General features: G+C 64.9%; 179 protein-coding genes, 1 other RNA gene, 3 pseudogenes and 1 CRISPR repeat array (2 of these 184 only partly in view). Of the genes and pseudogenes, 115 read left to right on the top strand and 68 right to left on the bottom strand.

Going from position 1 to position 230,686, the window contains the following annotated elements; translation table 11 throughout:
• On the top strand, positions 1-1,795 hold the 3' portion of the coding sequence (locus IPJ87_09905; protein MBK7942167.1) for a tetratricopeptide repeat protein. The gene continues 29 nt to the left of window position 1, outside the view; 1,795 of the gene's 1,824 nt are visible here — the last part of the coding sequence; its start codon lies beyond the left edge, outside the window; it ends in the stop codon at positions 1,793-1,795.
• 60 nt (positions 1,796-1,855) lie between these two features.
• On the opposite strand, the gene IPJ87_09910 is transcribed toward IPJ87_09905, so the two are convergent.
• The 3 genes from IPJ87_09910 to IPJ87_09920 form a co-directional block, all read right to left on the bottom strand.
• A complete protein-coding gene (locus tag IPJ87_09910) occupies positions 1,856-2,320 on the bottom strand; it encodes a hypothetical protein (protein MBK7942168.1) in 465 nt (154 codons plus the stop codon).
• A 93-nt stretch (positions 2,321-2,413) separates the two neighbouring features.
• The gene (locus tag IPJ87_09915) at positions 2,414-4,687 is read right to left on the bottom strand and encodes an aconitate hydratase (protein ID MBK7942169.1); all 2,274 of its coding nucleotides are present in this window, start codon (positions 4,685-4,687) and stop codon (positions 2,414-2,416) included.
• A gap of 86 nt (positions 4,688-4,773) precedes the next feature.
• Positions 4,774-5,877, bottom strand: a complete 1,104-nt coding sequence (locus tag IPJ87_09920) for a dipeptide epimerase (protein ID MBK7942170.1) — start codon at positions 5,875-5,877, stop codon at positions 4,774-4,776.
• A 44-nt stretch (positions 5,878-5,921) separates the two neighbouring features.
• Here IPJ87_09920 and IPJ87_09925 point away from each other — a divergent pair, with 44 nt between their 5' ends.
• Entirely contained in the window at positions 5,922-6,941 is a 1,020-nt protein-coding gene (locus IPJ87_09925; protein MBK7942171.1) for a multidrug transporter, read from the top strand.
• Positions 6,942-7,039: 98 nt separating this feature from the next.
• Here the strand turns inward: IPJ87_09925 and IPJ87_09930 are convergent, their stop codons facing one another.
• Genes IPJ87_09930 through IPJ87_09940 form a run of 3 tightly spaced genes read right to left on the bottom strand, consistent with a single transcriptional unit; the run spans position 7,040 to position 8,201 of the window.
• Positions 7,040-7,486 (bottom strand): 50S ribosomal protein L9, encoded by a 447-nt coding sequence (locus IPJ87_09930; protein MBK7942172.1) that lies wholly within the window; start codon positions 7,484-7,486, stop codon positions 7,040-7,042.
• Between the two features lie 22 nt (positions 7,487-7,508).
• Positions 7,509-7,787 (bottom strand): 30S ribosomal protein S18, encoded by a 279-nt coding sequence (locus tag IPJ87_09935; GenBank protein MBK7942173.1) that lies wholly within the window; start codon positions 7,785-7,787, stop codon positions 7,509-7,511.
• Positions 7,788-7,790: 3 nt separating this feature from the next.
• Entirely contained in the window at positions 7,791-8,201 is a 411-nt protein-coding gene (locus IPJ87_09940) for a 30S ribosomal protein S6 (GenBank protein ID MBK7942174.1), read from the bottom strand.
• A gap of 145 nt (positions 8,202-8,346) precedes the next feature.
• Here IPJ87_09940 and dnaX point away from each other — a divergent pair, with 145 nt between their 5' ends.
• The 12 genes from dnaX to IPJ87_10000 all read left to right on the top strand — a co-directional run bounded on the left by dnaX (position 8,347) and on the right by IPJ87_10000 (position 22,689).
• The gene (dnaX, locus tag IPJ87_09945; protein MBK7942175.1) at positions 8,347-10,107 is read left to right on the top strand and encodes a DNA polymerase III subunit gamma/tau; all 1,761 of its coding nucleotides are present in this window, start codon (positions 8,347-8,349) and stop codon (positions 10,105-10,107) included.
• Between the two features lie 106 nt (positions 10,108-10,213).
• Positions 10,214-10,471 carry a DUF2191 domain-containing protein gene (locus IPJ87_09950; GenBank protein ID MBK7942176.1) on the top strand — a complete coding sequence of 86 codons (258 nt, stop codon included), beginning with the start codon at positions 10,214-10,216 and terminating at the stop codon, positions 10,469-10,471.
• Complete coding sequence (locus IPJ87_09955; protein ID MBK7942177.1) at positions 10,468-10,920, top strand: PIN domain-containing protein; 453 nt, start codon at positions 10,468-10,470, stop codon at positions 10,918-10,920. The genes IPJ87_09950 and IPJ87_09955 overlap by 4 nt, the downstream gene beginning before the upstream one ends.
• On the top strand, positions 10,917-11,642 hold the full coding sequence (locus IPJ87_09960) for a hypothetical protein (GenBank protein MBK7942178.1): 726 nt from the start codon (positions 10,917-10,919) through the stop codon (positions 11,640-11,642). The genes IPJ87_09955 and IPJ87_09960 overlap by 4 nt, the downstream gene beginning before the upstream one ends.
• 86 nt (positions 11,643-11,728) lie before the next feature.
• Positions 11,729-12,955, top strand: coding sequence for an isocitrate dehydrogenase (NADP(+)) (locus tag IPJ87_09965; GenBank protein ID MBK7942179.1), 1,227 nt, complete (start codon positions 11,729-11,731; stop codon positions 12,953-12,955).
• A 95-nt stretch (positions 12,956-13,050) separates the two neighbouring features.
• Positions 13,051-16,008 carry a gliding motility-associated C-terminal domain-containing protein gene (locus IPJ87_09970; protein MBK7942180.1) on the top strand — a complete coding sequence of 986 codons (2,958 nt, stop codon included), beginning with the start codon at positions 13,051-13,053 and terminating at the stop codon, positions 16,006-16,008.
• Positions 16,009-16,033: 25 nt separating this feature from the next.
• Complete coding sequence (locus IPJ87_09975) at positions 16,034-17,383, top strand: MATE family efflux transporter (protein MBK7942181.1); 1,350 nt, start codon at positions 16,034-16,036, stop codon at positions 17,381-17,383.
• A complete protein-coding gene (locus tag IPJ87_09980; GenBank protein ID MBK7942182.1) occupies positions 17,380-17,961 on the top strand; it encodes a hypothetical protein in 582 nt (193 codons plus the stop codon). Before IPJ87_09975 ends, IPJ87_09980 begins: the two co-directional genes overlap by 4 nt.
• 39 nt (positions 17,962-18,000) lie before the next feature.
• Positions 18,001-19,686 carry a hypothetical protein gene (locus IPJ87_09985; GenBank protein MBK7942183.1) on the top strand — a complete coding sequence of 562 codons (1,686 nt, stop codon included), beginning with the start codon at positions 18,001-18,003 and terminating at the stop codon, positions 19,684-19,686.
• Positions 19,671-20,978: an AMP-binding protein gene (locus IPJ87_09990; protein ID MBK7942184.1), complete on the top strand. Its 1,308-nt coding sequence runs from the start codon at positions 19,671-19,673 to the stop codon at positions 20,976-20,978. Before IPJ87_09985 ends, IPJ87_09990 begins: the two co-directional genes overlap by 16 nt.
• Positions 20,975-21,580: a hypothetical protein gene (locus IPJ87_09995; GenBank protein MBK7942185.1), complete on the top strand. Its 606-nt coding sequence runs from the start codon at positions 20,975-20,977 to the stop codon at positions 21,578-21,580. The genes IPJ87_09990 and IPJ87_09995 overlap by 4 nt, the downstream gene beginning before the upstream one ends.
• 65 nt (positions 21,581-21,645) lie before the next feature.
• Positions 21,646-22,689, top strand: coding sequence for a methyltransferase domain-containing protein (locus tag IPJ87_10000; GenBank protein ID MBK7942186.1), 1,044 nt, complete (start codon positions 21,646-21,648; stop codon positions 22,687-22,689).
• Between the two features lie 227 nt (positions 22,690-22,916).
• Here IPJ87_10000 and IPJ87_10005 read toward each other — a convergent pair whose 3' ends face one another.
• Together IPJ87_10005 and IPJ87_10010 are read right to left on the bottom strand one after the other, a co-directional pair.
• Positions 22,917-24,467 carry an NAD(P)/FAD-dependent oxidoreductase gene (locus tag IPJ87_10005; protein ID MBK7942187.1) on the bottom strand — a complete coding sequence of 517 codons (1,551 nt, stop codon included), beginning with the start codon at positions 24,465-24,467 and terminating at the stop codon, positions 22,917-22,919.
• A complete protein-coding gene (locus IPJ87_10010) occupies positions 24,464-28,237 on the bottom strand; it encodes a 1-acyl-sn-glycerol-3-phosphate acyltransferase (GenBank protein ID MBK7942188.1) in 3,774 nt (1,257 codons plus the stop codon). Before IPJ87_10010 ends, IPJ87_10005 begins: the two co-directional genes overlap by 4 nt.
• Positions 28,238-28,356: 119 nt before the next feature.
• Here IPJ87_10010 and IPJ87_10015 point away from each other — a divergent pair, with 119 nt between their 5' ends.
• From IPJ87_10015 to IPJ87_10125, 23 genes are all read left to right on the top strand, one after another.
• The gene (locus IPJ87_10015; GenBank protein ID MBK7942189.1) at positions 28,357-29,907 is read left to right on the top strand and encodes an aromatic amino acid lyase; all 1,551 of its coding nucleotides are present in this window, start codon (positions 28,357-28,359) and stop codon (positions 29,905-29,907) included.
• Positions 29,904-30,650: a 3-oxoacyl-ACP reductase FabG gene (fabG, locus tag IPJ87_10020; protein MBK7942190.1), complete on the top strand. Its 747-nt coding sequence runs from the start codon at positions 29,904-29,906 to the stop codon at positions 30,648-30,650. Before IPJ87_10015 ends, fabG begins: the two co-directional genes overlap by 4 nt.
• A gap of 7 nt (positions 30,651-30,657) precedes the next feature.
• A complete protein-coding gene (locus IPJ87_10025; protein MBK7942191.1) occupies positions 30,658-31,881 on the top strand; it encodes a beta-ketoacyl-[acyl-carrier-protein] synthase family protein in 1,224 nt (407 codons plus the stop codon).
• Position 31,882: 1 nt separating this feature from the next.
• The gene (locus IPJ87_10030; GenBank protein MBK7942192.1) at positions 31,883-32,143 is read left to right on the top strand and encodes an acyl carrier protein; all 261 of its coding nucleotides are present in this window, start codon (positions 31,883-31,885) and stop codon (positions 32,141-32,143) included.
• Complete coding sequence (locus IPJ87_10035) at positions 32,118-33,089, top strand: hypothetical protein (protein MBK7942193.1); 972 nt, start codon at positions 32,118-32,120, stop codon at positions 33,087-33,089. The genes IPJ87_10030 and IPJ87_10035 overlap by 26 nt, the downstream gene beginning before the upstream one ends.
• A 40-nt stretch (positions 33,090-33,129) precedes the next feature.
• Complete coding sequence (locus IPJ87_10040) at positions 33,130-33,459, top strand: 3-hydroxyacyl-ACP dehydratase (GenBank protein ID MBK7942194.1); 330 nt, start codon at positions 33,130-33,132, stop codon at positions 33,457-33,459.
• Positions 33,449-33,871, top strand: coding sequence for an acyl-CoA thioesterase (locus IPJ87_10045; GenBank protein MBK7942195.1), 423 nt, complete (start codon positions 33,449-33,451; stop codon positions 33,869-33,871). The genes IPJ87_10040 and IPJ87_10045 overlap by 11 nt, the downstream gene beginning before the upstream one ends.
• Positions 33,844-34,980, top strand: coding sequence for a beta-ketoacyl synthase (locus IPJ87_10050; GenBank protein MBK7942196.1), 1,137 nt, complete (start codon positions 33,844-33,846; stop codon positions 34,978-34,980). The genes IPJ87_10045 and IPJ87_10050 overlap by 28 nt, the downstream gene beginning before the upstream one ends.
• Positions 34,977-35,579, top strand: coding sequence for a hypothetical protein (locus IPJ87_10055; protein MBK7942197.1), 603 nt, complete (start codon positions 34,977-34,979; stop codon positions 35,577-35,579). Before IPJ87_10050 ends, IPJ87_10055 begins: the two co-directional genes overlap by 4 nt.
• 2 nt (positions 35,580-35,581) lie before the next feature.
• The gene (locus IPJ87_10060) at positions 35,582-35,842 is read left to right on the top strand and encodes an acyl carrier protein (GenBank protein ID MBK7942198.1); all 261 of its coding nucleotides are present in this window, start codon (positions 35,582-35,584) and stop codon (positions 35,840-35,842) included.
• Positions 35,839-37,026, top strand: a complete 1,188-nt coding sequence (locus IPJ87_10065; GenBank protein MBK7942199.1) for a beta-ketoacyl-[acyl-carrier-protein] synthase family protein — start codon at positions 35,839-35,841, stop codon at positions 37,024-37,026. Before IPJ87_10060 ends, IPJ87_10065 begins: the two co-directional genes overlap by 4 nt.
• Positions 37,023-37,841, top strand: coding sequence for a beta-ketoacyl synthase chain length factor (locus IPJ87_10070; GenBank protein MBK7942200.1), 819 nt, complete (start codon positions 37,023-37,025; stop codon positions 37,839-37,841). The genes IPJ87_10065 and IPJ87_10070 overlap by 4 nt, the downstream gene beginning before the upstream one ends.
• Positions 37,838-38,596 (top strand): polysaccharide deacetylase family protein, encoded by a 759-nt coding sequence (locus tag IPJ87_10075; GenBank protein MBK7942201.1) that lies wholly within the window; start codon positions 37,838-37,840, stop codon positions 38,594-38,596. Before IPJ87_10070 ends, IPJ87_10075 begins: the two co-directional genes overlap by 4 nt.
• A 4-nt stretch (positions 38,597-38,600) precedes the next feature.
• Positions 38,601-39,221, top strand: a complete 621-nt coding sequence (locus IPJ87_10080; GenBank protein ID MBK7942202.1) for an outer membrane lipoprotein carrier protein LolA — start codon at positions 38,601-38,603, stop codon at positions 39,219-39,221.
• 4 nt (positions 39,222-39,225) lie between these two features.
• The gene (locus IPJ87_10085) at positions 39,226-39,612 is read left to right on the top strand and encodes a hypothetical protein (protein MBK7942203.1); all 387 of its coding nucleotides are present in this window, start codon (positions 39,226-39,228) and stop codon (positions 39,610-39,612) included.
• Positions 39,609-40,748 carry a DUF2062 domain-containing protein gene (locus tag IPJ87_10090; protein ID MBK7942204.1) on the top strand — a complete coding sequence of 380 codons (1,140 nt, stop codon included), beginning with the start codon at positions 39,609-39,611 and terminating at the stop codon, positions 40,746-40,748. Before IPJ87_10085 ends, IPJ87_10090 begins: the two co-directional genes overlap by 4 nt.
• 321 nt (positions 40,749-41,069) lie before the next feature.
• Entirely contained in the window at positions 41,070-45,056 is a 3,987-nt protein-coding gene (locus IPJ87_10095; GenBank protein ID MBK7942205.1) for a right-handed parallel beta-helix repeat-containing protein, read from the top strand.
• Positions 45,056-46,564, top strand: coding sequence for a hypothetical protein (locus IPJ87_10100; protein MBK7942206.1), 1,509 nt, complete (start codon positions 45,056-45,058; stop codon positions 46,562-46,564). Before IPJ87_10095 ends, IPJ87_10100 begins: the two co-directional genes overlap by 1 nt.
• Before the next feature lie 18 nt (positions 46,565-46,582).
• On the top strand, positions 46,583-46,870 hold the full coding sequence (locus IPJ87_10105) for a T9SS type A sorting domain-containing protein (GenBank protein ID MBK7942207.1): 288 nt from the start codon (positions 46,583-46,585) through the stop codon (positions 46,868-46,870).
• Entirely contained in the window at positions 46,867-48,399 is a 1,533-nt protein-coding gene (locus tag IPJ87_10110) for a hypothetical protein (GenBank protein MBK7942208.1), read from the top strand. The genes IPJ87_10105 and IPJ87_10110 overlap by 4 nt, the downstream gene beginning before the upstream one ends.
• Entirely contained in the window at positions 48,396-48,707 is a 312-nt protein-coding gene (locus tag IPJ87_10115) for a T9SS type A sorting domain-containing protein (GenBank protein ID MBK7942209.1), read from the top strand. Before IPJ87_10110 ends, IPJ87_10115 begins: the two co-directional genes overlap by 4 nt.
• Entirely contained in the window at positions 48,707-49,933 is a 1,227-nt protein-coding gene (locus IPJ87_10120; protein ID MBK7942210.1) for a hypothetical protein, read from the top strand. The genes IPJ87_10115 and IPJ87_10120 overlap by 1 nt, the downstream gene beginning before the upstream one ends.
• Positions 49,920-50,216: a hypothetical protein gene (locus IPJ87_10125; GenBank protein MBK7942211.1), complete on the top strand. Its 297-nt coding sequence runs from the start codon at positions 49,920-49,922 to the stop codon at positions 50,214-50,216. Before IPJ87_10120 ends, IPJ87_10125 begins: the two co-directional genes overlap by 14 nt.
• On the opposite strand, the gene IPJ87_10130 is transcribed toward IPJ87_10125, so the two are convergent.
• Entirely contained in the window at positions 50,127-50,564 is a 438-nt protein-coding gene (locus tag IPJ87_10130; protein ID MBK7942212.1) for a GIY-YIG nuclease family protein, read from the bottom strand. The genes IPJ87_10125 and IPJ87_10130 overlap by 90 nt on opposite strands.
• 132 nt (positions 50,565-50,696) lie before the next feature.
• Positions 50,697-51,094, bottom strand: a transfer-messenger RNA (tmRNA) gene (ssrA, locus tag IPJ87_10135).
• Positions 51,095-51,234: 140 nt separating this feature from the next.
• Between ssrA and IPJ87_10140 the strand changes: the two genes are divergently transcribed.
• The gene (locus IPJ87_10140) at positions 51,235-52,467 is read left to right on the top strand and encodes an alanine dehydrogenase (GenBank protein ID MBK7942213.1); all 1,233 of its coding nucleotides are present in this window, start codon (positions 51,235-51,237) and stop codon (positions 52,465-52,467) included.
• A 3-nt stretch (positions 52,468-52,470) separates the two neighbouring features.
• Here IPJ87_10140 and IPJ87_10145 read toward each other — a convergent pair whose 3' ends face one another.
• Positions 52,471-53,022, bottom strand: a complete 552-nt coding sequence (locus IPJ87_10145) for a hypothetical protein (protein MBK7942214.1) — start codon at positions 53,020-53,022, stop codon at positions 52,471-52,473.
• Positions 53,023-53,277: 255 nt separating this feature from the next.
• On the opposite strand from IPJ87_10145, the gene IPJ87_10150 reads away from it, so the two are divergent.
• Genes IPJ87_10150 through IPJ87_10165 form a run of 4 tightly spaced genes read left to right on the top strand, consistent with a single transcriptional unit; the run spans position 53,278 to position 62,846 of the window.
• Positions 53,278-56,130 carry a PKD domain-containing protein gene (locus IPJ87_10150; GenBank protein ID MBK7942215.1) on the top strand — a complete coding sequence of 951 codons (2,853 nt, stop codon included), beginning with the start codon at positions 53,278-53,280 and terminating at the stop codon, positions 56,128-56,130.
• A gap of 12 nt (positions 56,131-56,142) precedes the next feature.
• A complete protein-coding gene (locus IPJ87_10155) occupies positions 56,143-61,218 on the top strand; it encodes a gliding motility-associated C-terminal domain-containing protein (GenBank protein ID MBK7942216.1) in 5,076 nt (1,691 codons plus the stop codon).
• A gap of 3 nt (positions 61,219-61,221) precedes the next feature.
• A complete protein-coding gene (locus IPJ87_10160) occupies positions 61,222-61,929 on the top strand; it encodes a DUF2807 domain-containing protein (GenBank protein ID MBK7942217.1) in 708 nt (235 codons plus the stop codon).
• Complete coding sequence (locus IPJ87_10165) at positions 61,926-62,846, top strand: glycoside hydrolase family 16 protein (GenBank protein ID MBK7942218.1); 921 nt, start codon at positions 61,926-61,928, stop codon at positions 62,844-62,846. The genes IPJ87_10160 and IPJ87_10165 overlap by 4 nt, the downstream gene beginning before the upstream one ends.
• On the opposite strand, the gene IPJ87_10170 is transcribed toward IPJ87_10165, so the two are convergent.
• Complete coding sequence (locus tag IPJ87_10170) at positions 62,833-63,738, bottom strand: hypothetical protein (protein ID MBK7942219.1); 906 nt, start codon at positions 63,736-63,738, stop codon at positions 62,833-62,835. The two genes, IPJ87_10165 and IPJ87_10170, sit on opposite strands and share 14 nt — an antisense overlap.
• A 97-nt stretch (positions 63,739-63,835) precedes the next feature.
• On the opposite strand from IPJ87_10170, the gene IPJ87_10175 reads away from it, so the two are divergent.
• The 12 genes and pseudogenes from IPJ87_10175 (at position 63,836) to IPJ87_10230 (ending at position 77,415) form a co-directional block, all read left to right on the top strand.
• The gene (locus IPJ87_10175; protein ID MBK7942220.1) at positions 63,836-64,267 is read left to right on the top strand and encodes a winged helix DNA-binding protein; all 432 of its coding nucleotides are present in this window, start codon (positions 63,836-63,838) and stop codon (positions 64,265-64,267) included.
• Between the two features lie 115 nt (positions 64,268-64,382).
• Positions 64,383-66,755 (top strand): 3-hydroxyacyl-CoA dehydrogenase/enoyl-CoA hydratase family protein, encoded by a 2,373-nt coding sequence (locus IPJ87_10180; GenBank protein ID MBK7942221.1) that lies wholly within the window; start codon positions 64,383-64,385, stop codon positions 66,753-66,755.
• A 174-nt stretch (positions 66,756-66,929) separates the two neighbouring features.
• Entirely contained in the window at positions 66,930-67,922 is a 993-nt protein-coding gene (locus IPJ87_10185) for a hypothetical protein (protein ID MBK7942222.1), read from the top strand.
• 18 nt (positions 67,923-67,940) lie between these two features.
• Complete coding sequence (locus tag IPJ87_10190) at positions 67,941-68,777, top strand: hypothetical protein (protein MBK7942223.1); 837 nt, start codon at positions 67,941-67,943, stop codon at positions 68,775-68,777.
• Between the two features lie 202 nt (positions 68,778-68,979).
• Positions 68,980-69,648, top strand: coding sequence for a DUF4062 domain-containing protein (locus IPJ87_10195; protein MBK7942224.1), 669 nt, complete (start codon positions 68,980-68,982; stop codon positions 69,646-69,648).
• Entirely contained in the window at positions 69,645-71,012 is a 1,368-nt protein-coding gene (locus IPJ87_10200) for a putative DNA binding domain-containing protein (protein ID MBK7942225.1), read from the top strand. The genes IPJ87_10195 and IPJ87_10200 overlap by 4 nt, the downstream gene beginning before the upstream one ends.
• Positions 71,013-71,576: 564 nt before the next feature.
• On the top strand, positions 71,577-72,311 hold the full coding sequence (locus tag IPJ87_10205; GenBank protein MBK7942226.1) for an HNH endonuclease: 735 nt from the start codon (positions 71,577-71,579) through the stop codon (positions 72,309-72,311).
• Positions 72,312-72,783: 472 nt separating this feature from the next.
• Positions 72,784-73,958 (top strand): annotated as a pseudogene (locus IPJ87_10210) (acetyl-CoA C-acyltransferase).
• 175 nt (positions 73,959-74,133) lie between these two features.
• Positions 74,134-74,694, top strand: coding sequence for a hypothetical protein (locus tag IPJ87_10215; GenBank protein MBK7942227.1), 561 nt, complete (start codon positions 74,134-74,136; stop codon positions 74,692-74,694).
• 8 nt (positions 74,695-74,702) lie between these two features.
• Positions 74,703-75,458 carry a hypothetical protein gene (locus IPJ87_10220; GenBank protein MBK7942228.1) on the top strand — a complete coding sequence of 252 codons (756 nt, stop codon included), beginning with the start codon at positions 74,703-74,705 and terminating at the stop codon, positions 75,456-75,458.
• Positions 75,459-75,595: 137 nt separating this feature from the next.
• The gene (locus IPJ87_10225; GenBank protein MBK7942229.1) at positions 75,596-76,474 is read left to right on the top strand and encodes a hypothetical protein; all 879 of its coding nucleotides are present in this window, start codon (positions 75,596-75,598) and stop codon (positions 76,472-76,474) included.
• Positions 76,475-76,548: 74 nt separating this feature from the next.
• Positions 76,549-77,415, top strand: coding sequence for a hypothetical protein (locus IPJ87_10230; GenBank protein ID MBK7942230.1), 867 nt, complete (start codon positions 76,549-76,551; stop codon positions 77,413-77,415).
• A 19-nt stretch (positions 77,416-77,434) separates the two neighbouring features.
• On the opposite strand, the gene IPJ87_10235 is transcribed toward IPJ87_10230, so the two are convergent.
• Entirely contained in the window at positions 77,435-77,983 is a 549-nt protein-coding gene (locus IPJ87_10235) for a 2'-5' RNA ligase family protein (GenBank protein MBK7942231.1), read from the bottom strand.
• Positions 77,984-78,098: 115 nt separating this feature from the next.
• Between IPJ87_10235 and IPJ87_10240 the strand changes: the two genes are divergently transcribed.
• The 4 genes from IPJ87_10240 (at position 78,099) to IPJ87_10255 (ending at position 84,090) form a co-directional block, all read left to right on the top strand.
• Positions 78,099-79,286 carry a hypothetical protein gene (locus tag IPJ87_10240; protein ID MBK7942232.1) on the top strand — a complete coding sequence of 396 codons (1,188 nt, stop codon included), beginning with the start codon at positions 78,099-78,101 and terminating at the stop codon, positions 79,284-79,286.
• A 345-nt stretch (positions 79,287-79,631) separates the two neighbouring features.
• Positions 79,632-81,422, top strand: coding sequence for an acyl-CoA dehydrogenase family protein (locus IPJ87_10245; protein MBK7942233.1), 1,791 nt, complete (start codon positions 79,632-79,634; stop codon positions 81,420-81,422).
• Between the two features lie 37 nt (positions 81,423-81,459).
• The gene (locus tag IPJ87_10250; GenBank protein ID MBK7942234.1) at positions 81,460-82,653 is read left to right on the top strand and encodes a hypothetical protein; all 1,194 of its coding nucleotides are present in this window, start codon (positions 81,460-81,462) and stop codon (positions 82,651-82,653) included.
• A 297-nt stretch (positions 82,654-82,950) separates the two neighbouring features.
• The gene (locus IPJ87_10255; protein MBK7942235.1) at positions 82,951-84,090 is read left to right on the top strand and encodes an ATP-binding protein; all 1,140 of its coding nucleotides are present in this window, start codon (positions 82,951-82,953) and stop codon (positions 84,088-84,090) included.
• A 20-nt stretch (positions 84,091-84,110) separates the two neighbouring features.
• Here IPJ87_10255 and IPJ87_10260 read toward each other — a convergent pair whose 3' ends face one another.
• Together IPJ87_10260 and IPJ87_10265 are read right to left on the bottom strand one after the other, a co-directional pair.
• Positions 84,111-85,439: a TolC family protein gene (locus tag IPJ87_10260; protein MBK7942236.1), complete on the bottom strand. Its 1,329-nt coding sequence runs from the start codon at positions 85,437-85,439 to the stop codon at positions 84,111-84,113.
• On the bottom strand, positions 85,411-88,560 hold the full coding sequence (locus tag IPJ87_10265; protein ID MBK7942237.1) for an efflux RND transporter permease subunit: 3,150 nt from the start codon (positions 88,558-88,560) through the stop codon (positions 85,411-85,413). Before IPJ87_10265 ends, IPJ87_10260 begins: the two co-directional genes overlap by 29 nt.
• Before the next feature lie 13 nt (positions 88,561-88,573).
• On the opposite strand from IPJ87_10265, the gene IPJ87_10270 reads away from it, so the two are divergent.
• Entirely contained in the window at positions 88,574-88,714 is a 141-nt protein-coding gene (locus tag IPJ87_10270) for a hypothetical protein (GenBank protein MBK7942238.1), read from the top strand.
• A gap of 21 nt (positions 88,715-88,735) precedes the next feature.
• On the opposite strand, the gene IPJ87_10275 is transcribed toward IPJ87_10270, so the two are convergent.
• The 4 genes from IPJ87_10275 to IPJ87_10290 are packed head-to-tail and all read right to left on the bottom strand — an operon-like array spanning position 88,736 to position 92,058.
• A complete protein-coding gene (locus tag IPJ87_10275) occupies positions 88,736-89,122 on the bottom strand; it encodes a GxxExxY protein (protein ID MBK7942239.1) in 387 nt (128 codons plus the stop codon).
• Positions 89,123-89,166: 44 nt separating this feature from the next.
• A complete protein-coding gene (locus IPJ87_10280; GenBank protein MBK7942240.1) occupies positions 89,167-90,291 on the bottom strand; it encodes an HlyD family efflux transporter periplasmic adaptor subunit in 1,125 nt (374 codons plus the stop codon).
• On the bottom strand, positions 90,288-90,899 hold the full coding sequence (locus IPJ87_10285) for a TetR/AcrR family transcriptional regulator (GenBank protein ID MBK7942241.1): 612 nt from the start codon (positions 90,897-90,899) through the stop codon (positions 90,288-90,290). Before IPJ87_10285 ends, IPJ87_10280 begins: the two co-directional genes overlap by 4 nt.
• A gap of 46 nt (positions 90,900-90,945) precedes the next feature.
• On the bottom strand, positions 90,946-92,058 hold the full coding sequence (locus tag IPJ87_10290; protein ID MBK7942242.1) for an MBL fold metallo-hydrolase: 1,113 nt from the start codon (positions 92,056-92,058) through the stop codon (positions 90,946-90,948).
• Positions 92,059-92,096: 38 nt separating this feature from the next.
• Here IPJ87_10290 and IPJ87_10295 point away from each other — a divergent pair, with 38 nt between their 5' ends.
• Genes IPJ87_10295 through IPJ87_10315 form a run of 5 tightly spaced genes read left to right on the top strand, consistent with a single transcriptional unit; the run spans position 92,097 to position 97,181 of the window.
• Positions 92,097-93,290 carry a hypothetical protein gene (locus IPJ87_10295; protein MBK7942243.1) on the top strand — a complete coding sequence of 398 codons (1,194 nt, stop codon included), beginning with the start codon at positions 92,097-92,099 and terminating at the stop codon, positions 93,288-93,290.
• A 3-nt stretch (positions 93,291-93,293) separates the two neighbouring features.
• On the top strand, positions 93,294-93,935 hold the full coding sequence (locus IPJ87_10300; GenBank protein ID MBK7942244.1) for an O-methyltransferase: 642 nt from the start codon (positions 93,294-93,296) through the stop codon (positions 93,933-93,935).
• A 47-nt stretch (positions 93,936-93,982) separates the two neighbouring features.
• A complete protein-coding gene (locus IPJ87_10305; GenBank protein MBK7942245.1) occupies positions 93,983-94,369 on the top strand; it encodes a hypothetical protein in 387 nt (128 codons plus the stop codon).
• 23 nt (positions 94,370-94,392) lie between these two features.
• Positions 94,393-95,427, top strand: coding sequence for an aminotransferase class I/II-fold pyridoxal phosphate-dependent enzyme (locus tag IPJ87_10310; protein MBK7942246.1), 1,035 nt, complete (start codon positions 94,393-94,395; stop codon positions 95,425-95,427).
• A gap of 38 nt (positions 95,428-95,465) precedes the next feature.
• Positions 95,466-97,181 carry a sensor histidine kinase gene (locus IPJ87_10315; protein ID MBK7942247.1) on the top strand — a complete coding sequence of 572 codons (1,716 nt, stop codon included), beginning with the start codon at positions 95,466-95,468 and terminating at the stop codon, positions 97,179-97,181.
• A gap of 15 nt (positions 97,182-97,196) precedes the next feature.
• Here the strand turns inward: IPJ87_10315 and IPJ87_10320 are convergent, their stop codons facing one another.
• The 7 genes from IPJ87_10320 to obgE all read right to left on the bottom strand — a co-directional run bounded on the left by IPJ87_10320 (position 97,197) and on the right by obgE (position 104,875).
• Positions 97,197-98,570: an OmpA family protein gene (locus tag IPJ87_10320; protein ID MBK7942248.1), complete on the bottom strand. Its 1,374-nt coding sequence runs from the start codon at positions 98,568-98,570 to the stop codon at positions 97,197-97,199.
• Between the two features lie 51 nt (positions 98,571-98,621).
• Positions 98,622-100,604, bottom strand: coding sequence for an IgGFc-binding protein (locus IPJ87_10325; protein MBK7942249.1), 1,983 nt, complete (start codon positions 100,602-100,604; stop codon positions 98,622-98,624).
• Positions 100,605-100,762: 158 nt separating this feature from the next.
• Positions 100,763-101,167 (bottom strand): hypothetical protein, encoded by a 405-nt coding sequence (locus IPJ87_10330; GenBank protein MBK7942250.1) that lies wholly within the window; start codon positions 101,165-101,167, stop codon positions 100,763-100,765.
• A 78-nt stretch (positions 101,168-101,245) separates the two neighbouring features.
• Positions 101,246-102,898 carry an alkaline phosphatase family protein gene (locus IPJ87_10335; protein MBK7942251.1) on the bottom strand — a complete coding sequence of 551 codons (1,653 nt, stop codon included), beginning with the start codon at positions 102,896-102,898 and terminating at the stop codon, positions 101,246-101,248.
• Positions 102,895-103,263, bottom strand: a complete 369-nt coding sequence (locus tag IPJ87_10340) for a CrcB family protein (GenBank protein ID MBK7942252.1) — start codon at positions 103,261-103,263, stop codon at positions 102,895-102,897. Before IPJ87_10340 ends, IPJ87_10335 begins: the two co-directional genes overlap by 4 nt.
• Positions 103,260-103,850: a phosphatase PAP2 family protein gene (locus IPJ87_10345; protein ID MBK7942253.1), complete on the bottom strand. Its 591-nt coding sequence runs from the start codon at positions 103,848-103,850 to the stop codon at positions 103,260-103,262. Before IPJ87_10345 ends, IPJ87_10340 begins: the two co-directional genes overlap by 4 nt.
• A 2-nt stretch (positions 103,851-103,852) precedes the next feature.
• Complete coding sequence (gene obgE / locus IPJ87_10350; protein ID MBK7942254.1) at positions 103,853-104,875, bottom strand: GTPase ObgE; 1,023 nt, start codon at positions 104,873-104,875, stop codon at positions 103,853-103,855.
• A 519-nt stretch (positions 104,876-105,394) separates the two neighbouring features.
• Here obgE and IPJ87_10355 point away from each other — a divergent pair.
• The 4 genes from IPJ87_10355 (at position 105,395) to IPJ87_10370 (ending at position 116,363) form a co-directional block, all read left to right on the top strand.
• The gene (locus IPJ87_10355; GenBank protein MBK7942255.1) at positions 105,395-109,780 is read left to right on the top strand and encodes a hypothetical protein; all 4,386 of its coding nucleotides are present in this window, start codon (positions 105,395-105,397) and stop codon (positions 109,778-109,780) included.
• Positions 109,777-110,703: a type II CRISPR-associated endonuclease Cas1 gene (gene cas1 / locus IPJ87_10360; protein MBK7942256.1), complete on the top strand. Its 927-nt coding sequence runs from the start codon at positions 109,777-109,779 to the stop codon at positions 110,701-110,703. Before IPJ87_10355 ends, cas1 begins: the two co-directional genes overlap by 4 nt.
• Positions 110,690-111,031, top strand: coding sequence for a CRISPR-associated endonuclease Cas2 (gene cas2 / locus IPJ87_10365; protein ID MBK7942257.1), 342 nt, complete (start codon positions 110,690-110,692; stop codon positions 111,029-111,031). The genes cas1 and cas2 overlap by 14 nt, the downstream gene beginning before the upstream one ends.
• A gap of 1,787 nt (positions 111,032-112,818) precedes the next feature.
• Positions 112,819-115,098: direct repeats of the CRISPR family, unit length 47 nt; unit sequence GCTGTGTAGGTCTTCGGTCAAAGAGCGATCTGAAAGCTACTCACAGC.
• A 287-nt stretch (positions 115,099-115,385) separates the two neighbouring features.
• The gene (locus IPJ87_10370; protein MBK7942258.1) at positions 115,386-116,363 is read left to right on the top strand and encodes a hypothetical protein; all 978 of its coding nucleotides are present in this window, start codon (positions 115,386-115,388) and stop codon (positions 116,361-116,363) included.
• On the opposite strand, the pseudogene IPJ87_10375 reads toward IPJ87_10370, so the two are convergent.
• Positions 116,336-117,362: pseudogene (locus tag IPJ87_10375) on the bottom strand (IS630 family transposase). The gene IPJ87_10370 and the pseudogene IPJ87_10375 overlap by 28 nt on opposite strands.
• A 158-nt stretch (positions 117,363-117,520) precedes the next feature.
• Here IPJ87_10375 and IPJ87_10380 point away from each other — a divergent pair.
• Positions 117,521-118,822 carry a T9SS type A sorting domain-containing protein gene (locus tag IPJ87_10380; GenBank protein MBK7942259.1) on the top strand — a complete coding sequence of 434 codons (1,302 nt, stop codon included), beginning with the start codon at positions 117,521-117,523 and terminating at the stop codon, positions 118,820-118,822.
• A 111-nt stretch (positions 118,823-118,933) separates the two neighbouring features.
• Here the strand turns inward: IPJ87_10380 and IPJ87_10385 are convergent, their stop codons facing one another.
• Entirely contained in the window at positions 118,934-119,506 is a 573-nt protein-coding gene (locus IPJ87_10385; GenBank protein MBK7942260.1) for an adenylate kinase, read from the bottom strand.
• Entirely contained in the window at positions 119,503-120,066 is a 564-nt protein-coding gene (locus tag IPJ87_10390) for a hypoxanthine phosphoribosyltransferase (protein MBK7942261.1), read from the bottom strand. The genes IPJ87_10385 and IPJ87_10390 overlap by 4 nt, the downstream gene beginning before the upstream one ends.
• A gap of 92 nt (positions 120,067-120,158) precedes the next feature.
• Here IPJ87_10390 and IPJ87_10395 point away from each other — a divergent pair, with 92 nt between their 5' ends.
• From IPJ87_10395 to IPJ87_10405, 3 genes are read left to right on the top strand one after another with little or no spacing between them, the layout of a single operon-like run.
• Entirely contained in the window at positions 120,159-120,971 is an 813-nt protein-coding gene (locus tag IPJ87_10395) for a hypothetical protein (GenBank protein MBK7942262.1), read from the top strand.
• The gene (locus IPJ87_10400) at positions 120,968-123,151 is read left to right on the top strand and encodes a hypothetical protein (GenBank protein ID MBK7942263.1); all 2,184 of its coding nucleotides are present in this window, start codon (positions 120,968-120,970) and stop codon (positions 123,149-123,151) included. The genes IPJ87_10395 and IPJ87_10400 overlap by 4 nt, the downstream gene beginning before the upstream one ends.
• A 5-nt stretch (positions 123,152-123,156) precedes the next feature.
• A complete protein-coding gene (locus tag IPJ87_10405; protein ID MBK7942264.1) occupies positions 123,157-123,549 on the top strand; it encodes a hypothetical protein in 393 nt (130 codons plus the stop codon).
• Between the two features lie 57 nt (positions 123,550-123,606).
• Here IPJ87_10405 and IPJ87_10410 read toward each other — a convergent pair whose 3' ends face one another.
• A complete protein-coding gene (locus tag IPJ87_10410) occupies positions 123,607-124,032 on the bottom strand; it encodes a hypothetical protein (protein MBK7942265.1) in 426 nt (141 codons plus the stop codon).
• 141 nt (positions 124,033-124,173) lie between these two features.
• Here IPJ87_10410 and IPJ87_10415 point away from each other — a divergent pair, with 141 nt between their 5' ends.
• Complete coding sequence (locus tag IPJ87_10415) at positions 124,174-124,617, top strand: Rieske (2Fe-2S) protein (GenBank protein MBK7942266.1); 444 nt, start codon at positions 124,174-124,176, stop codon at positions 124,615-124,617.
• A gap of 10 nt (positions 124,618-124,627) precedes the next feature.
• On the opposite strand, the gene IPJ87_10420 is transcribed toward IPJ87_10415, so the two are convergent.
• On the bottom strand, positions 124,628-125,122 hold the full coding sequence (locus IPJ87_10420) for an energy transducer TonB (GenBank protein ID MBK7942267.1): 495 nt from the start codon (positions 125,120-125,122) through the stop codon (positions 124,628-124,630).
• 99 nt (positions 125,123-125,221) lie between these two features.
• On the opposite strand from IPJ87_10420, the gene IPJ87_10425 reads away from it, so the two are divergent.
• Together IPJ87_10425 and IPJ87_10430 are read left to right on the top strand one after the other, a co-directional pair.
• Positions 125,222-126,226 (top strand): tryptophan 2,3-dioxygenase, encoded by a 1,005-nt coding sequence (locus IPJ87_10425; protein MBK7942268.1) that lies wholly within the window; start codon positions 125,222-125,224, stop codon positions 126,224-126,226.
• Between the two features lie 226 nt (positions 126,227-126,452).
• Positions 126,453-127,046, top strand: coding sequence for a hypothetical protein (locus IPJ87_10430; GenBank protein MBK7942269.1), 594 nt, complete (start codon positions 126,453-126,455; stop codon positions 127,044-127,046).
• A gap of 1 nt (position 127,047) precedes the next feature.
• Here IPJ87_10430 and IPJ87_10435 read toward each other — a convergent pair whose 3' ends face one another.
• A complete protein-coding gene (locus tag IPJ87_10435; GenBank protein ID MBK7942270.1) occupies positions 127,048-128,478 on the bottom strand; it encodes an MBL fold metallo-hydrolase in 1,431 nt (476 codons plus the stop codon).
• Between the two features lie 41 nt (positions 128,479-128,519).
• Positions 128,520-129,620: a lipase family protein gene (locus IPJ87_10440; GenBank protein MBK7942271.1), complete on the bottom strand. Its 1,101-nt coding sequence runs from the start codon at positions 129,618-129,620 to the stop codon at positions 128,520-128,522.
• A 107-nt stretch (positions 129,621-129,727) separates the two neighbouring features.
• On the opposite strand from IPJ87_10440, the gene IPJ87_10445 reads away from it, so the two are divergent.
• The 3 genes from IPJ87_10445 to murQ all read left to right on the top strand — a co-directional run bounded on the left by IPJ87_10445 (position 129,728) and on the right by murQ (position 135,905).
• Positions 129,728-132,676 carry a TonB-dependent receptor gene (locus IPJ87_10445; GenBank protein MBK7942272.1) on the top strand — a complete coding sequence of 983 codons (2,949 nt, stop codon included), beginning with the start codon at positions 129,728-129,730 and terminating at the stop codon, positions 132,674-132,676.
• 541 nt (positions 132,677-133,217) lie between these two features.
• Complete coding sequence (locus IPJ87_10450) at positions 133,218-134,990, top strand: carboxylesterase family protein (GenBank protein ID MBK7942273.1); 1,773 nt, start codon at positions 133,218-133,220, stop codon at positions 134,988-134,990.
• 108 nt (positions 134,991-135,098) lie between these two features.
• Positions 135,099-135,905 carry an N-acetylmuramic acid 6-phosphate etherase gene (murQ, locus tag IPJ87_10455; protein ID MBK7942274.1) on the top strand — a complete coding sequence of 269 codons (807 nt, stop codon included), beginning with the start codon at positions 135,099-135,101 and terminating at the stop codon, positions 135,903-135,905.
• A gap of 2 nt (positions 135,906-135,907) precedes the next feature.
• On the opposite strand, the gene IPJ87_10460 is transcribed toward murQ, so the two are convergent.
• Entirely contained in the window at positions 135,908-137,209 is a 1,302-nt protein-coding gene (locus IPJ87_10460) for an MFS transporter (protein MBK7942275.1), read from the bottom strand.
• Positions 137,210-137,374: 165 nt separating this feature from the next.
• Positions 137,375-139,027 (bottom strand): hypothetical protein, encoded by a 1,653-nt coding sequence (locus IPJ87_10465; protein ID MBK7942276.1) that lies wholly within the window; start codon positions 139,025-139,027, stop codon positions 137,375-137,377.
• Between the two features lie 85 nt (positions 139,028-139,112).
• Between IPJ87_10465 and IPJ87_10470 the strand changes: the two genes are divergently transcribed.
• Positions 139,113-140,501: an FAD-binding protein gene (locus IPJ87_10470; GenBank protein ID MBK7942277.1), complete on the top strand. Its 1,389-nt coding sequence runs from the start codon at positions 139,113-139,115 to the stop codon at positions 140,499-140,501.
• On the opposite strand, the gene IPJ87_10475 is transcribed toward IPJ87_10470, so the two are convergent.
• The 9 genes from IPJ87_10475 to IPJ87_10515 form a co-directional block, all read right to left on the bottom strand.
• Entirely contained in the window at positions 140,498-141,190 is a 693-nt protein-coding gene (locus IPJ87_10475; protein MBK7942278.1) for a hypothetical protein, read from the bottom strand. The genes IPJ87_10470 and IPJ87_10475 overlap by 4 nt on opposite strands.
• Positions 141,191-141,375: 185 nt before the next feature.
• Positions 141,376-142,293: a MerR family transcriptional regulator gene (locus tag IPJ87_10480; protein MBK7942279.1), complete on the bottom strand. Its 918-nt coding sequence runs from the start codon at positions 142,291-142,293 to the stop codon at positions 141,376-141,378.
• A 134-nt stretch (positions 142,294-142,427) separates the two neighbouring features.
• The gene (locus tag IPJ87_10485) at positions 142,428-145,532 is read right to left on the bottom strand and encodes a DUF4397 domain-containing protein (protein ID MBK7942280.1); all 3,105 of its coding nucleotides are present in this window, start codon (positions 145,530-145,532) and stop codon (positions 142,428-142,430) included.
• 141 nt (positions 145,533-145,673) lie between these two features.
• The gene (locus tag IPJ87_10490) at positions 145,674-148,433 is read right to left on the bottom strand and encodes a CotH kinase family protein (protein MBK7942281.1); all 2,760 of its coding nucleotides are present in this window, start codon (positions 148,431-148,433) and stop codon (positions 145,674-145,676) included.
• A 212-nt stretch (positions 148,434-148,645) separates the two neighbouring features.
• Positions 148,646-150,589, bottom strand: a complete 1,944-nt coding sequence (locus IPJ87_10495) for a S9 family peptidase (protein ID MBK7942282.1) — start codon at positions 150,587-150,589, stop codon at positions 148,646-148,648.
• A 113-nt stretch (positions 150,590-150,702) separates the two neighbouring features.
• Complete coding sequence (locus IPJ87_10500; protein MBK7942283.1) at positions 150,703-152,112, bottom strand: glycosyltransferase family 39 protein; 1,410 nt, start codon at positions 152,110-152,112, stop codon at positions 150,703-150,705.
• Positions 152,109-152,543, bottom strand: a complete 435-nt coding sequence (locus IPJ87_10505; GenBank protein ID MBK7942284.1) for a GNAT family N-acetyltransferase — start codon at positions 152,541-152,543, stop codon at positions 152,109-152,111. Before IPJ87_10505 ends, IPJ87_10500 begins: the two co-directional genes overlap by 4 nt.
• A 23-nt stretch (positions 152,544-152,566) precedes the next feature.
• Positions 152,567-153,211 (bottom strand): hypothetical protein, encoded by a 645-nt coding sequence (locus tag IPJ87_10510; protein ID MBK7942285.1) that lies wholly within the window; start codon positions 153,209-153,211, stop codon positions 152,567-152,569.
• Positions 153,212-153,224: 13 nt separating this feature from the next.
• Entirely contained in the window at positions 153,225-154,355 is a 1,131-nt protein-coding gene (locus tag IPJ87_10515; GenBank protein ID MBK7942286.1) for a M42 family metallopeptidase, read from the bottom strand.
• A 113-nt stretch (positions 154,356-154,468) separates the two neighbouring features.
• Between IPJ87_10515 and IPJ87_10520 the strand changes: the two genes are divergently transcribed.
• Positions 154,469-156,487 (top strand): OmpA family protein, encoded by a 2,019-nt coding sequence (locus tag IPJ87_10520; GenBank protein MBK7942287.1) that lies wholly within the window; start codon positions 154,469-154,471, stop codon positions 156,485-156,487.
• Here IPJ87_10520 and IPJ87_10525 read toward each other — a convergent pair.
• Entirely contained in the window at positions 156,481-159,543 is a 3,063-nt protein-coding gene (locus IPJ87_10525; GenBank protein MBK7942288.1) for a PKD domain-containing protein, read from the bottom strand. The two genes, IPJ87_10520 and IPJ87_10525, sit on opposite strands and share 7 nt — an antisense overlap.
• A 17-nt stretch (positions 159,544-159,560) precedes the next feature.
• Here IPJ87_10525 and mnmD point away from each other — a divergent pair, with 17 nt between their 5' ends.
• From mnmD to IPJ87_10540, 3 genes are read left to right on the top strand one after another with little or no spacing between them, the layout of a single operon-like run.
• Complete coding sequence (mnmD, locus tag IPJ87_10530; GenBank protein MBK7942289.1) at positions 159,561-160,250, top strand: tRNA (5-methylaminomethyl-2-thiouridine)(34)-methyltransferase MnmD; 690 nt, start codon at positions 159,561-159,563, stop codon at positions 160,248-160,250.
• Positions 160,251-160,253: 3 nt separating this feature from the next.
• Complete coding sequence (locus tag IPJ87_10535) at positions 160,254-160,721, top strand: NUDIX domain-containing protein (GenBank protein MBK7942290.1); 468 nt, start codon at positions 160,254-160,256, stop codon at positions 160,719-160,721.
• Positions 160,722-160,756: 35 nt separating this feature from the next.
• Entirely contained in the window at positions 160,757-161,902 is a 1,146-nt protein-coding gene (locus tag IPJ87_10540) for a hypothetical protein (protein MBK7942291.1), read from the top strand.
• 1 nt (position 161,903) lies between these two features.
• Here the strand turns inward: IPJ87_10540 and IPJ87_10545 are convergent, their stop codons facing one another.
• Positions 161,904-162,479, bottom strand: coding sequence for a hypothetical protein (locus tag IPJ87_10545; protein MBK7942292.1), 576 nt, complete (start codon positions 162,477-162,479; stop codon positions 161,904-161,906).
• A gap of 101 nt (positions 162,480-162,580) precedes the next feature.
• Here IPJ87_10545 and IPJ87_10550 point away from each other — a divergent pair, with 101 nt between their 5' ends.
• The 6 genes from IPJ87_10550 (at position 162,581) to IPJ87_10575 (ending at position 172,735) form a co-directional block, all read left to right on the top strand.
• Entirely contained in the window at positions 162,581-164,800 is a 2,220-nt protein-coding gene (locus IPJ87_10550; protein ID MBK7942293.1) for a S9 family peptidase, read from the top strand.
• Positions 164,801-164,982: 182 nt separating this feature from the next.
• Positions 164,983-165,354: a hypothetical protein gene (locus IPJ87_10555; protein MBK7942294.1), complete on the top strand. Its 372-nt coding sequence runs from the start codon at positions 164,983-164,985 to the stop codon at positions 165,352-165,354.
• A gap of 390 nt (positions 165,355-165,744) precedes the next feature.
• Complete coding sequence (locus IPJ87_10560) at positions 165,745-166,437, top strand: hypothetical protein (GenBank protein ID MBK7942295.1); 693 nt, start codon at positions 165,745-165,747, stop codon at positions 166,435-166,437.
• A 689-nt stretch (positions 166,438-167,126) separates the two neighbouring features.
• Positions 167,127-170,936, top strand: coding sequence for an Eco57I restriction-modification methylase domain-containing protein (locus tag IPJ87_10565; protein ID MBK7942296.1), 3,810 nt, complete (start codon positions 167,127-167,129; stop codon positions 170,934-170,936).
• 6 nt (positions 170,937-170,942) lie between these two features.
• The gene (locus tag IPJ87_10570; GenBank protein MBK7942297.1) at positions 170,943-171,557 is read left to right on the top strand and encodes a hypothetical protein; all 615 of its coding nucleotides are present in this window, start codon (positions 170,943-170,945) and stop codon (positions 171,555-171,557) included.
• Between the two features lie 95 nt (positions 171,558-171,652).
• Entirely contained in the window at positions 171,653-172,735 is a 1,083-nt protein-coding gene (locus IPJ87_10575) for a hypothetical protein (GenBank protein MBK7942298.1), read from the top strand.
• Positions 172,736-172,781: 46 nt separating this feature from the next.
• Here the strand turns inward: IPJ87_10575 and IPJ87_10580 are convergent, their stop codons facing one another.
• Positions 172,782-173,183: a helix-turn-helix transcriptional regulator gene (locus IPJ87_10580; protein MBK7942299.1), complete on the bottom strand. Its 402-nt coding sequence runs from the start codon at positions 173,181-173,183 to the stop codon at positions 172,782-172,784.
• Here IPJ87_10580 and IPJ87_10585 point away from each other — a divergent pair.
• The 4 genes from IPJ87_10585 to IPJ87_10600 all read left to right on the top strand — a co-directional run bounded on the left by IPJ87_10585 (position 173,182) and on the right by IPJ87_10600 (position 184,568).
• Positions 173,182-178,665, top strand: a complete 5,484-nt coding sequence (locus IPJ87_10585) for a right-handed parallel beta-helix repeat-containing protein (protein ID MBK7942300.1) — start codon at positions 173,182-173,184, stop codon at positions 178,663-178,665. The genes IPJ87_10580 and IPJ87_10585 overlap by 2 nt on opposite strands.
• 23 nt (positions 178,666-178,688) lie before the next feature.
• A complete protein-coding gene (locus IPJ87_10590) occupies positions 178,689-180,203 on the top strand; it encodes a hypothetical protein (GenBank protein MBK7942301.1) in 1,515 nt (504 codons plus the stop codon).
• Positions 180,204-180,911: 708 nt separating this feature from the next.
• Positions 180,912-182,423 carry a hypothetical protein gene (locus tag IPJ87_10595; GenBank protein ID MBK7942302.1) on the top strand — a complete coding sequence of 504 codons (1,512 nt, stop codon included), beginning with the start codon at positions 180,912-180,914 and terminating at the stop codon, positions 182,421-182,423.
• A gap of 1,119 nt (positions 182,424-183,542) precedes the next feature.
• Positions 183,543-184,568 carry a hypothetical protein gene (locus tag IPJ87_10600; protein MBK7942303.1) on the top strand — a complete coding sequence of 342 codons (1,026 nt, stop codon included), beginning with the start codon at positions 183,543-183,545 and terminating at the stop codon, positions 184,566-184,568.
• A gap of 256 nt (positions 184,569-184,824) precedes the next feature.
• Here the strand turns inward: IPJ87_10600 and IPJ87_10605 are convergent, their stop codons facing one another.
• Entirely contained in the window at positions 184,825-185,505 is a 681-nt protein-coding gene (locus IPJ87_10605; GenBank protein MBK7942304.1) for a hypothetical protein, read from the bottom strand.
• A 271-nt stretch (positions 185,506-185,776) separates the two neighbouring features.
• Positions 185,777-186,457 (bottom strand): hypothetical protein, encoded by a 681-nt coding sequence (locus tag IPJ87_10610; protein MBK7942305.1) that lies wholly within the window; start codon positions 186,455-186,457, stop codon positions 185,777-185,779.
• 203 nt (positions 186,458-186,660) lie between these two features.
• Here IPJ87_10610 and IPJ87_10615 point away from each other — a divergent pair, with 203 nt between their 5' ends.
• The 10 genes from IPJ87_10615 to IPJ87_10660 all read left to right on the top strand — a co-directional run bounded on the left by IPJ87_10615 (position 186,661) and on the right by IPJ87_10660 (position 199,317).
• Positions 186,661-188,232, top strand: a complete 1,572-nt coding sequence (locus IPJ87_10615; protein MBK7942306.1) for a peptide MFS transporter — start codon at positions 186,661-186,663, stop codon at positions 188,230-188,232.
• A gap of 13 nt (positions 188,233-188,245) precedes the next feature.
• A complete protein-coding gene (locus IPJ87_10620) occupies positions 188,246-188,503 on the top strand; it encodes a DUF1720 domain-containing protein (protein MBK7942307.1) in 258 nt (85 codons plus the stop codon).
• A 25-nt stretch (positions 188,504-188,528) separates the two neighbouring features.
• Positions 188,529-190,157 (top strand): peptide MFS transporter, encoded by a 1,629-nt coding sequence (locus IPJ87_10625; GenBank protein ID MBK7942308.1) that lies wholly within the window; start codon positions 188,529-188,531, stop codon positions 190,155-190,157.
• Positions 190,158-190,164: 7 nt separating this feature from the next.
• Positions 190,165-191,649 (top strand): peptide MFS transporter, encoded by a 1,485-nt coding sequence (locus IPJ87_10630; protein ID MBK7942309.1) that lies wholly within the window; start codon positions 190,165-190,167, stop codon positions 191,647-191,649.
• 53 nt (positions 191,650-191,702) lie between these two features.
• Positions 191,703-192,278 carry a thioredoxin family protein gene (locus IPJ87_10635; protein MBK7942310.1) on the top strand — a complete coding sequence of 192 codons (576 nt, stop codon included), beginning with the start codon at positions 191,703-191,705 and terminating at the stop codon, positions 192,276-192,278.
• Between the two features lie 322 nt (positions 192,279-192,600).
• Positions 192,601-193,842, top strand: a complete 1,242-nt coding sequence (locus tag IPJ87_10640; protein MBK7942311.1) for a SprB repeat-containing protein — start codon at positions 192,601-192,603, stop codon at positions 193,840-193,842.
• Positions 193,843-193,852: 10 nt separating this feature from the next.
• Entirely contained in the window at positions 193,853-196,117 is a 2,265-nt protein-coding gene (locus tag IPJ87_10645; protein ID MBK7942312.1) for a hypothetical protein, read from the top strand.
• Positions 196,114-196,968, top strand: coding sequence for a T9SS type A sorting domain-containing protein (locus tag IPJ87_10650; protein ID MBK7942313.1), 855 nt, complete (start codon positions 196,114-196,116; stop codon positions 196,966-196,968). The genes IPJ87_10645 and IPJ87_10650 overlap by 4 nt, the downstream gene beginning before the upstream one ends.
• 59 nt (positions 196,969-197,027) lie before the next feature.
• Complete coding sequence (locus IPJ87_10655; protein ID MBK7942314.1) at positions 197,028-197,885, top strand: T9SS type A sorting domain-containing protein; 858 nt, start codon at positions 197,028-197,030, stop codon at positions 197,883-197,885.
• 772 nt (positions 197,886-198,657) lie between these two features.
• Positions 198,658-199,317 carry a hypothetical protein gene (locus tag IPJ87_10660; protein ID MBK7942315.1) on the top strand — a complete coding sequence of 220 codons (660 nt, stop codon included), beginning with the start codon at positions 198,658-198,660 and terminating at the stop codon, positions 199,315-199,317.
• 278 nt (positions 199,318-199,595) lie between these two features.
• On the opposite strand, the gene IPJ87_10665 is transcribed toward IPJ87_10660, so the two are convergent.
• Positions 199,596-200,981 carry an MATE family efflux transporter gene (locus IPJ87_10665; GenBank protein ID MBK7942316.1) on the bottom strand — a complete coding sequence of 462 codons (1,386 nt, stop codon included), beginning with the start codon at positions 200,979-200,981 and terminating at the stop codon, positions 199,596-199,598.
• 842 nt (positions 200,982-201,823) lie between these two features.
• Between IPJ87_10665 and IPJ87_10670 the strand changes: the two genes are divergently transcribed.
• On the top strand, positions 201,824-203,011 hold the full coding sequence (locus IPJ87_10670) for an OmpA family protein (GenBank protein MBK7942317.1): 1,188 nt from the start codon (positions 201,824-201,826) through the stop codon (positions 203,009-203,011).
• A 68-nt stretch (positions 203,012-203,079) separates the two neighbouring features.
• Complete coding sequence (locus tag IPJ87_10675; GenBank protein ID MBK7942318.1) at positions 203,080-204,540, top strand: hypothetical protein; 1,461 nt, start codon at positions 203,080-203,082, stop codon at positions 204,538-204,540.
• 61 nt (positions 204,541-204,601) lie between these two features.
• Here the strand turns inward: IPJ87_10675 and IPJ87_10680 are convergent, their stop codons facing one another.
• Entirely contained in the window at positions 204,602-204,850 is a 249-nt protein-coding gene (locus IPJ87_10680; GenBank protein ID MBK7942319.1) for a DNA-binding protein, read from the bottom strand.
• A 107-nt stretch (positions 204,851-204,957) separates the two neighbouring features.
• On the opposite strand from IPJ87_10680, the gene IPJ87_10685 reads away from it, so the two are divergent.
• Both IPJ87_10685 and IPJ87_10690 read left to right on the top strand, forming a co-directional pair.
• On the top strand, positions 204,958-205,188 hold the full coding sequence (locus tag IPJ87_10685; GenBank protein ID MBK7942320.1) for a hypothetical protein: 231 nt from the start codon (positions 204,958-204,960) through the stop codon (positions 205,186-205,188).
• Positions 205,185-206,501 (top strand): hypothetical protein, encoded by a 1,317-nt coding sequence (locus IPJ87_10690; GenBank protein MBK7942321.1) that lies wholly within the window; start codon positions 205,185-205,187, stop codon positions 206,499-206,501. The genes IPJ87_10685 and IPJ87_10690 overlap by 4 nt, the downstream gene beginning before the upstream one ends.
• A 28-nt stretch (positions 206,502-206,529) precedes the next feature.
• Here the strand turns inward: IPJ87_10690 and IPJ87_10695 are convergent, their stop codons facing one another.
• On the bottom strand, positions 206,530-208,104 hold the full coding sequence (locus IPJ87_10695; GenBank protein MBK7942322.1) for a hypothetical protein: 1,575 nt from the start codon (positions 208,102-208,104) through the stop codon (positions 206,530-206,532).
• 192 nt (positions 208,105-208,296) lie between these two features.
• Here IPJ87_10695 and IPJ87_10700 point away from each other — a divergent pair, with 192 nt between their 5' ends.
• A complete protein-coding gene (locus tag IPJ87_10700) occupies positions 208,297-210,471 on the top strand; it encodes a hypothetical protein (GenBank protein MBK7942323.1) in 2,175 nt (724 codons plus the stop codon).
• A gap of 16 nt (positions 210,472-210,487) precedes the next feature.
• A complete protein-coding gene (locus IPJ87_10705; GenBank protein MBK7942324.1) occupies positions 210,488-211,846 on the top strand; it encodes a hypothetical protein in 1,359 nt (452 codons plus the stop codon).
• A gap of 44 nt (positions 211,847-211,890) precedes the next feature.
• Here IPJ87_10705 and IPJ87_10710 read toward each other — a convergent pair whose 3' ends face one another.
• The 8 genes from IPJ87_10710 to aroB all read right to left on the bottom strand — a co-directional run bounded on the left by IPJ87_10710 (position 211,891) and on the right by aroB (position 219,790).
• Positions 211,891-212,097 (bottom strand): formate--tetrahydrofolate ligase, encoded by a 207-nt coding sequence (locus IPJ87_10710; GenBank protein MBK7942325.1) that lies wholly within the window; start codon positions 212,095-212,097, stop codon positions 211,891-211,893.
• Between the two features lie 78 nt (positions 212,098-212,175).
• On the bottom strand, positions 212,176-212,259 hold the full coding sequence (locus tag IPJ87_10715) for a formate--tetrahydrofolate ligase (protein ID MBK7942326.1): 84 nt from the start codon (positions 212,257-212,259) through the stop codon (positions 212,176-212,178).
• A gap of 77 nt (positions 212,260-212,336) precedes the next feature.
• Positions 212,337-212,465 (bottom strand): formate--tetrahydrofolate ligase, encoded by a 129-nt coding sequence (locus IPJ87_10720; protein ID MBK7942327.1) that lies wholly within the window; start codon positions 212,463-212,465, stop codon positions 212,337-212,339.
• Positions 212,466-212,498: 33 nt separating this feature from the next.
• Entirely contained in the window at positions 212,499-214,175 is a 1,677-nt protein-coding gene (locus tag IPJ87_10725; GenBank protein MBK7942328.1) for a formate--tetrahydrofolate ligase, read from the bottom strand.
• Positions 214,176-214,235: 60 nt separating this feature from the next.
• Complete coding sequence (locus IPJ87_10730; protein MBK7942329.1) at positions 214,236-214,634, bottom strand: GxxExxY protein; 399 nt, start codon at positions 214,632-214,634, stop codon at positions 214,236-214,238.
• Positions 214,635-214,715: 81 nt separating this feature from the next.
• Positions 214,716-217,478 carry a hypothetical protein gene (locus tag IPJ87_10735; protein ID MBK7942330.1) on the bottom strand — a complete coding sequence of 921 codons (2,763 nt, stop codon included), beginning with the start codon at positions 217,476-217,478 and terminating at the stop codon, positions 214,716-214,718.
• A 28-nt stretch (positions 217,479-217,506) separates the two neighbouring features.
• Positions 217,507-218,727, bottom strand: coding sequence for a hypothetical protein (locus IPJ87_10740; protein ID MBK7942331.1), 1,221 nt, complete (start codon positions 218,725-218,727; stop codon positions 217,507-217,509).
• Entirely contained in the window at positions 218,699-219,790 is a 1,092-nt protein-coding gene (gene aroB / locus IPJ87_10745) for a 3-dehydroquinate synthase (GenBank protein MBK7942332.1), read from the bottom strand. The genes IPJ87_10740 and aroB overlap by 29 nt, the downstream gene beginning before the upstream one ends.
• A 94-nt stretch (positions 219,791-219,884) precedes the next feature.
• On the opposite strand from aroB, the gene IPJ87_10750 reads away from it, so the two are divergent.
• Entirely contained in the window at positions 219,885-221,105 is a 1,221-nt protein-coding gene (locus IPJ87_10750; GenBank protein MBK7942333.1) for a proline dehydrogenase family protein, read from the top strand.
• A 253-nt stretch (positions 221,106-221,358) separates the two neighbouring features.
• Here IPJ87_10750 and IPJ87_10755 read toward each other — a convergent pair whose 3' ends face one another.
• Complete coding sequence (locus IPJ87_10755) at positions 221,359-222,120, bottom strand: hypothetical protein (protein ID MBK7942334.1); 762 nt, start codon at positions 222,118-222,120, stop codon at positions 221,359-221,361.
• Between the two features lie 86 nt (positions 222,121-222,206).
• Between IPJ87_10755 and IPJ87_10760 the strand changes: the two genes are divergently transcribed.
• The gene (locus IPJ87_10760) at positions 222,207-222,404 is read left to right on the top strand and encodes a hypothetical protein (protein ID MBK7942335.1); all 198 of its coding nucleotides are present in this window, start codon (positions 222,207-222,209) and stop codon (positions 222,402-222,404) included.
• A 1-nt stretch (position 222,405) separates the two neighbouring features.
• Here IPJ87_10760 and IPJ87_10765 read toward each other — a convergent pair whose 3' ends face one another.
• The 4 genes and pseudogenes from IPJ87_10765 to IPJ87_10780 form a co-directional block, all read right to left on the bottom strand.
• Positions 222,406-222,783 carry a hypothetical protein gene (locus IPJ87_10765; protein ID MBK7942336.1) on the bottom strand — a complete coding sequence of 126 codons (378 nt, stop codon included), beginning with the start codon at positions 222,781-222,783 and terminating at the stop codon, positions 222,406-222,408.
• Entirely contained in the window at positions 222,783-224,003 is a 1,221-nt protein-coding gene (locus tag IPJ87_10770) for an alanine dehydrogenase (protein ID MBK7942337.1), read from the bottom strand. Before IPJ87_10770 ends, IPJ87_10765 begins: the two co-directional genes overlap by 1 nt.
• A complete protein-coding gene (gene tsaE / locus IPJ87_10775) occupies positions 224,000-224,422 on the bottom strand; it encodes a tRNA (adenosine(37)-N6)-threonylcarbamoyltransferase complex ATPase subunit type 1 TsaE (protein MBK7942338.1) in 423 nt (140 codons plus the stop codon). The genes IPJ87_10770 and tsaE overlap by 4 nt, the downstream gene beginning before the upstream one ends.
• A 3-nt stretch (positions 224,423-224,425) precedes the next feature.
• Positions 224,426-225,983 (bottom strand): annotated as a pseudogene (locus IPJ87_10780) (PglZ domain-containing protein).
• A gap of 76 nt (positions 225,984-226,059) precedes the next feature.
• Here IPJ87_10780 and IPJ87_10785 point away from each other — a divergent pair.
• Positions 226,060-227,280: an HD domain-containing protein gene (locus tag IPJ87_10785; protein MBK7942339.1), complete on the top strand. Its 1,221-nt coding sequence runs from the start codon at positions 226,060-226,062 to the stop codon at positions 227,278-227,280.
• A 17-nt stretch (positions 227,281-227,297) separates the two neighbouring features.
• On the opposite strand, the gene IPJ87_10790 is transcribed toward IPJ87_10785, so the two are convergent.
• Entirely contained in the window at positions 227,298-227,867 is a 570-nt protein-coding gene (locus IPJ87_10790; GenBank protein MBK7942340.1) for a zeta toxin family protein, read from the bottom strand.
• 118 nt (positions 227,868-227,985) lie between these two features.
• On the opposite strand from IPJ87_10790, the gene IPJ87_10795 reads away from it, so the two are divergent.
• Together IPJ87_10795 and IPJ87_10800 are read left to right on the top strand one after the other, a co-directional pair.
• Complete coding sequence (locus IPJ87_10795) at positions 227,986-228,267, top strand: transposase (protein MBK7942341.1); 282 nt, start codon at positions 227,986-227,988, stop codon at positions 228,265-228,267.
• The gene (locus IPJ87_10800) at positions 228,267-229,136 is read left to right on the top strand and encodes an IS3 family transposase (protein MBK7942342.1); all 870 of its coding nucleotides are present in this window, start codon (positions 228,267-228,269) and stop codon (positions 229,134-229,136) included. Before IPJ87_10795 ends, IPJ87_10800 begins: the two co-directional genes overlap by 1 nt.
• A gap of 66 nt (positions 229,137-229,202) precedes the next feature.
• Here the strand turns inward: IPJ87_10800 and IPJ87_10805 are convergent, their stop codons facing one another.
• Positions 229,203-229,451, bottom strand: a complete 249-nt coding sequence (locus IPJ87_10805) for a hypothetical protein (protein ID MBK7942343.1) — start codon at positions 229,449-229,451, stop codon at positions 229,203-229,205.
• A gap of 7 nt (positions 229,452-229,458) precedes the next feature.
• Complete coding sequence (locus IPJ87_10810; GenBank protein ID MBK7942344.1) at positions 229,459-229,671, bottom strand: hypothetical protein; 213 nt, start codon at positions 229,669-229,671, stop codon at positions 229,459-229,461.
• Between the two features lie 257 nt (positions 229,672-229,928).
• Between IPJ87_10810 and IPJ87_10815 the strand changes: the two genes are divergently transcribed.
• Positions 229,929-230,686 carry the 5' portion of a Fic family protein gene (locus IPJ87_10815; protein MBK7942345.1) on the top strand. 40 nt of this gene lie beyond the right edge of the window, so the window shows 758 of its 798 coding nt (coding positions 1-758); the start codon lies at positions 229,929-229,931; the stop codon falls past the right edge of the window.

Consider the following 230,686-nt stretch of genomic DNA (forward strand, 5'->3'; position numbering starts at 1 on the left):
CCTCTTCTGCATCTCGTCAACACAGGCGCAGATCGATTTCGACTCACTGTGGGGCGTGTGGCAGGACAGCACGCAGGCGCCTGTGGACCGCCTTCGGGCGATGAGCTACATCAGCATCGACGGCTTCCTCTACAGCGACCCCGACAGTGCGGCCGTGCTGGCGGGGCTGCAGTACGACCTGGCGGTGCGGCACGGCAACGCGCGCTACCAGGGCATCGCCACCACCACACTGGGCGAGTACCACATGATGAAGGGCGATTACGCCCGGGCGCTGGATCGGTTCACCCAGGCGCAGCAAGCCTTCGCTAAGGCCGGCGAACCTTCCGCACAGGCAAAGAGCATCAGTAATATGGGGGTCCTGTTGCAGGAACTGGGGGACACGGACAAAGCACTCGACCTGTACCGACAGAGCCTTGAACTGGCCCGCTCGATCCCCGACACGGGGAGCATCGCCGCCGCAATGATCAACATCGGCACGCTGGAGCTGGCGCGCGGCGACACCGGCACCGCGGTGGCCCACTACGAGCAATGCCTGTCACTCTCGGCCGGTTACCCGAACACCCGCGACCAGGCCATCGCCGCCTCGGACCTGGGGATCATCCGCAGCACCCAAGGCGATCGCTCTGAAGCGCTGCGGCTTCATCACCGATGCCTGGACCTGGCGCGGGCGGGAGGGCACCAGGACCTGGAGGCCATGGCCTTGAGCAACATCGGCAGCCACCACCTGCGCACGGGCGACCTTCCGCTGGCCGAGCGCTACGGGCGCGACGCCCTGGCGCTGGCCCGCTCCGCCGGCTTCACCAAGCAGGAGTCCGATGTGCGCGGCCTGCTCCACAGCGTGTACAAGAAGCTGGGGCGGTCCACCGAGGCCTTGGAGATGCTGGAACGCCAGCTGGCCCTGCAGGACAGCTTGCGCAGCGAGGAAGGTCGCAAGGAGCTGCTGCGGTTCGGGTATGAGAAGCGTTCCCTGGCCGACAGCCTGTCCTTCGCAGCCGAGCTGGCACAGGCGGAGGACCGGCGCACGATCGCCGAACTGCGCGCCGAGCGCAACCGCAACCGGGCGTGGGTGACCGCGGGCGCGGGGGTGCTGCTGCTGGGCGGACTGGCCGCGTGGAGCTGGACCGACCGCCGGCGCCGGCGCGAGCGCTTCGAGAAGGAGGCCGCCCACCTGGAGACGCAGGCCCTGCGCAGCCAGATGAACCCGCACTTCATCTTCAATGCCCTCAACAGCATCGCGGCCTTCGTGCAGGGCAACGACCCGGACAAGGCCACGGGATTCCTCAGCCGGTTCGCGCGCGTGATGCGGGCCGTGCTGGAGAACAGCCGCAAGAGCGAGGTGCCCCTGGAGGACGACCTGGAGGCGCTCAAGGGCTACATGGAGCTGGAGCGCATGCGCATGGAGGGCCGTTTCGACCTGCGGATCGAGGTGGACCCTGCGCTGGACCCTGCCGAGGTGCTGGTGCCCCCGCTGGTGGTGCAGCCCTTCGTGGAGAACGCCATCTGGCACGGCATGGCGGGCAAGGAGGCCGGTGGCCTCATCACGCTGAAGGTGGAACGCCGTGGCGATCGCCTGGTGTACACCGTGGAAGATAACGGCCTGGGCCGGCAAGCCCGTCGCGAAAGCCAGGCCGTCGCACCGCCTGCGAAGAAGACCTCGCTCGGCACGGCCATTACCCGTGCCCGGTTGGACCTGGTGGCCAAGCAGCACGGCGGACAGGCCGGATTCCGCACCATCGACCTGCCCCAGGGCACCCGCGTGGAAGTGGAGCTGCCCCTCTTGCACGCCCATGACTGAAGCCCTGGAAAGCGAAAGGCCCACCGTGCGGTGGGCCCTTCGCCAAGAGGTCGGTCCCGCTTACTGCTTGGTGCCCGTGTAGGTGCAGGTCGTACCGGAGATGTTCAGGTTCAAGGTGAGGATGTTGCCCACCAGTTGACCGGATCCCTGGATGGTGTTGCCACCACTGATCGTCTGGTTGGAAATGGTCAAGGACGAACCACTGACCGTGCAGATCCAGTTATCGAAGCCATCGGTCATCACCACCTTGGTGATCCCGGCCGAGCTGTTCGAAACGGTCATGTTGATGGTGACCGGCGATCCCCCGGAACAGCTGAAGGTACCGCTGTAGTTACCAACGAACTTGGCGCGGGTCTGTGTTCCGCACTCGCTGCCCTCATAGCCGGTGTCGCACACGCAGTTGCCGTCCACGCAGCTGCCGCTGCCGCAGTTCTTGTCCTTGCACTCGTCCTTCTTGCAGCCCGTGGCGGTGAAGGCCACGATGGCCAGGCCGAGCATCATGTTCGAGATCGATCGGAGGTTCATGGGTCTTGGGTTTGTTGGTGCACGGTCTGTTGGTCCGGCAGCGGCACGAATGTACATGGATGATCGCGAACGACCATCCCTGATCCTCGTGGCTCAGTCCTTTTGCTGCGCGCGGATGATGTTCAGCGCGCTGCCCGCCTTGAACCACTCGATCTGCTGCGCATTGTAGGTGTGGTTCACCTGGATGCTGTCCTTCGACCCGTCCTTGTGCTTGAACACGAGGGTGAGCGGCTTGCCGGGCGCAAAGGACGTGAGGTCGGTGAAGTCGATGCGGTCGTCCTCCTGGATCTTGTCGTAGTCGGACTCGTTGCTGAAGGTGAGGGCGAGCATGCCCTGTTTCTTCAGGTTGGTCTCGTGGATGCGCGCGAAGCCCTTCACCAGCACGGCGGCCACACCGAGGTGACGCGGCTGCATGGCGGCGTGCTCGCGGCTGCTGCCCTCCCCGTAGTTCTGATCGCCCACGATGATGCTGGACACGCTGGCGGCCTTGTAGGCGCGCTGGGTGGCGGGCACCGCACCGTACTCACCGGTGAGCTGGTTCTTCACCTTGTCGGCCTCGCCGTTGAAGGCGTTGATGGCCCCGATGAGCGTGTTGTTGCTGATGTTGTCCAGGTGACCGCGGTAGCGCAGCCAGCTGCCGGCCATGCTGATGTGGTCGGTGGTGCACTTGCCCTTGGCCTTGATCAGCAGCACCGCGTCGCTGATGTTCGTGCCGTTCCACGCGGGGAAGGGCTCCAGCAGCTGTAGGCGCTGGCTGTCGGGCTTCACCACCACCTCCACTTTGGAGCCGTCGGCGGCGGGGGCCTGGTAGCCGTTGTCCTCCACGGCGAAGCCCTTGGGCGGAAGCTCCCAGCCGGTGGGCTCGGCCAGCTTCACCTGCTCGCCCTTGTCGTTGACAAGTGTGTCGTGGACGGGATCGAAGGTGAGCTTGCCGCTGATGGCGATGGCCGCCACCATCTCCGGCGAGGCCACGAAGGCGTGCGTATTGGGGTTGCCGTCAGCGCGCTTGGCGAAGTTGCGGTTGAAGGAGTGGACGATGGAGTTCTTCTCCTGCTTGTCCGCCCCTTCCCGCGCCCACTGCCCGATGCAGGGACCGCAGGCGTTGGTGAAGATGGTGGCGCCGCTCTTCTCGAAGGTCTCGATGAAGCCATCGCGCTCGATGGTGTAGCGCACCTGCTCGCTTCCGGGATTGATGCCCAAGTGCGACTTCGGCTTCAGACCCTTGCTCACGGCGTCGGCCACGATGCTGGCGGCGCGGCTGATGTCCTCGTAGCTGCTGTTGGTGCAGGAACCGATCAGCGCCCATTCGATGTCGGTGGGCCAATCGTTCTTGGCGGCCTTCTCCTTCATCTCGCTCACCGGCGTGGCCAGGTCGGGGGTGAAGGGGCCGTTGAGGTGCGGGCTCAGGGTGCTGAGGTCGATCTCGATCACCTGGTCGAAGTACTTCGCCGGATCGGCGTACACCTCGGGGTCGCCGGTGAGGTCGGCGGCGATGGTGTCGGCCATGGCGGCCACTTCCGCACGGCCGGTGGCCTTCAGATAGCGGCGCATGCTGTCGTCGTAGCCGAAGGTGCTGGTGGTGGCGCCGATCTCAGCGCCCATGTTGGCGATGGTGCCTTTGCCGGTGCAGCTCATGCTCTCGGCTCCGGGTCCGAAGTATTCTACGATAGCACCCGTCCCGCCTTTCACCGTAAGGATGCCAGCCACCTTCAGGATCACGTCCTTCGGTGCGGTCCAGCCGTTGAGCTTTCCGGTGAGCTTCACGCCGATGAGCTTGGGGAACTTGAGCTCCCAGGGCAGGCCGCTCATCACGTCGCAGGCGTCCGCACCGCCCACGCCGATGGCCACCATGCCCAGGCCACCGGCGTTCACCGTGTGGCTGTCGGTGCCGATCATCATGCCGCCGGGGAAGGCGTAGTTCTCCAGCATCACCTGGTGGATGATGCCCGCGCCCGGCTTCCAGAAACCGATGTCGTATTTGTTGCTGATGCTCTCCAGGAAGTTGAAGACCTCGTTGCTCTTGTTCAGCGCCTCCTGCAGGTCCTGCTTCGCGCCCACGCGGGCCTGGATCAGGTGGTCGCAGTGCACGGTGCTGGGCACGGCCACCTTCTTCCTTCCGGTGGTGCTGAACTGCAGCAGGGCCATCTGCGCGGTGGCGTCCTGCATGGTCACCCGGTCGGGGGCGAAATCCACGTAGTCCTTGCCGCGGCCGAAGGCGGTCTTTGGCTCGCCGTCCCAGAGGTGGGCGTAGAGGATCTTCTCGCTGAGGGTCAAGGGGCGACCCACCACCTTGCGGGCGGCGGCCACACGTGCGGGGAAGCGGCTGTACACCGCCTTGATCATGTCGAGGTCGAAGATCGTGCTCATGCGCGGTCGGGTGCGTTTTTGCGGCCGCAAAGGTACGCGGACAGTGATCCGTGGACCGGCCGGCGGCGGGAGTTCCGAACAAGGGATCAACCCACCACCACCGCCCGGGTCTCATCGAGGTGGACGGGGTCGATGGTGGCCCCGAGCCCGGGTCCTTCCGGCAGGCGGATGCGCCCCCCCGGACCGTACGCGATCCCCCCCACCACGGGGTCGCCGGTGAACATCAGTGGGGTGTCCATGTCGCAGTAGCGCACGCAGGGGTCGCTCAGCGCCAGGGCGGCCGCGGCGCTCCACGCCAGCCGGCTCTCGAGGAAGCCGCCCACCTGCACGGTCAGGCCCGCCTCGGCGGCCAGGGTGATGATCTTGCGGGCCTTGAACAGGCCGCCGCTCTTGCCCAGCTTGATGTTGAAGCGCTGGCAGGCGCCCAGGGCGATGAGCCGCTCGGCGTCGTGGTGGTCGCAGCAGCTCTCGTCGGCCATGATGGGGATGGGCGAAGCCTCCTTCACCCGGCGCAGGTCCATGAACTGCCAGCGTGGGATGGGTTCCTCGCAATGTTCAATGCCCGCGTCGGACAGGGCGTTCAGCACCCGGATGGCCGTGTCGGGGTCCCAGCCCTGGTTGGCATCGATGCGCAGAGGGATCGAAGGGATCCTTGATCGGATGGCCCGGATCCGCCTGATGTCCAGATCACCTGCGCCGCCCAGCTTCACCTTGATCACCGGGAAGCCTTCGGCGGCGACGGCCTCCGCATCGGTGGCCATCCGCTCGGGCTCACCCAGGCTCACGGTGTAGTCGGTGATGGGATCGAAGCGATCCTGCCCACCGAGGTGGATCCACAGCGGACGATCAGCGGCTTGTGCGGCCAGGTCGTGCAAGGCGATGTCGAAGGCGCTCTTGATGCTGCTGTTGCCGAAGATCAGGCGGTCCATCACCGCATGTGCTCCTTCAAGGTCGTCGGCGGAGTGGCCCACCAGGGCACGGGCCAGATGGCGGCCCACGGCCAGGCCCGTCTCCTGGGTCTCGCCGTTGATGGTCCAGAACGGGCTGCACTCCCCCCACCCCACCCGGCCGTCGGCGGTGTGGACCTGCACCACCACGTTGGTCACCTCGTGGAGGGCGCCCAGGGAGGTGACGAAGGGCGCCTTCAGGGGGATGGTGAGGGGGTGGAGGACAACGCGGTGGATGCGCATGGTCCAGCGAAGGTGGCAAGGGATCCCCACGTATGTTCGCGCTCATGCATGCCGGACGTCGGTTCACCCTGCGGGAGGTCCTGTACTGGACGCGCCGCGACATCGTGTGGTTCCTCCTGCTGGCCATCGTGCCCACGGTGCTGTACGAAGTGGTCGGCTGGAAGTGGCTGACCCTGCCGTGGGTGCCCATCGCGCTCATCGGCACGGCCGTGGCCTTCCTCACCGGCTTCCGCAACAACGCGTGCTACGACCGCTTGTGGGAGGCCCGCCAGATCTACGGCGCCATCGTGAACAGCAGCCGGAGCTGGGGCATCATGGTGCGGGACTTCATCACCGCCCGGCACGCCTCCGCACCGCTGGCCGACGGTGAACTGCAGCGGATCCATACGCGGCTCATCCACCGCCACATCGCCTGGATGCATGCGCTGCGCTTCCAGTTGCGCCAGCCGCGGGTGTGGGAGCACCTCATCAAGGTGTACAACAGGGAGTACCGCAGGTGGTACACGATCGACGAGGTGGACTCCAAGCTGGAGGATGCGCTGCGGGGGCTGATCGCGCAGGAGGAGCAGGTGCGCGTGCTCGCCTTGAGCAACCGGGCCACCCAGCTGATCGCCGAGAGCTCGCGCGACCTGCGCGAGCTGCTGGACCGGGGGCTGATCGAGGACTTCCGCCACATGGAGCTGGAGCGGATGCTGGTGGACCTGTACACCCAGCAGGGCAAGTGCGAGCGGATCAAGAACTTCCCCTATCCCAAACAGTACGGCACCTTGAACCTGATGTTCACACGGCTGTTCATCAACCTGGTGCCCTTCGGGATGTTGAACGAGTTCGCCAAGATGGGCGATGGGTTCGTCTGGCTCACCATCCCCTTCAGCGCCTTGGTGGCCTGGGTGTTCAACATGATGGAACGGATCGGCGAGGCCAGCGAGAACCCTTTCGAGGGCGGGGCGAACGATGTGCCCATCACGGCCATCACACGGGCGATCGAGATCGACCTGCGGGAGATGCTCGGCGAGAAGGACATCCCCAAGCCGCTGCAGCCGGTGAACAACATCCTGATGTGAGGCGCTGATACGCCGGACGCACCGACACAGGCCGCCACTTCACGGCTTGAATGGAAAAAGGGGCCTGGTGGCCCCTTTTTCCTGTTGTTCGTTCGAGCTCACTCGCCCACCACCTCGAACGGGATGCTGCGCACCACGTCGCGATGGAAGCTGACCTCGGCCTCGTAGGTGCCGATGGACTTGATCGTGTCGCCCTTGATCTTGATGTTCTTGCGGTCCACCTCGAAGCCGAGGGCCTTGATGGCATCGGCCAGCATGATGGTGTTGACGCTGCCGAAGATCTTGCCCTTCTCGCCCACCTTGGCCGCGACCTTCAGGGTCTTGTTGGCCAGGCCTTCGGCGATCTTCTCGGCCGCCGAGCGGACCTGGGCCTCCTTGTGGGCGCGCTGCTTGAGCGTTTCGTTGAGCTGCTTGCGGGCGCTGTCGGTGGCGACCGTCGCCAGGCCGCGGGGGATCAGGAAGTTGCGGGCGTAGCCGTCGCGCACCTTCACCACATCGTTGGCGTAGCCCAAGTTGTCCACGTCCGTTTTCAGAATGACCTCCATGGTGATGACTGTTGGGGGTGGATCACTTGAGCATGTCGCCCACGTAGGGCATGAGGGCCAGGTGGCGGGCCCGCTTGACGGCCTGGCCGACCTTGCGCTGGTACTTGAGGCTGGTGCCGGTGAGGCGGCGGGGCAGGATCTTGCCCTGCTCGTTCACGAAGCGCAGCAGGAAATCGGCGTCCTTGTAGTCGATGTACGTGATGCCGAGCTTCTTGAAGCGGCAGTACTTCTCCTTCTTGGTCTCGATCGCGATCGGGGTGAGGTAGCGGATCTCCCCCCCGGGAGCATTGTTCTGGGCCATGGCTTAGCTGTTCGGTTGGTCTGCGTTCTCCTCCTTGCGGCTGCGGCGAGCGGGGCGATCGGCGGGGGCTTCCCCGCTGGTGGCGCTCTGCTTGTTGCGGCGGCGGTCGGCGAAAGCCTGGTGGTGCTTGTCCATCTTCACGGTCATGAAGCGCAGCACCCGCTCATCGCGGCGGTACTCGGTCTCGAGCTTGTCCACGAACGGGGCATCGCTCTCGAACTCGAACAGGTGGTAGAAGCCCGTGGACTTCTTCTGGATGGGATACGCGAGCTTGCGCATCCCCCAGCTCTCTTCGTGGTGGACCTTGCCACGGCCTTTCTTGATCAGGTCTTTGAATTTCTTGACCGCCTCCTTTGTCTGGTCCTCAGACAAAACGGGAGTTAGGATGAAGACGGTCTCGTACCGGTTGGTCATGGTACCAGGTGTGAAATGGGGTGCGAAGGTAGGCATTTCCGCCTGTCCGCCAAGCCCCTGCCCCACCCCACCCTCAAGGCCTTGTCCACGGCTGTTGAGATCTCCGCCCGAAGGCCGCGCGGCGCCCGGTTATCTTAGCCGCCCGATGTCCGAACGCTTCGTCGTCAGCGCCCGCAAGTACCGCCCGGCCACCTTCGATACGGTGGTGGGCCAGGAGGCCGTGACCGGCACCCTGATGAACGCCATCCGGTCCGGGCACCTGGCGCAGGCCTTCCTGTTCTGCGGTCCCCGGGGGGTGGGCAAGACCACCTGCGCCCGGATCCTGGCGCGCACCATCAACTGCGAGCACCTCAACGCCGACCTCACCACCTGCGGCACCTGCGCCCCCTGCCGCACCTTCGAGGAGGGGCACAGCCTCAACATCTACGAGCTCGACGCGGCCAGCAACAACAGCGTCGACGACATCCGCAACCTCATCCTGCAGGTGCAGATCGCCCCGCAGGTCGGCAGCCGCAAGGTGTACATCATCGACGAGGTGCACATGCTGAGCTCGGCGGCCTTCAACGCCTTCCTGAAGACCCTGGAGGAGCCGCCCAGCTACGCCATCTTCATCCTGGCCACCACCGAGAAGCACAAGATCCTGCCCACCATCCTGAGCCGCTGCCAGGTGTTCGACTTCCGGCGGATCACGGTGACGGACATCGTGCGCCACCTGGCCGGCATCGCCGAGCGGGAGGGCATCGAGGCCGAGCCGCAGGCCCTGCACGTGATCGCCCAGAAGGCCGATGGCGGCCTCCGCGACGCGCTCAGCATCTTCGACCAGCTGGTGAGCTTCGCCGGGCGGAGCCTCACCTACCAGGACGTGGTGAAGAACCTGAACGTGCTGGACCACGAGCACTACTTCCGGGTGACGGACGCACTGGTGGCCGGCGACGTGCCCGGGGTGCTGCTGGAGTTCGACACCATCCTGCGCAACGGCTTCGACGGCCACCTCTTCGTGGCCGGGCTGGGCCGCCACCTGCGCGACCTGCTGGTGTGCCAGGACCCGCGGTCGGCCGGTCTGCTGGAGGTGAGCGAGGAGCTGGCCGCCCGCTACGTGGAGCAGGCCGCCCGGGTGGACCGGCGCCTGCTGCTGGCCGGGCTGGAGCGTGTGGGCCAATGCGACCTGAACTACAAGGCCAGCAAGGACCCTCGCCTGCTGGTGGAGCTGCTGCTGATCCAGCTGTGCCGAAGCGCGGCGAACGGGGAAGCCCCAGCGACCGTGCCGGCAGGCGCGGAAAAAAAAAAGCCTGAGCCCGGTGGCCTGAGCGCCGCCCCGGCCATCGCCGCGGAACCCGGCCCGGCCTCCGTGACGGACGGACCGGCGGCCCCGGCCCAGCCCACGGCCGCTGCGGCCCCGGTCCCGAGCGCCCCGCCGCCCCCGGCCCGCCGCCTGGCGCGCGGGGTGTCGCTGCGCGAGATGGCCACGCCGGCAGGCCAGCGCCCCGGTTCGGCACCCGGCGCCGAAGCGCCCACCGGTCCGGTGAGCAAGGGCCCGCCCAAGCAGGTGGCCCAGGGGCTGCTGCAAAAGGCCTGGCAGGATTTCGCCATGGCCCGCAAACGCGAAGGGCGCAACAGCCTGCACGCCACCCTGATGGCCCGAGAGCCTGTGTCCGCCGGCCCCGACCTGGTCACCTTCGTCATCCTCAACGAGGTGCAGGACCGCTACTTCCGCGAGGTGGGCCAGGAGCTGATGGCCTTCCTGCGCACCGAGTTGGACGCGCCCGGCCTGGAACTGAAGGTGGTGAAGGAGGAGGTGACCGACCTGCGGCCGCGCTACACGCCGATGGACCGCTTCCGCATCCTGGCCGAGAAGAACCCGGCCCTGCTGAAGCTGAAGGACGAGCTGGACCTGGACCTGGGCTGAGTTCCCACCGCCACGGCGCCATGAACGCAACGGAAGCGCCAAGAAGCTGAACGAACCGGCGAACGGACGGGGGTCGTCGGTCATATATTGGTACCCATATTCGGCGATACAGGCACCCATGAAGACCACCATCGAACTGCCGGAGGCGTTGTTCGAGAAGGCCAAGCGCCAGGCACGCGCACGGAAGACCACGTTGAAGGCGCTGATCGAGCAAGGGCTGCGCATGGTGCTGGCCGAGAAGCACGGCGGCCCCGCCTTCACGCTGAGGGATGCCAGCGTAGGCGGCACCGGTCTCAACCCTGACTTCAAGGATGCGTCCTGGGAGATGGTCCGTGATACGATCTACAGAGGCGAAGGGGCATGATCGCCGTGGACACCAATCTTCTGGTTTTCGCCCACCGGCGCGATTCGGCCTTCCATGGATCCGCCAGGGTCCTGGTCGGCCAACTCGCGGAGGACAGGGCCGCCTGGGCCATTCCCTGGCCCTGCCTGCATGAGTTCCACGCCATCGTGACGCATCCGCGCATCTACGCACCGCCCAGCACGCCGGAACAGTCCATCGCACAGATCGAGGCCTGGCTCGCCTCTCCGACACTGCACCTGCTCTCGGAGAACGAGATGCACTGGCCTGAGCTGCGAGGGCTGTTGGGCAAGGCGAAGGTGCAAGGCCCGTTGGTGCATGACGCCCGCATCGCCGCGCTCTGCCTGAGCCATGGCGTCCGTGAGCTCTGGTCGACCGACCGCGACTTCAGCCGGTTCCCGCGCCTGCGCGTGCGCAATCCGCTGGTCGCATCCTGGATCATCGGGTCATGAGAAACCCCGCGCTCATCCTCCTCCTGCTCGCTGCTTCCTCGATGCACGCCCAGGGCTGGGACACCACAGAGGTCAAGAACGGCCGGTACAGCGTGTTCCAAAGGGATGAGCTGGGCCGTCCGAAGAACCCCGTGGCCGTGTACGACACCACCGGCCGGCTGCTGAGCCGTGTGTGTTGGCGCGAAGGCAAGCTGCATGGCCCCGCGATCCAGTATGACAGCCTGGGGCGAAAGACCTGGCTGGAGACCTACAGGAAGGGCACGAAGCACGGGACGGAGATCTTCTTCCATCCCAATGGCCAAGTGGCCTGGAATATCCAGTGGCGTAAAGGTGTCAGAACCGGCGCCAGCGCGACGTTCCATCCGAACGGTCGCAAGGAGTGGTCCAAGGCCTACCGCGGCAACAGGCTTCATGGAGAACGGGTGCTACGCGACTCGACCGGCGCGCTGTTCAATGGCGAGTACCTGACGATATTCCCGTGGGGCATGGGTCAATACAAGACCATCTGCACCAATGGCCGCCCGCATGGCGAACTGACGGTGCTGCGAGGAGATGGGACCGTGGCCTACACCGGACGCTACAACAAGGGCTACCCCGATGGGGAGTTCATTTACTACGACAAGGCCGGCAAGGTCTATCGGACGGAGTTCTACGCGAAGGGCAGATGCGTTCGCAGCAGCGACGATATGCCGAAGGCCGGCGCCGATGAGGAAGACCCCTGACCGCATCCCCTCGTTGGGTAGTTTCGCGGCCGCGAACCCACAACCTGCCTTTCCCACAACCTCCAACCGCCAACCGTCCAAGCAGCATGTCCAAGATCAAGGTCGCGAACCCCGTAGTCGAGCTCGATGGCGATGAGATGACCCGCATCATCTGGAAGTGGATCAAGGACCAGCTGATCCTCCCCTATGTGGACGTGCCCATCGAGTACTATGATCTCGGCATCGAGCACCGCGACAAGACCGACGACAAGGTGACGGTGGAGAGCGCGAAGGCCATCCTGAAGCACAATGTGGGCATCAAGTGCGCCACCATCACGCCCGATGAGGCCCGCGTGCAAGAGTTCGGGCTGAAGCAGATGTGGAAGAGCCCCAACGGCACCATCCGCAACATCCTCAACGGAACGGTGTTCCGCGAACCGATCGTGATCAGCAACATCCCGCGCCTGGTGCCGGGGTGGACGCAGCCCATCGTGATCGGCCGCCACGCCTTCGGCGACCAGTACCGCGCCACCGATGCGGTGATCACCGGCAAGGGCACCCTCACCATGACGTTCACCCCGGAGGACGGCGGAAGCCCCACCACCTGGCAGGTGTACCAGTTCGACGGCAACGGCGTGGCGCTGAGCATGTACAACACCGACGAGAGCATCGAGGGCTTCGCCATGAGCTGCTTCAATCTGGCACTGGCGAAGAAGTGGCCGCTCTACCTCAGCACCAAGAACACCATCCTGAAGAAGTATGACGGGCGCTTCAAGGACATCTTCGAAGAGGTCTACCAGAAGCACTTCAAGGCCGATTTCGCCAAGGCCGGCATCGTGTACGAGCACCGCCTGATCGACGACATGGTGGCCAGCGCCATGAAGTGGAGCGGCGGCTTCGTGTGGGCCTGCAAGAACTACGACGGCGACGTGCAGAGCGACACCGTGGCCCAGGGCTTCGGCTCGCTGGGATTGATGACCAGCGTGCTCATCACCCCCGATGGAAAGACCATGGAGGCCGAGGCCGCCCACGGCACGGTGACCCGCCACTACCGCATGCACCAGCAGGGTAAGCCGACGAGCACCAACCCCATCGCCAGCATCTTCGCCTGGACGCGGGGCCTCGCCTTCCGGGGCAAGCTCGACGGCAACCAGGCGCTCATCGACTTCTGCACGAAGCTGGAGAACGTGTGCATCCGCACCGTGGAGAGCGGGAAGATGACCAAGGACCTCGCGGTGTGCATCCACGGGGAGAAGGTGGGCGCCGAGCACTACCTGACCACGGAAGCCTTCATGGCCGCCCTGCGCGAGGAGTTGGAGCGCGGCATGGCCTGAGGTCGCTGACCTTCCGCAGGGCAACCCGCGACCGGGCCTGAACGTCCATGGAACGTCGGGTGGGTTCACTACCTTCACCGCTCACGTTCAGGGACATGCGTCAGGGACTCACGCTTCTCACCGCCATCGTACTTCTTGTGTGTCCCGTGGAGCTGAGCGCCACGCACATCAGCGGGGTGGACATCAGCACGATCTGTGTCGGCCCCAACCAGTTCCAGATCACGCTGAACCTCTTCCGGGATTGCAGCGGGATCAGCATGCAGACCAGCGAGGAGGTCCAGTTGACGAGCAGCTGCGGCCAGTCCTTCACGGTGACCCTTCAACAGGGGCCCAACAGCGGGCAGGAGATCAGCCAGCTGTGCCCGCCGATCCTGCCGCAGAGTGACTGCGGCAACGGCGGCTATCCCGGCATGGAGGCGTACAACTACGTGACCACCGTGACGCTGAACCCGCCCTGCAACTCCTGGACGATCAGCTGGAGCGACTGCTGCCGGAACACCTCGGTGAACGTGCCCAACAGCATCAACGACGACATGTACGTGGAGTCGGTGCTGAACACGGCCACGGCCCCCTGCAACGACAGTCCGGTCTTCACGGCGCAGCCCATCCCCTTCGTCTGCCTCTTTCAGCCGGTGAACTACAACTTCGGCGTGTACGACCCGAACGGTGATTCGCTGGTGTACACCTTCATCGACGGACGGATCGACGCGTTCACCACGCTCGGATATGGCACCGGGTACACCGGTGGCAGCCCGATCCCGGGCATCACGCTGGACCCGAACTCGGGCGCGGTGAGCTTCGTGCCGACGCAGACGGGCAACTTCATCGTGGTGGTGGAGGTGACGGAGTACGATGCCAACGGGAACGTGCTGGGCACGGTGATGCGCGACATGCAGTTCACCGTGATCAACTGCACGAACATCATCCCGGACGGGCCCCAGGCGATGGGCAACCTCACCGGCGATGCCACGCAGACCGGGCCCTTCAGCCTGGAGCTGTGCCCGGGGGACCAGTTCTGTCTGGACCTGGTGTTCAGCGACGGCAACCCCACCGATTCCCTCACCCTCACCTCCAACGTGGACCTGGTCTTCCCCGGGGCCACCTTCGTGCAAACGGGCGTGAACCCCGCCACGGCGAGCATCTGTGGAACGGCGCAACCGAACACGAGCTCCACGGCCTTCACGGTGACCGCTGAGGACAACGCCTGCCCGGTGACAGGCCTGGTGAGCGCCACCATCGCCATCCAGATCCTGCCGAGCACGGTGATCAACATCCAGGACACGGTGCTGTGCTACGCGGACAACCTGGCGCTGCTGGCCACCGGAGGGAACATCTTCACCTGGACCGTGCTGAGCGGTCCGCCGCTGCAGGTACCGCTGAACTTCAGCTGCAACCCGTGCGCGAACCCCGTGGCCATGCCCACCGCCACCACGGTGTACGAGGTCACCAGCGATCTGCAGGGCCAGGGCTGCGTGAACAAGGACACGGTGACCGTGGTGGTGGTGCCGCCCTTCGGCTTCGACGCCATCACCGTCACGGACCCCAGCTGCTTCGGCTTCGCGGACGGCAGCGTGCAGGTGGTGCCCTGGGGAACGCCCGGACCGCCGTGGACCTACGAGCTCTACTCCGGAGGTGTCCTGCAGCAGACCGTGACCGCGAACGGCGCCGGCACGCTCACGGGCATCGCCGACGGCACATGGACCGTGGAGCTGGTGGAGCCGAACGGATGCCGGCACGACACCGTGCTGGTGCTGAACGAACCACCGCTGCTGGTGGCCTCGACCAGCGACACCACCATCTGCCTCACCACCGAGGCCGTGCTGAGCGCACAGGCGGTGGGCGGCACCGCGCCGTACAGCTTCACCTGGGACCAGGGCTTGCTGGGCAGCGGGCCGCACACGGTGGACCCGATGGTGGGTACGGTGTACACCGTGTTCGCGACGGACGACCAGGGCTGCACCTCGGCTGCTGTGACGGCGACGGTGGACCTGTATCCCGCCTTGAGCGTGATGGCTTCAGCGCCGGACTCCATCTGCATCGATGCGGCCTCGAACCTGAGCGCGGTGGCCGCAGGCGGCATCGGGGCCCCATACACCTACACCTGGTACGAGCTGGGCAACGGAACGATCGGCACCGGTGACGTGCTCGCCTACACGCCCAGCGGCCAGGTGAACACCTTCCACGTGGTGGTGACGGACGGCTGCGGCACACCTGCCGCGACGGACACGGTGTCCGTGGCGTGGTACCCGCCGCCCGTGCCGCTGCTGGCCCCCGACCGGTACGAGGACTGCCACCCGGCCACCTTCACCTTCACCAACCTCACCGCCGCCAGCGATGTGGGCGCGCTGTGCGAGTGGGACTTCGGCGACGGCAACACGGCCCAGGGCTGCGCCACGGTGACGAACACCTTCGTGAACGTGGGCTGCTACGACGTCACCCTCACCGTGTACAGCCCTGAAGGGTGCCCGGGCACGGCCACCTTCCCGCAGGTGGTGTGCGCCCGCCCCTACCCCGTGGCCGACTTCGACTTCCTTCCGCAGAGCGCGAACGTGCTCGATCCGGAGGTGGCCTTCTTCGACCGGTCGCAGTTCCAGGTGAGCTGGGCGTGGTCGTTCGGTGCGGGCTGTGTGCCCGATTCGGCCTTCGAGCCCGACCCCATCGTGCTCTTTCCCGAGGACGACGAGGGCGACTACCCGGTGTGGCTGCACGTGACCAACCAGTACGGCTGCCCGGACAGCGTGATGAAGGTGGTGCACATCGACGGCATCTTCTTCCTGTATGTGCCCAACGCCTTCACGCCGGACGGCGACGGGGTGAACGACCTCTTCGGTCCCTCGGGCCAGGGGCTGGCCGATGCCGACTATGAGTTCACCGTCTTCGACCGGTGGGGCAGCCCGGTGTTCCGGACCAATGACTGGCGCGAACAGTGGTCGGGCAGCGGGCTCGGAGGCGGCCCGGCGGTGCAGGGCGTGTACGCGTGGCGGCTGAAGGCCAAGGACCGCTACCGCGGCCATCGCAAGGAGGCCATGGGCCACGTGACGCTGGTGCGCTAGTCGATGCACCTTTGCGGCCGCTCCCGTGGCCGCTCCCCATCCCATCACCCGTCGTGACATCGACCGCCTGGCGGTGCCCGCGATCATCAGCGGCATCGCCGAGCCGCTGATCGCGCTGGTGGACACGGCCTTCGTGGGCAGCCTGGGCACCGCCGACCTGGGCGCGGTGGGCATCGCCAGCAGCTTCTTCCTCCTGGTGGTGTGGGTGCTGGCGCAAACGCGCAGCGCGGTGCTGAGCGTGGTGGCGCGCCACTACGGCGAGGAACGGCTGGACGCGGTCCGGGGCCTGGTGCCCATCGCCATCTGGATGAACGTGGGCCTCGGGATCTTCTTCCACCTGGTGACCGGCCCCTTCGCCGAGGACATTTTCCGCCTGTACAACGCGGAGGGCGCGGTGCTGAACAAGGCGGTGGACTACTTCCACATCCGCTCGATCGGCTTCCCGTTGTCGCTGGCCACCTTCGCCATCACCGGCGCCTTCCGGGGCATCCAGAACCTGAGCTGGAGCATGTGGATCAGCCTGCTGGGCGCGGCGGTGAACCTGCTGTTGAACCCGCTGCTCATCTTCGGCTGGGGCCCCGTGCCCGGCCTGGGCATCGAAGGGTCGGCCTGGGCCAGCGTCATCGCGCAGGCCGTGATGTGCTGCACGGCCCTGGTGATGCTGCGCACCCGGACCTCCTTCCCGGTCTGGCCCCGGCGATGGCATCACCCCGAGCTGAAGGGGCTTTGGCTGCTGAGCGGCAACCTCTTCGCCCGCACCATGGCCCTCAATGCCTGCTACTACCTGGGCAATCGCTACGCGACCGGCTATGGCGAGGCCCACATCGGCGCGCACAGCATCGCCATGCAGATCTGGCTCTTCAGCGCCTTCTTCATCGACGGCTACGCGGCGGCGGGCAGTGTCCTGGCCGGAAGGCTCAACGGCGAACGCAACTGGCGTGACCTGCACCGCATGAGCTGGCAGGTGGTCCGCATCAGTGTGCTCATCGGGGCCGCGCTGGCCGCCGTGTATGCCGTGGGCCACCCCTGGATCGGTCCGCTGTTCACCAACGACCCCGCCGTGCAGGACCTCTTCCACGGCGTGTTCTGGATGGTGATCCTCACCCAGCCGATCAACGCGGTGGCCTTTGCGTTCGACGGCATCTTCAAGGGTGTGGGCGACGGGGCGGCCCTGCGCAACGCCCTCCTGTTCAGCACGCTCCTGGTCTTCGTGCCCGTGGCGTGGGCGGGGCATGAGGCCGGTTGGGAGCTCTACGGCGTGTGGAGCGCCTTTCTGGCTTGGATGATCGCGCGTGGTGTCTGGCTCGCGGTGGTCTTCCAACGCCGCCATGGACCGCACGCCGGCGCTGCGACCGCGCGTACTTTTGGCGCATGATGCCGTGGCGCACCGGCCTGCTGATCCTGAGCCTCGGTCTTTGGTCGGGGAGCTTCGCCCAGGACTACGTGGACACCACCGCGGCCCGGCGCAAGCCAGCGCAGGACCAGCCCCGCACGCTGAAGGAACGCATCTGGTTCGGCGGTGGGCTGGGCCTGGCCTTCGGCTCGGTGACCAACATCGCCGTGGAGCCGATGGTGGGCTACAAGATCACCCGCAACGGCAAGCTCTCCGCCGGCCTCGGCATCAGCTACCAGTACTATCGGGACAACCGGTTCGCACCGGCCTTCGAAACGAGCGTCTACGGCGGTCGCCTCTTCACGCGCTACCGCATCATCGACCAGCTGTTCGCCCACGTGGAATACAGCCAGATGAACTTCGAGCTCTATGACCGTTACCAGGACCGCTTCTTCCGGCGCTGGGTCCCCTTCCTGCTGATCGGCGGCGGATACTCGGCGCACCTGGGCGGCGGCACCTACCTGACGGCCACGGTGCTCTTCGACGTGATTCAGGACCCGCTCAGCCCGTACGCGGGCGGCGAACCGTGGATCGGGGCCGGGGTGGGCTTCGGCTTCTGAGCGGCCCGCCCCTTCCACCGCGGTTAGTTTTGCGTCCCCATGCCGCGCCTCTTCCGCGTTCTGCTCACCCTGCCGCTTCTGCTGGTGGAGTTGCTGCTGGGCGTGGCCGTGGCCCTGCTGCCGCTGCTGTTGCTGGACATGCGGCTCACGCCACCGCTGGCGCCTGGTGAGGTGGCCGGGCTGCCCGAACGCATTCCGCTCGGCGATGGAGGCTGGCGCACGGCGAACGGCTGGCTGGCCCCCACGCCGGACGGGCTGTGGGAGGCCTACGTGCAGGGCGGTGACCTGGAGCGCGGGCTGGCCATCGGATCCCTGGCCCGCGAGCTGATCCACAAGCAGGAGGAGCTCTTCGTCCAGCGCATCAAGGTGTTGGTGCCCGATGAGGACAAGCTGGGCTGGCTGCGCCACTTCATCGGCTTCTTCAACCGGGACATCGAGGAGCATGTACCGCTGGAGTACCGTCGCGAGATCTACGGGGAAAGCCGCGCCTTCGACCCCGCCTTCGACATGATCGGCACCGGCTACGAGCGGGCGCTGAACTACCATGCGGCCCACGACATCGGTCACGCGTTGCAGGACCTGGCCTTCGTGGGCTGCACCAGCTTCGCCGCGTGGGGCGAACGCACGGCGGACGGCCAGCTGCTCATCGGCCGCAACTTCGACTTCCATCTGGGTGAGGAGTTCGCCTGCGACAAGCTGGTGCTGGCCATGCGTCCGGACAGCGGTCACCCCTTCGTCATCGTCACCTGGGCCGGCATGCTGGGCGCGGTGAGCGGCATGAACCTCGAGGGCCTCACCGTCACCATCAACGCCTCGCGTTCGGCCCTGCCCACCGGCGCACGCACACCCATCAGCCTGCTGGCACGCGAGATCCTGCAGCACGCAGCCACGGTGGAGGAAGCTATGACCATCGCCGCCCGCCGCGAGGTCTTCGTCAGCGAGAGCATCCTGGTGGGCTCGGCGCGGGACGGGCGGGCGGTGGTGATCGAGAAGGCGCCGGACGGCATGGGGGTGCACGATCCCGGCAACGGGCTGGTGGTGTGCGCCAATCACTACCAGAGCGAGACCTTCTTCGGCTCACCGGTGAACCAGGCCAACCTGCGCGAGAGCGACAGCATGGCCCGCTTCCGGCGGATGCGCGCCCTTACGGTCACCGGGCCGCCGCTCACCCCGGACGATGCGGCGCGCATCCTGCGCGAACGGCGAGGTCCAGAGGGCCAGGAGGTGGGCCTCGGCAACCCCATGGCCATCGACCAGCTGATCGCCCACCACAGCGTGATCATGCAGCCCGGCGACCGACGCCTCTGGCTGGGCACCGGCCCGTACACGCTGGGCGCCTTCCGCTGTTACGACCTGCGGACCATCTTTGCCCACGACACCCCCGCGGACGTGCCCCTTCATCGCCCCGAGACCCTGCCCGCCGACACGCTGCTCGGTTCACCCGCCATGGGCGACCTGGTGTGGCACCGGGCCATGCGGGCGGCGCTGCTGGAGCGGCGCATGACCGGACGCCCCTACAGGCTGAGCCCCGAGGACGAGGCGGCCTACGTGCGCACCGACCCCGATAACGCCATCACCTACAGCGACCTGGGCCTTTGGTACCAGGCGCTCGGTGACCCGGAGCGGGCCGCGGGCCATTTCCGCGAGGCCCTGGCACGGCCGGTGGCCAGCGTGGCCGAACGACGCGAACTTGAGAAGGCCCTGGCCGCATGCGACCCGAACTGATGCTGCCGCAGGGCCTCGATGCCGAGGCCGTCATCGCGCTACAGGGCCGGCTGCTGGGCGAGCATGTGCACCGCCTGGCCGAGCGGTCCCCGCACTACCAGCGGCTCTTCCACGATCTGCGTCTGCACCCCGGCGACATCCGCGGCGTGGGGGACCTGCACCGGCTGCCCTTCACCCGCAACACGGACCTGGAGGGGGCCGGTGAAGCGTTCCTGTGCGTGGAGCGACGCACGGTGATCGATCATGTGACCACCTCGGGCACCACCGGCAAGCCCGTGGCCCTGCTGCTGGACGAGCCCGACCTGGAGCGCCTCACGGCCAACGAGCACAACTCGCTGGTGATGGCCGGAGTGACGTCCGACGACGTGGTGCAGCTGATGACCACCCTGGACCGCCGCTTCATGGCGGGGCTGGCCTACTTCCTGGGTGCCCGTGCGCTCGGGGCGGGCGTGGTGCGTGTGGGCCCTGGGGCGGCGGCCTTGCAGTGGGACAGCATCCACCGCTTCGGCACCACCACGCTGGTGGCCGTGCCGAGCTTTCTGGTGAAGCTCATCGATCATGCACGAGCGCACGGCATCGACCCGGCCCGTAGCACGGTGCGCAGGGCGCTCTGCATCGGCGAGCCCATCCACGACCCGGAAGGTGGATGGAACAACCTGGGCCGGCGCATCAAGGAAGGCTGGGACATCGAGCTTCTGGGCACCTACGCCAGCACCGAGATGGCCACAGCCTGCACGGAAACGCGCGAGGGCAGCGGCCATGCCGTGCAGCCCCAGCTGATGCTGGTGGAGGTGCTCGATGAGCACGACCGGCCCGTGGCGCATGGCCAGGCCGGCGAGGTGGTCGTCACCCCCTTCCACGTGAGCGCCATGCCGCTGCTGCGTTACCGCACAGGTGATATCTGTGTGCGGTACGACGGGGCCATGGACGGCGGAGGTGGAGGACTGCACCTGGGCCCGGTGCTGGGCCGGCGCCAGCAGCGCCTGAAGGTGCGCGGCACCACGCTCTTCCCCGCGCAGGTGCTCGACGCCATCAACGCCATGCCGGTGATCCCTACCTTCGTCGTCGTCTGCACCACGGACGAACTGGGGGGGGACGACCTGGAGGTCCTGGTCGATCTGGAGGGTGATGCGTTGGTCTTCCTGCGCGAGCACCTGCGCGCCACGCTGCGGGTGGCGCCCCGGATGACCACCCTGCCCGGCGCGGCCATCGAGACCCTGAAGTGGCCGCGGGACAGCCGCAAGCCCCACCTGTTCATCGACCGACGCGACAAGCACCGCCACCAGCCATGAGAACACTCGGGTCCGCCCTGCTCCTCTTCACCCTGCTGCCTGCGGCTCACGCCCAGCAGAGCACCCTCGCCGACCTGCTGGCAGACAAGGTCGGTTTGACCTGGATCGGCGTGGATTACTCGGCCGCCAGGTTCACGCCGCGCTACGAGTTTGGACCGCTGGACCAGGCCGGTCCCACGTTCTTCAACCGCTGGAACATGCTCTTCGAGAGCGAATCGGCCAAGTACACGCCGTGCCCACATTTCAAAGTGAAGAACTGCGAGATGTTCACCAGTTATGTCGAGGATGTGAACATGGCCGTGACGGTGTCCGAAGTGTGGAACAAACCCGAGCTCCAGCCCGAGGGCGTGCAGGAGCTGGTGTCGCGGTACAAGACCGACGACCGGCCCGGCATCGGCATGGTGTACATCGCCATCATGTACGATGGCAAGGCCCTCAAGGGCGACTACTACGTCACCTTCTTCGACATGGCCACCCGACAGGTGCTTCACATCGAACGCGTGAGCGCCACCCCCGGTGGGGCCGGGCTTCGGAACTTCTGGGCCTCCACCGTGATCAAGGTGAACGAACAGCTCAAGGGCATCCGCAAGAAACTTCAGTGAACGTTGAACGGAACATGACGAAGATGGCACGAACGGCACGGCCGGATAGGGTGGCGCGCAAGGAACTGAGCGCCGTGGAGGCGAAGGCCGCCGCACAGCGCATCGCCTTCGGCCCGATGGTGTTCCAGGCCTGCTGGATCATGCAGCGCAAGGGGCTGTTCGATGCCCTGGCCCGTTCCGGCACCAACGGTCTCACCCGGGAGGAGATGGCCCGGGCCTCAGGGTTATCACCCTATGCGGTGATGGTGCTGACGGACATGGCGCTCACCGCCGAGGTGCTGGCGATGAAGGACGACCGGATGGTGCTGGCCAAGACCGGCGTGATGCTGGCCTTCGACGACATGACGCGGGTGAACATGGACTTCACCGGCGACGTGTGCTTCGCCGGTCTGGCGCACCTGGAGGAGGCGCTCGTGGAGGGCCGTCCCGCCGGGCTGAAGGTCTTCGGCGATTGGCCCACGGTGTACCAAGGGCTGGCCCATCTGCCGCAGCACGTGCGCAGCAGCTGGTTCCACTTCGACCATTTCTACAGCGACCATTCGTTCCCGCCGGCCCTGGAGATCGTGTTCCGCGACCAGCCGAAGGTGATGATGGACGTGGGGGGCAACACGGGCAAGTGGGCCTTGAGCTGCCTGCGCCACGATCCGAACGTGCGGATGATGGTGGTGGACCTGCCGGGCCAGCTGCGCGAGGTGGAACGCAACGTGAAGGCGGCCGGCTTCGGCGACCGCCTCACCACGGTGGCTGCCGACATGCTGGACCCCACGAGCACGCTTCCGGAAGGGGCGGACGCCATCTGGATGAGCCAGTTCCTGGACTGCTTCGGCGAGGACGAGATCGTGGCCATCCTGCGCAAGGCCCGCGCGGTGATGCGGCCCGGCATGCCGTTGTACATCATGGAGACCTTCATCGACCGGCAGCGGTTCGAGGCGGCGGCGTTCTCGCTGGCGGCCACCTCGCTCTACTTCACCGCCACCGCGAACGGGAACAGCCGCATGTACCGCGCCGAGCATTTCGCGCCGCTGGTCGCCGCCGCTGGTCTTCGCATCGCGAAGGAATTCGATGACGTGGGCCAGGGGCACAGCATCTGGCGCTGCGAGCTGCCCTGAGGCGTTGGAGCGATGGCTCGTCGCCGTGAACGGACCTCCCACTTCCGGCCATCGGCTTCCCGCCTCACGCCGCCGGCCGCATCGTCGCGGCCTGAGCAAAGGCATGGCCCCTCCACCTGAACCCCTCAGCGTCCTCTGCGCCTCTGCATGAAGGGCGCTCCTATCCCGCCGGCTGCCCCAGCTCCTGCTGCCGCTCCTCGTGAAGTGCTGCTTGGGCTGCGGAAAGCTCACCCCTTCACCACCACCTCCCCCCCGCCGGTCTCGCGCTGGATCTTCTCCACCAGGTAGCGCTTGCCCACCAGTTCCGCGCTGGTGACCACGCTGCTGACGGTGACGCCCAGGATGCCGTGCAGGTTGATGTTCTGCCCGGTGAGGAAGAGGTTGGGCACCTTGGTCCGGGGCGAGAGGTAGGTGCGCATCGGCGCGCTCGCCTCCTTCTGGATCCCATAGGTGGTCCCTTCCGGGCAGCCGATGTAGTCGCGGAAGGTGAGCGGGGTGGTGGTCCAGCGGCCGGTGATGATGTCACGCAAGGCGGGGTACCGCCGATGCACGTGCTCCAGCACCTCCTCCGCGGCGCGGCGCTTGAACGCCTCGTAGTCGGCATCGCGTGCGCCGGGTTCGGCCACGGTGCTGCGAGTGCCTGCCCAGCGAGCCACCGCCGCATAGGGCATGAAGGTCATGATCGAGACGGCGTCCACCGTGCCCCCACCGCCGTGCATGAGCGGCGTGAACAGCATGAACTGCCCGCGCTGGCCGCCGGATGCGGGATCCATCGGGGCCCACACGTCGTGGTCGGCGAAGTGGTAGTGGTTGTGGTCGTGGTACGGGAACGCACCGGGCCGCAGCGCCAGATGCACGCAAAAGGTGCCGATGGTGTTGTCCATCACCTTGACGCGGTTGCGGTAGGCGGGGCGCACGCCGTCGCCGTGGATCATGTCCAGCACCGCGGCCGGATGCACGTCGGCCACCACATGTCGGGCGGTGAACCGATCGCCATCCGCGGTATGCACGGCGCTGACGCCCATCGCGTCGGTGTCCAGCCGGGTGACGCGCTTGCGGGGCAGGATCACCGCACCGTGGGCACGGGCCTCGCGGGCGAGCAGCTTGGCGAGCTGCGATCCGCCGTCCACGCATCGCCAGGCGCTCTCGATGTAGGTGTTCAGCACCAGCGCGTGCATGTAGAAGGGCGTGCGGTCGCCACGGCCGGCGTGCAGTACGTTGGGCGCACCGAGCACGGCACGCAGCGCGGGATCGCGGGTCAACGAGGCGATGTGGTCGCGGGCGTTCACCTGGAGGGCCGGATCCTCCCATTCGTTGTGCTCGGCATAGCGCAGGTAGTAGAGGGGGAAGCGATCGCAGGTGGCGCGCACATCATCACTGAAGCGTTGGATGGCGGCTCGTTCACGCGGGAAGAGCTGCGTCAGCCGATCCACGAAATGCGCATGGCCCTGTGCGAGGGGGTGTTCCTGTGGATCGTCGCCGAACGTGATGCGGTCGAAGCCGTCCACGTCCATGCGGTGCAGCTTCAGGCCGTCGCGGATGCCGAGGTAGCGGAAGTAGCGGTCGAGGTTCTGGCCGGGCAGCAGACCGCCGAGGTAGTGCACCCCGGTGTCGAAGAGCCGCTTCTCCCGGCTGAACACCTGCAGGCTGCCGCCGAGCTGGCTGTTCTGTTCCAGCACGCACACGCTCAGGCCTTCGCGCGCCAGGATCACGGCACATTCAAGCCCGCCGAGCCCGGCGCCGATCACCAGCACATCGAAGGAGCGATCGCTGCTCATGCCGGCTTGTACAGGGCCGCCAGGGCGTTGGAGGTGATGCGGCCTTCGTCGACCCACTGCAGGCGCAGGCCGTGGGTGGCCGCCATGCGCTCCAGGTCCTTCCGGTCCATGAACGTGAGCGGTGCGGCCGTCTTGTTGAAGCCCAGAGCGGTGGAGAACCGCTCCGTCCAGCGGGTTCGCGCATGGCGTTGAGCATCGCCCGTGAAGCCATCGCGCACCACGATGACGCCGCCCGGTCGCAGGGCTTCCGCACAGGACCGCAGCAGATCCTCCTGCCGCGCCATCGGCAGGTAGTGCAGCACGTCCTTCAGGAGGTAGGCATCCGCCGGCGGTGGCCGCCAGGTGAGCAGGTCGACCTGCTGGAACCGCAGGTTGTCACCGCGCAGCAGGCCCTGCGTGGCCACGGCCACTTTCTCCGCGTCATGGTCCACCCCGAGCAGCCGGCGTTCCGGGGCGCTCCAGTGGAGCAGGAAAGTGAGCGGACCATAGCCGCAACCCAGGTCCACGATGTCGCCGGTGCGCGGCAGCAGCGCATGGATGCGTTCGTCCAGCCGGGCGTCGATGCGGGACTTGATGCGGATATACCACTCGAGCACGGGGCCTTTGTAGGTGAAGGAGCGCACGAGCTGGGCCCGGAAGAAGGTCGGGGTCTCGCGCGCCGCGCGCAGCGCGCCATGCTCCTGCCGGAACCAGGCGGTGATGGCCTTGGTGCGTTCGCGCAGCGGCTGCGGGAAGCGCGGGTCGTCCGGCATGATCGGCGGCAGCGTGCGCATGGTGATGGTGGAATCCTTCAGCATGGCGTCGCTTTTGGCCATGGCGTAGCCCACGCCATGCAGCAGCACCGGCACCAACGGAAGCCTGAGCTCCTGCGCCATGTGGAAGGCCCCCTTGTGGAATCGGCCGATGCGCCCGTCGAGGCTGCGCGTGCCCTCGGGGAACACCACCAGGCTCCAGCCGCGCTGCACGGCCTCGCGCACCCGCTCGGTGTTGGTGGTGATGTCGTCCTCGCTGCGCACGAAGCCCGTGAAACGCACGAAGGCCCCGAAGAACGGGGAGTTCCACACCCAGCGGTTGGTCATCATGATGGTGCGGGGGTGCACCATGAGCATCACCAGGATGTCCACGAAGGAGGCGTGGTTGGCGATCAGGATGGCGGGGCCGTTGCGCAGGGCGGGGCGGAAGTCCTGCACATCCTTGCGCACGTTGGCCATGACGTACACGAGCGACCGGGTGAAGATCATGAGCGAGCGGCCGAACACGCGGCGTTTGGTCTCCCGCGGGATGGGCGACACCGCCACCAGGGGCAGTACCGCGAGCTGCACCAGGCAGCCGGTCAGGAAGTAGGCGAAGGCGAAGAGGGAGATCAGCAGGGAGCGCAGGGTGAAGGGCAGCAGTCCCTTGGCCGCGCGGCCGGTGATCAGCCAGCGATACAGCACGGGCTGCACGGTGAGGGAGATCACCAGGATGCAGAGCATGCCCACCACGCTGAGCAGCGCGATGCTGCGCAGGGCGGGATGCTCGGCCAGGAGCAGGACGCCGGTGCCGATCACCGTGCTGGCCACGGAGAGCACCACCCCCGCGCGGATGGCGGGCAGGTCGTCGCTGCCATCGCGATAGCGGTTGAGGATGCCGCTGCTGGTGAACAGGCAGTAGTCGTCGCCGAGGCCGAAGATGAAGGTGCACACCAGCACGTTCACCATGTTGAACGGGATGTCGAACAGCCCGCAGAGGCCCAGGATCCAGATCCAGCTCAGCAACATCGGCAGGAAGGTGATCACGGCCAGTTCGATGCGCCCGTAATTGATCAGCAGCACGCCGAACACCAGCAGCGCGGTGATCCAGAGGACGCGCTGCAGTTCATCGCCCACCAGTGCCTTGAGCCGGTCGCCGAGCAGGCCGCGGTGGAGCACCTCGCTCGGCGTACCGGTGAGCAGGGCCTGCACCCGGGCCTCATCACCGGGCCGCACACGCGCCAGGGCCAGGCAGCGCACGCGACCGGTCGGAAGGTGCGTCACCGTGCCTTCCTCGAGCAGGGCCTTGGTGGCGCTGTCCACCGGAACGGGGGCCGCCCCGGCCAGGGCGCGCATCAGCGGGGCGAATGCATCGGCGGCGAAGCCCGCCCGGTCCGCCGCGTGCTCCATGCGTCGGCGGAATGCGGCGGTATCGTGCCGCTGCAGGACGTTCACCCACGCCGACCGGGCCAGCCGGCGCGCGTTGTCGGCCGGAAGAAGGTCCGTCGGCGACACCAGGGTGACGAAGGGCGCCGGTGACGCCATCCGGAGGCGGTGGACGGCCTCGCCCGTGGCCCGGCGGGCTCCCTCCTCCTCGTCCGCCTCGGTGACGATGAACACGGTCCGCAGGTCCCCCGGTGCACCGAACAGCCGCTCCCGCAGCTCGCGCATGGGGGCGGGCATGTAGCTCAGCCGCTCCGGGTCATCCTCGAAGCGCACGCGGTCCGTGAAGGGCCAGAGCGCCAAGGTGATCAGCAGCACCGCCAGCGGGCTCCAGGCCACTGCACGGCGACGCCACGCGGGGATCGGCCGCGGGACGGGCTCAGGTGCCGGGCGGGCAGGCCAGCGCACCGGCACATGGGGCAGCACCACCAGGGTGAACAGCGCGGCCGAGCCGAGCATCAGGGCGGCCATCAGGCCCAGGTCGCGCAGCAGGGGCGCCCCCAGGGTGCGCAGGGCCATGAAGGCGAGGATGGTGGTGGCGCACCCCAGCAGCAGCGGGGTGGCCACATCCTTCACGGTGCGCTCCACATCGCGGCTGTGGCGCAGGTGGGTGAAGTGATGGAGCGCATAGTCCAGCGCGATGCCCAGGAGGGTGGCGGAGACCCCGAGGGCGATGGAGGACAGCGTCGGGGCCGCCCAGGCGAGGATGCTCAAGGCGTTCAAGAGGCCGAAGGCGGCGGGCAGCAGCACCAGCAGGGGCATGCTCCACTTGCGGTAGTAAGCGAACAGCAGCAGCAGGAAGAGCGCCACGGAGATGCCGGTGGTGAGGCGCGAATCCGCGGCGATGCGCAGGTTATTGGCCCGGGCGATCGCAGCGGGACCGAAGACCTCGGCCTCTACGCCGGAGCCACAGGCCTCGGCCATCCGCAGACGCAGCTCATCCACCAGGCGGTCCAGGGCGGTGTCGGGAAGCTCGGGCCGAGGGCGAAGGAGAACGACCGCAGTGGATCCGCTGCGATCGAGCAGCACGCCCGAGGAGCCGTCCACCCCGCCGAGGTCCGAACGCGCGCGAAGGGCGTGCAGATGGCCGTCCAGCAGGTGGGCCGGGTCCCCCAGGATCAGCGGCTCCTGCACCAGACCTCCGGGCCCCAGAAGGCGTGCGCGCACGCCGCCCATGAGGCTGTCGAGCCCGCGGTCGTCGAGGGCCAGCAGGCGGGCCAATGCACTGGTGTCGGCGAAGGCGGGCAGGTCGCGCAGGGCCGCGTCCACAGCGGCGTCGAACCATTGCGGGTCCGGGGTGTTGTCGACCTGCATGAAGCGACCGGCACCGCCACTGGAGCGAACGGCCTGCACGAAGCGGTCCGAAGCGGCGATGGCACTGTCTGGCGCAACACCTTCCTCAGCGGTGAATCCGACCAGCGATCGGTCCGCGCCGGGCGCCGTGCCCAGCAGGGCCCGGAAGCGCTCCACCTGCGGGTCGCTGGGCAGGGCCTGGAACAGGTCGTTCACCAGCCGCAGGCGCGGGAGGGACAGCGCCACGAACACGGCCCAGGCCGCCAGAAAGGCCACCAACAGCCAGCGGCGATCTCGCAACATCCGGTACAACGCGCTGAACCCTGCTCCCATGCTCGTTCGTCACGCGGTCGCCACGGACCCGGCGAAATTAGACCGGTAGGTTAACTTTGCCCGCCTTTTCCCAACCCTTGCCCTTGACCGTGGACATCCGCCCCCGCACCGTGCGTGACCTGGACCTCGAGGCCTTCGTCGCCATCACGATGGGTGAGGGCACGCTCCGGCCCTCGCCGGATGACCTGGACGCCGCTGACCGTTCCTACGCCTTTCTGCAGGAGTTCGCCCGGGACAAGGTGATCTACGGCATCAACACCGGCTTCGGCCCGCTGGTGCAGTACCACATCCCCGAGGCGGACAGCGAGCGGCTGCAGTACAACCTGCTGCGGAGCCATGCCTCGGGCATGGGCGCCCCCCTGCCCGATGTGGCGGTGCGGGCCTGCATGCTGAGCCGGGCGATCACCTTTCTGCTGGGCTATTCGGGCGTGAGCCGGGCCGTGATCGACCAGCTGCTCACGTATCTGGAACGGGGCATCCACCCCACCATCCCGCAGCACGGCGGTGTGGGGGCCAGCGGCGACCTGGTGCAGCAGGCCCATATCGGCCTGGGCTTGATCGGCGAGGGCACCGGCACCTACAAGGGCCTGCGCCGACCGATGGCCGACATCCTCAAGGAAGCGGGCGTCACACCGCTGAAGCTGAGCATGCGCGACGGCCTGGCCATCGTGAACGGCACGGCCTGCATGAGCGGTCTCGGCGCGATCAACGTGCATCATGCGCGCCGGCTGGTGGACCGCGCCATCGCCATGGGCGCGCTGATCAGCGAGGTGGTGGGCGCCTACGACGACCACTTGAGCGACGTGCTCAACGGCGCCAAGCGGCACACCGGCCAGAACGTCGTGGCCGCCGGGCTGCGTGGCAGGCTGGAAGGCGCCGCGTGGACCAAGAAGCGCGAGGAGCACCTCTACAAGCAGCGCGACCGGTCGAACGGCAGCATGTTCGACCACAAGGTGCAGGAGCATTACAGCATCCGGTGCATCCCGCAGGTGCTCGGGCCCATCCACGACACCGTGGAGCAGAGCGCCCGCGCGGTCCATGACGAGCTCCTGAGCGTGGACGACAACCCGGTGGTGGACCACCGCACCGCCAGCGTATACCACGGGGGCAACTTCCACGGCGACCAGGTGGCGCTGGCCATGGACCAGTTGAAGCTGGCGGTGGCCAAGCTGTGCATGCTCACCGAGCGACAGCTGAACTTCCTGCTGAACGACAAGGTGAACGGCCTGTTCCCGCCGTTCCTGGTGATGGGCCGGCCCGGCATCGACTACGGGCTGCAGGGCATCCAGTTCACCGCCGTGAGCACCACGGCCGAGTGCCAGGCGCTCAGTACGTCGCTGTACGTGCATTCCATCCCCAACAACAACGACAACCAGGACATCGTGAGCATGGGCACCAACGCGGCCTGGATGGCGGCGCGGGTGATCGACAACACGGCGCAGGTGATGGCCATTCAATGCCTGGCCCTGGCCCAGGCGGTGGACATCGCGGGGGTGAAGGACACCCTGGCCCCCGCCAACCGGGCCTTCTATGAGGAGATCCGCGCGGTGGCCGGGCCGGTGATCACCGATGCGCCCAGCACGGCCATCCTGCACGACCTGCGCTCGCGCCTGCTGATCAACGACCTGTTCCCCGGATGAGCACCCCCCCCGAACGCTATGCCCTGGTCACCGGGGCCTCCCGTGGCATCGGCCGCGCGGTGGCCGTCGCGCTGGCCGCCGACCACGGGCTGCACATCCTGGTGAACTATGCCAAAGGGGCCGAGCAGGCGGCGGAGACCGCCCGCATGGTCCGTGCGCACGGGGTGAAGGCCGAGACCCTCGGCTTCGACGTCACCGACCGGGAGGCCGCGCACGCGGCCATCGCCGCTTGGACCGAAGCACATCCCGAGGCCCGCATCGACGTGCTGGTGAACAACGCCGGCATCACCAAGGACAATCTGTTCGTCTTCCTACAGCCCGAGGACTGGCACGCGGTGATCGACACCAGCCTGCACGGCTTCTTCAACGTCACCAGTGCGGTGATGCAGAAGATGGTCCGCCAGCGGTCGGGCCGCATCATCAATGTGGTGAGCGTCTCTGGTGCGAAGGGTGTGGCCGGGCAGACGAACTACAGCGCCGCGAAGGCCGCCATCATCGGCGCCACGCGCAGCCTGGCCCAGGAGGTGGCCAAACGGAAGATCACCGTCAACGCGGTGGCCCCGGGCTTCATCCGCACGGACATGACCAAGGACCTGCCGGTGGACCAGCTCAAGGGCATGATCCCCATGGAGCGCTTCGGCGAACCCGAGGAGGTGGCCCATGCGGTGTCCTTCCTGGCCTCACCGCGCGCCAGCTACATCACCGGCGAGGTGATCCACGTCAACGGCGGCATCCATTCCTGATCGCACTGTGGAACGCGTCGTCATCACCGGCATGGGGATCTGGTCCTGCCTCGGCAAGGACCTGGCGGAGGTGTCCGAGAGCCTGCGCATCGGCCGTTCGGGCATCGTGTTCGACCCGGTGCGCAAGGAGATGGGCTTCCGCAGCGCCCTTACCGGCAAGGTGGACATGCCCGACCTGAAGGCCGAACTGGGCCGCCGCCAGCGTGTGGGCATGGCCGAGGAGTGCTTCTATGCCTATGCGGCCACCGCGCAGGCCTTCCGGCAGGCCGGCATCATCGAGCAGACCTTCCTGGACCACGAGGTGGGCATCCTGTACGGCAACGACAGCAGTGCGATGGCAGTGGTGGAAGGGGTGGATGCCCTGCGGCGCAAGAAGGACACCACTCTCATCGGATCGGGCTCCATCTTCCAGTCGATGAACTCGACGGTGACGATGAACCTGGCCACGATCTTCCGGCTGCGGGGCATCAACTTCACCGTCAGCGGCGCCTGCGCCAGCGGTTCACACGCCATCGGCATGGGCTACCTGCTGATCAAGCAGGGGCTGCAGCGCATCGTGCTCTGCGGCGGTGCGCAGGAGGTGAACCCCATCGCCTTCTGCAGCTTCGATGGCATCTCGGCCTTCAGTGTGCGCGAGCAGGACCCCACGCGCGCCTCGCGCCCCTTCGACAAGGACCGCGACGGGCTCGTGCCCAGCGGGGGCAGCGCCGCCCTGGTGCTGGAGAGCCTGTCATCGGCCCTGGAGCGCGGCGCGCCGATCCTCGCTGAAGTGATGGGCTACGGCTTCTCCTCCAACGGTCTCCACATCAGCGACCCCGACCTCGATGGCCAGGTGCGCGCGCTGAACATGGCCCTGAAGATGGCCGGCATGGGCCCGTCCGATATCGAGTACATCAACGCCCACGCCACGTCCACACCCATCGGCGACCTGGTGGAGGCGCGCGCCATCGACACCGTGTTCGGCGCCCACCGCCCCCTGGTGAGCAGCACCAAGAGCATGACCGGCCACGAGTGCTGGATGGCCGGTGCCAGCGAGGTGGTGTACAGCGTGCTGATGATGCAGGGCGCTTACCTCGCCCCGAACATTAATTTTGAAGAACCCGATGAAGCTTCCGAGCGTTTGAACCTCGTGAGCCGTCCGATGGACAAGAGAGTGGACGTGCTGCTCTCCAACTCCTTCGGCTTCGGGGGGACGAACTCATCATTGATCATCAAACGCTACGCTAGCTGACATGAGCACCGTTGCGCAACGGGAGGAGATCGAAGCCCGCACCAAGGTGTTCCTGGTGGAGGAGTTCGAGGTGCAGGAGGACCTGATCCTGCCTCACGCCGACATGAAAGAGACCCTGGCCCTCGATAGCCTGGACTACGTGGACCTGGTGGTCGTGATCCAGGACAACTTCGGCGTGAAGCTCACCGCGGAGGATTTCCAGCGGATCGGCACCTTCCAGGATTTCTACGAGCACATTGAGCAGCGCATCGCCCGCGCCTGAGGACCGCCCTGCGGCCTGGCAGGGCCGCAGCCGGGGCACTCCGCTCGGCCACCGCATCTTCATCTTCCTCATCCGCCGTGTGGGCCTGTGGGCGGCGTATACGCTGCTGGTCCCCGTAGCCTTTTACTTCGTGATCGCCGCCCGCGCGCCCGGCCGTGCCTGGTCGCGCTACTACGCCCGCGTCCGTCCCACGGACCGCAGCCCCCGCTGGTGGGTCCTGTTCCGCGCCTATCACACCTTCGGAAAGCTGATCATCGACAAGGCGGCCGTCATGGCGGGCCTGAAGGACCGGTTCCGGACCGCGCACCAGGCCGGGGACACCCTTCAGCGCATCCTCGACGACGGTCGCGGGGGGTTGCTCATCAGCGCCCATGTGGGCAACTGGCAGATGGCCAGCTACATGCTGAAACGCTATCAGGGGCAGGTGAGCGTGGTGATGCTCGATGCGGAGGAGCAGGCCATCAAGCAGGCGCACGAGGAGGCCACCCAGGACAAGCGCTACGAGGTGATCGCGTTGAAGGACGACATGTCGCACTTGTTCCGCATCCGCGGGGCCCTGGCCGAAGGGCGGCTGGTGTGCATCCACGGCGACCGGTCCCTGGCCGGCGGCCGCACCGCGCGCATGCCCTTCCTGGGCGCAGAGGCCCCCTTCCCCTTGGGTCCGTTCGCCATCGCCGCCGCCTTCGACGTGCCGGTCTGCTTCGCCTTCGTGGTGCGCACAGGTCCCCGTGAGTACACCTTCACGGCCACCGACCCCCTGCCCCACGACCGCGATGCCAAGGTGCAGCTCGCCCGTTTCGTGGCCGCGCTGGAGGAGGTCGTACGGCGCCATCCCTTCCAATGGTCCAACTTTTATGAATTTTGGAGCGATGCCCCTGCCACTTCCCCGGGGCGAGGCCGTGCTTCGGTTCCTGCCGCACCGCCCGCCGATCGTACTGGTCGATGAGCTTGTCGCCTCCGACGGGGACACGCACACCACACGGCTCGTGGTGAGGGCGGACAACGTCTTCGCCGAGGAGGGCCTCCTGCTCGAGGCGGGCCTCATCGAGCATGTGGCGCAGAGCACCGCGCTGGGCACCGGATACGCCGCGGCCGGCGCAGGCGAGGGCGAACCCCCTGTGGGTTTCATCGGGGCGGTGTCGCGCCTGCGCATCGAACGGCTGCCCCGCATCGGAGACCTGCTGGAGACCACCGTGGCGATGCAGCACCGCTTGGCCAACGTGCAGGTGCTGCTGGGCACCGTGCGTGCGGCCGACGTGGTGATCGCCGAAATGGAGATGAAGGTGTTCCTGATGACCGGAGCCGATGGAGCCTGAACTGACCACCACCTGCGAGGTGCCCATCACCTTCGGCGACCTGGACCCCATGGGCATCGTGTGGCACGGCAACTATGTGAAGTTCATGGAACGTGGCCGCGAGGCCTTCGGCCATGCGCATGGGCTGGACGCCATGAAGATCTTCGACCTCGGCTTCACCACGCCCGTGGTGCGTACGGTGATCGACCACAAGGCCATGCTGGAGTACGGCGACATCGTGGAGATCACCACGGCCTTCGTCCCCCAGGCCGCGGCCAAGGTGGTGCTGCGCTACCGCATCCGGGCCAAGGGCCGCACCGCAGTGGCGGCGGTGGCCGAGACCACACAGGTGTTCCTGGACCGAGAGCGGAAGCTGCAGTTGATCCCCCCCCCCTTCTACCAGGAATGGAAACAGCGCCACGGGCTCCGGTGAACGACCCGATCGTCCTGGGAGCCCCCGGCTGCTTGACACCACTGGGCGCCACTCTGGAGGACAGCTTCGCAGCGATGCATGCGGGCCGGTGCGGCTTGCGGCCTGAACCGTTCCCCGGCAGTGATGCTCCGGTGCATGTGGGCCGGTGCGACGAGACCGCGCTCACCGGCGGGGGCCGCCGCGCCCAGCGCCTGCTGGGCGCGGCCGTGCGACAGACCATGTCCGGCCTGTCGCGCAGCCTGCGCACCCTGCCCCGCACCGCTTGGATCCTGGCCACCACCAAGGGCGACATCCGGGCCCTGGAGGAAGGGCGTCCCGAGGATGCGGAGCTGCCGTTGTTCGCCATGCGCACGGGCGTGGCCCTCGGCCTGCCGGGCACGCCCATCGTGGTGTCCAACGCCTGCGTCTCCGGCACGCTGGCGGTGCATCTGGCCGCTGGCATGATCCGGAACGGCGATGCGGACCATGTGCTGGTGACAGGGCTCGATGAGGCCACGGACTTCGTGCTTTCGGGCTTCCACTGCCTGCACGCCATCGCCAACGGGCCCTGCCGCCCCTTCGACGATGACCGTGACGGCATCTCCCTGGGCGAGGCCGCCGCTTCGGTGGTGCTCACGCGCGACCCGAGCCTCTTCCGCCACGGCCCCCTGGCCACCTACCTCGGAGGCGGAATGGGCAACGATGCCAACCACATCTCCGGCCCCTCCCGCACCGGCGAGGGCCTGGTGCGCGCCGTGCAGGGCGCGCTGGTCGATGCGGGGCTCGCGGTGGATGCGATCACCCATGTGAACGCGCACGGCACGGGCAGCGTGTACAATGACGGCATGGAGCACATCGCCTTCACCCGGCTGGGCCTCGGCCATGCTCCGGTGAACTCCTACAAGGGCTACTTCGGCCACACGCTCGGCGCCGCGGGCCTGGTGGAGGCCTTGGTGGCCGTGCATGCGCTGCGGCAGGGCGTGATGCTGCGCAGCCTCGGCGCCACCCGCTCGGTCACGCTGCCCGGCATCGATGTGCTCCATGAGCATCGCCACACCCAGGGCCGCACGCTGCTGAAGACCTCCTCGGGCTTCGGAGGCTGCAACGCCGCCATCGTGCTCCGCGCATGACGCCCATCGCCCACAGCCGCCTGTCCCCCGGGGTGTTCACCTTGGACGCGACGCTTCTCGCCGCGCCGTCAGGCCCCCCCGTTGAAGCGCTGCGCGCGGCGTACCAGGCCCTGGCGATGGACTACCCCAAGTTCCACAAGATGGACCTGGCCGCGAAACTGGCCGTGCTGGTGGCCGAGCCCGTGCTGCGCGTGGCGCGCGACCGCGGTGCCGACCTGGCCGAAGGCACGGCCGTGCTGGCCCTGAGCCGCAGTGGCAGCGGCAGCAGCGATGTGGAGCACTGGCGGATCCGGCAGGGGTCTGGGCTCGCCAGCCCGGCGGTCTTCGTGTACACCCTGCCCAACATCGGTGTGGGCGAGCTCACCATCCGCCACGGCATGCGCGGCCCTTCGCTCTGCCTGATGACTCCGGGCCCCGACAGCCCCGAAAGCGTGGTGGCGGCACGGCTGCTCCGCGACGACCTGCGGGTGCGGTGGCTGGTCTGCCTGTGGTCCGATATCTTCGCCGATCGTTTCGAGGCCCAGGCCGTGCTTTTCGGTCCGGATGCTGACCTGACGAACCAAGCCGACCTCACGACGTTATTCCCCAGCACTCCCTGACCATGGACGCACAGGCCCTGAAGCAGCAGCTCAAAGCGCAGATCATCGAACAGCTCAACCTGGAGGAGGTGAAGGTGGAGGACATCGGCGATGACCAGGTCCTGTTCGGCGAAGGCCTCGGCCTGGATTCCATCGATGCGTTGGAGCTGATCGTGCTGCTGGAGCGCCACTACGGCATCAAGATCACCGACCCCAAGCAGGGTCAGACGGTGTTCCGCTCGGTGAACACCATGGCGGAGTTCATCCAGAGCCACGGCCAGTGAACCGCCCACCGGTCGCCATCACGGGGATCGGCGCGATCTCTGCGCTGGGGACCGGGACCGCGGCCCAGTTAAGCGGGCTGCGCGCAGGCCGTTCGGGCATCGGCCGGCTCACCCACCTGCAGCTGCCCTTCCCCGAGCTCTGGTTCGGTGAAGTGAAGGCCACCAACAGCGACCTCGCCGCGCTGGCCGGGGTGGATCCCGACCGCTCACGCACCGTGCTGCTCGGCCTCATCGCCGCCCAGGAGGCGCTGCGCGATGCGGGCATCGGTACGGACGAGGTCGTCGACCTGCTCAGCGCGAGCACGGTGGGCGGCATGGACCGCAGCGAGGCCTTCGCGACGGGATGGATGGCCGGCGGCGTGGACGGCATCGACCGTGCCCTCGGCCATGCCGTCGGCGACCACGCGCTCCAGCTCGCCGGCCACCTTGGACTCCGCGGACTGGTGACCACCCTGAGCACCGCCTGCTCCAGCAGCGCCAACGCGCTGATGCTGGGCGCGTGGCTGATCCGTTCGGGCCGGGCCGAGGTGGTGCTCGCCGGCGGCACCGATGCCTTGTGCCGCTTCACCACCGAAGGGTTCCGGGCCCTCAGCGCCATGGACCCCACCCCGTGCCGGCCGTTCAGTGCCGACCGCGGCGGCATGAACCTGGGCGAGGGCGCGGCCTACCTGGTGCTGGAACGCGCCGACCGGGCCGAGGCACGCGGACGCACCCCGTTGGCCTACCTCGCCGGGGCCGCCAACACCAACGATGCGCACCACCAAACGGCCACCTCGCCCGATGGCGAAGGCCCCTTCCAGGCCATGCGCGCCGCCTTGGAGGATGCGGGCCGGGCGCCGGAGGCGGTGGACCTGATCAACGCCCACGGCACGGGCACCGACAACAACGACGGCACCGAACAGGTGGCCATGGAGCGCCTCTTCGCCACCATGCCGCCCTTCGTGAGCACCAAGAGCGCCACGGGGCACACGCTCGCCGCCGCCGGCGCCCTGGAGGCCGTGTTCAGCGTGCTGGCGATCCGCCACGGCGTGGTGCCGGCCAACCTGCGCTTCGCTGCGCCCATCGAGGGTTCGCGCAGTGCGCCCAACACCGCCCCGAACGAGGCCCGGGTATCGACCGTGCTGAGCACCTCCTTCGGCTTCGGCGGCAACGACAGTGCGCTGGTCCTCACCGCCACACCATGATCATCCGCGCCGCCGCCCACTACACGCTGCGCCCAGGCTCGGGCGAGGAGGCCGTGGTGCCCGGCATGGAGCTGCTGCCCAAGCCGATGGCGCGCCGCATGATCGCCCCGGTGCGCCGCGCGATGGCCTGTGCGCTGGCGGCGCTCGCGGAGGCCGGCATCGAGCGGCCGGATGCGATCTGCTACGGCACCGGTCTGGGCTGCCTGGCCGACACCCGGGAGTTCCTGCTGGAGATCGAGCGCAACGCCGGATCGCTGCTGGCGCCCACGAGCTTCATGCGCAGCACGCACAACACCGTGGCCGGGCTGATCGCGCTCGCGCTGAAGGCCCAGGGGCCGAACCTCACCTTCAGCCAGGGCTTCACCAGCTTCCACGCCGCGCTGCTCGCCGCCCTGATGCACCTGGAGCGCCGCCCCGGCGACCGCGTGCTCGTGGGCGCGAGCGATGAGCACCTGCCCCTGCTCGACCACCTCTTCGATGCGCTGCACGGCGCCGGGCATGCACCGAACGGCGCGCGGCCTGCGGAAGGCGCCGCCTTCTTCGTGCTCGGCGGTGCCGACGGTGCGGTCAAGGGCCGTGTGGTGGACGTGCGCATGGGCCCTGCCGAGCGGGTGGCGGTCCGCGACGACATCCCGGTGTGGACCGGCGCCCTGGTGCCCGCCGCGTCGAACGGCACCTCCTACGTGCATCGCACCGGGCTGCACCACAGCGCACCGGCGGTGGCCATGGCGTTGGCGCTCGCCGATGCCGGATCCGCCGTGCAACTGGTGGACCGCGAGGGGGAACAGCACGGGCTGATCCACGTGGCGCGATGAGCCTTCACCACAAGCTGCTGTTCGTCGTGCTGCCGCTGCACGCGCTGTTGCTGGCGCTGGCGTGGACAGGTGCCTGGCCGTGGTGGCCCTTCATCGCGGGGCTCGCCGCCCACCTGCTTCTGCTGGGCTGGGGGGCGATGGACCACGCGCTGGGCCTCTTCCTGCGCGCCCACCGCCACGGCAAGCCCGGCACGCTCGCGCTCACGTACGACGATGGTCCGCACCCGCAGCACACCCCCGCCCTGCTCGACCTGCTGAAGGCCGAGGGCGTGCAGGCCGCCTTCTTCTGCATCGGCCGGGAGGTGGAGCGGCATCCCGCGCTGGTGAAGCGCATGGTGGACGAAGGCCATCTGGTGGGCTGCCACAGCATGGACCATCCCGTGGGCTGGGGCTTCATCAGCACCGCCCTCAGCGTGGAACAGATCTTGCGCGGCGTGGCCGCCATCGAACAGGCCTGCGGCATGCGCACCCCGTGGTTCCGTCCACCCTTCGGGGTCACCTCGCCCAATGTGGCCGCCGCCGTGCGCCGCACCGGGGTGCGGGTGATCGGCTGGGACGTGCGCCCCTTCGACACCACCTTCCGCACCACGGAGAAACGCCTCGCCTGGATCTTCGGCGAGCGGCCCAAGGGCACCGTGGTGGTGCTGCACGACACCGTGGGCCCCGTGGTGGAGACCACCCGCGCCATCATCGAACGCTGCCGCACCGCCGGTGTGCCCCTCCTGCGGGTGGACCGGTCCCTCGGCTTCAACTGACCCCATGCGCGCCGCGATCACCACCCTGCTGCTGGCGCTGTGCACCCTGGTGCACGGCCAGTTCAGCGCCATCGGCCCGGACCATGAAGCCGTGAAGGGGTTGCTGGCCGCCACGCGGGCGATGCGCACCGTGCAGGCCACCTTCGTGCAGGAGAAGCACCTCCGGGCCCTGAAGGCGCCGGTGAGCGAACCCGGCCGCTTCGTGTACGAGCGGCCCGACCGCTTCCGCTGGAGCGTGGACGGGACCGCGCCGCTCACCATCCTCACCGCCGGCCCGCTGGTGCGCGTGAAGGAGAACGGGACGGAGAAGCGCCTCGGCCCCGCCGAGCAGCGCCTGTACGCTTCGATCAACGCCCTGGTGCTGGACCTGGTGAGCGGCCGCCTGCTGGACAGCCCGGAGATGAAGCCGCGCTACGAGCTGGGCGGCGATGTGCTCGTGGCCCACCTCACCCCGGTGGGCGCGATGGCGCGCCGCGTGCAGCGCATGGTCCTCCGCTTCGACCGCCGCACCTACCGCCTGCGTGAGATGGAGACCGTGGAGCTCGACGGCGACCGCACCGTGGTGCGCTACACCGATGTGCAGGTGGACAAGCCCGTGTCTTCCGGGGCCTTCACCGATCTTTGACGCCATGGACGCCGCTTGCCGCAGTCTCTTCCACGTGGAGTCCTTCGCGCCCCTCGCCGAAGACCGAGGCTGGCAGGCCCGCGCGGTGATGGACCCGCAGCACGCGATCCTCCAGGGCCATTTCCCCGGCCGCCCCGTGATGCCCGGCGTGGCCATGGTGCAGCTGGCGGGCGCCCTGCTGAGCCGCGGGCTCGGGCGTCCGGTGCACCTGCGCAGCAGCCGCGTCATCAAGTTCCTGTCGCCGCTGGAGCCCGCCACGGGCACGGTGCTCGACCTCACGCTTCGCATCACCGGTGAGGACGGCGACAGCGTGTCGTGCGACGTCAGCGGCAGCTGCGGCGACCGCGCGGTCTTCAGCATCAAGGGCGGCTTCGCCCCCCTGCCGGCATGAGCAGCACGCGCGCCTGCGTCCTGGTGCCCACCTACAACAACGCCGCCACCGTGGAGGGCGTGCTGCGCGCGATCCAGGCCGCCGGCGAGCGCGACATCGTGGTGGTGAACGACGGCAGCACCGACGGCACGGCGGCGATCCTGGCGCGCATCGACGGCATCACCGTGCTCACGAACGACCGCAACCGCGGCAAGGGCTTCTCGCTCCGGCGGGGCTTCGAGGCGGCGCTGGCGCAGGGCTTCACCTACGCCATCACCATCGACAGCGACGGGCAGCACGCCCCGGGCGAGATCGCCAAGCTGCGCGCGGCCATCGCCGCGAACCCCGGGGCGATGATCATGGGCGCGCGCGACATGAGCGGTGCGGACGTGCCCGGCAAGAGCAGCTTCGGCAACCGCTTCAGCAACTTCTGGTTCCGCATCGAGACGGGCTGGAGGCTGGACGACACGCAGACGGGCTTCCGCGCCTATCCGCTGGGGCCCACCTGTTCGTTCAGGGCCTGGACCGCGCGCTTCGAGTACGAGGTGGAGACCATCGTGCGACTGGCGTGGCGCGATGTGCCCTTCGTGCAGGTGCCGGTGAGCGTGCGCTACGACTTCCCCGAGCGCGTGTCGCACTTCAGGCCGGGCAAGGACTTCCTGCGCATCAGCCTGCTCAACTCGGTGCTGGTGACGCTGGCCTTCCTGTGGCACTGGCCGAAGCAGCTGCTCACGGGCGGCCGGCTGTGGCGGCGGCTGAAGGAGGAAGCGGTGCGGCCGGAGGAGAGCTCATTGCACAAGGCGCTCAGCATCGGCTTCGGGCTCTTCATGGGCATCGTGCCGATCTGGGGCTTTCAGTTGGCGGTGGGCATCCCGCTGGCCTTCCTGCTGAAGCTGAACCGTGTGCTCTTCGTGGCGGCGGCCAACATCAGCATCCCGCCCATGATCCCGCTGATCCTGTACGGCAGCTACCGCATGGGCGCGCCGTTCGTGGGCGACGACCGCGTGCGCATCGAACGCTTCGCCGACCTCACCCTGGAGGCCATCCATTGGAACATGATGCAGTACCTGCTGGGCGCCGTGCTGCTGGCCCTGGCGGCCGGGCTGGCGGGCACGCTGGTGAGCTGGGCGGTGCTGCGGGGGGCGCGGGGGCGGTGAACCGCGGATCAAGCAACCATCGCCATACGCATTCCCCCTCCCCCGCACAAGGGGGAGAACACGTGGGTGGACCTACGTGGAAATACATGGGTGGACCCACGTGAAAAGCCCCTTGTGCGAGGATGATCCTTGGCCCTGCTTTGGACACTCATCGCCCTTCGGCCATGGGACGAGCCGCAGGAAGTCCCACTTCAACCCCCGGATCATGTTCAAATCCCCCCCCCCCCCCCCGCGCGAACGCTCTGGACCTCAGCGCTGCTGACGTGTGCGATAACGGCCGCCCACGGGCAGAACCCGGTATGGATCGCCGGTGATCAAGCCGTGCTGCATGATGGCGGCGGAACCCTGGCCATCTCCGACCTGCCCACCAGCAGCGCACCATACCGCTACACCGGAGCGGTGGCCGCCTACAGCCAGGCCGCGCAGATCGGCCCCAATGGCGGGTTGCTCTTCTTCATCGTGGACGGCAACATCTACGATGGACAGGGCTACCTCATCGCGGACAACGTGCTGGCCAGCCCCTGCCACGAATGCCTGTACGCGGGCAACGGTGAGGTGCTCATTCTGCCGGTGCCCGAGGCGTGCGACCGCTACTTCATCGTCCATGCCGGCAAGCAGCCGCCGCTGAACTCCCCGCAGACCGATGTCAACTTCTCCCTGCTGGACATGTCCCTGCCGAACCGCTACCATGCGGGCCGCAACGGTCGCGTGGTGGGCCTGGACCAGGAGTTGCAGAGCTACGGGCTCGACACGGACTTCCCGGACCTGCCGCAGCAGATCGATGTGACGCAGCCCGGGCTGCTGAACCTCAGCAGCAACTCGCCCGTGGAGTATTACCACGCGGAGATCGACCTGGGTGGGGGCGTGAAGCCCGGCACGGTCAGCATGGACGCCATCCCCTACCAGGACGCCACCGGTGACCTGTTCCTGGCGCTGGCCACGCGGGACGAGCTGGTGCAATGCCGCGTGACGCCCTCCGGCATCGATGTGGTCGCCAGCCACCCCATCGCGGACAGCGACCCCTCCACGCCGCGCGACCACCGCACCTTCATCCAGTTCCAGCAGGTGTCCAGCACCAGCGAGCTGCTGCTGGCCATCACCTGCAAGCATGGCTTGAACGATACCGACCTGCCGGTGCCGCCCTACCTGCCGCTCGCGGTGATGCGGTTCCAAGGGGACGGCACTTACGTCCGCATGGATGGCTACAACCCCGGCACGCAGACCGCCGGCAGCACCAACCACCTGGTGATGGGCTGTGCGGTGGACCCCTCCGGCTCGTACCTGTACTTCACCATGCACGGCGAAGCGCCTGCCCTGGGCTACGTGGACCTGGCCACCGGGGTGGTGGTCGACCTCACCACGCTGAACCTGGGCATCACCGTGCCCATGGACTTCGTGTACAGCCGGATCGAACCGGGCGTGGCGCCCAATGGCACATCGCCTGCGTTGTACTACTGGACCAACGGCCGCTTGGGCTGCCTGGTGGACCCACAGACCCCCGCCGCGGCCACCTGGCTGGACCCCGCGCCCACCACGGACCCGATCGTGAACTGGCCCACGCTGCCCTTGCCCACGGGCACCAATGTGCCCTTCGCCCGCATCGGCAACGTGCAGGTGAACGGCTTCGATCCGGCGGCCACCTTCGGCGCACCGGGCTGTTGCGTGAGCACCGCGCTGCAGCAGGCCTTCCAGGGCCCCTACAGCACGGCGGCCAGCGGCGTCACCTGGACCCCCCAGAACAACCCGTTCGGCAGCGGCGCCGAGGTGGTGTTCGACCAGGACTACGTGATCGGCACCGGGGCGAACATCGTGGTGCACGACATGACCTGGCGGTTCACCCCCAACGCACGGCTCATCGTGCAGCGCGGGGCCCGGATCGAGTTCAACACCTGCGTGCTCACCGCCCTGGCGTGCGAAGGCCAGCGCTGGCCGGGCATCCGCGTGGAGGGCACCACCAACGATCCCCTGCAGAGCGGCAGCGCCCACGGCCGGCTCTACCTGAAGGACAACTCGGTGGTGGAGAACGCGGTGGTGGGGGTATGGTGCGCGCGGGAGATCGGCCTCAACAGCACCGATCCCAACTACTTCGGTGGGTGGGTCAGGGGCTGGCAGTCCACCTTCCGCAACTGCATCACCGGCGTTCGCGCCGAGCGCTATCATCGGGCCGGGGCCAACGGCGAATTGCCCAACCTCTGCCTGTTCGTGTCCTGCACCTTCGAGACCACCGCGGGCTGGCCGGACCTGAACGTGCCTCCTGCGGCCATGGCCCATCTCTACGATGTGAACGGGGTCACCTTCCAGAACTGCGACCTGCGCAACGATGCGTTCGCCGGTTTCGCGACGCCCGACCAGCGCGGCATCGGCATCGTGGCCTACAACGCCAGTTTCAATGCCACCGGTGCCATGAACTACGCCCAGAACGGATTCCGCAACCTCACCGCCGGGGTGCTGGCCTACGTACCTGTTCCACCTGCGCATTACACGGTGGACGGCATGGCCTTCGAGAACAACAAGTTCGGGGTGCTGGACCTGGCCAGCCGCCATGCGGTGGTCACCAACAACCACTTCAGCACCCTGGCCACCGATCCAATGAACGGTCCTTCGAGCATCGGCCTGTTCCTGGTGCAGAGCGAGTTGTACACCGTGGAGCGCAACACCTTCACCCGGCCCGGCAGCGCCCAATGCCCCGGCATCGGCATCTGGTTCAAAGGGCCGGCCTTGGAGGAGAATCAGATCTACGACAACACCTTCGCGGACCTCAACGCGGCCTGCGTGGTGGAGGGCCGCCACGTGGCGTATACCAGCAACCTCAACACCCTGCCGGGCCTGCAACTGCTCTGCGGCGACCACACGAACAACTTCATCGACCAGTTCCTCATCCAAAGCGCGTTCATCCGCGAGAACCAGGGGCTGGGCACCAATGCCACCACCCTGGCGAACAACCGCTTCGACCTGGCTGCCGATTGTGACCTGAACGCATGGCCAGCCCGACATCCCTTCGTGTTCGCCCTCACGGACTATGGCCTGCATGTGGACTACCACTACTACGCGTACTCGGGGAATCCTGAGCTGCGGCCGGAATGCGTCGAGGATGAGTTCGGTGTGGCGTACGACTACACGGGCGGCTGGTTCTACGATCTGCTGGCGCATTTCCATCCCAATCCGTTCGATAAGGATCAGCACTGCGGGGCCGGCGACCTGGATCAGATAATAGGCGACCTGGAGGAATACCGGCAGACCTACATGGCCAAGGTGGTGGAGCTGGGCAGCGCGGTGAACACGTACAACGGGGTGGTGGACGGCGGCGGTCGTCCCGACCTCCTGGACGCCATCGCCGATCCGGTGGCCTGGCCCAGTCACGCCCTGCGCAGCGTGCTGCTGGCGAACGGCCCCTTGAGCAACGAGGTCCTTACAGAGGCCATCCGGCGCGAGGTGGCCATGGACCCCTGGCACCTCACGCAAGTGCTGATCGATAACAGCCCCCTGAAGAAGGACGTGGAGATCGTGCTGGACGAGAGCGAGGCCCTGCCGCCCTTCCACCGGGCCCTGCTGGCGCAGTACGACCAGGGCACCAGCCCGCGCGACCTGCTGGAGATGGAGATCGTGCAGCGCAGCCAGGAGAAGAGCCGACTGCAGCACCGCCTGGTGCTGGCGGTTGCGGCGGACAGCACCCTGGCCGGCAAACCGGACAGCCTGATGAACATCTACCTGGCGGACAGCCTGCACTTGGGATCGCGTACCTTGTACACCATGCACCTGGCCGCAGGCAACTTCGGCGCCGCGCACGCCTTGGCGAGCGGGGCCTTGCAGCATGAGGGGCATGCCGGTCTGGTGGCCTTCGGCGAACTCCTGGAGACCATGGCGGGCGATCCCAACAGCCTGACCGCCCCGCCGATCGCCGCGCTGGAGGCCCTCGCCTTCGGGGAGGAGAACAGCGGCAGCGCACAGGCCTGGGCCACGCTGCTGCGCCTGGGCGCCACCGACAGCCTGCCCCAAGGCTGGTTGCCCGAGCCCTACCGCATGGCCTACTTCCCCGCCGATCGCAAGGGCTGGCGTATTGCCCCGCTGCTGGGGGCCTACCCCAACCCCGCACGGGACCGGGTGATGATCAGCTACCCCGAAGGCGCCGAGCAGGGCACCCTGGAGTTCTTCGATGCCCAGGGGCGGTTGGTGGCAGTGCAGCCCTTGAACGGACGGCGCGTCTTCCACGAGATGGACGTGTACAGCTGGGGTGAGGGCCTGTATCTGGCCCGGCTCCTTTACGAGGGCCGGCCCATGGCCGATGTGAAATTCAGCGTGGTGAGGTGATGCGCATCCTCGCAAGCATCGCGGTCATTGGGGCGGGCGCTCTGGGGGTGCCCGCCCAGACCGGCTTCATCGTCCACTTCGACTCCCTGCAGAACGGGAAGGGCGGTATGGGCCGAAGTGTGTTTGAAGTGCCCGATGGGTACATGCTCTTCACGATCCAAACCTCGCATGATGGTACTGGCAAGACGCACTTGTTTCTCCGCCAGCTGGACCAACAAGGGCAACTGCTCTCGGAGCGGGAGTACCACAGTGGCGACCCGCGCCACAACCTTTTAGGGTACATCGCACCGGTGTATCCGCTCGATACCGGTGGGTTCGGCTGTGCGGTCCTGGAGGGTTCGGACTATTGGGCCGAGTCTTGGCTGTACCGCTTCAACGGAAACGGCGATACCACGCTGCGCAAGTTGATCACCACCTATCCCCCGGCGGATTCGATCACGCACTTCATTCTGCAGTCCAGGCAAACAGCGGATGGAGGTTTCCTACTGGCAGGGTTCTTTGATCGCCCCGACCAGAGCACGCGGGCATTTCTGGTCCGTCTTGACGCTCAGGGCGATACCCTCTGGACCAACGTCTACGGGCCCGTCACCGGCCAAACGACCGCGGCCACCGGAGTGGCGGAGTATGTGGACGGAGGCGCCCTGCTCACCGGCTATCGGCAGATCCCGGGAGGTCCTGATCGAAGCTTCTTGATCCGGACCAATGCACAAGGCGATCAGCTTTGGTTGCGCTACTATGGCGAGCGCTCCTCCCCGAACGGTGCGGTCCGGGTGCTGCCCGATGGCCACATCGTCACCTGGAGCGAGTACCGGGAGCTGGCCTGGCCATACGAGTTTCAACAGATGATGCTCACCAAGTGGGATGCGAGCGGTGGCATCGTCTGGCAGAAACGATCCCACTATCAATACCAGTCCGCCACGTTTGACATGGAGCTCTTGCCCGATGGATCGTTCATCACCTCGGGCACTTGGGGGGGGTGGGCGGCGATGGCCAAGTTCGATGCCCAAGGTGACAGTCTATGGTCACGGGATTATGGCTGGTTCGGGGTGAACGCTACCCATTACCCGTACGACGTGACCCCCACGAGCGATGGAGGCTTCGTGATGACCGGGTACGCCCGGCAGAGCGGACAGGACCCGACTCCCGGCCTTTACACCATCTTCCTCATCAAGACCGACAGCCTGGGCTGCGTGGTGCCGGGCTGCCATCTGGTGGGGGTGCAGGAGTATGAGGTCAGCTTGCAGGAGCACCTCTCCATTTGGCCCAACCCCGCCACGGATCATGTGCGTCTGGAGCTGGAGCTGCCGCCTGGGTATAGGCCCACGGGCGCCGTGCAGGCCGTGTTGCTGGACGCCTCGGGCCGGGAGCTGCTGCGGGAGGCCGTACCGGGGAACGGCACCGTGCTCTCGCACCTTCTCCCCCTCACGCCCTTCGCCCCCGGCCTCTACCACCTGCACCTGGCGGATGAGAAGCGCTGGCTGGCGGGGGGGAATGTGGTGGTGGAGTAGTTGCCTGAGCCCTGCCGCATGGCCTACTTCCACGCCGATCGCAAGGGCTGGCGTATTGCCCCGCTGCTGAGCGCATACCCCAGCCCGGCCAGTGACCGGGTGATGGTGACGCTGCCGCCGGATATCCCTGAAGGTCATCTGGAGATCTACGACGCACAAGGCCGCTTGATGACCGCACACTTGCTGAAGCCGGGCCTGCCGTTCCTTGGGCTAGAGGTGCGCGAATGGGCACCTGGGCTTTACTTGGGAAGCCTGAGCGTGGATGGCATCCGTATGGCCGAGGTGAAGTTCAACATCGCACGATGAAACGCGCCGCGTTCTGCGTAATGGTCGTTCTGGCGGGGAGCTTGGTGCTCTCCGCCCAGAACACCTTCGTTGTGGACTTCGATAGTGTACAAATGGGACACAACGCGCCTGCGTACAGCGTAGTGGAATTAAATGATGGCGGCTTTCTGGTGGGAGGCATTCAGCGATGGCATAATGGTGATACCACCGGACGGACGCACGTTATTCTAAGGCGGACGGATGCCTGGGGCCGCGTGATCGGCGAACGTGCGCTGCATTATAATGTGAACAGGACCTACAACAACGGCCTCTTCGGGGCCATGGTGCGGAGCGACACGGTGTTGGTGAGCGGGATCACCACCTACGGGCCCGCCCCGTACGAATGCACCCTGTACCTCTATTGGTTCAACGAGGATGGCGATACCGTGGCCACCAAACGGTTGCTGTCCTACAGCACAGCCGACTCCAGCTTCATCCAGCATTGGCAGACGGTCCGCACCATGGACGGGGGCTACGCGCTGTGTGGTGTTTTTGGCCCACCCAATGAGAATGGACAAGCCATCATTGTCCGCACGGACGTTCAGGGTGATACCCTTTGGGCTAGGACATATGGCTATCCGAACCAGGAAGAGAACGCCTATAGTATTTGTGAATTGGCGGATGGCGGTTTTGCGATCACGGCGATCGAGTTGGGAACAGGACCACAGAACAAGCATACGCTCATCCGGGTGAACAGCAGCGGAGGTCAGATCTGGCGCCGGCAGTTCGGTCTTTATGGTTGGGATGTTCCTTCCGTGCGCATGGCTGCCGATGGCCAGATCATCACCTACACGGACTACAAGGAGGCTCTGGGGTCCGGAGGCTGGCAGCAGATCGAACTGCGTAAATGGGACCTGAACGGTGATCTGATCTGGAGCAAGAAAAGCCATTGGAGCTTCAACTCCAGCAGCGAACCAGGCGACTTCGAGGTCCTTCCGGATGGCAGCATCATCTGCAGCATCTGGCACAAGGGGGCCTGCCAGCTCGCGAAGTTCACCGCCGATGGCGACAGCATCTGGTCGCGTGGTTACGTGGTGTACACCTGGGTGGGCGGGTCGGAGAACATGCCGTACGATATTGACCCCACCAGCGATGGTGGCTTCGTGGTCTGTGGCGAGACCGAGCAAGGACCCAATGACCCCACCCCCGGCCTGCAGACCATGTTCCTGATCAAGACCGACAGCCTGGGCTGCGTGGTGCCGGGCTGCCATCTGGTGGGGGTCGAGGAGTATGAGGTGAGCTTGCAGGAGCGGCTGCGGCTGTGGCCCAACCCCGCCACGGAGCTTGTTCGGCTGGAGCTGGAGCTGCCGCCTGGGTACAGGCCCCAGGGCACCGTGCAGGCCGTGCTGCTGGACGCCTCGGGCCGGGAGGTGCTGCGGGAGGCCGTACCGCGGAACGGCACAGCGCTCTCGCACCTTCTCCCCCTATCACCCTTGGCCCCCGGCCTCTACCACCTGCACCTGGCGGATGAGAAGCGCTGGCTGGCCGGCGGTAACCTGCTGGTGGAATGAAGTGGCCCGAACCCTACCGCATGGCCTGCTTCCCCGCCGATCGCAAGGGCTGGCGTATTGCCCCGCTGCTGGGAGCCTACCCCAACCCCGCACGGGACCGGGTGATGATCAGCTACCCCGAAGGCGCCGAGCAGGGCACCCTGGAGTTCTTCGATGCCCAGGGGCGGTTGGTGGCGGTGCTCCCCTTGAACGGACGGCGCGCCTTCCACGACGTGGACATGCACAGCTGGGGTGAGGGCTTGTATCTGGCCCGGCTCCGTTACGAGGGCCGGCCCATGGCCGAGGTGAAATTCAACGTGGTGAAGTGATGCGCATCCTCGCAAGCATCGCGGTCATTGGGGCGGGCACTCTGGGGGTGCCCGCCCAGACCGGCTTCATCGTCCACTTCGACTCCCTGCAGAACGGCAAGGGCGGGAGTGGTCGAAGCATCGTGGAGGTGGATGGCGGGTACCTGTTGTTCTCCCATCAGGTTTCTCCGGATGGTTCGGGGAAAACCCACCTTTTCGTGCGCAAGTTGAATGCACAAGGGCTGCTTGTGGCCGAGCAGGAGCACACCAACGGGGACCCTAGGCACTACGCCTTCGGGTACATCGCACCGGTATGCCCGCTCGATACCGGAGGGTTTGCCAGTGCGGTCCTGGAGGGTTCGGACTATTGGGCCGAGACCTGGCTCTACCGCTTCAACGAGAGCGGTGATACCACCGACCGTAAGCTCATCAGCACCTATCCCCCGGCGGATTCGATCACGCACTTCATCCGGCAGACCAGGCAGACGGCGGATGGAGGGTTCTTTCTGGCAGGGTTCTTTGATCGCCCGGACCAGAGCACCCGCGCATTTCTGGTCCGTCTTGACGCTCAGGGCGATACCCTCTGGACCAACGTCTTCGGGCCCGTCACCGGCCAAACGACCGCGGCCACCGGAGTGGCGGAGTATGTGGACGGAGGCGCCCTGCTCACCGGCTATCGGCAGATCCCGGGAGGTCCTGATCGAAGCTTCTTGATCCGGACCAATGCACAAGGCGATCAGCTCTGGTTGCGCTACTACGGAGAGCGGTCCTCTCCGAACGGTGCGGTGCGGGTGCTGCCCGATGGCCACATCGTCACCTGGAGCGAGTACCGGGAGCTGGCCTGGCCCTCGTACTGGCAGCAGATGATGCTCACCAAGTGGGATGCGAACGGGGGCATCGTGTGGCAGAAACGCTCGCACTACAACTACTACTCCTCCACCACGGACTTCGAGGTGTTGCCCGACGGGACCTTCATCGGCACGGGGAGCATGGTGGGGGAGGGTACCATCACGAAATTCTCCCCGACGGGCGACAGTCTGTGGTCGCGCAACTATGATGTGTTCCATTCCGACCACCAGCTCTACGATGTGGAGCCCACCAGTGACGGTGGCTTCGTGCTCTGTGGCCGCGGTGATCAGAACAACCTCGATCCCACTCCGGGGCTGGAGACCATCTACGTGATCAAGACCGACAGCCTGGGCTGCGTGGTGCCGGGCTGCCATCTGGTGGGGGGTGCAGGAGTATGAGGTCAGCTTGCAGGAGCGGCTGCGGCTGTGGCCCAACCCCGCCACGGATCATGTGCGCTTGGAGCTTGAGCTACCGGTGGGGTTCACGCCCACGGGTGCGGTGCAGGCCGTGCTGCTGGACGCCTCGGGCCGGGAGGTGCTGCGGGAGACCGTACGCCTCAATGGCACCGTCCTATCGCACCTCCTCCCCCTTTCACCCTTGGCCCCCGGCGTCTACCACCTGCACTTGGCGGATGAAAAGCGCTGGTTGGCGGGGGGCACCGTGGTGGTTTCCCCACCATAGCCTCGCCGAAGAACCGGATCTTCGTTGGGAGACGGTGGCACGGGCGGAGCCCGCCTCCGCAACGTCCTGCACGAGGCGAGGAACGTTGCTTCGGCGAGGGATCAACGTAGGTGCCGGTTCATGAAGGCACGTCCGGAACCCGTCTTCAGGTATTTCTTCGAACGCGAAGGCTTTCTGCCGATCGGTAAAACCGAACGTCGCGACACACTGGACCGGGAGCTTGTCCCGGGTGAAGCGGACCAAGCCCGCTCGGTGCTGGCGCAGCCTTTCGGAAAGATCCTTGGTACAGCCCACATAGGTATGACCATCCGCACACGTCAGCAGGTAGACCCAATGCGAGAACTCCATGGTCTGATGGTGGACCGTGTCCACCGTAGCCTCGCCGAAGAACCGGGTCTTCGATCGGGCGACAGAGGCACGGGCGGAGCCCGCCGCCGCCACGTCCTGCGCGAGGCACGGAACATGGCTTCGGCGAGGCGAAGGTGGAGCCGGAGGGATTCGAACCCTCGTCCAAACGACCGTGACATGAGCTTTCTCCAGGTTCAGCCACTTCATTGGTTTTCGACCATCACCTGGGGAAGGGCACCCCAGTGGTGGCTTAGGTCCTGTGTCTCACCCGCGCACCGGACCACAGCGCGGGCCAGCCCTTCAGGATGATACCCCTGTACCGGGAAAGCGAAGGACGGACCTCCCCGAGGGGCACTCGTCCACGCTACTGTTGTTCACGTGGATAAAGCCGTTGGCCTGAGGCCATTAGGCTGCGAGCGCGTAGTTGACGTCGCCAGTTATGGCGTTGAGGCACTGGGATAACGAGCCGCACCTCACGCTCGACCTGCTTACGCACATCACCCAGCCGCTGTCAAAACCAGGTCGGCCCCATGGATGGTTCAAGGAACGAAGCGCAAAGCTACGGCACCAGCGTGGCGAAACGCGTGCCGACCGGGGCTTGCGGACGATCCGGCACGGATCGCCACCCGGCCTGACGAAGCGTCTACATTTGCCGCCGTTCCAAGCAGGCATGAAGGGAAGCAACCATAGGATCGGCATCATCCGGGAGTGGAAGGTGCCCGTGGACCGGAGGGTGGCGATGACGCCGAAGGCCGCGCGCCGCGCGCTGGCGATGCATCCCGATCTGGACCTGGTGGTGGAGCCCAGCCCGGTGCGCGCCTTCAGCGACGCCGAGTACGAGGCTGCCGGCGTGCGCCTGGCCGCCGACCTCAGCGACCGCGACCTGCTCATCGGCGTGAAGGAGGTGCCCGTGGAGCATCTCCTGGAAGGCAAGCGCTACCTCATCTTCAGCCACACCATCAAGAAGCAGCCGCACAACCGCAAGCTGATGCAGGCCGTGGTGCGCAAGGGCATCACGCTGATCGACCACGAGCTGCTCACCGACAGCTCAGGCGAACGGGTGCTCGCCTTCGGCCATTGGGCCGGTGTGGTGGGCGCCTACAACGCAATGCGCGGCTGGAACCTGCTGCGCGGCGGTCCGGAGCTGAAGGCCGCCCACCACTGCCACGACCTGGCCGAGCTCAAGCACGAGGTGCTGAAGCTGGTGGACCGCGACGCGCTGCACATCGTGATGACCGGCGCCGGGCGCGTGGGCCAGGGCGCCTTAGAGATGCTGGAGGCCGCCGACCTGCGGCGCACGGCACCCGCCGATCTGATGGCCGGGAGCCACCCAGGCCCCACAGTGACCGTGCTCGGCACCGGCGACCTGTACCACCGCGTGGACGGTGCACCCTTCGACCGTTCCGCCTTCCACCGCGACCCGGGCGGCCACCGCGCCGGGCTGCTGCCCTACCTGCGCCACGCCTCGGTGTACCTCGCGTGCCACTTCTGGGACCCGCGCGGTCCGAAGATCCTCACGCACGACGACCTGCGGACGCCCGGCCTCGCCCTGCGGCTGATCGCCGACGTGAGCTGCGATGTGGACGGCCCGATCGACAGCACCCTGCGGGCCAGCACCGTCGACGAACCGTTCTACGGGTATTCGCCGGTCACCAGCGGCGAGGTGGCCTTCGGCGCCGCGGGCAGCATCGGCGTGATGGCGGTGGACAACCTTCCCTGTGCGCTGCCGCGGGATGCCTCCGAGGCCTTCGCGCAGGACCTGATGGACCGCGTGCTTCCGGCGCTGCTGGGCGAGGGGGACGACGCGATGATCGACCGGGCCACGATCGTGGAGGAAGGCCGATTGACCGCGCGTTTCAACCACCTGGAGGATTACGCGGCCGAGGCCACCAACGCGCACTGACCGTCAGTCCCCGCGCGCTACGGCGAGCTCGAGGCAGAACACGGCGTACCCGCCTCCGTTCGCGGACACGTGCACCCGCATGGGCCGGCGGCTGCGGCGGGCCATGGTGAGCAGGCCGAGCCCGGCCCCTCCCTTGGCGGTGCGCGATTCATTGGCGAGCAGCATCAGGTAGTGCTCCTTCAGCGCCACCTCGTCCATGGCGTTGAGCATCTCGATGCGGTGCTGAAGAAGCGCCGCGGTGGCGAGTTCCACACGGTTCACGAGCACGATGCGGTACGCCTCCTCGGTGCGGCCGACGAGCACGCTGCCTTCGGCGGCCTGGGCCTGCCCGGCATGGTGAAGGATGTTCTCCACGCCCTCCACCAGCACGCTGACCAAGCGCTTGCGCACGGCGACGGGATCGCTGACGCTCAGTGAGCCGGCCTCCACCCGGGCCAGCGCGGATTCGAGGTCCACGCGGGTGAGGATGCCGGAGTGTTCCCACAGCACCGCATCAGCACCGTGGGCCAGCACCTGGCCGCGTACCTGATCAACGCACGTCTGCTGCAACGGCATGGGGCGCCGGTGGATCGGCGAACTCCCCCTGCTTACGGGTGAACGGAGGGAAAGGTTCGACCAGGACCGGCACCGGTTCGACCGCGGGGTGGCCGCGATCGGGAACCCCCTCGGAATGAGCGGCATGAGCGCCGGTCGATCGGAACGAACGGCTACCTTTCACCGCCCCTACGAGCCCGCCGAATGCGACCCTCCTTCCGCCGCTGGACACACCGCGCCGCCACTCTCGTCATCCCTGTTCTGACGAGCCCCTTGATGGCCCAGATCGACATCGACCTCGGCACGGGACTGGCCTTCAACGCCCCCAACCAATACCCCGCGCCCTACGGCAACCAGGCCAACGGGTCGCGCCACCAGCTGCTGGTGCTTGGCGGTGAGCTTGCGGCGGCGGGCATGGGCGAGGGCGACATCGTGTCCCTGGCCTTCCACGTGGCCACCGCCTCCCCCACCGTGCTCCAGGACTTCACCGTGCGCATCGGAGCCACCGCGGCCACGGTGATGACCAACCAATGGCTGGCCGGCACCACCGTGGTGTGGGGGCCCCAGGACCACACGGCACAGCCGGGATGGAACACGCACCCCTTCAGCACACCCTTCGTGTGGGACGGTGTGAGCAACGTGGTGGTGGAGACCTGCTTCTCCAACGGCTTCACCACGGAGAACAGCAGCATGTACCGCACCTCCACGGGGTTCACCAGCGTGACCTACCGGGCCACGCCGAACCCGAACGTGTGCACCTTCAACGGCGGCACCCTGCTCACGAGCGATCAGCGGCCCGACCTCCGCTTCGGCTGGGTGCCGCTGGAGGCACCGCCCGTCGCCGACTTCAGCTTCAGCCCCGCCTTCACCTGCACCGGAGGCGTACAGTTCACGGACGGTTCCGACTTCGCGCCCACCGCATGGGAATGGCACTTCGGCGACGACAGCACCAGCACCGAGCAGGATCCGCTGCACACATATGCCGTGGACGGTGTGTTCGACGTGACGCTGATCGTCACCAACGCCTTCGGCAGCGACACGCTGACCGTGCCCGGCGCGGTGACGGTGAACGCCAGTGGCGCGGTGCCGCAGGCCATCTGTCCCCCGGCGAACGCGCCCACCATCGCCGGCTTCGGCATCACCAGCTTGACCATGAACGACGTGGTGCTGACCTCGGGCGATGCGGTGAGCGACGGGGGCTACCTGGACCGTAGCTGCGTGATCGACACGGTGGCGGCCGGCTCCACCTTCACGCTCACGGTGGTGACGGGCACCATTGCGGGGCACCAGCTGAAGGCCTGGGTGGACTGGGACAACAGCGGAAGCTTCGATGCGGGCGATGTGGTGCTGGCCGTGGCCAGCGGCACCGGAGGCAGCGCCACCCTGCTGGTGCCCTCGACCGCCGCGCAGAACGTGCCCCTTCGGGTGCGCGTCATGACCGACTACGACTTGGCCCCGCTGATCGCCCCGTGCACCCCGCCGCAGTTCGGGCAGGCCGAGGACCTGGGCCTGGTGGTGATCGCGAACACGGCGCCTCCGGTGGCGGCGTTCACGGCATCGCCCGTGTTCACCTGCGACGGGGCGGTGCAGTTCAGCGATGCCACGGCCAACCTGCCCACGGGCTGGACCTGGGATTTCGGCGACGGCAACGGCAGCAACCTGGCCTCGCCTCAGCACATCTATGCGGCCAGCGGCACCTACACCGTGCAGCTCATCGCCATCAACGCCAACGGGCAGGACACGCTGGTGCTGCAGGACCTGGTGACCGTGGACCTGAACGGGCAGTTGGACCCGCCGCAGTGCACGCCTCAGACGCAGGGCTACTGCTGCGGGTTCGGGCTGCTTGGGCTCACGTTCGCCGGCATCACCAGCACAAGCCCTGACGGCGTGGAGGGCTACGTGGACCGCACCTGCGGCAACGTGGCCACGGTGGAGGAAGGCACCGTGGTGCCCATCCAGTTCGACACGGACGACCTGCTGGACCAGGACGTGTACGTGTGGATCGACCTAGATGATGATGGCGCCTTCGCGAACAGCGAGCTCGTGTTCTTCGAACTGAGCGCGACGGACCCCTCGGGCTCGGTGGCTGTTCCACAGGGCATCGTATACAACACGCCGTTGCGCATGCGCGTGGCGGTCGATGTGGTGGGCGAGCTCACCGGTCCGTGCGATGCGCCGAGCTTCGGCCAGGTGGAGGACTTCAGCGTGATCGTGACACCGGTGAGCGTGCCGCCCACCGCGCTGTTCACCGCCAGCCCCACCAGCACCTGCGACGGTGTGGTGCAGTTCACCGACCAGAGCGCCGGGCTGCCCTTCAGCTGGCAGTGGACCTTCGGCGATGGCGGCACCAGCACCGACCAGGACCCGCTGCACACCTACACCGCGCCCGGCATCTACACCGTGAGCCTGACGGTGGAGAACGTGAACGGCACGAACACGCAGACGCTGACGAACTACATCACCTACGTGGAAGGCTTCCTGTGCGACACCACGCAGGTGCCCGACAACGGTCTGCTGACGGTGACCGAGTGCCAGGGCGTGCTGGTGGACGATGGCGGTGTGGCGGACGACTACAGCCCGGGCTTCAGTGCGCCGGTGACGATCGCCCCACCGGGCGCGGAGGTGGTGACGCTCACCTTCACGGAGTTCGCCTTCGAGGAGAACTTCGACTACCTGGCGGTCTACGATGGTCCGGACGTGAACGCGCCCCTGCTCTACGAACTGACCGGCAACGGGCTGGGCGCCCTGCCCAACGGCGGTGTGATCAGCTCCACGGGCCCTACGCTCTGCGTGCGGCAGGAGGCGAGCAACGGTCCCATCACCTGGGCGGGCTTCGTGGCCACCTGGGACTGTTCGTTCACCGGCATCGGCGAAGCGGCGGACCCGATCGGGTCGGTGCATCCGGTGCCCACGGACGGACCGTTCACCCTCGCCCTCGCGCGTCCTGCGGGCGCCGGATGGACCGTCACCATCAACAACGCCTTGGGGGAACTTGTGGCGGAGAGCGCCCTCCCCGTGGGCGCGCGCGTGGCCACCTTTGATGCTGCCCCTTGGACGCCGGGGACCTACAGCCTGACGGTGCAGGGACCCGACGGTCGTTGGACACGGCGGATGATGGTGCACCATTGATCCCTTCCGCGCATGAAGCGAACCTTCCTCCGCGCCCTGGCCGCCCTGGCCGTGGTGCTGATCGCCACGGTCCCTGCGAAGGCCACCCACCTGGTGGGCGGCAACCTGGGCTATGTGTACCAGGGCGAGACATCGCCGGGCAGCGGTCTCTACCGCTACCAGGTGTACCTCGAGTTCTACCTCAACTGCGGACCGAACTCCAACTTCCAGTCGCTGTACGAGGTGCTGGGCGAGGACTATGGCACCCCGCTCTTCGTGGGCGCCTACCTGCAGGACCCGCAGAACCCCAACGCCGACAAGATCAAGCTGCAGGACATCCCGGTGTTCCTGACGGACTCGCTGGTGATCGAGCCGGACCTTCCGGACAACTGCGCCGTGGGCCAGGGCCTCTGCACGGTGAAGGGCACCTTCGTGGGGCAGGTGGACGTGCCGCTCAACTTCGGGGGCCTGCACCTGTATTACCACATGTGCTGCCGCAACCTGGACATCGACAACCTGAACAACCCCAACGGCACGGGCATCGGTTACTACGCGTTCGTGCCGCCGCCCCTGGTGAACAACTCCAGCCCGGTGTTCCTGGGCCAGCCCACGCCCTTCCTGTGCATCGGCGACACCGCCACTTTCCTGAACACGGCCAGCGACCCCGACGGCGATCAGCTCATCTTCTCCTTCGAGATCCCCTACAACTCGCAGAACTTCGGCGGGGGCATCATCCCGCCGCCGGCCACGCTCACCTGGCCGGTGAACGAGGTGAACTACAACCCCGGCTTCAGTCTGGCCCAGCCTTTCGGCGCCGGCGGCTACGCCTTCATTAACGGCGCCACGGGCCTCACCCGCTACATGGCCCCGCTGCAGGGCAACTACGTGGTGGCCGTGGAGGTGAAGGAGTTCCGCAACGGCCAGTTGATCGGTCGCACACGCCGCGACCTTCAGCTGCAATCGATCCCGTGCCCGCCCAACGCCACCCCGGCCGCCAGCACCCCCATCGCCGCCAGCTACACCGTGCAGGCCGGCGACCAGTTGTGCATCGACCTCGCCTTCGACGACGCGGACGGCGACTCGCTCTTCCTGCAGGCCGCGGGCACCATCTTCGACGGCAACCTGGTGAACCCGCCCGCCACCATCGGCAGTCCGGTGGAAGGCGACGGTACCGTGGGCACCCAGTTCTGCTGGACCACGGCATGCGACCAGGGACAGGACCAGCCCTACCTCTTCAGCGTGAGCGTGACGGACAACGGCTGCCCGCCGCTGACCATCGACGTGGTGGTGCAGGTGCAGGTGCTTCCCTTCGTGGCGCAGGGTCCGATCACCGGTCCTGCCCAAGTGTGCACCAACGCGACGGGAGTGACCTACAGCCTGCCACAGGGTACCGGTGCCGGCTATGCGTGGACGGTGACCGGCGGCACCCTGGCCGGCGGCAACGGCACCAACGCCATCACCGTGGACTGGGGCGCCCCGGGCAGCGGACAGGTGAGCGTGGTGGTGACCGACAGCCTGGGCTGTGCCGCCCCGCCGCTGACCGTGGACGTCATCATCGGCGCGCTTCCCACGGCCAGCGCCGGTCCCGATGCGGTGATCTGCGCGGGCGACACGGTGACCATCGGGGGCAGCCCCACAGGCCCGCCGGGCAGCACCTTCGCGTGGAGCCCCATCACCGGGCTCGGAAGCACCAGTGCGGCCAACCCGCAGGCCTTCCCGTCCGGCACCACCACCTACATCGTGCAGGTGAACAACGGTGGCTGCACGAACACCGACACCGTGCGCGTGCTGGTGTCGCAGCCGCAGCTCGATGCCGGGCCTGACGTGGCGCTGTGCACGGGCGACACCGTGCAACTGAACGCCACCGGGACGGGCAGCTTCCTGTGGACGCCGGCCGGCAGCCTGAGCGATGCCACCGCGGAGGACCCGTTGGCCTTCCCCACCAGCACCACCAACTACAGCGTGACCCTCACCGACAGCGTGGGCTGCACGGTGACGGACCAGGTGCTGGTGACCGTCAACGCCCTGCCTTTCGCCGATGCGGGTCCCGATCGCCAGATCTGTCCATTGGAGGGCACCCCCCTCACCGGTTCGCCCACCGGCCCGCCGGGGGCCACCTACCTCTGGAGCCCTTCCACGGGCCTCAACGATCCCACGCTGGGCGCCCCGATCGCTTCGCCGACGGTGAACACGACCTACGCGGTGGTCGTGACCGATGTGAACGGCTGCACCAACACCGACACGGTGAATGTGGAGGTGCTGCCCGCACCACCGGTGAGCGCCGGCCCCGACCTGACGCTCTGTGCAGGCGACACGGGCCAGGTGCTCGCTTCGGGACCAACGGCCGTAAGCTTCCAGTGGACACCGATCAACAGCGGCCTGAGCAACGATGCGATCGCCGACCCGCTGGCCTTCCCCTCCACCACCACGACCTATGTGCTGGTGGTGCAGGACGTGAACAACTGCACGGCCTCCGACACCATGACGGTGTTCGTGAACACGCTGCCCAACGCCAGTGCCGGACCGGATGTGGCCTTGTGCCTGGGCGGAAGTGCGCAGCTCGACGGCAGCGGTGGCACCGGCTACCTCTGGAGCCCGGCCACCGGGTTGGATGATGCGACCGCCGAGGACCCCGTGGCCACAGTAAGCACCAGCACCATCTACAGTGTGCTGGTGACCGACGGCAATGGATGCAGCGCGACGGACAGTGTGACCGTGACGGTGAACCTGCCGGTGAACGCGGGCACCAACGCGGCCACCTCGGTGTGCAGCGACGGAGGGGCGTTGAGCCTGTTCACGCTGCTGGGTGGCAACCCGGACCCCAATGGTACCTGGAGCCCCTCGCCCACCTACACCCCGGGCGGCGGCGGTGGCGTGTTCAGCTATGTGGTGAACGCACAGGCCCCGTGCGTGAACGACACCGCCTTCGTGACCATCACCGAAGTGGTCGCTCCGGACGCTGGAACGGATGCCGTCCTGGATCTCTGCAGCACGGGTGCTCCGGTGGACCTGTTCGGCGCGCTGGGCGGTACACCGGACCCTGGCGGCGTATGGACCGATCCGAACGGCGTTCCCTTCAACGGCATCTTCGACCCGCAGCTCTGGCCCGGCGGATCGGTGTGCCAGTACTTCGTGCCCGCCGTAGCGCCATGCAATGAGGACACCGCCACTGTGGTGGTGACCGTAACCGCAGCCCTTGATCCGGGCGGATCGGGCAGCGCCATCCTCTGCAGCAGCGGCACCACCTTCACCCTCACCGATTCGCTCACCGGCACCCCTGACCCTTCGGGCACGTGGTCCGATCCGAACAACGCACTGCATGTCGACGTGTACGATCCGGCCGTGGATGGACCCGGGGTGTACACCTTCACCATCGCCGCGCAGGGCGGATGCCCGGACACGAGCGCCACGGTGACCGTGACGGAGCTGGCCCCGCCGGTGGACGCGGGCGCTGACCTCGCGCTCTGCATCGGCGATACCGCGCAGCTGAACGCCAGCGGCGGGCCGGACTACAGCTGGTCACCCGGCACCGGGCTCAGCGCCACCGACGTCGCCGACCCGCTGGCCTTCCCCACCGGCACCACGACCTACACGCTCACCGTGACCGACGCACAGGGCTGCGTGGCCAGTGATGCGGTGACGGTGACGGTGAACGCGCTCCCCGTCGTGGACGCTGGTGCGGACGCCGCCATCTGCGCGGGCACCACCACCACCCTCGGCGGTTCGCCCACCGCGCCGCCGGGCAGCACCATCCTGTGGAGCCCGGGTGCCGGCCTCAGCGACCCCAACGTGGGCAACCCCACCGCACAGCCGGGCGCCACCACCACCTACATCGTGGGCGTGCAGGGCCCCAACGGTTGCGTGAACAGCGATACGGTGACGGTGACGGTGAACGCGCTGCCTGCGGTGAGCGCGGGCACGGACACCACCATCTGCACCGGCGCCAGCGTGCAGCTCGATGGCAGCGGCACGGGCAGCTTCCTGTGGACGCCGGCCACCGGCCTGAGCGACGCCACGGCGGAGGATCCCATCGCCACGCCCACCGGCACGATCACCTACACCCTGACGGTGACGGACGCCAACCAGTGCAGCGCGAGCGATGACGTCACCGTGAGCGTTGGGGCGCTGCCCACTGCCGATGCAGGGCCCGATGTGTGGGTATGCCCCGGTTTCGATGTGCAGCTGCAGGGATCGGGCGGCACGGACTATAGCTGGTCGCCCACCGCGGGGTTGAACGACCCCACGAGCGCGAGCCCGCTGGCGGCACCGTCCAGCACCACCATCTACACGCTGACCGTGACCGACGCGGCCGGCTGCAGCGGCACCGACCAGGTGACCGTGACGGTGAACGACGACCCGCCGGTGGACGCCGGACCGGACCAGACGGCCTGCTTCGGCAACGCGGTGGTGATCGGCGGTGCGCCGAGCTCCATCCCGGGCTCCACCTTCCTGTGGCTGCCCGGTGCCGGGCTGGACGACCCCACGGCCGCCAACCCCAATGCCAGCCCGACGGCCACCACCCTCTATACCCTGGTGGTGACCAACGACACGTGCACCGCGCAGGACCAGGTGCTGGTGACCATCGCGGGTGAAGCGCAGGCCGCCTTCACCGTGCGGCTCGAGCCGCGTTGCGACGGGCTGCGCGCCTTCATCACCGACCTGAGCCAGGGCGCGGTGAGCTGGCTATGGACCTTCAGCGATGGCACCATCTCCACCGAACCGCAGCCGTCGCCCGTGCTGCCCTATGGCGGCGATCTCACTGTGACGCTCACCATCACCGATGCGCAGGGCTGCACCGCCTCCATCACCCAGAACTATCCCGCCGGCACGCTGGACGACCACACCGACATCACGGTGCCCAACATCTTCACCCCGAACGGCGACGGCAACAACGACCTGTTCGCGCCGATCACGGACGCCGAACTGGGCGGCTGCCTGCAGATGAGCATCTTCAACCGCTGGGGCCAGAAGATGTGGGAGAGCCTGGGCAACGCCACCCGCTGGGATGGGCGCACCTTCGCCGGTGAGCCCGCCGTGGTCGGCACCTACTTCTATGTGATCGACCTCAACGGCGTGCGCTACGAAGGCAGCCTCCAACTCATGCGTTGAACCATGCGAAAGCCCCTGCTCCCTTTGCTCATCTTCCTGCCCTTGGTGCAGGGCTGCTGGAACATGAACTGTGTGGACGCGCCGGGGCCTGTGGTGACGCGTGATCTCTCCGTGGCCCCCTTCAACGGGGTGATCACGGAAGGCTCCATCGACGTCGAGATCCTGCAAGGGCCGGTGCAGCAGGTGAAGGCCGAAGGCCCTGCCGCTGCGCTCGACCTGCTGGACACCGATGTGAAGTCCGGGGTATGGCACGTCCGCACCACCGAGTGCTTCATGAGCGACGTGGACCTGGTGGTGCGCATCACCATGCCGACGTTGGAACGGGTCGGTGTGGAAGGCTCCGGAGACGTGAATTGCAGTGGCGCCTTTGCGGGCGAGCGCTTCGAGGTGACCGTCCAAGGCAGTGGCGACATCACGGTGCCGGTGAGCGCGCGGACGCTGAAGGTGGACATTCAGGGCAGCGGTGATGTGGTGCTGAGCGGAACGGCCGGCGAGGCTGAACTGATCATCGCCGGTAGCGGCAACGTGGAGGGTCTGGAGTTGAGCACGGGCAGCGCGGATGTGGAGATCATGGGCAGCGGCGATGTGGCCCTCACCGCGGTGGACATGCTGGATGCCCGCATCATGGGCAGTGGCAACGTGCGCTACCGCGGCACGCCGAAGGTCTCGTCCACCATCACCGGATCGGGGGCCGTGACGCCCGCGCCATGAGGAACGCTCTGCCCCTGCTGGCCGCCGTGCTGCTGGTCGGCACCGCCACCGCACAGACGAAACTCGAGAAGCGCGTGGGCCCTGTGCAGGCCGATGACGGTGGACGCTGCGACACCAGCGCCTGGCAGTTGGTGTTCAGCGATGAGTTCAACGGCGACCGGCTGGACCCGGACACCTGGCGCACCTGGTTCCCCTACAGCGATGATGGCAGCGACCGCTGCGACGGCTGCCGCCTGATGGGCACCAGCAACACCATCTTCCGCGACGACCTGGTGACCGTGAGCGGTGGCCAGCTGCACTTGGGCGTGCGGGCGCGCGAGGGCGAGTGGCACGGCCGGCGCAAGGAGCACGAGGGTGGCATGGTGCACTCGGTGGGCGATGTGCGCTTCACCTACGGTCGCTTCGAGGTGCGCTGCCGAATCCCCAAGGGCACCGGCCTTTGGCCTGCGTTCTGGGGCTTTGGGGGCGAGACGGAGATCGACGTCTTCGAGTTCTGCGGCGAGCATCCCGGTCTGTTCAAGGGCGCGCTGCACCGCTGGGGCCGGCCCAAGTTCTCCACCAACGGAAAGAAGCGCCTGCCCGACCTGTCGGCCGACTTCCATGACTACGTGGTGGAGTGGGAGCGCGACGGCATCAGCTGGTTCATCAACGGGGAGTTGGTGCAGTACCGGGGCCGCTTCGTGGATCAGCGCGGGCGGCCCCTGCCCGCGTGCGGCCGAGCGACCGGCGACCACCACACCGCGCCCTACTTCCCACGCGCCGAGGATGGGCTCAACATCATCCTCGACCTGGCGGTGAGCGAGCCCAAGGGCTTCTGCAACGGTCCGAAGCGGGCCGAACCCTGGCCGGAGGACACAAGCTTCGATGTGGAGCACGTGCGCGTGTACCAGCGCCGCAGCGCGGTCACTCCACGATAGGGATCAGCCCGCGGATGCCCATGTCCACCACCAGGTCGCCGGCGAGCGGCTCGTAGTGGCCATCCCCGTTGTCGATCCACTCGAAGCTGTTGTTGGTGCTCAGCGACACCGTGATCACCACGTCCTCGGTCTCCTGACCCGTGATCACCAACGGCTGCGCGAATCCACCCGTCACCAGGCACGAATTGCCCGGGATCGGCGAGGTGGCGAAGAGCGGGTTCACCACCGTGGTGCCCGGGGCCTGTCCGGAGATCACCGGGGTGGGTACGAGCGGGTCGTTCACCTCGAAGGCCCAGAAGCCCTGCGGCCGGTCGTCGTTCACCGTCAGCGTCTGCTGATCCACCGCGAAGGTGCCGATGTAGGTGTTGAATCCGATGAACGACGCCACCGTGCCGGTGAGGTCCATCGCTCCCAGCCCGAACACCGTGTCCGTGTAACGGAAGTCGATCGGGTAGTTCTGGTAACCGAGCGACACCCGGATCCACGGGTAGGCCCCGGGCGTCAGGGTGCTCAAGGGCACATTGAGGAAGACCTCACCCTGCCCGGCCAGCACGCTCTGCGCGAAATCGATCGCCACATCCCCACCTGCGCTGGTCTCCGGGGCGTGATACACCACGCTGCCTTGTCCCGGCAGGGTCCACGCCGTGGGCGCGAACTCCACGTAGTGCGCGCTCATCGCATTGAACCGCGGGTGCTGGGCCGCGTGACCGGCGGGCAGTGTCGGCTCCGGTTGTCCCAGTTCGTCGAGCCGCACCTGCGTGCTGTCGAAGGCGAACTTCAGGATGAGCCGTGGCCCGCTTGGTGTCGGGGTGCTGACCGGGGTGTCCTCCTTCCGGCAACCGGGAATGAGCGCTGCAACGGACAGCAGAACAAGAAAAGCAGTGTGACGCATGGCGCGAAGATCGGATACTGTGGTGAACGCCGATCTCCCACCCCATGTTGTTAGTATGCATGCATACCTTTTCCGATTACCTTGCGTACCAGTCCGCATGAAGCCCGAAGAGACGATCGACTTTCCCATCCGCCGCGTGTGGAGCCGCATCTCCCGCATCTACAACACCGAAGCCGCCAAGTATGGTGGCAGTATGGCCGTGGGGCAGATCCTGCTCAACATTGAACCGGAGGGCACGCCCAGCACCAAGCTCGGCCCGAAGATGGGCATGGAGGCCCGCAGCCTCGTGCGCACCCTGCAGGCCATGGAAGAGGAAGGCCTGATCAAGCGCATCGCCGACAAGGCCGACAAGCGAGTGGTACGCATCCACCTCACCGCCAAAGGGAAGCAGATGCGCGACGTGAGCCGCAGCACGGTGATCAAATTCAACCAGGCGGTGCAATCGCGTTTCACCGCAGCGCAGTTGAGCAACTTCCGGACGGTGATGAACGAGCTGGATAGGATACTCGAACAGGAACAACTCTTCTGAAATGCTTCACCACAGAGGCACAGAGGACACAGAGAAAAACGAGATGGATACCGATGCACATCAATTGCATTCCTCCGTGCCCTCTGTGCCTCTGTGGTGAATTACTGAACGACCAATGACCAAACGAAACATCCGCAAAGTCGCCATTCTCGGTTCCGGCGTCATGGGCAGCCGCATCGCCTGCCACTTCGCGAACACGGGCACCGAAGTGCTGCTGCTCGACATCGCCCCGAAAGAAGGTGGCGACAAGAACAAGATCGTCAACGACGCCCTCGCCGCCGCGATCAAGAGCAGTCCGGCGCCGCTGTACGATGCCCGCTTCGCGAAGCGCATCAGCACCGGCAACTTCGACGACGACCTTGCCAAGATCAAGGACTGCGATTGGATCATCGAGGTGGTGATCGAGCGGCTCGACATCAAGCAGCAACTACTTGAGAAAGTCGAGAAGTACCGCACGCCCGGCACCCTCATCACCACCAACACCAGCGGCATCCCGATCAACGCGATCAGCGCGGGCCGCAGCGACGACTTCCGCAAACACTTCTGCGGCACGCACTTCTTCAACCCGCCGCGCTACCTGCCGCTGCTGGAGCTGATCCCCGGTCCGGATACCGATCCCGCGGTGCTCGACTTCCTGGAGGACTACGGCCAGCGGATCCTCGGCAAGGTCACCGTGCGCTGCCAGGACACGCCCGCCTTCATCGCCAATCGCATCGGCGTGTTCGGCATCATGGGCCTCTTCCACCTGGTGGAGGAGATGGGCCTCACCGTGGAGGAAGTGGACCGCCTGACCGGTCCCGTGCTGGGCCGCCCGAAGAGCGCCACCTTCCGCACGGCCGACGTGGTGGGCCTCGACACGCTCGTGAAAGTTGCCCAAGGCGTGAAGGACAACTGCCCCAACGACGAGCAGAACGCCCTCTTCGCCATCCCCGGCTACCTGCAACAGATGGTGGAGAAGAACATGCTCGGCAGCAAGACCGGCAAGGGCTTCTTCTTCAAGGACCGTTCATCTCCGAAAGGCGACATCCTCGCCCTCGACCTGAAGACGCTCGAGTACCGTCCGCAGGTGACCCGCCGTACGGCGGGCGCCACGCTGGATGCCGCGAAGAAGGAGGACGATCTCCGCAAGCGCACCGCGCTGCTCTACAACGGCACCGACAAGGCCGGCGAGTTCTACCGCAAGAGTTTCCACGGGCTCTTCGCCTACGTGAGCCACCGGATCCCCGAGATCACTGATGCGTTGTACAAGATCGACGACGCCATGCGCGCGGGCTTCGGCTGGGAGCTGGGCCCCTTTGAGGCGTGGGATGCCATTGAAATAGGAAATGTGAAAGCTGAAATGGGAAAGTGCGGCGCGCCAGCGATCGCCACTTGGGTGGATGAGATGTTGGCCGCGGGTCACACCGGCTTCTATAAAACCGAAGGCGGCAAGCGGCTGTACTACGACATCCCCAGCAAGAGCTACAAGTCGGTGCCGCGCGCGGAAGGCACCATCGTGCTCAGCGACCTGCCCGAAAGCAGTATGGTGTGGAAGAACAGCGCCGCCACGGTGCGTCACCTCGGCGACGGCATCCTGAGCGTGAGCTGGACGAGCAAGATGAACACCATCGGCGCGGAGGTGATCCAGGGCCTCAACAAGGCCATCGACCTCGCCGAGCAAGGGGCAAAGGGCCTGGTGGTGTACAACGACGGCGCCAATTTCAGCGCGGGCGCCAACGTGGGCATGATCTTCATGATGGCCGTGGAGCAGGAGTACGACGACCTGGAGATGGCCGTGCGCACCTTCCAGAACACCATGATGCGCATGCGCTACAGCAGCATCCCCGTGGTGGCGGCCCCGCACCAACTGACACTTGGCGGCGGCACGGAGCTCTGCCTGCACGCGGACAAGGTGGTGGCGCACGCCGAGACCTACATGGGCCTTGTGGAATTCGGCGTGGGCGTGATCCCCGGCGGCGGCGGCACCAAGGAGTTCGCCCTGCGCCTCGCCGACGAGCTGAAGGAGGGCGACATCCGCATCAACGCCATGCGCGAGCGCTTCCTCACCATCGGCCAGGCCAAGGTGGCCACCAGCGGGCACGAGGCATTCACGTTAGGCTACTTGCGTCGTGGTCAGGACGAGGTCATTGTCAGCCGCGCCCACCAGCTGGCCTACGCCAAACAATGCGCGCTGGACCTCTGGAACAAGGGCTACACCAAGCCCGCGCCGCGCAAGGACATCAAGGTGCTCGGTCAGGAAGGCCTCGGCATCGTGTACGTGGGCGCCAACAGCATGCTCAGCGGCAATTACATCAGCCAACACGATGCGCTGATCAGCGAGAAGCTGGGCTACGTGATGTGCGGGGGTGACTTGTCGGAAGCCACCGAGGTGAGCGAGCAATACCTGCTGGACCTGGAGCGGAAGGCTTTTGTGGAGTTGTGCATGCAGCGGAAGACGTTGGAGCGGTTGCAGTCGATCATCACCTCGGGCAAAGTGCTTCGGAACTGATGAGAGCGGTGCAGCATAGTGGTTACTGGGGCGTGCCCCCGCCTCAAATGCAGGCGGGGTCCGGCTTTCCGCTGCAAGTCCGCGCCCTGATTACAGGGCTTGCGGGCTTTCCGCTCCAATCCGTCACGCACAACTCAAAGTACATTAGCCTAACTATCACCATTTAGGACAACCATGAGCAATGCTTCCTTCTCACCGTCAACGCACCCTGGCAATTTCCCCGTCCGTGTAATGGCGCATAACGTCATTGCTCACTTTGAGAATGTACGGGACCATACACTAATGTCTCTTACGGCCTCAGTACTTAAAGGAGATGTGAAGCCCGGAATCAAGTGGCACATTGAAAAGGCACCGGTCAAATCGCCTTATGCAGATTGTGGTTCACAGGAGATTCACCTCCAAGAGACATACCTCGGTTTCGTCTGGGCAATGACCTACTCGTTATTGATCATCTATGAAGAAGGTGTTCAAAAGCGTATGATTTCGGGATGCTTCTCAGGCATGATAAAGTATGACACACAGCTGTTGCAGAGAGCTAGGCAATTGTTCGAATGGGCCGTCTCACTTAAAGACTCCTACTCTGATTGGGACCTTTCTCTACCCAATCCCGAAAGGCACAATAATCCTACAGAGAAGTGGTATGCCGAAAAGGTCAATGGCTTGTTTCAAGACATTGTCGTCTATAGTCTTTTTCATGAATACGCTCATCTAACAAACGAACATTGCGCCGCACTGAAAAATCTGTTCGGTAAGCCTTTATCCGAACTCAAGGCGGAAGAAATCGCCCTCTGGAAGAGGATTGAAACAGAAGCTGACATTGTAGCCTTTGAGAGCATCATTGACAAGGCAAGCGACAGCGAACAGTACAAGCTTCACAAAGGCGTTGCTATCGTTCTGGCTCACAGTATGATGCTCTTCATCCTGAGAAACCCGAAATCTGTAACACAGATAGTGCATCCTGATGTAGACAATCGTATTCACTACTCCATCTCACAGCTTAGCCTTCAAGACCCTTCTTCGCAAGACTACATCTGGTACTTGGGAAGCCTATGCTGCAAGTTCTTCTTCGATCTTCACTCAATTCCCACCGACCTATCTACGACGAATACGACTGAGGACCTCTTCTTCAGATACTTGGGCGTCTTTGATTCTATCAAGGCGAACTGACCTAATCGTTGGTATCACATGAGCTTCGAGGAATACGACAGCATCAAACTAACCGCGAGGCGATGCGCGGACAACAGGGTTGTTCATGCCGCCCACACCAACAAGAGCGAAGGGCCATTCTACTGCCCTGACACTTATGAAGAGCTTATCGTCCGGAAGTGCATAGAAGCTCGGGATCACTTCGCATACAAAGCACGACTGAGTCCAACCGCCAGTCGAGAAAGTGACCTTCACCTTGCATGCAAGGACGAAATGGTGGCGGTATTACAAAAGAAATTCCCCTCCGGAAGTTGGTCACTCGAAAGAAAGGATTTGAATGCTGATACCAGCAAAGGCTACACGAAGGTTGAACCGGACATCAGTGGGAGAATTGGCAACAACAAAGCTGTAGTAATCGAAGTTCAGGCAAGCACGCTTCCCATCAACACGATTCTCCACAGGACCGAGCAGTATACCAAGCGCGGCGCATTTATCCTCTGGGTCGTACCTCTCACCGAGGATTTAGGCACCACCACATTTCGACCAAGGCTTTTCGAACGGTTCCTTCATACCATATACTATGGGAGAGTCTACTATTGGCTGCGAGGCTATGGCACGCAATTACAGCCGGTCCACTTTGGCAAAGCAGAGCGCTATATAGAAGTCTCAAATTGGTTCGAACCTGACGGATCTGAACGTGTTGAGGGTGGGTACAACAAGCCTTACAAGAGAGTAAAGACTCCTCTATACGGCGACCTAGTTGATCTCACCGAACAGTTCGAGACACATTCTCGAGACCCCTTCGAATTGGAGAATGATCTCCTCTCAGTTCCTTCTGCCAAGATCTTTCGTGACACTCTAGAGCCGTGGTGGTGAATAATCAACATAATCAATCGCCAAACGCTCACCACGTGAGCGATCGAAGCGGCACCCCGCAGGCCGGCCGAACACCGGCTGCGACCCCGCCGTTCGGCGGGTCGAATGCATGCGCTGCGGGCCTTCCGCTGCAAACGCTCAAACTGAATCGTGAACTTCCATTACGTTGCATGAAGATGAACTTTGGGGTAGTACCAAAGCCATGAGTGCGAAGAAGCGATCCACCAGAGCTGCAACGCCTAAGGCCAAGCCGAAGGTCTTGGTCTCTTCTTCGGTGTATGGGCAAGAGAACTTGCTTGAAGCGATCTACGCGGACCTCGAAGGTTACGGGTATGAGGTGTTGATGTCGCATAGGGGCACCGTTCCAGTGGATCCGCAGGTATCGGCCATGGACAGCTGCCTGAAAGCTGTGGAGGAATGCGATCTGTTCTTGGGCATCATCTTTCCGCGCTATGGTTCGGGAAAAGAGAAGAAGGACGACCTCTCGATCACCCACCGGGAAGCCATTCGTGCCATCGAGCGCGGCATACCGCGATGGTTCCTGGTGCATGAGCATGTAGCACTGGCGCGCCAGCTTCTGGACCAGTATCGTAACACGGATGTCGAAGATCATTTCGCATTGAAAGCAGGAATGACCTATAGATCCACGACCCTGCTTTCTGATCTGAAAGTCATCGACCTCTATGAGTTGGCCATGCGGCACGACATCACTGAAGTGGGTAAACGCAAGGGCAATTGGGTGCAGCCGTACGCTGAACCAGAAGACGCGCGCTTGTTCGTGAACGCTCAGTTCCGCCGATACCGTGAAGTACTGCAGAAGCACTTGCCCAAGCTGTCCAGTGAGGAGGTCATGAAACGACTGAAGAAATGAAGAGCCCGCTTCAAGACCTGATCGCCCGTGGAGAATCCGAAACCACGGTATTTGCGGGCTCCGGACGCAGCTTGGAGCGCATCGCGGCCTCCGCATGTGCGCTGATCAACCAACGCGGTGGGTCCGTGATCTGGGGCGTAGCCCAGGATGGGAAAGTGGAAGGAGTGAAGGAAGCGAAGGAGCGTGCCGAGGAATTGACGAGAACGTTAGCCGGGTCCATACGGCCAAGACCCGTCTTCCTTGTGCGGACCGAAGTGATAGGGGACAAGGAAGTGGTGCTGGTGGAAGTGGCTGAGGGTGCTTCCAAGCCCTATCGATACGGATCAGATGTGTACGTACGGCTCGGCGGCATGGAAATGCGCGCGACCCAGGATGAGACCAGTGCCATGCTACAGCGTTCTGCTACTGCTCTCCTTCGTTGGGAGCAGGAGGCAATGCCGGGTTTCGAGTTGGGTCATTGCGACACCAACGAAATACAGCGTGCCAAAGCTGATATGATGCGCAGTAATCGGTTCGGCTTGTCCGTCCCGGAAGATACCAGTGACCTGCTTGCACGGTTGCAGCTCTCGAAAGGAGCACAATTGACGAACGGCTGTGTCGTGCTTTTCGCGGAGGACCCACTGCGTTGGGCGCCGCACCTTGACATCCGTCTGGTGGAATACACCGGTAGTAACAAGCCCTCCCGCCGGATGGCTTTTTCGGGACCTGCGATCAAATCGCTCAATGAAGCGCTATCTGTACTTAAGCGGCTAGTTCCGGACCGGATCGGGTTCGCTCCGGACCACACCCAGCGCATCGATATTCCCGCATATCCGCCGTTCGCGTTGCGGGAAGCCTTGGTGAACGCCCTGGTGCACCGGGATTACGAACGGTCAACAGGCAGCGTTGCCATTGAGATCCATTCCGATCGCCTGGTTTTCGTGAATCCAGCTGACCTGCCAGAGAACTGGACGGAAGTGGACGCTCAGCAAGGGCATATTTCGCGATTGGTCAATCCTTCGATCGCCAATGTGTTCCTCTTCCGTGGGTACATGGAGCAGATGGGCTCGGGCATCCCAGCGATCATTCGGGCCTGTAAAGAGGCGAAAGCGAAGGCGCCCACTTGGAGAATGAAGGACGGCATTCTCCAGCTGACCATGTACCTGTCCAAGACCTGGGAACAACCGAAGACAAGCCCGCGCGAAAAGGTCATCCTCGATCACATGGTGCTGGGTAGGCACTACTCCATCGGTGAACTGGCACGGGTCGCCGAGGTGACCGAGCGTCAATTGCGTCGCGATCTTCAAGAACTGATGACACAGGGTAGGATCCAACGTGTGGGAAAAGGACCTTCGACCGTTTACCTGCGCAACCAAGAGCGATGAGTGGGGTCGCCTCATATTGCCACCACCTGCTATCCGGACAAGAACCGGACAAGTCGGGACATGGCCTAAATGCGTTACCCCGAGAATACGCACAAGGGCCACAGCTCCACTCACATTTCACTCAATGCCAAGGAATTGAACTCGCTTGCACAGCCCTCCCAGTGAATCCGGACATTATCCGGACCTATTCGGACATCGGTTCGAGCAGTCTGGTTAGGGTGCATTCTTCCGACAACAAACGGCGTTGGACCACCTATCGTCTACCCACTGCCCCTCCAAGGGACAAGAGCTTGGCACAAACCGGCCAATCCGTGCCAAGCACAACGGAATTAGGACCTGACAATCAAGGGAAAAGCTTGGCACGAAAAGCACCAGGTCGAGATGGTGCCAAGCCCGGACAACCAAGCTCCAAAGTGGCTGGCGAGTGGAATCGGACCTACCAACTGCGGCAATCCATTCTCACAGAAACCAAGGGCCAGTATCGAACGGTACAGGACTTAGCCGCAACCCTAAAGGTGGGGGCGAACGGGCTTCGTCGCCTTGTCTACAAAATGGTCCAAGCTGGTGAACTGGCACCCCAATATCCAGACACGCGGCATCCGGGCCAAGCATACATCGCAACAACCCAATGAGAACGATTCTCCAAGCGTTTCAATGACCAAGGCGGAAGCCATACGACGCGTCCTTGAAGACAACCACGGTGTCGCGACATGGGAGATCATCTATAGCCAGATCTCGCGGTACTACCCAGATGCTCAGCGCTCACAAGAGTGGAAGGCGGGCATCAGAGGAGTACTCTATCGTGAGATCCGAAATGGCCGTTCGTTCAAGATGCTTGACACTGGCGTGGTGAGTTTGTTCGACTATGACGAGAGGAACCAAGTCCTTGATGAGGACAAGCCATCCGTCACGACAAAGGACATTCTGCTGAGCATCCGAATTGGTCAGGAACGGTTCCGCAAGAAGCTGCTGCTGTCCCTTTCCTCTTGCCCGATCACCGGAGTTGATGATGCTCGTTTGTTGAACGCCAGTCACATCAAACCATGGGCAGTATGCGACAACGCTGAACGGCTGGATGTTCGCAATGGCTTCATCCTAAGCCCCACAGTTGACCAACTCTTCGACAAAGGACTGATCACGTTCGAAGACAACAAACGAATGCTGATCGCGAAGTCCCTTTCCAAGAAGAACATTGAGCGCCTTGGCCTAGAACATGGTCGTTCGTACCCGCGACTTCCTGTGCAAAGCAGAGAGATGTTCCTTCAGTTCCATCGCGACTACATCTTCGACAAGAAGTGATGAGCATGACCACTCAAATACGCGAAGTGCTTCAACGTAGTGGTTCACTTGCTGATGCAACGCACCCGGACAATTTCGTAGTCGTTGACATCGCCTACTTCCCTGCGGAACTGTCCACAATACCTCAACATAGCCGCAGCCGCTTTATCCCGCGTTGTGCTCTTCACGGTTCTAGTCTCGTTCTCATCATCACCCGCACGCTGAGGAGAGCGAGCTGTGACACGCCAGCGCTTCCGTGGTCTCGTATCAACTGCCATGGCTATCAGATTTGCGGAAAAGATAGACTCACAGCAACAACATCAGTCCAAAGCAGTACCGCATTCCGCGTGAGCGATCGAAGCGGCACCCCGCAGGGCTGTAATCAGCCCGAGGAGTACAGCGCAGAGCGCGACCCGAGGCGCACTTGGCCGAGGGGCACGCCGAACACACATCAAGCAACAGTCAGTCCGGCATAGGACATAAGACAACCAACATGAACGCATACATCATCGCCGGTTTCCGAAGCGCAGTAGGAAAGGCACCCGCGGCAAATTCCGTTTTACCCGTCCTGACGACCTCGCCGCCGGTGTGGTGAAGCACCTGGTGGCCAGCGTGCCCAACCTGGACATCGACCGCATCGACGATGTGATCGTGGGCAACGCCACGCCCGAGGCCGAGCAGGGCCTGAACATCGGCCGCATGATCAGCCTGATGGGCCTGAACACGGACAAGGTGCCGGGCATGACGGTTAACCGCTACTGCAGCAGCGGCAGCGAGACCATCGCCATTGCGGCGGCCAAGATCCACAGCGGGCAGGCCGACGTGATCGTGGCGGGCGGCGTGGAGTGCATGAGCCCGATCCCCTTCGGCGGCTGGCGCATCGTGCCGAACGCCAAGGTGGGCAAGGCGAACCCCACGTACTACTGGGGCATGGGCCTCACCGCCGAGGCCGTGGCGCGCGACTTCAAGGTGAGCCGCGAGGACCAGGACGCCTTCAGCCTGCGCAGCCACGAGAAGGCGCTGGCCGCCATCGCCGCCGGGCGTTTCACCGACGACATCGTGCCCTACACCGTGGAGCGCGTGTACCTGGACGCGAAGGAGAAGCGCCAGGTGGAGAAGTACGTGGTGGACACCGATGAAGGTCCGCGCGCGAGCAACCTGGAGGCGCTGGCGAAGCTGAAGCCCGTGTTCGATGCGAAGGGCAGCGTGACGGCCGGCAACAGCAGCCAGACCAGCGACGGCGCGGCCTTCGTGCTGGTGGTGAGCGAGCGCATGCTGAAGCAATTGAACGTGAAGCCGATCGCGCGCCTCCTCTCCTACCACGTGGCCGGCGTGGCGCCGCGCATCATGGGCATCGGTCCGGTGGCGGCGGTGCCGAAGGCGCTGGAGAAGGCCGGGCTGAAGCTGAGCGACATCGGGCTCTTCGAGCTGAACGAGGCCTTCGCGAGCCAATCGCTGGCGGTGGTGCGCGAGCTGGGCATCGATCCGGAGATCGTGAACGTGAACGGCGGCGCGATCGCGCTGGGGCATCCGCTGGGATGCACGGGGGCGAAGCTGAGCGTGCAGCTGTTCAATGAGATGCGGCGGAGGAAGCAGAAGTACGGGGTGGTGACGATGTGTGTGGGGACGGGGCAGGGGGCGGCGAGTGTGTTTGAGTTGTTGAACTAGGATCAGAAGATCAGATGATCAGACGATCAGATGATGTGAATGCTTGTGAGGGCGTGCCCCCGGCTCAAATGCAGCCGGGGTCCGGCTTTCCGCTGCAAGTCCGCGCCCTGATTACAGGGCTTGCGGGCTTTTCGCTCCAATCCGTCACGCGAATCCAGACTCAGTACCAACCGTTATGAGCAACTCCAAAGACCAGACGAAGCGCGACTACATCGAACGCGAATCGACAAGATGGGCAACCGCGAGGACTTATCGCCTTGACAACCCTTACCTCTCACCTTCCGAAAAGACAGAGGTCGAACTATGGTTTCAACTCCCGGGAAAGGTTCTCTTCATCACGTTCTGCCTTGGAATCATCTATTCGACGCTGTATGAACCAATCTCGTTAAAGCGAATCGCCGCCTTAGCGCTATCAGCAGATCTATTTGTCGGTATTCTCAACTGGTTCGTTCCAGCCGCGCGAGCGAGACTGTTGTTCTACTTATCAGTAGGGCACAACTTCACACTATGGGCCTTCGGCATCGCAACAATCGGCCTCGAACTATACCACGGCATGTACATGCGTGCTGGAATCGTCCTGTTAGGCAAGCTGGGACTGTTCGGCATGCTTTCTCCGAGCATTATCCTGTACACCATTCTCTCAATGAAGTACGGCTTGCACGCGAAGTGGGTCTACTTCAAGAAGTTCTACTCGCGTGAATTCCCATTCGAGAAAGAGATTCCTGAACCAGAGTAGTCATCGCTATGCGCGCGTTCACCGAAACATATAGACCAGTCACCGTTCATGAATGGGCGATCTACGTCGACATCGAGGGTTTCGCAGACTTGTTCGCCGCGCATGGCTGCATGCCGATGGCGCAACTGACCTCAATTATTCATAAGCTGCTCGCTTCAAACGTGGAGGCCGTTCAGAGCATCCAAGCCGTTCAATATGGCGGGGATGGATTTCTGATTCATCAGTTGAGCGGCGTGCTCTCAAAGAAGCTTGACAGACCTATCGCAATCGCGACAGCCTTGATGAAAGCCGCCCTCTGTGGAGGCTTCACCCTTCGCGCGCAAATATCGACTGGCAATTCTCCCGACATTCAAGGTTGCTACGACCAATCTCTTCAGGACCATATCAGAGCCCAGAAGAGTTCAGGGTATCTAACATATGGAGGCGGTATTAGTGGATTCAGCAACATGCTCCTTGTCCCCCTAAGCGGGTCCGCTATCCTCAACGCCTACCGCTTGCACTACCCAAAAGGTCCTCTGCTCGTCCTTGATCCCCTTCTGAAGAGCGAGGTGGAAGAACAAGCGGTCGATGTCATCGACCGAGTAGATGCTCTCGAAGTCAATTGGCTTAAAGTAGAGCATCCATCCGTGGCTCTCTGTCTTCAAGCTTTAGGGCTTGACGAGAGGCGAGATTTCCCGGCCATGCTGAAAGCTTATGTGCAGGGTCATTCCAAGAATCTCCCCACCGATTGGAAGGATAACGCGGGACTTCTGCTCAAGCATTAAACGGAATGGGCCGATGAAATCCACGACCTCCGCATTGCTCAAGCCCGGCAGCCTGTCCGTACGTTGTCCAATGCGCGTTGACGAAGAAGCCGCTACCCATTGAGAATATGAGCGCGCTTTCTCACACCTTTCGCGCTTTGATATGCGGATCATTGCTTGGCTGTCAAACGCCCGCTCCCGATCAGCAGAACGCGCCCCGCGAGATCCACACCCCCTCCTACGACCTCCTGCTCCCGACAGGTCAGAAAGCCCTGCTGATCCTCTTCCCCTGCTTCCCCTGCGATGCGGCGGACACCCGGGCGGAGTCGCGCATCGCGGACACGGCCGCTGCGAACGGCATCGCGGTGCTGATGCTGAACTTCAACCGGCACATCCTGATGAGCGAGGCCGAACAGCAGGAGGTGATCGGCTCGATCGCGGGCGCGGTGAAGGAGCACGGGGTGGATGCCTCGAACACGGTCATCGGCGGCTTCTCCTCTGGCGGTAACGTGAGCGTGCTGCTGGCGAAGGCGCTGCTGCGGTCGGCCGAGCCGCCGGTGCAATTGAAAGGCGTGTTCGCCGTGGACAGTCCGCTGGACCTGGTGCACCTGTACGAATGCTCGAAGCGAGACCTGGCGAAGAGCAGCTTCCCCGAATACAAGGACGAAGCGCGCTACCTGATCGCGTTCCTGGACAGCGCCCTTGGCTCACCCGCGGACAGCCTGGCCAACTACGAGCGCGCCGCTCCCCTGCTCAACTCGTCCGCGAGCGTGGCGCCGCTGAAGGACCTGCCCATCCGCTTCTACACCGAGCCGGACACGGCCTGGTGGCGCACCAACCGCGACGACAGCTACGAGGAGCTGAACGCCTACAGCATGAAGCGCATCCACGATACACTGGTGGCGGCGGGGAATGCGCGGGCGGAGTACATCACCACCGAAGGGCGCGGCGTGCAGCACGGCAACCGGCACCCGCATGCGTGGAGCATCGTGGATGAAAAGGAAATGGTGAAGTGGATCGAAGGGCTGGTGGAGTGAGACGCTGGGCATTCACGTTCCTGTAGTATGTTGTCCAATGCAGGTTGACGAGTAAGCCGTCATCCACAACGAACATGAGCGCCCTGCTTCCCTCCTCCACCCTGTTTGAACAGCACCACATTCGCAGACTCTACGATGAAGCCACGGAGACGTGGTGGTTCTCCGTTGTCGATGTCATCCAGGCCCTGATCCAGCAACCTGACTTCCAAGCGGCGCGCAACTATTGGAAAGTGCTGAAAGGCAGGCTGGCAAAGGAAGGCAGCCAGTCGGTTACAAAATGTAACCGACTGAAATTGCAAGCTGCCGACGGTAAGAGCTACCTGTCGGATGTTGCTACAGCGGACACTCTTCTTCGGCTCATCCAATCGATACCCAGCCCGAAGGCCGAACCCATCAAACTCTGGTTGGCGAAGGTGGGTTATGAGCGCATGCAAGAGATGGCCGACCCGAGCCTCGGTCTGGACCGAGCCCGCGAACTCTGGCGCAAGCACGGCCGCAGCGAGAAGTGGATCCAGCAGCGCATGATGGGTCAGGAGACGCGGAATAAGCTCACCGACTACTGGAAGAACCATGGCGTGAAGGAAGGCGACGAGTTCGCCATCCTTACGAACATCATTCATCAGGAGTGGAGCGACGTGACGGTGAAGGACCACAAGGCGATCAAGGGCCTGAAGACCCAGAACCTCCGCGATCATATGACAGAAGCCGAGCTGATCTTCACGGCACTGGCCGAGATGAGCACGCGGCAGATCGCGGAGACCGAGCAGGCCGTGGGCATGCCGAAGAACAAGGTGGCCGCGAGGAAAGGCGGCGGCATCGCGAAGAAGGCGCGGCTGGAGTTGGAAGAAAAGACCGGAAGGCCAGTGGTGTCGGGGAGCAATTTCCTGCCGCCGAAGCGCCCGCAGGCGATCAAGAACAACAAGCGGCAACGGAGGAAATAAGTTCCACGGTGGCTGCTACTCAGCTTGGGGCCAGCAGAAAGCTCCGCACCTGTATGTAACGCTCACCGGGCAGCAAGACCCGCTTGAGCAACACGACCTCGGTCACGCGCTCCGTGCTGGTGTGCGTGTGCGGCGCGAGCAGATCCCAGGCCGCATCGAACTGGTGGGGTTTCAGTCCGGCCGCGAGGGTCAGGTGCGGGTGATCGGTCTCGCGCACGGCCGTGTGCAACCTGGGGTCCGACTTGAGGGCCTCGAGAATGGGCGTGCGCACGGTGGCGATGCCCTCCTTCTCCACCGGATCGATATAGATGGTGCGCTTGTCCGGGAAGTGCGTAATGACGTGGTAGTGCAAGGTGAAGCCCGGTTGACCGGTCACGCCTCTGGCAATGGCATCCATGATGGCGGGCTCATGCGCCGCGGGCAGGTCCAGGAAGCAGAGGGTGATCTGGGGCGGGTTGTGGCGGCCGCTGAAGGAGCCGATGCGGGCGTGGAGCGCGGTGCGCAGGTGCTCCACCTCGGCGGCCAGGGCCGGGGTGGGCAGAATGGTGAGGAGGAAGCGGTAGAGCATGGAAGACGGGCGGTCCGCGGTCGTATCCGTGAATATCCGCAAATAGCGGGAGTGTATCCGTAGAAACACCTCTTGGCATCGGCGATCGCCAACCATCTCGTTCAGCGCCTTTGCCGTGTACGATCACCACCGATCGACACACATACCCCGGCCCCTGAGCTACCAACCACCCGGTGCGCGCCCCACCCTGCTTACGCTGGGAGCGCTCACCCTGCTCTTCTTCTGCAGCGGCCAACCCACGAGCAAGGCCCCCGTGGTGATCACGAACGATACGGTCCAGATCCCGACGAACTGGCCCCTACCACTCGACCATGAAGGGCAGCTATGCCATTGGGTGCGCAACATGCACCAGGACCAGAGCGGCACGCTGTGGTTCGGCACCAACCACTATGGACTGATGCGCTACGCGAACGATACGCTGGAGTACCTCGCCGATAGTGCCGGCATCACCAGCGGCCGCATCAACGGGATCGTGGAAGGCGCGGACGGCATCCTATGGGTCGCCACGGATGGTGAAGGGTTGTTCAGGTACGATCCTTCAACGCGCTACTCCGCTCGCCATGGCTTCAGTCAACTGACCACGAAGGATGGACTGCCGGACAATGCGATCTGGTGTATGCGCATGGGCCGTGACGGAGTGCTGTGGTTCGGGACGATGAACGGCCTCCACACCTACGATGGTCGCGCCTTCACAACGATCGACCTTCCCGCGTCCACCGCAGTGGACTCCCTGGTCCAACTGGCACCCACCCGCATCACCTGCATTCTGGAAGACAGGCATGGAATGCTCTGGTTCGCGCGCGATGGCGATGGGCTCTTCGTGTTCGACTCGAAGGAGACCGGATCTCCCAGAACGTTCAGGCACTACACCGCAAAGGACGGCCTGCCCAACAACAGCGTAACCGGGATCATGGAGGATTGCCAGGGCCGGATGTGGATCGGCACCAACTTCAGTGGTGTGAGCATCTTCGACCCTTCGGCCCTTGCGGAGAAAGGGACCGAGGCCTTCACCAACTTCACGAAGGACGGTGTGATCGAAGGGATCGAAGCGGGTGCGTTCTACGAGGACCGGTCGGGCCACATCTGGTTCGAGGCGGAGCATCACGGCGTGTACCGCTACGATGGCACTGGCTTCACGAACTACGGTCCTCAGGACGGCATGACCTCTGGCGGGATCATCGCCATGATGGAAGACCGGGAAGGTCGTTTCTGGTTCGGTGGTCTGGGCGGTCTCTTCCGTTTTGATCGGAGAACCTCGCGGTTCACGCCCGTAGGGAAGACCGGACCATGGGGAGTCCATTGATCGCGTGAGCGGGCGCGTCGGCAGCCCGGCGCCGGCCGGGCCTTGCGAACGTGTGCAACGAGGAGGCGACCGGAGGAAGCCACCGGAGTGCCACGGCCGCGGGCCCGGACAAGTCCGGCTACAGCGGAGCACGCGACCCCGGCCGCATTTGGGACGGGGGCACGCCCCGAACAAGACCCAAGTGACAAGGGTCAAGTGTCAAGGCATCAAGGTTCCTGGTCCAATCGCCAACCACCATTCACCTCGCACCCGAACCACCCCGCTTGGAAGTTTGTTATGCGTGCATAACTTTATCCCGAACCGTACGTACGATCACCCGTTGAACAGCCCAGTCGTTCCGATCCCATGAGCACCGCAACGAAAAAGGCCCTTCAGGGCGGCGAATTCCTGATCCGCGCGAGCAACCCGCAGGATATCTTCATTCCTGAGGAGTTCAACGAGGAACAGCGCATGATCGCGCAGACCGCGATCGACTTCCTCGCGGCGGAAGTGTGGCCTCACCTGGACCGCATCGACCACCAGGAGGAAGGGCTGATGCAGAAGATCCTGGAGAAGGCCGGTGAGCTGGGCCTGCTGGGCATCTCGATCCCCGAGGAATACGGTGGTTTCGGCAAGGACTTCGTGACCGGCATGCTGGTGACGGAGAAGACCGGCGCGGGCCACAGCTACAGCGTGGCGATGGCGGCGCACACCGGCATCGGCACCCTGCCTCTGCTCTACTACGGCAACGCCGAGCAGAAGGCGAAGTACGTGCCCAAGCTCGCCACCGGGGAGTGGAAGGCCTGCTACTGTCTTACGGAACCCAGCAGCGGAAGCGATGCGAACAGCGGCAAGACGAAGGCCGTGCTGACACCCGATGGCAAGCACTACGTGATCAACGGGCAGAAAATGTGGATTACCAACGGCGGCTTCGCGGACGTATTCACGGTCTTCGCCAAGATCGGGGACGATGAGAACCTCACGGCCTTCATTGTTGAGAAGGGTTTTGGCGGCATCACGCTGAACCCCGAGGAGAAGAAGATGGGCATCAAGGGTAGCAGCACGCGGCAGGTGTTCTTCAACGACTGCAAGGTGCCGGTGGAGAACATGCTGAGTGAGCGCCAGAACGGTTTCAAGATCGCGGTGAACATCCTGAACATCGGTCGCATCAAGCTCGCGGGCGCCGCCTTGGGCGGGGCGAAGGCGACGGTGGACATCAGCGTGAAGTACGCCAACGAGCGCCTTCAGTTCGGCAAGCCGATCAGCGCGTTCGGTGCGATCCGCCAGAAGCTCGCGGACCAGGCGACCTATTGCTACGTGGTGGAGAGCGCCACCTATCGCTGCAGTCAGGACATGGACAACGCGATCAACGAGTTGAAGGCAGGTGGCTCGGACCACGCGAAGGCGCTGCTGAAAGGCGTGGAGCAATACGCCGCGGAGGCCGCGATCCTGAAAGTGGCCGGCAGCGAATGCCTGGACTACGTGTGCGACGAGGGCGTGCAGATCTACGGCGGCATGGGCTACAGCGCCGAGAGCCCCGTGGAGCGCGCCTACCGCGACAGCCGCATCAACCGCATCTTCGAGGGCACCAACGAGATCAACCGCATGCTCACGGTGGACATGCTGCTGAAGCGCGCGATGAAGGGTCAGCTGGACCTGATGGGTCCGGCGCAGGCCGTGGCCGCGGAGCTGATGGGCATCCCTGAATTCCCGGAACCCGATGATTCACTGCTCGGTGACGAGAAACGCATGGTGGCGAACTTCAAGAAGGCGGTGCTGATGGTGGCCGGCGGTGCTGCACAGAAGCTGGGGCTGGAGCTGGCGAAGCACCAGGAGACCTTGATGCACATCGCCGACATGGTGATCGACACCTACCTGGCCGAGAGCACGCTGCTGCGCACGTTGAAGCTCACCGAGCTGAAGGGCGCCGCGAACGTGCAGGAGCAGATCGCCATGTGCCAACTGTACATCCACGATGCGGCCGACCGCATCCACAAGTGGGCGAAGGAGGCCGTGAACAATTTCGCAGAGGGCGATGAGCGCCAAGCCATGCTGATGGGCGCCAAGCGCTTCGCGAAGAACACGCCGCTGAACACGGCCGATCTGCGCAAGGCGATCGCGAAGAAGATGATCGGGGAGGGGAAATACTGCTACTGAGGACGGAGCGCAGCGGCACGATGCCTAGCTTCGTTCCATGCGACGGCTGTGTACTCAGTTGATCCTGGCCTCCACGGTTGCACATGGCCAGTGGTACCCGCAACAGAATTTTCCGGGCAGCCCGCGTGATGAAGCTGCTGCCTTTGCGGTCGGCACGAACATCTATCTAGGCACTGGCACAGAAGACGGTGTTGTACCAACGAACGATTGGTATCGCTATGATGGTCTAGCAGCGCAGTGGTCGACGATCGCTGCTCTACCGGCATCCGCTCGCTACGATTGTTCAGCCTTCGTCCTTCCCTACCCAGACGATGGATATGGCTATGTATTCGGCGGAATCGACGCCGATGGTCCATTGAACGAGTTATGGCGATACGACCCGGCGAATGATGGTTGGACGCAGATGACCTCACTTCCGGCCGCGCCTCGTCATGCTGCGGTCGCGTTCAACGGAGGGTACATCGCCACCGGTCTGCTGGCCGACGGGACCGCTACTTCGGAACTATGGCGCTACGATGTGACCACGGACAGCTGGGAGCAGCTCACTCCCATACCGGGCACCCCACGGCATGGCGCGTGCGGGATGAATGGCGTCGGCTACATGGTGGTTGGTGGAGCTGATCCGGAGAACAACGCTTTATCCGATTGCTGGTCGTACAATACGCTCACGGACACTTGGTCGGCCTGTGTATCGTTGCCCGAAGGGCGTTATGGAAGTATGTGCGGCTTGGCCGCTTATGATCTTCTGCTTACCGCCGGTGCGACCGATGATACGACCATCGTGGAAACTTCTTTCAGTTACAACCAGAGTTCATGGCTTCCGATGGGTGATTCCTATCCGGGCGGAACGCGCAGAGGCGGCATCATGATCGAGGGTGGCAGCGGTCTGCCCGGACTCTGGCACACCTACACGGGACTGGGTCTTTCTGATGACCTGCAGCGCCACAACGACTGGTACATCATCAGTGGGGCATTCAGCATAGGAGAATATCGGTCAGGCAGGTTGGCCGTCCATCCGAATCCAAGCGCAGGGCGTGTGTGGCTTCAACTACCTGACCAATGGTCCCGCGCCCAGTATGCCGTGCGTGATGCGTTGGGCCGCAGCGTCATGGAGGGCCACATCGATCGCGGCTCGACCCTAGACCTAGGTGACCTGCCAGTGGGACGGTACGGTCTACTGGTCCGGTACAAGGATGAGCAGCTTCGTGCAACGATCTTCAAGATTCCTTGAGTCCTGCCCCCCTTCACCGGCCGCTGCAGGCGGCAGGCCATTCTGATGGGCGCCAAGCGCTTCGCGAAGAACACGAACCTCAACACCGCCAAGCTGCGGAAGGTGATCGCGAAGAAGATGATCGCGGAGGGGAAGTACTGCTACTGAGCGGAGCGGTAACGACGCGACGGCGCAACGGGTGCGCCGTACACAGCGCAACGTCACGGAGAGTGCATCTCCGAAGGTGGAGGACGCTTGACCCGTCAACTAATCTTTATTTAGTTGTATTCTCTTAGTAGGATGATCTAACTTCGCGGCGTGGTCATCGACAACCCCTTCGCGGTCAATGCGTACCTCTCGCCGCAGCTCTTCTGCGACCGCGAGCGGGAGGCGGCCGCCATCACCTCGGCGCTTCGCAACGGCAGGCACGTGATGCTCTACAGCCCCCGGCGCTACGGCAAGACGGGGCTCATCCACCACGTGTTCAACGGCCTGGCCCGGGTGCGCGGGGCGCGGACGGTGTTCGCCGATGTGTACGCCGCCCGCGACGGCCACGAGTTCAACACCATCCTGCTGAACGCCGTGCATCACGCGCTCAACCCCACGCCCAAGCAGTTCCTGAAGAACGCGCTGGGTTGGTTCGCCAGCCTGCGTCCGGTGATCTCCATGGACGAGCTCACCGGCCGCCCGAGCATCACCCTGGAGCCCGGCAGCGGCCGCTCACAGGCCGCCACAACGCGCGAGATCTTCCGCATCCTGAACGAACAGGGCCGCACCATCTTCCTGGCCATCGACGAGTTCCAGCAGGTGACCACCTTCATGGACATCCGGATGGATGCGGTGCTGCGGACCGAGCTCCAGCGCAGTCCCAACGTGCGCTGCATCTTCTCCGGAAGCCAACGGCACCTGCTGCTGGACCTGTTCAACGACGCGAAGAAGCCCTTCTACGGCAGCGCGGACCAGCTGGAACTTCAGCGCATCGACCGTAGCACCTACGCCGCTTTTGCCGTGTCGGTGATGAAGCGCCACAAGCGCACCCTGAAGATGGAGGACGCCCTGTTCTGCTACGACATCTGCCGCGGCCACACCTACTATGTGCAGGTGCTGCTGAACCGTCTCTTCGGTGATCCGCGTCCATTGGAACGAGCCACCATCGCGGACGTGTTGATGTCGATCGTGCGCGAACAGGACGCCATCATGGCCACCCTCCGCAGCGCGCTCACGAAGAACCAGTGGGACCTCTTCGCCGCCATCTCACGCGAGGGTGAAGTGGATACCCCTACCGCAGGCGCCTTTATCAAGAAGCACGACCTCCCCTCTTCCGCCGCGCTGGTGCACGGCATCCAAGCACTTGTGGACAGGGAGCTCATCTACGTGACGGGGCACACGCCGGAAGGTGGCAAACCGATCTACGCACCATACAACCCGTTCATGGCGGCGTGGTTCAAGTACCGCTAGATCGCGGTCACAGAAATGACTTACGGCTGCACCCCCAACGCCGGCAGCAACCCACCACTCGCCCTCAGCAACGTCAGCTCGGCCACCTTGGTGTCGAAGCCGGCCACCACGGCCTGCCGTTCGGCATTGGCGAGGTCGAGTTGCGCCTGCCGGAATTGGAGACCGGTCAGCTGACCGGCCTGGAACAACTCACGGGTGCGATCGAAGTTCAGTTGTGCCGTGGTCACGGCGTCCCCCTGGATCCGCAGCACCTCACGCTGACCGCGCCAAGTAGTGAAGGCATTGCGCACGTCGCGTTCCACCTGAAGCCGGGCCTGCTGCTCAGCGATCGCCGCGTTTTCGGCACGCAGTCGTGCCTGTTCAGCCTGCGTGTTGATGCGTCCGCCATCGAACAGCGGTACGCTCAGCGTCAGGCCAGCATTCAGGCCTTGGGTGTAGGTGCCCAGCACGAGGCCCACCCCGTTCTGCTGATCGCTCACCCCGTAGTTCGCGTTCACATCGAGGCGAGGCCAGCGCAAGGATCTGGCGATGCGCTGGTCCACCTCCGCAGCGCGCACCTGTGCGGTTGCGGAAGCCAGCTGCACGTTGCCTTGCATCGCTTCCTGCACCAAGCGCTCCTGATCCAGTCCTTGGGCATAGGTGATGGAACGGGAAACATTGACCTCCGCATCCGGCGAGCGCCCCATGAGCACGTTGAGCTCGCGCCTGCTGCGCTCGCGCCGCTGCAGGGCAAGGATGAACGTTGTGCTGTCGGACTGCAGATCCACTTCGGCGTTCAGCAGATCGAGCCGGCCCACACCACCGAGCAGCGCCTTGCCTTCCTGGCGCACATAGCGATCATTGGAGATGTCGAGGATCCGCTGCGTGATCGCGACATCCTCATCGAGCGCGGCAATGGCGTAGTAGAGCGCGATCACCTGCGTGAGCGTGCCTTCCACCTGCGCGCGTGTCCGCAGGTCGGCGAGTTGGGCGTTGAGCTCCGCGCGCTCCAACGCGGCGAAGTTGCCCATGCCGTTGAAGAGCGTGTAGGTGAGCCCTACTTGCCCAGCGAGCGATGTGTTCACCACGCCGTTCCTCGACACGTCAGGAATGCCTTCGGTGAAATCGAGCTTGGTGTCCTGGTTGCTGTAGTTGCCCCGACCGCTCGCATCGATGCGCGGCAGAAGTCCGGCATTCCCGGCGGTCGCCGCCTCATCGGCGATGGCGGCCTCGTTGCGGGCGATGCGGATGCCGTGCTCGTTGGCGAGCGCCTGCTGGATGGCCCCGTCCAGCGTGAGCGTGTCCTGCGCGAACACACCAGTGCATAGGCACCAGACGAGGCTAGCCGCGATGTTCCTCCAGATCCTCATAGGGCAGTTCTTTCACGGCAGGTTCAACGGATTCGGCGCTCGGGTTCTCCGCGTTCCACGCCCAACCCAGCACGCGGCGCGCATCGTTGAGCGCGCTGATGAGCAAGGGCAGCACGATGAGCGTGACGAAGGTGGCGATGGCCAGGCCGTATGCCACAGTGATGGCCATGGGGATCAGGAACTGCGCCTGGAAGCTCTTGTTGAGCGTGATGGGCAGCAGACCGGCCACGGTGGTGAGCGAGGTGAGCAGGATCGGCCGCAGGCGCGAAAGAGCGGCGTCGCGCAAGGCCTGCTGGAAGGGCATGCGCAGCTTCATATTGTCGTTGAACCTGCTCAAGAGCACGAGCGAGTCGTTGACCATCACGCCGATGAGCGCGATCATGCCGAAGAAGCTGAAGAGACTGATCTGCACCCCATGGATCCAGTGTCCCCACGCGATGCCGATAAAGCCGAGCGGGATGCACAGCAGCACGGTGATCATCTGCCAGAAGCTCCGCAGCGTGATCACGATCATGGCGAACATGATGATGAGCGTGATAGGGAGCACGCGCAGGGCCGAGGTCCCCACCTTGCGGCTCTGCTCACCCTGCCCTTCGAAACTGTAGCTGAGCCCGGGGTACTTCGCGAGCAGGGGCGTCATGATGTCGGAGGCCACGAGCGTCTGCGCATCGGTGGCGCTCTGCTTGCTGCTGGCCAGGTCGGCCTCCACGCGCACCTCGCGCTTGCCATCCAGGTGGTTGATGCCGCGGATCCCGCGCTCGATGTGGTAGGTGACGACCTCGCTCAGCGGGAACTGCCGACCGTCCGACGTCCGCACGCGCATGTCCTCCAGGTCGCGCAGCGAGGCGCGGGCCCCTTCCGCATAACGCACCCAGATCTTCACCTCGTCCTCGCCGCGCTGCACGCGTTGGGTCTCCAGGCCGAAGAATCCCTGGCGCACCTGCCCCACCACTTCCTGCAGCGTGAGGCCCAGCAACTGCGCCTTGTCCTTCAGCTTCAGCACCACCTCGCGGTTGCCTGGTCGGTCGGTGTCCACCACATCGCGCAGCATGGGCAGCTTCTGGAGTTCGCCACGCAGTTCGGCCTTGGCGGCGTTCAGCTCAGTGAGGTCGTTGCTGCGCAGCGAAACGGACACGGGCTTCCCGAAGGGCGTGGCCAGCCCAAAGGTGAGGTTCTGCACCCCGGGCACATTGCCCACGCGCTCGCGCAAGCGGTTGGTGAGTTCCTCGGCACGGAATCCGCGTTGCTCCCCATCGAGGAGGATGATGTTCAACTTCCCCTGCTCCGCGCGCGGTCCCAGGATGCTCTGCACCTTGAGGATCACGTCCAGGCTGTCCTCCCGGCCGGCGCTCAGCTCCTTGTTCAGGTCCCACACCAATGCCTCGATGCGCTGCAGTTCGGCGAAGACGACATTCTCCCGCGTCCCGGTCACCATCTCCACGTCCACACCCACATCATCGCGCTCGATCACGGGGAAGAAGGTGGTCTTGATGATGCCGGCGCCGACCGAGCCGATCGTGATGGCCAGCAGGAAGAAGGCGATGCCCGCAGTGAGCATCCGGTGGCGCATGAAGCGGTCGAAGAAGGAGCCATAACGCTTGTCCCTCATGTTGGACATCACGCCATCCATGTACTTCTCGAAGCGGTTCTTCTCCTTGGAGAGTCCCTTGGAATGGGCGATGTGCGCTGGCAAGGTGAACGCCGCCTCGATCAGGGAGAACAGCAACGTGGCGATGGTGACAAAGGCAAGCGCAGGGGCGAAATCGCCCAAGCGGCCTTCGATGAAGAAGAAGGTACTGAAGGCCGCCACGGTGGTAAGCACTGAGCTGATCACAGCGGGCAGCACCTTGTTCAAGCCGACGAACGCGGCTTGGACCGGTGGAAGTCCGCGTTCGAACTCCTGGTAGATGCTCTCGGTGATCACGATGCCATCGTCCACCAGGATGCCCACAACGAGGATCATCCCGAAGAGGCTCATCACGTTGATGGTGATGAACGACGGGGCGATGATGAACATGCCGGCAAAGGCCACAGGAATGCCCACAGCCACCCAGAAGGCCAGCCGCCAGTTGAGGAAGAGCGCAAGGCAGATGAGCACAAGGAAGAAGCCCTGGATGCCGTTCTCCACCAGCATGGCGATGCGCTGTTTGAGCACGGTGGTGGCATCGCTGATGAGGGTGGTCTTCACCGGACCTCCGCGCTGGTTGAAGTCCTCCATGTACTTCAAGGTGGTCTCAGCGATGAGAAGGATATCCTCGCTTACCGTGCTGCTCACCGTGACCACCGCGCTGGGCACTCCGTTCACATAGTTGCGTGCCGGATCATCGGCCCAGATGTCGCGCACGTCGGCCACATCCTTCAGGCGCAGCACACGACCATCGGCTCCGGCGCGCACCACGGTGTTGCGCAGGCCCTCGGCGTCCTGGCGCTTGTCGCGCACACGGATCAGCAGTTCCTCGTCGCTGGTCTTGATCTTGCCTCCGGTGACGTCGATGTTGGCCCCGCGCACCGCTGCTGCGGCCTGTGCGAAGCTGAGGTTGTTGGCGCGCAGGTCCGCTTCGCGGAAAGCCACCTCGATCTCCTCCTCCGGAAATCCGGAGAGCTCCACCTTGCTGATGCCCTCCACCGCACGCAGGTCCTGCTCCACGCGTCGGGCGATGGTCTTCAACGCCTTCAGGTCCACCCCTTCTCCGCTTAGCGCGAAAGTCACCGCCGGCCGGATGTTCTCCAGCTTGAAGGTGCGGATGGGCTCCATGCCATCGGGCAGCGTGGGGATGCGCTCCACGGCATTCTTCACGTCCTGCAGCACCGCGTCCACATCATGACCCTTGATCACCTCCACCGTGATGATGCCGCCGTTCTCCTGGCTGACGCTGCTGATGCGTTCCACACCGGTCACGCCCTTCACATCGTCCTCGATGCGCAGTACCACGCCTTCCTCCACCTCCTCGGGTGAGGCACCGGGATAGATCACCTGCACCTGCAACACACGGCTCTCGGTCTCGGGGAAGAGCGAGCTGCGCGTTCCCTTCAGGCCGAAATAGCCGAAAACGAAAATGAGCACCATGACGGTGTTCACCGCCACCGGGTACTTGATGAAGTATGCGGTGAGGCCCCTCATTGTTTCAGAAGAGATGAACCGCCACGGCGCAACGGCGCGAACGGGCCGCAACGTACAGAATGATCAGGACGCAACGGGGATTGAAGAGGATGCCGATCAAGTCGAGCATCCGCGACACCATCGCAGGACCGGCAAGGCCATTTACCTGCGCTGAACTGATCGAGAGCCGACCCTTTCATTCTTCCTTCAGGTTGTTCACCACCCGCCGGATGCCGTCCTTCAGCAACGCCGAGTGGAAATTGATGAGCAAGCCGAGTGAGTTCCCGGTCAACTTCAAATACGTGATCACCTGGGCAAGGTGCACTGGATGAAGCTCGTCGACAGCCTTCACTTCGACCACCACCTTTCGTTCGATCCATAGGTCGAGCTTGTAGCCAGCATCCAACCGAACATCCCGATACACGAGTGGCAGGGGAACCTGTCGCTCTACCTGAAAGCCCATCTGTAAGAGCTCGTGTGTAAGGCAGGCCTCGTATGCGCTTTCAAGCAGCCCTGGTCCGAACCAGCGGTGTACCTGGAATGCTGCTTCCACGATGCCCTCCGCTATTCGGTTCTCATGCATTGGCGTTGCGTTCTCGTTGCGTCGTAGCGTCGTAGCGGTGGTGTTCATCGCTTCACCGGAGCTACGCGCATGCCTTCGAAGGCCCCGCTCAGGCGATCGGTCACGACCACCTGTCCGTTGGATAGCCCCTTCACCACGGCCTGCTCCACGCCTTGATGAAGTATGGCGACCGGCTGCTTCACCAGCGCGCTTTCGGTGACCGTGTAGAGCGCGCCGTCCTCGAGCAATGCGCTGCGTGGTACGCTCACGGCATCGTTCAACGAACCGGCTTCAATGGTCCCACTGAGGTACTGCCCATCGCGCAGGTCCTTCCCTTCCACCCGCACGAAGAGCTTCACGGTCTGTGTGGCGGCATCGATGCTTTCGCCGGTACGGATGATGCGACCGGTCCAGGTGCCGGGGCCTTCGGTACTGGTGAGGCGGAGCGTGTCGCCCACCTTCACCAGGGCCAGTTCGCCAGCACCGATGGCCGTTTCGAGTTCCAGCGAACCGGGCGCGATGAACTCGCCCAAGCGCGTGCCCGGAGTGACGATGGTGCCGGGCTCCACCCCTGCCGCGGCCACTACGCCATCGAAAGCAGCAGTGATCACATACTTGCCACGACGCTCATACAACGCGCGGATGGTGTAGTACTGATCCAACACGCCGCGACCAGCGAGGTAATTGCGCTCCTGTTCCGTTGCCAGCTTGGGCAGCTCGGGCAGTTGGCCATCCACCGGCACGCTCTTCAGGTAGGCATCCCACTTGGCGGCCTGCTCGGGCATATCGATGCGCAGATCGGGCACCAGCTGCACGAGGGTGCGCAGGAAGGCGCTCTGCTGCGCATTGATCTGGGCGCGCACCTCTCCGTCATCGATGCGGAAGAGCACCTCGCCCTGGCGGAAGGTCATGCCTTCGCGGAAGACCTTTCCCGTGCGTTGCAAGGTGCCGCCCACCTCGGCGTTGATGAGCATGCGGTCCGTGGCGCGCAGGCGACCGGTGATGGGGATGGAGAGCCGTACGGGACCGTTCTGCGCGATAAGCGTTCGCACGGCACGGGCATGCGCGGGCGCCTCGTTGCGCGGGGGCGAGGTCTTGCTGCCGGCCAGCTTGCGGCAGGTGCCGATGCCCGCCACGATGAAAAGGAGGCCCAGCACGATGGTGAGGCGACGTTTGAACAGGTCGTTCATGCGCGGATGGATCGGATGATGAATTCGGGAACGGACTTCTTCCGCTTCAAGATCATACGGCGGAAGGCCTCGTCGTTCATGCCGTGTATGTGCGTGAGCATGGGCCGCGCGATGAAAGGATGCGCGCAAAGGGCCATGATGTTCACCAGCAGCTCACGCGGGTCGATCTCGATGATGAGGCCTTCCTTGCGCGCCTCATCCACGAGCCGGAGGAAATGTTGGCGACTGGTCAGACCTCGGTCGATGAAGGCGCGCAGCCCCTCAGGGTCGCGGTTCATCTCCTGGGCGATGAAGAGCGGTAGCAGTGGATCCTCGAGCATGCGCTCCAGGTAGGCCGCGACGAAGCGCTCGACGGCATCGAAGATGTCCGGACTGTCCGTGAACGAGTTCCAGATGCAGCTGAACTGCCGCTCGGCGCTGCCCTTGAACACGCCCTCGAAGAGGCGCTGCTTGTCGCGGTAGTAATAGTGGAGCAGCGCCTTGTTGATGCCGGCCTCATCGGCCACCTCCTGCATGCGCGCGCCGGCCATGCCCTTGCGGATGAAGACCCGCCGGGCGGCCTCCAGGATGCGTTGCTCGGCACCCTGTTCCTTGATCATCGTCGACATGCGGGTGCAATATTAACCACTTGGTTAAACCGCATGGTAAGAACGCTCAGTCCAAGCCTTCCCACCAGCGCTCGCTCTGCGATGCGGTCGGCGCCGTGATGATCTGACCGATGCGCGGGGTGAGCAACGCCTGCCCGGTCTCCCCGGCCCGCTTCGTGATGCGCTCGATGGATTCCTTCCAAGGGTGAAGGCCCAGCGCGAACTGGGCCCAATGGATCGGCATGAGCAACCGCGCGTTGAGGTCCCGGACCGCCTGGGCGACCTCCTCCGGGAACATGTGGATCTGCGGCCAGTATTCGCTGTAGGCACCACATTCGAGCAGGGCAAGATCGAACCGTCCGAAGCGTGCTCCCAGCTCCTTGAAGGTGCGCGAGTAGCCGGAGTCCCCGCCGAAGTAGATGCGCTGCGCACCTTCAAGCACGAAGGAGCCCCAGAGGGTGCTGAAGCGGTTGGTGGGCCCACGCCCGGTGAAGTGCCGCGTGGGCGCGAAGGTGAGCTTCACCGGCCCCACGATCACTTGCTCCCACCACGCGCACTCGGCGACCATCACGGCTGGCATGCCCCACTTCTCCAGATGCGCACCAACGCCGAGCGCGGCCACCACCCGTCCCACCTTCTTCACCGCGATGAGCTGCCGCATGGTCTCGTAGCACAGATGGTCGTAGTGATCATGCGAGAGCAGCAGCACATCCACCGATGGGAGCTGGTCCACCGATATGCGCTCCGTGTAGGCGAACCGCTTGGGGCCTGCGAAACTGAAGGTGCTGGCGCGCTCACCGAACACGGGATCGGTGAGGAAGGTGAGTCCGTTCAGCTTGATGAGCACGCACGAATGGCCGAACCAGCATAAGGCGACCTCATTGGAAGGCACGCGTTCCCAAGCCTCGCGATCGAAGCGCACGGTGGGCAGAGAAGCCTTGGGTTCGCGACCATCGGCGCCCTTGACCATGGTCCACATCACCTTCAGCATCACGGTGAAGGGCATGTCCATGTCGGTGGGCTCCAGGTTGTGGAGCTTGCCGCCGCGGAAGTCCGGCAGGGCCCGGATGCGCTGGAGCCGCACACCGGCCGGGTCGTCACCGATCCGCGGCGCCGTGCGGAAATAGAGGATGACGGCCAGCACCAGGGCCAGCGGAAGGGCTAGAGCAGGGATCCACATGCGGAGCGAAGATCCGTCGGCCGCACTAGCTTTCGCACATGCACCGGCGTTCCCTGCTGATGATGGCCCTGCTGCGGGCCGGCGCATCCATGGGGCAGGGATGGGTGCAGTTGCCGGACCTTCCGGCCATCGCACGCGACGACGCTTCGGCCTTCGCGGCGGACAGCACGGTGTTCATCGGCACAGGCATGGACGTGGGCTTCCAGCTCACCAGCGACTGGCACCGCTACGACCCGATGACCGCCACTTGGACCACGATCGCGCCGATGCCCGCCACGCCCCGGCAGTATGGCACCGGGTTCAGCGTGGGTGGCTTCGGCTACGTGTTCGGCGGGGTGGATGCCGGCGGGCTCAGCAACGAGCTCTTCGTGTACCTGCCCGTGAACGGCGTGTGGTACGCGCTCGACACCCTGCCCGGCATGCCCCGGAGCGGCAGCGCGTCCTTCGTGCTCGGTGTGCGGGCCTTCATCGTGGGCGGGCGCGTGGGTCCGGGGGCGGCGCTGACGGACGAACTGTGGGAGTACTTCCCCTTTCTGAACACCTGGCTGCCAGGCCCGCCGATGCCGGGACCCGCACGGCACCTGGCGGCCGTGTTCGCCCAAGGCGGCAAGGCCTACATCGTGGGTGGACGGGCAGGCGACGGCAGCGCCTTGAACGATGGGTGGTGTTACGATGGCGCCACGGACACCTGGTCGGCCATCGCCCCCCTTCCTGCGGACGGCCGCTTCGGAGCGGAAGGCTTCCGCTGGCCCGGAGGAGGCCTTGTGGTGGCCGGCGCCACATCGGACAGCACCTTCACGCAGGAATGCTGGCGCTACGAGGTCGCCACCGACAGCTGGCACCCGATGCCGGCGTTCCCGGGCGCCGCGCGGAAAGGCGGCGCCGGGGCCGTGGTCGATGGTGTGGTCCACTACGGCACCGGCAGCGACGACGTGCAGCGCTACGCGGACTGGTGGGCCCTTCATCCCGACGTGAGCGTCAGCACCTCGGCCGCACCGCCGTCGCTCCGTGCGCATCCGAACCCGACCAGCGGCCTCCTTCATCTCTCCGGACACCCCGCTGGTGCCGCACTGCCGTACACCATCCTTGATGCCGCGGGACGGCCCGTTCGCTCGGGGACCCTGGCGCCGGGCTTCGGCCTGGATGTCTCCGGTCTTCCGCCCGCCAGCTACCACCTCGTGCTGCACGCGGCCGACGGGCCGTACACCCTGCGCTTCGTTCGCATCCTCTGACCCATGGACCTCATCGACCCTGCGCTGGACGCTTACTGCGAAGCGCACAGCGGCACCGAGCCGCCCCACCTGCGGACCCTGCGGGAGGAGACCAACGCCAGCGTGTACATGCCGCAGATGTGCAGCGGCCACCTGCAAGGGCGCTTTCTGGCGATGCTCAGCCACCTGGTCCGCCCGAAGGTGATCGTGGAGATCGGGACGTACACGGGCTACAGCGCCCTGTGTCTCGCAGAAGGGCTGGCCCCTGGCGGCATGCTGCACACCATCGACATCGACCCGCACTTGCCGCCCATCGTGGCCCGGCACATTGCGGCGGCGGGCTTCCAGGACCGTATCACCACTCACCACCGCCCCGCGCTGGAAGTGATCCCTGCGCTACCCACACCATTCGACCTGGTGTTCATCGACGCGGACAAGCCGGCCTATCCGGCCTACTTCGATGCCGTGGTGGACCGGGTCAGACCCGGCGGCCTCATCATCGCTGACAATGTGTTGTGGAGCGGCCGGGTGCTCCGGCCAGCCCACGAGCAGGACCACCAGACCTCGGCCCTCGTGGCCTATGCACGACGCGTGAGCGAGGATCCGCGGGTGGAGCCGGTGATCGTGCCCCTCCGCGACGGGCTGATGCTGGCCCGGCGCCGCTGACGGCCGTCATGTGCCCTCCGGACACAGGGCCCGACCTTGAGGCCATCATGCAAGCACAACTGTTCTACAAGGAGCTCGGGCGGCTGCTCTACGCGGTGGCCGCCGTGGATGGCACGGTGAGCCCCAAGGAGGTGGAGACCATCAAGCGGGTGGTGAAGGAGCGGCTGGTGCCGGTGGAGGCAGGGATGGACCATTTCGGCAGCGACCAGGCGTACATCACGGAGTTCGAGTTCGATGTGCTCGCGGAGCGGGGCGCCACCAGCCAGGAGGCCTACGAGTCCTTCATCGCGTACATGGCCCGGCATCGCAACGACCTGGGCGACGACCGGCGCGACCTGATCTACGCCTGCGCGCATGCCGTGGCGCGCGCGGTGCATGGGGTGGGTGCCAAGGAGTTCCCCCTGCTGGTGGACCTGCACCGGCATCTGGGCTGAACGCAGGCCGCTACCTTGGGCGCATGACCGCGCCCCTCATCGACCTGCGCAGCGACACCGTCACCCGCCCGACCCCGGCCATGCGCGAGGCCATGCTCCGCGCCGAGCTGGGCGACGATGTGTTCGGTGAGGACCCCACGGTGAACGCGCTGGAGGAGCGGATGGCAGCCCTTTTCGGGCACGAGGCCGCCGTGTTCTGCCCCAGCGGCACCATGACCAACCAGATCGCGATCCATGTGCACACGCGACCCGGCGACGAGGTGATCTGCGAGGAGGGGGCCCATGTGTACCGCTATGAGGGCGGAGGCATGATGGCGACGAGCGGCTGCAGTGTGAAGCATGTGCCCGCCGACCGGGGCCGGTTCACGGCCGAGGCGGTGTTGGCTGCCGTGAACGACCGCAATGCGGCCTACCTGGCGAACAGCCGGCTGGTGGTGGTGGAGAACACGGTGAACCGCGGAGGCGGCGCCATCTGGGACCTCGCGGAAGTGGAACGCATCAGGGCCGCATGCGACTCACAGGACCTCCGCCTCCATCTGGACGGTGCGCGACTGTTCAATGCGATGGCCGTGGACGGAACAGGACCTGCGCTATGGGGTGCGCTCTTCCACAGCATCTCGATCTGCCTCAGCAAGGGCCTGGGCGCTCCGGCCGGCAGTGTGCTCATCGGGCCGGGTCCCACCATCCACCAGGCACGACGCGTGCGCAAACGCCTGGGCGGGGGCATGCGGCAGGCGGGCCTCCTGGCTGCCGCGGGCCTGCACGCGCTTGATCATCATGTGGCCCGATTGACCGACGACCACCTCCGGGCGAAGCGGATCGGTGCGGCCCTCGGCGGTCATGCCTGGGTGGAAGAGGTGATGCCGGTGGTCACTAACATCGTGATCTACTCGCTGCGAACAGGCCACAGCGCCACCGACCATGTGGCCGACCTCGCCGCCGGAGGCATCCGATGCATGGCCATCGGACCGCGCCAGGTGCGCATGGTGACCCATCTGGATGTGGATGATGCGGCAGTGGACCGCGTGCTGGAGCGCCTTCGATCGATGGCGGACTGACCGCTTCGCCCGGAGCCTTCGCGTACACTTGCAGCCACATGTCCGCCCCGGCCCGTTCCTACACCTGGTCGTACCTGCTGATCGCCGTGGTGCTGCTGGCGGCCTTGGGCTACACGGGATGGTCGATCGTGCAGTTCCCACGGCGTACCGAGGAGCTGACACGCATGGGGCTGGAACGCACCATCCGCAACCTGCGCACCAAGGTGCAGGGCGAGTTCGACCGGCTGGCGATGGACCTTCAGAAGGAAGGGGCCTTCGTGGCGCTGCATGATTCGATGCGGGTACACGAACTGGTGGACCGGTGGCAGGCACTGATGGCGACCGAGCCATCGCTGAACGCGGTGCATCTGGCGAATGAGCGCGGAGCGGAAGTGGCGCTGCTGCGGACGGCCACCGGCCTTCGTGTGCGCCGTCAGTTGGAGGGCCCGGGCCATGGTTTCCCGGTGAGCTGGTCGCTGGGGAACGAGGCCCAAGCCGAACAGGCACACATCGACAGCGCGCTGTACGACCCACGGATGGAGGCCTGGTTCAGCCGTGCGCTGAGCGAGCGGCAGGCCGACGCGGTGTGGAGCACGATGGCGCATCCGGGCAGGGACAGCACGATCGGCGATGACGTGCTCGTGAGCCAGCTGATCCGCGCCGTGAAGCAGGGCAGGCCCTTCCGGGTGGTGGGCTTCCGCGTGGATGCGGCGGCGCTGGTGAACGGTACGCTGGCGCCGGGACCCGGGCGCAGCAACCATCCCCTCGTGCTGTGGCCGGACGGACGACCGTTGCTGTCCCTGCCGCCCGACAGCACGGCCATGGGCCGCGCTTGCCGTACCGGCCTGGAGCGTTGGGCCAAGCGGATGGACCGCCGCCCGGTGCGCGTCGGGGAAGGCCCGGAGGGCCACATGTTGCAACTGCTGCCCTTCTCGCTGAACGGCGTCACCCTGCAGCTGGGGGCCATCGTCGACATGCATCAGCTGGAGCCGTGGCTGGGCACGGAGCGGCGTTTCCTGTGGACCATGCTCACCGCCCTGCTGGCGCTGATGGGCCTGCTCACCTACACCTTCATCCGCAGCCAGAACGATCGGAGGCGCCTGCGCGCCCAGGCCAAACGGTCGCGCACCCAGGAGCGCAAGCTGGCCAAGGTGATCGGCGAGCGCGACGTGCTCGATCGCGAGGTGCACCACCGCGTGAAGAACAACCTGCAGGTGGTGAGCAGCCTGCTGAACATGCAGGCCCAGCGCCTGCCGGAAGGACCCGCGCGGGATGAGTTCGTGCGGGGCAAGCAGCGCATCGACATCATGGCGCTGGTGCACAACAAGCTCTATGCGCTGCCCGACCTGCGCGGCATCCCCCTCGACCGGTTCTTCAGCGATCTGGCCGGCCAGATGGCCAAGTTGCACGAACCGCGGAGCCGGTCGGTGAGCCATGAGGTCGACGCCGCCGGCCTGCGCTGCGACCCCGACCAGGCGATCGACCTGGGGATCATGCTGTGCGAGCTGATGAGCAACTGCTATCAGCACGCGTTCCCACTTGTGACCGGCGGGCACATCGATGTGCGGTTGGAACCGCTCTCTGACGGCCTGGTACGCCTGCGCGTGCGCGACAACGGACGGGGTATGCCCACCGTGGTGGACAGCACGGGTCGCCTGGGCCTGGACGTGGTGGACGCCCTGGCCGAGAAGCTCGATGGGCACTTCACGGTCACCACCGACCACGGCACGATCGCCGATGTGGAGTTCAAGCTCGAGCCGCTGCGCGAAGAGTGAACCGGGCCTCCGGGCTCACTCGGTGAGCCACTCGATCTCCACGCGACGTTCGCTGGGATCGCGGCCCAGGCTGCGGCTGTCGCCGTAGTAGTTCACCATCAGCCGTTCGGCGGCGATGCCCCGGGCCAGCAGGTAGTCGCGCACGGCCCGGGCACGCTGCTCGCTCAAGGTGAGGTTGAGCGCGGGATCGCCGCTGCGGTCCGTGTACCCGGTGATCAGCACGCGGTCCTTCGGCGAGCGCGCGAGCTGCTCGAACACCTCGTTGAGCATGATGCGCTGTTCGGGGCCCAGGTCGGCGCCGTTGCGCGGGAAGCGCACGGTGAGCTCCTCGCCCGTGAGGGTGCTGAGGTTGGCGAGCGGGTTGTCCGTGCGTGGTGCGGCCGTGTCCTCCTCACGCAGGTCATCCACCTGCCCCTGCATGTCGTCCAGTCGCCCCTCGATGTCGTCCATGCGGTCGCGCAGGGTCCACAGCTCCCGGCGCTGGTCCATGCGGTCGATGCGGTCGTGGATGGCATCGAGCTCCGCCTTCAACCAGCGGTCGCGCTTGCGGATGCGGGGCTGTTCCGCGGCGACCTCCGGAGTTCCTGCCGGTCCGGCCTCGCGCGCGGCCGTCAGCTCCAGCGCGGGCTCGAACGCCCCTGCACCGTCAGCGGCCAGGGTGAGGTCCAGCGCGCAGAGGAAGTTCTCCTGATCGAACACGGTGCCGCACACCGAGGGCACCTGGACGCTGGTGCGCGGATCGTCCGCCCGGCCGCCCAGCACGATCACGGACGACAGATCGAGCAGGTCGGCACGCAGCTGGCGCTCCAGTTCATCCCGTTGCATCCGCACGAAGCGGTAGATGGCCAGGTAGCGGTCGCCGTCACCGCCGGCATCGATGGGCAGCGTGGCCTGGCTCCAGTCCAGTTGCAGCAGCCGGCCGAGCTGGTCGCGCGTGGGGCTGCCCAAACCGGGGAAGAGGTCGGCGGCCTGGAAGGCCACGGCGGCGGTGCGGGCCATGGCCTCGATGCGGTCGGCGATCAGCGCGGGTGGCAGATCAGCGCTCACGCCGGTGCGGGTGAAGCGGACGTGCTGATCGAGGAAAGCGCCGATGCCGGCCTCCACCAGGCGGTCCAGGTGCAGCTGGCCGGCGGCATCGCGGTCGGTGGGGGCGAAGCCGAAGGCCGGATCCGCGGTGTTCGTCAGGAAGCGCCAGGTGGCGTGGAAGACGGGCGCTGGGGCCAGGCTGTCGGTGGACACGCCGCGCACCTCCACCAGGGACGCATCGGCCTGCACGCGCAGCACCAGGTCCTGACCGTTGAGCACGACAGGAGCCAGCAACAGGGGAAGAAGGAAGGCGCGCATCGCTCCGAAGGCGTGAAAGTAGCCCCGTGCGGAGGCGGTGCTCACCGCTACGGCGGACAAGATGCCCACACGGCGATCAACAGCGGATCGTCGGCCTCACTCCATGACCAACTGGCGAAGCGCGATCCAGTTCCCATGATAGAGCAGCCGGAGGACGTGAACACCGGTCTCCTTCACCGGAACGTGGATCGTTCCCTGGCCGCGGACCATGCCCCGCACTTCGAGCAGTTGACCGATCGAGGAGTAGAGCTGGACCTCCTCCACGCCGAAAGTGGGATCGTCGATCCGAACATGTTGCCCTTCCGCATGGATCCCAAGTCCCGCTGGAAGCTGTGCGGCCACAGCGACGCTCAACACGAGGTGGTCCGCCGAGACCGATGTGCAGCCGCTCGAGCTGGTCACTTCCAGATGGTATGTTCCATTCACGACGGGCACGTACGTCCGGGCCGTGGCCCCGGGGATCGGGGAACCGCTCAGGTACCACTGATAGGAGTGACCGGAAGGCCCTGTCAGCACGCCGAGGCTGTCCGTGATGGTCGCCGGGGGATTCAACGCGATCTGGTACTGGTAGGACCCGCAACTGCCGCTATCTCCTGTGAGGACCGCATAGGTGACCGGACCCGTTGCGGGCACGATGATCGTGGGCCCGATCGCCAGGGTATCATCCGGGGAGGCGGTATCCACCCAGTAGGGATCCTGGATCCCCAATGGCGCGTGCAGCGTAATGGTGGCGCCAGCATCCGCACAGATCACCTCCTCACCCGCCTCCCCGAACACGCCGGAGGTGTTCATGGCGTAGGCATAGCTGTTCGCCTGGCCGAACCCGAAGGCATAAGCCGTGAAGCCACCGGAACAGGCGATGACGTGGTTCGCCACGCTGATGGGCCGCGAGGTATGGACCGACCCGGGACATGCACTGAACGGGCTGAAGTCGCCCGCAGCGATGGGCACTCCGTCGAGGGTGAGGTCGCCGATGTTGGCGCTATCCACAATGATGTTCACCTGGTGGTTGCCGATGGTCCCTATGCTCCACGGTCTGAACTCGATCCGCTGGACCTTCCTGTCGGCGGGGGTCAGGTGGATCAGCGATGGATCGCCCGCACCCACGCACTGGAAGCCCTGCATGAATTGTGCGGCGAGGAAGGGCCGGTCGCCACTCACACAGATCGCGGACGCCACGTTCACCGAATCCCGCCACTCCCCGGCATTCAGATGGAATGGGGCGTTGTTGTTCACGGTGATCGCGGTGCTGTCCTCCACGGCCAGGATCCGATAGGTATAGGCGGTTGTTCCGGTGAAGGGCACCATGTGATAGGTGCTGCCCCAAAGCCTGGATGGCCACATCTGCTCGACCAGATGATCGCAGGCCATACAGCCTACCGGCACATTGGCGCAGACCGCACCAGCGAACACGGCGATGGGCTTGCATGCGCCGCCTCCGGCCACGACCCTGATCTTGGTGCCGGTAAGGTCGTCGGTGCCCGTGGCCGCCTTCACGGGGTATAGATCACCCGCATTCAGCATCACGGTAAAGGGAACGTTGGCCGGTCGCCCCCCAAGTGTGGGCACGCTGGGGGTGATCTCCACCTCAGTGCTATCCGATGTGGGCACGATCGACAATGCGCTCATATAGCCAGCAGCTGTTACCCCTCGATAGCTGAGCACGCGGTAATCGGTGCCCAGTGCCTCCGTGGGCATGATGGCGGTCGCATCGGCGGAATATCCCGGAACGGTCAATGTGTTCAAGACCGTGACGGACACCGGATCATCGGCCACCACATGGAGGCCCATGGGCATGGTGACCTCGCTGCCTGTTGGCATCGCCTGGGCATAGCTTAGGAAGTAGGTGGTCGGGCTGCCGGCGTTCACCACGAACGACCAGGAAAGCCCCGAAGCGGGGATGGAGAGCGTGGCGTTGGTGGTGACGGACGAGCCCACGTCCACCAACAGGTTCCCGGATGAAGGGACGGTCTCCAGGAAGCCGAACCAGAAGTCGCGCGCCTCGGTGGATGGCAGGACCTGCGAACGAGTGGTCGTTGCCGCGCCCAGCAGGACCAGGATCGATGTGATGAACCTCATGCGTAAGTTGTTCAGGAACGTGCGATCGGACCGATCCCCCCTCCCCTGACCAGGTCGCTGACCGGAGGCTCGTTCGCTCCGAAGGCGTGAACATAGCCCCGTGCGCAGGCGGCGCCCACCGCTACGGCGGACAAGATGCCCACATGGCGATCAACAGCTCACGTCCGGGGCTCGTGCACCGGGGCCCAGCGCACCACCCAGTCGGCGGCGTCCTCCAGGTCGGTGCACACGCGGAAGGGAAAGGAGGGCCGGTTGAAGCGCAGGAAGAACTCGGCCTGCAGGCGATCGCTGCGGTCGGTGGCCAGGAAGGCGACGGGGCGGCCCCTGAGGCGGCTGCACCGCACCAGCAGGGTGCGGGCCTCGGGCGCCACGCGCACCAGCTCTCGCAGCTCCACCACCAGAGGCATATGCCCGCCGGGGTCCATGGCCTGGGCCAGGCGCAGCAGGTCGCGCATCTCGCGCAGCTCCACGCGGGTGCGGGCTTTCAAGCGGACCCGCAGCACGCCCTCCTCACGCCACAGCTCATAGGGGGCCACCTCGAACCCGATCAACTCATCGCTCACGGCGCCGAATGTATCCGACGAACGGATCCGTACAACGGGTGGAGCGGCCCGGGATATCCTCCAACGGCTGTGTACAGCTCAGGGGGCCAGCACCTCCGGGACCGGCTGCCCGCTGCACGCGTCGGGGAAGGCGGTGCCCAACAGCACGGCCACCGTGGGCGCGATGTCGGTGATGGAGGTCCGGCGGACGACCTCCCCCGGTCGGATCCCTTGGCCGAAGAAGAGGATGGGCACGTGGGTGTCGTAGGTCCAGGGGCTGCCGTGGGTGGTGCCGCGTCCGTCGGACCAGTCCTCCCGTTCAAAGTAGCCGGGTCGCAGGGCGTAACAGACATCGCCGCTCCGGGCGGGCATGAAGCCGCGTTGGATCATGGCGCGCACCCCGTCCGGATAGGCCAGGCGGACCAGGTCGTCCGCGGTGAGCGCCTCGGCCACGAGCGTGTCGGCCAGCAAGGCCTCGGCCGCCAGGCGCCGCATCGCAGCGGGATCGGCCTTCCGGGCCGCGAGCAGCGAGTCGTTCAGCCAGACCTGGTCGTTCATCATGCGGCGCACCCAGTCGCCATCGCCATGGCGGGCGGCGATGGAGCGCTCGATCGCGGCCTCCAGTCGTGCGGTCGGCACGTAGCCCGCGCTTCCCTTCAGCTCGCGCAGGTAGGCGGGCACGTCCACGACACCGTGGTCGGCGGTGAGGAAGACGGTGTACCGGCCCGCACCCACCCGCTCGTCCAGGGCCTTCAGCAGGCGGGCCAGCTCGCGGTCCAGCCGCAGGTACATGTCCTCGATCTCCAGGGCCCGCGGCCCCATGCGGTGGCCCAGCAGGTCGGGCGAACTGTAGCTCACGGCCAGCAGGTCGGGGATGGCATCGCGGCCCAGCTCCTCCCCGTCCACCGCCGCCAGCGCCGCATCGGTGAGCAGGGTGTTGCCGGCGGGCACATAGCCGATGAGGCCGGTGTTCGCGCCGTTGCCCGACAGTGCGGCGAGGTCCTGTGGTAGCGTGGCGGAGGCCGCGCCCGAGAGCGGGATCTCGTACGGGTTGTCGTCCGGCAGGGCCTGGTGGTAGCGCTCGCGCGGCAGCAACAGGTCCCAGGTGCCCTTCAGGTAGCTGGCCGCGAGGCGGCGCGCGTTGAAGGCGGCCATCCATCCGGGCAGCGAGTCGGCGTACCACCGGCTGGTGACGAAGGCTCCATCGGCACCGCCCGCGAACCAGAAGGCCGCATCGCCTGTGCGGCCGATGGGCAGGATGGCGCCGCGGTCCTTGATGGAAAGCCCCACGGTACGGCTGCGGCCCCCGGTGCGGCGCTCCAGTTCATCAGCGATGGTGGTGGCCAGCAGGTTCAGCGGCGAACGGGCGGCCCCGCCGGAGGCCCCCACCACCGAGGCCTCCGCGTCCTCGGCGCAATAGCGCACGTGCCCCGAGGCGCGGTCCACCAGCTCGTTGCCGGTGATCCCGTGGTGAGAAGGTGATGTGCCGGTGTACACGCTGGCATGGCCGGGCCCGGTCACCGTGGGCATGTAGGGGAAGTGCGCGTTCCGCAGGAAGGCCCCCTCCCCCACCAGCCGCTTGAAGCCGCCCTCACCGAAGTTGTCCCAGTAGCGGTAGATGAAGTCCGCACGCATCTGGTCCACCACGATGCCCACCACCAGCTTGGGCGGAGCCTGCCAGGAAGGCTGGGCGGCCAGGGAGATGGCGGATGGCAGCAGGAGCAGGGACAGGGAGCGTGTGGCGGTCGTCATGCGGAGCGGGCGATCAGGTGGAAGAGCGCGATGCCGGCCACGACGCTGATGGCGATGTTGGCGGCCACCAGCAGGTGCTGTCCTTCGCGCAGCAGCAGGAAGTTCTCGTAGCTGAAGGTGCTGAAGGTGCTGAAGCCGCCGCAGAAGCCGGCGGCGACGAAGGCCTTGAGCGCATCGCGGCCCTCGAGCTGGGGTTGTAGACGCAGCACCAGCCACGCCAGCAGGGCGGTGGCCAGCAGATTGGCGGCCAGGGTGGACCAGGGGAAGGCACCGCGCAGACCCAAGGCGAGCACCGCACGGCTCACCCCGAAGCGCGCCATGCTGCCAAGGCCACCACCGAGGAAGACCGCCAGCCAGAGGTTCATGCCGTGGGCTGTTGAGCCGTTGCGCGCCACCGCAGCACGCTCCGAAAGATGGTGAAGAAGAGCGCACCGACCGCCGCGCCGTAGAGCCCGCCCACGAGCACGTCGCCCGGGTAGTGCACGCCAAGGTGGATGCGGCTGTAGGCCACGAAGGCGGCCCAGCCCAGGAGCGCACCGCCGGCCCACGCCGGTCGTCCCTGCAGAGCGCGGGCCACGAACGCGGCGATGGCGAAGTGGTTGCTGGCGTGCGACGACACGAAGCCGAAGCGTCCGCCGCAATGACCGTCCACCAGATGCACCAGTCCCTGCAAGGCCGGCTCGTGGCAGGGGCGCAGGCGCTGCACGGTGTTCTTGAAGAGCACCACGCTGCCGCTGTCGCTGCACAGGATCATGAGGGCGATGACGGGCAGGCACCAGGCGAAGGCCACCCAGCCGTAGCGGCGTTGCAGCAGCACCAGCAGCAGGGCGTACACCGGGAACCAGGTGGGCATGGCCGAGGCCAGCACCATCACATCGTCCGCCCAGGGGGCGTGCGCCCCGTTGATCGCCAGGAAGGCCGCGCGGTCGAGCTCGTCGAGGCGCTGGATCATGTTCACACGCTCCACTCGGGGAATTCGGTGCGCTGCGCCACCGGGCGGTGCAGCAGCGTCCACAGCTTGTCCTTCAGCTCGTCCAGCCCCAGGCCCGCCACGCTGCTGATCAGCACGCTGTCCACATCGGAGGGCAGCTCGCGGCGCATCTCCTCCATCATCCCGCTGTCCAGCATATCGCACTTGGTGACGGCGAGCAGGCGGTCCTTGTCGAGCAGTTCGGGGCTGTACTCCTTGAGCTCGTTCAGCAGCACCTGGTAGTCGTGGCGGATGTCGCTGCTGTCGGCGGGGATCATGAAGAGCAGCACGCTGTTGCGTTCGATGTGGCGCAGGAAGCGCAGGCCGAGCCCGCGTCCTTCGTGGGCCCCTTCGATGATGCCGGGGATGTCGGCCATCACGAAGCTCTTGTGGTCCCGATAGGGCACGATGCCCAGGTTGGGCGTCAGGGTGGTGAAGGCGTAGTCGGCGATCTTGGGCTTGGCGGCGGTGATGGCGGCCAGCAGGGTGCTCTTGCCTGCGTTGGGGAGGCCCACCAGGCCCACGTCGGCCAGCACCTTCAGCTCCATGGCCACCCACTGGCTGATGCCGGGTTCGCCGGGCTGGGCGAAGCGCGGGGTCTGGTTGGTGCTGGTCTTGAAGTGCTGGTTGCCCAGGCCGCCGCGGCCACCGGACAGCAGCACCACCTCCTGCCCATCGTTCATCACCTCGGCCATCACCTCCTCGGTGTCGCCGTGGCGCACCACGGTGCCCAGAGGCACCTCGATCACCACATCGCGGCCGGCCTTGCCGCTGCACTGGTTGGCGCCGCCGCTCTCGCCGTCACCGGCGATCACGTGCTTGGTGTAGCGCAGGTGCAGCAGCGTCCACAGCTGGGCGTTGCCGCGCAGGATCACATGGCCGCCCCGGCCGCCGTCGCCGCCGCTGGGGCCGCCCTTGGGGATGTACTTCTCGCGGCGCAGGTGGCGCGAGCCGGCGCCGCCCTTGCCGCTGCGGCACTCGATGCGGATGTGGTCGATGAAGTTCACGGCGGCGCAAAGGTCGGCAACGGCGGAGGAAGGTGATGGGGAGGACCAGAGGCAGCCCTTCCCAGGGTGGGCGTTGTGATAGGGGTTCAGGTCAGCCGGTTGACCAAGGGGCACGGCGCCCAGCGGCACCAACGGCGAAGCGCCCACCTCGCCCGTACGTCGAACCACCTTGCGGCCGATTCTTCCGGAATCGCTGTGAGCGCCTCTAGGCCGCCGAAGATAGGGCGGTCATCGTTAAAAAGCCGGTACACCGCAACAAGCAGCACCGGAAGGGCGGCGCCACCGAGCCTGCCGGGACAGCGGTTAGGCCGGTGGCAAGGGTGGACGGATGAATGTGCGGATGCCCCGATCACGCACAACTCAGGACCGACGATGCGGCAGCCTCTGTGAAACACCAAGCCCACCTTTATGGGGTGGGCCTGATGAACTGACACTAGGGTCTTATGCTAATGTCACAACGGGATTACCCTTATTGTGAGTAGCTTCAGATCGATGCGAATATATCGCATCTTAGCAACTATGGAGCAGAAAAAAATAAGCCTCGGCCTGGACCTTGGTGTTAACACCATCGGTTGGGCATTGGTGGAACGCGATGAGGCCAACGGCACCGGCCGCATCATCGACATGGGCGTGCGTGTCATTCCCATGGACAAGTCTTCACGCGATGCCTTCAGGCAAGGCAAGGGACTGAGTCAGGCACAGCAGCGGCGCATGTACCGCAGCGCCCGCCGCAACAACCAACGATACAAGATGCGCCGCGACAAGCTGGTGCTGGTGCTCGATGCGCTGGGCTGGATGCCGGACGACATCGGCTACAGCATCACAGAGCGCAAGCCGGGCACACCACAGGTGAGCATTCTGCCCTTAAAACGGAATGAAGACTACCGCGAACGGGAGAAAGGGGAAGCGAAGCGAGAGCACACCGCCATGCGCGTGTACGAATTGCGCGCCAACGGCCGCAAGCGACCCTACACGAACGGCAAGGAACTCGGCCGCGTGCTCTACCTCTTGAACCAATGGCGCGGCTACCAGGACATAGGGCTGCTGAACGAGGAAGAGGCGAAGAAGGAGAAGGAACTGGCCAAGGCACACGAGCACCCCATCGCCAACCTGAAGATCCTGGACACCACCGCGACCGAGGAGGTCTTCCGATCCAAGGGCAAGAAGAGCAAGAACGACCGATACATCTGGGAAGTGAAGGTGGAAGGCCGTACCGAGCGGTTCTGGACCGTGATGAAGTGCAAGTGGTGGAAAGACAAGACCATGGACTTCCAGACCATCGCGAAGGAGGATGGCTCCATTGAACTGCGGCTATCGGGCCAGACGAAATGGGCGAAGACGCTAGATGCGAACGAAAAGGAATTGACTGACAGCGGCCAACTGATCGGCGAGAAGCTGTACGCGGTGCTGTCGAAACAGGGACAAGACCGTTACGCACCTCGCTTGGAAGAAAAGCGCTACAAGCGCGAGCGCTACAAGCAGGAGTTCAAAGCCATCTGGGAATACCAGGCGACCGCACCAGGCTGGGCCAGATGGATGAACGACTGCCCGGCGGACAAACTGGAGACGATCGCCAAACGGCTCTACCCGAAGAACACCATCAAACAGGCTGAGTTGGTGAAGAAGGGCCTGCTGCACATCATCCGCGATGAGGTGATCTACTACCAGCGGCCACTGAAGAAGCCGCAACGGCAACTGTTCTGTCCGAAGGAAACACCCGTTGACCTTGGCGATGGCAAGCAACGCAAGCATCGTCCCGCGCCCAAGAGCCATCCGCTGTACCAGGAGTATCGCCTATGGCAGCAGGTGAACAACATGGGCGTGAAGAGCATCGGGCAGCAGAAGGTGGACATGACCGAGCAGCACCGCGTGGATCTGTTCGAATTCCTCGCGAAGCAGAAGAAGGCCGAACCGAAGGACGTGCTGAAAAAAGTCTTCGAGCTTGACCCGGAGCGCTACGAGTTGAGCATGGAAGACGTGGACACGGACCGCACGCTGACCACGTTAAGACCGGCCGCGAAACAAGCCAGCACCAAGGCGGACAAGGCATTGGCGCGCGTACTGGCCAACCCTTACGAGAACAACACTGACCATGCACTCTACTGTCAACTCTGGCACCTGCTCCATACCGCCGAAACCGGAAAGGGAAAACTGAAGGTGCTCACCGGGCGCAACGCGACATTGGTCAGAGACAAGAATGCGGCAGCCGATGATCTGCTGAGCTCCGACTTCATTGCCGCACTCTGCAAAGAGCACTTCGAGAAAGGCTATGCCGCCTACAGCCAGCGCGCGCTGGCGAAGGTGGTGCCGCTCATGCGCCGGGGCAAATACTTCCGGGTGGAGGACATCCAACCGGAAGTGCGCGAACGGATCGAGAAGATCATTGCCAAGAAGGAAGACGATACCATCGAAGCCCGCACCCGCGAGAAGTTCAAGGACCTGGCAAGCGTTGCGGACTTCGGCGGTTTGATGGCGCCGGATGCCCTCGAACTCGTGTATGGCAGCCACACGCCACCGGAGAAAGAGCGCGTGTGGAAGACACCTGCGGACGTGAAGTTGCTCGAACGCGGCAAACTGCGCCAGCCCGTGGTGGAAGGCGTGATCAACGAAGCCCTGCTCGTGGCACGCGACCTATGGAAAGCGCAGCAGGATGCAAGCAAGAACCCGGAATGGAAGTTCGATGAAGTGGTGGTGGAATTCGCGCGCGACCTGAAGAACAGCGCCAAGGAGCGGCAGAAGCTGCACGACCGCAGCAAAGGGAATCGCGAGAAGAACGACAAGGCGCGTGAACAGGTCCGTGAACTCCTGGGCCGCGAAGCACGGCTGGGTGAGATCGAGCGCTACAACCTATGGCTTGACCAAGGCAAGAAGTGCATATACAGCCGAGAGACCATCCATTGCAAGGAACTCTTCGGACCCAAGTACGAGATCGACCACATCGTTCCGAAAAGCCGCCGATTCGACGACAGCTACGCGAACAAGGTGCTTTGCCTGGCGCTATTGAACAAGGACAAGGACAACGACCTGCCACTGGTTTGGTTCGGTCGCCATTCACAGTACAACCGGAGCACGCTCGATCAATTCAAAACCGACGCCGAGGAGATCAAAGACAAAGGCAAACGTGCCCGACTTCTCGCAGAGAAGATCGAGGACGGCCACATCGAGCGCCAGATGAAGCAAACCCAGTACATCGTGCGCGGTACGGTGGAGCAACTGGGCAACCTGGTGGGCAGCGCCAACGTGCGCAGCACCAGCGGGGGCATCACCGGGCATTTGCGCGGCGAATGGGACCTGGATGCCATCCTGCGCGAAGCCAACCTGTGGCGCTTCGAGCGGCTGGAGAAGATCCTCCACCAGCGGCTTGGCGCGCCACTAAAACTTATCCACGAAGAGAATGGGCGCAAGATCATCAGTGGCTGGAGCAAACGCATCGACCACCGGAACCACTCGCTCGATGCGCTGGTGGTGGCCTGCACGCGACCGCAGCACATCAAGTGGCTGAACACCCTTAACCGACTACGCGACGACGACCCAGCGGAGTACCAACGCTTGCGCACCGACCTGATCGAGCGCAAAAAGGAGAAGAACCGCATGAAGGCCCCATGGGATGGCTTCTGGAAGGAAGCCCAGGAAGCCTTCGCAGGGATCATCACCAGCATCAAGGTGCCCGGTGACCCCGTGGTGAAGAAGACCGCCAAATACCGCGTGGCCGATCACCGGCCGGGCAAGGAGGGAAAACAGCGGTGGAAGTCGCAGCCCAGGCATGTGGCCGTGCTGGACGAACTGCACCTGCAACCGGACGGCTGGATCTGGCGGCATGTGCACAAGCCCGCCTATGATGTGCTCAGCCTGCTGAAAGGTCTGGACCCCGAAGCCATCCGATCTCAGCTTCTTGCGCGCATGCCCGCCAAAGCTGAGCGTGAGGCCCTGCTCACCCTGCTCGAAGACAACCAATGGAACGTTGAGCAGTCCAGGAGCGCGCTGGGTAAACCCAAGAAAGGCAAGGCGCAGAAACTGGATGACGTGGTGTACAAGGAACGCTGGGTGGTGGCACGCAAACCGCTGATGAAGCTGAGCAAGACCGACATCCGAAACAACATGATCGTGGACAGCGCCATGCGCAAGCAGGTGCATGCCTGGCTGGAGAGGAAAGACATGACCCCAGAAGAGGCGTTCGACGAGGAGAACCTGCGGGAATTCAATGAGCACCGCAGCGACCAGAAACTCCCTTGGACATTGAAGGTACGGGTGTACGACAGCCTGCTCGACGATAATGCAAGTCGTGCCCTGCTCGCCCGAAAGAACAGCTACAACGAACGACTAACTGTAATGAAGAAGAAGAGTTACGGCGTGTTGCTAGGTGAAATGGGTGGCCAAAAGAAACGAACAGACACACGCATCAACTTATTTACGGCAGCCACTTCTAGGGTCAACGGTGGTACCACGGTGCCATTGCCGCCAACTGAGGCTGGTTACTTCCTACGGCTCAAACAGATGGTTGCGGTACTACCACCTGAGTTGTCCTGGAATGCATTTGTACAACTAGACCGCCGGCAACAAGCGGACTGGATCTATCGCTTCAGCAACCCCCAAGACCAACTCCAGTTCCAACCCCACTACTTCACAGACGAAATGACGGTGAAGGCTGATGACCACAAAGCGATCGCAAAGAACCTCAGCGAAGGAACCATGAAGGTCACAGGCACTGAGGAAGAGATAAAGGAGTACAAGAAACAGTTAGCGAAATTGAAGAAGCCCGGAATAGGCGAGTTCTACGAGGGGAAGGAAGGACACACACGTACTCTCGATAGTACACAAGTTGACATCACGAAGGCCTGTATACCGCTTGTGGTCGATCGCCTTGGCCGCATCATCGGCCCCAGCCTGTTGAACGGCAAGGCATGATCAAGAAAACGCTCTACTTCGGCAACCCGGCCTACCTCGGTTTGCGGCAGGCGCAACTCGCCATCCGACAGCCGGAAGCGCTGGACCCGAAGCGGGAGAAGGAGCGCACCATTCCCGTTGAGGACATCGGCGTGGTGGTGCTGGACCACCAGCAGATCACCATCACCCACGGTGCGCTGTGCGCCCTGAGCGAAGCCAACGTGGCCGTGATCACCTGCGGGCAGGACCACATGCCGTTGAGCCTGCAACTGAACCTGCACGGCCACCATGTGCAACAGGAGATATTCAGGCACCAGTTGGATAGCAGCCTACCCTTGCGCAAGAACTTATGGATGCAGGTGATCCAGGCCAAGATCCGCAACCAGGCCGCCGTACTGCGGCAGCAAGGAACCCCGGCCGAAGGCCTATTGGCCCTTGCACGCGAGGTGCGCAGCGGCGACCCGGACAATAATGAAGCACAGGCCGCAGCCGTGTACTGGAAGCGGATATTTCCTGAAGGCCTCGACTTCTTCCGCCACCGCGAAGGCAAGCCACCGAACAACCTGCTCAACTACGGCTATGCGATCCTGCGCGCGGTGGTCGGACGAAGCTTGGTCGCCAGCGGGCTGCTACCGACATTGGGGATCCACCATCACAACCGCTACAACGCATATTGCCTTGCTGATGATATGATGGAACCCTACCGCCCGTCCGTGGACGCGCTTGTAGCAGCATTGGTACGTGAAGGCGGCCGCGACCTGAGTGTCCTGTCCACGGATCTTAAAGGTCATCTACTTAAGGTGCCCACATTGGATGTGATGATGGACGGCGAAAGAAGCCCCTTGATGGTGGCCGTGCAACGCACCACCGCCAGCCTGGCACGTTGTTTCCAGGAGCAGGAGAAGCGCCTTATGCTACCCACACTGCCCGATGCGGGCCCATGAACGCCTAAACGCCTACCGCATCATGTGGGTCTTCGTCTTCTTCGATCTCCCCACCGAAACGAAGAAGGACCGGAAGAACTACGCTCGCTTCCGCAAGAACATTCAAGCGGACGGCTTCACCATGATGCAGTACAGCATCTATACCCGGCACTGCAACAGCCGAGAGAATGCCGAGGTGCATATGCGGCGGGTGAAGAACCTATTGCCACCAGCCGGGGAGGTCATCGTCTTCACCCTAACGGATAAGCAGTTCGGCATGATGGAGTTCTTCAGGGGCCGCAGATTGGCCGACCGACCAGACACGCCGCAGCAACTTGAACTCTTCTAGCTACAGGAAAAAGCGAGGGCACCTCAGGCCAGATGCCTTGGGTGCCCTTCACTTTTTCTCTCCTGACCAACCTTGCTCTTCCCCTTGTTTATCAGCCGATTACGGCACACTCTGCTGTGTAGGTCTTCGGTCAAAGAGCGATCTGAAAGCTACTCACAGCGCGTCGTTGCTGGCCGGTCCAGCGGCTGTGTAGGTCTTCGGTCAAAGAGCGAGCTACTCACAGCGTCGCAAGCGGGGCTTCCAGGCAAGGGCTACTCCACGGGGCCCGGCTGTGTAGGTCTTCGGTCAAAGAGCGATCTGAAAGCTACTCACAGCGGTGTACCCACACAACTGGATGGACCTGTGCTGGGTAGGTGTTCGGTCAAAGAGCGATCTGAAAGCTACTCACAGCGCCCGCTGATCGAGGCTGTGTAGGTCTTCGGTCAAAGAGCGATCTGAAAGCTACTCACAGCCGGCATTGTGACTTCATCGCGAAGGTGCGCTGTGTAGGTCTTCGGTCAAAGAGCGATCTGAAAGCTACTCACAGCCACTGGTGGCCGCGGCCGCTCCGGCGCGATGCTGTGTAGGTCTTCGGTCAAAGAGCGATCTGAAAGCTACTCACAGCTGATCTGCATCGGGATGATCGCCTCGTAGCGCTGTGTAGGTCTTCGGTCAAAGAGCGATCTGAAAGCTACTCACAGCGGGATTTGCATCGCAGCGTCGATCGCGACTGCTGTGTAGGTCTTCGGTCAAAGAGCGATCTGAAAGCTACTCACAGCGCGGGCAGGACTCGAACCTGCGGCCTCCGGGCTGTGTAGGTCTTCGGTCAAAGAGCGATCTGAAAGCTACTCACAGCAGGGCCCACGTGTGGTAATACTCGATCGTGGCTGTGTAGGTCTTCGGTCAAAGAGCGATCTGAAAGCTACTCACAGCCCATGGCCGTCCACACCTTGAACCGTAGGTGCTGTGTAGGTCTTCGGTCAAAGAGCGATCTGAAAGCTACTCACAGCGAAGCCCTCCGGCTGGAGGCCAACACGAAGCTGTGTAGGTCTTCGGTCAAAGAGCGATCTGAAAGCTACTCACAGCGGATCTCGCGGCGGTCCTCTACGGCCTGGTGCTGTGTAGGTCTTCGGTCAAAGAGCGATCTGAAAGCTACTCACAGCTGCCCGCGTGTTCGGGCCGGGGGTGGTGGTGCTGTGTAGGTCTTCGGTCAAAGAGCGATCTGAAAGCTACTCACAGCGCTGGAACTCCGGTCCTGTGCTTCGCTGTTGCTGTGTAGGTCTTCGGTCAAAGAGCGATCTGAAAGCTACTCACAGCTGGACGGCTAACGCCCAACGCCTAGAGCGAGCTGTGTAGGTCTTCGGTCAAAGAGCGATCTGAAAGCTACTCACAGCACATCCGGTACGAGGCGGGGATGTCGCTCTGCTGTGTAGGTCTTCGGTCAAAGAGCGATCTGAAAGCTACTCACAGCATCAGCGCGGATCCATTCTCCGACGAGAAGCTGTGTAGGTCTTCGGTCAAAGAGCGATCTGAAAGCTACTCACAGCATTTCTGATTCAGTAGTCGCGCCGGAGGCTGCTGTGTAGGTCTTCGGTCAAAGAGCGATCTGAAAGCTACTCACAGCAGGTGTTCCACCACTTCCACCCGCCATGCTGCTGTGTAGGTCTTCGGTCAAAGAGCGATCTGAAAGCTACTCACAGCAGGTGTTTGTTGTTCGTTGACGGACCTAATGCTGTGTAGGTCTTCGGTCAAAGAGCGATCTGAAAGCTACTCACAGCGCGCCTTGGCCCTCGCATAACGACGAAGCAGCTGTGTAGGTCTTCGGTCAAAGAGCGATCTGAAAGCTACTCACAGCAGCGGTCGATGATGGCCGCCCAGCCTGGGTGCTGTGTAGGTCTTCGGTCAAAGAGCGATCTGAAAGCTACTCACAGCTTCGCAGCCGTCACATTACAACAACACGCGGCTGTGTAGGTCTTCGGTCAAAGAGCGATCTGAAAGCTACTCACAGCACAGTCACGAAATGGACCGACTGCAACGCGGCTGTGTAGGTCTTCGGTCAAAGAGCGATCTGAAAGCTACTCACAGCTTCTCCAAAGCCCTGAAGCACAACTGAGCAGCTGTGTAGGTCTTCGGTCAAAGAGCGATCTGAAAGCTACTCACAGCCGTTACCGGTAGCCGCTCTTCCGCTTGTCAGCTGTGTAGGTCTTCGGTCAAAGAGCGATCTGAAAGCTACTCACAGCGCTCCACGTCGCAGCTCACGGTGGGCGCTTGCTGTGTAGGTCTTCGGTCAAAGAGCGATCTGAAAGCTACTCACAGCTCGGCATGCCGAAGTCCTGCAGGTGCAGCAGCTGTGTAGGTCTTCGGTCAAAGAGCGATCTGAAAGCTACTCACAGCAGATGAGGTGGCGCTGATACTCCCGGTGCCGCTGTGTAGGTCTTCGGTCAAAGAGCGATCTGAAAGCTACTCACAGCCGACACGGTGAGATCACCGAGCGTGTGGGTGCTGTGTAGGTCTTCGGTCAAAGAGCGATCTGAAAGCTACTCACAGCTGAAGTCACTGCTGGTGATGCCGATGCTGGGCTGTGTAGGTCTTCGGTCAAAGAGCGATCTGAAAGCTACTCACAGCTGCGGTAGTAGGTGGCCACGTCCTGGTCGGGCTGTGTAGGTCTTCGGTCAAAGAGCGATCTGAAAGCTACTCACAGCGCGTGGTGGTGTACGCATTGAACGCCGACAGCTGTGTAGGTCTTCGGTCAAAGAGCGATCTGAAAGCTACTCACAGCTGTTTTCATGATGCTACACGAATAACTGTGGCTGTGTAGGTCTTCGGTCAAAGAGCGATCTGAAAGCTACTCACAGCTATGCAAGAGCCAGGGTCCGCAAGCGGCCCGCTGTGTAGGTCTTCGGTCAAAGAGCGATCTGAAAGCTACTCACAGCTTGCGAAGGGAGGCTCGTACTCATCGCTCTGCTGTGTAGGTCTTCGGTCAAAGAGCGATCTGAAAGCTACTCACAGCAGTGTGCGGCCGGGTCAGCGGCGTTCTGCAGCTGTGTAGGTCTTCGGTCAAAGAGCGATCTGAAAGCTACTCACAGCAGTCCCACCCGAAGCGGGCGTTGGCAGTCCGCTGTGTAGGTCTTCGGTCAAAGAGCGATCTGAAAGCTACTCACAGCTGCCCGCGTGTCCGGGCCGGGGATGGGGTGGCTGTGTAGGTCTTCGGTCAAAGAGCGATCTGAAAGCTACTCACAGCGCAGGTTGCAGCCATCGCCAACGAGCAGCTGCTGTGTAGGTCTTCGGTCAAAGAGCGATCTGAAAGCTACTCACAGCTAGGATGTCAACCACAATAGTGCGAGCAACGCTGTGTAGGTCTTCGGTCAAAGAGCGATCTGAAAGCTACTCACAGCACTCCGGCAGCAGGCCGCTGTCATCCACCCGCTGTGTAGGTCTTCGGTCAAAGAGCGATCTGAAAGCTACTCACAGCGAACTGCTGCGTTACAAGCCCGCCGTACTTGCTGTGTAGGTCTTCGGTCAAAGAGCGATCTGAAAGCTACTCACAGCAAGTAAACCCACACAACCACACATGAAGACGCTGTGTAGGTCTTCGGTCAAAGAGCGATCTGAAAGCTACTCACAGCCGCGCGGGCGTTCGTCCTTCACCTTCCGCCGCTGTGTAGGTCTTCGGTCAAAGAGCGATCTGAAAGCTACTCACAGCCAGGGCTTGCCGCGAAAGAAGGGCGTGAACGCTGTGTAGGTCTTCGGTCAAAGAGCGATCTGAAAGCTACTCACAGCGGGAACCGACGAGGGCTATACCGCTCTCTTGCTGTGTAGGTCTTCGGTCAAAGAGCGATCTGAAAGCTACTCACAGCGTCCGGTGGTGGTGTCTACTTGCATGGTGCGCTGTGTAGGTCTTCGGTCAAAGAGCGATCTGAAAGCTACTCACAGCGGTCCTACGCGTGAACAAGGACCGAGGCGGGCTGTGTAGGTCTTCGGTCAAAGAGCGATCTGAAAGCTACTCACAGCAGTCGTGCCGGATCTGCTCCCAGGTGGCGCGCTGTGTAGGTCTTCTGTCAAAGAGCGATCTGAAAGCTACTCACAGCCGGAGCACATGAACGAACTGTCTTCGGATCCATTGGCACCTACCTTCCCCCTCGAAGCGCACAGGGTTGGACCCTCGGATGACGGGGTATGCGGCAGACGGGGCTTCGGGCCACGGAGAGAAGCCGAACGACTCTGGGCGCTTCGCCTTTGGGGGCCGGTGCACGTACTGCACACGATCCGCTCATCACTCTACTCCCCCACTCAGGCAGCCCTTCGCGGGGTGGCTCGTCATCAGCTTGGGTACCCCGCCCTTCACGCTCTGGTTCCTCACCAACCCCACCACGCCATGCGCTTCCACCTTCTCCTCCGCATCGCCTCCTTCATGCTGCTGCTGGTGGCCGCCCCCGCACGCGCCCAGGTCTTCATCCCCGACACGCTGGTGCGCGGCTGGCTGAACCAGAGCATCCCCGGCATCGTGGACGCCAACGGCATCATGGACACCACCCATGCGGGGATCGCGGGGTGCGATACGTTGAACTGGTACGCCAGCAACTTCACCACCGACAGTACCTGGATCGACCTCACCGGCGTGCAATACCTGGACTACCTGGAGGTACTGGCCGTTCGGCACATCGATCAGATCCCGGGATGGACCCGGATCAACCTGCCCGAATTGCCCCCCGTGCTGTCGGACCTGACCATTCAGTTCGGAATGGAACATGGTGTGATCCTTCTGCCCGATATGGACCAGCCTATGGCCAGGATCGCGATCAGCAGCTTCCCATCCGTAGCGCTTGACGTCACCTTCGGGTCGATCACGGATACGATCGGTTCGATCACGATCTGGAACCTGCACTCGTTCGCTTCAGGCAGCTTTTCCGGCTACGTGGAGGACCTGAAGCTGACCGAGCCGGAGGTTAATATGGATACGTTGGTCATCAGCTTCCCGGGTTGGTCCTGTGGCACGTTGGCCATCGAGGGATTCCCCTCCGTGATCGCCGCGGACCTGGCCAATATGTCGGCCAACAGGTTCGAGTTCCTCGATGGTGTGAAGATGGTGTTGAGCTGGCCCATGGCGGTCACCGACATCCATCTGGAGGGCACGTTCTGGGGCGTGATCCCCGCCTGGCCGACGACCTTGACGGACCTTCGGTGGGATGTGTTCAATGACGTGTGCATACCCTTGTTCCCGGATGCGTTGGAGCGGATCCAGATCATCGGTCAGAACGAGCTTTGTATTCCCAACCGTCCGGCAGCCTTGCAGCAGCTTACTGAGCCGGTGGTGAAGATCCGGTTTCATGCGGCATATCGAACATCGGGGTGACCGAAGTAGCTTTTGATGTGCTTGGGCTTCTTGGACACGCTTCGGTAATGGGCCAAGATGTTCTCAACGAGTTGCTCCTCGGTGCGCGGCGGCGGAGCGCTGGTCACGTTCTTCTTCAGGTCGGCATTGGCCACCTCCACGGGGTTGAGTTCGGGTGAGTAGCCCGGCATGAAGAACAGTTCGATGCGCTCCTTGTGCTTTTCCAGCCATGGGCGCAGGACTTTGGCATGATGCACCGGCAGGTTGTCCAGGATGAGGAACACCTTGCGCTTTGCCCTTTGATCAAACGTGCGAGGAAATCCTGGAAGATCTCCGCATCAAGGGCGCCCTTGAAGACCATCCACCGCATCTGGCCGCGATTGGTGATGGTGGAGATGATCGAACGGCCGAAGCGCTTGTTCAGCACACGCACCACCGGCGTCTTGCCACGCTTGGCGAAGCTCCGTCCACGCACATCATCATTGCGCAGGCCGGTCTCATCCCCCAATGGATGTCCGCGCCCTCCAATTCGGCCCTGCGCTTGATCGCCGGATAGACCTCTTCACGCCACTTGCGCACCAGTTCGGGCCGCTGTTCTGCTGCGCGGCGCATCGGCTTCTGTGCGCTGAAGCCCAACGGCTCAAGTAGTCGGTCATCGTGCGTTCGGGCAGCACTACGCCGAAGCGTTCTTTGATCAACAGCGCGATGGCCTTGCGTGACCACAGCGCATAGGGCACTTCAATTGTCGGGCATCTTGTCAGCGATCGCCGAAGTGTCTGCTTCTGCTGCTCTTGCGTCAGGATCATGCCGCGCCTTGCGGCCGCCCGCTGCGGCATACCTCAACGGCTCTCCATCCCCGCGCTGATAGCGTTGCCAAGCATCATTGGCCGCCGTCAGCCCAAGGCTGCACAGCGCGGAAGACTCTTTCAGCCCGCAACCTTGCAAGCGGCAGCGCACCGCCTGCCGCAATCGTTCGTTCAGCGCCTCATCGCTGAGGCTTCGCGCATCTGTTCGCTTCATGTCAAGCTCGATCCACAGATCGTGCCGATCGACCGCTTCTTTGTCACCGTCTCAGTAGTTGGCAGCATCTGTGGAACTATCCCGGGGATACGGTCTACTGCTCCATCCTCAATACCGATTGCCCGGGCATCGGCGCCGCCATCGCGGGTCGCCACGCGGTGGACGACAATGGCAACGGCCAACTGGACGCCGGCGAGCCCGCCTTTCCCTGGGGCCGCGTGCTCATCCAACCCATGAACGCCCTGGTGCCCGCCGGCGCCGACGGCTGGTGGGAGCGCGGCGCACAGCCCGGCACCTACACCATTGAACCCAACAGCACCTACCCCTACCTCTTCAGTTCAGCCCCAGCCCAGCACAGCGCCACCTTCACCGCGCTGGGCGAGGTGGACAGCACCAACCACTTCGCCCATACCCTGCTGCCCGGGGTGAACGACCTGCAGGTGGACGCCTTCGCCCCGCCACCGCGCCCGGGTTTCGACAACACGCTGCACCTCAGCTACCGCAACTACGGCACCACCGCCCTGCCCGCCACCCTGCAGCTGTCCGTGGACGCCGACCAGAGCTTCGTATCCAGCAGCCCCGCACCCACCACCCTGGTAGGCAACAGCGCCACCTGGGACCTCGGCACGCTCCCCTTGGGCGCCAGCGGCCAGGTGACCATCACCCTGCACACCGACGCCGCCGTGCCTCTGGGCACCCCCGTGCTGCACACCGCGGTGATCGATCCGGTGGCCGGTGACACGGTGCCTGCCGACAACACGACGTTGTGGACCGACACCGTGGTGGGCGCCTACGACCCCAACGACAAGCTACTGGACATCGCCGCCGCCACCCCCGCCGAGGTGCAGGCTGACGCCGTCATCCTCACCTACACCATCCGTTTCCAGAACACCGGCACCTACCCCGCCGAGCGCGTACTGATCCTGGACACCCTCAGCGACGACCTGCAGTGGAACAGCTTCGAGCTCCTGGCCAGCAGCCATCCCTGCCAGTGGTATATGATCGACGGCGTGCTCCACTTCCTGTTCGACCCCATCCTGCTGCCCGACAGCGGCAGCAACGAGCCCGCCAGCCATGGCTTCGTGCGCTTCCGCATGCGCCCCTCCACGCAGCTCACCCACGGCGAACAGGTGGACAACATCGCCCACATCGTCTTCGACTTCAACACGCCCATCGTCACCCCGCCCGCCATCTTCCGCGTGGACGTCAGCACCGGCGTGCATCAGCCGAAGGGGGCCGTCTTCACGGTGGTGCCCAACCCCACACGCGACCGGCTCTTGATCGCCGGCCTCACCGGTGCGGCCACCGTGCGCCTGCTGGACCTCAGCGGTCGGCTGTTGCGCACCCAGCGGGTGAACGCACCGGCCCTGCTGGACGTGGGCGACCTGGCCACCGGCACCTACCTGCTGGAGCTGCGCACCCCGGAGGCCATCGGCTCGGTGCGCTTTGTGAAGGAGTAGGCCGCAGCGTGTGATCGTGAACGGAGCACGATGGGAGACGCCATGTGCACATGAGCACATGGTCACGTGTGCACATGCGACCATGTGCTCATGTGCCAAAAGCTTCCGTTCCTATCCGATGGCCTTCACCAGCCGCGCGGTGATGTCGGCCACGGAGCCCACGCCATCGATGGCGGTGAACTTGCCTTGTGCGGCGTAGTGGTCCTTGAGGGGGGCGGTCTTCTGCTCGTACTCGCGGATGCGGTTGCGGATGACGCTCTCGTCGCGGTCGTCGCTGCGTCCGCTGGTGGCGCCGCGGCCCAGGAGGCGCTGCACGAGCTCGGCCTCGGGCACTTCCAGGGCGAGCATGCGGGTGATGGGCTCGTTCTTGGAGGCGAGCATCTCGTCGAGGGCGACGGCCTGGGCCTTGGTGCGGGGGAAGCCGTCGAAGATGAAGCCGTGCGCGTCGAGGTTCGCCTCCATCGCGTTGCGGATCATGCCGATGACGATGTGATCGGCCACCAGTTCGCCGCGGTCCATGAGCTCCTTGGCCTGCAGGCCGAGCTCGCTCTCGGCCTTGATCTCGGCGCGGAGCAGGTCGCCGGTGCTGAGGTGCACCAGCTTGTATCGGTCGATGAGGAAGGTGCTCTGGGTTCCTTTGCCGGCGCCGGGGGGGCCGAAGAGCACGAGGTTGAGCTTGCTCATGGGGTGTGATCGGTGATGCGCCAGATGCCTGGCAGGTTGCGGCCGAGCCCGTCGTGGTCGAGGCCGGAGCCCACCACGAAGGCGTTGGGGATGCGCAGGGCCACATGCTCGATGGGCCAGCGGCGCGTGTAGGCCTCGGGCTTGAAGAGCAGCGCCGCCACGCTCACGCTGGCCGGGTGAAGCCCGGAGAGCGCGTCCATGATGTGGGCGATGGTGCCGCCGGTGTCCACGATGTCCTCCACCACCACCACATGGCGGCCGTCCATCCGTTCGCTGAGGCCGATAAGCTGGGTGACGGTGCCGGTACTGCTGGTGCCGTGGTAGCTGGCCACCTTGATGAAGGTGATCTCGCACTCCATCTCCAGGCGCTTCATGAGCTCGGCGGCGAAGAAGAAGGCGCCGTTGAGCACCCCGAGGAAGAGGGGGCGCTTGCCGGCGTAGCGCTCCTGAAGTTCGGCGGCCACGCGGTCGATGGCGGCATGCAGGTCGGCCGCCGGGATATAGGGCACGAACTCCTTGTCGTGCAGGCGGACGCGTGCGGCGGTGGCAGGCTCGGGCATGCGGTGGGCGCGGCGGAAGGGATGCGAAGGTAGGCAACCGGGCGGGGCCGGGCATGGAGGCGGCCATCGCCTTTCCGCATACATTCGGCGCAATGCGTCACGCGCTGTCCGCCCTCGCCCTGGTCCTCGCTTGCTCCGTGCACGCGGGCGGCGACAACCTGCCGGTGGGCGCGCGCATCACGGGCATGGGCCAGGCAGGCCTCACGCTGATCGACCTGTGGAGCGTGCAGCACAACCAGGCCGGGCTGGCGGGATTGACACGGCCTGCGGTGGGCGTGTTCATGCAGCGGCACTGGCTGAGCGAAGCGCTGGACCATCAGGCCCTGGCCGTGGCCCTGCCGCTGGGCAAGGGCACCATCGCGGTGAACGCCAACACGCTGGGGTACGACCTGTACCGCGAGATGAAGGTGGGCGTGGCCTACGCCATGCGCTTCGGCGAAGGGCTGCGGATCGGCGTGCAGCTGGACTACCTCAGCGTACGCCTTGGCGAAGGCTACGGCAGCCGCAGCATGGTCACCGGCGAGGTGGGCGTGCAGGCGCGGCTCACCGAGCGGCTGTGGGCCGGTGCGCACCTCTACAACCCGTCGCGCGCCGAGCTCGGCGGCCCCTACGACGAGCGTGTGCCCACGGTGCTGAAGGCGGGCCTGGGCTACACCTTCAGCGACAAGCTGATCGTGACCGGCGAGGTGGTGAAGGACATCGACGAGGCCGAGCGCTTCCACGCCGGGATCGAGTACCACCCGGTGAACGCGCTGTTCCTGCGCACGGGCGTCAGCACGGGCCCCACGCAGGGGCATTTCGGAGTGGGCGTGCGGCTGAAGGGCTTCGACCTGGACCTGGCGGTGGCCTTCCGCAGCGTGCTCGGTCCCACCCCGCAACTGGGCCTCAGCTACCGGTTCCCATGAGGCGCGCGGCCGTTCCGGTGGTGCTGATCACCCTCGCGACGACCTGCGCGGCACAGGAGGACCAGGGGGTGCCGCGCGACCTTATCGAGCAGCGCATCGAGGCCGCCACCGAACAACTGGGGGACGACAGCGACCTGGACCTCACCAACCTGTTCGATGTGCTCACGGACCGCTACCGCGACCCCATCGACCTCAACCACACGGACAGCGAGGAGCTCAACAGCCTGGCGCTGCTCACCGACGTGCAGATCGGCGCCCTGTTCGCGCACATCCGGAAGAACGGCAAGCTGCTGAGCCTGTACGAGGTGCAGACGATCGATGCATGGGATGCGCGAACGCTGGCCCTCGTGCGGCCCTTCATCACAGTGCGCGAGGACCCGTTGCGTTCGCGGGCCGGGCTGAAGGAGATCCTGCGCAACGGCGAGCACGAGGTGATGCTGCGCACCATCGTGAACGTGGAGGCGCGGCGTGGAGGCATGGACCGCACCGGCCTGTTCGGCGACCGCTACACCGATCCCGATGGCGATGCCCTGCCGGACACGGGAGACGAGGCGGTACGCGACAGCCTGCGCCGCGAGAACCGCCTCTACCTGGGCGACCCGTACAAGCTCTACGCCCGCTACCGCTTCCGCTACCGCAACAACATCAGCGTGGGCGTCACCGCCGAGAAGGACGAGGGCGAGGAGTTCTTCCGGGGCACGCAGCGGCAGGGCTTCGACTTCTACAGCGCGCATCTCTTCCTGCGCCACTTCGGGCGGCTGAAGGCGCTGGCCGTGGGCGACTACCAGGCGCAGTTCGGGCTGGGCCTCACCTACTGGACGGGCCTCGCCTTCGCCAGCAAGTCGTCCTTCAGCCTCAACGTGAAGCGCAATGCGGCCGGGCTCGCCCCGTACACCAGCGTGAACGAGAACCTCTTCAACCGTGGCGTGGCGGCCACCGTCGAGCTGCACCGCAACCTCGACCTCACGGTGTTCTACAGCCGTAAGGGGCTCGATGCCAACGTGCAGCAGGAGGTGGACACCAGCGATGTGGACGATGCGCAGGTGAGCTTCAGCAGCTTCCAGGAGGACGGCTACCACCGCACCTTCAACGAACTGGAGAAGAAGGACGCGATCCTGGAGCAGGCCTACGGGGGGCACCTGCGCTACCGCCGCCGCACCTTCAGCTGGGGGCTCACCGGAGCGCACGTGGGCTTCGACGTGCCGCTGACCCGCACGCTACGGCCCTACAACCGCTTCGAGTTCAACGGGCAGGAGAACACCACGGTGGGCAGCGACTTCAGCTGGCTGTTCCGCAACGCGAGCTTCTTCGGCGAGGTGGCCGCCAGCCTGCCGCAGGCCGACGGCAACACCGGATGGGCACTGAACCTCGGTACGCTGGTGGCGCTGGACCGCCGTGTGACCCTGGCCCTGCTGTACCGCGACTACCAGCGCGACTTCCACGGGCTGAACAGCGTGGGCTTCGCCGAAGGCGGCAACCCATGGAACGAGCGGGGGCTGTATACCGGTCTCGAGATCCGGCCGGACCGCAGGTGGACCATCAACGCCTACTTCGACCAATACCGGTTCCCGTGGTTGCGCTACCAGGTGAACGGCCCCAGCGACGGCCACGATGTGCTGGCCCAGGTGACCTGGCGGCCCAGCAAGCAGGTGGAGGTGTACCTGCGCGGCCGGCACGAACAGAAAGGCTACAACAGCGACGCCCCGGTGGACGGGATCGATCCGCTGGTGCGCCGCAGGCAGACGCAGTGGCGCGTCAACGCCACCTACAAAGTGAGCCCCTCGGTGAGCCTGCGCACACGGGTGGAGGTGGTGGACGTGCAGCGCGGCGACAGCCCGGTGGAGCATGGCTTCATCGTGTACCAGGACCTGGTGCATCGGCCCTTGCGCAGCTGGTGGGAACTGTCATTGCGCTTCGCGCTCTTCGACACCGACGGCTACGATGCGCGGCTCTACGCCTATGAGAACGACCTCATCGGCGTGTTCAGCATCCCGCCCTACTACGGTCGCGGCATACGCTGGTACGCCATGCTGCGCCTTACCCCGTTGCGCCGGGTGGACGTGTGGCTCCGCTACGGGGCCTTCATCTTCCAGGACACCGACCGCATCAGTTCCGGCCTGCAGGAGATCGCGGGCAGCACGCGCAGCGACGTGAAGGTGCAGGTGCGGGTCCGCTTCTGAACGCGATGGGCGCGCGGCACATCACCCTTGACCCCGGGCATCCCGAAGCGCGCTTCAGCGCCACGGAACGCCCGCGCATCGCGCTGCGGCAGGCCTTCTTCGCCACCGCGGACCCCGACTGGCAGCGGCGCCTGAACCGGGCCGCCCTGATCGTCACCACCCGGGCCTACGACGACCGCGGCCGGGAGCTGGTGGCGGACCATCAGGTGTTCCGCTTCAGCGTGCTGTTCAATCCCACCTGGCCCGATCCGCTGTTCCGCAACATCCGCAACTGGACCTATGCGCCGGTGGAGCTGCGCGCGGACGCCCCGCCGGTGATGGGCTGGTTGATGGAACTGCGGCTGCGCGACCTGCGGCTGGGCCCGGAGGAGCGGATGGAGGTGGTGTTCCTGGGCTGAACGCACGAAGCCCCCCGACCGTGGTCGGAGGGCTTCATGAACGCTGTGCGGCGGAACTTACTTGGGCTCCGGGGCGGGCGTGGCCTCGGCCTTCGCACCGGCCTTGCCGGCGCAGCAACCGGCCTTGGCGGCCCCCGAGCAACCAGCGGCCTTGGCATCGCCGTGGGCACCGTGCTCACCATGCGCCTCGCCATGGGCCTTATGATCATGACCGGCGCAGGCGGCCTTGGCATCGGCGCTGGCTCCGGCCTTGCCGGCGCAGCAGGACGCACCGGCCGTCTTCGCGCCACCGGCGCAGGACGGGGCCTTGGTCTCCCCGGAGGTGACGATGGTGGTCGCAGGTGCCACGGCGGTGGCCTTTTCCGGACTGTCCGGGGCCACGGCGGTGGCCTTCTCGGTGACCACCTTGTCGGTGGTGGTGCTTTGTGCGGCAGCCGTGGCCATGAAGGCCAAGGTGGCGGCGATGCTCAGGAGGATGCGCATGGAATGGGGTCTGATTTGAACGCAAGGTAAGCCATTCCCATGCCGAAAAGCCCGGTGGTCTGTTAAGGCTTGTGAACCAGAGGACGGGCGCAGCTGTTCCGAAGGGAGCGTCTATCTTTCCGCTCGACCAACATACCCTCCATGGACCGTCGCAACTTCCTGCTCGCGGGCTGCAAAGCTTGCGCCGCACTGGCCGCCGTGCCCGCACTGGCCTCCCTTGAAAGCTGTTCCTCCGGCAAGACCGCCGCTGCGGGCTCCTCCGCCTCGGCCGCCCTGGCCGTGGAGAACGGCGTGCTCTCGATCCCGATGTCCAGCCTGTCCGACGGTGTGGGCATGGTGCGCGCGAAAGGACTGGGTGACAAGCTGTACATCAGCAAGGGCACGGACGGCAGCTACAAAGCCTTGGTGCTGAGCTGCCCGCACAAGGGCGGCCCGGTGAAGCCCGCTGGCGACAAGCTGGCGTGCGGATGGCACGGCAGCACCTTCGACATGAACGGCCAGGTGACCAAGGGCCCTTCGCAGCAAGGGCTGAAGACCTACCCGGTGGAGGTGGACGGCGATGTGCTGAAGGTGCGCGTGGCCTGACCGTTCGGGTTCACCCGCGTCGGCGGGCGGCCTTCTTCCTGCGCTTCTCCGCCACGGCGGGGTCCATCTTGAAGGTGATGGGCAGCCGGAACTGCACCCGCACCGGCCGGCCGTCCATGGTGGCCGGAGTCCACGGTGGAAGGCTGCGCACCACGCGGATGGCCTCCGCATCGAGCTGGGGGTGAACGCTGCCGGGCACCCACACGCTGTCCACCCGGCCGTCTTTCTCCACCACGAAGTGCACCATCACACGGCCGGTGATGCCCTCCCGGAGCGCTTCCTTCGGATAGCGGGTCTCGTGCTGGACCATTCGGTACAGCTCCGCCTCGCCCCCGGGAAAGGCCGGCATCACCTCGACCGGGGTGGTGGCAGCGGTGTCCCTGCGGAAGCCCCGCTCGAACAGCGCCTGTCCGGCCTCCGCATCCGAACGCACGAGGGTGGCGCCCTCCTGTGCGGACAGGATCGCGGGGCAGAACAGCACGAGCAACAGGGACGGAGCACGCATGACTGACCAAAGTTAGCCCCTCGCAACAGGAGCCGCCTACATTCGCCACGCCCTGGTCCGTGTGCACTTGAGCACATCCTCACAGGGGCACATCGGTACATGTCCAACGTCTACTACCCCGACTACCTCCAGCTGGACAAGATCCTCGGCGCACAAGCGCTTGAGAGCGACAAGCACGGCCAGCACGCGCACGATGAGATGCTCTTCATCGTGATCCACCAGGCCTACGAGCTGTGGTTCAAGCAGGTGCTGCACGAGGTGGGCAGTGTGATCGGCCTGTTCGCGGACCGCCACGTGGACGACAACGGCGGTGAGCTGAACATCGCGGTGCACCGCCTCCAGCGGGTGAAGACCATCCTGGACGTGCTGGTGCACCAGATGGACATCATGGAGACGATGACGCCGCTGGATTTCCTGGACTTCCGGGACATGCTGCGTCCGGCGAGCGGCTTCCAGAGCATGCAGTTCAAGGTGCTCGAGGCACGGTTGGGTCTGCGGATGGAGGCCCGCTTCGGCAAGCAGTACTACACCAGCCAGTTGAAGCCCGAGCACAAGGCGGAGATCGAGGCGCTGGAGCAGCTGCCCACCCTGCTGGAGCTGGTGAACGCCTGGCTCGAGCGCATGCCCTTCCTGGAGCCTCGGTACTGGCCCCAGGGCGAGGCCGGGTTCTTCGACCAGCTGGAACGGATCTACAATGCCAGCCTGGTGCAGGGTGAGGAGGCGAACGCCGCGTTGTGGCGGAAGATCTTCGTGGATGGCTCCGCGGAGCGGAAGCTGAGCCCGAAGGCCTGCCGCAGCGCCCTCTTCATCATGCTGTACCGCGACGAGCCCATCTTCCAGCAGCCGTTCCGCTTCCTGGAAGCGCTGCTCGACATCGACGAGGCCATGGCGGCGTGGAGGGGCCGACACATCAACATGGTGCACCGCATGATCGGCCTTCGTGTAGGCACGGGCGGCAGTACGGGCAAGGCGTACCTGCGCGGTGCCATGGACAGCCACTACATCTTCAGCGAGGTGGCGGACCTGAGCAGCTTCCTCTTCGAGCGGCGCAAGCTGCCACCCCTGCCGGCACAGGTGAAGGAGGCGTTGCGGTTCAAGGCTTGATCGGCCCGTTCCGCGCATGGGAGCCCATGCCGCCAGTTCTCCAGCTCGCAGCGCCAGGCAGGTCATCAATGCGGCCGTGGGCGTCTCCCGTGCGCTCCCCGACAAGAGGCATAGCCGAACCTGGCGGGCGGTATCCGCCTGGCTGAACGCGTAAGCGAGGGGCGTAACTTCACGTCAGCGAACCGCGCCTATGGGACCCAGGAAGCTCCTTCCAACGGCCTGCGCCATGCTGCTCGGCGCGTGGACCGTGGATGCGCAGGTGCAGGTGAACCCGCAGGTGGGCCTGTTGACCCAGACCCTGCAGGGCGATCCCGACAACGGCGATTTCCAGGGCAACATGGGTTGGCAGGCGGGGGTCGACCTTCGGCTGGGTCGACGCCTGTACTTCCAGCCGGGGCTGCACATCGGCCGGCAGGCGACCGTGGTGCAGATGCAGGTGCCCATGTTGCTCGACACCTTCCTGGTGGAGAACGACCTGGTGCGCACGGTGTTGAAGGCCAAAGCGCTGGTAGGCTTCAACCTGGTGCACAAGGACGGCTTCAAGCTGCGGTTGAACCTGGGCCCCAGCTATGACCTGCTCTTGAGCGTGGACAACAGCAATGAGGACATCGCGTGGAACAGGAACGACCTGACGGCCGGTTCCTTCGATCTGGACGCGGGTGTTGGCCTGGACATCTGGTTCGTCACCGTGGAGGGTGGCGTGAGCGCGGGCCTGAGCAGGGTGCTCGACGCGGACGGGCTGAACGACGTGTACGATGATCCGCGCAACCTGACCTGGTACGCGACGGTAGGCATCGTGCTGGGCCGGAGCACCCGCTAATTCAGAGCACGAAGCGCTGGCCTTTCTGCGGGATGGCGATGTTGTGATGCCCTGCGGCCGAGAGCCGTTCCTGCAAGCCGTTCAAGCTGACGGTGATGCCGTGCACCAGGAAGAGCTGGCGCACGCGGGCGGGGTCCTGGCAGCCGAGGTAGCGCACCAGCTCGCCACGATCGGCATGCGCGCTGTAGAACTCCATGCGCAGGACGGCGGCCTTTACGGGCACGGGCTCACCGAAGATGTGCACCACTTGGTGACCGCTGAGGATGTCGTGGCCCAGCGTGCCGGGCGCGCAGAAGCCGACGGCCAGCACGGTGTTGCGCGGGTTGGGCAGGCTGTGGCGCAGATGGTGGCGGATGCGTCCGGCCTCCATCATGCCGCTGGCCGCGATGACGATGCAGGGCTCCTGCCGGGCGTTGAGCTGCTTGCTGCGCTCCGGGTTGCGCACGAACTCCACCCCGGGGAAGCTGAACAGGTCGGCATCGTGCTCGAGTTCGGCCCGCACCTCCGGTCGGAAGGACGCGCTGTGCTGGCGCACGATCCCCGTGGCGCTGATCGCCAGCGGGCTGTCCACGAAGACCGGGATCCGGGGCAGACGGCCCTGGTTGCTGAGGCTGTTGAGCGTGTACAGGATCTCCTGCGTCTTGCCGATGCTGAAAGCCGGGATGAGCAGCTTGCCGCGGCGCTCCACGCATGCCTCGGTCACATGCCGCAACAATTCCTCTTCGGCCTCCGCGATGCCGGGATGGTCGCGGTCACCGTAGGTGCTCTCGCACAGGATCACATCCGCTTGCGGGAACGGGGCGGGCTCGGGCAGCAGGCGGTCGACATAGCGGCCCACATCACCGGTGAAGGTGAGGCGCAGGACCCGTTCGCCGTCGTCGATGGTGAGGTGCACCGCGGCACTGCCAAGGATATGGCCCGCCTCAGTAAAGGTGCAGGTGATGCCCGGCACCACGGTGAACGCACTGTTCAGGTCGTGGGCCTCGAAACGCTGCAGGGCCGGGGGCACCTCATCCGCCGTGTACAGCGGTCCCGGCTCGTCGAGCGTGCGTCCCTGCCGTTTGGCGCGCTTGAGGTCGTACGCGTGGTCGGCCTCCTGGATGCGTGCGCTGTCCTCCAGCATGATGGCGCAGAGGTCGCGCGTGGCCGGTGTGCTGTGGATGGGACCGGTGAAGCCCTCGGCCACCAGGCGTGGAAGCAGGCCGCTGTGATCGATGTGAGCGTGGCTCAGCACCACGGCGTCCACCGCACCGGGATCGAATCCGAAGTGGCGGTTGGGGTCCCCCTTTGAGCGGCTCACCGCCTCGCCTTGGAACATGCCGCAGTCGAGGAGCACGCGATGCACGGCGCCATCGCGATGCTGCACCTCGAGCAGGTGCTTGCTGCCGGTGACGGTGCCGGCGGCCCCGTGGAAGGTGAGCGCGATGGCCATGGGCGAAATCTACGCAGGCATGGCCGGGCCGACCATCATCCTCAGGGCATGCGCACCTGATCGGGGAAGCGCGACATCAGGTCGTAGTACGGCTCCATCAGGTGGTGCATGAACACCTTCTTCGGGTCGTCCACGAAGCGCGCCCGGTAGGTGGCATCGGGCCGCAGCACCACGAAGGGGCCCGTGCGCACGAAGTGTGTGCCCTCGGGCATATCGGGGGCCGTGTAGCCCGGTAGGTTCTTGGCGGCCATGCGGCCGATGGTGCGGCCCAGCACGCGATGGTAGTTGCGGCGCGCCTTGCGGGTGGGCCGGTCCAGGCGGTTGAACAGGATGCGCAGGCCGAGGTCCTGCGGGAAAGGGAGCGAGCGGATGGCCTTGCGCGCGTTGCGGAACGGGTTCACCGGGTTGAAGTCGTCCACCGTCTGCACGGTGACGGGCACTTCGGGCACCCAATCGGCGCTGTTCACCACGTTCATGGCCCAGCCTTCGCGCTGAGCGGCCTCATATCCGTAGGCGAAGGGCAGGTTGCCAGGCTTGGGCGCGGCGCTGCAGTAGGTCTTCATCACCAGGTCGGCGGGCAGGCGCCCCATGGCGCGCAGGTGCCAAAGGTGCGCCGTGAGCAGGTAGGTGATGGCCCCGCCCTGGCTGTGGCCGCAGAGGATGAGCTGGCGCGTGCCCGCGTCGACCAGCGAATCGACGGCCGGCAGGATGCTGCGTTGCAGATGACCCAGACCGATGAGCCAGCCCAGGTGCACGCGCGCAGCGGGGTCGTCGCTCAAGGAATAGCGGAAGGGATCGCCACCGTCGAGGTCCAGTTCGCCTTGGGCGGGAACGAGCACCGCGTGGAAGTTCTCCAGCCAGCTGCCGAGCTGGGCGGTGGTGCCGCGCACCACGATAGCGGCGGTGCCGGTGCCGTCGGCGTAGAGGTCCCAACGATTATCAAGGCCCACCACGGGGCTTCTCCAAACCGGGGAGAACCGTTCCGGCTTCGGCAGGTTGAAGCCCTCCATCGCGGTGTCGGCCTGTGCGGCGAAGACGCGGAGCAGCTCGGTGTATTCGGCCTTGTCGAAGCCGGGCCGCAGCTGAGCGGGGCAGAGCGTGTGGACAGCGGACGCGGCCAGCAGGAGTGTAAGTCGGCGCATGGTCGTCGCGAAGGTGTGAAGGAACGCTCAGGTGGCCTCACCTGTTCATGGTCCGGTCCGCGCGACAGTGACCGGAAGCGCCTCCTATCTTGTGCGCATCCCGACCGATGCGCCTCCCCCGACACCGCTTCGACCGGTCAACGGAACGTTCACCGTTGCCCTCGCTCCTCACGACCGCAACGCGCGTCCGCCCGCTCCTGCTGCTGGCGCTGCTGCTGCCACTGACCGCGCTGGCCCAACAGTTCAAGCTGCGTGGTGTGGTGAGCGACGCCGGCAGCGGTGAAACGCTCATCGGTGCCACCGTGGCCCTGAAGGGCACGAAGGCGGTGACGCAAACGGACCTCGACGGCCGGTTCGAGCTGCTGGTGAACGAGCTGCCGCCGTACGTGCTGGTGATCAGCTACGTGGGCTTCACGGACCTGGAGGTGGAGGTGAAGAGCCCCGATCAGGAGATGAAGTTCAAGCTGAGCACGGACCAGGTGCTGCTGCAAGAGGCCGAGGTGGTGGGCAGCCGGATCAGTGAGAAGCAGAAGCAGGCCCCGCTCACGGTAGAGAGCATGGACATCATCGCGATCCGGGAGGCGCCGAGCGGTGATTTCTACGAGAGCCTGGGCACGTTGAAAGGCGTGGACATGACGGCCGCGAGCTTCGGCTTCAAGGTCATCAACACGCGCGGCTTCAACAGCACCAGCCCGGTGCGCAGCCTGCAGCTCATCGACGGGGTGGACAACCAGAGCCCGGGCCTCAACTTCAGCCTAGGCAACTTCCTGGGGGCAAGCGACCTGGACGTGATGAAGGTGGACGTGATCGCGGGAGCGAGCAGCGCGTTCTACGGTCCGGGCGCCTTCAACGGGGTGATCAACATGACCACCAAGAGCCCGTGGGCCTTCCCGGGGTTGAGCGTGAGCGCCAAGGCCGGTGAACGCGACCTGCTCGAAGGGGCCGTGCGCTGGGCCCAGGTCTTCAAGAACAAGGAAGGCCGCGACCGCTTCGCGTACAAGCTGAACCTCTTCGCCATGCGCGCCGAGGACTGGTACGCCGAGAACTACGACCCCACCAGCAACAGCCCGACAGGGGTCGACAACCCGGGACGCTACGACGCGGTGAACAGCTATGGCGATGAGTGGGTGACGGCGAACAACGACTTCGGCGTATCCCTGTTCAGCCGACGGCAATACCCGGGCCTCGGGCTCTTCCTCCGCCCGGGCTATCGCGAAGCGGACCTGGTGGACTATGGCACCAACAACCTGAAGGCGGGCCTGAGCCTGCATTACCGGCTCACCGACAGCGTGGAGGTGCAGGTGGCCACGAACTACAGCCGGGGAAGCACGGTGTATCAGGGCGACAACCGGTACAGGCTGGAGGGCGTACAGTTCTTCCAGCACCGGCTGGAGCTTCGGCAGGAAGGGCGCTGGTTCTTCAGGAGTTACGTGACGCACGAGGACGCCGGTGACACCTACGACATTTACACCACCGGGCTGCGCCTGCAGGAGGCGAGCGCCCAAACCGTGAAATGGAACGAGCGGTACTTTACGATCTGGGAGACGTACATCAAACCACTGCTGAATGCCACCCAGCCAGGCTACCTGACCCCGAGCGAGGCGATCGCACAGGGCATCACCACTCAGGAAGCCTACGATGCGTATCTAGCGCAGTTCGTTGCGGATAATTCCGAACTTTTTGGATCCTATCACCAATTTGTATCAGACAGTATTGGTCGCGAAGACACGCCATCCCAAGACCCCGCCTATCTCGTCGGCACCGACCGCTTCAACGAAAAGCTCGACGAGATCCGTTCGCGGCGCTTCACCGAAGGGGGTTCGCTGTTCTTCGACCGGTCGGCCCTGTACCATGCCATGGGCGAGTACCGCTTCAAGCCGCGGTTCGCGGAGATCACCGTGGGCGGCAATGGGCGGCTGTACCGGCCCAACAGTGCGGGCACCATCTTCAAGGACACGGCGGACATCGTGATCACCAACTGGGAGGTGGGTGGCTATGCCGGTCTGGAAAAGAAACTCGTGCAGGACAGGCTGCGCCTTGCCCTCACTGTGCGGGTGGACAAGAACGAGAACTTCGAACCGCAGGTCTCCCCAGCACTGAGCGCCGTGTACACACCGAACGCTGACCATGTGCTACGCGTGAGCCTGAGCCGCGGCGTGCGCAACCCGACGCTGGCCGACCAGTACCTTTATTACAATGTGGGGCGGGCCATCCTGCTGGGCAACATCGAAGGCCAGTTCGAGGAGGGCCGGGACAGCCTGATCACGATCGAGAGCTTCAACGATTACCGCAGCTCGCCGACCCTGTTGGAGGGACTGTCCCAGCTGGAGTACTTCAATGTGGACCGGATCCGTCCGGAGAAGGTGCTCACCGTGGAAGCCGGTTACCGGGGCACCCTGAAGGAGAAGTTCTACGTGGACGCGAGCGGCTACACCAGCTGGTACACGGACTTCATCGGCTACCTGATCGGCATTGATGGCAGCTTCGATCAGGTGACCGGCTTTCCGCAAGAGCTCCAGGTGTATCGCGTGGCGGCCAACAGCACCAGCACGGTGCGCACCCTGGGCGGCAACCTCGGGGTGAACTACTACCGCAAGCGGATGACCTACAGCGTGAACTACAGCTACAACCGCTTGATCGCCGGCGAGGACGACCCGATCATCCCCGCCTTCAACACCCCTTTGAACAAGTTCAATGTGGGCTTCACGGGTCATGACCTGCGGATCCCGTGGACCGACCGCCGTGATCTGGGATTCGGCATCAACTACAAGTTCGTGGAAGGCTTCACCTTCGAAGGTTCACCCCAGTTCACCGGCGCCATTCCGAGCTACGACATGGTGGACGCGCAGGTGAACGTGAAGTTCCCGAAGCCCGGACTGACCGTGAAGGTGGGCTGCAGCAACCTCTTCGGGATCGTGCCCTTGTTCGACGAGCGCGTTCCGGATGACGAGCGACTGGAGCGGATGTGGTCGAACGATGTGTACCTGGTCTACGGTGGACCGGCGGTGGGCCGTTTGGGGTACGTACAGCTGATCTACGAGCTGGATCGGCGGTGAGGGGGTCTGGAGGCTTCGGGCCGCTCCCGAACATATGTATGGCCATACATACTTCACGCTCCGGGAATCTAGGCCGCTCGAACCACAGAAAGCCGCGCGAAATGGAGCCCGCACGGTCGAACAGTCTGGTCTGACCCCCTCGACATATGTATGGCCATACATATGTTCGGAATCAGTCATCGGAGAGGCGTGATACGCGCCGAACCGCACGGATAGTGGGGTTCCACCCTGGACCGGCCCATTTCTGGTCATCAGCCAACGTATGTATGGCCATACATATGTCATGAGCGGTCCTTCATAGGCTGAAGCGCTACGAGCCACCATGGGCCCGACGCCGTCAAAGCCCCCCACACGCAGAACACCAACGCTCTAGCGGGGAGCTCGGTGAGATCTCATTCGAACAGCTACAAGCATCGAACGAGGTAGCGGGTTGTTGCGGTAACGGACTCGACGTATGTATGGCCATACATACATCCGTTCCCGTCCTCCGGAGCAACACAGGTCCATCCCTATCTTCGGGTCCTGATCAAACCCAGGATCCATGAAACGAGCCCTACCCTTGCTTCTGCTCGGACTGCCTACGTTGGCCGCAGCTCAGCAGCGCTACATCGACGAGGTGTTCACCGACGGCCAGGTGGTCCTCACACCGAACGTGCCCTTCGGCACCAACATCGATTTCCTCACCAGCAACCTGGCCAGCCCGAACGTGCCTTCGGAGGTCACGCAGTTGCAAACCCTGGTGAGCACCCAGCAGCCCATTCCGACGCCCTTCTTCGACCCCCTGGACGGTAGCACGGCCGTGAAAGTGCGTACGCTGCGGATGGACATCTACGAACCCGACCAGAACGTGGATGCCGTGACCGAGCGACCGCTGGTGCTCTACATCCACACCGGCAACGCGCTGCCTCCCCCGCAGAACGGCAGCCCGGTGGGTACGCGCACGGACAGCTGCGCTGTGGAGGTGTGCAAGCGCATGGCGCGCCGCGGTTACGTGGCCGTGAGCATGAGCTACCGCCTGGGCTGGAACCCCCTGGCCGCCACCGAGGAGGAGCGTCGCGGGCAGTTGCTCAACGCCATCTACCGGGCGATCCACGACGTGCGCCAGTGCGTGCGCACGCACAAGGAAGAAGCGGCCGGCGCGAACACCTACGGCATCGATGCCGACAAGATCATCGTCCTCGGTGAGGGTACCGGTGGCTACATCGCGCTGGCGCACACCACGCTCGACAAGGGCAGCGAGCTGTTCGTGGAGAAGTTCCGGCCCGACCCCTTCAACCCGAACCTCAGCTATGTCGATACCAATGCGGTCGGCAACCTGGCCGGCCTGAACGGTCAGCTCACGCTCTATCGTCCGAACGGGTTCGATCACGAGACCCATTTCTGTGTGAACTTGGGCGGTGCGCTTGCCGACACCACTTGGGCGGAGGCCGGCGACGCGCCGATGGTGGCCTTCCACACCGTATTCGACCCCTTTGCACCCTTCACGTACGGTATCGTGATCGTGCCGACCACCGGCGGTCCGGTCGTGGACGTTCCGGGCAGCAACTTCTTCATCCCTTGGGTGAACGACCTGAGCAACCAGGCCAGCTTCGCGAACCTGTCCAACGATCCGTTCACGACCCGTGCACGTTCGCTCTATGGCCAGACGATCGACGGGGTCACCATCTCCACAGGTGCCGAAGGGCTCTTCCCTGTCATCCGCCCACGGTGGACACCGCCGGCCGGTGATGAGGCCAGCCCCTGGCAGTGGTGGGACCCGAACAGCGCTGCCGCCACCGCGGTGATCCCTGGTCTGGGCATCACCACGCACCAGGCCAGTTTGGCCAGCAACCCCGACATGAGCGGCTCCAAAGGCCGGGCCTACCTGGATACGGTGATGGGCTACATGAACCCGCGCATCGTCTGCGCACTGCAGCTCGGCCCCTGCGCGTTGGGCACCCCGGATTGCCTCGGTGTCATCGATGGCCCTGACCAGCCGGGACAGCCGTGCGATGATGGCAATGCGAACACCATCAACGACGTTTGGACCGCGAATTGCGACTGCGTCGGTCAACCGGTCGGCATCTCGGAACCTGCCGCAGCGGCCGCGCTCATCATCGCCCCCAACCCGGCCACCGATGCCGTGCGCATCAGCAGCCCTGCGGGAAAGCTCCTGAGCTACACGCTGCATACCCCGGACGGGCGCCTCGTGCGGAACACCACCGTGAACGCCGATGTCATCGTGTTGGAGCGTGGTGAGCTCGATGGAGGTGCCTATTTCCTCACGCTTGAATTCGCCGATGGTCGCGCCGTGCGCCGCATCGCGTTCAACTGATCCATCATCCTTCACCCTCGCAAAGGGCCGTCCTTCGGGGCGGCCCTTCTTCGTTCCTGCCCGTGCGCTCGATCAGGTCCGACCTCATCCCCCACCTTTGTCACTGCCATGGAGAAGATCACCGAAAGCCCTTCGCCGTACAGCGACCTCGAGCGTATGGGCACCACCGAGCTGCTCGGCCACATCAATGCGGAGGACCGCCTCGTGCCCGAGGCCGTGGGACGTGTGCTGCCGGAGATCGCGAAGCTGGTGGAGGCCATTGCCGAACGCATGCGGCGTGGGGGACGCCTCTTCTACCTCGGAGCAGGCACCAGCGGGCGGCTCGGTATCGTGGACGCCAGCGAGTGCCCGCCCACCTTCGGGGTGCCGCATGGCCTCGTCGTTGGGCTCATCGCCGGTGGCGATCGCGCGATCCGCAAGGCCGTGGAGTTCGCCGAGGACGATCGAGAGCAGGGATGGAAGGACCTCGAGGAACACGCCATTGGTCCGGATGATGCCGTGGTGGGCGTCGCCGCCAGCGGCGGCACGCCCTACGTGGTGGGTGCCTTGGAGGCCTGCCGGCGGCACGGAATTCTCACCGCGTGCATCACCTGTAATCCAGGCGCTCCGGTCACCACCGTCAGTGACCATCCGATCGTGGTGGTGGTGGGGCCCGAGTTCGTCACCGGCAGCACGCGGATGAAGAGCGGCACTGCGCAGAAGCTCGTGCTGAACATGATCAGCACCGCCGTCATGATCCGCCTTGGACGGGTGAAGGGCAACCGCATGGTGGACATGCAGCTCAGCAACGTGAAGCTCATCGACCGCGGCACGCGCCTGGTGATGGAAGGCCTGAATATCGGCTACGATGAGGCCAACGCCCTGCTCAAGCAGCATGGCAGCGTGCGCCGCGCGATCGACTCCGGTCGCACTTAGCGCTACTCTTCCACGAAATCCATGTCCGTGTGGAACGTCTCACGCAGGTGGAACGTGGCCCAAAGCGCAGCTCCGATGCACACTAGCCCGACCACGAGCGCACCGGTGAGATTGCCCAGAGGGACCGCTAGGAACTTGAAGGCGTTGGTCACGGGCAGCACCGCGCCGCGCACGAAGTTGGGCGTGGTGGTGGCCACCGTGCTGCGGATGTTGGTACCGAACTGTTCGCTGGCCACGGTAACGAAGATCACCCAGTACCCCGTGGCCATGCCCAGGGCCAGGCAGAGCCAGTTATAGTTCGCGATGCTGGCCCCGCGCATGCCGAAAAGAAAGATGAGCGTAAGGGCAAGGTTCGCGAAGAGATAGAGCACGATCACCTTCCTTCGGCTGCGCAGCAACTGGCTCAACAGCCCGCTCAGCAGGTCACCGATGCTCAGGCCGATATACGCGTACTTGATCGCCTGTCCGTTGATCCGCTTCAGTCCCTCGGCGTCCAGCGCACTGGTATTGATGCCCAGCTCAGGCACGAAGACGTCCTGGCTGAGGCTGACGAGCACCCCGATGACGAACCAGACGGGCACGCCGATGAGGATGCACCCGACGTAGCGCAGGAAGCGGCCGCGGTCGTTGAACAGCATGCGCAGGTCGCCCTTGCGCACCGACTTGCCACGGACTTCCTGGAAAAGTCCGCTCTCGAAGGTGCCGACACGCATCACCAGCAGCACCGATCCCATCAGGCCGCCTACGAGGTAGGTGATCTGCCAGCTCATCAGCTCACGGCCGGTCATCGACGACCAGATCCGTCCGAACCAGGCGCCTTGGTCGGCCACCTCCGCGGCGAACACGGCCCCCAGTGCGCCGAAGGTCACCACGATGAGCGTACCGTAGCCGCGTTTGTCCCGCGGCATGGTCTCGGTGATCAGCGTGATGCCCGCGCCCAATTCCCCGGCCAGCCCGACACCGGCGATGAAGCGCACGACGGCGTACATGGTCAGGTCGTAGGTGAAGGCGTTGGCGATGTTCGCGGCACTGTAAAGCAGGATGCTGCCGAAGAGCACGGTGATCCGGCCCTTGCGGTCGCCCCATACGCCCCAGAGGATGCCGCCCACCAACATGCCCAGCATCTGCCAGTTGAACAGGTCGATGCCCACGTCCTTGATGCGCGGGTCCCCGGCGCCCAGGATGAACTCCAGGCTCTCCCGCTTCACCACGTTGAAGAGCACCAGGTCGTAGATGTCCACGAAGTAGCCCAGTGCGGCCACCACGACCAGCAGGAGCGAACGACCGGGGAAGATGTGCTTCATGCGCCGGGGCGAAGGAAAGGCGCCGCTGGCGGGTGGGCAAGTCGCGCACTAGCCCCTCTGCGGCAGGGACCTCGCACCGTCAGCACATGCTCGATGACGGGCTCGGGCCGCTATATGGTACGCCCGACCCTGAGATGGTCGGTGCGGTCCGCGTGATGAGCAGGCCTACTGCGCGGGCCGCTCGGCTGGCATGTGGTCCATGAACACCCCTTCCGCCACTTTGAACTTGCCCGCGTTCTTGCCGCCTGCTGGCACCTTCCGACCCACCGGGGTGACCTTGTCCGGATCATATCCATAGACCTGTTGGTCGCTGGGCCAGTAAAAGATCGTCGCGGGGTCGGGTTGGTTGGCGGCGCGGGCCCGTTCCGGCTCGTGCTCCTTCTTCAGCCAAGCCGGGCCGGGCGCCTGGGGGAAGCGGCCCTCACCGAACCCGGTCTTCGGCTTCACCACGATCTGGTAGTCCAGCGTACCGCTATGTGTGCCACCGTTCAGTTCCACCAGGTCGAAGCCCGTGGCCGTGCGGTTCATCTGGGCCACACCATTGAACGCGGGCATGTCCACCGGTGTGCAGAAGACGCGGACCGGATACTCCGATGTCACCATGATGATGTCCGCCAGGATGGGATCCAGGTCCACATGCGCCTGGCCGTTCACGAGCTGCACCGTGCCGTAGTCCTGGTACCAGTACTCGGGCGACTCCGGGCAGGTGAGCATGATGCGGCCATGGTCCGCCGTGGGGATGATCTCGCTGACGGCCGCCGTACCGGTGATCTTGCGCGCGATGCCGCCCGCCGTGGTGCCGACCCAGGCGAAGGCCTGAGAGACACCCGCATAGTTGAACGACTCGAAATAACCGCCCGCCCGCGTGGTGGTGTTGGTGAAGGCCGAACCATCCACACCGATGGCATCCTGGTTCTGTGCATCGGCCGTGGCGGCCGAGCCGATGGTGAAACCGGGGTTGCCCGCCGTGGTCCCGCGACCGCTGTAAGACCGCAGGGCCACGTGATCCCCCCCCAGGACGGCGCTCGTCACGTTCAACTGGCTGTAGGTGCCGGGTGGGTTGAACGTGGCTGTGTTGTTCTGCACATAATTGTACTGGGCGATCCACACGTCGCTGAAGTTGATGTTCGCCGCGACCGTGGCAGCACCGGTGCTCTGGGTATATGCGGAGGTATAACCGGCCGTGGGGTTGTTGGCATAGAGACCGGCACCTTGAACGTTCTGTATGGGATTCCCGAACGCGATGTTCGTTTCGCGGCCGAGCCAGCCGCCCACGTTATTGCTGTGGCCGTAGATCGCATCGGCCGATGCACCACTGTTCACCTCGAGCGGGGCCACCGGCGCCACCGTGCCCCAGCCGATGCGGCCCGTAGCGCCCATGGTGCGGAACCGCTCCACGTTGTTCGTGCGCACCACCAGGTCCTGGTTGTCCGTGGTGCCCAGGAAATTGGTCACCGGGGTGGTGCCGGCATTCCCCACAAGGGCCCAATCATCACCGGTCTGTCCGAACCGGACCCAGCTGGCGCCTCCCCAGAAATAGAACCCCGGGGTGACGTTGTTGGGCGCAACACCGGCCGTGGCCGTGTTGTACACCAGGAGCGAGGTCGCCGGCGCCACCACCGGGGCCGCCACGTTCGTCGCGGTCAGCGCAAGGCGGGGAACGAGCAGGCCCTTCTTGTCGTTCACGGGGTGCGCCGCGGCATCAAGGTCCAGCAGAGCGCTGGCGTTCGGAGCCGCCCCGCTCGCGTTGATGGCGACGTTCTGAGCAGAGACCTGAAGGGCGATGAGGCCCGGAAGGAGGAACGCTACATGCCGCATGGCGAAGGTCTTTTTCGTTAGACGAGCCACCGCACCACGTGGTGGCCTACGAAAGTTAGCCGATCTTTCGACATCGTTGGCGACCATGGCCCAGAACCTGCTCAACGCCCTCCGGAACGTACTGCCCTCCGATGCCGTGTTCGCGGAGGAGGAGCACCGCCAGGCCTACGGCCACGATGAGACCGAGGACCTGAACCACCCGCCGGACGTGGTGGTGCGGCCACGGACCACCGAGGAGGTGGCGGCCGTGCTGCGGATCTGCACGGCCCTCAACGTGCCGGTGACCCCGATCGGGGGGCGTACGGGGCTGAGCGGTGGCGCGCTTTGCGTGCAGGGGGGCGTGGGCCTGGCGCTCGACCGCATGGACCGCATCGTGTCGATCGACGAGGGCAATCTGCAGGTGACCGTGGAGCCGGGGGTGATCACCCAGGTGCTGCAGGAAGCCGTGGCCGCCAAGGGGCTCTACTATCCGCCCGACCCCAGCAGCCGCGGCAGCTGCACCATCGGGGGCAACCTGGCGGAGAACGCCGGCGGACCAAGGGCGGTGAAGTATGGCGTAACCCGCGATTTCGTGCTGAACCTGGAGGTGGTGCTGGCCGACGGCACGGTGATGTGGACCGGCGCCAACACGCTGAAGAACGCCACCGGCTACGACCTCACCCGGCTCATCGTGGGCAGCGAGGGCACCCTGGCGGTGATCACCAAGGCGGTGCTGAAGCTCGTGCCCATGCCGCGCGAGACCCGGCTCATGCTCGTGCCATTCGGCAGCGCCGAGGACGCCTGCACCGCGGTGAGCGCCACCTTCCGCGCAGGCGTCACCCCCAGCGCGCTGGAGTTCATCGAACGTGACGCCATCGCCTGGACGATGAAGCACACCGATGGCCTTCCCGCCCAGCTCTCCACTGCGCCCGGCGCCCACCTGCTGATCGAGGTGGACGGCGACCACGGCGAGGCCTTGATGCGCGATTGCGAGACCATCCTGGGCGTGATGGAGGCGCATGGATGCGGCGAGGTGCTGTTCGCGGAGAGCCCCTCGGAGAAGGCCGCCCTGTGGCACATGCGCCGCAGCGTCCCAGTCAGCGTAAAGGCCCACAGTGTGTACAAGGAGGAGGACACCGTCGTGCCCCGGTTCGCGCTGCCGCAGCTCCTGGCCGGCGTCAAGGCCATCGGCGCGCGCCATGGGTTCAGCAGTGTCTGCTACGGTCATGCCGGCGACGGCAACCTGCACGTCAACATCATCAAGGGCGACCTCAACGACACCTTCTGGGAGCTGGAACTGCCCAAGGCCATCCGCGAGATCTTCGAGCTCACCGTCTCGTTGGGCGGCACGCTCAGCGGCGAGCACGGCATCGGGCTCGTGCAGCGACCGTACATGGACATCGCGTTCAACACGGCGCAACTGGAGCTGATGCGCGGGCTGAAACGCCTGTTCGACCCCAAGGGGATCCTGAACCCGGGCAAGGTGCTGCCCTAGCGGGGAGGCCCTTCGTACACGAGCGCGCCGTGTACGAACACGCGCTCCAGGACAAGGCGGCCATCACGGTCCCAGTAGATCCAGCGACCGTCGAAGAGGTCCGCCACCAGCGGTCCTTGTTCGCTCTTCACCCCATTGCCGTAATAGCGCGTCCAGATGCCGCTGCGGTTCCCCCGATGGTACTGCCCCTCCAGCCGGGGCCCATTGTCCGCCGTGTCCGTACGGGTGAAGCGCAGATAGGGACCCTCGCGCAGACCGTCGCGGTAGCCGACCTGTTCGTGCAAGGCGCCGTCCGGGAAGTGATCGGCATACGGGCCATGCATGCGACCGCGCCGGTACGTGACCCGCCGCAGCAGGATGCCGCCAGGTCCATAGGCCCGGCTCTCGCCATCGAGGAGGCCGTCGCGGTAGTTCACCACGGCCAGGGTATCCCCTGCATGGTCGAACGCGGCCCAGGGCCCGGTCTTCCGATCATGGTCGTACCGGCCGTGCTTGCGCACACGGCCTTCGGCATCGCGGATGCGGGCCACGCCATGCTTGGTGCCGTCCGCGAAGGACACCTCCGCAAGCGGCGCGGAGCGCAGGTCGGCGGTCCGAGCGTCACCCGCGGGCTCCGGAGATCCCGGACCACAGGCGCAGCACAGCATGCCGAGGAAGCACCGGACGATCCAGAAGCGCGGGGTGCACATCCCGCAAAGGTCGCTGGAACCTATCTCAACAATGCTTTTGGAAGCGAGCCGGAGGGATCTCGCGATCCACCCGAGGCGCGAAACCCGCGCTTAGCTGGGCGCTATGCAAGGGTTGAGCAACGAAGGCTGGGCGCGCAGAGACCCCGGCGCAGCCCGAAGGGTATTCTTGAGATAGGTTCTAGGGATCAGGCCGAGGGGGCGTCCAACCGGGCGAGCAGGTCGCGTACATGGCGGAACGCATGCACGCCGGCCGGCCATTCCACCTCTCCCACGCGCCCCACCTGCGAACCGCAGAACCAGATGGAGGTGCGGTCCATCGGCAGCAGGTTCGTCAGCCCTTTGGCGTACAACGGGAGCTGCTCGGCCGTCGGGAAGGCGGTGATGAAACTGATGTAGCGCAGCGGACCACCGGTGAGGGCTGCCAGTTGGGCCAGGTCGTCCATCGGCACGCTCTGCCCCAGGTAGACGGTGGGCTTCCCGGACGCGCGCAGCAGGTAAAGCACGTAGAGCAGGCCCAGCTCGTGGATCTCGTTATCGGGGAGGTAGAGCACGGTGAGCGGCCCCTGGCCGATGGAGGGTGGCGGTAGTGCGTCCACCTCGGCACAGAGCTTCTGCCGCACCAGATTGCTCACGAAATGCTCGTGGCTCGGACAGATCGAATTGGTCTGCCACAGCATGCCGATGTGCTCCAGTAGAGGAAGGAAAAGCCGCTCCACCAGAGCCCGGAACCCTTCCTTGGCCCGGAAGCGTGCGCAGGTGCCATCGAAGAGGGCCTCATCAAAGGAGAGCATGGCCATCTTCAGGGTGTTGAGCGCACCGTCCAGGTCCTTCTGAACGGCGCTCATGTCGCGCACCAACTGCTCGCGCTCGATGAGGCTCAACTTGGCGATGCTGGAGATCTTCTTGCCATGCTGATTGAGGTAGGCGACGTTCAGCAGGGCTTTCAGTTCCTCCAGGCCGTAGGTGCGGATGTTGGTGTCCGTCCGTTCCGGACGGAGCAGGCCGTAGCGCTTCTCCCAGATGCGGATGGTGTGCGCCTTGACGCCGGAGAACTCCTCCAGGTCGCGGATCTGGAAACGCCACTGATAGGGGCTGGCGGACATGGGCGCGGGCGAAACTAGCTGTTCAGCGGGCATGGCGGGATATTGAACAACACAACCGGGGCGAAGAGGTTCGGTCCGGGAACGAAAAAGCCCCTGCCGATCGGCAGGGGCTTCCCGTTCTGGACCGGCGGGGTTCAGCGGGCAATGCTCACGGGCAGGGCGACGCTGTTGTCCTGGCTGCGCAGACGAAGCACGTATGTGCCGGCGGCGAGGTCTGCGGTGGCGAGCGTGACGCGATCGTTGCCGCGTACCAGGGCGCTATTGCCGAGGGCACGCACGATGCGGCCGCTGCCATCCAGCAGTTCGGCCTCCAGGCTGCGTTCGCCCAAGGCGGGCACCTGGATGTTCAGCAGGTCGTTGGCGGGGTTCGGCCACAGCATCGTGCCGGCCAGCACACCCGCGTTCTCGTTCACGCCGGTGAAGATGGGCAGATCGACAAGTGGGCCACCAGCGGCCTGGGCCACCCAAAGGCCGAAGGCCGGGCCATTGCTGTTCTGCGCAGGGTTCAGGAACCCACTGGCCAGCACGGTGATCGCATCACCCTGCAGGCCAAGGGTGGCCAACGGGGCCTGGTAGCTCACCACCGGGGTTCCCCCTGCGGTGATCTCCAGCACGTAATCGTTGGTCGGCGGCTCCAGGTAGTTGCTGAACTCGCCGTAGGACAGGCCATTGATGAGCGTGGCCCCGCCGAGCACGGCGGTCTCGTTCACGTTCACCGTGGGCGCGTCCGTGCTGCCATGGAACACCAGGATGTCGGTGTTGCCGGCGCCCGAGGTGGCCGTTTCGCGGCCTGGTGTGTACACGTAGATGTCGAACGGTGTGGCGGGGGTGTAGCCCGTGGTGCTGATGATGCCGTTGGCCACCAGGATGTAGGTCGCGCCTTCCTCCAGGGAGTAGCCGAAGTTGGCGAGGGCGTCGCTCGGGTCATTGCTGTTGGCCGGGGCGATGCCGACGTTCAGGTCCACGCCGGCCTGCAGGTCCACGAAGGGGCTGGCGGTGCGGAAGTCGAAGTCGTCCAGCAGAGGCGCGTCGTTCAACCACACGTCCACGGTGGCGGCGGCGGCGTCGGCGCTGTTGTGGATCACCTGCACACGCGCGGTCGGGATGGGGGCCGCGGGCAGCTGCACCAATGCACCACCGGTGGGCAGGGCCACCCACAGACCGAAGGCCGGACCATTGCTGTTCTGCGCGGGGTCGAGGAAGCCGCTGGCCACCACGGTGAGGGCCAGGTTCTGCAGGGAGAGGGTCTGAAGCGGGGCGCTGAAGGCGGCCGCGATGGCGCTGTTGTCCGCGGTGCGCACCTGGATGGTGTAGTTGGCGGTGGGCAGGGCCAGGTAACCGGCGAAGGAACCGTAGGCCAGGTCGTTCACGGCCGTGGTCTCCAGCACGGCGCTCTCATACACGTCGACCACCGGCGCATCGGTGCTGCCGTGGAAGACCAGGATGTCGGTGTTGCCGGCCGTGGCCGCGGACTCACGGGCCGGAGCGAACGCGTTGAGCAAGAAGGCCGGCGAAGGGTTGTAGCCCGAGCCGCTGACGATGCCGTTGGCGATCAGCACATAGCGCTCGTCCTCGGTCAGCACGAAGGTGGCGCCGAGACCGGGGATGGTGTCCGCCGCACTGGTGCTGGTGCCGGGAGCGACACCCACCTGGAGGGCCACGCCTGCGGGCACATCCTCGAAGCCCCACGCGGTGCGGAAGCCGAAGTCATCGATCAGCAGGGCACCGTTCACATACACGTCCACCTCGGCGGCGGCAGCGTCAGCGCTGTTGTGGATCACCTGAAGGCGGGCGGTCGGGGCGGTGAAGACGGGCAGTTCCACCAGGGCACCCCCGGCGGGCAGCGCCGCCCAGAGGCCGAAGCCCGGGCCGTTGCTGTTCTGCGACGGATCCAGGAAGCCGCTGGCGACCACGGCCAGGGCGAGACCGTCAAGGCCCAGGGTCTGAAGCGGGGCGCTGTAGGCCACCAGCGTATTGGGGTCGCCGGCAGCGCGCACTTCCAGGACGTAGTCGTCCGTAGGCAGGTTCAAGTAACCGGCGAACTCACCATAGGCCAGGTTGCTCACGGCGTTGGCGCCCAGCACGGCGCTCTCGAAGACATCCACCGCAGGGGCGTCGGTGGTCCCGTGGAACACGAGCACGTTCGCGGTACCCGGAGCGCTCGTCTCCGTGCCGCCATTGGCGTAGAGCTGGAAGGCGGGCGCCGGGTTGTACCCCGAACCGCTCACGATGCCGTTGGCCACCAGGATGAAGGTGCCGCCGTCGGGCAGGTTGTAGGTGGCGCCCAGGCCGGGGATCGTGTCCGCCGCGCTGGTGCTGCCGCCCGGGGCGATGCCGATCTGCAGGTCCACGCCTGCGGGCACGGTGTTGTACCCCCAGGCCGTGCGGAAGGTGAAGTCGTCGATGAGCAGGGTTCCGTTCACGTACACGTCCACCTCGGCGGCGGCGGCATCAGCGCTGTTGTGGATCACCTGCAAACGGGCGGCCGGCGCGGTGTACACCGGCAGTTCCACGAGGGGGCCGGTGAAGGGGGGCGCAGCGAACAGACCGAAGGCCGGTCCACCGCTGTTCTGGGAGGGATCCAGGAAGCCGCTGGCCACCACGGCCAGGCTGAGGCCGTCGAGGCCCAGGGTCTGCAGCGGGGCGCTGTAGGCCACCAGGGTATTGGGGTCACCGGCGGCACGCACCTCCAACACGTAGTCGTCGGTGGGCAGGTTGAGGTAACCGGCGAACTCACCATAGGACAGGTTGCTCACGGCGTTCGCGCCAAGCACGGCGCTCTCGAACACGTCCACGGCGGGCGCGTCGGTGGCCCCGTGGAACACCAGCACACCCGTGTTGCCGGCGGTGGTGGTCTCCTCACCGCCATTGGCGTAGAGGTCGAAGGCCGGAGCCGGGTTGTAGCCCGAGCCGCTCACAATGCCGTTGGCCACCAGCACAAAGGTGCCGCCGTCCGGCAGATTGTAGGTGGCGCCTAGGCCGGGGATGGTGTCAGCGGCGCTGGTGCTGCCACCGCCGGCGATGCCGACCTGCAGGTTCACGCCGGCGGGCACGTCCTCGTAGCCCCACGCATTGCGGAAGGCGAAGTCATCGATGAGGAGGTTGCCGTTCACATACACATCAACGACGGATGCCGCGGCATCCGCACTGTTGTGGATCACCTGCAACCGCGCGAACTGCGCCGTTGCGGGGATCCCGGCCGCGAGAGCGGCTCCGATCAGGGTTGTTCTTGTAAGCATGACGATGGGTTTGGTCGTACGGGGAGAGGAACACGAAGGTCGGTCCTTTTGTTCATGGTTCAGGATAAATATCTGAACATTCCATGACATAAAGGGCGAGGCCCTCCGGTGGGAGGGCCTCGCAGCAAGCAGTGGAAGCGGTCAGCGCACCACGGTCACGTGGCCGAACAGCTCGTGGCGTTCCTTGGTGATGCCTTCGATCACGAAAGCCCGGTAGGCATAGACCCCGACGCCGATCTGGCCACCGCCACCGGTGCCATCCCAGGGCATGTTGGGGTCATTGCTCTGGAACATGAGCTGGCCCCAACGGTCGAAGATCTTGAGGTCGAAGGACTCCAGGTCGATCACGTTGCCCCATGGCTGCCACACGTCGTTGATGCCGTCGTTGTTGGGCGTGAACGAGTTGGGGATCCAGTACGCGTAGTCCTGCGGCTGTAGGTGGGCCACCACCGTATCGGGGCTGAAGAAGGTGATGCTCAGTTCCGGCAGGGTGGTGTCCGCCGGGCTCGGGTAGTTGTTCTTGATGCTCCAGTTGAGGAAGTCGTAGTAGAGCGCGGGCAGCACCTTGATGGGCTTGGCCACGCCCTCGGGCACCTGCACCACGGTGGGGAACGCATCGTAGACCACACCGTCGAACTCGATGCGGGCGCTGTTGCGCGGCTCCACGTCCAGCATCACGCTGTAGGCGATGGGCGGGATGAAGTGCGCCACGATGCGGTCCGTGGTGTCGGTGGTGAGGGTCACCAGGCTGTCGGTAAGGCTGGGCCAGATGGTGTCGTTCTGGATGGTCCAATGGCTGAAGGCCCATCCGGGTTCCGGGATCGGCGCCAGCGTGGTGGTGATGCCGCCGTAGTAGGTTCCTGTGAAGGGATAGGTGGGCAGCACCTGCGAGTTCACTTGGATGCCGCCGCTCAGGGGCGGGTCCACATCGAACTGCACGTCGTACGGTCCGCTCAGGTCATAGCAGTCGATGAGGCCGTCCTGAATGGTGACGCAGCGGGTCTCGATGAAATCCCGAAGCACCTGCACATTGTTCTGCCAGTCGGCCATGCTTCCGCCCCAGCGGGCGATCTGCCCGGGCATCTCCGGGGTGATGGCGCCCACCAAACTGTCGAGGAAAGGGAGCATGAAGTCGCAGCTGAAGAGCGTGTTGCCCAGGTCGATGTAGCGGTTCACGTAATAGTCGTGCACCATGGGGTTCTCCTGGATCAGCTTTTCGATGATCTCCGTGTGGCCCTGTCCACCGGGATCGGGCAGGTCCTCCACCGTGCACGGGTCGGCGTTCGGGCTCTGGTCCGGGATGCCGGTGAAGTTGGTGTAGTGGCCGAAGGTGGCGTCCATGTCCCACAGGATGTAACCCCACTTCTTGTGGTCGCCGTTGGGGTCCAGTCCGCGCCACCAGCCCGTGTTCCAGTTCAGCCAGTCGGCGCAGACGGTGTAGCTGTTCAGGGTGAAGTAATCCACCAGGCTCTTCCAGTTGAAAAGGCTGTCCACGTAGGCGAATGCCGTGGGGTCGCCCATGTTGTTGGTGGCGATGAAGTTCCGCATGGCGTCCCAGTCGGTCTGAGCCTGGGCGCCGCCGTATTCGCTCCACGTGCCGCCCCAGGTCTTGATGAACTGGATGTCGTACTCGCCTTGGTCGTAGTAATAGCGGGTGAAGTCCGAGTCGTCGACCTTCTCCCGCAGGTCATACACCCCCCAGTACTGGCCGTTGATGTACACCACGCAGGGTTCATAGCTGCGTTCGTCCACGCGCAGGTTGCCCACCTGGCTGAGGGCCTGCACGTAGGCATCGCGGATGTGTGTCGGCTGGCCTGGGCCGAACTCGTAGTTGTCGCCTGCGGCCGCCTTGACGATCAGGCGCTGGAACGAATCGCGGTCCTTGGTGCGGAAGATCGGATAGTGGATGGCGTCGTTGTAACCGTACTGGTCGCGCGTCACCCAGTCGAAGCCACGCTGATCGTAAGCCCAACTATCCTGACCGTGCTCGTCGCAGGTGCCCACGGCCTCATCGCGCAGCACGCCGTTCGGGCCGAAGTACTCCAGAGAGGAGACGGGCTCGAGGCCACCGTTGCCCAGCAACAGATCATCCACCTCATCCCCCGCCACGCTCAGGATGGCCACCGTGTGGGTGACGCCGATGAAATAGGTGTTGGTCTCAATGAAGCTTGGGGGCACGCCCGGGGTAGCGCTGAAGCAGGCGGCGCGCACCACGGTGGTGGTGGCGATGTTCAGCGGGGCCGCATACGCAGTACTGGTGGCCGTGGGCGTGGTGCCATCCAGTGTGTAGCGGATGGTGGCCCCGGACGGTGAGCTCAGGGCAACGCTCTGCGCACCACCATACACACCGGCGGGCAGGCTGAACTGAGGCTTGGACTCGTAGTCGGCGGAGGCCCCGGCATTGGCAGCGTTGGGTGTGGGGGTCTGGAAGAGCGACCAGGTGGCGGCGCCATCGGTGGTGCGACCGCGGCTGTGGTTCTCCTTGGATCGGGTCGAGAGCTGGAAGTCATCCATGACGTTGCCGCCCGGATCGGCCAATAGGATCGTCTCGTTGGTGCCCTGGCTGAGCTTGAAGTTGGTGTGGAAGATCAACGGCAGCGTGAACATGTCCCGGCTCGAACAGAACACCATCAGCCGGCCGTTCGCCGGCACTTGCGTGCCCACCGGGAAGGCCCACTTGGTGGGGTTGTTCGGGTTGTCACTGAGGTGCCAGCCGCTGATGTCCACAGCAGCGGCGGTGGTGTTGTACAGCTCCACCCAATCCTCGAACTCGCCGTTGTTGTCGGCGAAGTTGGATAGGTTGCTGGCGCTCACCTCGTTCAGCACCACTTGGGCCTTGCCGAGGAACGGGAGGGCGCAGAGCAGGGCGACGACGAGCGGACGGGACGGCTTCAGGGCCATGGGGTGGGGTCAGGGACGACCAAGTTAAGCGAACGTTATTGCGTGGAACATCCTGAGCGGCATAAGGTTCGGGGCATTCCGGGAGGGCTGCCGCATGCCTCCGTGAGGCATGACGCAACTTAGGGGTAACGCGACGCCCGAGGCGCGAAAAAAAACCGCCCCGGCCACCAGCGAACTGGCGCGGCCGGGGCGGCGCGTTCCGATCGGTCGCCCTACCCCTTCACGGGCGTGGGCTTGGTCCCGATGTGCTGCTCGAGGAACTTCTCCATGGCGCCGTAGAACTCGAAGCGGTTCTCCTCGTTGCGGAAGCCGTGGCCCTCGTTGTCCTTCACCATGTACTGCACCTCCACCCCGCGGGCCTTCAAGGCCTCCACCACCTGGTCGCTCTCGGCCTTGTTCACGCGCGGGTCCGTGGCACCCTGGGCGATGAAGAGCGGGCACTTGATGCGGTCCACGAAGAACACCGGGCTGGCGTCCCGCAACAGCAGGCTGTCCGCCTTGGGATCGCCGACCATCTCGTACATCATCTTCTTGAACGGCTCCCAGTAGGGCGGCACCGTGTTCATGAAGGTGAACATGTTGCTCACCCCCACATAGTCCACCGCGCAGGCGTACAGGTCGGGGGTGTAGGTGATGCCGGCCAGGGTGGCGTAACCACCGTAGCTGCCGCCGTAGATGGCGATGCGGGTGCTGTCGGCGATGCCCTGGTCCTTGAGCCATTCCACCCCGTCGGTGATGTCGTTCTGCATGGTCTTGCCCCACTGCTTGAAGCTCTTCTCCCAGAAGGCGCGGCCATAGCCGGTGCTTCCGCGGAAGTTCATCTGCAGCACGGCGTAGCCGCGGTTGGCCAGCATCTGCACCTCGGGGTTGAAGCCCCAGTCATCGCGGGCCCAGGGGCCGCCGTGCGGGTTGATCACCACAGGCAGGCCCTTCGCCTCGCGCCCCACCGGCAGGGTGAGGTATCCGTGCACGGTGAGGCCGTCGCGGGTGGTGTAGCTGATGGGCTTCATCTCGGCCATCTGGTCCTCATCGATCCAGGGGCGCTGCTCGGCCATCAGCTCCAGCTTGTCCGCCGCGGCGTCATAGAAGTAGTAGCGGCCCGGCTGGCGATCGCTGCCGGCCCACACCATGAACTTGGTCTCGTCGTCGTTCTCGCCATAGATCCAGTGGTCGTAGCCCTCGAACTTGGGGGCCAGCTTGTCGTACAGCGCCTGGGTCTGCGGATCGAGGATGCGGCGCTCCTCCTTCCACCCGGTCCAGGTCACCATGGTCAGCACCTTGCGCTTGTCGCTGTAGTTCAGGCTGGACACGTCGAAGTCCTTCTCCTCGTGGATGAGGCGCGTCTCCTTCTTGTTGGCCAGGTCCCACTCCACCACGGCGGTCTTGTCGCGACCGTTGAGGTTGTGGCTCACGTACAGGTTGGCATTGTCGAAGGTGAAGAAGAGCGGGTTCCAGCTGTCCTTGAAGCCTGTGCGCATGTGCTCGGTGAAGGGCTCCTTGTCCGTGGCCCGGTAGTACACCACCTGATCGGTGCCGTCGGTCTTGGTGGCCATGCGGATCACGCCGTTGTGGTCGGTGATCCAGCCCTCGAAGTTCTCCTTGCTGTTGTCGTACAGGGGCTTGAGCTCCCCGGTGGCGATGTCGCACTGGTAGGGATCGAAGACCTGCGGGTTGCGCTGGTTCATCTGCAGCATCACCTTGGTCTCCATGCCGGGCACGTTGTGCAGCCGGTCGAGGGTGCCGGCCCGCACGCCCTTCTCGGGGGTCAGAGCCTTGACGTCGGTGCCGTCGATGCTGGCGCTGAACACGATGAAGTTCTCATCACCGTTCACGTCGCGGCTGTACACCAAGCGGTCGCCCTTCCAGAAGTAGCCGCCGATATCGCGCACCGTGTCGTGGGTCACCTGCGTGGCCACACTGTCGCCGATGCGCTGCACGAAGAGGTTCATGCGGTTCTTCCAGGGGGCGCGGTAGCTGAAGTGGCTTCCGTCGGGGCTGATCTGGAATCCGGCCTTCTCGGGGTTCTTGAAGAAGAGCTTCGTGTCGATCACAGGCGGCGGTTGCACCGCGGCGCTGGAAGCGGCTGGTGGCTGGGCGTCGCCACAGGCGGCCAGCACCACGCCCATCAGCAGGCCGGCAGGAAGGAGGTTGCGCATCATCGGGGGTTTTGGTGGGGAGCAAAGGTCTCCGCCCATGCCCCTCGTCCGCTCCGCGATCCATGGAACGTTGTCCGCAGGGATGGACCGTTGGCCGGTCGGATGAACGGTGGTCAGCGCCGGTAACGCAGCACGTGGACACCCCGGTCGGCTTCCACGGCATCAGGCTCGCCCAATCGCTCGTTCAGCGCACGCTCCACCGACCGATCCGGGTCCACCAGCCGGGTGCCGGCGTCCACCAGCACCAAGGTGTCCGCCGTGAAGACCACAGCGGGCGGGTGCATGGGATCGTCCACCGGGTGGATGCCGCGGGCGGCCAGGGCATCGGTCCACGGGCCGGTGTGAGCGAACAGCGTGGGGTCCACCTGCCAGGCATAGGTGTGCGCGTACCAGCCGGGGATCAGCAGCACGGGGGCGCGGCCCTTGCCCATGGCCTGCGCCACGGCCACCACGCGTTCGGGCCGGCCTTCGGGACCACGGCCAGGCTCGAAACTGAGGGCCATGCCGCTGACGCCGACGGCCGCCAGCGCCCAGCCCACCTGGCGCCAGGGCAAGGCGTTCAGCAGGGCGTGGGCCACCAGCAGGCACCAGCCCGGCGCCGCGAACAGCAGATAGCGGTCCAGGAACACCGGCACGCGCTGGCTCAGCACGAAGAGGCCCAGCAGCGGAAGCATCGCCCAAAGCAGTCCCACGATCCACAGCGCCCCGCGCCCTTCGCGCCGCGCGGCCGCCGCCGCGATCGCCGCCAGGAAGAGCAGCACCAGCACCGGCGCGTTGCTCCACCGCCACAGCATGTTGTACAGCTCCTCGGGCGGTGGCACGGTGAGCCAGGTGCCCTGCCCCACCGACCGGCTGAAGCGATCGAACAGCACCGCCGCATAGGGGATATAGGCCAGCACGGCCGCGCCTGCGGCCAGGACCATGGTGCGCCGTGCCGACCGCAGGTCGGGAACGAACAGGACCAGCACGGCCTGCACGCCCAGCATCAACCAGCCGAAGAAATGGGTGTACACCATGGCCACATTGAGCAGGGCCAGCACGGGCAGGGCGGCGCGTGGATGTTCGGGAGCGGCCCGGGCCACGCGCACCAGCTGCCATACGCCTGTCACGGCCAGCAACTGGAAGAGCGGGTAGGCCCGCACCTCGTGGGCGAAGCCTTGCTGATAGCTGCTGCAGATGAAGAGGAGCACGGCGGCGAAACCCGTGAGCCGTCCGCCGAGGGCACGACCGATGAGGTAGAGCGGCCAGGCGGTGAGGCCAGAGGCCAGGACACTGGGCATGCGCAACCAGGCCACATCGCCGTCCGCCAGCGGCAGGATGGCCTTCACCAACAGGAAATGGAGCGGCGGGTTGTTCTCGTGCCTCAACTGGGCGAACAGCTCGGCCAGCGGCCGATGCGCCCAGTACACGGTGAAGGGCTCGTCGTGCGCCAGCCCCACCAGGCCCACGAAGAGGCTGCGCACCACGAGGGCCAGCGCCACCAGCGCGGCGATCACCAGGGCGTCGGTGGGCAGCCGCTTCATGGTGCGCGGTGCATCAGGTGGTGCGGACCGATGCCGGGCAGTTCGAAGGCCTCCCCGTGCACGGTGAACGCGAGCCGGGTGTAGAAGCCGCTGGCGCTGGTCCGCGCGTTGCACCAGAGCAGGTCGCCACCGGCGGCTCGCACGGTGTTCAGCGCTTCGGCCACCAGCAGGGCGCCCACCCCCAGCCCGCGCCGGTCGGGGTGCACGGCCATGCCGCGCAGGCGGAACGGCCTCGTCGCGGGGAGCTGTGCACAGGCCTCGGCATGCACCGAGGCGATGCCCACGAGCGCATCATCGGCCCAGGCGCCCAGGTGGAAGGTGCCTGCGTCGTCGTCGTGGGGGAAGGCACAAGCCTCCATCGGCAGGCCCTGCCGCAGCACCGACCGGCGCAGGGGCCAGGTGGCGCGTGCCGGGATCCGGGTGAGGCGCATGCGTGCAAAATAGGGCGGGTTCCCTACCGGGCGAGCCCCACCCCCATCCGGTCATTGAGCACCTCGGCCGCCAGCGCCGCCCGCGTACTGTCGATTGTCACCACACCGGTGACCGGCGCACGGGCCAGTTCCGATCCGCCCAGGCCCAGCCGCACCGCATCGGAGCGGAGGACCACACGCACGGTGTCCCGCTCATCGGTGGTGCAGGTGGCGGTCCCGGGCAGGGCGATGCCACCGGGCAGGGCGATGCGGGTGCACATGCGCCAGGTGCCCGTGCTCGGATCGGGCGTGGCGGTGTGTGGCGGCAGGGCGAGCGCTGAGACCAGCGCCAGCAGCAGCGTGGCCACGCCGATCACGCGACCGATGGTCACCCAGGCCGGAATGCGGAACGCGGATGCGATCACCGCGGCAAGCGTCCCGGACAACAAGGCGTAGCCCACCGCTGCGGCCAGGCGCAGGGGCAGGGCTGGCGCTGCATCGACCACCGAATACGGATCGGCCAGCAAGTAGCCCGCCCGCCACGGCAGCAGGAAGGCCGCGCCCGGATGCCCGTCCAGCAGCAGCCGCCCGATCCACCAGTAGGCCAGCCGGGCACCGCCCACCAGGCCCACGCCCAGCAGGGTGAAGTGCAGCGCCGAACGCGTGTTCTCGTCCAGCGAGGGCTTCATCTGCGCAGTGCGGTCAGCGGATGTAGCGCAGGTCGTGGTCGTTGCGCAACGCGCGCAGGCTGGCGTGGATCAGCTTGATCACGGCCTCCACGTCGTTGCGGTGCACGCTTTCCACCGTGGTGTGCATGTAGCGCAGGGGCAGGCTGATGAGCGCGCTGGGCACGCCGGCGGCGCCGTATGCGAAGGCGTCCGTGTCGGTGCCCGTGGCGCGGCTGGCGGCCAGGCGCTGGAAGGGGATCCTGCTGCGCGTGGCGGTATCCACGATCAGCTTCAGCAGGTTGTTGTGCACGGCAGGCGCGTAGCTCAGCACGGGCCCTTGCCCGCAGGCGATGTCGCCGTTCTGCACCTTGTTCATCAGCGGCGTCTGCGTGTCGTGCGTCACGTCGGTCACGATGGCCACGTGGGGGCGGATGCGCTCCACGATCATCTCGGCACCGCGCAGGCCCACCTCTTCCTGGACGCTGTTGGTGATGTAGAGCCCGAAAGGCAGCCGCTTGCGCTCGGCGTGCAGCAGGCGGGCCACTTCGGCGATCATGAAACCGCCGATGCGGTTGTCCAGCGCGCGGCCCACGAAGTGGCGCCCGTTCAGCACCATGAACTCGTCCTCGTAGGTGATCACACAGCCCACGTGCACGCCGAGCTTCTCCACCTCCTCCTTGCTGCTGCAGCCGCAGTCCAGGAAGATGTTGTCCAGCGCGGGCACGGGGTCGTTCTTGCCGTTGCGCACGTGGATGGCGGGCCAGCCGAACACGGCCTTCACGATGCCCTTCTCGGTGTGGATGTTCACCCGCTTGCTGGGCGCGATGAGGTGGTCGCTGCCGCCGTTGCGCTTCACGTAGATGAAGCCCTCCTTCGTGATGTAGTGGACGAACCAGCTGATCTCGTCGGCATGGGCCTCGATCACCACCTTGAACTTCGCGTCGGGGTTCACCACGCCCACGGCGGTGCCATAGGCATCGGTGAAGTGGTCGTCCACATAGGGGCGGAGGTAGTCGAGCCAGAGGCGCTGGCCGCTGCTCTCGAAGCCCGTGGGGCTGGCGTTGTTGAGGTAGGTCTCCAGGAACTCCATCGACGCGGGCCCGAGGATGCTGGCGGGTCGGGAGGGACGCGAAGGACGGGAGGGGCGTGTGGTCCGCTTGGCCATGGGTGGTGAACGGCCGCAGCTGGCGCGGCGGGGCGAAAGTAGCCGCACGCTTGTTGGTAGAACTTCGGCCGTCGACCTTCGTATGAACAGCGCTTCGGCGAAAACCATCGGCCATGTGCAAGCGGACCCCCACCCTTCTGCTGCTGACGCTCATCACCGTCATGGTGCGAGCACAGGGCAACATCCCCTTCGACCGTGACCACATCGCGGACAAGGTGGCGCTGGACAATGCGCTGCGGGCCATGCACCAGGCGGACAAGCTGGCCGAGACCGGCGGTGCGGCTTATGCGCAGGCCCTGCCCTTGTACCTGCAGGCCCACGCCGTGAACCCGGACAACGCCGACCTGAACGTGCGCATCGGGCTCTGCCACCTGAACGGGGAGCAGCGGCCTGAGGCGGTCGAGTGGTTCCTGCGGGCGGCGGCGCTCGATCCGGCCATGCCGCGCGTGCACTTCCTCTGCGGTTATGCCTTGCAGCTCAATGGCCGATGGGACGAGGCCATCGCGGAATACGAGGACCACAAGGTGCGCACGGCGCGCAACCCCGACCCTGAGCCGGCCTACAACCAGGCCGACAAGCACCTGGCCGAATGCCGCAACGGCAAGGCGCTCACCGCGGCACCCGCGCACGTGCGGGTGTCCAACATGGGGTCGCGCATCAACAGTCCGGAGAGCGACTACGGCGTGCTGCTGACGGCCGATGGGGGCACGCTCTTCTATACCTCCCGACGGGCGAACAGCACCGGAGGCAAGGTGAACAAGGCCACCAACGAATACTTCGAGGACGTGTACGTGAGCACGCGCGGCGATCAGGGCTGGAGCGATCCCGCGCCGCTGCCCGAGCCGGTGAACACGGCCATCAACGACGCCTCCGTGGGCCTCTTCAACGACGGCCGCACCATGCTGATCTACCGCGATGTGAAGGGCACGGGCGACCTGTTCGAGACGAAGCGGACGGGAAAGGCGTGGAGCGATCCGCGACCGCTGGGCCCGAACGTGAACACCCGCTACCACGAGAGCAGCGCGTGGTACAGCTTCGACCGGCAATGGCTCTACTTCGTGAGCGACCGCCCGGAGGAGGGCCTCGGCGCGCAGGACATCTACCGAAGCAAGTGGGACGCCGCGACGAAGGAGTGGGGACCGGCGGAGAACCTGGGTCCCACCATCAACACGCGCTTCGACGAGGACGGCATCTTCGTTCACCCCGACGGGCGCACGATCTACTTCAGCAGCAAGGGTCACAACAGCATGGGCGGCTACGACATCTTCCGCAGCACGCTGGAAGGCGGCCAGTGGTCGAAGCCGGTGAACCTCGGCTGGCCGGTGAACGGTGCGGACGACGACCTCTTCTTCGTGATGAACGCCAGCGGCAGCACGGGCTACTTCAGCTCTCTGCGCCCGGGCGGACTGGGTGAGGACGACATCTACGAGGTGGAGTTCCTGCCCGATCCGGCCGCGCAGGAGACGGCCACCGCCGCCGCGGCCGTGGATGCGGCACCGACGAACACGATGGCCACCGTGCTGGTGAAGGGGTGGGTGAAGGACCTGCGCGCGCTCAAGGGCCTGGAGGCCGACATCGACCTGCTGGACCTGGCGGATGCCAGCCTGGTGGCGCGCTTCCAGAGCGACCGCGAGACGGGCGAGTTCATGGCCACGGTGCCGGCGGGCCGCGCCTACGCCCTGCACGTGCGCGCCAACGGCTATCTCTTCCACAGCCAGCACATCGAGGTGGGCGCGGTAGGCACGGTGGAACTGGCCTTGGAGGTGGGCCTGAAGCCGCTGGAGGCGGGCGGCGTGGAAGTGATGCGCAACCTGTTCTTCGACCGCGACAAGGCCGACCTGCAGCCGGGCTCGCACGCGGAACTGGCGCAGCTGATGAAACTGATGACCGACAATCCGGGCCTGCGCCTGGAGGTGGGCGGCCACACCGACAGCGACGGCAGCGCTGAGCACAACCTGAAGCTCTCGCAGGCCCGGGCCCAGGCCGTGGTGGACCACCTTACGGCCCAGGGCGTCGCCGCCGACCGGCTGGAGGTGAAGGGCTACGGCCCCACGCAGCCGATGGCCCCGAACGACAGCGCTGCCAACAAGGCGCGCAACCGCCGCACGGAGATCCGCATCCTCGGTCAGTAGCCGCGCACGAGCTTCACGCCCACACCGCTGGCACCACGCAGGGTGTAGGTGCCCGCCGCGGCGTCACGCAGGTCCACGCGGAGCTCGCCACCGACCGGCGTCAGCAGACCGTCGCGCACCACGCGCCCCAGCCCGTCCAGCACCCACCATCGCTCGCCCGCCGGAGCGCCGAGCAGCGTGTACACCCCATCGCCATCGCTGCGCAACCGCAGTGCCGGGACAGGGCGGGTAGGCAGACCCACCGAGGCATCCACGCAGAAGGGTGTGCTCTCCTCCACGCCGAAGCTGGCGCCATCGGCGATGAAGCCCGTGAACGCGCCCGTCACCGTGTAGCTGCCGTTGCCCGCGTCGCAGCACATGCCGTCGCCGTACGCGTCGTGCATGATGAAGGTGTAGCAGCCGGTGTCGAGGCAGGCGAAGGCCGTGAGCGTGGCGGTGTTCAACAGGCCGTTGTACGGGCCGCCGGTGGCCACCACCACGCCATCGTCATCCACGATGCTCCAAGCGCTTTCGCCCGCGTACTGGTCGAACACCAGCTCCACCTCGATCTCCTCGGGTCGCACCTGCACGTCCACCGTGCGCGTCTCCGTATCGCTGCCGAAGGCGTTGCTCACCGTGAGGCTCACGCTGTAGGAGCCGCTCGCGGGATAGGTGACCGCGGGCGAGGCATCGGTGCTTGTGGACGGGTTTCCGCCGGGGAACTGCCAGTTCCAACCGGGTGCGGCCTCCAGCGCCAGGTCGTGGAAGGTGACCGCACCGCCGCCGCAGACCACATCGCTCTCCGTGCGAAAGCCCGCGACCGGCGGATCGCCGCTGGGGCTGTACACCGGCGTGCGCCACACGCCTCGGCCGTAGGTGGCCGCATAGAGCATCTGGCCGCTGCCATCGAGCTCCAGTTCCATCACCACCACGGCGGGAAGGCCCTGTGCAAAGGGTTGCCAGTTGCCGAGGGTGGCGTCGCGGTAGAAGACGCCCAGGTCGGTGCCCACGTACAGGCCGTCGTTGGACCCCGTCAGCACCACCGTGTTCACCGGCACGTTGGGCAGGTTGCCGCTGTGGTCGGACCAGGTGTCGCCACCGTCCACACTGCGGAACACCTTCACCCCATCGCGGAAGCCGGAGCAGGTCACCGTCACGCGATCGGCGTCGGTGGGGTCGATGGCGATGGCGGTGAGCGCCTGGGCCGGCAGGCCGGTGAGGATGTCCCAGGTGGTGCCGCCATCGTTGCTCCGGCGCAGGGCGCCATCGTTGCTGAAGTAGATGACGTCCGGATCGGTGGGGGCCACCGCGATGGCGCGCACCTTCCGTCCGGTGGTGATGTTGCTGATGTTCGTCCACGTATCGCCCAGGTCGTTGCTGCGCCAGAGGTTGTTGTAGCCGGCGTACAAGCGGCCGGGCACGCTGGGGTCCTGGATGTAGGGCGTCACCCAGGCGCCTTCCTCGGGGATGTCGAAGCTGACGCTGCCGAAGCTCTGGCCGCCATCGAACGTGCGGTAGATCGACCCGTACTGCGCACTGCAGAAGCGCATCTGGGGATCGTCCTTGTCCACCAGCCCTTCCATGCCGTCACCGCCCTGAACGTGGATCCAGGCCCCGATCTCCCACTGCATGCTGCCGTTGTCCTGCAGTCCGGCCATCACCAGCCCGGGCTGGAGGGCGGATACACCGATGCGGTAGACCTGCGACACCGCGAGTCCCGCGCTGAGGTCGAACCAATCGGCACCGCCGTTGGGGCTGCGGAAGAAGCCGCCGTCACTGCCGCAGTACAGCTGGCCGTTGGCGATCTGCAAATGATGGATGTCGGCGTGGGTGTAGCCCACGGTGCTGGGCCAGGTCCAGTGGCTCATGTTGGTCCACGTGGTGCCGCCGTTGGCGCTCTTCCACACGTTGATGCCACCGGCGTACAGGGTGCCCGCGTTCACGGGGTCGGCGGTGAGGGCCAGGTCGTACCAGGCCTGCCCCCCGCTGTCGTTGCCCGTCTCCGAATAGCCCATGAGGTTGGGCGTGGTGCTGCGCGTGGTGAAGGAGCTGCCGCCATCGGTGCTGCGGTACAAGCCCTGGAACCCACCATCGTCCTCACGCCCGGCCAGCAGGTACACCAGTTGTGGGTCGGCCGGGGTCACCGCCAGGGCCATGCGCACCACCAGCCCCGCCGCAGGCAGGCCGCTGGTGACCGTGGTGAAGGTGGACCCGCCATTGGTGCTGCGGTGGTACTGATCGCTGGTGGCATGCACCACGCCGGGGTCACCGGGCTTGAAGGCCACGTCGAAGAAGCTGCCCAACGCCACGCGCTGCCAGCTGGCGCCGGCGTCGGTGGTGCGGTAGAGGCCGCTGTTGGCCGCGCAGAACAGCACGTCCGGGTCGGTGGGATGCATCACCAACCGGCGTGTGGTGCGCACCTGATGCACGTCCCAGTCGAGCCCGGTGCTGTTCCAGGTGGCGCCACCATCGGTGCTCTTCAACACGCCCATCGCATAGGTGTCGCGCGAGTAGCCGTCGCCCGTGGCGATGTACAGGGTGTTGGCGTCCGTGGGATGCAGCGCGATGCCGGTGACGCCGAGGGTGGGCAGGTCCTGCCCCAGCGCGTTCCAGTTGACGCCGCCATCGGTGGTGCGCCACAGGCCGCCGGCCGGTGTGCCCACGTAGATGGTGTTGGGGTCGAGCGGCGACACGGCGGCGGTGTGCACGCGTCCGTTGCCGGGGTTGTAGCTCCACGAATCCCAGGCGGCGGGGCCGATCGGTTGCCAGCTCGCGCTCTTGGGGGTGGCCGCCACCGGCCTGCTCTTCAGTTGCCGCCAGGCGCGGGCATAGGCGCCGGGATCCGGACGTACGCCTTCTGGATACAGCCGCTGCGACCAGAACCACGCCTCGCGGGCGAAGACGTTGCGGCCCTTGCCGCGCTCCTGGGCGCGCCCGGCGAAGTGGTCGGCATGGGCCTGCTCCACCTGGTGCAGCGGCACGGCGGGGTCGTGGTACATCCGCACCCAGTCCTGCCCCACGGACAGCGTGGGCAGCATGGCGGCGAGGACGAGGAGTGCGGTAGGGTTCGTGCGCATGTGCCCAAATTTACCGCGTGAACGCCCCGCTCGACGACCGGTCCCTGTTGCAGGTGGTGCGCACAGCGGATGGATCCAACACGCTGCGCGCTCCGGCGATGGACGAGCCGTACCACAGCCTGCACGGTGCGCTGCAGGAATCGTGGCATGTGTTCATCGTGAACGGGCTGCGCGCGGTGGACCGGCAGGACGTGGACGTGCTGGAGGTGGGCCTGGGCACGGGCCTCAACATGCTGCTCACCTGGCTGCAGGTGGTGGAGGGCAAATGCCGCGTGCGCTACACGGCATTGGAGCCGCATCCGCTACCGCGGCCGCTGCTGCAGGCGGTGGACCATTGCGCGCAATGCGGTGTGCCCACCCTCACTGACGCGTGGCTCGATGCGATGACCGCTGCGCCCGGCGCCCTCACCGAAGGGCTGGGGGCCTTCCGCTTCACCTGGCGGCAGGCCGGGGTGGAAGCGCTCACCGACACCGCGGCCTTCGATGTGGTGTACTTCGATGCGTTCGCGCCGCGCAAGCAACCCGAGCTATGGACGGCGGAGGTGTTCACGCGGCTCTTCCGGGCGCTGCGCCCCGGGGGCGTGCTGGTGACCTACAGCGCCAAGGGCGAGGTGCGCCGCACCCTGGAGGGGGTCGGTTTCCGGGTGGAGAAGCTCACCGGCCCGCCCGGCAAACGGGAGATGCTGCGCGGCCACAAGCCCAACTGAACCATGCAGCGCTTCACGATCCGTGTTTATGGTCTGCTGGTGCATGACGGGCATGTGCTCGTGGCGGACGAGCTGATCCGCGGGCAGCGCATCACGAAGTTCCCCGGCGGCGGGTTGGAGTACGGTGAAGGCCTGAAGGACTGCCTGGTGCGCGAGGTGCGCGAGGAGCTGGGCGTGGAGGCCTTCGACGTGGAGCACTTCTACACCACCGACTTCTTCCAGCAAAGCGCCTTCCACAGCACGCCGATGCAGGTGGTGAGCGTGTACTACAGTTTCCGCATCGCCGAGCCGGGCGCCCTGCGGGTCGTGAGCGAGCCGTTCGCGGGCATCGGCGAGGGGGCCGACCAGGAGGTGTTCCGCTGGCTGCCGCTGGCCGGGGCACACGCCGGGGACATGAGCCTGCCGATCGACCGGGTGGTGCTGGACCAACTGCTCGTCACGTTGCACGGTGGTATCGGCCGCACCGAGTAGCTTCACCTCGGGCCGTCCCATCGGCCATGCGCACCATGCGTTCTCGTTCATTCCATGCCGTGCTGTTGCTCTCCGCTCTCGCGCCCTGCACCACGCTGGCCTTCGATGGCAACGGCAGTTTCGTTTCGCAGGGCCTCACCCGCAGCTTCGTGTACCATGCGCCGGGCGCCTCGGTGGCGCCGGGACGGCCGCTGCTGATCGCCCTGCATGGGACCGGTGGCACGGGCGCGGGCCTGAAGGCCGGCACCGACCTGGACGCTGCGGCGGACAACTACGACCTCACGGTGGTGTACCCCAACAGCACCACCATCGGCGGCGACCTGCAGTGGAACGTGTACGCCGACGACCAGCCGGGCCATGGCGGTGTGGGCGACCCCAACGCCACCGACGACGTGCAGTTCATCAGCGAGCTGATCGACTGGTTCTGCGATGCGCACGCCATCGACGCGACGCGCGTGTACGTCACCGGGCATTCCAACGGCGGCTTCATGGTCTACCAGCTGGCGCTGCACCTGGCCGACCGCATCGCAGCCTTCGCGCCGGTGGCCGGCAGCCTGTGGGGCGACAACACCTACCTGATGACCGCCTTCGGGGCCGGCTTCGTGCCGGTGCCGCTGTTCCATGTGCACGGCGACCCCGATCCGGTGGTGGAGTACCCGGACGCCGACCACGACCCCAGCACCTGGAACTGGCCCCTGAGCTCCTTCGGCAGCGCCACCTGCGGCGTGGACGCCTACCTCCCCTACCCCATCTCGCCCACGGTGGACCAGCTGGTGTTCTGCGACGGCAGTGTCGGGGAGCCGGTGAACCTGATCCGCATCCAGGGGGTGGGCCATGCCTGGCCGAACGACCCGGGGTTCAACACGGCGATGAGCATCGTGGGCTTCTGTTCGGTGCGGCAACTGGCCGGGGCGGCCTGCGCCACCAGCGTGCCGGAGGCGGAGGATCCGGCGGTGCTGCTGGTGCACCCGGTGCCGGCGCGCGATGCGCTCACCTTCCGCCATCCGCCGGCCGCCGGCGCCCTGCTCACCGTGCTCGACCTCACCGGCCGCGTGCTGCTGCAGGAGCGCTCCTCCGGGGCGACCGTGCTGCCGCTGCCCGGCCTGCGCGCAGGGCAGTACGTGCTGCTGGTGCGCGACGGGAACAGGCCCGAGCTGCGCATCCCCTTCACCGTGGGCTGACCTACGCCCCGATGCGCCGCTGTACGAAGGCACTCACCTTCTCGTAGAGGTCCTCCGGCTCGAAGGTGCGCCAGTCCACCTGATCGAGCGCACCGCCCAGCAGGAAGTACTGGTCGATGTTGGCCGCCTTCAGGTCATCGCGCACATGCTCCCTGAAGTTGAGCAGTGCGATCCAGCCATCGCGGTCGCTCACCTCCTCGAACCACTCCTCGTAGTAGCTCTCGTCGCTGGCGTGGAAGTTGAGCACGTTCTCGCCGATGAGGATGAAGCGCCCGATGCCCTGGTCCATCAGGGGCTCCACGATGTCGCGCTTGAGGAACATGACGTCGTTGCCCAGCAGGTCGTTCCATTCGCCGATGAGCTCCAGCACGGCCCAGCCCGCGTCGTAGTCGGCGAACAGCACCTTGAGGTACAGGGTGGACGAGCCGAACTCGTCCCACTGCGGATGGATGGCATGGTCGTACACCGCATGGGTGAACTCGAACTCGCTGTGCTCGCGGCCGAAGAAGGGCGAACGCTCGTCCTCCTCGCTGATGTAGCGGTGGCGCCAGTTCCAGAAGGGCTCCAACGTGTGCACGGCGGGGCGAAAATAGCGCGGCGTCCTGCGGTGACCGGCGGTTGACGGTGCCACGGACGCGCGGAACGGGCGAAGTATCTTGCCCGCCCTTGTTGACCGCCATGCTGCACCACCGCCTCCCCGCCGCCCTGTGGCTCATCACCCTCGCGCTTTCCGCGATCGCGCAGAAGCCGCTCACCAACCGCGAGATCTGGGCCTCCCCCACCTTCGCCACCGAGTTCGTGGGCGGCCTGGAGGGCATGCGCGACGGCGAGCACTACACGGCGCTGGAGGAGCGCAACGGCGCGCCGGCCATCGTGCAGTACGCCTACCGCACCGGGCAGGAGGTGGCCGTGCTGGTGGAGGGCAAGGACCTGGTGCCCGCCGGGGCCACGGCGCCCATCGACGTGGACGGCTACAGCTTCAGCGCCGATGAGAAGAAGGTGATGCTGCGCACCGGCACGGAGCCGTTGTACCGCTACAGCTTCTTCGCCGAGCACCACATCCTGGACCGCGCCACGCGCACGCTGCGGCCGTTGAGCGACCCGGCCAAGGGCAAACAGCGGCTGGCCACCATCAGCCCCGACGGCAGCAAGGCCGCCTTCGTGCGCGACAACGACCTGTACGTGGTGGACCTGGGCACCATGACCGAGACGCGCGTGACGAGCGACGGCGCGCTGAACCGCGTGATCAACGGCGCCACGGACTGGGTGTACGAGGAGGAGTTCGCGCTGGTGCAGGGCTACCAATGGAGCCCGGCCGGCACGCAGCTGCTCTTCCTGCGCACGGATGAGACGGCCGTGCCGGAGTTCGACCTCACGTACTACGAGAACCGCCTCTACCCGCGGGAATACCGCTTCAAGTACCCCAAGGCCGGGGAGCAGAACAGCACGGTGGCCCTGTACGTGTACGACACGCGCAACGGGGTCACGCGCGCAGTGGGTATGGGCGAGACCTTCAGCGAGACCTACATCCCCCGCTTCGGGTGGACCACCAAGGACGATGTGCTGTGGTACATGCTGATGGACCGGCTGCAGCAGACCAAGGTGCTCTTCACGGCGTGGATGGCGTATCCGCCCCCGCCGCAGATCGGCGTGATCACCAAGGAGATCTACCGCGAGACGAGCCGCACCTACGTGGAGGTGACGGACGACCTGCACTTCCTGGAGGACGGCAGCGGCTTCATCCTCACGAGCGAGAAGGACGGGTGGAACCACATCCAGTGGTGCAGCATGGACGGCAAGGTGCAGCGCGCGCTGACCCAGGGCGACTGGGACGTGCTGGCCGTGCAGGGTGTGGACGCGGCGCGCAAGCGGGTGCTCTTCACCGCGAGCAAGCGGAGCCCACGCGAGCAGGAGGTGTACGCCGTGGGGCTGAGCGGCAAGGGGCTGGTGCCCCTGAGCCCGCCGGGCGGCTTCAACGACGCGGAGTGGAGCGAGGGCTTCCGCTACTTCATCAACACGCGCAGCACCGCCAGCGAGCCGCCGGTGATCACCCTGCTGGACGGCGAGGGCAAGCTGGTGAAGACCCTGAAGGACAATGCGGCCCTGCGCGAGCGGATGGCGCCGTACGCCCTGCAGCCGCGCGAGTTCTTCCAGTGCACCACGGCCGGCGGTGTCACCCTCAACGGGTGGATGATCAAGCCGCCGGGCTTCAGCGCGGACAAGAAGTACCCCGTGTTCATGACCCAGTACAGCGGCCCCAACAGCAACGAGGTGCTCGACCAGTGGGAGGGCCGCGGCGGGCTGTGGCATCAGCTGCTGGCGCAGCAGGGCTACGTGGTGGCCTGCGTGGACCCGCGCGGCACGGGTCGCCGCGGCCGCGACTTCCGCCACATCACCTACGGCCAGCTGGGCAAGTACGAGACGGAGGACCAGATCGCGGCCGCGCAATGGCTGGCGCAGCAGCCGTACGTGGACGGCACGCGCATCGGCATCCAGGGCTGGAGCTACGGCGGCTACATGAGCAGCCTGTGCATCACCAAGGGGGCCGACGTGTTCAAGGCGGCCATCGCCGTGGCGCCGGTGACCAATTGGCGCTACTACGACACCATCTACACGGAGCGGTACATGGGCCTGCCACAGACCAACGCCGCCGGCTACGACGACAACAGCCCGATCAACCACGTGGAGAAGCTGAAGGGCAAGTACCTGCTGATCCACGGCATGGGCGACGACAACGTGCACTTCCAGAACGCCGCCGAGATGGTGATGGCGCTGATCAAGGCCAACAAGCCCTTCGACCAGTTCGCCTACCCGGACAAGAACCACGGGATCTACGGGGGCAACACGCGGCTGTACCTGTATGAGCAGATGACCACCTGGTTGTTGGAGAACCTGTGATCCGGCGTGCGCAGGCGCGTGTGCGCATGTGCGCATGAGGACATGAGATCGAACGGACGAGCTTCAAGCAGGGCTAGGGGAGATCGCTTCCGCTCCTCGCGGAGCGTCGCGATGACGGGTCAGGATATGATCGGTGCTTGGGGCGAACACATCCGTACCGTCGTCGCGAGCAGCCCGATGGGATGCGCGGCGATCTCCCTTCGCCGGACTGGTTCCCAGCCTTGACCAAGCCGCCACCTGAGGAGCGAACCACGGCGAACAGCCAAGTCAATGACACAAAGGCAGATGGCGACGATGCGAAGGCCGATGTGCACTTCGCGAAGGCGATCGCCGGGGATGCGAGGGGCGTTGATGCGACCGCAATGACGGTTGGTGGGAATGCGAAGGGCGTTGGCGGGATCGCGAAGGCCGATGACGGGACCGCAACGGCGATCGGCGGGGATGCCACGGGCGTTGACCGGAACGCCCTGGCCGATGGCGGCGATGCGAACGACGATGGCGGGATCGCGAAGGCGAATGGCGTTGCCGCACCCGCCGATGGCGGTGCCGCATGACCGAATGGAACCCGTGCAACCGCGTGCGTGACTGACACGATCGCCGATGGGGGCGGTGCGGAGGGCGAAGGTGGGCGCGCCGAGGCGCGGGGAGGGCATGAGCAGCTGTAAAGGGTGCCTTCGGATGCGGGCCGATCGACCGCGGAGCGAGGCGGACGATGCGCACCGGGGAGCGGTGGGCCGGACTTTCGCGCGGACTTGCACAACATAAGCACGTACTATATAATACATTATTATATGTCCACTATTGCCGACAACGTGATCGGGTGTAGTAAGGATCTAACGATCCGAAGTTGATAAACAGCGTTTCAGAAACGGAACCCGGGATGGACAGGGCATCGTTGAACCGGCCAACGGCGAGCGCCAAAACAACTCAAACCAACAACGACCATGGACAAGAAACAGGAAAATCAGTTGACGATGTTCTATGCGGTGCAAAAGACGCTGGAACGACACACGGCGGTATGGAGCGGTGTGCCTGCGATGGCGACCGCGACGACGGAGTACGATGCGAACATCGCGTCGCTGGAGGCGTGCGTGGAGAAGCAGGTGATCGACATCCGGGGTTTCGCCCGCGCGAAAGCGGAGGCGGAGGCCGCGATGGTGGCGATGACCTTGCAGGTGGCGGGCGGTGTGCGGGCCTATGCGACGGTGGTGGGAGACAGCGTGCTGGCGGACAAGATGAACGTGACGCGGAGCGCGCTGGTGCGCCACCGGGACAGCGTGGTGGCGCAGCACTGCCAGGGGATCCACACGGAGGCGACGGCCGTGGTGGGGAGCCTGGCGGACTACGGGGTGCTGCCGGCGACCCTGACGGCGCTGCAGGAGGCGATCGATGCGTATGTGGCGGCGATCACGGCGCCGCGCAACGCGATCACGCAGCGCAAGGGAGCGACGGCCGAACTGCGGATGCTGCTGAAGGACACCACGAAGCTGCTGGTGAAGCGGCTGGACAGCCTGGTGGAGCAGTTCCGGATGACGCAGCCGGTGTTCTACCGGGACTACCACAACAGCCGGATGATCGTGGACCTGGGAACGGGCAGCGCCGAGGGCACGGGCGAACCGGTGCCGGTGGCCGCCTAAGGGAAGAAAAGCTCGCCGACGACGAGCCCTGGGCCGATGGCCCGGGGTTCGTCATTTTCGGGGTGGTGCACAGATGGACGGGGATGGTCCGCGGGAAGATGGAGATGGACGGGAATGGTCCACAGATGGCGCAGATGGCGCAGATGAATGAGGGGGACGAGAGGGACGAACCACGGATGGACGCGGATGGACACAGATGGACAGGAATGGTCCACGGATGACGCGGATGGCGCAGATGAATGCGGGGGACGGGCGGGACGAACCACAGATGGACGCGGATGGACACAGATGGACGGGAATGGTCCACAGATGACGCAGATGAATGAGGGGGACGGCAGGGACGAACCACGGATGGACGCGGATGGACACCGATGAATGCCATCGGCATGAACAGGACAGGGCCGTGAGGCGGTGAACAGAGCGACCGAACAGGCCCAGGGGGTCGGGCGGTGGGTTCAGGTTCGTAGGTCTTGAGGCCGGTCGGTGGCCGGAGGCCAGGTGGGCTTGGGCGGCCGGAGGCGTGGGTGGGAGGCCCGGGTTTGGGGTGCTTGGTCCTTGGTCTGGGGGGGCAGGCGGCAATGATATTGGGCACATGGACCGCGGCCCGGACCTGCCCAACCGCTGTTGTTGAAAGGTGAATGACGTGAGGAGGCATCCAGGGCCATGTGCTGAGCTACTTTGCCGCTTCCATGCGTGCCGAATATTCCAGCATATCCAAAGCCGTCCGCACCCTCCAGCAGTTGCGTCCCACGGAGGCCGAGTTCACCCGCTTCAAGGAGCGCCTGGCCCACTACATCACCGAAGTGGAGCGCGTGCGCAAGACCAGCAGCAGCGGTGCTCTGGAAGAACTGGAAAAGGGATTGCTCCAGGACTTCCTGAAGGATACCTTCTACACCAAGCACCCCGTGCAGCCCAAGCCCTACCAGGGCAATACCGGGGCCGACCTCACCATCCGCAGCCACGGGCACGACAATACCCTGGTGCTGATCGAATGCAAGAGCGGCACCAACACCACCGAGATGGTGACGCAGGAGAACCTGCTCGCCAAGGCTTTTCTGGAATGTGTGGTGTACTACGGATTTGAGAAGGAACAGCAGCAGAACGACCACATCAAGCATGTGGTGGTGACCAACAGCCGCGATTGGTTCGTGTTCGATGCCGTGGAGTTCCGGGCGGCCACCTGGGACAAGGCCGCCGTGCGCGATGCCTTCAAGCAATGGCGCAAGGGCAACCTGGACAGCAGCAGCACGGCCCATCTGCATGTCCGGCTGAAGGAGGTGCTCACCCACACCGAGGCCACGCTCCACGGCACCACCTTCGATCTGTGGAGCTACCGCAAATTCCTGAAACGCGATGATGAGGAGGCCACCCGCGAACTGCTGAAGCTGTGGCGCTTCTTCCACCCGGCGCACCTGCTGAAGGAAGGCGCGGGCAACGACAGCAACGCCCTCAACAAGAACTTCTACCACGAGCTGCTCTACATCCTCGGCTTGCGCGAGGTGAAGGACAAGGGCCGCAAGCTCATCACCCGCCTGCCGGAGAACGAACGACACCCCGGCGCCCTCATCGAGCATACCATGCAGCGGCTGGACCGGGACGGTGCGCTGAGCAACGTGGCCGATCTGGAGACCTACGGCGACACCAAGGAGGACCAGCTTTTCAACGTGGGCATGGAGCTGTGCATCACGTGGCTCAACCGCGTGCTCTTCCTTAAACTGCTGGAAGCGCAGCTGCTCCGCTTTCACAATGGCGACCGGCGCTATGCCTTCCTCTCACCGGACACGCTGAAGGAGTTCGACCAGTTCCATGCGCTCTTCTTTGATGTGATGGCCGTGGAGCGCGACAAGCGCGAACCGGACGTGCGCAAGACCTACGCCCACATCCCCTACCTGAACAGTTCGCTCTTTGAGCCCACCACCTTGGAGCGGCAGGCGCTGCAGATCAACCAGCTGAAGAACAACCTGACCCTGCCGCTCTACGGGCGCACGGTGTTGGTGGAGGAACGCTTGGGCGGCATGGAGCCCACCGCACAGGAATACCTGTTGCGCTTTCTGCAGGCCTACGATTTCGGCAGCGAACAGGGCGAAGGCCCCAAGGCCGACAACCGGCCGCTGATCACCGCCAGTGTGCTCGGCCTCATCTTCGAGAAGATCAACGGCTACCGCGATGGCAGCTTCTACACGCCCGGCTACATCACCATGTACATGTGCCGGGAGACCATCCGGCGGACCGTGCTGGACCGTTTCAATGAAGGGCGCGAACAGCCCTTCAGCAGCTGGGCTGCCTTGGCGAACTATTGCGAGAACCAAGTGGAACCCGCCGCCATTGCCGCCGGCGAGGCCGTGGTGGATGCCCTGCGCATCTGCGACCCCGCCGTTGGAAGCGGTCACTTCCTGGTAAGCGCGCTCAATGAACTGATCGCCATCAAGAGCGAACTGCGGGTGCTGACCGATACCCAAGGCAAGCGCCTGAGCGGCTGGCATGTGGAGGTGGTGAACGATGAACTGGTGGTGACCGACCGCGACACCAGCGACGCCTACCAGTACACCGTGCCGCCCGAGGGCAGACCCTTGGCGCCCGAGAAACAACGCGTGCAAAGTGCCCTCTTCGAGCAGAAGCGCAAGCTGATCGAGAACGGCCTGTTCGGGGTGGACATCAACGCCAACAGCGTGAAGATCTGCCGCCTGCGCCTGTGGATCGAACTGCTGAAGAACGCCTACTACACCGAGGCGGGCGGTACCCGTGAACTGCGCACCCTGCCCAACATCGACATCAACATCAAGCAGGGCAACAGCGTGCTGCAACGCTACAGCCTGAAGTCCGGTATAGAGAACGTGTTGGGGCGCAGCCGCTACACCGTGGAAGAATACCAAGGCTTCGTGTCCGATTACCAGGAGGCCACGGACCGCGAACAACGGCGTGGGTTCCAGAAGATCATTGAGCAGATCGAACAGGGCTTTACCAAGAACATTGCTAGCAAGGACCCGCGTCAGTTGGAGCTTGGCAAACTGGCCGCGCGCTACCAAGAGCTTACCGGCGGCTTGTTCGGTGGCGGCTACAGCACCGATAAGGCCAAGGCAAAAGCGGAAGCCGAACGCCAGAAGCTGGAGCAGCGCATGGGCAAGCTCACCGAAGCACTGGAGGCCGAGAAGGCGGGCCTCAACCACAAGCTGGCCTTCGATTGGCGCTACCGTTTCCCGCAGGTGCTCAACTCAAGCACCGGCGATTTCCGGGGCTTCGATGTCATCCTCGGCAACCCGCCCTACATCCGGCAAGAGGAGATCACCGCCTACAAGCACCACCTGCGCGACTTCCGCACCTTCACCAGCACGGCCGACCTTTTTGTGTACTTCATGGAGCTGGGCCACGAACTACTGGCGCCGGGCGGCTACTTCTGCTACATCGTGGCCAACAAGTGGATGCGCGCGGGCTACGGCGAAAAGCTGCGCAACTACCTGGGCGAACATACGCTGGTGCAACTGGTGGACTTCGGCGACCTGCCCGTTTTCGAGGAAGCCACCACCTACCCCTGCATCCTACTCTGCCGTCGCGGCCCCGCACCGGTGGGCCATAGCGTGCACGCCATCGCCATGCCCGAACTGCGCACGGATGACCTTGCCCCTTACGTGCAGGCCAACGCCCTGCACATACCCCAGCGCACGCTGGTGCGCAACGAGTACCGCATTGCCAACGAGAGCAGCAGCGCCGTGCTGGACAAGATCCGCGAGGCGGGTGTGCCTTTGGGGCAATATCTCAACGGCAAGGTCTACTGGGGCATCAAGACCGGCTACAACAAGGCCTTTGTGATCGATGCCGCCACGAAGGACCGGCTGATTGCGGCGGACGCGCGGAGCGCGGAGGTGATCAAGCCGTTTGTTGTAGGATCTGATGTGAAGCGCTACGGCCAAGCAGCAGCGAACCGTTATCTGATCTTCACACGAAGGGGCATTGACATCAACGAGTATCCGGCCATTCAGGAACACCTGATACAGCACAGGACCGAATTGGAGCCTCGACCTGCCGAATGGAAGGGCAAGACGGCTGAGTGGCCAGGAAGGAAACCAGGCCCATACAAGTGGTATGAGATACAGGACAACGTAGACTACTACAAGCTAATGGAGGTGCCGAAGATCCTCTACCCCGATATTGCACCCAGCCCCCAGTTCCAACTCGCTCTCGATGGTTCGTATTGCGGCAATACCTGCTACTTCATACCAACCGGGGAAAAGGCGCTGCTTGGTGTCTTGAACAGCAAAGTGTTCGCCTACTACTACGCTTCAGTAAGCACGGTGATGCGTGGCGGATACTTCCGGTTCTTCAGCCAGTACGTCGAAGCTGCACCAATACCACCGATGAGCGAGGAGGTAAGGACCAAGCTCGATGCATTGGTCACACGCCGCATAGCCGGTGATGCCAGCGCGGAGGCGGAGATCGATGCGGTGGTGTATGGGTTGTATGGGTTGGGGGAGGATGAGGTGAGGGTTGTGGAGGGGAAGTGATGAGGCATGCAACACCGAAGCGGCATACAGAAGCGGACTCTAACTGCCCTGCGTTGTATCACCAATGGTGATCTGGAAGAAGCATTCCTTCACCTTGCCACCGCCATCGACTCCACCTCGAAGCGGCACTATCCGGGGGCAGGGAATAGGAAACGCTATTGTGACTATCTCCACAAGCATCAAGAGGACATGTTCTGGATCGCCACCTCGGGCACCTTGGTGGTCTTAGGTGGATTCGGGCACCCGGTGACCAAAGAAGTGATCCGGATCGCGGATGCCATTTATGCGGTTCGCTGTGCGAGCATCCATGACCCGGAGGAGCTTGGCAAACTTGTCTCGTTCGTGATCGAAGGAAAGTTCGGGTTCGATCAAGAGGGCCGCTTCCTCATCAACTCCGGCATGCTCACGGCGCTGGCATTGCTTGTTCTTACAGACCCTGCCAATCGGACCAGTTTGGACCGGTTTGAGCTGAGTCGTTTCGGCGGTTTAAAGCATGGGCAAGTACACATTGATCTGACAGCATGTATTGGTGGAAGGACGCGACTGCTGAATGTGTACCGAGGACTCAACCAGCAAAAGAAAGGGCAAGTCGGAAAGGACGCTGGCATCGAGCCGACCTGAGCAGAGGGAGGAACTGCAAGTTGCTCAGCAAATAACCGGACCCTGAGAACAGATCCTCCGACACGAGAACAAGCAGCCACGCCAAGAGCATGGGTATGATGAACAACGTAATACTCGATAGCTGGACCTTTCAGAGCGTTGGTGAGTTGTTCGCTAACGGCTACGACCACGAGCGCACGGGTATCCTGGTTGCCACGGACGAGGCACACGAGTTCATTCCCATTGCGCATGGCGAACTGCAGCTGCAAGCCGTAGTGGACCTCTTGACCCATGTGGTGTTGCGTGACACCTTGATCCTGGACAGGCAGTTCATTGAGGCTTGGGAGATCCACGTGGATTGCTTTGGGCCGATCAGTGACGCGGGTATCGTGCTGGCCATCGCACCGCTCATTGAAGGCCAGACATTGATCGAGCAGCGGCAGCGCATCGTAAAGGAGCTGTGCGTGACCGAGACGCTGCGCGCGGTGCAGGAAGAGAACGAGCGGACCTATGGCGAGACACAGCAGGCCAGCAGGCCGTACGAGAGCCAGATCATCTGGGGCGGAGCGGGTATGTTGGCGCGAAGCGCTGACCGGCGGTTGCCGTATGTGGGACATCCACTCCGGCAACGGTTCATTGAGAGCACCAAAGCATGGCGCACGCCGCCTGATCCAACACGAAGGGTGATCGACCTGGTGAACGCACACAAGGCTGCGATCTACAGCACTATTATCGGGGAAGATGTGGGCAGACGGGCGCGGCTCATGCTGCCCGCCGTGGCGGCGGAGGTCATCACCCGCGCGGAAGCGCCGGAACAGTTGTTCGAAGTTGCCCTCGACCTTCGGGACAAATACAGGAAACTAAGGGGTTGGCTGGGTGAACTACGCACCGCCCTTGAAGAGGAGGACACGGCCAAGTTGATTGCGTCCGAGCGCGTGCTCAACGCCCTTGCTAAGGATGTAGCCAGACAAACTGGAAAGGGAGGTGGAGAGGTCGCAAGCCTGGATATTGCAGTGAATAGCATGTCGACCGCGAGCACCATGACGATAACAAGCACCATAAGTGCACTTAAGGATGCCTACGAGCGCAGGTTCACCGTTCGGCATGATCTACTGCAACTGATGAAGGCACCCGCTGGTGAGCGAGCACTCGAGAAGCTTGGGAGGATGTTCGGAAAAGAGAAAGGAGGCTGCCGGTAAGTGGGCTACTCCACTGTAAGACAAGGACCATGTGAAACCGCCCCCCTCACCGCACGATGCGCGGGCGGAGGTGCTCGGGGTTCGTGCCTTCGACCTGGATGCGTTCGACTTCGCTGAGGAGGTGGCGGATGGTGCGGTCCTTGAGCTCGATCTCGCGGCGGAGCTGGTCGCACGCCGGGCAGCTGTGCTCCGCGGCATGGGCACCGGCGGACGCTGCGGGATCGCCGAACAACCAGTCGAAGCTGACGCCGGCGCGCCGGACAAGGCGGCGCAGTCGGTCTTCTGAAGGAAGGCGCTGGGTGTGGCCCTTCTCGAGGTTGCAATAAGCGGGTTGGGACATGCCGAGGACCTCGGCCATGCGGTCCTGACTGAACTTGAGCACCTGGCGCAGTTCCTTGAGACGTTCGTGCAGCATCGGTCTGGGGGCGATGGGGTAGAGATGGAACATGGAAGCGCTGGTGGTAGGACGAAAGTACGATCATATCGAAATCGAATTCCGATCATATCGGAATCGAATGATCCATTCGATGGTCGGATCGGGGAGCGCAGCCGTGGGGCTGACCTTGGCGGCGTGGAAGGAAGATGAATACCGAACCATGAACACCAAGAACACTTCACCCCGACCGATGCGGCACCTCCTGTGCATCAGCGCACTCCTCGCTTGTGCAAGCACGTATCCGCAGACCTACTATGTGGACGCCAATGTGGCCACATCCGGTGATGGCAGTATCGGCGCACCGTTCAAGACGATCGCGGACCTAAATAACGCTGTCGGCCCCATATCGAGCGGAGAGTCCGTGAAACTTGCAAGAGGAGGTGAGTATCCCGGAACGATCACCGTTGCATCAGGCTCGCAGAACGTGACGATCGAGGCTTACGGATCCGGCGCGAACCCTCTGATATTGGGAACGGAGGACATTGCACCAAGCGCATGGACACACCAAGGAGGCGGGCTGTGGCGTATCAATGTGGTCGATGCTAATGCACAGTATCATCTATACGAAGGAGGCGGCCTTAACGCGGTGCGAAGGGAACCTGCTAGACATCCGAACGTGGGTTACCTCCGCAACGAAACCTATACGGACGGGGGAGCAACTGGAACGATCGAACTCAGCCCTGGAACGCCATTGGGCAGTGTTGACCCGATCGGTGCCCAGCTTGTCTGTCGCACACGGAACTGGCAATACGAACATGTACGGGTCACTGGACTAAATGCACAGGGTGGCCTTGAGTTCCAACCGAGCCTTGGGTATGACATCGGGACGGATAACTGGGGCCTATTCCTGCAAGGGACCTTTGCACTGATCGATCAGGTTGGAGAGTGGGGCACCGAGGACATCCCAGGAACAAGTAACGACCACCTGTACTACTACACTGGCGACCTGAACAACCCCCCAGAAGGTGTTGCAATATCAAGGACAGAAAGGGGAGTACGGATCGAAGCAGGGTTCAACAACGTGACTGTGCGCAATGTTGACTTCATGGGACAATATGGAGCCGGTGTCACTTTCGGACAAGGAACCGGATTAACCATTGAGGGCTGCACTTTCAATGACCTGCGGAGAGGAATTGACGACCGTTCAAGTAGCGGCGGCGTGGGGAGCGGGCACACCCTGATGTACAATTCGTTCACCAATTGTCATGACTATGCCCTGCTTTGTAAGGCCGACAATACCACCGCCGAACACAACACATTTACACAGATCGGCATACAACCAGAAGCACTACGACTAGCCCCGAACTATCCGGGTAATGTTTTTGGGAGCTATGGGGGTGCCTCATTTACCGGACATGGATACACCTTCAGGTATAACCTGATCGAGCAAGTCGGAAATGCGGCATTGTCATTGAATGGGCAAGGCTTGGTAGAATACAATACCATACGTGGTGCACTACAGACCCTAAACGACGCGGGAGCTATCCAGATCGACTATTGCGACGGTTTGGAGCTTAGGACAAATATTATAACCGAAGTAGGTGACAACGTGGGAAGTCTAGAAACCACTGCAACCGAGTATGATAACTATGGCGCCATTTTTTACGGAATTTACTTCGGAGATCATTACATCGTGAATACCCGAGTCGACGGAAACACAGTAAGTGATGCCACGAAAGGAATACACGTGGACCATAATCTGTGCAGTGAGAATGCGATAGTGACCAACAATATACTCTTCAATAATGATGTGCAGCTCAGCATTACGGATTTATCAAACTATCAAGACACCTACATGGTGGACGATGAAGGAGCCCCCTTGCCTGTTGGTTGCATAGGGGATGGCTCCTTCGGCGGTATGGGTGCAGGTGCTAACCACAGAGCAACATACTCGGACGTCTATGAACGAAACATCCTGTACTCCCTAAGGACGGATCAGCTCTGCCTTGAACTAGGACAGGCGTGGGCGAGTGGTTATGCGGGAACGAAGCCACTAGTAGACTTCGGAACCTTCGATCATAACTACTATTGCAACCCTTTCAGCAAGGTCACCATGGGGGATCGGGTTTCATACAATGTCACTGGCGTGACCCAGTATCTCAGCGCACAGGTCATCCCATATACCCTAGAGGGGTGGCGCTCAGCCAAGAATGAGGATCATCATTCCAGCACCAGCCCATTGCACCTGAAGGACTATGCGCTTACGGCAGAGACTCCAACGGGCATCAACCATGATGACGATCTTGATGGAGGCGTGGCAAATTGGACCTGCACGGGTTGTGGTAGTGGCGCTGAAACCACAACCGTGGTGAACGGCACCGACCTCGCTCTGCGAAGCACGAACTGCACGTGGGTCGAGCGGGGCTGCGACCCGCTGCAGGCGGAACCTGTCGATGGCAACAATAGCGGGGCCTACGTATTCCGCTTCAAGATGCGGGCCGAAGGGGTGGACGCCATGCGGCTGGCGCCCGTGTTCGAGAGCACCTACCGGAATGAGGTGTATTTCGGTGTTTCACCAGAATGGCGTGACCACGAACTCGTCGTGAACGTGACCGACGGCGGAAACGGTGACAACCTGTATACCAGCTGGCAGAACCTACAGTTCGGTCTGGGAGCGACGACGAGCTGCGTGGTGGACGTGGACGATGTGGTGGTCCGCCGAGCAACCGTGGACCCGGATCACTACGCGAATGAGGTCGCCCCGAACCACATTCTGCGGTACAACAATCCGTTGGAACAGACCATGAACGACCCGCAGAACGTGGCTGCCACCGGCGGTGAGGTGACCTTGGGACCCGGCTGCTGGAGCGATGTGTACGGGACGATCTACAGCGGCAGTGTGGACCTGGATCCTTGGGAGAGCATCGTTCTGTTCAAGCTGAGCGGGGCATTCGACCATGCGAACGGATACACCGTGAGCGGTGATGAGGTCTGGAGCACGGACAAGAACATCCGGGGCAGCCTGGTGGTACCCAATGGGGCCAGCCTGACGATCGACGGAGCCACGATCGGATTCGCCGACAGCCGGGTGGACAATAACCCGACAACGAACGTGGTGGTGCAACCCGGTGGGGTGTTGCGCTTGGTGAATGGCGCGCTGTTGACGAGCGTACCGGGTGCGGCCTGCGATGGCGGGATGTGGGATGGTGTGAAGGTGCTGGGCAACGAGACCTCGGTGGGTGCCGGGCTGGTGGAGATGAACTCGGGTGCGCGGATCGAGAACGCATACGTGGCCTTGCTGGGCAGCAACGGCGACCCGGTGACATTGAATACGAGCAGCGGAGCGGGAGGCCGGATGCTGCTGGATGATGCGGGGTTCGTGAACAACGTGCGGGATGTGGTGCGCTACGGCGAGCAACAACCGGTGGACATGGTGGTGAACAATTGCCGCTTCATCACCACGCGCGAGCTGGTGGACCCGACCCTGGTGCCGCTGTCGCATGTGTGGTTATTGAGCACGGGGACGACGAGTTTCCACGGCTGCACGTTCGGCAACCTGCGTGATGACCTGCCCAGCGATCCGGAGGAGCGTGGAGTCTTCGGGATCGTGGGGCTTGCTGCGAACGTGAACGTGGAACCCCTGGCCCCGGGTGAGCCCGGCAACCGCTTTGTGAACCTGTTCTCCGGGGTGAAGCACTACAGCGTGAACCAGACCACGCTGGTGGTGGACCAGAACCACTTTGAAGGCTGCAGCCGCGGGGTGGCCGTGGTGGGCACACCGAACGTGACCTTCACCCGGAACGAGGTGCATGTGCGCGGCACGGAAGGGACCGGCCCGGCGAACTACGGCACCTACTTCTACAACAGCCGGAGCTTTGAGTACGAGCAGAACAGCTTCTTGGGGATGGACGATGGTGCGCTCAAGGCGGGCAGTGTGTTCCATACCATCGGGCCTTACAACGATGAGGTGTATAAGAACACCTACGACCGGTTCAACGGGAGTATCGGGACACTGTACAGCGCCGGACTCATCTTCAGCGGGGTGAACAGCAGCGCGGACCATACTTCGGGCATCAGCTGGCGGTGCAACGACCTGAGCCTGTTGCATGAGAACGACCACGATGTGGGCTTCACCGATGGGGCGGGTGCGACGACGGTCAGGAATACGCAAGGAACCGATGATGAACATACCACACTGGCCGGAAACCGCTACACCGACCTCAACATCGACTGCACGAACAACCCCGACAAACATCTGTATGTGGAGGATGAGAACATCAATTTGTTCTACTACTTCCACCATGAGCAGGATATGGCAGAGCCTTTCGATCTACGCCCTGATTGTTCGAGTCCACCAGTAGACCCAGGTATGTGGTTCACAGACGCCGGCGTAGGCTATGTTGAAGGAGGAGTCGAACCATCATGCCCTGCCCACCTTGCGCAATTCGCACCCGACGAAGACCTTGAGGATGAGATCACCTGGGCCGAGGAACAGAAGGAGGTGGTGGAAGCGGTGTATGATAATTGGAAGGACGGTGGCAGCACGCAAGAGCTGCTGAGCTTTGTGCAGGACCCGGCGAACGACAGCTACGCGGTGCGGAATGCGCTGATGTTGGCAGCACCGTCGGTGACCTTCCTGGTCTGGCGGCAGGTATTCGAGCGCGAACCGGCCATGAACCCCTGGCATGTGGCCCAGGCGCTGATCGCCAACAGCCCGTTGCAACGGGAGGTGCTGGACCTGTTGGAGGAGTACGACTTTCACCCATATTACGAGGCCTTGGTGCTGGATGCGCAGGGAGAGGGGGTGATCATGCACGCCATGTACCAGAGCGAGATCGCGCATTTCGCGGGCAGGCATGAGCGGGCCCTGGGCGACCTGACGCGCAAGGCCCTGCGCAGCGGGGACCCTGTGGCGATGGCGAATGCGCGGAGCTGGCACGAAGCCCACCCTGCGGCCAGCAGCACCGAGGCGCTGGTGGACCTGTGCCTGGCCCTGAGCGACCTGGAGCGCGCCCGGCAGGTGGTGGATTCGGAACTGGTGGCCTCGCCCTACCGCGACTACTGGGAGGTGCAGGACCTGTATCTGAGCCTGCTGGAGGACAGCCTGGGGCCCTTGGACCTTAGCCCTGCCGGCCAGCAGGCCCTGTTGCCGATCGCGCTGAGCCGCGAACATGGCAGTGGACAAGCACAAGCGTGGATGACCCTGCTAGGCGGTGGATTCGTTGAGCAGGTGGTGCTGCCGAACCACGATCAACCCCGGGCGCCGGTGCACGAGGTACGTCCGCGGGTACTGCCCCCGACACCGTTCATCAATGTACACCCGAACCCGAGCGATGGGCCGGTGGTGGTGGTGTGCCGCCTGCCGGAAGGTGCGCAAGGGGGGCACCTGCTGGTGCAGGACCCCTTGGGACGGAGCATCCATCAGCAGCCCTTCCACGGTAAAGTGCAGCTCTTGGACCTGGATACCCGTACCTTAGCTACCGGCGTGTACACCGCCGTGCTGGAGGCCGATGGCATCCGGATCGGTGTGGCCAAGTTCGAACTGGTGCGATGAGGAAATGTGGTCTTTTATGGTGCATGGGGTTCGTGCAGCTCGTGACCAATGGACAGGTAGCCGCCCAGCAGTACCAGCGCCGGTATGATGCCTTCGGCCAACAGCGCGCACAGAACGGCTGGTCGATCGAGCCCTTGACGGACAGCACCTGGTTGGCGGTGGTGAACGGCCAATTGCAGGTGGGCAACTTGGTGTACAGCTCGGTGGTCGGGGGGCTGATCCTGAACGCCGATGGCGTTGCGCTGGACACGACCGTCGTTTTCCGGGAGGGGTATGCCACCTATCCCGGCTGGGCGAATGCGGCCGCTTTGCGGCAAGCCGGAGGGGTGCTGGTGGGCGGGAGCAACAAGGACTCGCTGAACACGGACCGGCCTGTGTTGTACCTCTTCGGACCCACGGGGCAGCTGGACACCCTGTACAGCTATGGGATCGCGGGGGAGGATTGGATCGGCCGCTGCGGTAAGCAGACCCCGGATGGGGGATACGTGATCTCGGGAGAGACCAATACGGGGGGGCTCAGTGTGGACGGCTTTCTGTTGAAGGTGGACAGCCTGGGGAACCAAGAGTGGGTGCAGACCTATGGACTGGCGAACCGGTCGGAGGTGTTGACGACCGTGGACCTGGCGCCGGGGAACGGCTATTACCTGGGCGGCCAGGCCCACATGGGCGGCGGGAACTACGACCAATGGCTGCTGCGGGTGGATGGCAACGGGGATGTGATCTGGGAAGAGGAATACCCCACCCCCTACCATGACCCGAGCACGCATGTGACCACCTTGGCGGACAGCGCTGCGGTGTTCGCCACTGCTTGGTCAATAAACCCCGATGACGACCAGGTGCTGGCGCTGGTGAAAGTGGAGCCGAACGGGAGCACGGTCTGGTCGAAGACCTACGATGGTGCGGCCTACAACACGGCCTTGTTCGCCGTGAAGGAGGTGAGCCCCGGTGGGGACCTGATCGCGGTGGGGCAGAGCTCGTTGCCCAGCCTGTTCAACGGCGTTCTGTTGCGCACCACGGCGCAGGGCGACAGTGTGTGGATGCGGTACTACCAGTACGCGGATAGTGTATGGACACAGGGCCACGGGACCTTGCGCGATGTGGTGCCCACCGCCGATGGGGGTTTCATCGCAGTCGGGAGGGCGATGGCCAGCAGCAACAACCCGAACGACCCGCCGATCTACGGACAGGACACGTGGGTGGTGAAGGTGGACAGCATGGGCTGCCTGGAGCCGGGCTGCCACCTGATCACGGGCCTGACGAGCCAGGTGACGAACCTGCGCGGTGCGCTGCGGGTGTGGCCAAACCCTGTGCAGGGGCAGGGGCAGGTGCAGGTGGCGTGGGACCTGCCGGAGGCGGTGACCGGTTCGGCGCAGCTGACGCTGGTGAGCGCGGCGGGACAGGTGATGGGTACCTGGCCGGTGGCGCTGGCGGAGCAGGGGCATACCCTGGACCTGGGCAGCACTTCCCCGGGCCTGTACCACGTGCACCTGGTGGTGGAGGGGCGGTGGGTGAGCGGGGCGCGGGTAGTCGTTCAGTGAAAAGCTGAAAGGGGAAAGCTGAAAGCCGAAAGAAGGGACGACCTGACGGCAGCAGGGGACGCGGCCTCCAGCTTCTGGCCTCCAGCCTCCAGCCTCTAGCCTCTAGCCGCCAGCCACCAGCCGCCGGCCACCAGCCGCCAGCTTCCGGCCGCCGGCCACAGGCCACCAGCTACCGGCTGCGGGACGCCTTCACGAAGACCTCGGCGCGCGAGGGGAGATCGCTTCAGGCGGAGGACCGCCTTCGCGATGACGGTGTGGAACATGATCGGTACAGGTACCCAACCTCTCCGGACCGTCACTGCGAGGCGTGTGCGGTGGGTTGTGCGAAAGGCGCCGTGACCGTCTCCCCTAGGTGGACGGAACCACCACGCACGGAAGCCCCCGCCTGAGCAGCGAACATTCGCTGCGGGTGCACACCCGAGGGCACGGGGAGGTTCCGGTCCGAGGGGATCCGGCGTGCCTGAGTTGCCACCTCCCCCACCCCCTCCTTGCCCGGCGCGTGGAGCGATCCACGCGCAGGAGGGGCGTTCATCCGGCAAGGATCTCCCTGTTGCGGACACGATCACCTTCCCCTTCGACCCGTACCTTGGCTACCGGCGTGTACACCGCCGTGCTGGAGGCCGATGGCATCCGGATCGGTGTGGCCAAGTTCGAACTGGTGCGATGAGAAGATGCGGCCTGCCTTGGTTCATTGCATTCGTGCAGCTCGTGACCATTCGACACGTAGCTGCCCAGCAGTACCAGCGCCGGTATGATGTCTTCGACCAACAGCGTGCGCAGAACGGCTGGTCGATCGAGCCCTTGACGGACAGCACCTGGTTGGCGGTGGTGAACGGCCAATTGCAGGTGGGCAACCTGGTGTACAGCTCGGTGGTCGGGGGGCTGATCCTGAACGCCGATGGCGTTGCGCTGGACACGACCGTCGTTTTCCGGGAGGGCTATGCCACCTATCCCGGCTGGGCGAATGCGGCCGCATTGCGGCAAGCCGGAGGGGTGCTGGTGGGCGGGAGCAACAAGGACTCGCTGAACACGGACCGGCCTGTGTTGTACCTCTTCGGCCCCACGGGGCAGGTGGACACCCTGTACAGCTATGGGATCGCGGGGGAGGATTGGATCGGTCGCTGCGGTAAGCAGACCCCGGATGGGGGATACGTGATCACGGGAGAGACCAATACGGGGGGGATCAGTGTGGACGGCTTTCTGCTGAAGGTGGACAGCCTGGGGAACCAGGAGTGGGTGCAGACCTACGGGCTGGCCAATAGAGCGGAGTACTTGACCACCGTGGATCTAGCCCCAGGGAATGGCTACTACCTAGGCGGAAAACTACACGTGGGCGGTGGAAACTATGATCAATGGCTGCTCGGTGTGGATAGCGCGGGCCACGAAGTGTGGCAGGAGACCTACGGTAGCATCCATAATGATTACCCAAGCGCCCATGTGACCAGCGTAGCGGACGGCACCGTGGTGTTCGCGACGAGCTTCACTCTGAACGCCGACGAAGATCAGGTGCTGGCCCTGGTGAAGGTCGATCCGGATGGGATGACGCTCTGGAGCAAGACGTACGACGGGGCCCAATTCAACAACGCCTTGTATGCCGTGAAGGAGGTGAGCCCCGGCGGTGACCTGATCGCGGTGGGGCAGAGCTCCCTACCCGATCCAATGAACGGCGTGTTACTGCGCACCACCGCGCAGGGCGACAGTCTGTGGTTGCGCTACTACCACTATGCGGACAGCGTGTGGACCCAAGGGAAAGGATTCTTGCGCGATGTGGTGCCGACCCCGGACGGTGGCTTCATCGCCGTGGGTACTGCCATGGCCAGCAGCAACAACCCGAACGACCCGCCGATCTACGGACAGGACACCTGGGTGGTGAAGGTGGACAGCATGGGCTGCCTGGAGCCGGGCTGCCACCTGATCACGGGCCTGACGAGCCAGGTGACGAACCTGCGCGGTGCGCTGCGGGTGTGGCCGAACCCGGTCGGGGCGCAGGGGCAGGGGCAGGGGCAGGTGCAGGTGGCGTGGGACCTGCCGGAGGTGGGGACCGGATCGGCGCAGCTGACGCTGGTGAGCCTGGCGGGACGGGTGATGGGCAGCTGGCCGGTGGCGCTGGCGGAGCGAGGGCACAGCTTGGACCTGGTCGGTTATGCGGCGGGGCTGTACCACGTGCACCTGGTGGTAGAGGGGCGGTGGGTGAGCGGGGCGAAGGTGGTGGTGGAGTGAGGGAGGGAGACGGGTAGCGACCGGACGGCAGCGGGGGACTTGGCCTCCAGCTTCTGGCCGCCAGCCTCCGGCCACTAGCCTCCAGCCGCCGGCCACAGGCCACCAGCCGCCGGCTGCGGGACGCCTGCACGAAGACCGAGGCGTGCGAGGGGAGATCGCTTCGGCCGCAGAGCCGGACCTCGCGAAGACGGTGGGGAGGTGATCGGTACAGGTACCCAACCTCTCCGGACCGTCACTGCGAGGCGTGTGCGGTGGGTTGTGCGAAAGGCGCCGTGGTAGTCTCCCCTAGGTGGACGGAACCACCACGCACGGAAGCCTTTTCCTGAGCAGCGAACGCCCGCTGCGGGTGCACAAGGAGGGGCACGGGGAGGGTTCGATCCGCAGGGATCCGAACGTGCCTGAGCGGCTACCGCCCCCACCCCCTCCTTGCCCGGCGCGTGAAGCGATCCACGCGCAGGTGGGGCGTTCATCCGGCAAGGATCACCCTGATGCGGACGCGATCACCTTTCCTTCAACCCGTACCTTGGCTACTGGCGTGTACACAGCCGTGTTGGAGGCCGATGGCATCCGGATCGGTGTGGCCAAGTTCGAACTGGCATGATGTTGAACCGACGTGCCTTACCAGCCTGCGCAGCGCTGCTCTTGTTGGTCAACCACAGGATGGACGCGCAAAGCTGGATGCGGCGCTACGACGCTTTTCAGCAGGAAGAGACACAGTTCGGATGGAGTGTGGAGCACGATGGAGATAGTGGGTACGTCGTCTTCTGCTTTACCACCTACCAAGATTCGGTCCTGTATGGACCCGTGGTGGGTGCAGCGCATCTCAATGGCGATGGGCTGGTCAGCGCTGAGCATGTGTCCTGGGTCACTGGGAAATACTGCTATCCTGGATGGTCCAATACATCGGACAGAACTATGGATGGCGGTTTCGTGGTGGGAGGGTCAAGCGATGAAGGGGGCGACACGATCAGAGTGTGCGTATACCGCTTCGCTGCTGGTGGGCAGCCCGCCGGAATCCACGAACTCAACCTACCTGGAGTGGCGTGGATCGGTCGGCAGGCGAAGCAGACACTCGATGGCGGCTTTTTGATCTGTGGGGAAACTTCCGCTACGGGTACCTTGGACGCGTTCCTAGTGAAAACCGACAGCCTTTTCCAAGTACAATGGGTGCAGACCTACGGGTCACCGAACCGGCGGGACTTGGCGCTTGCGGTGGCCTTGGCGCCGAATGGAGGATACTACCTCGGTGGGAAGAAGGAGATCACATTCAACAATTTTGACCAATGGGTGCTGCGGTTGGATGAGAATGGGAATCAGATCTGGCAGGCCACTTATGGTGTTGCAGGGAACAACGATGTCCCCAACGCCCATCTCGAAGCACTTGCGGATGGGAACTGTGTTTTCGCGAGTGCCTGGAACTTGACCGGGAACGGGGAGCATACGCTTTGCCTGGTGAAGATCGACACCGCGGGCGGGGTGCTTTGGTCGCACACCTACGGCGGATGGTGCGGAGGGTGTTCGCTGTTCGCCGTGAAGGAGATCACCCCGGGCGGAGACCTGATCAGCTGCGGGCAGGCGTGGAGCATTGCGGATGATGGCGAGCAAGGTGTGTTGCTGCGCACCACCGCGCAAGGCGACAGCGTATGGCAGCGCAACTTCTTCTATGCGGATAGTTTGATGAGCGATGGACAGGGAACACTGCGTGATGTGCTGCCAACGACCGACGGAGGCTTCATCGCCGTGGGCATGGTGTACAGCAGCGCCAGCGGTAACAACCCGCCGGGCTACGGGCAAGATCTGTGGGTGGTGAAGGTGGACAGCATGGGCTGCCTGGAGCCGGGCTGCCACCTGATCACGGGCCTGACGAGCCAGGTGACGAACCTGCGCGGGGCGCTGCGGGTGTGGCCGAACCCGGTGCAGGTGCAGGGGCAGGTGCAGGTGACGTGGGACCTGCCGGAGGCGGTGACCGGTTCGGCGCAGCTGACGCTGGTGAGCGCGGCGGGACAGGTGATGGGCAGCTGGCCGGTGGCGCTGGCCGAGCGAGGGCAGAGCCTCGACCTGGGCGGTTATGCGGCGGGGCTCTACCACGTGCACTTGGTGGTGGAGGGGCGGTGGGTGAGCGGGGCGCGGGTAGTCGTTCAGTGAAAAGCTGAAAGGGGAAAGCTGAAAGCTGAAACAAGAGACGACCTGACGGCAGCAGGGGACGTGGCCTCCAGCTTCCGGCCGCCAGCCTCAAGCCTCTAGCTACCGGCCACCAGCCTCCAGCTTCTAGCCACCAGCCACTAGCCCGGAGTTTCCGGCCACGAGCCGCCTTCACGAAGACCTCGGCGCGCGAAGGGAGATCGCTTCAGGCGGAAGACCGCCTTCGCGATGACGGGTCGGGAGATGATCGATACAAGGACTATCCGGAACCCTTCGGAACGTCCCGCCCGAACAACCCGATCAAGGCCGACACGTGGGCCCACAGCACCACGGGCACCAACACCGCCGGCAACAGGACCCAGGGCAGCGCAGTGACCAGCACGTTGGGCCGATCGAAGTTGATCCGCTGCACACTGCTGGGGATGCTGAGCACCGCCGTGGTGACCACGATGGCGAGCAGGGCCAGGCAGGCGATGTTCCAACCGATCAGGACGGCCCGCCCGGGCGGTCGGGCGCTGCGCAACCAGGGGAGCAACAGCGCCGCGCTGATCCCGCTGAGGATGTCGAAGTTGAAGCCGGCATAGGTCATGTCCCGCGGAAGCAGCCCCGCCTCATAGCCCTGATGCAGCACCAGCTCCACCGGGATGCGCAGCACGTGGATGGCCGTGAGCGCGAACAGCGGCAGCCCGCGCATCCACCGGCGTCCGGAAGGCAGCGCCGCGCACAGGACCAGCGCCAGCAGCACCGGTGCCAGCAGGGCCATCTGGGGCGGAGGGAAGGCCGTTGGGTCGGCATAGACCCCCCGGGCCGCGAGGGCCGCATGCACCACGCCGAGCGCGACCAGGAGGAGCAGGACGGTGAGGCTGCGGGCAGCCTTGTAGGACCACACCAGGCACCAGACCACCGCAGCGGCGAACAGGACATGAGCGACGACCGGCATGGAGCGAAGGTGGGGGATCCGGGGATCCGGAGCACGGCCTCCAGCCTCCAGCCGAATGCCATGAACCACGGGACCTGTCCCGCCCCTGCGGGATGAACGCCGATGGACACAGATGCGCGCTGACGCTTGTCTGTAGCCTCCAGCTTCCGGCCACAGGCCGCCAGCTTCAGGCTGCGGGCCGCCTGCACGAAGACCGAGGCGCGCGAGGGGAGATCGCTTCAGGCGGAAGACCACCTTCGCGAGGACCGTGGGGAGAAGAACGGGACTTGGACTATCCGGACCCCTTCGGGACACCCCGCCCGAACAACCCGACCAGGGCCGCCACATGCGACCAGAGCACCGCTGGCACCAGCACAGCGGGAAGCAGGATCCACGGCGGTGCGATGAGCAGCACGTTGGGTCGATCGAAGTTGATGCGCTGTACGCTGCTTGGGATGCTGAGCACCGCGGTGGAGACCACGATGGCGAGCAGGACGAGGCAGAAGATGTTCCAGCCGATCAGCACACCGCGTGAAGGTGGCCGTGAGCTGCGCAGCCAGGGAAGAAGGAGCACTGCGCTGATGCCGCTGTAGATGTCGAAGTTGAAGCCGGCGTAGGTCATGTCCTGCGGCAGCAGCCCTTCCTCGAAGCCTTGATGAAGCACCAGCTCCACCGGGATGCGTAGCACATGGATGGCGGTGAGGGCGAAGAGCGGCAGGCCGCGCATCCATCGGCGTCCGGCAGGTAGGAGCGTGCACACGATCAGCGACAGCAGCACCGGCGCCAGCAGGGCCATCTGCGGGGGCGGGAAGACCATCGCATCAGCATGAACCCCGTGGGCCGCGAGCAGCGAGTGCAACGCACCGAGCGCGACCAGGATCAGGAGGAAGACCAGGCTGCGCGTCGCCTTGTAGGCCCAGATGAAGCACCACAGCACGGCGGCCCCGAAGAGCACATAAGCGGACGCGGGCATGGGACGAAGGTGGGCGATCTCCGGTTCTCGCGGTCTGAGGTTCCAGCCATCCAATGCTCGCCCCGAGCCGCATCCTGCTCTGCTCCCGCCCCTGCCTCGTCTGCTGAAGCCTTTAGCGAAGGCATGGTCCCTGCCCCTGCTCCCACTCCCGCCCCCTTTTCTACCTTACCGCCCTTCCGAACCGACCCTAAACCTCCCCCTGCATGGACTTCGCGCTCTGGAGCCTCGTGATCGGCTGGGCCTTCGTGCTCATCTGGGTACCCGCCACGCTGTACAGTCAACGGAAGATCCACCCGAAGGCGCTCTTCGTGCTCTTCTTCGCCGAGCTCTGGGAGCGCTTCAGTTTCTATGGCATGCGGGCGCTGCTGGTGCTCTACCTCACCAAGGAGCTCTTCGACAAGATGGCGGCCGGCGACGCTGACGCGCGGGCCTATGGCATCTACGGCGCTTACAACGCGCTACTGTACGCCGCACCGGTGATCGGGGGCATGCTGGCCGACCGGGCCATCGGCTTCCGCAAGGCGATCCTCACGGGCGGGGCCTTCATGGCGCTGGGCCAGTTCATTCTGGCGCTGTCGTCCGGCTCCACCGGCGCGCTGCACAGCGAGAGCGTCTTCTTCCTGGGCCTGGCGGCGCTCACCGTGGGCAATGGCCTGTTCAAGCCCAACATCAGCAGCTTCCTGGGCACCTTCTACGACCGCAACGACACGCGGAAGGACGGCGCCTACACGCTGTTCTACATGGGCATCAACATCGGGGCCTTCCTGGCGCCGCTCACCTGCGGCTACCTCGGGCAGCGCGTGGGCTGGCACTACGGCTTCTTCTCGGCCGGCCTGGGCATGCTGCTGGGCATGGTGGTCTTCTTCCTCAACTTCAAGCATCTGGAGGGCAAGGGGCACGCGCCGGAGGCTGGTGATGCCTGGCGCTTCATGGGCATCAAGGCCTTTCCGATGACCATCATCGGGAGCTTGATCATCATCCCGATCTTCAGCTTCCTGATCAACAGCGAAGGCATCACCGACTGGCTGCTCTTCGGAGCGGGCTTCGCCTGCCTGGGCTATCTGCTGTACACGGCCTTCACGGCGGAGGACCGGGCCGAGGGCCAGCGGCTGTTCGTGTTCCTCATCCTCTTCTTCTTCCACATGATCTTCTGGGTGCTGTTCGAGCAGGCCGGCGGTTCCATCAACATCCTCACGGACCGGTACGTGAACAGGGCCGGCATCGAGGCCTCGCAGTTCCAGTCGGTGAACGCGCTCTTCATCATGCTGCTGGCGCCGGTGTTCAACTGGCTGTGGGTGTGGCTGGCCAAGAACAAGCTGGAGCCGCGCACGCCGATGAAGTTCTTCTACGGCCTGCTGCAGATGGCCATCGGCTACGCCATCATCGTGTGGGGCGTGAAGGTGGGCATCGCCAACGGGGCGGGCGCCACGGCCATCCCGATGGGCTTCCTGATCGGCATGTACCTGCTGCACACCACCGGCGAGCTGTTCCTGAGCCCGGTGGGCCTCAGCGTGGTCACCAAGCTGAGCCCCCAGAAGGTGGTGGGCTTCGTGATGGGCAGCTGGTTCCTCAGCATCGCCTTCGCCCACAAGGTGGCCGGCAAGCTGGGGCAGATGATCGCCAGCAGCGCCACCGATGGGGCCGACCCCGTGGCCGAGCTCACCGGCTTCATGGACGTGTACCTGCAGTGGGGCGTGTACGTTGTGCTGGGCTGCGCCGCGGTGCTGCTGGTGCTGACGCCCGCGATGAAGAAGTGGATGCACGGCATCAACTGACCGGAGTGCCCAGGTGCCAAACGCTGCGGTCCCGCCCCCCCTGCACCGTTGCACCATTCCACCATTCAACCTTGGCCTCAAGCCTCAAGCTACCAGCCTCAAGCCTCCAGCCTCAAGCCTCAAGCTACCGGCCTCAAGCCTCCAGCCTCAAGCTACCGGCCTCAAGCCTCCAGCCTCCAGCCTCAAGCTTCCGGCTACCGGCCTCAAGCCTCAAGCCTCAAGCTTCCGGCCTCCAGCCACTCGCGGTGAACGCCCAAGCCCTCCTGTTTAGACGGACCACCTGACCGCCTGAGCCCATGCCCCGCAAGCACCCCAGCGGCCTGCCCTTCCTGTTCCTCACCGAGATGTGGGAGCGGTTCGGGTACTACCTGATGATCGGCATCTTCCAGCTGTACCTCACCGACCCCCTGAGCACGGGAGGCATGGCGATGGACCGCAAGGACGCGGCCGACATCTACGGCACCTTCATCGCCTTCGTCTTCCTCACCCCCTTCCTGGGCGGGCTGCTGGCGGACCGGGTGCTGGGCTACACGCGGAGCATCTTCCTGGGCGGCACGCTGATGGGGCTCGGTTACATCGGTCTCGCGTTGCCGGGCATGGCGGCCTTCTACACCTCGCTGGCGCTGATCATCCTGGGCAACGGCTTCTTCAAGCCCAACATCAGCACGCTGCTCGGCAACCTGTACAACGACGACGCCTACCGGGCCCGCAAGGACAGCGGCTACAACATCTTCTACATGGGCATCAACGTGGGGGCGAGCATCTGCAACCTGTTCGCCGCCTACATGCGCAACCGTTACGGCTGGGGCGAGGCCTTCGCCACGGCGGGCGTGGGCATGTTCATCGGCCTCATCGTGTTCGCCATCGGGCTGAAGCACTACCGCCACGCCGACGTGAAGAAGCCCGCGCAGAAGGAGGACATGGCCCTGTCGCGGGTGTTCGCCACGGTGTTCCTGCCGGCCATCATTGTGGGCATCGGCGCGTGGACCATCCCGGGCAACGTGTTCGGCAGCGACAGCACGGACGCCTTCATCTTCGCCACCATCCCGGTGATCATCTTCTACGTGGGCCTGTGGATCCGGGCGAGCGTGGCGGACAAGGCGCCGCTGGCGGCCCTGCTGGCCATCTTCGGCGTGAGCGTGATGTTCTGGGCGGTGTTCAAGCAGAACGGCACGGCCCTCACCACCTGGGCGCAGTTCTACACCGACCGCGAGATCCCCGCCGCCGTGCAGCCGGCCGCCGAGTCGCTCTACCTGGCCGAGCCGGTGGTGTACGCCGACGACTCGGTGACGGCCTACGACGACAACTTCAAGGTGGTGAAGGTGGACGGCAAGGAGGTGAGGGAATGGGGCCGGCCGGTGTACTTCAAGAACCTGCAGGCCGAGCTGCGGCCGGCCGAGGGCGACACCGTGTACCTGTACAACACCGAGCTGTTCCAGAGCGTGAACCCCCTGTGGGTGATCCTGCTGACGCCGGTGGTGGTGGCCTTCTTCGCGTGGCTGAAGCGGCGCGGCCGCGAGCCCAACACCGCCACCAAGATCGCCTGGGGCCTGCTGGTGAGCGCGCTGAGCACCCTGGTGATGGTGGCCGCGGTGTACGTGTGCCACAACGGCGAGATGAAGGCCAGCGCGTGGTGGCTGGTGGCGTGCTACGGCGTGGTCACCATCGGCGAACTGTTCCTAAGCCCGATGGGCCTGAGCCTGGTGAGCAAGGTGAGCCCCAAGCGCCTCACCGCCCTGATGATGGGCGGCTGGTTCCTCAGCACCAGCATCGGCAACAAGCTCAGCGGCATCCTGGCCACGCTGTGGGACGGCTATGCGCACAAGAGCAGCTTCTTCCTGGTGAACTTCGCCCTGCTGGGCGCCGCCGCCGTGGCCCTCTTCCTCATGCTCCGCTGGCTCAACAAGACCATCGCCGAACACTGACCCGACCATGTCGCAGACCCTGACGCTCGACCAGATCCGCACCTTCGAGGGCAAGTACCCCCGCCAGCTGTGGGCGCTCTTCTTCACCGAGATGTGGGAGCGCTTCTGCTTCTACGGCATGCGCGGCATGCTCACCGTGTTCATGGTGAGCCAGCTGATGCTGGACGACCGCACGGCCAACCTGCAGTACGGCGCCATCCAGGCCTTCGTGTACGCCTTCACCTTCATCGGCGGGGTGTTCGCCGACAAGGTGCTGGGCTTCCGCAAGTCGCTGCTGTGGGGCGCCCTGCTGATGATCGTGGGCGGGCTGGTGATCGCCGTGTCGCCCACCGAGCTCTTCTACATCGGCATCTGCTTCAGCATCATCGGCACGGGCTTCTTCAAGCCCAACATCAGCACCATGGTGGGGCAGCTCTACCACGCCGACGACAGCCGCCGCGACGCGGGCTTCAGCCTGTTCTATGCCGGCATCAACCTGGGGGCGCTGCTGGGCGGCATCCTCATGGTGTACGTGGGCAAGTACCACAGCTGGAGCTGGGCCTTCGCGCTGGTGGGCGTGGTGATGACCATCAGCCTCATCAACTTCCTGTACACCCAGCGCTCCCTGGGCCCCATCGGCCTCAGCCCGCTGCACCCGGACATGCCGGTGAACCGCCGCAAGCTGTACGAGATCGCCACCTACATCGGCTCCCTCGTGGCCATCCCCTTCATCCTGCTGCTGGTGACCAACACGGCGTACACCGACATGTTCATGTACCTCATCGGTCCGGCCACGCTGGTGTACCTGGGCTGGGAGATGCGCACGTTCAGCGCGGCGGAGAACAAACGGCTGCTGGCCGCCCTGGTGTTCATCCTGTTCTCGGTGCTGTTCTGGGCCTTCTTCGAGCAGAGCGGCGGCAGCCTCAGCCTGTTCGCGCTGAACAACCTGAAGCACAGCCTGCTGGGCATCCCCATGGACCCCAACGTGGTGAACAACAGCTCCAACTCGCTCTTCGTGATCGCGTTCGCGGCGCCGCTGGGCATCCTGTGGGTGTGGCTGGCCAAGCGCAAGCTGGAGCCCAACAGCGTGGTGAAGTTCGGCCTGGGCTTCCTGCTGCTGGCCCTCGCCTTCTACGTGTTCTACGCCACCATCTTCTTCGCCGATGCGGACGGGGTGACCTCCCTGGACCTCTTCACCCTGGGCTACTTCGTGATCACCTTCGGGGAGCTGTGCCTGAGCCCGATCGGCCTGTCGCTGATGACCAAGCTCAGCCCGCAGGGCGTGCAGGGCCTGATGATGGGCATGTGGTTCCTGGCCAGCGCCTACGGCCAGTACGTGGCGGGGCTCCTCGGGGCGGGCATGAGCATCGTGGGCGAGGAGGCCACCAACATGGCCAAGCTGCAGAGCTACACGGACGGCTACCTGCAGCTGGGGCTGTACGCCCTGGTGGCCGGGGTGGTGCTGATCGCGCTGAGCCCCGTGGTGCGCCGCCTGATGCGGGGCGTCCATTGACCCGTATGCCGATCCGGCATGATCTTCGCTTGCTGAACCGCACACGCCCGTCCATGCGCCTCCCCTCCCTCGCCCTGCTGCTGGCCCCCGCCCTGATCCCGGGTGGCCTGATGGCCCAGAACACCACCACCGCCCCGGCCGCCGGCCCGGCCATCAACTGGGTGAGCCTGGAACAGGCCCAGGCCGCCACCAAGAAGGTGCCCAAGCCCATCCTGGTGGACGTGTACACCAACTGGTGCGGCCCCTGCAAGATGCTGGCCAGCCGCACCTTCACCGACCCCAAGCTGGTGGAGTACGTCAACACCCACTTCTACGCGGTGAAGTTCAACGCCGAGGGGGGCGACCCGGTGACCTTCAAGGGCCAGAGCTTCAAGAACCCGCAGTACAACCCGGCGGCGGGCGGCGGCCGCAACGGCACGCACGAGCTCACCTACGCCATCGCCAACGTGGAGGGCCGCATCGCCTACACCAAGGTGGCATACCTCAACGAGAACCTCGATGTGATCGCCCCGGTGCAGGGCTACCTCACCCCCCAGCAGATCGAGCCGATCCTGAAGTACATCGGCGAGGGCGCCTACAAGAAGCAGGACTACGCCAGCTACCAGACGAGCTTCAGCCCGGGCTGGTGAGGGGGGTGATCATCGCTCCGGAAGGGGCCGTCTCCGGTCGAGGCGGCCCCTTCGCCGTTCAGGACGGGGAGCAAGGAGCGTGGAAAAGTCTCGATCGCGGACCGGGATCAGGCACCTTCCTGGGGCTGTGCCGTTCCTCAGATCGATTTGGAAGTACCGCGCCCTCCCCCTAGCTTCACCGCACCAAACGACCGGACCATGCGCACTTCCAGCCAGTGTGCGCGGCGTTCGGCGGACCGGATGGGGGGGGGGTATTGGAGCAGGAGGCCCGCTGATCGTTGCGCTTCTTTTCGCGATCCCTGAAGGGGTCCGTAGCCAAGGCTTGACCATCCAATTGAGCCCGAGCGACCACAACGGCTACGCCATCTCCTGTTTCGGTGGGCGCGATGGCCACATCGACCTCACCGTGTCCGGTGGAAGCCCGCCTTACACCTACGAGTGGAGCACGGGTGCCAGCACCCAGGACGTTTCGGACCTGGCGGCCGGGTATTACCGTGTGGCCGTGTACGACAGTGATACGGGCAGCGTGGAAGGTGAGATCACATTGAACGAGCCGGAACAACTGATCGGCACCGCCACGGCCTTCGAGTATCCGAACGAGTACAACGTGAGCTGCCACTCCTGCTACAACGGCAGCATCGACGCGGGCGCGGTCGGCGGCGTGGGGCCGTACACCTACGCGTGGTTGGACGGCCCCACCGTGGAGGACCGCAGCGGGCTGGGCGCGCGGGACTACAGTGTGGTCGTGCGCGACGCCAATGGCTGCGAGGCGGAACGGGTCACCCTCCACCTACGCGAACCACAGCGGAACGATTGGACGATGAACGGGAACGCCGGTACCATTCCAGGGCCGCACTACATCGGCACCAGCGACAACATGGATGTGGTCTTCAAGAGCAATGGCATAGAGCGCTTCCGGTTGCTGGCGAGCGGCGAGGTGAAGCTGAACAGCCCGGGCATGGGTGCAGGGCCGCTCTACCGAGATGCGGATGGGATCTTGCGGGCAGGCTCACTTCCTGTGGCCCTTCCCCTGCCGGCGACACCCTGCGCGCTTACGCTGGGCTCTTATCCGCTCGTGGACCAGCATTGGCGGATCGACGGGAACGTTTTCCTGTTCCCCCAATGTGATCCGGAGCTCATGCCGAGGATCGGGTCACGGACACCGAACCCGATCTCGTTCATCACGAACGACGAGACGCGGATGGTGTTGACCGGTGAAGGCAAACTGGGCATCGGCACGGTGCCGCCAACCGGGCCCATCGATCAGTACCGTTTGTTCGTGGAGGACGGTATTGTGACGCGCGATGTTATGGTGAAGTTGGGCACGTGGCCGGACTATGTGTTCGATGAGGATCATGAGCTGCCTTCCTTCGATGCGCTGCGGCAGTTCCTGCGCGAGAACAAACATCTGCCAGGTATCCCTTCGGCATTTGAACTGGAGGAACAGAACGGCGTGGAGGTGGGCGACATGCAACGAAGGTTACTGCAGGCGTTAGAAGAGCAGGCGTTGTACATTCTGCAGTTGGAGGATCGAGTGAAGTCTTTGGAGAAGACATCCAATTGATCCGTCGCACATGAGAGGATGGAGGATCATCATCTGGCTGCTTGCATCAGTTGTGCTCAATGCGCAAGCGCAAATACCGGTCGACTACGCAGGAAAGGACTTCTTTCCGCTTAGGGCTCAGTTGAGTCACCACTATGATAGTCTAATGGCAACTGGTGATAGCAGCGATTTTCATGAAGGAGGGAACTATGTTACATTCAAGAAGTGGGAGGACTTCTGGACGGTTCGATTGAAGGATGGCGATACCTTTGAGGAGTACTATTCGGCTTATCAAACGTCTCTGCAGGCGATGAGATCTGCAGCCAGCACGAACAATACAGGCGACTGGTATGAAGTTGGACCCACGGACAGGCCAAGTTTGGGGCTCACGAGCATCGGACAAGGCTCGCAACCTGGCATTGGGCCGATCCACTTCATCACGACCAATCCGAACGATCCGGACGTGATGCTCTGCGGGTCAACGATCGGAGGCCTATACTACACGGCCGATGCTGGGCTGAACTGGAGCAACGCGGGTAGTGACAAGCAATGGGACCGGTCCGGTTGCAGGCATGCCGTGTTCAAGACCGGGACCACGAACACGGACACATGGTACGCCGCAAGTGCGGGCTACATCTTTTGGTCTGGAGGTATTCACCGGACCTCGGACAACGGGGTGAGTTGGGAACGCATTGCGGATCAGGCTGACTTCGCTTCCAATGGTGGCATATGGACTGAGATCTTCAAGCTCGTCCCGGACCCCAATGATCCAGATGTTCTGTATGCGGCGACCTCGCATACCCTGTGGCGAACTTCGAATGTGAACGACATTAACCCCACCTGGCTAGAAGTGCCGATCCCAGTACCTCCTTCGGTATTGAACCATTCAACTTACGGAACCTACCCGTTCACTGATGGACGCCACATCCATGATCTGGAGATGCACCCTACCAACTCCGGCATATTATACGCGGCGGTCCGCTATCAAGCGACCAATTCTGTGAATGACCAGGTGCGTTTCTGGCGACTGATGCGGACCCTCGACGATGGTGCGACTTGGACCGAGATGCCGAACCAGCCGATGCACCCGTTCGTTCCCGGTGATCCGAATGGGAATCGAGAGTATCTTCTATGGGACCGTAATGCGAACAATCTCACCATTGAAGTGAGCCAGGCACCGGGAAACGAAAACGCTCTGCATGTATTCTATGATCTGCCGCAAGCAGGCGCTTTGGACGAGCTATATAGGATTAATGATGGTATTGCGGGTAGTTGGGATGCGTTGCTAAGAGATGACATCCTGAATGTATACGGTGGGGGAAATGGCTTCGGTGTCTCTCAAGTTAATGGGCACGACATAATGATTGAACATAGTTACCCAGAACTTGGAAGATATAGTACTGGAATTTCTGGAGTTTGGCACGACTACGGACCTGGGGAACCAAATGAATTGCAGTATCATGTGGACATGGAAGATTTTGTGAGCCAACCGACCAGTTCAGGCGAACGTTGGTGGATGGCCAATCACGGAGGTGTGCATTTGTCCTTGGACTATGGGGTCACTTGGGAGTGGCGCGGGAATGGACTGGGTGTGGCCGAGGTGCATCGTGTGGGCGATTCCTATTCCACAGCCGATGATATGATCTTGGGTTTGTACCACGATGGGAACGTCCTGACCATCGGTATTCATGGACCAAGTTGGGCACCTGATTGGAAGCAGCTTGGGAATGCGGACGGCCAACAGGCCATGATCGACCCGTGGGAGAGCCAGTATATGTATTGGTCTGACCAGAACTTCTCATGGTGGAAATCTTCAGATGGAGCAGGAACAACTAGCCAAATGACCGGAGGATGGGGCAATGCTGGTTGGAATACAGAAGGAACCATTGATCGAGGGCGCCCAGCAGCGATCTACATACCTGGGCTCGTATCATCGAATTCGCCGCATGAGATCTATCGATCCCTGGCGCATGGGGCGACGGGCTCGTTCGAGGTGATCTCGGACTTCGCGACCCTGATCGGACCTGGCAGCAATGGCATTTGGCGACTCCACTCCGCGTGGCCGATCCGAACTATCTGTACGCTTACTTTGCAGGTAGTCAGAAACTCTATCGGACCACCTTGGCCAGAGGGCCGGCAACAGTGGTGCAAGGAAGCTGGCAGGAGATGCCATCAATGCCGCGCACTGATGTTTGGGCTGCAGACATTGACACGGACTTCGAAGATCCGGACATCCTCTACTTCACCTACTCCTCAAGCTCGTTCTATTCCGGCCTTCCCGACGGTACAGAGATGATCTTCAAGGTCGATTACAGCGATTTGAACAACGTGGTGGTCACCGACCTAACCGGCTCAACCAACACGTGGGGCGCACTGCCGAACATTGGGGTGGACTGGGAGAGCTTAACCTTAGAGCGCGGCAGCGACGGTGGCATGTATGTGGCCACGGACGTTGGGGTTTATTTCCTCAATGAAAAACTGAAAGCCAGCGGGGATGGCTGGCAGCTTGTGGGGACGAACTTGCCCCATGTGAACTGCAAGGGATTGGAGATCAGTTATCAAGCCAATCGGATCAGGGCGGGCTTGGTCGGACGAGGTCTGTGGGAACACCACCTGTGGTGTCCGGAAGTTGAAGATCTGACTTTTGTGGCTCCGCACGCCAACAACGCTTTCGTAGAGGCCACAAGTTCGATTGCCTCTGAAGCTCTCATAGACCCCGGTCTGGATATTTCCTATCGAGCGGGGAGCGGGGTTCGCCTTCTTCCTGGGTTCCATGCATCACAAGGTGCGGAGTTCCACGCTTTCATTCATCCTTGCGACATCCCTGGCAACAGCTTCAAGAACCTTCAGGAAGGAAATGGCACCATTGCATCATTGGATGGAAAGGGGATGGTGGATGCTCAAGGCTTATTGATCTTCCCGAACCCTTCAACAGGCTGTATCGTGATTCGGTCGCAGCCAGGGTCGAGGATCACCTCGGTGCAGGCATACGATCAAACAGGCCGGTCGGTACCGGTCTCGATACTGAATGCGTCGAACGAGATAGAATGGGACATACAGATCAATGCTGAAATGGGTGTCTATGTAGTCAAGGTAGGTTTTGCAGATGGCAGAGCGCATGTTGGCTCAGTTTGCATCGAACGATGATGAAGTACAGTTTCGCCCAATGTTTTTTGGTGGCTTCTGGTTGTTGCATGCTACCGACCTTGACCCTGAAGGCCCAGTTCAAGGCATTGCCAGATTCAACTGCTATCTGGAATTTCCGGATGTACGACACTTGGCAAGGGTTGTTCGATTGGAGAAGAACCTACTTGTTGCCAGGAGGTGTTCCGGACACGACGATAAATGGCCAGGACTATCAGTCATTGTCTTGGTACTGGGACACTGGAACGTGGCTTGAGGAATTTGGGGGAGGGCTACGGGAGAGTGGATCAGGCCAAGTGTTCTACTATCATCCGAATACGGAACAAGAGCATCTCTTATATGACTTTGACGTTTCTGTGGGCGACTCAGTGCTTGGGGTATGGGTCGCTGGCACTGATCCTGCCAATGGCTTCACGACCACCATGTACGTCACCGGGGTCGATACGATCATTTTAGGCGGCCAAGCAAGAAAAAGGATTGGTATTCAGAACATTGGTGTGATGGGCGGACCGACTGGGTATTGGTGGATACAAGGAATTGGAGGGTCGGCCGGATTATTGGAAACTGCTGGTGAGCCGATTTTGGATGTGGTTTATGGACTCGAATGCATGAGCAGTAACGATACGGTGTGGTGGTCCTGGGGGCCTGTAGGGGCACCCGGGGCTTGCTCTCCCAACGGTGTGCCTGAGCACGTGGCCTTCCCGGTGGTTGTGGGTCCAAACCCAGGAACGGGTCGGTACACCTTGTACGGCTCGACGCTTCCAGCCCAGATGATTGTACTGGATCCCCAAGGCCGGGAAGTGCTGCGGACCCGCACGCACAACATCGACCTTAGCGCTCATCCACCTGGCTTGTACACGGTGGTGGTAACTACCGATCAAGGACGGCAGGCGGTGCGCTTGGTGCACGATCCACATTAGCGGAGAAGGCGACAAGGGACACTAAACCCAAGCCCCGATCCACGTGCTGGGCGGGGGAAGCGCACCTTGCTCCAGGGGGTGGACCCCGCCGAGAGTTCGGGCTGGGATCTTGTTGTATACATGGGGGCTGCTTCATCGTTGGAGGATGGGCCCTAACGGAGCTGGCTTGGTTACCAGGGCGTGAGGTTTCGTCGTCCGACCTGAGGCTGACCTTGACAGGAGAGGCTCATGTGGTCGTGTCCTTGGTAGACCGCCTTGGCCGTCAGATGGCGGAGGTGGACGCCGGACACCGGCGTGAACGATCCACGCGCCCCAGAGGGCCACGACCTGCTCATCTATGCCAATCCCAATCAGGGATCCTTCCGCATCAAGGTGCCCACCGCCCTGCGGAACGAACGGGATCTGGTGTTGAGCGTCCACGACAACAGCGGCCGCCTGGTGCGCGCTCAGCAGTTGGACATGAGCGGCGAAGACCCCGGGATGGACGTCTTCGGCGTGGGGCCCGGCCTGTATCAGGTGACCTTGAGCAAGGACGATCGCATCTACCACGGCAGAATGGTGGTGGAGTGTGGCGCACCAGCGGCCCCGGCTGAACAGAGGGCCCGGCCTTCGAACGGGCAATCCCCCCCCGTCCTCGGCCCGGCCGCTACCTTTCGCCCCCACCATGCGGCGCCTCCTCCCCCTCCTGCTCGTTGCGGCCTGGGCCCCGGCCCTGCCCGCCCAGATCGTGGCCAACTGGGACACGAAGCCCTACGTGACCGACAGCGCGCTGGTGTTCCACGACGACCTGGACTTCTACCTGAACAGCTACAGCAAGCAGGAGATCAAGAGCATGCGGCGGATGGTGAGCATCTGGCGGATGAACTTCGACAAGGTGATCCGGGCCACGATCGACGACATCCGCACGCACAGCGAGGGGGCCGGTGTGGCCACGCGGACGAAGGACTTTGAGCTGCCGGTGGCGCAGACCGGCGCCCGCTACCGGCTGAGCGCGGACCAGGGGCGGATCCGCGTGTTCATGTTCGGCAGCATCACCAACCCGCCGGCGCGCTTCCAACTGCCGCTGTGGGACGCGCTGCAGCGCAAGTACGACAGCACGCAGGTGCACCTGTTCATGATCTACGGCCGCGAGCTGCACCCGGGGGACCAGAGGACCTACCGCGACTACCCGGCGCCCAAGAGCGAGCACGAGAAGCTGGCCTACGCGCAGGAACTGGGAAACACCGTGAAGATCCCCGTGCTGGTGGACGGACTGAACGACGCCGTGCTGGACAGCTACGGCCGGGCCCCGAACGCCGCGTACGTGATCGACCGCGACGGCCACCTGGTGTTCCGCGGCACCTGGGCGGACAGCCGCAAGGTGGAGTACATCGTGGACACGCTGCTGCGCTGGTACGCCGAGGGCAGGCCGAAATGGTTCAAGGCAGAGTAAGCCACAAGCCTCCAGCCGCCCGCCTCAAGCCCCCAGCTTCCGGCCTCCGGCCACCAGCCGCCCACGTGCGGACGTCGGCTTCTTTCTTTCGTCATCCTTCTTCGTCCTTGATCTTTCTTCCTTCTCGAACGGCCTCCAGCTACCCGACTCAGGCCTCCGGCTTCCGGCTTCCGGCCTCAGGCCTCCAGCCACCGGCTTCACGCTTTCGGCCTCCGGCTTCCTGCCGATCGGCTTTCCGCTTTCCACTTTCCACTTTCAGCTTTCCGCTTTGAGCTTTGCTAAACCCTCACCTGTTTCCAGCGTCCGCGTTGGAAGACCACGGCGCTGAGGATCGCCAGGACGCTCTCGCAGATGGCCACCGACGCGAAGACCCCGAGCGGCCCGAGCCCGAAGGTGATGGCCAGCAGGTAGGCCATGGGGATCTCCATCGCCCAGAAGCAGATCACGTTGAGCCACGTGGGCGTGAGGCTGTCGCCCGCACCGTTCAGCGCCTGCGCCAGCACCATGCCGTAGCCGTAGAAGAAGTAGCCGAGGCTGATCACGCGCATGGCCAGGATGGAATAACCATCGGCCTCGGGGCCCTGATCGAAGAAGGACACGATCCATGGTGCGGCGGCCCAGAAGAAGATGGTGACCAGCACCATGAACACCATGTTGTAGTGGCCGCAGAGCCAGGCGCTGCGCTGGGCGCGATCGGGCTGCCCGGCACCGAGGTTCTGTCCCACCAGCGTGGCCGCGGCGTTCGCCATGCCCCAGCCGGGCAGCAGCGCGACGATGATGATGCGCACGGCCACCCCATAACCGCCCACGGCCTCGGTGCCGAAGTCGGCCACGATGCGCACCAGGAAGACCCAGCTCAGGCTGGCGATGAGGAACTGGCCGACGCCACCGAGCGAGACCTTGAGGATGCCCATGATCACCCCGCGCATCGGTCGCAGGTCGGGCAGGGAAACGGCCAGACCGCCATCGCTGCGGAAGAAGTTCCAGCACAGGTAGAGCACCCCGCAACTGCGCCCGATGGTGGTGGCCACGGCGGCGCCCTGCACCCCGAGCTCCGGGAAGAAACCGATGCCGAAGATGAAGAGCGGGTCGAGCACGATGTTGATGCCATTGGCGATGGCCAGCGTGCGCAGGGCGATGCCGGGGTTGCCTGCGCCACGGAACACGGCGTTCAGCGCGAAGAGCAGGGTGACCACCAGGTTGCTGGCGAACATGAGGCGGGCATAGGGGACGGCCACCACCAGCACATCCGACGCGGCGCCCATCATGCGCAGGAGCGGCCCGGCGAACAGCACGGCGGGCACGGCCAGCAGCAGCCCGCACACCAGGGCGATGAGAAAGCTCTGACCCGCCGCCGCGCGCGTGCCATCGCGGTCCTTCTCGCCCGTGCGCCGCGCCACCACGGCGGTGATGCCCATGCCCAGGCCCCAGGCGATGGAGTACACCGGCACCATGCAGGTCTCCGTGAGCGTGATGGTGGCCGTGCCCACGACGCCCAGTTTGCTCACGAAGTAGGTGTCCACCAACGCGAACAGGGCCTCCATGCCCATCTCCAGGATCATGGGGATGCTCAACAGCACGATCGCGCGGCGCACGCCCATGGCCGTGTAGTCCTGCTCCTCGCCACGCAGGCTTTCACGAAGGAGGTCGAAGAGGCGGGCCATGGGACGGACAAGGAGGCGGAGGACGCGGGCGGCGGGGCTGTCGTTGCCCGAAGGGGTGCGAAGCTAGGGGGAGTGGCGAGTGCTGCCCGCAGGCCGACGCACCGAGTGGCGAGTGCTGCCCGCAGGCCGACGCACCGAGTGGCGAGTGGCGAGTGCTGCCCGCAGGTCCAGCGCACCGAGTGGCGAGTGGCGAGTGTTGCGCGCAGGCCCAACGCACCGAGTGGCGAGTGCTGCCCGCAGGCCGACGCACCGAGTGGCGAGTGCTGCCCGCAGGCCGACGCACCGAGTGGCGAGTGGCGAGTGCTGCCCGCAGGCCTAGCGCACCGAGTGGCGAGTAGCGAGTGCTGCCCGCAGGCCCAACGCGCCGAGTGGCGAGTGTTGCGCACAGGTCCAACGCACCGAGTGGCGAGTGCTGCCCGCAGGGCCGACGCGCCGAGTGGTGAGTAGCGAGTGCTGCCCGCAGGCCCAACGCGCCGAGTGGCGAGTGTTGCGCACAGGTCCAACGCACCGAGTGGCGAGTGCTGCCCGCAGGGCCGACGCGCCGAGTGGTGAGTGGCGAGTGCTGCCCGCAGGGCCGACGCGCCGAGTGGCGAGTGGCGAGTGCTGCCCGCAGGGCCGACGCGCCGAGTGGCGAGTGGCGAGTAGCGAGTGGCGAGTGCTGCCCGCAGGCCCAGCGCACCGAGTGGCGAGTGGCCGCCCAAGCGGACTCGCCACTCGCTACTCGCCACTCGCTACTCGCCACTCGCCACTCGCCACTCGTCACTCACCACTCACGAAAGGTTGTTCATGATCCCCGCCGCGGACGCCGGGAAGCGGCCCTGGGGCCCGGGTAGTTTCGCCGCATGGTCCGTACCGCCCTCCTTCCCGCTCTGCTGGCCGCCGCGCCGCTGCTGGCGCAGACCGGTCTGCAACGCACACTGAACGCCGACACGATGCCGAACCTGGTGCCCAATCCCGGCTTCGAGGAGACCCGCCGTCTGCAATGCGCGTGGACACAGGACGCCACCAAGTTCAACGAGGAGGTGATGGTGGGCTGGACGAGCCCGACGGAGACGACGCCGGACCATTTCAGCATGCTCAGCGACCCAGGCTGCTGGAGCCACCCCGGCAAGCGCACGGACGGGCGCGCGCGTCCCCACGGCGGCGTGGCGATGGCGGGCATCAAGACCTGGGGCCGGGGCAACACGCCCACGCACTGGCACGAGTACCTGCAGATCGAGCTGGCCGCGCCGCTGGAGGCCGGGGTGCGCTACGTGGCCGAATGCTGGGTGATGCGCGCCAGCTTCAGCAACGAGGCGAGCAACAACATCGGCCTGCTGCTGGCCACGGAGCCGATCCGCTCGCGCGACTGCCTGCCGCTGTACATCACCCCCATGGTGAACGAGGACAAGCTGGTGAAGAAGAGCGGCTGGCACAAGGTGAACGGCGTGATCGAGGCCGCGGGCGGCGAGCGCTTCGTGCTGGTCGGCAACTTTTACAGCGACGAGGCCACGCAGCATGAGCGCTTTCCCGAGGGCGAGCGCGGCGCCTACTACTTCGTGGACGATGTGAACGTGCGGGTGGCGCCGCCGGGCAGTGCGTTGAGCCCCAAGCCCAGTGAGAGCGTACCGCCGCCGCCCAAGGTGCGCGTGGCCGACCACGCCGGCACGGCCCAGGTGGAGCTGCCACGCGTGGAACCCGAGGTGGGCAAGAGCATCGTGCTGGACCATATCTTCTTCGACTTCGACAAGGCCGATTTGAAGCCCGAGAGCCACGCCGAGCTGGAGAAGGTGGTGCACCTGCTCACCGACTACCCGCACATGCGCATCGAGATCGGCGCGCACACCGACGACCAGGGCAGCGAGGCCTACAACATCCGCCTGAGCAACGACCGCGCAAAGGCCGTGGTGGACCATCTGGTGAAGCAGAAGGTGGACGCCGACCGGCTGAGCTGGAAGGGCTACGGCAAGAGCCGCCCCGTGGCGGACAACAGCAGCGAGGAGGGCCGCGCGCGCAACAGACGCGTCGAGTTCACGGTGCTGGAGCGGTGATCGAGATGCCTGATACCTTCACGCGCCGCCGGTCGTATACCGTCGCCCCATCCATCATGCGCCGCTCCATGCTCGTCACTTTCTTGTTGAGCACCAGCGGGACCATCCTCGCCCAGACCTTTCTCCAGGTCGGGCAGGACATCGATGGCGAGGCCCCGTACGACGGCTCCGGCGTGAGCGTGGCCCTCTCCGCGGACGGCCTGCGGGTGGCCGTGGGTGCGCCGAGCAACAGCGGCAACGGCATGGCGGCGGGGCATGTCCGGGTGTTCGACGACCTGGGCGGCACCTGGGTCCAGGTGGGAGCCGATCTCGATGGCGTCGCCGCAGGCGACGCGTTCGGGTACGTGGTCCTCTCTGGGGACGGCACCCGCCTGGCCGTCGGCGCACCGCGGAACAATGACAACGGAAGTGATGCCGGACATGTGCGTGTGTTCGATGAGAACGGCGGGACCTGGACGCAGGTCGGCGTCACCATTGTTGGTGAAGGGGCCACGGAGTGGTGTGGACAGGCCATCGCCTTGAGCGAGGACGGCACGCGTCTGGCCGTGGGCGCGCAGCTGAACGACGATGGCGCGTACCAAGGCGGGCACATCCGCGTGTTCGACGAGGTGGCCGGTGCCTGGGTGCAGGTGGGGCCCGACATCCTGGGTCAGACCCCGAACGGTGAACTGGGGAAGGCCCTCGCGCTCTCGGCCGATGGTCAGCGGCTGGCCACCTATGCGGACGGGAACGTTCGGGTCCTATCGTTCAACGGCCTTGCCTGGGTGCAGGTGGGTCCGGACCTGATCGGGGAAGCGCCGGGCGATGGGTTCGGCTGGTCGATCGCCCTCTCGGCCGATGGCACCCGGCTGGCCGTGGGCGCTCCGTTCAACGACGGCAACGGCGCCGATGCGGGGCATGCACGGGTGTATCACGAGAGCGGCGGGCAATGGACCCAGGTGGGCGCGGATCTTGACGGTCCCGCATTCGATCACTGGGCAGGGTTCAAGGTGGCGCTCACCGCCGATGGAGGCCGCCTGATGGTGAGCGAGCCATACGAACCGGGCAGCACGAACCAACCCGGGCAGGTGCGTGTGTTCGAGGAGGTCGCCGGAAACTGGGTGCAGCTCGGCCCGGCCATCGTGGGCGAAGCCCCCGCTGACTATGCGGGGTCGGGGCTGGCGTGCTCCACCAGCGGCCATCGCATCGCGGTGGGCGCCCACTGGAACGATGATGGCGGCGACAACTCCGGTCACGTGCGTGTGTTCCAGCTCGACCTCGAGAACCTCGTCGATCAGCCCTCCCTGGCCGATGCCGTTCGTGTGCTGCAGGGTCCTGACGGCGCCCGGGTGCATGTGGTGCACGACCGGCCCACCCTGCTGCGGATGTTCGACGCGCGCGGCGCCTGCGTGCTGGAGCAGAACCTGCCTTCCGGTGGCGGGGTCGTCCACCTGGGAGCTCGATCATCGGGCCTCCATGTCGTCGAGCTGCGCACCGTGGATCCGGCCGGCAGCGTCCACAGGGCGCGGATCTTGCACCTTCATCCTTGAAAGAGAAAGGGACCGCATGGTCCCTCTCCCTTCCCGCTTCGCAGCGGTCGTGCCGCAACCCTCACGCAGGTTCCTCTTTCAGGATCCGGTTCGCGATGTCCAGGATGCGCGTGTCGTCGAGCGACACCACGCCCCCGTCCGTGCCGGGCTCCAGGTGCACGCCCATGGGGCGCCCCTGCGGATGGCTGTAGCCCCCGAAGTAGTTCCACACCGTCTCCACGTTCAGGTCCAGCTCGCGGGCGATGCGGTGGATGCTGCCGTCGGGCAACTTGTCCTTGATCCTGCGCAGTTCATTGAAGGTGATGTTCATGTCAGGACGGATTTTGGTTGGGGACGCTGAAAGATAACCCCAAGAACGCTGGATCCCAAACGGCCGTTGGCATGGTGTTGGCGGGCGGGCGCTACCTTTCCGAGCGCATGCCCCGCGCCGCCGCCCTCGTCGTGCTCCTCGCCTGCGGGGCGGCCGTCGCGCAGCGCTTCATGGACCTCATCCGCCGTGGTCCGCTGGCTGTGAAGGGCCGGGGCGAGTTGCAGAGATCCTTCGTGGACCGCCTACAAGCCACCAGGTGCGCTGACGCGAAGCGTCGTTCACCCCATGCCGATCTGCTGCCTTATCACGCTGGTCACCTTGCCAACGCGTCCACATGAATACGATGCCAGCCCGCATCGTGCCGTTGGCCGCGCTGTTGCTGCTGGGCCCGGCGCTGTTCAACGGCTACCCCTTGGTGTACGCCGACACGGGCACCTACCTCACCAGCGGCTTCCAGCTGGGCATTCCGGCGGACCGGCCGCTGGGCTACGGGCTCTTCTGCCGCCTGTTCAGTGGCGACGGCCTCAGCCTGTGGGGCGTGGTGATCGCGCAGGCGCTGCTCACGGCCGTGGTGCTCGTGCACGCGTGGCAGGTGCTGGTGGGCCGTCGCTGGGGGCTCTTCCTCGCCACCACCGCCCTGCTGAGCGCCACCACCGGACTGGGCTGGTATACGGGCCGCCTGCTGCCGGATGTGTTCACCCCGCTGGCGATCGTGTCCACCACCCTGCTCATGCTCACGCCGCTGTCGCGATCGTGGCGGCTTGGTCATGCAGCGGTCATCATCGTGGCCTGCATGACCCACTTCTCGCACCTGGTGATCGTGCCCGCCACGGCCGTGATCGCGCTGATGACGCAGGTTGTGCTGAACCGGAAGCGCCCGCTGCCTGCAGGAACCAGCGTGGTCATCGGAGCGGTCGCCTTGTCCGTGTTCGCGCTGGTGGCGAGCAACCGCTGGGCCGGGCGTGGATGGGAGCTCTCCCGTGGCACGCCGCTCTTCCTGCTGGGCCGTGTGGTGGATGCCGGTGCGCTGCCCGATGCGCTCGCACGCCACTGCCCCACCGCGCACTGGTCCCTGTGCGATGCGCCGGCGCCCGCCGACAGCCGGGCCCTGTTGTGGGGACCGGACGGCGCGGTGACGCGGGCGGGCGGATGGGACGCGTTCCTGCCCGAGGCCCGAACGATCACAGCAGTGCTGCTGCGCGACGATGCGGTGCGCGCCGCGCTATGGCGTTCGGCCTGGCGCGATGGCGCTGGGCAGCTCACGCGCCTTGGGGTGGGCGAGATCGCCTTCGCGTGGTACCGCAAGCCGGTGAGCCCGCCCTACCTCGCCGTGCAGCACGACGTCCCGCATGAGCTCGACGACTACCTCGCTTCCCTGCAGAACGGGGGGGCCCGCGGCGAACTTCAGCTGCGCGCCGTGGACCGCGCTCACACGATCGTGCTGGCGCTGGGCCTGCTGGGCCTGTTCGCGCTGCTGCTTCGGGGCGGGCTGCCCCCCGGGGAACGCACGCTGCTCGTCGTGCTCGTTCTGGGAACGCTGTTCGCTGCCATGAGCTGCGCCGCGCTCAGTCTGCCGGACCAGCGCTTTCTGGCGCGGGTATCGTGGTTGATCCCGTGGGGTGTGGTGGCGATCGCCGCAGGAAGACGATAGCTGCGCGCGGTACCTGCTGCGGTCCGGATCAACGCTGTACCACCAAGCGGGCAGAACGCACCTCGGTGCCCTGTGCGGCACGCAGCAGATATAAGCCCTCCCGCACGGCGCTCAGCTCGATCACCGGCGGCCACGGTGCGCTCCAGCGGTGCACCAGGGCCCCTTGCGTGTCCAGCAGAAGGAGCTCATCCAGGCCCGCGATCCCATCCACCTGAACGCGATCGGCGGCCGGGTTGGGGAACACCCGGAGCCCGGCGGTCACTGCGGGCGTCTCGCGCACCTCGGTGCCGATCGCGCAGGGGTCGGTCACGGTCCAGGTGATGGTGTCCGCGACGATCTGGGCGGTGATGTCCTCCACGATCGGGTTGAGCGCGAGATGCTCCATCATGGTGCTGAGCCCGTGCACGATGCTGTCGGTGAGGACCGGAGCGCTGCCACTTCCACACGGGAAGGCGCTCGCCGTATCCCAGCGGGCGAAGAGCGGGGTGTAGGTGTCGACGGAGGAAGCGTATCGAGCGCCGTACAACACCAGGTCCCCGTCGTCCAGGGTCAGGGCGTTCACCCGAAGAAGCAGTGCACTGTCGGGCACCAAGCGTGCCCAGGGTGCCGCCACGCCGCTGCTGTCGATCATGATCATGGCGCTACCGGACAAGGCGTTCACCCCAGCGCAGACGAGCAGGGAACCGCGTGGCGTACGGCACATGCTGCTGGCGACCTGGTAGGTGCTCGCCACCGGTGCCGCCCAGAGACGCGTATTGGAACCGACCGTTCCGTCCGCGGCCAGGCGGAACAGGACCGGCGCGCCATGGGTGATGCTGTCCTGGACCTGCTGCCCGGCCATCAGCTCCCACCCGCCGTCCGGCCGCTGCAGGGCCTCCTTGGGCCAGAGCTTCGGGCCTGTGAACAAGCGGCCCCATTCCACCTGGCCCAGGCTGTCCATCTTCACCACATGCATCGCCGAGAAGGCATTGCCGGCGATGTGCTGGCCGAGCACCAGAGTCCCGCCATCCGCTGTGTTCCGGACTTTCTGGTGGTAACCCCCCAGGCCGATGAACCGATCGCTCCAGGCCGCTTGAACCGCGCCATCCAGATCCGCGCGCAGGATCCAGGGCCATCGCTCGGTCCCTACACTGCACGAGCCGACAAGCAACAGCCTGTCATCCGCGACAGCGGCCACATCCCCGAACATTTCGTTCGTTCCGTTCGAGTAAAGGTTGGCCGCGGCGAGCTGTGCATTGGCATCCATGCGCACAACGAGGGCCTTCCACACAAAGCGGCCAACAAGCGCCAAGCCACCATCCGGAAGAACAGCAGCCCCTTCCAACCACAACGAAGGCGCCATGGACGGAAAGAGCAGATCGTTGGAAGCGAGCAATAGGCCCGCCGGGTCGTATTGGCGCACGTGCAATCGCGAACCCAACGGGATGACCTGTGTATCCCAACTGAGCCAAGCCATCCAGAGCCCGCCGTTGGGCAGGAGCCGTACCAAAGGCTCCACCGGGGAGATGGAATCGTTCGGTACATGGTGATGAACGAACTCCTGGCCGCGTGCGCTGTGCAGCCCGATCAGGACGATCAGGGTGATGAGAAGGCGATGACCCATGATCCCAAAGTATGCTGTACCGGAAGACGATGATCGGGCGCTCGGTTGCCGATGGCCGGTCGCGAAGGCGGGTCCATCCGCTCCGTGGAGCGCGAGGTGCGGCGGATGTCCGATCTTGGGCCGAGGGATGATCGGTTGAGGGCGCGGCCAACCCTAGCTCGATGACCACGTCTTCTCGGCAACATGACCCGCATGCGCACGACCTTCCTGCTTCCGATGGTGATCGTCTGGTCCGCGACCAGTGCCCAGTTGAGCTGCTCTTTCCTCATCACGCCGGAGAACTGCACGGAGGCCAATGGCAGCATCACCGCCCAGGTGGGGGGAGGCACCGCACCGTACAGCTATGTATGGTCGCCCGCTCCGCCGAACGGTCAGGGCACCGCGACCAGCAGCGGGCTCGCCGCGGGCGGCTACGACGTCACCGTGACGGATGATCTGGGCCTGCAGCAGACCTTCAGTGCGAACGTGCCGAACGACCCCACGATCGGGCCTGGCGGGCCGGGCACCTTGGCGGGCGCGGAGCCGTATGTGGGGCTTGGTGTGCCCTGCACCGGCCAGTGCAACGGAGCGATGGCGTTCCCGGCCTCCATGTTCAGCGGCACACCGCCGTACAGCTTCGATTGGGGTCCACCACAGGCGTACACCACCCAGGGTGATCCCATCTTCGTGGGTCTGTGCGCCGGTCAGAACTACCCATACATCGTGACCGATGCGCTCGGGTGCTCGAGCTTCGGCTACGCCGGGCCATTGCCCGAACTGGACACGGCCTGGTACTGGAGCATCGACCAGATCACACCGGCGAGCTGCGGCAACGCGGACGGCGTCCTCTACCTGACGCAGACCGATGCCTGGCCGGCCGACGTGCTGTTCTCGCAAGGCGGCCAAGTGGTGTTGAGCACCACCACCAACGGCACGATCACGAGCGCCATCGGGGGCTTGGCGGCCGGCGCCTATGAGGTCCTCTTCGACTACAACGCCAGCGGTTGCACCAGCTCCCTCACCTTCACCATGCCCGAGGTGGGCCCGGGGTGCGGGAGCGTGGCCGGCGTCCTGTTCGCGGACACGGACACGGATTGCCTGCAGGACGGTGGCGAGCCGGGCATCCCCTACCGCACGCTGCAGGTGGACCCTGGCGCTCAGCTGGCGATCACCAACACGGATGGCCAGTTCACCGTGGAGCTGGTGGACGGAGCCTACACCCTCACCGTGCTCGACCCCACGGTGGAGCCGGCCTGTCCGCAGACGGAGCCGATCCCCTTCACCGTGAGCGGAGGAGTGACCACGCTCGACATCGGCGCCACGGCCGATGCACCGATGGACCTCGCGGTGACGGCGGTGAACAACGCGGCACGCCCGGGCTTCGGGCACACCGCCTGGGCGCAGGTCACCGAACTGGGAGGCACCGGCAGCGGCACCATCACCGTCACGGCCCAGGTGCTGTACCCGCTCACCTTCGCCGGCGCGATCCCCGCACCCACCAGTGTGCTGTCCAACCAGGTCAGCTGGGTGCTGCCGGCCCTCGCACCGTTCTCCACCCTCCACGTGCAGGTCACCGCCACGGTGGATACGCAGGCGCCCCTTGGGGCTACGGCCGAGATCGTGTTCACCGCCGTGAACGACGGTCCGGAGACCAACACGGCGAACAACAGCTGGACCTCCACGCGCACCATCACCGGGGCCGTCGACCCCAACGACAAAACGGCCTTCACCAGCACGCGCCAGAGCGTCGGCGAGTACATCCTGGCCCAGGACGAATGGGTCGACTATGTGATCCGCTTCCAGAACACCGGCACGGACACGGCCTTCACCGTGGTGATCACCGACACGCTCGCGGCCGAGCTGGACATGACCACGTTCGAGCAGGGAGCGGCCAGCCATCCGTTCACCGTGAGCTTCAAGCCCGACCGTGTGGTGGAATGGCGCTTCGCGAACATCCTGCTGCCGGACAGCAACGTGAACGAGCCGGCAAGCCACGGCGCGGTGGGGTTCCGGATCCGTCCGCACCAACCGGTGGTGGCCGGTACGGTGCTGGCCAACGCGGCGGACATCTTCTTCGACTTCAACGCGCCCGTCCGCACGAACACGAGCACCCTGGTGGCCACGGTCGGCACCGGGGCGCATGAGCATGAAGAGGCTCCAATGCTGCTCTTCCCCAACCCTGCGAGGGACCGGATCACCATTCGTTCCCTCGCGCCCCTGGAGCATCTGCAGGTGATGGCGCCGGATGGGCGGGTCGTTCTGCAGCGCCGCCTCGCCGGGGAACGCGCAGAGGTGGACCTTCGTGGACTGGCGCCCGGTGCCTACCAGGTGATGGTCACGGGGATCGACGGGCGGAAGCGGTCGCGGTCCATCATCGTGGAGCGGTAGCGCATCTTCGCGGGCGATGCCCGCGCTTCATCCGCTCCTCCGCGATGGCCTGGCGATACTGCTGGCCACCGTCGGTGTGCTCAGCATCGCGCTGGTGAACGGCTATCCGCTGGTCTATGCCGATACGGGCACCTACCTGGCGAGCGCGTTCGAGGGCCTGGTACCGCTGGACCGTCCGTTCTGGTACGGGGCCTTCATCCGGGGCCTGAGCTTCGGCGGCGCCACGCTCTGGCCCGTGGTGGTGGTGCAGGCGCTGCTGTGCGCGATCGCCGTGTGGCGCATCGCCCGGCTGCTGCTGCCCGCACGGACCGCGGCGACCGCGACCGTGGTGTCGTGCGTCGCGCTCGGGCCCTTCACCGGGTTGGGTTGGACCGCCGTGCAGTTGATGCCGGACATCCTCACCGCAGTGGGGGCCGTGAGCATCGTGCTGCTCGTCCTGCAGCGCGAACGGTGGCCATGGCGGACCTACGATTTCGCGCTGGTGATCCTGGCCTGCTGGTGCCACCTCAGCAACCTGGTGATCCTGCCCTTGGTGGCTGTGGTGGCCGTGCTATTCACCCCGCGCCCGCGGCGGCAGGTGATCCTGCAGGCCGTGTCGGTGACGGTGTGCGCGTGGTGCGGGCTGTTCGCGGCCAACGGTCTGCTCACCGGCACGCCGCATGTGAGCCGCGGCAGCCATGTGTTCCTCATGGGCCGTCTGGTGGACGCAGGTCTGCTGCGACCGTGGCTGCAGGAGCACTGCACCACCGAGCACTACGGCCTATGCGCGTACCTGGACAGTATACCCACCACGAGCCGCGCCTTCCTTTGGTATCCGGAGAGTCCCCTGCAGCGCCAGGGTGGCTGGGAGGTCACGCGTGCGGAGTACGGACGGATCGTGTGGGGGACTCTCACCGAACCCAAGTACCTGTGGGGCCATGTGCGGGCCAGCCTCGTCTCCACGGCCGAGCAGCTCCGCGCCACCGCGCTCGCCGACGGGGTGGTGAGCCCCTGGTTCGGCGACCCGTCCACACCGCCCTACCAGCGGGTGGAACAGCATGTGCCGCATGAGCTGCCCGCCTTCCGGAGCACCTGGCAGTCCACCGCGCGCGGGCGGGTCCCCACGGCCGTGTTCGACGCGGTGCATGCCCTGCTGCTGGCGCTGTCGGCCATCGGAGGGCTGGTGGTGCTATCACGCCGGCGGACAGCGCCCGTGGTGCGCGCGGCGGTGCTGCTGGCCTTCGCGGTGGTGCTGATCGGGGCGTGGGCCTGCGCCAGCCTCAGCGTGGTGGATGCGCGGTACCTGGCACGCGATGCGTGGCTGCTGCCGGTGGTGGTGGGGCTGGGGGTGTGGGCGCCCCGCAGCGAGGTCGGCCCCACATCCGCGAAGTGCTGATCGCGACCGGATAAGCCACCACAGCCCGGTTGCCCGTGCGATGCTCAGCTCACCCCCCTGATCACGCCGTTGGCATCGATGTCCATGCCTTCGGCGGCGGGCACCTCGGGCAGGCCGGGCATGCGCACGATCTCGCCGCAGGACCTGTCCCGCGACAGCAGGATGGGTACCACGAAGCCGGCGCCGGCGCTGATCTCGATGTCGCGCACGGTGATGCGGCGGTTCACTTCAGGTAGGCCCGGCATGCGCATGATCTCGCCGCAGGACCTGTCCCGCGACAGCGGGATGGGTACCACGAAGCCGGCAAAGGCCGGATGCCTGTGCGATGCTCAGCTCAACCCGCTGATCACGCCATTCGCATCGATGTCCATGCCTTCCGCCGCCGGCACTTCAGGTAGGCCCGGCATGCGCATGATCTCGCCGCAGGACCTGTCCCGCGACAGCGGATGGGTACCACGAAGCCGGCAAAGGCCGGATGCCTGTGCGATGCTCAGCTCAAGCCGCTGATCACGCCATTCGCATCGATGTCCATGCCTTCCGCCGCCGGCACTTCAGGTAGGCCCGGCATGCGCATGATCTCGCCGCAGGACCTGTCCCGCGACAGCGGGATGGGTACCACGAAGCCGGCAAAGGCCGGATGCCTGTGCGATGCTCAGCTCAAGCCGCTGATCACGCCATTCGCATCGATGTCCATGCCTTCCGCCGCCGGCACTTCAGGTAGGCCCGGCATGCGCATGATCTCGCCGCAGATGGGCACTACGAAGCCGGCGCCGGCGCTGATCTCAATGTCGCGGACGGTGATGCGGAAGCCGGTGGGCGCGGCGCGCAGCTCCTTGTTGTCGCTGAAGCTGTACTGCGTCTTGGCCATGCAGATGGGCACGCCGTTGAGGCCGAGCTTGTCGATGCGGCGCAGCGCGGTCTCGGCATCGTTGCTGTAGTCCACGCCGTCGGCGCGGTAGATCTCGCGGGCGATGGTCTCGATCTTCTGCTTGATGGAGCCGTTGAGGTCGTAGAGCGGCTTGAAGTCGCTCTTGCCCTCCTCGATCACGCGCAGCACCGCAGTCGCAAGATCCGTCATGCCATCACCGCCTTTCGCGAAGCCCTGCGCGAGCACCGCTTCGGCACCGCGTTCCTTGCAGTAGGCTTTGATCATGTCGATCTCCTCGGTCGTGTCCGTGGGGAAGTGGTTGATGGCCACCACGGCCTTCACGCCGAACTTCGTCACGTTCTCGATGTGGCGGCCCAGGTTGGTCAGGCCGGCCTTCAGCTTGTCGGGTGCGGCGGTGTTCACCTCCTTCACGTCCACCCCGCCGTGGTAGCGCAGCGCGCGCACCGTGGCCACGATCACCGCAGCGCTAGGCCTCAGGCCCGCAGCACGGCACTTGATGTCGAAGAACTTCTCTGCACCAAGGTCCGCGCCGAAGCCGGCCTCCGTCACCACGTAGTCGCCGAGGCTCAGGCCCATTTGGGTGGCGAGCACGCTGTTCACGCCCTGCGCGATGTTGGCGAAAGGACCACCGTGCAGGATGGCGGGATTGCCCTCGAGGGTCTGCACCAGGTTGGGCTTGATGGCGTCCTTCAGCAGGATGGCCATGGCGGCCTCGGCTTTCAGATCGCGCGCATAGACCGGTGTGCGGTCCCAGCGCTGGCCCACGTAGATGTCGCCGAGGCGCTTCTTGAGGTCCTCGAAGCTGGTGGCGAGGCAGAGGATGGCCATCACCTCGCTGGCGGGGGTGATGTTGAAGCCGTCCTGCCGGGGCACGCCGTTGCCGGTGCCGCCCAGGCCAATGGTGATGTCGCGCAGCGCGCGATCGTTCATGTCCATCACGCGCTTCCAGGCGATGGTGCGCGGATCGATGTTGAGCGAGCGCTTCCGGTTCTGCAGGTTGTTGTCGATCAGCGCCGCGAGCAGGTTGTTGGCCTTCTCGATGGCCGCGAAGTCGCCGGTGAAGTGCAGGTTGATGTCCTCCATGGGCACCACCTGCGCGTAGCCACCACCGGCCGCGCCGCCCTTCATGCCGAACACGGGGCCGAGCGACGGTTCGCGCAGCACCACGATGCTCTTCCTGCCGAGCTTGTTCAGTCCTTCGTTCAGACCGATGCTGGTGGTGGTCTTGCCTTCGCCGGCCGGGGTGGGGCTCAGGGCCGTCACCAGGATGAGCTTGCTCTTCGCAAGCTTCTTCCCGTCGATGAGCGACAGTGGCAGCTTGGCCTTGGTGCGGCCGTAGGGCTCGATGAGCTCGGGGTCGATGCCGAGCTTCTGGGCGATCTGGGCGATGGGCTTCAGCTGCGCGTTCTGGGCGATATCGAGGTCGGAAGGGAAGGCCATGGTCGGGTTGTTAGCTGCGAATAAACCGCAAAGGCGCGAAGGCGCAAAGAACAGGAGGCCTCACGGTTGAGCCGCGTCCTCGGCAAGCTGATGAACGACGCGACGGATGCCCGTTTTCAACAAAGCCTCATTGAAGTTCACCAATAGGCCCAGTCGAGCCCCAGTGAGCTTCAGGTAGGTGAGCACCTGGGCCAAGTGGACATCGTTAAGCCCATCGCAAGCTTTCACTTCGACCACCACCTTGTCCTCGACGATGAGGTCAAGTCTGTATCCTCGGTCGAGTCGTTCTCCGCGATAGTTCACGGGCAAGGCGCGCTGCTGCACGAACGACACGCCACGGTGCCTGAGCTCCGCGGCCAGACAATGCTCATCGATGTTCTCGAGCAGGCCAGGACCCAGCGCTTTATGCACCGTCAAGGCCGCATCCACCACTACCCTGCTGATCTCGTTCTCTGACATGCATCGAAGCTGGTCACCGCGGCCATGGTGGTGGCATTCACATTCCTTCGCGCCTTGGCGGCTTTGCGGCCCATCCCTCACTCAACGCACCACCACCCGCCGGGCCTGTGCCGCTCCGGATGCCGTGTGCACCTGCATCAGGTAGGTCCCGGGGCCCACGCGGGCGCCAAGGCCGTTGCGCAGGTCCCACCGCCAGGTATGGTGGCCGGGGCTCAGTGCACCGAGGTCGCGCTCAAGCACCCGGGCGCCCTTCAGGTCGAACACCGTGATGTGCACACGGTCGGTGGCGGGCAGATGGAGCTGCAGCGCCACATGGTCCTCGGCCGGGTTGGGGAACGGTTCACTGAGACCGGGCCCCGCCACGGCGGGCACATGAACGGGCGCGGCGGGCAGGTTGGCCGTGTACACGCCGTTGCCGTGGGTACCGGCCACGATGCGGCCGTCGCTGCCGCGGGCGGTCACCATGTTCACCGGCACGTTGCCGATGGTCGAGGGCCCCTCCTGCTCCCACACGGTGTTGTCGCCATCGAGCTGCTCGGTGCTGTACAGGCCGGTGCTGGTACCCACGAAGTACCGGTCATCGGTGCCGTTCCAGGTGGGGTAGATCATGGCCCAGAACACCGCGGGCCCGCTGCCGGTGCCATCGGGGTTCTCCTCCAGATTGCCGCTCACGCTGGTCCAGGTCTGCCCACCGTCGGTGCTGTGCCACACGCTGCGGGTGTTGTAATTGCTCAGCGTGGCGAGCCATTCATCGCCGTTGAAATCGTTCGGCGCCACACAGCTCACATACTTCCCGTTCCACACCCCGCCGGCCGGGGTGATGTCGGTGCGCACGGGCGTGGCGTCCAGGCTGTCCAGGCGGAAGACGCGCCCGGCCGTGGTGCCGTAGAACAGCGTGTTGGGCGCGTCAAGGCTGATGTCGAGGCTGGCGATGCGCAGGCCGGCGACCGTGCTGGCGGGGAGGTCCTCCCAGTTCATCGTGTCCTTGTCGTACCACTCGTCGGTGTAAGGGATCGCTGCCAAGCCGGTGTTGCGCCACAGTTTGGACCCGCTGATCATGTAGAGGCGATCGTTGTCCGCGGGGTCCAGAATGAACGCGTTGATGAAGTTGTAGTTGGTGGTGCCGCCCACCGGATCGATGCGCTCATAGGCCAGGATGTCGCCTTGGTCGTTGATCTGCTTCTTGTAGATGCGCCCCTGCTGGCTGCTGGTGAGCATGAAGGGGCGGCCTTCGGGTATGGCGCAGAAGGCGCCGTCGTCGATGTGCACATAGCGGAAGTTCTCGGCGGGGTCGGTGCTGATGGCCAGCCAGCAGCCGTTGTCCTGCGTGCCGCCGAGGATGAAGGGGCTGGTGGCGGCGCCCTCCTCGATGTGCACGGTGTAGAACTGGCTGCTGATGTAGCCGTCGTTGCGCGTATGCCACACGAGGCTGTCGGCCAGCGCATCGAAGCAGACGCTCACGCCGCCATCGCTGCCGCTGAGGAGGGTGCCCGGGTTGCCCGGCATGAAGGTCATCCAGTGTTGGTCGGGATGGTGTCCGGGGTAGACGTAGTCCTTCGGGTCGACGGTGTTGCAGCGGTAGCCGCCCACCCAGTCGGTGTTGTTCGGCGAAGCGAACGCATCGGTGCTGCGGTAGATGTTGGTGCCCCCGATGTACAGCACGTCGGCCTGCGTGGGATGCACGGCGATGCACATGTCATAACCGCCTTGTGTGTTGATGGGCGCGAAGTTGAACGTGAAGTAGCCGGTGCAGCTGCCGTTGGGCAGGTTGAACGTGCGGTTCTCCCAAAGGCCGTCCGCACCGGCGCCATTGCCGCTCAGGTAGGTGTACTTCCACAGGCCGTGGCCCTGCACGCCGGCGTTGGGCGTTTCGCCGAACCAGAACACCACGTTCTCATCCTGCGGGTCCAGCGCCATCACCCAGCGCTCCTTGTTGCTGTTCATGTTGCTCGGGGTGATGTTCGTCCAGGAGAGCCCGTCGGTGCTGCGCCACATGCCCTCCGCCGGGCTGTTGTTGCCGAGGTAGGCGTAGAAGACGCCGGTGGAGCTCACGCGGATGTCGGTGTAGAGCGAGGTGTTGCTGTTGGTGCTGTCGAGGCCGAGCACGGCATGCCAGCTCGCTCCACCGTCGTTGCTGCGGAAGATGCCGTTGTACACCGCGGCGAGCACCACGTCGCTGTCGTTGCGGGTGGGATCGATCACGATCTGGTTCACCTGCTTGAAGCTGCCCGTCCGGTTCTCGATCTCGGGGTCGCCGGCGATGGTGCTCGGCAGGTGGGTCCAGTTCTGGCCGCCGTCGGTGCTCTTGAAGATGCCGTCGCCGGCCAACAGGCTGCTGAAGCTGGCGTGGCTCATCACCCCGTAGTTCTCGCCGGTGCCGAAGTACCAGGTCTGCTCATGGCCGGCGCGGGTATCCTGCGCCAGGCTGCTCACGCCGGTCATGGCGTCCAGGGGGCTGGTGCGGGTCCAGCTGAGGCCGGCGTCGGTGCTGCGCCACAGTCCGCCGGTGACGCTGCCGGCGAGCCAGATGCTGGTGTCGGTGACGTCGACGGCGAGGGCACGGGTGCGGCCACCGCGGTCGCGCGGGCCCAGGAAGGTCCAGCTGAGGCTCTTGTGGGTGCGTTGGGGCAGGGTGGCGGCGAAGGCGAGCTCACGGCGGCGGATGTCGGGCGGCAGCAGGCCTGTGGCGGGATCGCGCAGCCGCTCCAGCTGCCAGGCGCGCAGGCTGTGGGGCGCACCGGGGTTGCCCAGGCTCATGGCACCGCCCGCGGTACGGGCTTCGGGACGCGGAAGGGCCAGCACCACGGCCCACAGGGCGGCGGCGGCAAGGATCAGCTTGTTCATGCGGAAGTCGGTAGGCCAAGGTAGGGCCTCACCCCTCCACCCGGAAGCCCGCCGCCCGCAGGTCGTCCCAGAAACCGGGATAGCTCTTGCGCACCACCTCCGGATCATGGATGCGCACGGGACCGGCCACCAACGACAACGGAGCGAGGGCCATCGCCATGCGGTGGTCACCCTGCGGATCGAACACATGCTCACCGGGTGCACGCAACTTCACCGATCGTTCGATCCGTAGACCGTCCGCGCCGACCCGTTGCGCGGACCTGTCCAGCACCTGCAGCGCCGCTTCCACAGCGGCCACACGATCGCTCTCCTTCAGGTGCAGGTTGTGCATCCCGGTGATCGTGATCGCCGAGCCCAGCCCCGCGTGCGTCAAGGCCAGCGGCTGGAAGAGGTCGGGCGTGGCCGTGAGGTCGATCACCGGCTCGATGCCCTCCGTCAAGCGCCGCGAGCGCAGCAGCAGCCCCTGCGGGGTGGCGGTGGCGGTCACGTGCTCCTGCCAGAGCCGCACGGCCGCGGCATCGCCCTGCAGCCCATCATCGACCAGGCCTTCGAGCAGCACCTCGGCATCGCGGGCCAGCGCCACCACCTGGAACCAGAAGGCCGCTGCGCTCCAGTCGCGCGGCACGGAAAAGGGCTTCGGGGCGACCCCGCCCGGCATCACGCGGATGTGCGTGTCGCCCACCTCCACCGCGGCGCCGAAGTGACGCATCACCTGCGCCGTCATCTCCACGTACGGGCGGCTCAGCTGGGCGCCCTGCCACTGGATGCGCAGCCCTTCCTCCATCCACGGACCCACGAGCATCAGTGCACTGAGGTATTGGCTGCTCGCTGGCGAATCGAAGGTGACGGTACCACCGCGCAGCCGGCGGCCCACGACGTGGAAGCCGTTGGCCAGCCCGTTCACCTGAGCGCCGACGGCCGTCAGGGCCTTCACCAGCGGGGCGTGCGGTCGCTCCAGCAGGGCGCGGTCGCCGGTCACCAGGCGTTCCTCTCCTTCCTGCATGGCGGCCCAGGCCAGGGCGAAGCGCAACGTGGTGCCGCCGAGGCCGCAGGACATCACGGCCGGTCGATCGCGCAGCAGGCCGTGGAGCAGGCGCGTGTCGTCGGCATCCCCGGGCTCGGGCACCGCGCCCAGATCACCGGCCAGGGCGGCGGCCACCAGCGCGCGGTTGGCCACGCTCTTGCTGCGCGGCAGGCGGACGGTGGCGCGGATGCGGCGCTCAGGCGCTGCGACGGTGAGGGTCTGCATGGTGCACGAGCAGGCGGTAGTGGTCCAGCGCGTCGGCCACCAGCGCGGCGTCCACGGGCACGTCCACACGCCCGCGTCCGATGGCCTCCAGCAGCGTGAAGCGGAAGCCGCCGTCGCGGTTCTTCTTGTCGTGGGCCATCAGTTCCAGGATGCGGTGATGGTCGATGACGTTCAGGGAGAAGGGGCGGTAGCGCTCCAGCAGCACGGCGACGATGGCATCGCAGCTGGTGCGGTCCAGCAGGTCGAGGCGCCAGCTGAGCCAGGTGGCGCACACCATGCCCACCACCACGGCCTCGCCATGCAGCAGGCCGCGCTGTGGACCCTCGCCACTGAAGGACTCCACGGCGTGGCCGATGGTGTGGCCGAAGTTGAGCAGGCGCCGCGGGCCGTGCTCCTCGGGGTCGGCGCTCACCACCGCGCACTTGAGGGCCGCGCTGCGTTCCACCAACGGGGCCAGGGCCTGCAGGTCGTGCCAGGGCGCGGCCACCACGGCGTGCCAGTGCTCGGCGTCGGCCACCAGGCCGTGCTTGAGCATCTCGGCCACCCCGTTCAGCAGCTCGCGCTTGCCCAAGGTGCGCAGGAAGGGCGGATGCACGTACACGCCTTCGGGCTGCCGCACCAGGCCCACCAGGTTCTTCACGCCGTCGAGGTCGATGGCGGTCTTGCCGCCGATGGCGGCATCCACCATGCCCATCAGGCTGGTGGGCAGGTTCACCACGCGCAGGCCGCGCTTGAAGGTGGCGCCCACGAAGCCGGCCAGGTCGGTGACCACCCCGCCGCCGAGGGCCACCAGCACGGCGCCGCGCTCGATGCCGAGGCCGGCCAGGTGGCTCCACAGGGCGTGGCAGGTGCCGATGCCCTTGCTGGCCTCCCCGGGTGGCACCGCGATGCTGGGCGCCTCGCGCAGGCCGGGCACCAGGGCCAACAGTTCGGGCAGGCAGTGGCGCAGCGTGTTCTCATCGCCCACCACCACACGCTGTGCGCCCCGGGCCTCGGTGGCCAGCCAACGGTCCAGTGCGCCGAGGGCACCGGCGCCCAGCACCACGGGGCGGCCGACGGCCATGACGGAACGGGGGGCCGGGTGCGGGCGTGCCATCCTACATTCGCACCCGCTCCGGGGTGCCTTTTCAAAGGAACGGAACTCCGGCCAGCGCGCCATGGGAAACACCCTGTCCGACCCGCCGCGGACCGCCCGGCCCGGCACCCTGCCCGACCTCACCAACACGCGCATCGCCTTCCGGCAGTACACGGAACGCGGCCTGTTGCGCGCCTATTGGCTCTTCCGCATCATCGGGGTGCCGTGGATGAACGTCACCGGCCGCGTGCTGAGCCAACTGGCGATCCAGCTGCATCTGCCGATCAAGGGTCTCATCAAGGCCACCATCTTCAAGCACTTCTGCGGGGGCGAGACCATCGAGGAGAGCCTGGTGACGGCGCAGAAGCTCGGCGATGCCGGCCTGGGCACCATCCTGGACTACAGCGTGGAGGGCCAGGAGGATGACGCCTCGCTGGACCACAGCACCGACGAGATCCTGCGCACCATCGCCATGGCCGCCAAGCGCAAGGATATCCCCTTCAGCGTGTTCAAGCCCAGCGGGATCGCGCCGCTGGCCATCTGGGAGGCGGTGAGCGAAGGGCGCACGCTGAGCGCCGCGGAAGCGCACGAATGGACCCTCGTGCAGGGACGCATGGAGCGCATCTGCGCGGCAGGAGCGCAGGCCGGCGTACCCGTTCTGGTGGATGCCGAGGAGAGCTGGCTGCAACCGGCGATCGACGAGCTGGTGGAACGCATGATGGAGCGATTCAACCGCGCGCGGGCCATCGTGTACAACACCGTGCAGCTCTACCGGCACGACCGGCTGGCCTTCCTGAAGGCCGCGGAGCAGCGCGCGGCAGCGGGTGGCTACCACCTAGGGATGAAACTGGTGCGCGGCGCCTACATGGAGAAGGAGCGCGAGCGAGCCGCGTTGAACGGCTACGCCTCCCCCATCCACGCCGACAAGGCGGCGGTGGACCGCGACTACGACGAGGCCCTGCGCCATTGCGCCGACCGGTTGGACCATGTGGCGGTGATGGTGGGCACGCACAACGAGCGCAGCACCCTGCTGATGGCCGAACTGATGCGGGAGCGCGGCCTTCCGACCAACGACCCGCGCGTGTGCTTCGCGCAGTTGCTGGGCATGAGCGACAACATCAGCTACAACATGGCCGATGCGGGCTACCGCGTGGCCAAGTACGTGCCGTACGGACCGGTGCGCGAGGTGCTGCCCTACCTCATCCGCCGGGCCCAGGAGAACACAAGCGCCGCCGGACAGATGGGGCGCGAGCTGAAGCTCATCGTGGCGGAACGGAAGCGCCGCGCGCGCGGAGGGAGGTGAGGTGGGAGCATGTGCTCCTTTGCGCATCCCGCTGAGGGGGGACAGGTCGTGACCATTGGTCCCCATGTGCGTCCAGGCATGAGCACCCCTCCTACGCGTGGAACGCTCCGCGCGTCGAGCAAGGAGGGGCCGGGGAGGTGGCAGATCAGAACCGCCGTGACCCCGAAGCAAGCGGAAACCTCCCCGTACCCCTCCATCTGCGGAGCAGCGAGCGATCGCGGCCCAGGAGGGGGGCTTGATCATATAAGCTCCCCTACCACCCCGTCGTGAGCAAGCGTCGTGCACCGGCGATCCCGCATTTCTGATAGTTGTGGTAGGCGGCGGCGGCGCGTTCGCGCACGTGTTCCGCGGTCTCGTGCCGCACCCATCCGTCCAACGCGGCGCGCAGGGTGTAGGCCTCCGGCGCCATCAGGCCGGTGGTCCACAGCAACGGTGTCGCTTTTGTGGCGCGCAGCGGCTCCTGGAAATACGAGCGGCTCACACAGGCCAGGATGATCACCTCCCGCGTGTTCGAGGGCGGGCCGGAAAAATCGCGGTCCAGGTGGAAGTCCATGAGCCCATCATGACCGGTATAGGCCACCAGATGCGCGGCACCCCCGGCCCGCACCACTTCACCGTTCACGTTCACGGTGCGCACCCCGGCGCCGCTGGCGTAGCGCAGCAGGTCCTCGGTGGCCTCGCGGATGTGGCGGCCGTCGTAGGCCTCGGCGATGAGCACCACGGCGCTGTCGCGGTGGCGCCAGGCGACGCGCTCCAGGATGTGGGCCTCGGGCGCCCGGTCGCAGGGCACGCGCGTCCACTCCGCGGCTTTGTTGAAGTGCGTCCGCACACCGAAGGCCGCGCCCCAGTAGAGATTGCCGGCAGGGTCCTGGCCGTTGCCCAGGTGCGTCGGCACCTTCACGATGCCCTGGTGCACGTTGTCGCAGAGGGCCACCAGCACATGCACCACCCGCGGCTCACGGGCCATGACGTGGAACGACAGACCCACGAGCAGGGTGAGGACGGGCAGGCGCATGAGGCGGGAACGCACCGGGGCAGTCCCGTGGTATGCGGTGATGCCGGTCACGCACGTTCCAGGCCGGACGGCCGCACCTTTGCGGCATGGGACGGCGAACGCTCTGGACGGTGGTGGCGGTGCTGCTGGGTGCCGCGGCGGGCTACGCGTGGTGGAACTGGTACGGCTGCACCAACGGCTGCCTGATCACCAGCGTGTGGTGGCGCAGCAGCCTCTACGGGGCGGTGATGGGCTACCTGACCCTGGGCCTCGTATGGCCCGATCGCCCCACGACCGATCAGTGACTCACTGCACCCGCACGAGGGTGGCGGTGCTGTCGCGGCGGTGATCCTCGAACACCTGCACCTCCAGGGTGACCGTGTCGGGGTCCATCGGGGTGCGCAGGGTGTAGAAGAGGCTGTCGCCGCTGCGGCGTGTGCGGGGCAGCAGCACCTCGCTGCGGGGGATGGCGCGCCGCACAACGTCCAGGTCCATACCACGCGCCTGCAGGCCGGCAAGGGCCTCCGGGGTGCTGCGCACCAGGGTGGCGGCCACGCGCAGCTTGATGCGCTCCCTGGGCGTCCACGCAGCGTTGGTGAGGCGCTCGCCGAAGGACCACCACGCGAACACGCCGCCGATGAGCAGCCCGACCGCGTAAAGCAGGAGTCGGCGAGGGAGGGTCATCAGAAGGCCGCCAACAGGATGTCGAGGTCCTTGTACGGAAGCTTGAAGGCTTCGCCGAGGATGGGGCTCGTGAGCGAGCCGTTGTAGAGGTACACGCCGTGGCGTAGGCCGAGGTTGGTCTTGATGAGCTCCTCGAAGCCGCCCTTGTCGCCCATGCTGAGCAGCAGCGGGCCGAAGATGTTGCTGAGGGCGTAGCTGGCGGTGCGGGGCACGCGGCTGGCGATGTTGGGCACGCAGTAGTGGATCACGCCGTAGCGCTTGTACACCGGATCCGTGTGGGTGGTCACTTCGCTCGTCTCGAAGGTGCCGCCGCGGTCGATGCTGATGTCCACGATCACCGAGCCCGCTTTCATGTCGCGCACCATCTCCTCGGTGACCACCATGGGTGTACGGCCTTGCTCGGGGCGAAGGGCACCAATGGCCACATCGGCCTGCTTGAGGGCCTTCTGCAGCTCCTCGGGCTGGATGACGCTGGTCCAGAGGCGGTGGCCCAGGTCGTTCTGCAGGCGGCGCAGGCGGTAGATGCTCTTATCGAAGAGCTTGACGCTGGCACCGGTGCCCAAGGCGGCGCGGCAGGCGAACTCGCCCACGGTGCCTGCGCCGATGATGACGACCTCGGCGGGGGCCACACCGCTGATGCCGCCGAGCATGAGGCCGGGGCCGCCCTTGTCGGCGCTCAGGTACTCGCCCGCGATCTGGATGCTGGTGGTGCCGGCGATCTCGCCCATGGCGCGCACGATGGGGTAGATGCCTTCGCGGTCCTTGATGAAGTCCCACGCCACGGCGGTCATGCGCTTCTCCATCATGCGGCGCAGGGTGTCCTTGGGCTGCACGGTGAGCTGCAGGGCGCTGATGAGGATCTGTCGGTGGCGCAGCATCTCGATCTCGCGATGGCTGGGGGGTGCCACCTTCAGGATGAGGTCGGCCTTGAAGACCTCCTCGGCGCTCTCCACCACCTGGGCGCCGGCCTCGCTGTAGTCGCTGTCCTGGAACTGCACGGCGCGGCCGGTGTCGCGCTCGATCACCACTTGGTGGCCGCGGCCGGTGAGCACCGCCACGCTCTGCGGGGTGAGGGGCACGCGGTGCTCCTGGAAACTGGTCTCCTTGGGGATGCCGATGAAGAGGCTCTTGCGGCGGCGGCCCACGTCCAGCACCTCCTCCTGGGGCAGGAGGGTGACCTCGCGCGCCAGCTGCTTGAGGAGTTCGCTGCTGCTGCTCATGGCTCCAGGTGGATGGCGCGGGTGCCGTCGGGGATCACCTCGAAGCGCACCTGCACGGTGTCCGGCGGCAGCTGCCCCTTGGCCAGCTCGGGCCATTCCACGAAGCAGTAGCTGCCGCTGTCGATGTACTCGCCGAAGCCGATGCCTTCGAGCTCTTGGGCGTCGGTGAGGCGGAAGAGGTCGAAATGGTAGACCGGCCCGCGGCGCTCACTGCGGTACTCGTTCACCAGGGCGAAGCTGGGGCTGGTGGCTTCGTCCTCCACGCCCAGCTCGGCGCAGAGGGCCTTGATGAGGGTGGTCTTGCCGGCGCCGAGCTCGCCCCGGAAGGCGAAGACGCGGCGCTGCGGACAGGCGTGCAGCATGGCGGCGGCCAGGTCGGCGGCCTCCTCGGGGCGCTGCATCACGAGGATCGTGCTCATCGCTCAGCGGGGGTTCAGCACCACCACCGGCACCATCATCTCCTCCATCGAGATGCCTCCGTGCTGGAAGGTGTGGCGGTAGTAGTTGACGAAGTGGTTGTAGTTGTTCGGATACACGAAGAAGGCGTCCTGCTTGGCGAAGATGAAGGTGGTGCTCACGTTCGCCTTGGGCAGGAAGGCCTTCGCCGGGTCCTTCACCACCAGCACGTCGCGCTCCTCGAAGGTGAGGTTGCGGCCGTGCTTGTAGCGCAGGTTGGTGTTGGTGTTGCGGTCGCCCACCACCTTGCTGGGGCTCTCCACACGGATGGTGCCGTGGTCGGTGGTGATCACCAGGCGGCCCTTGCGGGCGGCGATGCCCAGCAGCACGTCGCGCAGCGGGCTGTGCTCGAACCAGCTCTTGGTGAGGCTGCGGTACGCCGCGTCGTCCTCGGCCAGCTCGCGGATCACCTCCATCTCCGTGCGGGCATGGCTCAGCATGTCCACGAAGTTGTAGACGATGACGTTGAAGGCGTTGCCCATCAGGTTGTCGATGCTCTCGGCCAGCTTGCGGCCCTGCGCCAGGGAGGTGATCTTGTGGTAGCTGTGCTTCACGCCCTTGCCCAGGCGCTGCAGCTGGGCGGCCAGGAACTCCTCCTCGTGCGCGTTCTTGCTGCCCTCGGCGTCCTCGGTGAGCCACTTGCCGGGGAACCGCTTCTCGATCTCGCTGGGCATCATGCCGGCGAAGAGGGCGTTGCGGGCGTACTGCGTGGCGGTGGGCAGGATGCTGAAGAAGAGGTCCTGCTCCTCCACGCGGAAGTGCTCGTTGAGGATGGGCTCCAGCACGCGCCACTGGTCCAGCCGCAGGTTGTCGATCAGCACCATGAACAGCGGGGCCCGCTTCTCATCGATCAGCGGTGCCACCTTGGCCTTGATGAGCTGGTGGCTCTGCAGGGGCACATCGTCGCCCTTGCCGTTCACCCAGTCCACGTAGTTGCGCTCCACGAAGCGGCAGAACTGGTCGTTGGCCTCGCGCCACTGGCTGCGCAGGATCTCGGCCATGCCTGGGTCGGCGTTGCGGTTCAGCTCCAGCTCCCAGCGCACCAGTTCCTGGTACAGGGCCTTCCAGTCGCTCGTGCTCAGGCGGTCGCCCAGGCGCATGCCCAGCTGGCGGAACTGCTGCTGGTAGTCGCTGGTCACCTTCTCGCTCACCAGGCGGCGGCCGTCGAGGTGTTTCTTCAGCGCCAGCAGGATCTGGTTGGGGTTCACCGGCTTGATCAGGTAGTCGCTGATCTTTGCTGCCGATGGCCTCCTCCATGATGTGCTCCTCCTCGCTCTTGGTGATCATCACCACGGGCGTCTGGGGGCGCAGGCCCTTCACGCGGGAGAGCGTCTCCAGCCCGCTGAGGCCGGGCATGTTCTCGTCCAGGAACACGATGTCGTACTCCTTGGCGCCCACCTTCTCCACGGCGTCGAGGCCGTTGTTCACGGTGTCCACCGTGTAGCCCTTCTCCTGCAGGAACATCACATGGGGACGAAGGAGGTCGATCTCGTCGTCGGCCCAAAGGATGTTCACCTGCATGATCGGGGGGTTGCGCCGCCGGGCGGCTATTTTCGGCCCGTGAAGGTACGGCGGTGGCGCCGACCCTCCGCCTCCCCGCGTGGCCCGCAAGATCCTCAACGACCCCATCTACGGGTTCATCACCGTGCCGGACGCGCTGGTGCTGCGGCTCATCGACCATTCGTGGTTCCAGCGACTGCGCTACATCAAGCAGCTGGGGCTGTCGCACCTGGTGTACCCCGGGGCGCTGCACACCCGCTTCCACCACGCGCTGGGGGCCATGCACCTCATGGGCCAGGCCATCGAGGTGCTGCGCGGCAAGGGCCACGCCATCAGCGAGGCCGAGGCCCAGGGCGCCGCCATCGCCATCCTGCTGCACGACGTGGGGCACGGCCCCTTCAGCCACGCGCTGGAGACCAGCATCGTGCAGGACGTGGGCCACGAGGCGGTGAGCGCCCGTGTGATGGACGCGCTGGACGCGGAGTTCGGCGGCGCGCTGCGGCTGGGCCTGGCCATCTTCCGCGACGAGCACCCCCGCCACTTCCTGCACCAGCTGGTGAGCAGCCAGCTCGACGTGGACCGGATGGACTACCTGAACCGCGATAGCTTCTACACGGGCGTGAGCGAAGGGGTGATCGGCGGCGACCGCATCATCAAGATGCTGGAGGTGGTGGACGACCGCCTGGTGGTGGAGGAGAAGGCGATCTACAGCATCGAGAAGTTCATCGTGGCGCGGCGCCTCATGTACTGGCAGGTGTACCTGCACAAGACGGTGGTGAGCGCCGAGGTGATGCTGGTGGAGGCCCTGCGTCGGGCGCGCGACCTGGCCGAGGGCGGCGCCGACCTCTTCGCCAGCCCGGCCCTGCTGCGGTTCCTGCGGGGGCGGCACCAGCTGGGCAGCTTCGACGACCCGGCGGTGCTGGCCGACTTCCTGCGGCTGGACGACCACGACATCATGGGCGCGGTGAAGGTGTGGGCCCAGCACCGCGACCCCGCCCTGGCGCGCCTCTGCGCCGACATCGTGGAGCGGCGCACCTTCCGCATCCGCCTGCAGGACCGGCCGTGGGACGAGGAGCGGCAGCAGGAGCTCAAGGCCACCGTGGCGCGCACCCTGGGCATCCCCCTGGCCCAGGCGGACCACTTCGTGCTGCACGGCCGCATCGTCAACAACGCCTACGACGACACGCGGCAGCGCATCGAGCTGCTGTACAAGGACGGCGGCCTGCGCGACATCGCGGCGGCCAGCGACAACTTCGGCATCCAGGCCATGGCGCGGCCGGTGGAGAAGTGGTATTTGGCGTGGCCCAGGTGGGTGGGGTGAAGGTGAGCAGTGACTCTTCAGGAACCCCGCCGCGCCAAAGCCTGTCTGGCGATATCAAGGTATTGGGGTGATCGGCTGGCGATCAGGTAATCGCGGATGAACCAATCGGGCATACGACGAAGATCCCAAGCCCAACTCCGTCCCGTCCCGACCTGTTTCATTTCCGCGAACAACAGCGGTTCAGGGGATGCACCGTCGAAGGATGTGGAATTGTCGAACACGAACGCATGGTAGCAAAGGTCGATCGCGGGCAGTAATTGCTTCAGTGATCTCCCGAAGCGCTCCACGATCTTCTCCCGAGGCACGTGGTGCCCACCACCGTCAACCCGGATCCGCACCCGGTCCACGTTGATCTCCGCCGAATTCGTAGCGATGAAGTACAGATACACCTTGAAGCCGGCCTCCTTCGCCCGTCTCATCAGCGCCAACTTGCTCGAGTGGCTGAACACGGTCTCGAAGGAGAACTGGATACCCTGCTTCACCAAGCGATCACAGAGGTATGCAGCGATCAACTGGGCAAAATGGTCCAAATGCCTGGTCCTCAGGAGTTGAAATTCCGAACCCGCGAACCGGTGTTCGCTGACCAACCGGGGCCGGGTAAAGTGCCTGTTCAACAGTCCCGACCTCGACGCGAACGATAGGAAGGAACTGAGGTGGTAGGGTGAATCAGGACAGGTTGCGGTCAGTACATTTCTGAACGGCACCATGAAGAAGACCTACCGCAAGCATAGCCCCGCCTTCAAGACGAAGGTGGTGCTGGAAGCGCTCAAAGAGCGCGAGACATTGAGCGAACTGGCCCAGCGCCATGGGTTGCATCCCACGCAGATAGCCGCTTGGAAGAAGGAGTTCCTGGAGGGCGCCGAGCAGGTGTTCGGTGATGGCCCAGTGGTGGACGCCAAGGCCTATGAGCAGGAGAAGGCGCAGCTGCACCAGCAGATCGGTGAGTTGACCGTGACGGTGAACTGGCTCAAAAAAAAACTGCTGTGATGCCCTTGGATGTGCGGCGTACGCTGGTGGACCGCGAACTGGCGACCAAGCCTGGGGACCAGGGAGGACTGAGCATCAGCAAGCAATGCGCTGTGCTGGAGATCCACCGGAGCGGGCTCTATTACACCCCACGACCAGTCATTGACGAGGACCTGCAGCTCATGCGTTTGATGGACCTGCTCCACCTGGAAGACCCCGCCAAGGGCACGCGTATGCTGGCCAAGGACCTGGCCGACCATGGCTTTGCCGTGGGGCGCGCCCGCGTGCGGCGGCTCATGCGGCTGATGCGGATCAAGGCCGTGTACTGCATGCCGCGCACCACCGTGATCGATGCGGCCAAGTACAAGCACCCCTACCTGCTGCGCGACTTGAAGATCGAGCGGCGCAACCAGGTGTGGGCCGTGGACATCACTTACCTGCCGGTGAAGGGAGGCTTCATGTACATGGTCGCAGTGATCGACGTGCATACCCGCTACCTGCTCAACTGGAGCATCTCCAACACCATGGAAGCCGAGTGGGTCACGGGCATGATCAGCGAAGCGATCGCCATGCACGGTAAGCCCGAGATCATCAATAGCGACCAAGGCTGCCAGTTCACCAGCGAGGCGTACACGGCCTTGTTCCGCAAGGGAGGCGTGGCTGAAGGCGTCCTTATCAGCATGGACGGAAAGGGGCGCGCGATCGACAACGTCTTCATCGAACGCTTCTGGCGCACGCTCAAGCACGGTCACCTGTACCTGGCTCCGCCCATGGATGGTATCGCACTTTACCAGAGCTGCGCCCGCTTCATCGAACGCTACAACAACAAGCGCAAGCACTCCTCGCTCGGCTACCGCACACCAGCAGCATGCTACCGCGTGGCAGCCTGAGATATCAACAGAACAACGAGTGATGAGTCTCCCCTGGACCCCTCATTTCGACACCAACAACCACACTTACATTTGACCTAGACCTGTCCTGATCGGGTAGACCACTTCAGAACCACGGTCCGAGGGGATCTGGAATTCCATCAGATCGACCCGACGATGCTCTCTCAGCGTGGCCGCGATCTCATCTGCGTTCACGTACACCCCCAGGTTCACCGGACGCCCGCGCACCATGGTCCGCATCACCTGTTGCTTCATGATGCTCTTGCCCGACCCGTTGGGACCAGCGAACACGCGCAGGCGGGGCTGCCACTCCATGGCCCGGTCAGGGCAATCGAAGCCGCTGCAACCTCTTTACACGGCGCCACACGCTCCCATCCTTGCGCACACGCACCAACCAGCCGTCCTTCTCCACCAGAATGGTCTTGCGCTTGGCGAACGCCCGCTCGGCCGCACGCCGGGTGGCCGTCTTGAAGGCCTTGTTCATGGCCTTGCCTTCTTCGCTCAGCTCGTGGGTGAACAGGAACTCCACGGTCATGGTCCAAATGTAGTGCGGATGCCATTGCCTCGCGCGAGCGTCCACGCTCGTGCGTCGGCCCCTCGTCAGGCGTTCAAGGGCACGAGCGTGGACGCTCGCGCCAGAGGGGGGGGGCGTGGCCCAGGTGGGTGGGGTGAAGGTGAGCCTGGGCCACTTCGAACTGCAGGCCCCATGCCTTCGGCAGGCCGATCACGTTGTCGGGAGCCCCTGGTCCGATCCGGGACATGGACGCTGCTATGGGTTAGGTTTGGACCAGGATGTCCGCGCGTTTCCAGATCCTCCCCACCCTGTTGCTGGAGCCCTACCAGCAGGCCGTGGCGGCATATCCCCTGGAACGTTACCTCACCTTGCAGGACAGCGAACTGTCCTTGGAGGCCTTCAGCTTCTACACCTCGGTCTCGGCCGTGTTCTCCAGCAAGATCGAGGGCGAAGAGATCGACCTGGACAGCTACGTCAAGCACAAGCGCTTCGGCATTCCCTTCCGGCCGGACCACACCCAGAAGGTGGACGACCTCTACGCCGCCTACCAATACGCCCAGGCCAACCCCTTCGAACGCGACACCCTGCTGGAGGCCCACCGCATGCTTACCAGCCACATCCTGCCCGCAGGCCGGGGCGGCAGGGTGCGCACCAGCACCATGGTTGTGACCACGCCGGATGGCCGCATCGAGTACGTGGCCACGCCCCCCCATGCGGTGCAGGCCGAACTGGACAAATTCTTCGCGGACCTGTCGCAGCTGCACACCATGGACCTGTCCCCGGCGCAGGTGTTCCACTACGCGGCCCTGTTGCACCTGGTGTTCGTGAAGATCCACCCCTTCGACGATGGCAACGGGCGCTGCGCACGCCTGCTGGAAAAGTGGTTCCTCGTACAAAAGCTCGGCGAAAAGGCCTGGCTCATCCCCAGCGAGCGCCACTACTACCAGCACCACCAACAGTACTACCGGAACATCCGGGCACTGGGGCTGGAGTACGACTCCCTGGACTACGCACAGGCCCTGCCCTTCCTGCTCAT

The sequence above is a fragment of the Flavobacteriales bacterium genome (assembly GCA_016713875.1).
In the GTDB taxonomy this organism is placed as follows: domain Bacteria; phylum Bacteroidota; class Bacteroidia; order Flavobacteriales_F; family PHOS-HE28; genus PHOS-HE28.

Bases quoted from the DNA above. Each gene is read 5' to 3' on its own strand.
- IPJ87_09910 (MBK7942168.1), bottom strand. From the start codon at position 2,320: ATGAACCTCCGATCGATCTCGAACATGATGCTCGGCCTGGCCATCGTG.
- IPJ87_09915 (MBK7942169.1), bottom strand. From the start codon at position 4,687: ATGAGCACGATCTTCGACCTCGACATGATCAAGGCGGTGTACAGCCGC.
- IPJ87_09920 (MBK7942170.1), bottom strand. From the start codon at position 5,877: ATGCGCATCCACCGCGTTGTCCTCCACCCCCTCACCATCCCCCTGAAG.
- IPJ87_09925 (MBK7942171.1), top strand. From the start codon at position 5,922: ATGCATGCCGGACGTCGGTTCACCCTGCGGGAGGTCCTGTACTGGACG.
- IPJ87_09930 (MBK7942172.1), bottom strand. From the start codon at position 7,486: ATGGAGGTCATTCTGAAAACGGACGTGGACAACTTGGGCTACGCCAAC.
- IPJ87_09935 (MBK7942173.1), bottom strand. From the start codon at position 7,787: ATGGCCCAGAACAATGCTCCCGGGGGGGAGATCCGCTACCTCACCCCG.
- IPJ87_09940 (MBK7942174.1), bottom strand. From the start codon at position 8,201: ATGACCAACCGGTACGAGACCGTCTTCATCCTAACTCCCGTTTTGTCT.
- dnaX (MBK7942175.1), top strand. From the start codon at position 8,347: ATGTCCGAACGCTTCGTCGTCAGCGCCCGCAAGTACCGCCCGGCCACC.
- IPJ87_09955 (MBK7942177.1), top strand. From the start codon at position 10,468: ATGATCGCCGTGGACACCAATCTTCTGGTTTTCGCCCACCGGCGCGAT.
- IPJ87_09960 (MBK7942178.1), top strand. From the start codon at position 10,917: ATGAGAAACCCCGCGCTCATCCTCCTCCTGCTCGCTGCTTCCTCGATG.
- IPJ87_09965 (MBK7942179.1), top strand. From the start codon at position 11,729: ATGTCCAAGATCAAGGTCGCGAACCCCGTAGTCGAGCTCGATGGCGAT.
- IPJ87_09970 (MBK7942180.1), top strand. From the start codon at position 13,051: ATGCGTCAGGGACTCACGCTTCTCACCGCCATCGTACTTCTTGTGTGT.
- IPJ87_09980 (MBK7942182.1), top strand. From the start codon at position 17,380: ATGATGCCGTGGCGCACCGGCCTGCTGATCCTGAGCCTCGGTCTTTGG.
- IPJ87_09985 (MBK7942183.1), top strand. From the start codon at position 18,001: ATGCCGCGCCTCTTCCGCGTTCTGCTCACCCTGCCGCTTCTGCTGGTG.
- IPJ87_09990 (MBK7942184.1), top strand. From the start codon at position 19,671: ATGCGACCCGAACTGATGCTGCCGCAGGGCCTCGATGCCGAGGCCGTC.
- IPJ87_09995 (MBK7942185.1), top strand. From the start codon at position 20,975: ATGAGAACACTCGGGTCCGCCCTGCTCCTCTTCACCCTGCTGCCTGCG.
- IPJ87_10005 (MBK7942187.1), bottom strand. From the start codon at position 24,467: ATGAGCAGCGATCGCTCCTTCGATGTGCTGGTGATCGGCGCCGGGCTC.
- IPJ87_10010 (MBK7942188.1), bottom strand. From the start codon at position 28,237: ATGTTGCGAGATCGCCGCTGGCTGTTGGTGGCCTTTCTGGCGGCCTGG.
- fabG (MBK7942190.1), top strand. From the start codon at position 29,904: ATGAGCACCCCCCCCGAACGCTATGCCCTGGTCACCGGGGCCTCCCGT.
- IPJ87_10030 (MBK7942192.1), top strand. From the start codon at position 31,883: ATGAGCACCGTTGCGCAACGGGAGGAGATCGAAGCCCGCACCAAGGTG.
- IPJ87_10045 (MBK7942195.1), top strand. From the start codon at position 33,449: ATGGAGCCTGAACTGACCACCACCTGCGAGGTGCCCATCACCTTCGGC.
- IPJ87_10050 (MBK7942196.1), top strand. From the start codon at position 33,844: ATGGAAACAGCGCCACGGGCTCCGGTGAACGACCCGATCGTCCTGGGA.
- IPJ87_10055 (MBK7942197.1), top strand. From the start codon at position 34,977: ATGACGCCCATCGCCCACAGCCGCCTGTCCCCCGGGGTGTTCACCTTG.
- IPJ87_10060 (MBK7942198.1), top strand. From the start codon at position 35,582: ATGGACGCACAGGCCCTGAAGCAGCAGCTCAAAGCGCAGATCATCGAA.
- IPJ87_10070 (MBK7942200.1), top strand. From the start codon at position 37,023: ATGATCATCCGCGCCGCCGCCCACTACACGCTGCGCCCAGGCTCGGGC.
- IPJ87_10075 (MBK7942201.1), top strand. From the start codon at position 37,838: ATGAGCCTTCACCACAAGCTGCTGTTCGTCGTGCTGCCGCTGCACGCG.
- IPJ87_10080 (MBK7942202.1), top strand. From the start codon at position 38,601: ATGCGCGCCGCGATCACCACCCTGCTGCTGGCGCTGTGCACCCTGGTG.
- IPJ87_10085 (MBK7942203.1), top strand. From the start codon at position 39,226: ATGGACGCCGCTTGCCGCAGTCTCTTCCACGTGGAGTCCTTCGCGCCC.
- IPJ87_10090 (MBK7942204.1), top strand. From the start codon at position 39,609: ATGAGCAGCACGCGCGCCTGCGTCCTGGTGCCCACCTACAACAACGCC.
- IPJ87_10100 (MBK7942206.1), top strand. From the start codon at position 45,056: ATGCGCATCCTCGCAAGCATCGCGGTCATTGGGGCGGGCGCTCTGGGG.
- IPJ87_10105 (MBK7942207.1), top strand. From the start codon at position 46,583: ATGGCCTACTTCCACGCCGATCGCAAGGGCTGGCGTATTGCCCCGCTG.
- IPJ87_10110 (MBK7942208.1), top strand. From the start codon at position 46,867: ATGAAACGCGCCGCGTTCTGCGTAATGGTCGTTCTGGCGGGGAGCTTG.
- IPJ87_10115 (MBK7942209.1), top strand. From the start codon at position 48,396: ATGAAGTGGCCCGAACCCTACCGCATGGCCTGCTTCCCCGCCGATCGC.
- IPJ87_10120 (MBK7942210.1), top strand. From the start codon at position 48,707: ATGCGCATCCTCGCAAGCATCGCGGTCATTGGGGCGGGCACTCTGGGG.
- IPJ87_10130 (MBK7942212.1), bottom strand. From the start codon at position 50,564: ATGGAGTTCTCGCATTGGGTCTACCTGCTGACGTGTGCGGATGGTCAT.
- IPJ87_10140 (MBK7942213.1), top strand. From the start codon at position 51,235: ATGAAGGGAAGCAACCATAGGATCGGCATCATCCGGGAGTGGAAGGTG.
- IPJ87_10145 (MBK7942214.1), bottom strand. From the start codon at position 53,022: ATGCCGTTGCAGCAGACGTGCGTTGATCAGGTACGCGGCCAGGTGCTG.
- IPJ87_10150 (MBK7942215.1), top strand. From the start codon at position 53,278: ATGGCCCAGATCGACATCGACCTCGGCACGGGACTGGCCTTCAACGCC.
- IPJ87_10155 (MBK7942216.1), top strand. From the start codon at position 56,143: ATGAAGCGAACCTTCCTCCGCGCCCTGGCCGCCCTGGCCGTGGTGCTG.
- IPJ87_10160 (MBK7942217.1), top strand. From the start codon at position 61,222: ATGCGAAAGCCCCTGCTCCCTTTGCTCATCTTCCTGCCCTTGGTGCAG.
- IPJ87_10165 (MBK7942218.1), top strand. From the start codon at position 61,926: ATGAGGAACGCTCTGCCCCTGCTGGCCGCCGTGCTGCTGGTCGGCACC.
- IPJ87_10170 (MBK7942219.1), bottom strand. From the start codon at position 63,738: ATGCGTCACACTGCTTTTCTTGTTCTGCTGTCCGTTGCAGCGCTCATT.
- IPJ87_10175 (MBK7942220.1), top strand. From the start codon at position 63,836: ATGAAGCCCGAAGAGACGATCGACTTTCCCATCCGCCGCGTGTGGAGC.
- IPJ87_10180 (MBK7942221.1), top strand. From the start codon at position 64,383: ATGACCAAACGAAACATCCGCAAAGTCGCCATTCTCGGTTCCGGCGTC.
- IPJ87_10185 (MBK7942222.1), top strand. From the start codon at position 66,930: ATGAGCAATGCTTCCTTCTCACCGTCAACGCACCCTGGCAATTTCCCC.
- IPJ87_10190 (MBK7942223.1), top strand. From the start codon at position 67,941: ATGAGCTTCGAGGAATACGACAGCATCAAACTAACCGCGAGGCGATGC.
- IPJ87_10195 (MBK7942224.1), top strand. From the start codon at position 68,980: ATGAGTGCGAAGAAGCGATCCACCAGAGCTGCAACGCCTAAGGCCAAG.
- IPJ87_10200 (MBK7942225.1), top strand. From the start codon at position 69,645: ATGAAGAGCCCGCTTCAAGACCTGATCGCCCGTGGAGAATCCGAAACC.
- IPJ87_10215 (MBK7942227.1), top strand. From the start codon at position 74,134: ATGAGCAACTCCAAAGACCAGACGAAGCGCGACTACATCGAACGCGAA.
- IPJ87_10220 (MBK7942228.1), top strand. From the start codon at position 74,703: ATGCGCGCGTTCACCGAAACATATAGACCAGTCACCGTTCATGAATGG.
- IPJ87_10230 (MBK7942230.1), top strand. From the start codon at position 76,549: ATGAGCGCCCTGCTTCCCTCCTCCACCCTGTTTGAACAGCACCACATT.
- IPJ87_10235 (MBK7942231.1), bottom strand. From the start codon at position 77,983: ATGCTCTACCGCTTCCTCCTCACCATTCTGCCCACCCCGGCCCTGGCC.
- IPJ87_10245 (MBK7942233.1), top strand. From the start codon at position 79,632: ATGAGCACCGCAACGAAAAAGGCCCTTCAGGGCGGCGAATTCCTGATC.
- IPJ87_10250 (MBK7942234.1), top strand. From the start codon at position 81,460: ATGCGACGGCTGTGTACTCAGTTGATCCTGGCCTCCACGGTTGCACAT.
- IPJ87_10260 (MBK7942236.1), bottom strand. From the start codon at position 85,439: ATGAGGATCTGGAGGAACATCGCGGCTAGCCTCGTCTGGTGCCTATGC.
- IPJ87_10265 (MBK7942237.1), bottom strand. From the start codon at position 88,560: ATGAGGGGCCTCACCGCATACTTCATCAAGTACCCGGTGGCGGTGAAC.
- IPJ87_10270 (MBK7942238.1), top strand. From the start codon at position 88,574: ATGAACCGCCACGGCGCAACGGCGCGAACGGGCCGCAACGTACAGAAT.
- IPJ87_10275 (MBK7942239.1), bottom strand. From the start codon at position 89,122: ATGCATGAGAACCGAATAGCGGAGGGCATCGTGGAAGCAGCATTCCAG.
- IPJ87_10280 (MBK7942240.1), bottom strand. From the start codon at position 90,291: ATGAACGACCTGTTCAAACGTCGCCTCACCATCGTGCTGGGCCTCCTT.
- IPJ87_10285 (MBK7942241.1), bottom strand. From the start codon at position 90,899: ATGTCGACGATGATCAAGGAACAGGGTGCCGAGCAACGCATCCTGGAG.
- IPJ87_10290 (MBK7942242.1), bottom strand. From the start codon at position 92,058: ATGTGGATCCCTGCTCTAGCCCTTCCGCTGGCCCTGGTGCTGGCCGTC.
- IPJ87_10295 (MBK7942243.1), top strand. From the start codon at position 92,097: ATGCACCGGCGTTCCCTGCTGATGATGGCCCTGCTGCGGGCCGGCGCA.
- IPJ87_10300 (MBK7942244.1), top strand. From the start codon at position 93,294: ATGGACCTCATCGACCCTGCGCTGGACGCTTACTGCGAAGCGCACAGC.
- IPJ87_10305 (MBK7942245.1), top strand. From the start codon at position 93,983: ATGCAAGCACAACTGTTCTACAAGGAGCTCGGGCGGCTGCTCTACGCG.
- IPJ87_10310 (MBK7942246.1), top strand. From the start codon at position 94,393: ATGACCGCGCCCCTCATCGACCTGCGCAGCGACACCGTCACCCGCCCG.
- IPJ87_10315 (MBK7942247.1), top strand. From the start codon at position 95,466: ATGTCCGCCCCGGCCCGTTCCTACACCTGGTCGTACCTGCTGATCGCC.
- IPJ87_10325 (MBK7942249.1), bottom strand. From the start codon at position 100,604: ATGAGGTTCATCACATCGATCCTGGTCCTGCTGGGCGCGGCAACGACC.
- IPJ87_10335 (MBK7942251.1), bottom strand. From the start codon at position 102,898: ATGACGACCGCCACACGCTCCCTGTCCCTGCTCCTGCTGCCATCCGCC.
- IPJ87_10340 (MBK7942252.1), bottom strand. From the start codon at position 103,263: ATGAACCTCTGGCTGGCGGTCTTCCTCGGTGGTGGCCTTGGCAGCATG.
- IPJ87_10345 (MBK7942253.1), bottom strand. From the start codon at position 103,850: ATGATCCAGCGCCTCGACGAGCTCGACCGCGCGGCCTTCCTGGCGATC.
- IPJ87_10355 (MBK7942255.1), top strand. From the start codon at position 105,395: ATGGAGCAGAAAAAAATAAGCCTCGGCCTGGACCTTGGTGTTAACACC.
- cas1 (MBK7942256.1), top strand. From the start codon at position 109,777: ATGATCAAGAAAACGCTCTACTTCGGCAACCCGGCCTACCTCGGTTTG.
- cas2 (MBK7942257.1), top strand. From the start codon at position 110,690: ATGCGGGCCCATGAACGCCTAAACGCCTACCGCATCATGTGGGTCTTC.
- IPJ87_10370 (MBK7942258.1), top strand. From the start codon at position 115,386: ATGCGCTTCCACCTTCTCCTCCGCATCGCCTCCTTCATGCTGCTGCTG.
- IPJ87_10385 (MBK7942260.1), bottom strand. From the start codon at position 119,506: ATGAGCAAGCTCAACCTCGTGCTCTTCGGCCCCCCCGGCGCCGGCAAA.
- IPJ87_10390 (MBK7942261.1), bottom strand. From the start codon at position 120,066: ATGCCCGAGCCTGCCACCGCCGCACGCGTCCGCCTGCACGACAAGGAG.
- IPJ87_10395 (MBK7942262.1), top strand. From the start codon at position 120,159: ATGCGTCACGCGCTGTCCGCCCTCGCCCTGGTCCTCGCTTGCTCCGTG.
- IPJ87_10400 (MBK7942263.1), top strand. From the start codon at position 120,968: ATGAGGCGCGCGGCCGTTCCGGTGGTGCTGATCACCCTCGCGACGACC.
- IPJ87_10405 (MBK7942264.1), top strand. From the start codon at position 123,157: ATGGGCGCGCGGCACATCACCCTTGACCCCGGGCATCCCGAAGCGCGC.
- IPJ87_10410 (MBK7942265.1), bottom strand. From the start codon at position 124,032: ATGCGCATCCTCCTGAGCATCGCCGCCACCTTGGCCTTCATGGCCACG.
- IPJ87_10415 (MBK7942266.1), top strand. From the start codon at position 124,174: ATGGACCGTCGCAACTTCCTGCTCGCGGGCTGCAAAGCTTGCGCCGCA.
- IPJ87_10420 (MBK7942267.1), bottom strand. From the start codon at position 125,122: ATGCGTGCTCCGTCCCTGTTGCTCGTGCTGTTCTGCCCCGCGATCCTG.
- IPJ87_10425 (MBK7942268.1), top strand. From the start codon at position 125,222: ATGTCCAACGTCTACTACCCCGACTACCTCCAGCTGGACAAGATCCTC.
- IPJ87_10430 (MBK7942269.1), top strand. From the start codon at position 126,453: ATGCTGCTCGGCGCGTGGACCGTGGATGCGCAGGTGCAGGTGAACCCG.
- IPJ87_10435 (MBK7942270.1), bottom strand. From the start codon at position 128,478: ATGGCCATCGCGCTCACCTTCCACGGGGCCGCCGGCACCGTCACCGGC.
- IPJ87_10440 (MBK7942271.1), bottom strand. From the start codon at position 129,620: ATGCGCCGACTTACACTCCTGCTGGCCGCGTCCGCTGTCCACACGCTC.
- IPJ87_10445 (MBK7942272.1), top strand. From the start codon at position 129,728: ATGCGCCTCCCCCGACACCGCTTCGACCGGTCAACGGAACGTTCACCG.
- IPJ87_10450 (MBK7942273.1), top strand. From the start codon at position 133,218: ATGAAACGAGCCCTACCCTTGCTTCTGCTCGGACTGCCTACGTTGGCC.
- murQ (MBK7942274.1), top strand. From the start codon at position 135,099: ATGGAGAAGATCACCGAAAGCCCTTCGCCGTACAGCGACCTCGAGCGT.
- IPJ87_10460 (MBK7942275.1), bottom strand. From the start codon at position 137,209: ATGAAGCACATCTTCCCCGGTCGTTCGCTCCTGCTGGTCGTGGTGGCC.
- IPJ87_10465 (MBK7942276.1), bottom strand. From the start codon at position 139,027: ATGCGGCATGTAGCGTTCCTCCTTCCGGGCCTCATCGCCCTTCAGGTC.
- IPJ87_10470 (MBK7942277.1), top strand. From the start codon at position 139,113: ATGGCCCAGAACCTGCTCAACGCCCTCCGGAACGTACTGCCCTCCGAT.
- IPJ87_10475 (MBK7942278.1), bottom strand. From the start codon at position 141,190: ATGTGCACCCCGCGCTTCTGGATCGTCCGGTGCTTCCTCGGCATGCTG.
- IPJ87_10480 (MBK7942279.1), bottom strand. From the start codon at position 142,293: ATGTCCGCCAGCCCCTATCAGTGGCGTTTCCAGATCCGCGACCTGGAG.
- IPJ87_10485 (MBK7942280.1), bottom strand. From the start codon at position 145,532: ATGCTTACAAGAACAACCCTGATCGGAGCCGCTCTCGCGGCCGGGATC.
- IPJ87_10490 (MBK7942281.1), bottom strand. From the start codon at position 148,433: ATGGCCCTGAAGCCGTCCCGTCCGCTCGTCGTCGCCCTGCTCTGCGCC.
- IPJ87_10495 (MBK7942282.1), bottom strand. From the start codon at position 150,589: ATGCGCAACCTCCTTCCTGCCGGCCTGCTGATGGGCGTGGTGCTGGCC.
- IPJ87_10500 (MBK7942283.1), bottom strand. From the start codon at position 152,112: ATGAAGCGGCTGCCCACCGACGCCCTGGTGATCGCCGCGCTGGTGGCG.
- IPJ87_10505 (MBK7942284.1), bottom strand. From the start codon at position 152,543: ATGCGCCTCACCCGGATCCCGGCACGCGCCACCTGGCCCCTGCGCCGG.
- IPJ87_10510 (MBK7942285.1), bottom strand. From the start codon at position 153,211: ATGAAGCCCTCGCTGGACGAGAACACGCGTTCGGCGCTGCACTTCACC.
- IPJ87_10515 (MBK7942286.1), bottom strand. From the start codon at position 154,355: ATGGCCAAGCGGACCACACGCCCCTCCCGTCCTTCGCGTCCCTCCCGA.
- IPJ87_10520 (MBK7942287.1), top strand. From the start codon at position 154,469: ATGTGCAAGCGGACCCCCACCCTTCTGCTGCTGACGCTCATCACCGTC.
- IPJ87_10525 (MBK7942288.1), bottom strand. From the start codon at position 159,543: ATGCGCACGAACCCTACCGCACTCCTCGTCCTCGCCGCCATGCTGCCC.
- IPJ87_10535 (MBK7942290.1), top strand. From the start codon at position 160,254: ATGCAGCGCTTCACGATCCGTGTTTATGGTCTGCTGGTGCATGACGGG.
- IPJ87_10540 (MBK7942291.1), top strand. From the start codon at position 160,757: ATGCGTTCTCGTTCATTCCATGCCGTGCTGTTGCTCTCCGCTCTCGCG.
- IPJ87_10550 (MBK7942293.1), top strand. From the start codon at position 162,581: ATGCTGCACCACCGCCTCCCCGCCGCCCTGTGGCTCATCACCCTCGCG.
- IPJ87_10555 (MBK7942294.1), top strand. From the start codon at position 164,983: ATGCGCGGCGATCTCCCTTCGCCGGACTGGTTCCCAGCCTTGACCAAG.
- IPJ87_10560 (MBK7942295.1), top strand. From the start codon at position 165,745: ATGGACAAGAAACAGGAAAATCAGTTGACGATGTTCTATGCGGTGCAA.
- IPJ87_10565 (MBK7942296.1), top strand. From the start codon at position 167,127: ATGCGTGCCGAATATTCCAGCATATCCAAAGCCGTCCGCACCCTCCAG.
- IPJ87_10570 (MBK7942297.1), top strand. From the start codon at position 170,943: ATGCAACACCGAAGCGGCATACAGAAGCGGACTCTAACTGCCCTGCGT.
- IPJ87_10575 (MBK7942298.1), top strand. From the start codon at position 171,653: ATGATGAACAACGTAATACTCGATAGCTGGACCTTTCAGAGCGTTGGT.
- IPJ87_10585 (MBK7942300.1), top strand. From the start codon at position 173,182: ATGGAAGCGCTGGTGGTAGGACGAAAGTACGATCATATCGAAATCGAA.
- IPJ87_10580 (MBK7942299.1), bottom strand. From the start codon at position 173,183: ATGTTCCATCTCTACCCCATCGCCCCCAGACCGATGCTGCACGAACGT.
- IPJ87_10590 (MBK7942301.1), top strand. From the start codon at position 178,689: ATGGGGTTCGTGCAGCTCGTGACCAATGGACAGGTAGCCGCCCAGCAG.
- IPJ87_10605 (MBK7942304.1), bottom strand. From the start codon at position 185,505: ATGCCGGTCGTCGCTCATGTCCTGTTCGCCGCTGCGGTGGTCTGGTGC.
- IPJ87_10610 (MBK7942305.1), bottom strand. From the start codon at position 186,457: ATGCCCGCGTCCGCTTATGTGCTCTTCGGGGCCGCCGTGCTGTGGTGC.
- IPJ87_10615 (MBK7942306.1), top strand. From the start codon at position 186,661: ATGGACTTCGCGCTCTGGAGCCTCGTGATCGGCTGGGCCTTCGTGCTC.
- IPJ87_10625 (MBK7942308.1), top strand. From the start codon at position 188,529: ATGCCCCGCAAGCACCCCAGCGGCCTGCCCTTCCTGTTCCTCACCGAG.
- IPJ87_10630 (MBK7942309.1), top strand. From the start codon at position 190,165: ATGTCGCAGACCCTGACGCTCGACCAGATCCGCACCTTCGAGGGCAAG.
- IPJ87_10635 (MBK7942310.1), top strand. From the start codon at position 191,703: ATGCGCCTCCCCTCCCTCGCCCTGCTGCTGGCCCCCGCCCTGATCCCG.
- IPJ87_10645 (MBK7942312.1), top strand. From the start codon at position 193,853: ATGAGAGGATGGAGGATCATCATCTGGCTGCTTGCATCAGTTGTGCTC.
- IPJ87_10650 (MBK7942313.1), top strand. From the start codon at position 196,114: ATGATCTTCAAGGTCGATTACAGCGATTTGAACAACGTGGTGGTCACC.
- IPJ87_10665 (MBK7942316.1), bottom strand. From the start codon at position 200,981: ATGGCCCGCCTCTTCGACCTCCTTCGTGAAAGCCTGCGTGGCGAGGAG.
- IPJ87_10670 (MBK7942317.1), top strand. From the start codon at position 201,824: ATGGTCCGTACCGCCCTCCTTCCCGCTCTGCTGGCCGCCGCGCCGCTG.
- IPJ87_10675 (MBK7942318.1), top strand. From the start codon at position 203,080: ATGCTCGTCACTTTCTTGTTGAGCACCAGCGGGACCATCCTCGCCCAG.
- IPJ87_10680 (MBK7942319.1), bottom strand. From the start codon at position 204,850: ATGAACATCACCTTCAATGAACTGCGCAGGATCAAGGACAAGTTGCCC.
- IPJ87_10685 (MBK7942320.1), top strand. From the start codon at position 204,958: ATGCCCCGCGCCGCCGCCCTCGTCGTGCTCCTCGCCTGCGGGGCGGCC.
- IPJ87_10690 (MBK7942321.1), top strand. From the start codon at position 205,185: ATGAATACGATGCCAGCCCGCATCGTGCCGTTGGCCGCGCTGTTGCTG.
- IPJ87_10695 (MBK7942322.1), bottom strand. From the start codon at position 208,104: ATGGGTCATCGCCTTCTCATCACCCTGATCGTCCTGATCGGGCTGCAC.
- IPJ87_10700 (MBK7942323.1), top strand. From the start codon at position 208,297: ATGCGCACGACCTTCCTGCTTCCGATGGTGATCGTCTGGTCCGCGACC.
- IPJ87_10705 (MBK7942324.1), top strand. From the start codon at position 210,488: ATGCCCGCGCTTCATCCGCTCCTCCGCGATGGCCTGGCGATACTGCTG.
- IPJ87_10710 (MBK7942325.1), bottom strand. From the start codon at position 212,097: ATGCGCATGCCGGGCCTACCTGAAGTGAACCGCCGCATCACCGTGCGC.
- IPJ87_10715 (MBK7942326.1), bottom strand. From the start codon at position 212,259: ATGCGCATGCCGGGCCTACCTGAAGTGCCGGCGGCGGAAGGCATGGAC.
- IPJ87_10725 (MBK7942328.1), bottom strand. From the start codon at position 214,175: ATGGCCTTCCCTTCCGACCTCGATATCGCCCAGAACGCGCAGCTGAAG.
- IPJ87_10730 (MBK7942329.1), bottom strand. From the start codon at position 214,634: ATGTCAGAGAACGAGATCAGCAGGGTAGTGGTGGATGCGGCCTTGACG.
- IPJ87_10735 (MBK7942330.1), bottom strand. From the start codon at position 217,478: ATGAACAAGCTGATCCTTGCCGCCGCCGCCCTGTGGGCCGTGGTGCTG.
- IPJ87_10740 (MBK7942331.1), bottom strand. From the start codon at position 218,727: ATGCAGACCCTCACCGTCGCAGCGCCTGAGCGCCGCATCCGCGCCACC.
- aroB (MBK7942332.1), bottom strand. From the start codon at position 219,790: ATGGCCGTCGGCCGCCCCGTGGTGCTGGGCGCCGGTGCCCTCGGCGCA.
- IPJ87_10750 (MBK7942333.1), top strand. From the start codon at position 219,885: ATGGGAAACACCCTGTCCGACCCGCCGCGGACCGCCCGGCCCGGCACC.
- IPJ87_10755 (MBK7942334.1), bottom strand. From the start codon at position 222,120: ATGCGCCTGCCCGTCCTCACCCTGCTCGTGGGTCTGTCGTTCCACGTC.
- IPJ87_10760 (MBK7942335.1), top strand. From the start codon at position 222,207: ATGGGACGGCGAACGCTCTGGACGGTGGTGGCGGTGCTGCTGGGTGCC.
- IPJ87_10765 (MBK7942336.1), bottom strand. From the start codon at position 222,783: ATGACCCTCCCTCGCCGACTCCTGCTTTACGCGGTCGGGCTGCTCATC.
- IPJ87_10770 (MBK7942337.1), bottom strand. From the start codon at position 224,003: ATGAGCAGCAGCAGCGAACTCCTCAAGCAGCTGGCGCGCGAGGTCACC.
- tsaE (MBK7942338.1), bottom strand. From the start codon at position 224,422: ATGAGCACGATCCTCGTGATGCAGCGCCCCGAGGAGGCCGCCGACCTG.
- IPJ87_10795 (MBK7942341.1), top strand. From the start codon at position 227,986: ATGAAGAAGACCTACCGCAAGCATAGCCCCGCCTTCAAGACGAAGGTG.
- IPJ87_10800 (MBK7942342.1), top strand. From the start codon at position 228,267: ATGCCCTTGGATGTGCGGCGTACGCTGGTGGACCGCGAACTGGCGACC.
- IPJ87_10805 (MBK7942343.1), bottom strand. From the start codon at position 229,451: ATGGAGTGGCAGCCCCGCCTGCGCGTGTTCGCTGGTCCCAACGGGTCG.
- IPJ87_10810 (MBK7942344.1), bottom strand. From the start codon at position 229,671: ATGACCGTGGAGTTCCTGTTCACCCACGAGCTGAGCGAAGAAGGCAAG.